Annotated in this window: 255 protein-coding genes, 7 tRNA genes and 3 pseudogenes (2 of these 265 running past the window's edge); 40 read left to right on the top strand and 225 right to left on the bottom strand. The window is 38.4% G+C overall.

Annotated elements, in window-relative coordinates; translation table 11 throughout:
- From P3G65_RS02615 to P3G65_RS02590, 6 genes are all read right to left on the bottom strand, one after another.
- Nucleotides 1-243: the beginning of a TIGR01440 family protein gene (locus tag P3G65_RS02615; RefSeq protein WP_019292646.1), read on the bottom strand. Its footprint begins 300 nt before the window's first position; 243 of the gene's 543 nt are visible here — the first part of the coding sequence; the start codon lies at nt 241-243; its stop codon lies beyond the left edge, outside the window.
- Entirely contained in the window at nt 224-706 is a 483-nt protein-coding gene (locus tag P3G65_RS02610; protein ID WP_019292647.1) for an ECF transporter S component, read from the bottom strand. Before P3G65_RS02610 ends, P3G65_RS02615 begins: the two co-directional genes overlap by 20 nt.
- Nucleotides 703-1,536: a pyridoxamine kinase gene (locus tag P3G65_RS02605; RefSeq protein WP_019292648.1), complete on the bottom strand. Its 834-nt coding sequence runs from the start codon at nt 1,534-1,536 to the stop codon at nt 703-705. The genes P3G65_RS02610 and P3G65_RS02605 overlap by 4 nt, the downstream gene beginning before the upstream one ends.
- The gene (truA, locus tag P3G65_RS02600) at nt 1,529-2,275 is read right to left on the bottom strand and encodes a tRNA pseudouridine(38-40) synthase TruA (protein ID WP_019292649.1); all 747 of its coding nucleotides are present in this window, start codon (nt 2,273-2,275) and stop codon (nt 1,529-1,531) included. Before truA ends, P3G65_RS02605 begins: the two co-directional genes overlap by 8 nt.
- A 213-nt stretch (nt 2,276-2,488) precedes the next feature.
- Nucleotides 2,489-2,704: a hypothetical protein gene (locus P3G65_RS02595; RefSeq protein ID WP_019292650.1), complete on the bottom strand. Its 216-nt coding sequence runs from the start codon at nt 2,702-2,704 to the stop codon at nt 2,489-2,491.
- Nucleotides 2,705-2,715: 11 nt separating this feature from the next.
- Nucleotides 2,716-2,922 (bottom strand): hypothetical protein, encoded by a 207-nt coding sequence (locus P3G65_RS02590; protein WP_019292651.1) that lies wholly within the window; start codon nt 2,920-2,922, stop codon nt 2,716-2,718.
- A gap of 280 nt (nt 2,923-3,202) precedes the next feature.
- Between P3G65_RS02590 and P3G65_RS02585 the strand changes: the two genes are divergently transcribed.
- Nucleotides 3,203-3,547, top strand: coding sequence for an XRE family transcriptional regulator (locus tag P3G65_RS02585; protein WP_019292652.1), 345 nt, complete (start codon nt 3,203-3,205; stop codon nt 3,545-3,547).
- A gap of 11 nt (nt 3,548-3,558) precedes the next feature.
- Nucleotides 3,559-4,149 (top strand): hypothetical protein, encoded by a 591-nt coding sequence (locus P3G65_RS02580; RefSeq protein WP_019294176.1) that lies wholly within the window; start codon nt 3,559-3,561, stop codon nt 4,147-4,149.
- 157 nt (nt 4,150-4,306) lie between these two features.
- On the opposite strand, the gene P3G65_RS02575 is transcribed toward P3G65_RS02580, so the two are convergent.
- The 21 genes from P3G65_RS02575 to ligA form a co-directional block, all read right to left on the bottom strand.
- A tRNA-Arg gene (locus P3G65_RS02575) sits at nt 4,307-4,380 on the bottom strand.
- Between the two features lie 63 nt (nt 4,381-4,443).
- Nucleotides 4,444-5,817 carry an LCP family protein gene (locus P3G65_RS02570; protein ID WP_019292883.1) on the bottom strand — a complete coding sequence of 458 codons (1,374 nt, stop codon included), beginning with the start codon at nt 5,815-5,817 and terminating at the stop codon, nt 4,444-4,446.
- A 96-nt stretch (nt 5,818-5,913) separates the two neighbouring features.
- Nucleotides 5,914-6,429 (bottom strand): GNAT family N-acetyltransferase, encoded by a 516-nt coding sequence (locus P3G65_RS02565; protein WP_019292884.1) that lies wholly within the window; start codon nt 6,427-6,429, stop codon nt 5,914-5,916.
- Nucleotides 6,426-6,881 carry a tRNA (adenosine(37)-N6)-threonylcarbamoyltransferase complex ATPase subunit type 1 TsaE gene (gene tsaE / locus P3G65_RS02560; RefSeq protein ID WP_019292885.1) on the bottom strand — a complete coding sequence of 152 codons (456 nt, stop codon included), beginning with the start codon at nt 6,879-6,881 and terminating at the stop codon, nt 6,426-6,428. Before tsaE ends, P3G65_RS02565 begins: the two co-directional genes overlap by 4 nt.
- Nucleotides 6,882-7,074: 193 nt before the next feature.
- Nucleotides 7,075-8,436 (bottom strand): phosphoglucosamine mutase, encoded by a 1,362-nt coding sequence (gene glmM / locus P3G65_RS02555; RefSeq protein ID WP_019292887.1) that lies wholly within the window; start codon nt 8,434-8,436, stop codon nt 7,075-7,077.
- 30 nt (nt 8,437-8,466) lie between these two features.
- Nucleotides 8,467-9,420: a YbbR-like domain-containing protein gene (locus tag P3G65_RS02550; RefSeq protein WP_284071319.1), complete on the bottom strand. Its 954-nt coding sequence runs from the start codon at nt 9,418-9,420 to the stop codon at nt 8,467-8,469.
- Nucleotides 9,420-10,247 (bottom strand): diadenylate cyclase CdaA, encoded by an 828-nt coding sequence (gene cdaA / locus P3G65_RS02545; RefSeq protein WP_019292889.1) that lies wholly within the window; start codon nt 10,245-10,247, stop codon nt 9,420-9,422. Before cdaA ends, P3G65_RS02550 begins: the two co-directional genes overlap by 1 nt.
- A gap of 114 nt (nt 10,248-10,361) precedes the next feature.
- On the bottom strand, nt 10,362-14,009 hold the full coding sequence (gene nifJ, locus P3G65_RS02540) for a pyruvate:ferredoxin (flavodoxin) oxidoreductase (RefSeq protein ID WP_100205818.1): 3,648 nt from the start codon (nt 14,007-14,009) through the stop codon (nt 10,362-10,364).
- A gap of 269 nt (nt 14,010-14,278) precedes the next feature.
- Nucleotides 14,279-14,956 carry a beta-phosphoglucomutase gene (gene pgmB / locus P3G65_RS02535; protein ID WP_019292892.1) on the bottom strand — a complete coding sequence of 226 codons (678 nt, stop codon included), beginning with the start codon at nt 14,954-14,956 and terminating at the stop codon, nt 14,279-14,281.
- Nucleotides 14,949-16,940, bottom strand: coding sequence for a glycoside hydrolase family 65 protein (locus P3G65_RS02530; RefSeq protein ID WP_019292893.1), 1,992 nt, complete (start codon nt 16,938-16,940; stop codon nt 14,949-14,951). Before P3G65_RS02530 ends, pgmB begins: the two co-directional genes overlap by 8 nt.
- A 19-nt stretch (nt 16,941-16,959) precedes the next feature.
- Nucleotides 16,960-17,805, bottom strand: a complete 846-nt coding sequence (locus P3G65_RS02525; RefSeq protein WP_019292894.1) for a carbohydrate ABC transporter permease — start codon at nt 17,803-17,805, stop codon at nt 16,960-16,962.
- Nucleotides 17,792-18,706 (bottom strand): carbohydrate ABC transporter permease, encoded by a 915-nt coding sequence (locus P3G65_RS02520; RefSeq protein WP_019292895.1) that lies wholly within the window; start codon nt 18,704-18,706, stop codon nt 17,792-17,794. The genes P3G65_RS02525 and P3G65_RS02520 overlap by 14 nt, the downstream gene beginning before the upstream one ends.
- Before the next feature lie 83 nt (nt 18,707-18,789).
- A complete protein-coding gene (locus P3G65_RS02515; RefSeq protein ID WP_019292896.1) occupies nt 18,790-20,049 on the bottom strand; it encodes an ABC transporter substrate-binding protein in 1,260 nt (419 codons plus the stop codon).
- Between the two features lie 39 nt (nt 20,050-20,088).
- On the bottom strand, nt 20,089-22,389 hold the full coding sequence (locus tag P3G65_RS02510) for a glycoside hydrolase family 65 protein (RefSeq protein WP_019292897.1): 2,301 nt from the start codon (nt 22,387-22,389) through the stop codon (nt 20,089-20,091).
- Nucleotides 22,390-22,438: 49 nt separating this feature from the next.
- Nucleotides 22,439-22,690, bottom strand: a complete 252-nt coding sequence (locus P3G65_RS02505; RefSeq protein ID WP_019292898.1) for a hypothetical protein — start codon at nt 22,688-22,690, stop codon at nt 22,439-22,441.
- A complete protein-coding gene (locus P3G65_RS02500) occupies nt 22,680-23,072 on the bottom strand; it encodes an RDD family protein (RefSeq protein WP_019292899.1) in 393 nt (130 codons plus the stop codon). Before P3G65_RS02500 ends, P3G65_RS02505 begins: the two co-directional genes overlap by 11 nt.
- A gap of 113 nt (nt 23,073-23,185) precedes the next feature.
- A complete protein-coding gene (locus P3G65_RS02495) occupies nt 23,186-24,169 on the bottom strand; it encodes a LacI family DNA-binding transcriptional regulator (protein WP_019292900.1) in 984 nt (327 codons plus the stop codon).
- A 137-nt stretch (nt 24,170-24,306) separates the two neighbouring features.
- On the bottom strand, nt 24,307-25,443 hold the full coding sequence (locus P3G65_RS02490; protein WP_019292901.1) for an ABC transporter ATP-binding protein: 1,137 nt from the start codon (nt 25,441-25,443) through the stop codon (nt 24,307-24,309).
- Between the two features lie 142 nt (nt 25,444-25,585).
- Nucleotides 25,586-27,340: a hypothetical protein gene (locus P3G65_RS02485; RefSeq protein ID WP_019292902.1), complete on the bottom strand. Its 1,755-nt coding sequence runs from the start codon at nt 27,338-27,340 to the stop codon at nt 25,586-25,588.
- Nucleotides 27,341-27,600: 260 nt separating this feature from the next.
- Nucleotides 27,601-28,605, bottom strand: a complete 1,005-nt coding sequence (locus tag P3G65_RS02480; RefSeq protein WP_019292903.1) for a diacylglycerol kinase — start codon at nt 28,603-28,605, stop codon at nt 27,601-27,603.
- Nucleotides 28,602-30,569: an NAD-dependent DNA ligase LigA gene (gene ligA, locus P3G65_RS02475; protein ID WP_019292904.1), complete on the bottom strand. Its 1,968-nt coding sequence runs from the start codon at nt 30,567-30,569 to the stop codon at nt 28,602-28,604. The genes P3G65_RS02480 and ligA overlap by 4 nt, the downstream gene beginning before the upstream one ends.
- Before the next feature lie 103 nt (nt 30,570-30,672).
- On the opposite strand from ligA, the gene P3G65_RS02470 reads away from it, so the two are divergent.
- Together P3G65_RS02470 and P3G65_RS02465 are read left to right on the top strand one after the other, a co-directional pair.
- Nucleotides 30,673-31,794 carry a PASTA domain-containing protein gene (locus P3G65_RS02470; RefSeq protein ID WP_019292905.1) on the top strand — a complete coding sequence of 374 codons (1,122 nt, stop codon included), beginning with the start codon at nt 30,673-30,675 and terminating at the stop codon, nt 31,792-31,794.
- The gene (locus P3G65_RS02465) at nt 31,794-33,935 is read left to right on the top strand and encodes a transglycosylase domain-containing protein (protein WP_019292906.1); all 2,142 of its coding nucleotides are present in this window, start codon (nt 31,794-31,796) and stop codon (nt 33,933-33,935) included. The genes P3G65_RS02470 and P3G65_RS02465 overlap by 1 nt, the downstream gene beginning before the upstream one ends.
- A 42-nt stretch (nt 33,936-33,977) precedes the next feature.
- Here P3G65_RS02465 and P3G65_RS02460 read toward each other — a convergent pair whose 3' ends face one another.
- The 19 genes and pseudogenes from P3G65_RS02460 to mvk form a co-directional block, all read right to left on the bottom strand.
- Nucleotides 33,978-35,723 carry an ABC transporter ATP-binding protein gene (locus tag P3G65_RS02460; RefSeq protein ID WP_019292907.1) on the bottom strand — a complete coding sequence of 582 codons (1,746 nt, stop codon included), beginning with the start codon at nt 35,721-35,723 and terminating at the stop codon, nt 33,978-33,980.
- Nucleotides 35,724-35,859: 136 nt separating this feature from the next.
- The gene (locus P3G65_RS02455; RefSeq protein ID WP_284071318.1) at nt 35,860-36,507 is read right to left on the bottom strand and encodes a peptidoglycan amidohydrolase family protein; all 648 of its coding nucleotides are present in this window, start codon (nt 36,505-36,507) and stop codon (nt 35,860-35,862) included.
- A gap of 87 nt (nt 36,508-36,594) precedes the next feature.
- Nucleotides 36,595-36,993 (bottom strand): phage tail tip lysozyme, encoded by a 399-nt coding sequence (locus P3G65_RS02450; protein WP_284071361.1) that lies wholly within the window; start codon nt 36,991-36,993, stop codon nt 36,595-36,597.
- 380 nt (nt 36,994-37,373) lie between these two features.
- A tRNA-Cys gene (locus P3G65_RS02445) sits at nt 37,374-37,444 on the bottom strand.
- 141 nt (nt 37,445-37,585) lie between these two features.
- Nucleotides 37,586-37,918 (bottom strand): PTS lactose/cellobiose transporter subunit IIA, encoded by a 333-nt coding sequence (locus tag P3G65_RS02440; protein WP_019291330.1) that lies wholly within the window; start codon nt 37,916-37,918, stop codon nt 37,586-37,588.
- A gap of 34 nt (nt 37,919-37,952) precedes the next feature.
- Nucleotides 37,953-38,273, bottom strand: coding sequence for a PTS sugar transporter subunit IIB (locus P3G65_RS02435; RefSeq protein WP_003133928.1), 321 nt, complete (start codon nt 38,271-38,273; stop codon nt 37,953-37,955).
- Nucleotides 38,274-38,364: 91 nt separating this feature from the next.
- Nucleotides 38,365-39,801, bottom strand: a complete 1,437-nt coding sequence (locus tag P3G65_RS02430; protein WP_019291331.1) for a glycoside hydrolase family 1 protein — start codon at nt 39,799-39,801, stop codon at nt 38,365-38,367.
- Complete coding sequence (locus P3G65_RS02425) at nt 39,801-41,303, bottom strand: 6-phospho-beta-glucosidase (RefSeq protein ID WP_019291332.1); 1,503 nt, start codon at nt 41,301-41,303, stop codon at nt 39,801-39,803. Before P3G65_RS02425 ends, P3G65_RS02430 begins: the two co-directional genes overlap by 1 nt.
- A gap of 200 nt (nt 41,304-41,503) precedes the next feature.
- A complete protein-coding gene (locus tag P3G65_RS02420) occupies nt 41,504-42,844 on the bottom strand; it encodes a PTS sugar transporter subunit IIC (protein WP_019291333.1) in 1,341 nt (446 codons plus the stop codon).
- Nucleotides 42,845-42,868: 24 nt separating this feature from the next.
- Complete coding sequence (locus P3G65_RS02415; RefSeq protein ID WP_019291334.1) at nt 42,869-43,195, bottom strand: PTS sugar transporter subunit IIB; 327 nt, start codon at nt 43,193-43,195, stop codon at nt 42,869-42,871.
- 213 nt (nt 43,196-43,408) lie between these two features.
- Nucleotides 43,409-44,148 (bottom strand): annotated as a pseudogene (locus P3G65_RS02410) (MurR/RpiR family transcriptional regulator).
- A 19-nt stretch (nt 44,149-44,167) separates the two neighbouring features.
- Complete coding sequence (locus P3G65_RS02405; RefSeq protein ID WP_019291336.1) at nt 44,168-44,752, bottom strand: YdcF family protein; 585 nt, start codon at nt 44,750-44,752, stop codon at nt 44,168-44,170.
- Nucleotides 44,752-46,092 carry a DEAD/DEAH box helicase gene (locus tag P3G65_RS02400; RefSeq protein ID WP_019291337.1) on the bottom strand — a complete coding sequence of 447 codons (1,341 nt, stop codon included), beginning with the start codon at nt 46,090-46,092 and terminating at the stop codon, nt 44,752-44,754. Before P3G65_RS02400 ends, P3G65_RS02405 begins: the two co-directional genes overlap by 1 nt.
- Before the next feature lie 118 nt (nt 46,093-46,210).
- The gene (locus tag P3G65_RS02395) at nt 46,211-46,819 is read right to left on the bottom strand and encodes a superoxide dismutase (protein WP_019291338.1); all 609 of its coding nucleotides are present in this window, start codon (nt 46,817-46,819) and stop codon (nt 46,211-46,213) included.
- 52 nt (nt 46,820-46,871) lie between these two features.
- Complete coding sequence (gene fni, locus P3G65_RS02390) at nt 46,872-47,927, bottom strand: type 2 isopentenyl-diphosphate Delta-isomerase (protein WP_019291339.1); 1,056 nt, start codon at nt 47,925-47,927, stop codon at nt 46,872-46,874.
- A complete protein-coding gene (locus P3G65_RS02385; protein WP_019291340.1) occupies nt 47,920-48,861 on the bottom strand; it encodes a mevalonate kinase in 942 nt (313 codons plus the stop codon). Before P3G65_RS02385 ends, fni begins: the two co-directional genes overlap by 8 nt.
- The gene (mvaD, locus tag P3G65_RS02380) at nt 48,848-49,795 is read right to left on the bottom strand and encodes a diphosphomevalonate decarboxylase (RefSeq protein WP_019291341.1); all 948 of its coding nucleotides are present in this window, start codon (nt 49,793-49,795) and stop codon (nt 48,848-48,850) included. The genes P3G65_RS02385 and mvaD overlap by 14 nt, the downstream gene beginning before the upstream one ends.
- A 182-nt stretch (nt 49,796-49,977) precedes the next feature.
- Complete coding sequence (locus tag P3G65_RS02375) at nt 49,978-50,391, bottom strand: universal stress protein (RefSeq protein ID WP_019291343.1); 414 nt, start codon at nt 50,389-50,391, stop codon at nt 49,978-49,980.
- A 152-nt stretch (nt 50,392-50,543) separates the two neighbouring features.
- A complete protein-coding gene (mvk, locus tag P3G65_RS02370; RefSeq protein ID WP_019291344.1) occupies nt 50,544-51,476 on the bottom strand; it encodes a mevalonate kinase in 933 nt (310 codons plus the stop codon).
- Nucleotides 51,477-51,640: 164 nt separating this feature from the next.
- Here mvk and P3G65_RS02365 point away from each other — a divergent pair, with 164 nt between their 5' ends.
- On the top strand, nt 51,641-51,820 hold the full coding sequence (locus P3G65_RS02365; RefSeq protein ID WP_029343527.1) for a hypothetical protein: 180 nt from the start codon (nt 51,641-51,643) through the stop codon (nt 51,818-51,820).
- A 29-nt stretch (nt 51,821-51,849) separates the two neighbouring features.
- On the opposite strand, the gene P3G65_RS02360 is transcribed toward P3G65_RS02365, so the two are convergent.
- The 6 genes from P3G65_RS02360 to tmk all read right to left on the bottom strand — a co-directional run bounded on the left by P3G65_RS02360 (nt 51,850) and on the right by tmk (nt 56,355).
- Complete coding sequence (locus P3G65_RS02360) at nt 51,850-52,692, bottom strand: transporter substrate-binding domain-containing protein (protein WP_019291346.1); 843 nt, start codon at nt 52,690-52,692, stop codon at nt 51,850-51,852.
- 129 nt (nt 52,693-52,821) lie between these two features.
- The gene (gene rsmI / locus P3G65_RS02355) at nt 52,822-53,688 is read right to left on the bottom strand and encodes a 16S rRNA (cytidine(1402)-2'-O)-methyltransferase (RefSeq protein WP_019291347.1); all 867 of its coding nucleotides are present in this window, start codon (nt 53,686-53,688) and stop codon (nt 52,822-52,824) included.
- Nucleotides 53,685-54,026 carry a DNA replication initiation control protein YabA gene (locus P3G65_RS02350; RefSeq protein WP_016171014.1) on the bottom strand — a complete coding sequence of 114 codons (342 nt, stop codon included), beginning with the start codon at nt 54,024-54,026 and terminating at the stop codon, nt 53,685-53,687. The genes rsmI and P3G65_RS02350 overlap by 4 nt, the downstream gene beginning before the upstream one ends.
- Nucleotides 54,027-54,050: 24 nt before the next feature.
- Nucleotides 54,051-54,824, bottom strand: coding sequence for a regulatory iron-sulfur-containing complex subunit RicT (gene ricT, locus P3G65_RS02345; RefSeq protein ID WP_019291348.1), 774 nt, complete (start codon nt 54,822-54,824; stop codon nt 54,051-54,053).
- Nucleotides 54,825-54,836: 12 nt separating this feature from the next.
- Nucleotides 54,837-55,700 (bottom strand): DNA polymerase III subunit delta', encoded by an 864-nt coding sequence (locus P3G65_RS02340; RefSeq protein WP_019291349.1) that lies wholly within the window; start codon nt 55,698-55,700, stop codon nt 54,837-54,839.
- A gap of 25 nt (nt 55,701-55,725) precedes the next feature.
- Nucleotides 55,726-56,355, bottom strand: a complete 630-nt coding sequence (gene tmk, locus P3G65_RS02335) for a dTMP kinase (RefSeq protein ID WP_019291350.1) — start codon at nt 56,353-56,355, stop codon at nt 55,726-55,728.
- 210 nt (nt 56,356-56,565) lie between these two features.
- Between tmk and yycF the strand changes: the two genes are divergently transcribed.
- Genes yycF through P3G65_RS02320 form a run of 3 tightly spaced genes read left to right on the top strand, consistent with a single transcriptional unit; the run spans nt 56,566 to nt 59,487 of the window.
- Nucleotides 56,566-57,267 (top strand): response regulator YycF, encoded by a 702-nt coding sequence (yycF, locus tag P3G65_RS02330; RefSeq protein WP_003133894.1) that lies wholly within the window; start codon nt 56,566-56,568, stop codon nt 57,265-57,267.
- On the top strand, nt 57,260-58,678 hold the full coding sequence (locus tag P3G65_RS02325) for an ATP-binding protein (protein ID WP_019291351.1): 1,419 nt from the start codon (nt 57,260-57,262) through the stop codon (nt 58,676-58,678). The genes yycF and P3G65_RS02325 overlap by 8 nt, the downstream gene beginning before the upstream one ends.
- On the top strand, nt 58,675-59,487 hold the full coding sequence (locus P3G65_RS02320) for an MBL fold metallo-hydrolase (protein ID WP_019291352.1): 813 nt from the start codon (nt 58,675-58,677) through the stop codon (nt 59,485-59,487). Before P3G65_RS02325 ends, P3G65_RS02320 begins: the two co-directional genes overlap by 4 nt.
- Nucleotides 59,488-60,093: 606 nt before the next feature.
- Here the strand turns inward: P3G65_RS02320 and P3G65_RS02315 are convergent.
- The 52 genes from P3G65_RS02315 to P3G65_RS02060 form a co-directional block, all read right to left on the bottom strand.
- Nucleotides 60,094-60,167 (bottom strand) — tRNA-Ile (locus P3G65_RS02315).
- A 505-nt stretch (nt 60,168-60,672) separates the two neighbouring features.
- Entirely contained in the window at nt 60,673-61,740 is a 1,068-nt protein-coding gene (locus tag P3G65_RS02310; RefSeq protein ID WP_284071316.1) for a LysM peptidoglycan-binding domain-containing protein, read from the bottom strand.
- Nucleotides 61,737-61,997 carry a phage holin gene (locus P3G65_RS02305; protein WP_019292913.1) on the bottom strand — a complete coding sequence of 87 codons (261 nt, stop codon included), beginning with the start codon at nt 61,995-61,997 and terminating at the stop codon, nt 61,737-61,739. Before P3G65_RS02305 ends, P3G65_RS02310 begins: the two co-directional genes overlap by 4 nt.
- Nucleotides 61,998-62,000: 3 nt before the next feature.
- Nucleotides 62,001-62,231 carry a hemolysin XhlA family protein gene (locus P3G65_RS02300; protein WP_061413900.1) on the bottom strand — a complete coding sequence of 77 codons (231 nt, stop codon included), beginning with the start codon at nt 62,229-62,231 and terminating at the stop codon, nt 62,001-62,003.
- A gap of 12 nt (nt 62,232-62,243) precedes the next feature.
- Nucleotides 62,244-62,645 (bottom strand): hypothetical protein, encoded by a 402-nt coding sequence (locus P3G65_RS02295; protein ID WP_284071315.1) that lies wholly within the window; start codon nt 62,643-62,645, stop codon nt 62,244-62,246.
- 17 nt (nt 62,646-62,662) lie between these two features.
- On the bottom strand, nt 62,663-63,409 hold the full coding sequence (locus tag P3G65_RS02290; protein WP_284071314.1) for a fibronectin type III domain-containing protein: 747 nt from the start codon (nt 63,407-63,409) through the stop codon (nt 62,663-62,665).
- A gap of 3 nt (nt 63,410-63,412) precedes the next feature.
- Nucleotides 63,413-64,357, bottom strand: a complete 945-nt coding sequence (locus P3G65_RS02285) for a BppU family phage baseplate upper protein (RefSeq protein WP_284071313.1) — start codon at nt 64,355-64,357, stop codon at nt 63,413-63,415.
- Between the two features lie 15 nt (nt 64,358-64,372).
- Nucleotides 64,373-67,108, bottom strand: coding sequence for a phage tail spike protein (locus P3G65_RS02280; RefSeq protein ID WP_306723671.1), 2,736 nt, complete (start codon nt 67,106-67,108; stop codon nt 64,373-64,375).
- A complete protein-coding gene (locus P3G65_RS02275) occupies nt 67,105-67,854 on the bottom strand; it encodes a phage tail protein (protein WP_284071311.1) in 750 nt (249 codons plus the stop codon). The genes P3G65_RS02280 and P3G65_RS02275 overlap by 4 nt, the downstream gene beginning before the upstream one ends.
- Nucleotides 67,855-70,089, bottom strand: coding sequence for a phage tail tape measure protein (locus P3G65_RS02270; protein WP_284071310.1), 2,235 nt, complete (start codon nt 70,087-70,089; stop codon nt 67,855-67,857).
- Nucleotides 70,090-70,304: 215 nt separating this feature from the next.
- Entirely contained in the window at nt 70,305-70,664 is a 360-nt protein-coding gene (locus P3G65_RS02265; RefSeq protein ID WP_279365002.1) for a hypothetical protein, read from the bottom strand.
- A 9-nt stretch (nt 70,665-70,673) separates the two neighbouring features.
- Complete coding sequence (locus tag P3G65_RS02260) at nt 70,674-71,291, bottom strand: major tail protein (RefSeq protein WP_284071309.1); 618 nt, start codon at nt 71,289-71,291, stop codon at nt 70,674-70,676.
- A gap of 12 nt (nt 71,292-71,303) precedes the next feature.
- Nucleotides 71,304-71,621 carry a hypothetical protein gene (locus P3G65_RS02255; RefSeq protein ID WP_284071308.1) on the bottom strand — a complete coding sequence of 106 codons (318 nt, stop codon included), beginning with the start codon at nt 71,619-71,621 and terminating at the stop codon, nt 71,304-71,306.
- A complete protein-coding gene (locus tag P3G65_RS02250; protein WP_284071307.1) occupies nt 71,618-71,998 on the bottom strand; it encodes a hypothetical protein in 381 nt (126 codons plus the stop codon). The genes P3G65_RS02255 and P3G65_RS02250 overlap by 4 nt, the downstream gene beginning before the upstream one ends.
- Nucleotides 71,979-72,293, bottom strand: a complete 315-nt coding sequence (locus tag P3G65_RS02245; protein ID WP_284071306.1) for a phage head closure protein — start codon at nt 72,291-72,293, stop codon at nt 71,979-71,981. The genes P3G65_RS02250 and P3G65_RS02245 overlap by 20 nt, the downstream gene beginning before the upstream one ends.
- Complete coding sequence (locus P3G65_RS02240; protein ID WP_284071305.1) at nt 72,283-72,564, bottom strand: hypothetical protein; 282 nt, start codon at nt 72,562-72,564, stop codon at nt 72,283-72,285. The genes P3G65_RS02245 and P3G65_RS02240 overlap by 11 nt, the downstream gene beginning before the upstream one ends.
- Nucleotides 72,515-73,414 (bottom strand): hypothetical protein, encoded by a 900-nt coding sequence (locus P3G65_RS02235; RefSeq protein ID WP_284071304.1) that lies wholly within the window; start codon nt 73,412-73,414, stop codon nt 72,515-72,517. The genes P3G65_RS02240 and P3G65_RS02235 overlap by 50 nt, the downstream gene beginning before the upstream one ends.
- Nucleotides 73,415-73,432: 18 nt before the next feature.
- A complete protein-coding gene (locus P3G65_RS02230; RefSeq protein ID WP_284071303.1) occupies nt 73,433-74,701 on the bottom strand; it encodes a phage major capsid protein in 1,269 nt (422 codons plus the stop codon).
- On the bottom strand, nt 74,673-75,269 hold the full coding sequence (locus tag P3G65_RS02225; protein WP_284071302.1) for an HK97 family phage prohead protease: 597 nt from the start codon (nt 75,267-75,269) through the stop codon (nt 74,673-74,675). Before P3G65_RS02225 ends, P3G65_RS02230 begins: the two co-directional genes overlap by 29 nt.
- The gene (locus P3G65_RS02220) at nt 75,269-76,408 is read right to left on the bottom strand and encodes a phage portal protein (protein WP_284071301.1); all 1,140 of its coding nucleotides are present in this window, start codon (nt 76,406-76,408) and stop codon (nt 75,269-75,271) included. Before P3G65_RS02220 ends, P3G65_RS02225 begins: the two co-directional genes overlap by 1 nt.
- A 74-nt stretch (nt 76,409-76,482) precedes the next feature.
- Nucleotides 76,483-78,255 carry a terminase large subunit gene (locus P3G65_RS02215; protein WP_284071300.1) on the bottom strand — a complete coding sequence of 591 codons (1,773 nt, stop codon included), beginning with the start codon at nt 78,253-78,255 and terminating at the stop codon, nt 76,483-76,485.
- Nucleotides 78,248-78,616: a P27 family phage terminase small subunit gene (locus P3G65_RS02210; protein WP_284071299.1), complete on the bottom strand. Its 369-nt coding sequence runs from the start codon at nt 78,614-78,616 to the stop codon at nt 78,248-78,250. The genes P3G65_RS02215 and P3G65_RS02210 overlap by 8 nt, the downstream gene beginning before the upstream one ends.
- A 98-nt stretch (nt 78,617-78,714) precedes the next feature.
- Nucleotides 78,715-79,023, bottom strand: a complete 309-nt coding sequence (locus tag P3G65_RS02205; RefSeq protein ID WP_284071360.1) for an HNH endonuclease — start codon at nt 79,021-79,023, stop codon at nt 78,715-78,717.
- A gap of 287 nt (nt 79,024-79,310) precedes the next feature.
- Nucleotides 79,311-79,383 (bottom strand) — tRNA-Phe (locus tag P3G65_RS02200).
- 293 nt (nt 79,384-79,676) lie between these two features.
- Nucleotides 79,677-80,099: a RinA family protein gene (locus tag P3G65_RS02195; protein ID WP_165707134.1), complete on the bottom strand. Its 423-nt coding sequence runs from the start codon at nt 80,097-80,099 to the stop codon at nt 79,677-79,679.
- Nucleotides 80,100-80,175: 76 nt separating this feature from the next.
- On the bottom strand, nt 80,176-80,469 hold the full coding sequence (locus tag P3G65_RS02190) for a DUF1359 domain-containing protein (protein ID WP_284071298.1): 294 nt from the start codon (nt 80,467-80,469) through the stop codon (nt 80,176-80,178).
- Between the two features lie 226 nt (nt 80,470-80,695).
- The gene (locus P3G65_RS02185) at nt 80,696-81,049 is read right to left on the bottom strand and encodes a hypothetical protein (RefSeq protein ID WP_284071297.1); all 354 of its coding nucleotides are present in this window, start codon (nt 81,047-81,049) and stop codon (nt 80,696-80,698) included.
- Nucleotides 81,046-81,276 (bottom strand): DUF1660 family phage protein, encoded by a 231-nt coding sequence (locus P3G65_RS02180; RefSeq protein ID WP_284071296.1) that lies wholly within the window; start codon nt 81,274-81,276, stop codon nt 81,046-81,048. The genes P3G65_RS02185 and P3G65_RS02180 overlap by 4 nt, the downstream gene beginning before the upstream one ends.
- Nucleotides 81,273-81,503: a hypothetical protein gene (locus P3G65_RS02175; protein WP_284071295.1), complete on the bottom strand. Its 231-nt coding sequence runs from the start codon at nt 81,501-81,503 to the stop codon at nt 81,273-81,275. The genes P3G65_RS02180 and P3G65_RS02175 overlap by 4 nt, the downstream gene beginning before the upstream one ends.
- 46 nt (nt 81,504-81,549) lie before the next feature.
- Nucleotides 81,550-81,744 (bottom strand): hypothetical protein, encoded by a 195-nt coding sequence (locus P3G65_RS02170; RefSeq protein WP_176490496.1) that lies wholly within the window; start codon nt 81,742-81,744, stop codon nt 81,550-81,552.
- A gap of 10 nt (nt 81,745-81,754) precedes the next feature.
- Complete coding sequence (locus P3G65_RS02165) at nt 81,755-82,078, bottom strand: DUF1140 family protein (protein ID WP_176490495.1); 324 nt, start codon at nt 82,076-82,078, stop codon at nt 81,755-81,757.
- Nucleotides 82,075-82,392, bottom strand: coding sequence for a hypothetical protein (locus tag P3G65_RS02160; protein ID WP_306723674.1), 318 nt, complete (start codon nt 82,390-82,392; stop codon nt 82,075-82,077). The genes P3G65_RS02165 and P3G65_RS02160 overlap by 4 nt, the downstream gene beginning before the upstream one ends.
- Nucleotides 82,382-82,651 (bottom strand): hypothetical protein, encoded by a 270-nt coding sequence (locus tag P3G65_RS02155; RefSeq protein WP_284071293.1) that lies wholly within the window; start codon nt 82,649-82,651, stop codon nt 82,382-82,384. The genes P3G65_RS02160 and P3G65_RS02155 overlap by 11 nt, the downstream gene beginning before the upstream one ends.
- 2 nt (nt 82,652-82,653) lie before the next feature.
- Nucleotides 82,654-83,073 carry a dUTP diphosphatase gene (locus tag P3G65_RS02150; protein WP_284071292.1) on the bottom strand — a complete coding sequence of 140 codons (420 nt, stop codon included), beginning with the start codon at nt 83,071-83,073 and terminating at the stop codon, nt 82,654-82,656.
- Nucleotides 83,070-83,270 carry a hypothetical protein gene (locus P3G65_RS02145; protein ID WP_019291460.1) on the bottom strand — a complete coding sequence of 67 codons (201 nt, stop codon included), beginning with the start codon at nt 83,268-83,270 and terminating at the stop codon, nt 83,070-83,072. Before P3G65_RS02145 ends, P3G65_RS02150 begins: the two co-directional genes overlap by 4 nt.
- Nucleotides 83,271-83,365: 95 nt before the next feature.
- Nucleotides 83,366-83,527: a hypothetical protein gene (locus P3G65_RS02140; RefSeq protein WP_284071291.1), complete on the bottom strand. Its 162-nt coding sequence runs from the start codon at nt 83,525-83,527 to the stop codon at nt 83,366-83,368.
- Nucleotides 83,524-83,697, bottom strand: a complete 174-nt coding sequence (locus P3G65_RS02135; RefSeq protein ID WP_284071290.1) for a hypothetical protein — start codon at nt 83,695-83,697, stop codon at nt 83,524-83,526. The genes P3G65_RS02140 and P3G65_RS02135 overlap by 4 nt, the downstream gene beginning before the upstream one ends.
- Nucleotides 83,697-83,903: a DUF1642 domain-containing protein gene (locus tag P3G65_RS02130; protein ID WP_284071289.1), complete on the bottom strand. Its 207-nt coding sequence runs from the start codon at nt 83,901-83,903 to the stop codon at nt 83,697-83,699. The genes P3G65_RS02135 and P3G65_RS02130 overlap by 1 nt, the downstream gene beginning before the upstream one ends.
- On the bottom strand, nt 83,900-84,484 hold the full coding sequence (locus P3G65_RS02125; protein ID WP_284071288.1) for a DUF1642 domain-containing protein: 585 nt from the start codon (nt 84,482-84,484) through the stop codon (nt 83,900-83,902). Before P3G65_RS02125 ends, P3G65_RS02130 begins: the two co-directional genes overlap by 4 nt.
- Nucleotides 84,485-84,494: 10 nt before the next feature.
- Nucleotides 84,495-84,734, bottom strand: coding sequence for a hypothetical protein (locus tag P3G65_RS02120; RefSeq protein ID WP_213481989.1), 240 nt, complete (start codon nt 84,732-84,734; stop codon nt 84,495-84,497).
- Nucleotides 84,735-84,807: 73 nt separating this feature from the next.
- The gene (locus P3G65_RS02115) at nt 84,808-84,945 is read right to left on the bottom strand and encodes a hypothetical protein (RefSeq protein WP_284071287.1); all 138 of its coding nucleotides are present in this window, start codon (nt 84,943-84,945) and stop codon (nt 84,808-84,810) included.
- Nucleotides 84,926-85,150: a hypothetical protein gene (locus P3G65_RS02110; RefSeq protein WP_284071286.1), complete on the bottom strand. Its 225-nt coding sequence runs from the start codon at nt 85,148-85,150 to the stop codon at nt 84,926-84,928. The genes P3G65_RS02115 and P3G65_RS02110 overlap by 20 nt, the downstream gene beginning before the upstream one ends.
- Nucleotides 85,151-85,158: 8 nt before the next feature.
- Nucleotides 85,159-85,299, bottom strand: coding sequence for a hypothetical protein (locus P3G65_RS02105; protein WP_284071285.1), 141 nt, complete (start codon nt 85,297-85,299; stop codon nt 85,159-85,161).
- Nucleotides 85,296-85,553, bottom strand: coding sequence for a hypothetical protein (locus P3G65_RS02100; protein ID WP_284071284.1), 258 nt, complete (start codon nt 85,551-85,553; stop codon nt 85,296-85,298). The genes P3G65_RS02105 and P3G65_RS02100 overlap by 4 nt, the downstream gene beginning before the upstream one ends.
- Before the next feature lie 94 nt (nt 85,554-85,647).
- On the bottom strand, nt 85,648-86,013 hold the full coding sequence (locus P3G65_RS02095; protein ID WP_284071283.1) for a hypothetical protein: 366 nt from the start codon (nt 86,011-86,013) through the stop codon (nt 85,648-85,650).
- Nucleotides 86,014-86,087: 74 nt separating this feature from the next.
- Nucleotides 86,088-86,387 (bottom strand): hypothetical protein, encoded by a 300-nt coding sequence (locus P3G65_RS02090; protein WP_284071282.1) that lies wholly within the window; start codon nt 86,385-86,387, stop codon nt 86,088-86,090.
- Nucleotides 86,388-86,431: 44 nt separating this feature from the next.
- Nucleotides 86,432-86,698 (bottom strand): hypothetical protein, encoded by a 267-nt coding sequence (locus P3G65_RS02085; protein ID WP_284071281.1) that lies wholly within the window; start codon nt 86,696-86,698, stop codon nt 86,432-86,434.
- A 4-nt stretch (nt 86,699-86,702) separates the two neighbouring features.
- Nucleotides 86,703-87,566 (bottom strand): DnaD domain-containing protein, encoded by an 864-nt coding sequence (locus tag P3G65_RS02080; protein ID WP_284071280.1) that lies wholly within the window; start codon nt 87,564-87,566, stop codon nt 86,703-86,705.
- A 234-nt stretch (nt 87,567-87,800) separates the two neighbouring features.
- On the bottom strand, nt 87,801-88,709 hold the full coding sequence (locus P3G65_RS02075; protein WP_225666837.1) for an AAA family ATPase: 909 nt from the start codon (nt 88,707-88,709) through the stop codon (nt 87,801-87,803).
- Nucleotides 88,703-89,509, bottom strand: coding sequence for a PD-(D/E)XK nuclease-like domain-containing protein (locus P3G65_RS02070; RefSeq protein WP_225666838.1), 807 nt, complete (start codon nt 89,507-89,509; stop codon nt 88,703-88,705). Before P3G65_RS02070 ends, P3G65_RS02075 begins: the two co-directional genes overlap by 7 nt.
- On the bottom strand, nt 89,502-89,735 hold the full coding sequence (locus P3G65_RS02065) for a hypothetical protein (RefSeq protein ID WP_225666839.1): 234 nt from the start codon (nt 89,733-89,735) through the stop codon (nt 89,502-89,504). Before P3G65_RS02065 ends, P3G65_RS02070 begins: the two co-directional genes overlap by 8 nt.
- Nucleotides 89,736-89,817: 82 nt before the next feature.
- On the bottom strand, nt 89,818-90,009 hold the full coding sequence (locus P3G65_RS02060; RefSeq protein WP_173817205.1) for a helix-turn-helix transcriptional regulator: 192 nt from the start codon (nt 90,007-90,009) through the stop codon (nt 89,818-89,820).
- A 163-nt stretch (nt 90,010-90,172) separates the two neighbouring features.
- Here P3G65_RS02060 and P3G65_RS02055 point away from each other — a divergent pair, with 163 nt between their 5' ends.
- The gene (locus tag P3G65_RS02055; protein WP_040086485.1) at nt 90,173-90,400 is read left to right on the top strand and encodes a DUF2188 domain-containing protein; all 228 of its coding nucleotides are present in this window, start codon (nt 90,173-90,175) and stop codon (nt 90,398-90,400) included.
- On the opposite strand, the gene P3G65_RS02050 is transcribed toward P3G65_RS02055, so the two are convergent.
- The 4 genes from P3G65_RS02050 to P3G65_RS02035 all read right to left on the bottom strand — a co-directional run bounded on the left by P3G65_RS02050 (nt 90,397) and on the right by P3G65_RS02035 (nt 92,025).
- Nucleotides 90,397-90,540, bottom strand: coding sequence for a hypothetical protein (locus P3G65_RS02050; RefSeq protein ID WP_019291322.1), 144 nt, complete (start codon nt 90,538-90,540; stop codon nt 90,397-90,399). The two genes, P3G65_RS02055 and P3G65_RS02050, sit on opposite strands and share 4 nt — an antisense overlap.
- A 204-nt stretch (nt 90,541-90,744) precedes the next feature.
- On the bottom strand, nt 90,745-91,473 hold the full coding sequence (locus tag P3G65_RS02045; RefSeq protein ID WP_284071279.1) for an ORF6C domain-containing protein: 729 nt from the start codon (nt 91,471-91,473) through the stop codon (nt 90,745-90,747).
- Nucleotides 91,470-91,784: a hypothetical protein gene (locus P3G65_RS02040; RefSeq protein WP_284071278.1), complete on the bottom strand. Its 315-nt coding sequence runs from the start codon at nt 91,782-91,784 to the stop codon at nt 91,470-91,472. Before P3G65_RS02040 ends, P3G65_RS02045 begins: the two co-directional genes overlap by 4 nt.
- Nucleotides 91,785-91,794: 10 nt before the next feature.
- Nucleotides 91,795-92,025: a hypothetical protein gene (locus P3G65_RS02035; RefSeq protein ID WP_284071277.1), complete on the bottom strand. Its 231-nt coding sequence runs from the start codon at nt 92,023-92,025 to the stop codon at nt 91,795-91,797.
- 296 nt (nt 92,026-92,321) lie between these two features.
- On the opposite strand from P3G65_RS02035, the gene P3G65_RS02030 reads away from it, so the two are divergent.
- From P3G65_RS02030 to P3G65_RS02015, 4 genes are all read left to right on the top strand, one after another.
- Nucleotides 92,322-92,705, top strand: a complete 384-nt coding sequence (locus tag P3G65_RS02030) for a helix-turn-helix domain-containing protein (protein ID WP_284071276.1) — start codon at nt 92,322-92,324, stop codon at nt 92,703-92,705.
- Nucleotides 92,706-92,714: 9 nt separating this feature from the next.
- On the top strand, nt 92,715-93,179 hold the full coding sequence (locus P3G65_RS02025; RefSeq protein WP_284071275.1) for a hypothetical protein: 465 nt from the start codon (nt 92,715-92,717) through the stop codon (nt 93,177-93,179).
- 59 nt (nt 93,180-93,238) lie between these two features.
- Complete coding sequence (locus tag P3G65_RS02020) at nt 93,239-93,817, top strand: YibE/F family protein (RefSeq protein ID WP_017370180.1); 579 nt, start codon at nt 93,239-93,241, stop codon at nt 93,815-93,817.
- Nucleotides 93,818-93,939: 122 nt separating this feature from the next.
- Nucleotides 93,940-95,085, top strand: a complete 1,146-nt coding sequence (locus P3G65_RS02015) for a tyrosine-type recombinase/integrase (protein WP_284071274.1) — start codon at nt 93,940-93,942, stop codon at nt 95,083-95,085.
- 87 nt (nt 95,086-95,172) lie between these two features.
- Here P3G65_RS02015 and groL read toward each other — a convergent pair whose 3' ends face one another.
- The 7 genes from groL to P3G65_RS01980 form a co-directional block, all read right to left on the bottom strand.
- The gene (groL, locus tag P3G65_RS02010; protein WP_003133890.1) at nt 95,173-96,798 is read right to left on the bottom strand and encodes a chaperonin GroEL; all 1,626 of its coding nucleotides are present in this window, start codon (nt 96,796-96,798) and stop codon (nt 95,173-95,175) included.
- Nucleotides 96,799-96,827: 29 nt separating this feature from the next.
- Complete coding sequence (gene groES / locus P3G65_RS02005; RefSeq protein WP_019291353.1) at nt 96,828-97,109, bottom strand: co-chaperone GroES; 282 nt, start codon at nt 97,107-97,109, stop codon at nt 96,828-96,830.
- Nucleotides 97,110-97,225: 116 nt separating this feature from the next.
- A complete protein-coding gene (locus P3G65_RS02000) occupies nt 97,226-97,756 on the bottom strand; it encodes a ClbS/DfsB family four-helix bundle protein (protein ID WP_019291354.1) in 531 nt (176 codons plus the stop codon).
- 56 nt (nt 97,757-97,812) lie between these two features.
- Nucleotides 97,813-98,202, bottom strand: a complete 390-nt coding sequence (locus tag P3G65_RS01995; RefSeq protein WP_019291355.1) for a single-stranded DNA-binding protein — start codon at nt 98,200-98,202, stop codon at nt 97,813-97,815.
- 69 nt (nt 98,203-98,271) lie between these two features.
- Nucleotides 98,272-98,895 carry a YtpR family tRNA-binding protein gene (ytpR, locus tag P3G65_RS01990; RefSeq protein ID WP_019291356.1) on the bottom strand — a complete coding sequence of 208 codons (624 nt, stop codon included), beginning with the start codon at nt 98,893-98,895 and terminating at the stop codon, nt 98,272-98,274.
- Nucleotide 98,896: 1 nt separating this feature from the next.
- The gene (locus P3G65_RS01985) at nt 98,897-99,217 is read right to left on the bottom strand and encodes a thioredoxin family protein (protein WP_019291357.1); all 321 of its coding nucleotides are present in this window, start codon (nt 99,215-99,217) and stop codon (nt 98,897-98,899) included.
- Nucleotides 99,214-99,501 carry a hypothetical protein gene (locus P3G65_RS01980; RefSeq protein ID WP_029343529.1) on the bottom strand — a complete coding sequence of 96 codons (288 nt, stop codon included), beginning with the start codon at nt 99,499-99,501 and terminating at the stop codon, nt 99,214-99,216. The genes P3G65_RS01985 and P3G65_RS01980 overlap by 4 nt, the downstream gene beginning before the upstream one ends.
- Nucleotides 99,502-99,701: 200 nt before the next feature.
- Between P3G65_RS01980 and pepA the strand changes: the two genes are divergently transcribed.
- Both pepA and P3G65_RS01970 read left to right on the top strand, forming a co-directional pair.
- Nucleotides 99,702-100,769 (top strand): glutamyl aminopeptidase, encoded by a 1,068-nt coding sequence (gene pepA / locus P3G65_RS01975; RefSeq protein WP_019291359.1) that lies wholly within the window; start codon nt 99,702-99,704, stop codon nt 100,767-100,769.
- A 110-nt stretch (nt 100,770-100,879) separates the two neighbouring features.
- Complete coding sequence (locus P3G65_RS01970) at nt 100,880-101,563, top strand: phosphatase PAP2 family protein (protein WP_019291360.1); 684 nt, start codon at nt 100,880-100,882, stop codon at nt 101,561-101,563.
- A gap of 16 nt (nt 101,564-101,579) precedes the next feature.
- On the opposite strand, the gene P3G65_RS01965 is transcribed toward P3G65_RS01970, so the two are convergent.
- From P3G65_RS01965 to P3G65_RS01810, 32 genes and pseudogenes are all read right to left on the bottom strand, one after another.
- Nucleotides 101,580-101,984, bottom strand: a complete 405-nt coding sequence (locus P3G65_RS01965; RefSeq protein ID WP_019291361.1) for a methylated-DNA--[protein]-cysteine S-methyltransferase — start codon at nt 101,982-101,984, stop codon at nt 101,580-101,582.
- Entirely contained in the window at nt 101,974-102,483 is a 510-nt protein-coding gene (locus P3G65_RS01960) for a methylated-DNA--[protein]-cysteine S-methyltransferase (RefSeq protein WP_019291362.1), read from the bottom strand. Before P3G65_RS01960 ends, P3G65_RS01965 begins: the two co-directional genes overlap by 11 nt.
- 78 nt (nt 102,484-102,561) lie before the next feature.
- A complete protein-coding gene (locus tag P3G65_RS01955; RefSeq protein WP_019291363.1) occupies nt 102,562-104,985 on the bottom strand; it encodes a transglycosylase domain-containing protein in 2,424 nt (807 codons plus the stop codon).
- 217 nt (nt 104,986-105,202) lie between these two features.
- Nucleotides 105,203-105,583 carry a type II toxin-antitoxin system HicB family antitoxin gene (locus tag P3G65_RS01950; protein ID WP_284071273.1) on the bottom strand — a complete coding sequence of 127 codons (381 nt, stop codon included), beginning with the start codon at nt 105,581-105,583 and terminating at the stop codon, nt 105,203-105,205.
- Between the two features lie 38 nt (nt 105,584-105,621).
- The gene (locus P3G65_RS01945; RefSeq protein ID WP_029343517.1) at nt 105,622-105,810 is read right to left on the bottom strand and encodes a type II toxin-antitoxin system HicA family toxin; all 189 of its coding nucleotides are present in this window, start codon (nt 105,808-105,810) and stop codon (nt 105,622-105,624) included.
- Nucleotides 105,811-106,010: 200 nt separating this feature from the next.
- A tRNA-Thr gene (locus tag P3G65_RS01940) sits at nt 106,011-106,083 on the bottom strand.
- Nucleotides 106,084-106,328: 245 nt separating this feature from the next.
- Complete coding sequence (locus P3G65_RS01935) at nt 106,329-107,459, bottom strand: XRE family transcriptional regulator (RefSeq protein WP_284071272.1); 1,131 nt, start codon at nt 107,457-107,459, stop codon at nt 106,329-106,331.
- Nucleotides 107,449-108,111, bottom strand: a complete 663-nt coding sequence (locus tag P3G65_RS01930; protein WP_284071271.1) for a hypothetical protein — start codon at nt 108,109-108,111, stop codon at nt 107,449-107,451. Before P3G65_RS01930 ends, P3G65_RS01935 begins: the two co-directional genes overlap by 11 nt.
- 551 nt (nt 108,112-108,662) lie before the next feature.
- Nucleotides 108,663-109,241 (bottom strand): annotated as a pseudogene (locus P3G65_RS01925) (N-acetylmuramoyl-L-alanine amidase); the annotation flags it as partial.
- Nucleotides 109,242-109,454 (bottom strand): phage holin, encoded by a 213-nt coding sequence (locus P3G65_RS01920; protein WP_165719023.1) that lies wholly within the window; start codon nt 109,452-109,454, stop codon nt 109,242-109,244. It lies immediately after the preceding pseudogene.
- 5 nt (nt 109,455-109,459) lie between these two features.
- The gene (locus P3G65_RS01915; protein WP_173817298.1) at nt 109,460-109,801 is read right to left on the bottom strand and encodes a hypothetical protein; all 342 of its coding nucleotides are present in this window, start codon (nt 109,799-109,801) and stop codon (nt 109,460-109,462) included.
- 16 nt (nt 109,802-109,817) lie between these two features.
- On the bottom strand, nt 109,818-110,240 hold the full coding sequence (locus P3G65_RS01910; protein WP_284071270.1) for a hypothetical protein: 423 nt from the start codon (nt 110,238-110,240) through the stop codon (nt 109,818-109,820).
- The gene (locus P3G65_RS01905; protein ID WP_019291619.1) at nt 110,240-110,356 is read right to left on the bottom strand and encodes a CD1375 family protein; all 117 of its coding nucleotides are present in this window, start codon (nt 110,354-110,356) and stop codon (nt 110,240-110,242) included. The genes P3G65_RS01910 and P3G65_RS01905 overlap by 1 nt, the downstream gene beginning before the upstream one ends.
- Before the next feature lie 2 nt (nt 110,357-110,358).
- Nucleotides 110,359-110,610, bottom strand: coding sequence for a hypothetical protein (locus P3G65_RS01900; RefSeq protein ID WP_107106027.1), 252 nt, complete (start codon nt 110,608-110,610; stop codon nt 110,359-110,361).
- 1 nt (nt 110,611) lies between these two features.
- A complete protein-coding gene (locus tag P3G65_RS01895) occupies nt 110,612-111,496 on the bottom strand; it encodes a hypothetical protein (RefSeq protein ID WP_270335442.1) in 885 nt (294 codons plus the stop codon).
- A gap of 12 nt (nt 111,497-111,508) precedes the next feature.
- The gene (locus P3G65_RS01890; RefSeq protein WP_284071269.1) at nt 111,509-112,957 is read right to left on the bottom strand and encodes a phage tail protein; all 1,449 of its coding nucleotides are present in this window, start codon (nt 112,955-112,957) and stop codon (nt 111,509-111,511) included.
- Entirely contained in the window at nt 112,957-113,580 is a 624-nt protein-coding gene (locus P3G65_RS01885; RefSeq protein ID WP_284071268.1) for a hypothetical protein, read from the bottom strand. Before P3G65_RS01885 ends, P3G65_RS01890 begins: the two co-directional genes overlap by 1 nt.
- A 92-nt stretch (nt 113,581-113,672) precedes the next feature.
- Nucleotides 113,673-117,743 carry a tape measure protein gene (locus tag P3G65_RS01880; protein ID WP_284071267.1) on the bottom strand — a complete coding sequence of 1,357 codons (4,071 nt, stop codon included), beginning with the start codon at nt 117,741-117,743 and terminating at the stop codon, nt 113,673-113,675.
- Nucleotides 117,743-118,168, bottom strand: a complete 426-nt coding sequence (locus tag P3G65_RS01875) for a hypothetical protein (RefSeq protein WP_157795104.1) — start codon at nt 118,166-118,168, stop codon at nt 117,743-117,745. The genes P3G65_RS01880 and P3G65_RS01875 overlap by 1 nt, the downstream gene beginning before the upstream one ends.
- A complete protein-coding gene (locus P3G65_RS01870; RefSeq protein ID WP_195917696.1) occupies nt 118,102-118,449 on the bottom strand; it encodes a tail assembly chaperone in 348 nt (115 codons plus the stop codon). Before P3G65_RS01870 ends, P3G65_RS01875 begins: the two co-directional genes overlap by 67 nt.
- A gap of 14 nt (nt 118,450-118,463) precedes the next feature.
- Nucleotides 118,464-118,700: a hypothetical protein gene (locus P3G65_RS01865; RefSeq protein ID WP_019335646.1), complete on the bottom strand. Its 237-nt coding sequence runs from the start codon at nt 118,698-118,700 to the stop codon at nt 118,464-118,466.
- 17 nt (nt 118,701-118,717) lie between these two features.
- Nucleotides 118,718-119,296 carry a phage major tail protein, TP901-1 family gene (locus P3G65_RS01860; RefSeq protein WP_195917695.1) on the bottom strand — a complete coding sequence of 193 codons (579 nt, stop codon included), beginning with the start codon at nt 119,294-119,296 and terminating at the stop codon, nt 118,718-118,720.
- Nucleotides 119,297-119,311: 15 nt separating this feature from the next.
- The gene (locus P3G65_RS01855) at nt 119,312-119,698 is read right to left on the bottom strand and encodes a hypothetical protein (protein ID WP_195917694.1); all 387 of its coding nucleotides are present in this window, start codon (nt 119,696-119,698) and stop codon (nt 119,312-119,314) included.
- Nucleotides 119,698-120,039 carry an HK97-gp10 family putative phage morphogenesis protein gene (locus P3G65_RS01850; protein ID WP_019335780.1) on the bottom strand — a complete coding sequence of 114 codons (342 nt, stop codon included), beginning with the start codon at nt 120,037-120,039 and terminating at the stop codon, nt 119,698-119,700. The genes P3G65_RS01855 and P3G65_RS01850 overlap by 1 nt, the downstream gene beginning before the upstream one ends.
- Complete coding sequence (locus P3G65_RS01845) at nt 120,032-120,337, bottom strand: hypothetical protein (RefSeq protein WP_198494614.1); 306 nt, start codon at nt 120,335-120,337, stop codon at nt 120,032-120,034. The genes P3G65_RS01850 and P3G65_RS01845 overlap by 8 nt, the downstream gene beginning before the upstream one ends.
- Nucleotides 120,338-120,652, bottom strand: coding sequence for a phage head-tail connector protein (locus P3G65_RS01840; RefSeq protein ID WP_284071266.1), 315 nt, complete (start codon nt 120,650-120,652; stop codon nt 120,338-120,340).
- A 20-nt stretch (nt 120,653-120,672) separates the two neighbouring features.
- Nucleotides 120,673-121,677 (bottom strand): major capsid protein, encoded by a 1,005-nt coding sequence (locus P3G65_RS01835; RefSeq protein ID WP_284071265.1) that lies wholly within the window; start codon nt 121,675-121,677, stop codon nt 120,673-120,675.
- Complete coding sequence (locus tag P3G65_RS01830; protein ID WP_195917692.1) at nt 121,677-122,069, bottom strand: hypothetical protein; 393 nt, start codon at nt 122,067-122,069, stop codon at nt 121,677-121,679. Before P3G65_RS01830 ends, P3G65_RS01835 begins: the two co-directional genes overlap by 1 nt.
- 2 nt (nt 122,070-122,071) lie before the next feature.
- On the bottom strand, nt 122,072-122,581 hold the full coding sequence (locus P3G65_RS01825; RefSeq protein WP_213439083.1) for a hypothetical protein: 510 nt from the start codon (nt 122,579-122,581) through the stop codon (nt 122,072-122,074).
- A gap of 83 nt (nt 122,582-122,664) precedes the next feature.
- A complete protein-coding gene (locus P3G65_RS01820) occupies nt 122,665-123,639 on the bottom strand; it encodes a minor capsid protein (RefSeq protein WP_213439080.1) in 975 nt (324 codons plus the stop codon).
- On the bottom strand, nt 123,626-125,083 hold the full coding sequence (locus P3G65_RS01815; protein ID WP_284071264.1) for a phage portal protein: 1,458 nt from the start codon (nt 125,081-125,083) through the stop codon (nt 123,626-123,628). Before P3G65_RS01815 ends, P3G65_RS01820 begins: the two co-directional genes overlap by 14 nt.
- A 14-nt stretch (nt 125,084-125,097) precedes the next feature.
- Nucleotides 125,098-126,345 carry a PBSX family phage terminase large subunit gene (locus tag P3G65_RS01810; protein WP_284071263.1) on the bottom strand — a complete coding sequence of 416 codons (1,248 nt, stop codon included), beginning with the start codon at nt 126,343-126,345 and terminating at the stop codon, nt 125,098-125,100.
- 45 nt (nt 126,346-126,390) lie between these two features.
- Between P3G65_RS01810 and P3G65_RS01805 the strand changes: the two genes are divergently transcribed.
- Nucleotides 126,391-126,612, top strand: a complete 222-nt coding sequence (locus P3G65_RS01805; protein WP_195917687.1) for a hypothetical protein — start codon at nt 126,391-126,393, stop codon at nt 126,610-126,612.
- Here P3G65_RS01805 and P3G65_RS01800 read toward each other — a convergent pair.
- From P3G65_RS01800 to P3G65_RS01735, 14 genes are all read right to left on the bottom strand, one after another.
- Nucleotides 126,590-126,814, bottom strand: a complete 225-nt coding sequence (locus P3G65_RS01800) for a hypothetical protein (protein WP_195917686.1) — start codon at nt 126,812-126,814, stop codon at nt 126,590-126,592. The genes P3G65_RS01805 and P3G65_RS01800 overlap by 23 nt on opposite strands.
- A gap of 12 nt (nt 126,815-126,826) precedes the next feature.
- The gene (locus tag P3G65_RS01795; protein WP_195917685.1) at nt 126,827-127,033 is read right to left on the bottom strand and encodes a hypothetical protein; all 207 of its coding nucleotides are present in this window, start codon (nt 127,031-127,033) and stop codon (nt 126,827-126,829) included.
- Nucleotides 127,034-127,067: 34 nt separating this feature from the next.
- A complete protein-coding gene (locus P3G65_RS01790; protein WP_195917701.1) occupies nt 127,068-127,511 on the bottom strand; it encodes a terminase small subunit in 444 nt (147 codons plus the stop codon).
- A 366-nt stretch (nt 127,512-127,877) separates the two neighbouring features.
- Nucleotides 127,878-127,948, bottom strand: a tRNA-Trp gene (locus P3G65_RS01785).
- A gap of 557 nt (nt 127,949-128,505) precedes the next feature.
- Nucleotides 128,506-128,592, bottom strand: a tRNA-Ser gene (locus P3G65_RS01780).
- Between the two features lie 176 nt (nt 128,593-128,768).
- Nucleotides 128,769-129,191 carry a RinA family protein gene (locus P3G65_RS01775; protein ID WP_284071262.1) on the bottom strand — a complete coding sequence of 141 codons (423 nt, stop codon included), beginning with the start codon at nt 129,189-129,191 and terminating at the stop codon, nt 128,769-128,771.
- Nucleotides 129,192-129,270: 79 nt separating this feature from the next.
- Nucleotides 129,271-130,056: a hypothetical protein gene (locus P3G65_RS01770; protein WP_284071261.1), complete on the bottom strand. Its 786-nt coding sequence runs from the start codon at nt 130,054-130,056 to the stop codon at nt 129,271-129,273.
- A gap of 32 nt (nt 130,057-130,088) precedes the next feature.
- The gene (locus tag P3G65_RS01765) at nt 130,089-130,601 is read right to left on the bottom strand and encodes a LemA family protein (protein ID WP_284071260.1); all 513 of its coding nucleotides are present in this window, start codon (nt 130,599-130,601) and stop codon (nt 130,089-130,091) included.
- A 32-nt stretch (nt 130,602-130,633) separates the two neighbouring features.
- Entirely contained in the window at nt 130,634-130,792 is a 159-nt protein-coding gene (locus tag P3G65_RS01760) for a hypothetical protein (protein ID WP_284071259.1), read from the bottom strand.
- Nucleotides 130,793-130,845: 53 nt separating this feature from the next.
- Nucleotides 130,846-131,181, bottom strand: a complete 336-nt coding sequence (locus tag P3G65_RS01755; protein ID WP_284071258.1) for a hypothetical protein — start codon at nt 131,179-131,181, stop codon at nt 130,846-130,848.
- A complete protein-coding gene (locus P3G65_RS01750) occupies nt 131,178-131,432 on the bottom strand; it encodes a hypothetical protein (protein ID WP_284071257.1) in 255 nt (84 codons plus the stop codon). Before P3G65_RS01750 ends, P3G65_RS01755 begins: the two co-directional genes overlap by 4 nt.
- A 133-nt stretch (nt 131,433-131,565) precedes the next feature.
- Nucleotides 131,566-131,901 carry a hypothetical protein gene (locus tag P3G65_RS01745; RefSeq protein WP_284071256.1) on the bottom strand — a complete coding sequence of 112 codons (336 nt, stop codon included), beginning with the start codon at nt 131,899-131,901 and terminating at the stop codon, nt 131,566-131,568.
- Nucleotides 131,891-132,184 (bottom strand): hypothetical protein, encoded by a 294-nt coding sequence (locus P3G65_RS01740; RefSeq protein ID WP_284071255.1) that lies wholly within the window; start codon nt 132,182-132,184, stop codon nt 131,891-131,893. Before P3G65_RS01740 ends, P3G65_RS01745 begins: the two co-directional genes overlap by 11 nt.
- Nucleotides 132,185-132,186: 2 nt before the next feature.
- On the bottom strand, nt 132,187-132,408 hold the full coding sequence (locus tag P3G65_RS01735) for a helix-turn-helix transcriptional regulator (RefSeq protein WP_284071254.1): 222 nt from the start codon (nt 132,406-132,408) through the stop codon (nt 132,187-132,189).
- Nucleotides 132,409-132,533: 125 nt separating this feature from the next.
- Between P3G65_RS01735 and P3G65_RS01730 the strand changes: the two genes are divergently transcribed.
- Nucleotides 132,534-132,884: a winged helix-turn-helix domain-containing protein gene (locus tag P3G65_RS01730; RefSeq protein ID WP_284071253.1), complete on the top strand. Its 351-nt coding sequence runs from the start codon at nt 132,534-132,536 to the stop codon at nt 132,882-132,884.
- 33 nt (nt 132,885-132,917) lie between these two features.
- Here P3G65_RS01730 and P3G65_RS01725 read toward each other — a convergent pair whose 3' ends face one another.
- The 14 genes from P3G65_RS01725 to P3G65_RS01660 all read right to left on the bottom strand — a co-directional run bounded on the left by P3G65_RS01725 (nt 132,918) and on the right by P3G65_RS01660 (nt 139,442).
- The gene (locus tag P3G65_RS01725; RefSeq protein ID WP_253019455.1) at nt 132,918-133,496 is read right to left on the bottom strand and encodes a DUF1642 domain-containing protein; all 579 of its coding nucleotides are present in this window, start codon (nt 133,494-133,496) and stop codon (nt 132,918-132,920) included.
- On the bottom strand, nt 133,483-133,716 hold the full coding sequence (locus P3G65_RS01720; protein WP_253019453.1) for a hypothetical protein: 234 nt from the start codon (nt 133,714-133,716) through the stop codon (nt 133,483-133,485). The genes P3G65_RS01725 and P3G65_RS01720 overlap by 14 nt, the downstream gene beginning before the upstream one ends.
- A 146-nt stretch (nt 133,717-133,862) precedes the next feature.
- Entirely contained in the window at nt 133,863-134,057 is a 195-nt protein-coding gene (locus P3G65_RS01715) for a hypothetical protein (RefSeq protein ID WP_253019451.1), read from the bottom strand.
- Nucleotides 134,058-134,210 carry a hypothetical protein gene (locus P3G65_RS01710; protein ID WP_253019450.1) on the bottom strand — a complete coding sequence of 51 codons (153 nt, stop codon included), beginning with the start codon at nt 134,208-134,210 and terminating at the stop codon, nt 134,058-134,060.
- Nucleotides 134,211-134,327: 117 nt separating this feature from the next.
- Entirely contained in the window at nt 134,328-134,567 is a 240-nt protein-coding gene (locus tag P3G65_RS01705) for a DUF1031 family protein (RefSeq protein ID WP_284071252.1), read from the bottom strand.
- Nucleotides 134,564-134,815 carry a hypothetical protein gene (locus tag P3G65_RS01700; protein ID WP_019335525.1) on the bottom strand — a complete coding sequence of 84 codons (252 nt, stop codon included), beginning with the start codon at nt 134,813-134,815 and terminating at the stop codon, nt 134,564-134,566. Before P3G65_RS01700 ends, P3G65_RS01705 begins: the two co-directional genes overlap by 4 nt.
- 16 nt (nt 134,816-134,831) lie before the next feature.
- Entirely contained in the window at nt 134,832-135,122 is a 291-nt protein-coding gene (locus tag P3G65_RS01695; RefSeq protein WP_253019448.1) for a hypothetical protein, read from the bottom strand.
- Nucleotides 135,115-136,041, bottom strand: a complete 927-nt coding sequence (locus tag P3G65_RS01690) for a Lin1244/Lin1753 domain-containing protein (protein WP_284071251.1) — start codon at nt 136,039-136,041, stop codon at nt 135,115-135,117. The genes P3G65_RS01695 and P3G65_RS01690 overlap by 8 nt, the downstream gene beginning before the upstream one ends.
- 1 nt (nt 136,042) lies before the next feature.
- Nucleotides 136,043-136,264, bottom strand: coding sequence for a helix-turn-helix domain-containing protein (locus P3G65_RS01685; RefSeq protein WP_284071250.1), 222 nt, complete (start codon nt 136,262-136,264; stop codon nt 136,043-136,045).
- 237 nt (nt 136,265-136,501) lie between these two features.
- Nucleotides 136,502-137,497 (bottom strand): DUF1351 domain-containing protein, encoded by a 996-nt coding sequence (locus P3G65_RS01680; protein ID WP_279368983.1) that lies wholly within the window; start codon nt 137,495-137,497, stop codon nt 136,502-136,504.
- A complete protein-coding gene (locus P3G65_RS01675) occupies nt 137,498-138,382 on the bottom strand; it encodes a recombinase RecT (protein WP_279368982.1) in 885 nt (294 codons plus the stop codon).
- Nucleotides 138,383-138,478: 96 nt separating this feature from the next.
- Complete coding sequence (locus tag P3G65_RS01670; protein WP_284071249.1) at nt 138,479-138,688, bottom strand: hypothetical protein; 210 nt, start codon at nt 138,686-138,688, stop codon at nt 138,479-138,481.
- 145 nt (nt 138,689-138,833) lie between these two features.
- Entirely contained in the window at nt 138,834-139,103 is a 270-nt protein-coding gene (locus tag P3G65_RS01665; RefSeq protein ID WP_284071248.1) for a hypothetical protein, read from the bottom strand.
- Nucleotides 139,104-139,208: 105 nt separating this feature from the next.
- Nucleotides 139,209-139,442, bottom strand: coding sequence for a helix-turn-helix transcriptional regulator (locus P3G65_RS01660; RefSeq protein WP_284071247.1), 234 nt, complete (start codon nt 139,440-139,442; stop codon nt 139,209-139,211).
- A 188-nt stretch (nt 139,443-139,630) separates the two neighbouring features.
- Between P3G65_RS01660 and P3G65_RS01655 the strand changes: the two genes are divergently transcribed.
- From P3G65_RS01655 to P3G65_RS01620, 8 genes are all read left to right on the top strand, one after another.
- Nucleotides 139,631-140,167, top strand: a complete 537-nt coding sequence (locus tag P3G65_RS01655; protein WP_284071246.1) for a helix-turn-helix transcriptional regulator — start codon at nt 139,631-139,633, stop codon at nt 140,165-140,167.
- Nucleotides 140,167-140,565: a hypothetical protein gene (locus P3G65_RS01650; protein ID WP_284071245.1), complete on the top strand. Its 399-nt coding sequence runs from the start codon at nt 140,167-140,169 to the stop codon at nt 140,563-140,565. Before P3G65_RS01655 ends, P3G65_RS01650 begins: the two co-directional genes overlap by 1 nt.
- Before the next feature lie 12 nt (nt 140,566-140,577).
- Nucleotides 140,578-140,901, top strand: a complete 324-nt coding sequence (locus tag P3G65_RS01645; protein ID WP_284071244.1) for a hypothetical protein — start codon at nt 140,578-140,580, stop codon at nt 140,899-140,901.
- Nucleotides 140,902-140,948: 47 nt separating this feature from the next.
- Nucleotides 140,949-141,752 (top strand): glycine zipper family protein, encoded by an 804-nt coding sequence (locus P3G65_RS01640; protein ID WP_284071243.1) that lies wholly within the window; start codon nt 140,949-140,951, stop codon nt 141,750-141,752.
- A gap of 177 nt (nt 141,753-141,929) precedes the next feature.
- Nucleotides 141,930-143,141, top strand: a complete 1,212-nt coding sequence (locus tag P3G65_RS01635; RefSeq protein WP_284071242.1) for a site-specific integrase — start codon at nt 141,930-141,932, stop codon at nt 143,139-143,141.
- 239 nt (nt 143,142-143,380) lie between these two features.
- Nucleotides 143,381-144,640 carry a tyrosine--tRNA ligase gene (tyrS, locus tag P3G65_RS01630; RefSeq protein ID WP_019291364.1) on the top strand — a complete coding sequence of 420 codons (1,260 nt, stop codon included), beginning with the start codon at nt 143,381-143,383 and terminating at the stop codon, nt 144,638-144,640.
- Nucleotides 144,641-144,764: 124 nt separating this feature from the next.
- Complete coding sequence (locus P3G65_RS01625; protein WP_019291365.1) at nt 144,765-145,232, top strand: hypothetical protein; 468 nt, start codon at nt 144,765-144,767, stop codon at nt 145,230-145,232.
- A gap of 78 nt (nt 145,233-145,310) precedes the next feature.
- On the top strand, nt 145,311-147,401 hold the full coding sequence (locus P3G65_RS01620) for a sodium:proton antiporter (protein ID WP_019291366.1): 2,091 nt from the start codon (nt 145,311-145,313) through the stop codon (nt 147,399-147,401).
- Between the two features lie 19 nt (nt 147,402-147,420).
- Here P3G65_RS01620 and P3G65_RS01615 read toward each other — a convergent pair whose 3' ends face one another.
- The 3 genes from P3G65_RS01615 to P3G65_RS01605 form a co-directional block, all read right to left on the bottom strand.
- Entirely contained in the window at nt 147,421-148,848 is a 1,428-nt protein-coding gene (locus tag P3G65_RS01615; RefSeq protein ID WP_019291367.1) for an MFS transporter, read from the bottom strand.
- A 65-nt stretch (nt 148,849-148,913) separates the two neighbouring features.
- Entirely contained in the window at nt 148,914-150,134 is a 1,221-nt protein-coding gene (thiI, locus tag P3G65_RS01610) for a tRNA uracil 4-sulfurtransferase ThiI (protein ID WP_284071241.1), read from the bottom strand.
- A gap of 89 nt (nt 150,135-150,223) precedes the next feature.
- The gene (locus P3G65_RS01605) at nt 150,224-151,213 is read right to left on the bottom strand and encodes a YeiH family protein (RefSeq protein WP_019335960.1); all 990 of its coding nucleotides are present in this window, start codon (nt 151,211-151,213) and stop codon (nt 150,224-150,226) included.
- Nucleotides 151,214-151,599: 386 nt separating this feature from the next.
- Between P3G65_RS01605 and P3G65_RS01600 the strand changes: the two genes are divergently transcribed.
- Both P3G65_RS01600 and P3G65_RS01595 read left to right on the top strand, forming a co-directional pair.
- A complete protein-coding gene (locus tag P3G65_RS01600) occupies nt 151,600-152,370 on the top strand; it encodes a hypothetical protein (RefSeq protein WP_035004412.1) in 771 nt (256 codons plus the stop codon).
- Nucleotides 152,371-152,694: 324 nt separating this feature from the next.
- Nucleotides 152,695-152,880: a hypothetical protein gene (locus P3G65_RS01595; RefSeq protein ID WP_244289919.1), complete on the top strand. Its 186-nt coding sequence runs from the start codon at nt 152,695-152,697 to the stop codon at nt 152,878-152,880.
- Nucleotides 152,881-152,894: 14 nt separating this feature from the next.
- Here P3G65_RS01595 and P3G65_RS01590 read toward each other — a convergent pair whose 3' ends face one another.
- Nucleotides 152,895-154,733: an APC family permease gene (locus tag P3G65_RS01590; protein ID WP_019291372.1), complete on the bottom strand. Its 1,839-nt coding sequence runs from the start codon at nt 154,731-154,733 to the stop codon at nt 152,895-152,897.
- Between the two features lie 415 nt (nt 154,734-155,148).
- On the opposite strand from P3G65_RS01590, the gene lysS reads away from it, so the two are divergent.
- Nucleotides 155,149-156,639 carry a lysine--tRNA ligase gene (gene lysS / locus P3G65_RS01585; protein ID WP_284071359.1) on the top strand — a complete coding sequence of 497 codons (1,491 nt, stop codon included), beginning with the start codon at nt 155,149-155,151 and terminating at the stop codon, nt 156,637-156,639.
- A gap of 95 nt (nt 156,640-156,734) precedes the next feature.
- Nucleotides 156,735-158,333, top strand: a complete 1,599-nt coding sequence (locus tag P3G65_RS01580) for an NAD(P)/FAD-dependent oxidoreductase (protein WP_019291374.1) — start codon at nt 156,735-156,737, stop codon at nt 158,331-158,333.
- A gap of 19 nt (nt 158,334-158,352) precedes the next feature.
- Here P3G65_RS01580 and P3G65_RS01575 read toward each other — a convergent pair whose 3' ends face one another.
- The 4 genes from P3G65_RS01575 to P3G65_RS01560 are packed head-to-tail and all read right to left on the bottom strand — an operon-like array spanning nt 158,353 to nt 162,204.
- On the bottom strand, nt 158,353-159,336 hold the full coding sequence (locus P3G65_RS01575) for an FAD:protein FMN transferase (RefSeq protein ID WP_284071239.1): 984 nt from the start codon (nt 159,334-159,336) through the stop codon (nt 158,353-158,355).
- Nucleotides 159,305-159,901 carry an NADPH-dependent FMN reductase gene (locus P3G65_RS01570; protein WP_019291376.1) on the bottom strand — a complete coding sequence of 199 codons (597 nt, stop codon included), beginning with the start codon at nt 159,899-159,901 and terminating at the stop codon, nt 159,305-159,307. Before P3G65_RS01570 ends, P3G65_RS01575 begins: the two co-directional genes overlap by 32 nt.
- Nucleotides 159,902-159,957: 56 nt before the next feature.
- The gene (locus P3G65_RS01565; RefSeq protein ID WP_019291377.1) at nt 159,958-160,761 is read right to left on the bottom strand and encodes a transporter substrate-binding domain-containing protein; all 804 of its coding nucleotides are present in this window, start codon (nt 160,759-160,761) and stop codon (nt 159,958-159,960) included.
- Nucleotides 160,762-160,773: 12 nt separating this feature from the next.
- Nucleotides 160,774-162,204: an amino acid permease gene (locus tag P3G65_RS01560; RefSeq protein WP_019291378.1), complete on the bottom strand. Its 1,431-nt coding sequence runs from the start codon at nt 162,202-162,204 to the stop codon at nt 160,774-160,776.
- Nucleotides 162,205-162,528: 324 nt separating this feature from the next.
- Here P3G65_RS01560 and P3G65_RS01555 point away from each other — a divergent pair, with 324 nt between their 5' ends.
- On the top strand, nt 162,529-163,287 hold the full coding sequence (locus P3G65_RS01555) for a peptidylprolyl isomerase (RefSeq protein ID WP_019335964.1): 759 nt from the start codon (nt 162,529-162,531) through the stop codon (nt 163,285-163,287).
- Nucleotides 163,288-163,459: 172 nt separating this feature from the next.
- Here the strand turns inward: P3G65_RS01555 and P3G65_RS01550 are convergent, their stop codons facing one another.
- The 4 genes from P3G65_RS01550 to P3G65_RS01535 form a co-directional block, all read right to left on the bottom strand.
- On the bottom strand, nt 163,460-163,564 hold the full coding sequence (locus P3G65_RS01550; RefSeq protein ID WP_219906225.1) for a putative holin-like toxin: 105 nt from the start codon (nt 163,562-163,564) through the stop codon (nt 163,460-163,462).
- 248 nt (nt 163,565-163,812) lie between these two features.
- Nucleotides 163,813-164,694, bottom strand: coding sequence for an RluA family pseudouridine synthase (locus P3G65_RS01545; RefSeq protein ID WP_019291381.1), 882 nt, complete (start codon nt 164,692-164,694; stop codon nt 163,813-163,815).
- 212 nt (nt 164,695-164,906) lie between these two features.
- Nucleotides 164,907-165,719: an NAD kinase gene (locus tag P3G65_RS01540; RefSeq protein WP_029343532.1), complete on the bottom strand. Its 813-nt coding sequence runs from the start codon at nt 165,717-165,719 to the stop codon at nt 164,907-164,909.
- The gene (locus tag P3G65_RS01535) at nt 165,706-166,386 is read right to left on the bottom strand and encodes a GTP pyrophosphokinase family protein (protein WP_019291383.1); all 681 of its coding nucleotides are present in this window, start codon (nt 166,384-166,386) and stop codon (nt 165,706-165,708) included. Before P3G65_RS01535 ends, P3G65_RS01540 begins: the two co-directional genes overlap by 14 nt.
- 317 nt (nt 166,387-166,703) lie before the next feature.
- Here P3G65_RS01535 and P3G65_RS01530 point away from each other — a divergent pair, with 317 nt between their 5' ends.
- The gene (locus tag P3G65_RS01530) at nt 166,704-167,300 is read left to right on the top strand and encodes a CYTH domain-containing protein (RefSeq protein ID WP_019291384.1); all 597 of its coding nucleotides are present in this window, start codon (nt 166,704-166,706) and stop codon (nt 167,298-167,300) included.
- A 129-nt stretch (nt 167,301-167,429) separates the two neighbouring features.
- Nucleotides 167,430-167,948: a hypothetical protein gene (locus tag P3G65_RS01525; RefSeq protein ID WP_019291385.1), complete on the top strand. Its 519-nt coding sequence runs from the start codon at nt 167,430-167,432 to the stop codon at nt 167,946-167,948.
- 57 nt (nt 167,949-168,005) lie between these two features.
- Here P3G65_RS01525 and P3G65_RS01520 read toward each other — a convergent pair whose 3' ends face one another.
- Together P3G65_RS01520 and P3G65_RS01515 are read right to left on the bottom strand one after the other, a co-directional pair.
- Nucleotides 168,006-168,362 (bottom strand): YlbG family protein, encoded by a 357-nt coding sequence (locus P3G65_RS01520; protein WP_019291386.1) that lies wholly within the window; start codon nt 168,360-168,362, stop codon nt 168,006-168,008.
- A complete protein-coding gene (locus tag P3G65_RS01515; protein ID WP_019291387.1) occupies nt 168,346-168,720 on the bottom strand; it encodes a YlbF family regulator in 375 nt (124 codons plus the stop codon). The genes P3G65_RS01520 and P3G65_RS01515 overlap by 17 nt, the downstream gene beginning before the upstream one ends.
- A 204-nt stretch (nt 168,721-168,924) precedes the next feature.
- Here P3G65_RS01515 and P3G65_RS01510 point away from each other — a divergent pair, with 204 nt between their 5' ends.
- Nucleotides 168,925-170,289, top strand: a complete 1,365-nt coding sequence (locus P3G65_RS01510; protein WP_019291388.1) for an amino acid permease — start codon at nt 168,925-168,927, stop codon at nt 170,287-170,289.
- 35 nt (nt 170,290-170,324) lie between these two features.
- On the opposite strand, the gene recA is transcribed toward P3G65_RS01510, so the two are convergent.
- From recA to P3G65_RS01495, 3 genes are all read right to left on the bottom strand, one after another.
- Nucleotides 170,325-171,476, bottom strand: coding sequence for a recombinase RecA (gene recA, locus P3G65_RS01505; protein ID WP_019291389.1), 1,152 nt, complete (start codon nt 171,474-171,476; stop codon nt 170,325-170,327).
- A 100-nt stretch (nt 171,477-171,576) separates the two neighbouring features.
- Nucleotides 171,577-172,401: a DNA-formamidopyrimidine glycosylase gene (gene mutM / locus P3G65_RS01500; RefSeq protein ID WP_019291390.1), complete on the bottom strand. Its 825-nt coding sequence runs from the start codon at nt 172,399-172,401 to the stop codon at nt 171,577-171,579.
- A 177-nt stretch (nt 172,402-172,578) separates the two neighbouring features.
- Nucleotides 172,579-173,319 (bottom strand): MurR/RpiR family transcriptional regulator, encoded by a 741-nt coding sequence (locus P3G65_RS01495; protein WP_019291391.1) that lies wholly within the window; start codon nt 173,317-173,319, stop codon nt 172,579-172,581.
- Between the two features lie 225 nt (nt 173,320-173,544).
- On the opposite strand from P3G65_RS01495, the gene P3G65_RS01490 reads away from it, so the two are divergent.
- From P3G65_RS01490 to P3G65_RS01480, 3 genes are all read left to right on the top strand, one after another.
- The gene (locus tag P3G65_RS01490) at nt 173,545-174,342 is read left to right on the top strand and encodes a tyrosine-protein phosphatase (protein WP_019291392.1); all 798 of its coding nucleotides are present in this window, start codon (nt 173,545-173,547) and stop codon (nt 174,340-174,342) included.
- A gap of 198 nt (nt 174,343-174,540) precedes the next feature.
- Nucleotides 174,541-175,845: an ISL3 family transposase gene (locus P3G65_RS01485; protein WP_089202021.1), complete on the top strand. Its 1,305-nt coding sequence runs from the start codon at nt 174,541-174,543 to the stop codon at nt 175,843-175,845.
- Between the two features lie 111 nt (nt 175,846-175,956).
- Complete coding sequence (locus tag P3G65_RS01480; RefSeq protein WP_284071358.1) at nt 175,957-177,177, top strand: PTS sugar transporter subunit IIC; 1,221 nt, start codon at nt 175,957-175,959, stop codon at nt 177,175-177,177.
- Nucleotides 177,178-177,208: 31 nt separating this feature from the next.
- On the opposite strand, the gene era is transcribed toward P3G65_RS01480, so the two are convergent.
- From era to recR, 19 genes and pseudogenes are all read right to left on the bottom strand, one after another.
- Entirely contained in the window at nt 177,209-178,120 is a 912-nt protein-coding gene (era, locus tag P3G65_RS01475) for a GTPase Era (protein ID WP_019291394.1), read from the bottom strand.
- Between the two features lie 215 nt (nt 178,121-178,335).
- Entirely contained in the window at nt 178,336-178,437 is a 102-nt protein-coding gene (locus P3G65_RS11865) for a putative holin-like toxin (protein WP_080569884.1), read from the bottom strand.
- Nucleotides 178,438-178,725: 288 nt separating this feature from the next.
- Nucleotides 178,726-181,788 (bottom strand): Cna B-type domain-containing protein, encoded by a 3,063-nt coding sequence (locus tag P3G65_RS01470; RefSeq protein WP_019291396.1) that lies wholly within the window; start codon nt 181,786-181,788, stop codon nt 178,726-178,728.
- A gap of 49 nt (nt 181,789-181,837) precedes the next feature.
- Nucleotides 181,838-182,929: a hypothetical protein gene (locus P3G65_RS01465; RefSeq protein WP_019335968.1), complete on the bottom strand. Its 1,092-nt coding sequence runs from the start codon at nt 182,927-182,929 to the stop codon at nt 181,838-181,840.
- 101 nt (nt 182,930-183,030) lie between these two features.
- Nucleotides 183,031-184,095 (bottom strand): hypothetical protein, encoded by a 1,065-nt coding sequence (locus tag P3G65_RS01460; protein WP_019291398.1) that lies wholly within the window; start codon nt 184,093-184,095, stop codon nt 183,031-183,033.
- 70 nt (nt 184,096-184,165) lie between these two features.
- A pseudogene (locus tag P3G65_RS01455) lies at nt 184,166-185,155 on the bottom strand (signal peptidase I); the annotation flags it as partial.
- A gap of 728 nt (nt 185,156-185,883) precedes the next feature.
- The gene (locus P3G65_RS01450) at nt 185,884-187,503 is read right to left on the bottom strand and encodes a DEAD/DEAH box helicase (protein ID WP_019291400.1); all 1,620 of its coding nucleotides are present in this window, start codon (nt 187,501-187,503) and stop codon (nt 185,884-185,886) included.
- A 221-nt stretch (nt 187,504-187,724) separates the two neighbouring features.
- Nucleotides 187,725-190,319: an LTA synthase family protein gene (locus P3G65_RS01445; protein WP_238076356.1), complete on the bottom strand. Its 2,595-nt coding sequence runs from the start codon at nt 190,317-190,319 to the stop codon at nt 187,725-187,727.
- A 166-nt stretch (nt 190,320-190,485) separates the two neighbouring features.
- The gene (locus tag P3G65_RS01440) at nt 190,486-192,057 is read right to left on the bottom strand and encodes a peptide chain release factor 3 (protein WP_003133826.1); all 1,572 of its coding nucleotides are present in this window, start codon (nt 192,055-192,057) and stop codon (nt 190,486-190,488) included.
- Between the two features lie 107 nt (nt 192,058-192,164).
- Entirely contained in the window at nt 192,165-192,608 is a 444-nt protein-coding gene (locus P3G65_RS01435) for a divergent PAP2 family protein (protein ID WP_003133825.1), read from the bottom strand.
- A 152-nt stretch (nt 192,609-192,760) separates the two neighbouring features.
- Nucleotides 192,761-193,696, bottom strand: coding sequence for an ABC transporter ATP-binding protein (locus P3G65_RS01430; RefSeq protein ID WP_003133824.1), 936 nt, complete (start codon nt 193,694-193,696; stop codon nt 192,761-192,763).
- Nucleotides 193,696-194,757: an ABC transporter ATP-binding protein gene (locus P3G65_RS01425; protein WP_003133822.1), complete on the bottom strand. Its 1,062-nt coding sequence runs from the start codon at nt 194,755-194,757 to the stop codon at nt 193,696-193,698. Before P3G65_RS01425 ends, P3G65_RS01430 begins: the two co-directional genes overlap by 1 nt.
- A 16-nt stretch (nt 194,758-194,773) precedes the next feature.
- Nucleotides 194,774-195,808 carry an ABC transporter permease gene (locus P3G65_RS01420; protein WP_003133820.1) on the bottom strand — a complete coding sequence of 345 codons (1,035 nt, stop codon included), beginning with the start codon at nt 195,806-195,808 and terminating at the stop codon, nt 194,774-194,776.
- A gap of 15 nt (nt 195,809-195,823) precedes the next feature.
- Nucleotides 195,824-196,741 (bottom strand): ABC transporter permease, encoded by a 918-nt coding sequence (locus P3G65_RS01415; protein ID WP_003133819.1) that lies wholly within the window; start codon nt 196,739-196,741, stop codon nt 195,824-195,826.
- 73 nt (nt 196,742-196,814) lie between these two features.
- Nucleotides 196,815-198,488 (bottom strand): peptide ABC transporter substrate-binding protein, encoded by a 1,674-nt coding sequence (locus P3G65_RS01410; RefSeq protein WP_019291402.1) that lies wholly within the window; start codon nt 198,486-198,488, stop codon nt 196,815-196,817.
- 313 nt (nt 198,489-198,801) lie between these two features.
- A complete protein-coding gene (murF, locus tag P3G65_RS01405) occupies nt 198,802-200,133 on the bottom strand; it encodes a UDP-N-acetylmuramoyl-tripeptide--D-alanyl-D-alanine ligase (protein WP_019291403.1) in 1,332 nt (443 codons plus the stop codon).
- Nucleotides 200,134-200,238: 105 nt separating this feature from the next.
- A complete protein-coding gene (locus P3G65_RS01400; protein ID WP_003133815.1) occupies nt 200,239-200,505 on the bottom strand; it encodes a metal-sensitive transcriptional regulator in 267 nt (88 codons plus the stop codon).
- 227 nt (nt 200,506-200,732) lie between these two features.
- Nucleotides 200,733-201,782: a D-alanine--D-alanine ligase gene (locus P3G65_RS01395; protein ID WP_019291404.1), complete on the bottom strand. Its 1,050-nt coding sequence runs from the start codon at nt 201,780-201,782 to the stop codon at nt 200,733-200,735.
- Between the two features lie 12 nt (nt 201,783-201,794).
- Complete coding sequence (gene recR / locus P3G65_RS01390) at nt 201,795-202,397, bottom strand: recombination mediator RecR (RefSeq protein ID WP_017368792.1); 603 nt, start codon at nt 202,395-202,397, stop codon at nt 201,795-201,797.
- Nucleotides 202,398-202,664: 267 nt separating this feature from the next.
- Between recR and P3G65_RS01385 the strand changes: the two genes are divergently transcribed.
- Nucleotides 202,665-203,582 carry an alpha/beta fold hydrolase gene (locus P3G65_RS01385; RefSeq protein ID WP_019291405.1) on the top strand — a complete coding sequence of 306 codons (918 nt, stop codon included), beginning with the start codon at nt 202,665-202,667 and terminating at the stop codon, nt 203,580-203,582.
- On the opposite strand, the gene P3G65_RS01380 is transcribed toward P3G65_RS01385, so the two are convergent.
- Nucleotides 203,545-204,396, bottom strand: a complete 852-nt coding sequence (locus P3G65_RS01380; protein ID WP_019291406.1) for a LysR family transcriptional regulator — start codon at nt 204,394-204,396, stop codon at nt 203,545-203,547. The two genes, P3G65_RS01385 and P3G65_RS01380, sit on opposite strands and share 38 nt — an antisense overlap.
- 158 nt (nt 204,397-204,554) lie before the next feature.
- On the opposite strand from P3G65_RS01380, the gene P3G65_RS01375 reads away from it, so the two are divergent.
- Nucleotides 204,555-205,487 (top strand): TDT family transporter, encoded by a 933-nt coding sequence (locus P3G65_RS01375; RefSeq protein WP_019291407.1) that lies wholly within the window; start codon nt 204,555-204,557, stop codon nt 205,485-205,487.
- Nucleotides 205,488-205,522: 35 nt separating this feature from the next.
- Here the strand turns inward: P3G65_RS01375 and P3G65_RS01370 are convergent, their stop codons facing one another.
- From P3G65_RS01370 to P3G65_RS01320, 11 genes are all read right to left on the bottom strand, one after another.
- Nucleotides 205,523-207,679, bottom strand: a complete 2,157-nt coding sequence (locus P3G65_RS01370; RefSeq protein WP_284071237.1) for a penicillin-binding transpeptidase domain-containing protein — start codon at nt 207,677-207,679, stop codon at nt 205,523-205,525.
- A 126-nt stretch (nt 207,680-207,805) separates the two neighbouring features.
- The gene (locus P3G65_RS01365; protein ID WP_003133801.1) at nt 207,806-208,507 is read right to left on the bottom strand and encodes a phosphoglycerate mutase; all 702 of its coding nucleotides are present in this window, start codon (nt 208,505-208,507) and stop codon (nt 207,806-207,808) included.
- A gap of 97 nt (nt 208,508-208,604) precedes the next feature.
- Complete coding sequence (locus P3G65_RS01360) at nt 208,605-209,510, bottom strand: LysR family transcriptional regulator (protein WP_003133799.1); 906 nt, start codon at nt 209,508-209,510, stop codon at nt 208,605-208,607.
- A gap of 171 nt (nt 209,511-209,681) precedes the next feature.
- Nucleotides 209,682-209,969 (bottom strand): helix-turn-helix transcriptional regulator, encoded by a 288-nt coding sequence (locus P3G65_RS01355; protein ID WP_003133798.1) that lies wholly within the window; start codon nt 209,967-209,969, stop codon nt 209,682-209,684.
- Between the two features lie 98 nt (nt 209,970-210,067).
- Nucleotides 210,068-211,489, bottom strand: coding sequence for a dipeptidase PepV (gene pepV, locus P3G65_RS01350; RefSeq protein WP_019291409.1), 1,422 nt, complete (start codon nt 211,487-211,489; stop codon nt 210,068-210,070).
- A 20-nt stretch (nt 211,490-211,509) separates the two neighbouring features.
- A complete protein-coding gene (locus tag P3G65_RS01345; RefSeq protein WP_019291410.1) occupies nt 211,510-212,205 on the bottom strand; it encodes a methionine ABC transporter permease in 696 nt (231 codons plus the stop codon).
- On the bottom strand, nt 212,206-213,282 hold the full coding sequence (locus P3G65_RS01340; protein WP_019291411.1) for a methionine ABC transporter ATP-binding protein: 1,077 nt from the start codon (nt 213,280-213,282) through the stop codon (nt 212,206-212,208).
- Between the two features lie 21 nt (nt 213,283-213,303).
- On the bottom strand, nt 213,304-214,155 hold the full coding sequence (locus tag P3G65_RS01335; protein ID WP_019291412.1) for a MetQ/NlpA family ABC transporter substrate-binding protein: 852 nt from the start codon (nt 214,153-214,155) through the stop codon (nt 213,304-213,306).
- A 541-nt stretch (nt 214,156-214,696) separates the two neighbouring features.
- Nucleotides 214,697-215,566 carry an aquaglyceroporin Gla gene (gene gla / locus P3G65_RS01330; RefSeq protein WP_003133793.1) on the bottom strand — a complete coding sequence of 290 codons (870 nt, stop codon included), beginning with the start codon at nt 215,564-215,566 and terminating at the stop codon, nt 214,697-214,699.
- A 248-nt stretch (nt 215,567-215,814) separates the two neighbouring features.
- On the bottom strand, nt 215,815-216,477 hold the full coding sequence (locus P3G65_RS01325) for a Crp/Fnr family transcriptional regulator (protein ID WP_019291413.1): 663 nt from the start codon (nt 216,475-216,477) through the stop codon (nt 215,815-215,817).
- Between the two features lie 344 nt (nt 216,478-216,821).
- Nucleotides 216,822-217,028, bottom strand: a complete 207-nt coding sequence (locus P3G65_RS01320; protein ID WP_019291414.1) for a hypothetical protein — start codon at nt 217,026-217,028, stop codon at nt 216,822-216,824.
- A 176-nt stretch (nt 217,029-217,204) separates the two neighbouring features.
- Between P3G65_RS01320 and P3G65_RS01315 the strand changes: the two genes are divergently transcribed.
- Nucleotides 217,205-219,502 carry a Xaa-Pro dipeptidyl-peptidase gene (locus P3G65_RS01315; protein WP_019291415.1) on the top strand — a complete coding sequence of 766 codons (2,298 nt, stop codon included), beginning with the start codon at nt 217,205-217,207 and terminating at the stop codon, nt 219,500-219,502.
- A 71-nt stretch (nt 219,503-219,573) separates the two neighbouring features.
- Here P3G65_RS01315 and P3G65_RS01310 read toward each other — a convergent pair whose 3' ends face one another.
- Entirely contained in the window at nt 219,574-225,942 is a 6,369-nt protein-coding gene (locus P3G65_RS01310) for a SpaA isopeptide-forming pilin-related protein (RefSeq protein WP_195917653.1), read from the bottom strand.
- A gap of 248 nt (nt 225,943-226,190) precedes the next feature.
- Here P3G65_RS01310 and P3G65_RS01305 point away from each other — a divergent pair, with 248 nt between their 5' ends.
- Nucleotides 226,191-227,144 carry a zinc-dependent alcohol dehydrogenase family protein gene (locus P3G65_RS01305; protein ID WP_029346059.1) on the top strand — a complete coding sequence of 318 codons (954 nt, stop codon included), beginning with the start codon at nt 226,191-226,193 and terminating at the stop codon, nt 227,142-227,144.
- 26 nt (nt 227,145-227,170) lie between these two features.
- Here P3G65_RS01305 and gltX read toward each other — a convergent pair whose 3' ends face one another.
- Nucleotides 227,171-228,061, bottom strand: the 3' portion of a protein-coding gene (gene gltX, locus P3G65_RS01300) for a glutamate--tRNA ligase (protein WP_019291418.1). The gene runs 549 nt beyond the window's last position; the window shows 891 of its 1,440 coding nt (coding positions 550-1,440); its start codon lies off the right edge, out of view; it ends in the stop codon at nt 227,171-227,173.

Below are 228,061 nucleotides of genomic sequence, written 5' to 3'. Positions count from 1 at the left end.
AGCACGGTTAAGGTGTTCACAAGCCTGGACAGCTAAATAAATATCCCGCGCCTTGAGTGCTTCATAAATCGTTCCGACAATTACTTCGCCAATCTCAGCTGAGGAGTTCTTACCAATTGTACCGCCATTGACTTCGGAACTAGATAGGCCCAAGACAAAAATCTGTCCAGCTTTTATCTCTGTTTTTGCAATAACATCTTCAATAATTGTTTTTGTTTCTTCTTTAATTTGTTTTAAGTCCATGAAGAGCACCTGATTTCTTAAGAATTTCTGTAAGAAGCAAAGCAACGACAAAACCGACACTGGTTTGCACGGCATTAATTGCCATGTCGGGTAATGCCACGGCTAAACTTCCAACAATAAACATATCTGCTATAAAATAACCGCCGACCATAACCACGGTAGCCAACCCGTAATTAAGTGCTTTATTTTTTGTTATAACACCTAAATAACCTTGGAGTCCATGAATGACTAAGGTAAAGAACATGTATGCCGCATATCCCGCAATAAAATCATTGAGAAATCCTGCTAGTGCACCAACAATTAGACCTTCACGTTTTCCAAGAAGCATGGCTGTCGTGAAAATACCCGCATCAAGCAAGGTAAAATAACCACCAGGAATAGGTATTTTTGTGAAATAGCCTAAGACAAATGTCAAGGCAGCTAACAAAGCCAACAGGGTTAATTTTTTAGTTGAGTACTTCATTGCTCCTGCTTTCTTTTACTTTTCAAAGTTTGCTCGAATTCTACTCCATAACGTTTGTCAGCAGACTTTGGTGTATTTTTTATTGATTTAACTACATAGTCAACAGCTTCTCGTGTTGCTGCGGCTAAAGTTTTACCATTAGTTAACTCTGCAGATAAAACAGAACCGAAGATATCTCCAGTGCCATGATATGCACCTGGCAATTTTTCTGCCAAAACATAGTCAATCTGTCCGGTACTTCTTGCAGCCGCGGCTCCAATATATTTTTCATCAAGCATAACACCCGTCAAAACAACATTTTTTGCCCCACGTGCTTGTAATTTTTCAATGAGCATTTCAATAAATGCTTCTGACTGCACACCTTCTTGGTAAGGTGTTCCTGTTAAAAGGCACGCTTCTGTGATATTAGGCAAAAGAACATCTGCATAAGGCAAAAGTTCACCCATTTTTTCTACAAAGTGCATATCGAAAACACTATATAGTTCCCCATGATCAGCCATGACTGGATCAATGATAGCCAGATTATTCGCATCTTTATATATGCCAATCAAGTCTTTGAGCACGTCAATTTGTTCCGCAGAAGCCATAAAGCCACTATAAATTCCATCCATATGGAGATTTAATTCTTGCCAGGCTTGAATAATGTTGCGCATTTCATCTGTAAGGTCAAGATAAGTAAAGTTGGTAAAACCACCTGTATGTGTTGATAAAAGCGCTGTGGGCAATAGTCGACACTCTATGCCATAAGCACTAATAATCGGAAGCGCCACTGTTGAGGAACAACGACCTACGCAAGAAATGTCATGTACAGCAACAATATTTTTAGTCAAAATAAATTACCTCCTTGAGATAGAGCCCTTCTGGGGCAGCAGTCGGACCTGCTAGGTCACGATTTTTACTTTCTAAAATCTTTTTAATTTGCGAGACAGGCATCCGCCCATTTCCTATTTTGATCACAGTTCCCATCATATTACGAACTTGTTTATAAAGAAACCCATTGCCCCGAAAAATAAATTTATAGTTTTCATCGTCTAGTTTTACAATCTCAGCTTGAGTTATCGTTCGTATCTTATCTTTAACTGTAGCACCAGCTGCTGTAAAGCCAGTAAAGTCATGTGTACCAACCAAATCTGCTAGAGCTTGTCGCATCAAATCTTCATCAAGTTGATAGCGAAAATGTGCACGATACAAACGGTGAAAAGGACTCCGAACTTTACTGTTTTCCAGAAAATACTCATAAATCTTTTCATGCTTGTTAAAGCGAACATGAAAATCCTCTTCAACTTGTATGACTTCACGAAAGGCAATATCTGATGGGGTTTGCGTGTCCAAAGCGAAACGTAAACGTTCCTCATCTCGCTGCCCTTGCAAGTCGAAATGAATACGTTGAGCATGCGCATGCACTCCCGAATCTGTACGTCCTGAGCCATGCAATATCACAGTCTGGTGAGAATTTAATTTTGTCAAAACTTTTTCAATCTCTTCTTGTACAGTCCGTTGATTATTTTGGGTTTGAAAACCTGCAAAATTTGTGCCATCATAAGCAATCGTTGCCATATATCTAGTCATGTTTATATTATAGCAAAATCAAGTATAGATTTGTCTAACCTAATTTAGAGTTTCCCTTATTCTGCAAACTTTCTACTCTATTTTGAAAACCCTTTAATGCGACCAACCTTGCATTATTTAGGTTAGAAGCTCTTTTACACAACAATGCTATATGTCAATATAGAAGCCAAAAATGCCCACATACGTTTTGGAGTCACCCAAAGGAATCTTTTGTTAAGAAAGCCAGATGTTCTCATCATTACCATCATCAAAACTATACCAATGCAAGGTATTGTCTGAAAAAGACTGGCCCCTACTTCTTGCTTTGCGTTCTTTACTAACTTTTGAATAGACATTTTCTAGATTAGTATCAAAACGCGCTGCAAGTTCACTGGCTGTTCCACAATCTAAAAATGCTTCTCCTCTATAAACCGCATATAACTTTTTCATAGTCTTTCTCCTTAATCATTTTGATGCAAGTTGGCAAGCATTTTTTCTCTTTGCATCTTACGCCGCATTCTACGTTTCTCCTTACTTTCATGCTTGCGTCGCTCTATTTCTAGCTTGAGCAGTTCCTCCTCAAAGACTAATTCTTCCTGCTTGCTTTTCCTTTGCGATATTTTAACTCTTTCTTTAGCCCTAGAAACTTTTGTCTGGATTATTGTCATATCTTTTTCCTTTCTGTACCTTTTTTCAACTCACACCTTTTATAGAACTTTTGTCTATCTCAATTTGACTTTTGTATACTAATAAGCTACAATTAATGTAGAATGAAAAACCTATTGATTGGTGTGTATATTCTTACTCACACATACCTTATAGGACTTCTTTATAAAAGTTGCAAATCTTCTTTACAAGAAACATTATAGCATATTGGTATAAAATGTCAAGCGAAAAATATACCAATATGCTACAAACAGATAAAGCTATTCTGAAAGGTTAATAAATTTGGATTTATACGAAAAAATAAAAGAGTTAGCGGCCCAAAAGCATGTATCCATCAGACAAATTGAAGAACATCTGGGCTATGGTAATGGAACAATACGCCGCTGGAGTAAACAAACACCTGGTGTTGATAAAGTAACAGCAGTCGCCAAATACTTTAATGTCAGTGTTGATTATCTCCTTGGTCACCAAGAAAAAAGCAATCATCAAGAACCTATCGACCTTGCTCCTTTAGTAGACGAGAGTAAGGTTGACTGGGACGAATGGGTGTCTTTTGATGGCAAACCACTTACTGATGAAGTCAAAACGGCATTAAAACTTATTTTAGGTAAGCGTCTTGAAGACTAAGTGGGGGCTCTATGAACGAACAGGAACTAATAGAGCGTATAATCCTTGAGATAGAAAAATATGGAATTGAAGTTATCGGGGACAACTATTTTCCATTGGATGCTGTCACACATAACAGAAAAAAGATTACTATTTTTAATCCGAAAACGGTCAAGGCCTTTAAGTTGTGCCATGAGTTAATGCACATTAAGAATAATGATCGCTATCGTCTTGGAGAATGTGATACAACCAGCCCTCAGGAGAAACGAACAAATAAAGAAGCTATCCTCTTCCTCTGGGATATCTTTGTGTCCGAAGGCGGAAATTTTGAACTCTTCCAAAAATTTATCGAAATTTCTGGTTGTCCATGTGACACTTCTTTTGCGCTACTCTGTAAAGTGAACGAGGAAGTGATACACGCATTAAACAAATCAGACAGCCGAACGAAAGATTTTAGCACGATGTCGCTCAAAGAATGTGTGATTGACTACATCTCACACTTTGATGTTGTTGAGCAAATCAATACTTATCAATTTCTTGAAGCCTATAATTTGCCTTATGAGGATTATGATGCTGCCGTCGAAATTTTTAAAAAGATTTTAAAGTTGGATTACGCGTGCTAACTTTGAACTAATGCGGAGTACGCCTTTCGATATATAGTATAAAATAAAGCACTTCCCATGAAGTGCTTTATTTTTTTAATTTAAAAAGCCATCTTTTAAGCTTTACTTTTAGAACAAAAAATGCCCCGCCACGAAGGCGGAGCGAGGTTTGGCACCATGATCCGAGGGGGATTCGAACCCTCGACCGTTCGCTTAGAAGGCGAATGCTCTATCCAGCTGAGCTATCGGACCAAAATAGACAAGTAGATTTTTACACTACTTGTCTAGTCTATCATATTTTTCTAATTGAAGCAATTATTGTCCTGTATAAGGATCAACATAAGTGGTTGTACCATCTGCACTCGCACCTCCCATTCCTGGGTCAGTTGTTCCATATGCTGCGTCATCGTCTACAGAAGCCCCATAAGGATCTGGGGTAGTTGCATCAGCCTGACTTTCTTCAGAAGATTTTGTTTTATCCGATGAAGTTGGCTTATCACTTGTCGCTGCGCTACCATCTGTCGCAACATAGGTAGCAGAATTGCTGCTGTCAAGATTTACAAAAGAACCATTGACATCAATACCATAAACAGTTGACTTGCCATTTTCTGTTACTGTTGCTGAAGGCATGAAATAGGCATCAGGTATATTACCAGTTAATGTTTCGTATGTAATTAAATTATTACTTAAACTATTGCCTGTCTCTTTTTTCAGAGAGTTTCGTAAAGCGTTTTGAACGGCTAAAGTCGTATTTGTAGATAACAGCTGATAAGAACCACCATCTCCTGGATTCATATAATCAATCCCTTGATATTGAATCGAAACTACTTTATTAAAACAATCTCTATAACCTAATAAAGAAGTTAAAGTTGAGCCATTGATTGGAATATTTGTTTTGATGTCTTCACTAATATCGTCCAAGAATTTTTGATATTGAGTGATATTGTTCAATGCCAAGAGCTTCGTCACAACTGCTGAAATAACTTCACGCTGGTGTGCTGCACGACCATAGTCTCCATTAGGTAAGTGATGGCGATCACGCGAATAAACCAGCGCTTGGTCTCCATTAATGTGTTGTTTACCTGGTGGAACTTTCGCAGTGTACTCCGGCTCTGTGTCAGAGATATAAAGAGTCTGCCCAGTTGTATTGTCAATATCAATACCGCCCACATCATTGACCAAGTTGACCAAGCCATCAAAGTTAATCATGAGGAAGTTATCAACATTAATACCAGCCTGTTCTCCGATTGTCTTCATGGCATATTGGACACCTGTTTCCAGCCCTCCTGCATTATACCCCATCGGATAAGCGGCATTCATCTTCTGTGTCGAAACAGTATTACCTTTATTATCCAAAATGTTTGACATGACATCTCGCTCAAGAGAAACCATCGTTGTTGTATTCGTTTTGGGATTAAGGGTCATAACGATCTGTGAGTCTGAGTTACCATCCCAGCTGGTTGATCCTCCGCGGTCAGCTCCTCCAGTATCGACACCCATGAGTAAAATTGTTAATGGCTCAGTCGCTTTGATAATTTTTCCCGCATCTGTGCTTCCAACTTCCGCATAGGTTTTCGAAAATGCTTTTGTTGTGCTATCTAAAACTGTCGAAACATAGACAGTGGCTGCTCCAGCCGTTAAGGCGATGATCCCAACGATCATCAACAGCGATTTTTTCCAAAGTTTCATAGTAAAATTATATCAAATTTCTACAAATAAACAACAGGAAATGAAAAAAGCAACCAGATAGGCTTCTTTTTTCCTATCTGATCACTCTTATTTCACTTAGAAAAATTTGACCATTTGATACACATCTATCAATTGTCCATGTTCATCGCGTGCGCCATATTTTTGGACTGTTTCAAGCTCAAAACCAAACTTTTCATATAAATGGATAGCTGCTTTGTTGCGTTTTTGAACAGTTAATTCAAGTCGCTTTATCACGTCCATCTCCTCAATCCATTCAAGGGCATCCTCAAATAAAAAAGAAGCAATACCATAACCTTGAAATTGTGAACTTACAGCAATAAAAATATCCCCAATATGGCGTATGCGATAGTGAAAATCTGCCGTAATATGTAGAACGCCAGCAATTTCTTGACCAATAAAGGCTAGAAAATAAGCGTTATTGTCCTTCGTAAGAATCTGTGTCAAGTAATCTTGCATCTGCGTGGGCGACATAAGAATCCCCGCCTCATCTAAAGTCAGAAAATGACTTTCTTTTCCTACCTGATTAAGAAAAGCAATAAGCTTTATGCTATCTTCAGGAGTTGCTTCACGAATCAGTAACTCTGTGCTCATAATTCTCCTAGTAGTGCCTCATAGCGTTGTCCATGTGGAAGAAGTTCTAAGACACGTTCAGCATCCGTTGCAAAGCCGTCTGCGTATTTATCAAATTTCACTTCTAAGTAGGATTCAGGTAGACTTTCTCCCAGTAGCTCGCCCCATTCAATAACAGATATGCCTTCACCAAAAAGATAATCGTCAAGGTCAAAGCTGTCAGGATCATCTCCTGCACGGTAAACATCCATATGATATAAAGGGAGCTTTCCTTCCTCGTATTCTCGTACAATGGTGTAAGTTGGGCTCTTAATCATCTGCGAAATTCCTAAGCCCACAGCTAAACCCTTCACAAAGGTTGTTTTACCTGCACCAAGCTCTCCTGTCAAAACAATAATATCTTGTGCCTGAAGAAGGCCACCTAAACGCTCTGCAAATGCGAGCATCTTTTCTTCATTAACTTTTAATTTCATAGCCTTATTATAGCACAACTCAACACGTGAAAATTAGTAATTAAATCCCGGAAAACGGAAGTGATTGTTTTTCGCTAAGTCTTGTGTGACTCTAGCAAAGTCTAAAGGAGTCTTGTCTTTGGCCATTGACTCCTTTCCTCTTTCATGCAGTATGTCTGGGAACAAAAAAAGATTCCTTACGAATCTTTTTCTTTTATAGTTTTACGCCAATTTCTTCTTTGACTACGTCAACTATTGTGTCAACAACTTCATTTACTTCTTCATCTGTTGGTGCTTCAGCCATAACACGGAGAAGTGGTTCTGTTCCACTTGGGCGGACAAGAATGCGGCCTTTGCCGTTCATTTTTTCTTCCATGGCCGTAATAACTTCACGTATAGCTGGAATATCCATTGCCCCTTCTTTAGCAGCGTTATTTGCTACACGAACATTTACAAGTTTTTGAGGATAAATTGTGACTTCAGCTGCTAGTTCTGATAATTTTTTACCTGTTTCACGCATGACTTTTACAAGTTGGATAGCTGAGAGTTGTCCATCACCGGTCGTATTGTAGTCCAAGAAGACCATATGACCTGACTGTTCACCGCCAAAATTGTAATTATTTTTACGCATTTCTTCCACAACATAGCGGTCACCTACAGCCGTTACTACGGAATTCATACCTGCTTCTTCCAATGCTAAATGAAAACCAAGATTAGACATTACAGTTGTAACTACGGTATCTTTTGCTAATTTCCCTTGCTCAAGGAGATACTTCCCAACGATGAACATAATTTTGTCACCATCAACGATATTGCCATTTTCATCTACTGCGATAAGACGATCCGCATCACCATCGAAAGCCAGACCAATGTCGCTTCCAGTTTCTACAACCGTATCTGCTGTTTTCTCTGGGTGTGTTGAACCAACACCGTCATTAATATTAAGTCCATTTGGATTTTCACCAATCACTGTGAGTTCGGCATTTAAATCAGCAAACACAGCACGCGCAGATGTATATGAAGCACCATTAGCTGTATCGAGTACAATTTTGTAACCTTCAAAATCGCCTTCAGCTGTTGTTTTCAAAAATGCTTGATATTTACGTACAGCTTCATTATAATCGTGTAAAATTCCCAAACCTTCAGCAGAAGGTCGTGGTAATTTATCTTCTTCAGCATCAATCAAAGCTTCGATTTCTAACTCTTTATCATCGTCAAGTTTAAAACCATCTGCTCCGAAGAACTTAATTCCGTTATCCAAGGCTGGATTATGGCTGGCAGAAATCATAACCCCTGCAGAGGCTTCTTCTTTACGGACCAAATAAGCCACTCCTGGTGTAGCAATAACACCCAAGTCATAAACCTCAATCCCTACTGATAACAGACCTGAAATAAGGCTTGTTGAAAGCATCTGACCCGAAATACGTGGATCACGTGCTACATACACTTTTGGTGTTCCGATTTCATGTTGGCTAAGAACATAGCCACCAAAGCGCCCAAGTTTAAAGGCCATTTCTGGCGTTAACTCTACATTTGCCTCTCCACGAACGCCATCTGTTCCAAAATATTTACCCATTTTATTCTTCTCTTTTCTTTTTTTACTTATTTATTTTTTTACTGGAGTCATTGTTACTTCTACTTGACTAGGTTTCACACTTGCTCCATTTGCCTGTATATCGACATTTACAGTCTCTTTTTCCGTAATATTAGATATGTTTACCGTCGCATCAACACTATTAATCTTATCTAGAGCACTTTGTTCTCCTGAAATGGTGACTGTCTTCTGAGAGAGAGACGTCTTCATGTCTGAAAGACTTTGGTCAAGTGTTCCCGTTTTCTTCACATTAACTGGGACTGTTTTTGACGGCTTTTCTACGCTCACTTTCATTTGCACTGTCGCCGGACTGATTTGTGCGGGAAGTAATTTTCCGTCAGCATCAACTGCATGCAAGGTAACCGTACCAGAGTAATCATCATTTAAGTATGCATCACTTGGTAAGGCCGCTTGGATGGCATGGATTTGTTTGATGCTTGTTTCCCCTGCTGTTACTTTGACTTTTTCTTGACTCAGCTTGATGTCATTAACTTTGAAACCATCTGGTAGCTGCGCTTGTTCAATCAAGGGTGTTACATTAAATTCAGCACTGGCTTTCTTTTCTAAGCGAACGGTCAAGGTTGTAGGTTCAATTTGTGCATTTATGCCATTAGGAAGTTGTTGGATACGTACGGGCATCGTCACTGTTCCTTCTTTTGCATTGGATAAATCCACCACAAGATAAAAGTTCCGAGAATCCGGGTTTTCTTCTGTATTAATCTGAACGCGATTGTAACTTGTCAGGTAGACATTAGCAGTATTATTATAACCACTGGAAAAATATTCATCTGAATTATACTTAATTTCAATTGGTACATTGGAAATAGTTGTCGTATAAACTTCTCCAGTTGTTGAGTTACCTTGATTTCTCAACGCAGCAGAGCTTGCATTAAAGAATAAAATTACTGCAAAGAAAATGGAAGCTAAGATTGTAAAAAGTTTTGAAGCGAAAAAATTATTTCTCATTATTTTTTGCCTCCTGTTTCTTCTGGTCCCAAAATAGCGATAAGTTTTTCATGGAACACTTCTTTTGAAATATCCGCGTACAACTCACCATTATAAGCGATAGATATTCCTCCTGTTTCTTCCGAAACAACAAGAACTAAAGCATCTGAAGATTCTGATAAACCTATAGCTGCACGATGTCGTGTCCCAAACTCTTTGGATATTCCCGTTTTCTCAGTTAAAGGAAGGTAGGCACTGGTTACAGCAATTTTATCATCTTGAATAATCACTGCCCCATCATGTAAAGGCGTATTCGGGATAAAGATATTGATGATTAATTCACTGGAGATATCTGCATCTAACCTTATCCCTGTGGAAGCATACTCACTCAGAGTTTGTGTTCGCTCAATAGCAATGAGTGCTCCAATTTTACGCTCAGACATATAGGCAAAAGATTTTTCATATGCCTCAATATAGCTATTGATAGACCGGTTGCGTCCACCGGATAACCGATTGGTCGTCCGACCTAATCCTTCCAAAGCTCTACGTATTTCTGGTTGAAAGATAATAACACCGGCAATCGCACCATAGGTAATTACTTGATTGAGTAGCCACTCTAAAGTGGTCAAACCGATCAAACCAGCAACTATTCTTATGAGAACAAAAATAATAACACCACGTACTAAGCTGACCAGCTTTGTGCCTTGTACAAAACGCATAGCTAAATAAAGAAAAAAGCTTACAATAGCGATATCGATGATTGAAATGAACACACGCCAAGGCGATTGGTTTAACTCCAATATTTTTTGCCAGAAGTCAAGATTAAAAATTTGACTAAAATCACTCACATACTGCCCTCCTCACTGACTTATTCTTTACTATTATACCAAAAATACATTTCTTTATGTTATCTCCCACATAAAGAAAAAGCGACTTACACTAAGTTGCCGCTTTTCTCTTTTTTATTTTGCTTGACGTGCAGCTTTTCGTGCAGCTCGTCTTGCCTCACGCTCAGGATCTACTGGGCGTTCTTTTCTTTCTCTTTTTTCACGAACTGGCTGCGCAGCTTTTTTATCCGAAGCTTTTGCTTCACGAGCAATAAATTTTTCGTAATCCCCTGACATTCGGGCATACCGTAAGAATTTTTTCTTCGCATCTGCCGCAGCTTTTGCATAAAGCAATTCTGCTTGCTCTGCATTGACCTTCATAAGATTGGCAAAGCGAGACTGTTTCACCAACAATTCTCTTACTTGTCCAAAATCTGGACGTTTAAAATCTAATGTCAGAGGATTTTTTCCAACTTCTTCAAGTGCTGGATTGTAGCGGTAAAGTTGCCAATATCCACTGTTTACTGCAGCTTTTGCTTCATCAAGCACCTTGCTCATTCCCTCATAGTTTCCATGTGTAATACATGGTGTATAGGCAATAATTAGAGAAGGGCCCTTATGTTTTTCCGCTTCATCAAAGGCTTTGATTGTTTGCATCATGTTTGCACCACTTGCGATTTGAGCGACATAAACATTGCCGTAAGTCATAGCCATAAAGCCAAGATCTTTCTTCGCAGCAACCTTTCCGCCAGAAGCAAACTGCGCAATCGCACTTGCCGGTGTACCTTTGGAAACCTGTCCACCTGTATTGGCATAAACTTCGTTATCCATAACGAGGATATTTACATCTGCACCGCTGGCAATAACGTGATCCAATCCACCAAATCCAATATCATAGGCCCAGCCATCGCCACCAAAAATCCACTGTGTAGGTTTTACAAATTGGTCTTTTTCATTATATATTTCTTGTAGCAGAGCTGAATTTTCTTTTTCCTCTTTAAGCACGGCTTTGAACTTTTCAGCACGTGCTCTTGTACCTTCAGAATCTTCCAGGTGCTCCAGCCAATCCTCAGCTAACTGTGCTAAGGTAGCCGACATTTCAGGTAGGGCTACCTTAACTTGTGCTGCAAGTTTTTGCCGTCTTGTTTGACTTGCAAACCACATGCCATAACCGTATTCAGCATTATCTTCAAAGAGCGAATTTGACCATGCTGGACCTTGCCCAACATTATTTGTGGCATAAGGGGCAGCCTGTGTCCCCCCATAAATAGAAGAACATCCTGTGGCATTGGAGATCATCATACGATCACCAAACATCTGTGTAAGCAGTTTGATATAAGGCGTTTCCCCACAGCCAGAACACGCACCAGAAAACTCAAAGAGTGGTTGGTTAAACTGTGTAGCAGCGACTGTACCAGAGCGTGCTGGATTTTCTTTTTGCTTAAGTGTCATCCCAAAAGCCCAGTTGATGGCTTGAGTTTTTTGACTTTCATAAGGTACCATTTTTAGGGCTTGCCCTTTTTTCGGACAAGCTTCCACGCAGAGTCCACAGCCTGTACAATCCTCTACGGAAACTTGAATCCGGTACTTCAGACCGTCTTTGCCACGGTAATCCATCACACTGAAGCCTTCTGGCGCCACATTCCATTCATCTTCATCTGCGAGGAAAGGACGAATGGCAGCATGTGGACAGACAAAAGAACATTCATTACATTGCGTACATGCAGCGCCGTTCCATTCTGGAACTTCCAAAGCAATGCCGCGTTTTTCAAAAGCAGATATTCCTAGCGGACTACTTCCTGCTGCTACATTGGTAGCCACATCCTGAACAGTTAATTGATCACCTTCAAAGGCATTGACCTTATCTAAAAAGTTGAAAACATAGCGTTTACGTGCTGTATCTGCCGGAGCGGCTTTGGTAACTTTTTCTTCTGTGTCAGCCCATGAGGTAGGTACTTTTACTTCATGTAAATGATGCAGGGCTGCTTCCATAGCTTGTAAATTTTGCTCTACAATCTTTGGCGATTTACGGGCATACTTCTGTGCATCCTCTTTAAGAATCGCATAGACCTTATCAAAGGGCATAATGTTGGTCAACTTAAAGAAAGCAACTTGCATGATGGTATTAATGCGTCGCCCCAAACCAGTGGTTTGTGCAATCTTAGCAGCATCGATTGTGTAGAAACGAATCGCATGTTCCGCAATATACTTTTTAAGCTGGGCAGGTAAATTTCGATCAAGTTGTTCATCTGTCCAGCTTGTATTAAGGAGGAAAATCCCTCCAGGGCGCAAGCCTTTTGTTAAATCATATTGGCGCACATAAGTTGTATTATGGCAGGCTACAAAGTCAGGATGCGAAATCATATACTCCGACTGAATAGGACTGTCACCAAAGCGCAAATGACTTACGGTCAGTCCACCTGATTTTTTCGAATCGTACTCAAAGGCACCTTGAACATATTTGTCCGTATGGTCACCGATGATTTTAATAGCAGCTTTATTCGCACCCACGGTCCCATCTGAACCAAAGCCCCAGAATTTTGCTTGATAAGTATCTGCTGAAGTGAGATCCAAGTTCCCTGCAAGCGGTAAGGAAAGATGAGTCTGATCATCATCTATACCGATAGTAAAGCTTTTCTTCACAGATTTATTTTTTAGCTGCTCGAAAACTGCCACGATGTGCTCTGGTCGCGTATCTTTACCACCTATACCGTAACGTCCACCAATAACATAAATATTTTGCTCAAACAGCAAATCTTTAATATCGAGTAAAAGAGGCTCAGCATTACTTCCTGCTTCTTTTGTCCGGTCAAGTACGGCAAGTGAAGTCACCGTTTTAGGTAATTTTTCAAGAAAATTTTCTGAGGGAAATGGACGGTAAAGATGGATATTCAAAAAGCCCACTTTGCGCCCTTGATGATTCAGGTAATCAACAGTTTGTTTAACTGTTCCGGCAACAGATCCCATACTTACAATAACTTCTTCGGCATCTGGTGCTCCATAGTAATCTACCAGATCATAATCCGTCCCACGCAAGTGATTTATTTCCCGCATGTATTTTTGAACGAGTTGAGGAAGTTCCTCATAATATGGATTGACCGTTTCACGCTGTTGGAAATAGATATCAGCATTCTGATTGGTTCCTGACACAGTTGGATGGTCTGGATTCATCGCACGTTGACGGAAAGCACTTAATTTCTCTTGATTAATCAATTTTGCTAGGTCTTCGTAATCCAGAACATCAATTTTTTGGATTTCATGTGAGGTGCGAAAACCATCAAAGAAGTTTAAAAAGGGCACCGATGCTTCAATTGTTGTCAGGTGGGATACAGCTGACAAGTCCATAACTTCTTGGACGCTAGATGCTGCTAACATGGCAAAACCTGTGGAACGCGCTGCCATAACATCCGAATGATCGCCTGAGATATTCAGTGCACCTGTTGCAATAGCACGTGCTGCCACGTGGATAAGCCCAGGAAGAAGTTCGCCTGCCATCTTATACATATTGGGCAACATCAGTAAAAGCCCCTGAGACGAGGTAAATGTTGTTGCTAGAGCTCCAGCTTTTATGGCACCATGCAAAGCTCCAGCAGCACCTGCTTCTGATTGCATCTCGCTCAGTTTAACAGGTTGTCCCCAAATATTTTTGCGGCCCGAAATCGACCAAGCATCTGTATAATCAGCCATTGGTGAACTTGGCGTAATGGGGTAAATCATTGCAATTTCAGAGAAAGCATACGCAACATGTGCGGCTGCCATATTCCCATCCATAGTTTTTTTCATGATAAAGTCCTTATGTAAAAGCATTTATTTGGTTTTTCATCAGAAAAAACGGTGTCATTTGTTTTTTCTGTGGAAATATTCCTGAAAATCCAAGAGCTCTTACGCTTAAATTTTTGACTACTTCTATTTTAGCACTTTTAATTATAGGCTCCATGAGTGATGAGTGTCAAACACTTTTGACAAAAAGAGTGTTCACTGTAAGTAAACCACAACTTTCCTAGCCTCATTTTCATAGGTAAAAGCCAACACATAATAATAAAAAGGTACTTTTAATAAGCACCTTTATTTTTCTCCCAAATTTCTGTCAAATAATTTAAAGTTAGGCAGTCCGTCTGAGGCACTAAAGTAATGTCGGAGCCCAAGTCTTCCGCACACCCTACTCCAACAGGTAAACTTCCCGCAGCTTTAATAGCTGTAATTCCTGCCTGTGCATCTTCAATTCCAATGGCTTCTTCTAGAGAAATACCAACTCCTGCTGCTGCCGCTTGGAAAATATCTGGTGCTGGTTTTGAGGCTGCAACCTTTTCTGGATTTGCTATAAAATCAAAATAAGGGGTTAATGCCATACGCTCCAAAAGTATCGGACCATTTTTAGAAGCTGAAGCCAAAGCAATTTTAATATCACAGTCCTTTAATTCTTGCAGCAACTCTAAAATCCCTGGATAAACGTCTGCTGGACTGACTTTTTGAATCATCTGTAAATAATTGTCATTTTTCCGTTTTGTTAGTGTGGCAAATTCTTCCATAGAAAAATCATTTTCTCGGTTTCCTAAAGATAATATTTTCCTCAAAGAATCCTCTCGTGAAACGCCTTTGAGTTGCTCATTAAATGTACGATCGACTCCCTCAATTCCTAGTTCCTCTGCTAAAATTCGCCACGCCTGATAATGGTATTCTGCGGTATCTGCAATCACCCCGTCAAGATCAAATAAAACTGCTTTAAACATGCTCAATTTCTCCAATTTCAAATATTTTAGTTTGTCCTTTGAACTTAATCTTAAATCTAAGCCCTTTTATCTCCTTTGGGAGATTATTTTTGACAGCAAAGCCATCAGCTGTAAGATGTAAACCTGCAAAGCCGTAGATTAATCCTAGCCAAGAGCCTCCCATATTGGCCGCGTGAATACCATGGCTGGCATTCCCTTGCAGGTCAGTCAGGTCCATTGTAGCCGCATCTTTAAAGAATTCATAAGCTAAATCATGACGTCCTAAATGACTCGCGACAACACCATAAACCGCACGTGACAAGCTACTGTCATGGGTGGTCATTGGTTCATAATAATCAAAGTCCCGCCCTATTTGTTCACGCTTTGTTTCACCGGCGAAAATCATATGCCCAAGTAAAGTATCCGCTTGCTTTAAAACCTGATGTTTATAAATTTTCATGGGATGATAATTAAGCAGTAAGGGATAATTTTCTGAAGGTGTATCTTCAAAATGCCAGACTTCTTTCGTCAAGAAAGATTCATCTTGCGGCGTAATACCAGCTTCATTGACAGGTACAAAATACATTTTCTGAGCCGCTTCAGCCCATAATTTACTCTTCTCATCTTTATCACCAAATTGTTGAGCAAGTTCGGCAGCGTATTTCAAGTTTTGTTGGGCCATTTTATTCGTATAGTAATTATTATTAACCAAAGCTGTATACTCATCTGGTCCAGTGACTTCGTGAATCTCAAAACCTCGTTTTGAAAAGAAACCGTAAGATAACCAAAAATTGGCCGTTTCATAAATAACTGATTTGGCTCTTTCCATAAAGGCATCATCACCCGTGACTTTATGATAAAGTCTAAAAGCATGTGCAATGTCTGCATTGATATGAACTTGTCCTGTGCCTGCTGGAAAGTAGGCTGAGGTTTCTTGGCCTGAAATTGTCCGCCAAGGATATAAAGCACCTTTAAAATCAAGCTCTGCTGCTCGCGCTTGTGCGGCAGGTAAAATATGTATACGATAGGTTAGGAGTTGCTTAGCCAGTTCTGGCTGCGTGTGAATAAAGAAAGGTAATAAGTACATTTCAGTATCCCAGAAATAATGTCCTTCGTATCCCTCACCTGTCAGACCTTTCGCTCCAAAGTTCGTCTTTCCATCTCGACCAGCAGAGTTGAACAGATGAAAAAGATTTACTCGAATACCTTTTTGCAGCACATCATCCCCGTTGATTTCGATATCGGAACTCTCCCAGAAGGCCTTAAAAATATCAATTTGTTGCTTTTTCAATGCTTCATAAGAATGTGTCTCAAAATGATTGGCCTTCGATATTTGGTAAAGCTGTGTCAGGCTAACATCCTGACCTTCTCTCAAATCAATTGTCCCTTCAAAAGCATCGAACTTAACATAAATTTTCAACTGACTATTTAAAGTTTGGTAGCAATTTCCTTCTTGGTGCATTTGTGTGCTGGCTTCACGCACCCGTGGGTCAAATGCTTTCTCAGCTTGCGGCTGAATTAATCGTGCCTTTTTCGTAATCTTAGCTTGACCAGAGAAATTCAGTGCTGATATTGTCCAGTATTGGGCATACACTTGCCGATCTGCATGACTTGCAAAGGATTCTAAACTCAGCATAATTTGTTTCCCTGAAACTGTTTCATAAACAAACGTTTCATGAAGTAAACCTGTTTGCATATCTAGACAGCGCTCTTGATTTTTTAAAACTTCCAGCGCTTCACCATCTATTTCGATATCGATTCGTCGTAAATCAAACAGTTTTATCATTGTCTCATGATGTTTCGCATAACCATAAGCATTTTCTCCATAAATAATTTCATGTTTTTCATAAAATCCATTTACAAATACACCCGGCGTAGCTTGTGCTGTGGCTATTGGCTCACTGGCACGTATCCCCATAAAACCATTAGCTTGGGCAAAGAGAGTTTCAATATTTCCTGAAGAATGGTTTCCTATGTCCTCAAGTCGTAATTCAAAATTTTTCATTATTTATTCATCCTCGTTTTTATTTCTCTCCATCCATACGTACACCTTGTAAGAAGTAACGGTTAAAGATGATGTAGAGAACGATGATAGGTAAGATCGTGAGGATTGAAGCTGCCATCACGCGGTTCCACATCTGTCCTCCTTGGTCAGCTGATTGCAACATTTGAAGACCTACAGTCAGCGTAAATTTACTCTGTGTTTTCAAATAAAGCATGGGCGAGAGGAAATTATTCCAAAAGCCCATGAAGACGAAAACACCCTGTGTTGCAATGGATGGTTTAGCCAAGGGCATCACAATACGAAAGAAGGTTCCTACCCGTGATAAGCCATCAATACGTGCGGCTTCCTCAACGTCCTTAGGGAAGTTTAAGAAAAATTGACGCATCATAAAAATATTTGAAATGTTGATTGCCATAGGTAAAATCAATGCAGCAAAGGAATCCATCATGCCCAAGTTTTGGATAATCAAATAGTTGGGGATGAGAAGAACCTGAGTGGGAACCATCATCATCGCTAAAATGCCATAATAAATGCGTTGACGTCCAGGAAACTGGAGACGAGCTAAGGCATAACCAGCCATTGTATTTAAGAAAATATTCACAGTTGTACCAATGACAGAAATAATAATAGAGTTCATCAACCACTGTGGGAAAAGAGAGCCTGAAACAGGATCAAAGAGATAGCGGTATTGTTCCAAGGTAAAGTTATCAGACCAGAGCGATAAATTTCCTGATGTAATTTCGGCTAAGGGTTTAAATGATGCTGCTACTGCCCACATGAAAGGATAGAAAGTGACAAAAGCATAGATGATCAGGATAGTATAAAGTAAGATTTTCAAGGCTTTTTGCTTTTTAGTTTTTCTCATGCCCATTTCCTCCATTCAATTTTTCAGCAATGCGTGAGACTACGAAGATGATTATCGCAAGCATAATCGCAATGACCGCTGCATACCCCATTTGATTTTGTTGACCAAAAGCATATTGGAAAATCAAGAGACTGACTGTCAAGGTTGAATTTTCAGGTCCTCCCGTTCCTCCAGAAAAGATATAGGCTTGGTCAAACATTTGGAATGTCCCAATAATACCTGTGAGCAAAACAAAGGTTGTAATCGGACGCAAATAAGGAATCGTGATATAACGCAATTTTTGAAAAGCATTCGCCCCATCGATTTCAGCTGCTTCATACATGGCATCTGGTAAATCAACCAACGAAGCAAGGTAGATGGTCATAAAGTAAGGCACAGTAGACCAAATATTCATCACCATAATTACTTTCAACGTCCAGTCTGTATCATTGATAAAGTTAATCGGTCCATCAATCAAATGGATACTTTCAAGAAAGCCATTGATTGGGCCATTAAGGTTAAAGACAAACATGAAAATCAATGTCAAAGCGGCACTTGAAGTCAAAGTGGGTAAGAAATAAATGAGTCGAAACATTTTCTTAGCTTTAATCCCCTTGGAAGCTAAAATGTAAGCAATGACTAAGGCGATAATCGTTTGCACAGGCACAACAACAAGAGCAAAGAAACCCGTGTTTTGCAAGGCACGAAGTAGCTGCTTGTCTTGAAATAAATTTTGATAATTTCTAAATCCATTCCACTCGTAAGTATGCATGATGAGATTAACATCATTGAAGGATAAATATACAGCGAAAAGAATCGCTAAAACAAAGAAGACTAAAATGATTAACAATGCAGGTGTGATGAATCCATAGCCTTGAATCATTTCTGAAATCTGGCTCTTGGTACGTTTTTGTTTTTCCATAGTTTTTCCTCCAGTCAGTAACTCTTATGAAAGTACCAGAACTCTGATACTCTCAAATTTTTTACTGACTGTCCAAATATTAATTAATTTCCAATTTTACTGTTGGCTTCTTTATCTGCTTTTTCCATTGCTGCTTTTAAATCATCTGCAGTTGCACCTTGTTTAAAAGCTGTTGGTATAAAGTTTCCAAAAGCATTCTGAACGGTTGTTAAGTTAGTACCGGACTGCCATGATGTCGCAAATTTAATCGAATCTTGATGAACTTGCAAGCGCGGATTTTCTTTCAAGAATGCTGATCCTTCAGCTACATCTGGACGAGTTGCTAAGGTACCCACACCATTTGTCCATGTTGTCATTCCTTCCTTACCGGTTACAAACTTAATCCATTTATCTGCTAAGTCTTTTGATTTAGTATTCTTATACTCGCCCCACCCGACAGTAAATTGCATGGTCATCGGCTTCCCTTGATATGTCAGGTTAGGGATGATATCAAAGTTCAAGTCTTTATATTCATCCAAATAAACCTTATAATTCCAGTTTCCGGTCAGAGTCATTGCAAATTTTCCTGTCGCAAAGCCTGCACCTTCATCGCCAGCACCAACCTGTTGTGGTGTTGCTGCTGCACCCGCATTAAACAAGTCAACAATCGTTTTAAGACCTGCTATCGAATCTGGATTAGCCAGATCAGACTTACCCTCCTCCGTAATTGGTGACGTTCCTCTTGCCATTTGGAACGGCCATGTACGTGCCAAATCAGCATTTTGGTTAATCAGATAAACCTTGCCTTTGCCATATGCTGCATCAATCTTAGCCTGAGCTTCAGGTGCCCATTTGACCAGTTCTTCATAGGATTTTGGAATGCTGGCTTGATCAATCCCTGCTTTTTCAAAAATGTCTTTATTAATATAAATTGCCAGTGTAGAAACATCTTTTGCTGCAGCATAAGGCTTTCCATCTGCTTCAAAAGCACTTGAAATCGTTGGATAGAAATCCTCTTGATTAATAACGTCTGACAGATCATTCAACACACCTTGCTCCTGTAAGTAGGGAAAGAACGCCGAGTCAATATAGAAAGCATCCGGTGCTGTACCGCCCGACAGATCTGTTGGTAACTGTGTGGTGATATCTGTATAAACTTTAGGGACAACATCCACATCATTTTCTTCTTCAAATTGTTTAATCATTTTATCAAGGGTTGCATTTTCGGTATCAGACCCTTTCCAATAACCAATAGTTAGCTTTTTACCATCTTCTGCAGAGGACGTTCCCTGACCACAAGCCGCCAATGTTAAAGCAGCCAAGGCTGCTGTGCCGAAAATTGTTACTTTTTTCCAATTTTTCATTTGAAAAACTCCTTTATTTTAGAGGCAGAAATGCCCAATTTATAGCGTAATTGTTAATGTGTCTTCAAGATTCATGATTTGATCTTTATGGATAAATTGTAGAGCAGGACCTTCTGCTTTTGTCAGAACCATTTTTCCTTTACCAATTTCAACAGAAATAGCTTGTCCTTGGTAGTCGAAACCATACGATAAATGAGACCAAGCTTGAGGTAGATTGGGTTCAATGCGGAGCTTACCTTCAATCATACGTACGCCACCATAACCAAATACCACCATTTGCCATATTCCTCCTAAAGATGCCGCATGAATGCCAGGATCAGAAGATTTCATGTATTCTCCCATATCAATATTCATAGCTTGCTTAAAAAAGTCATAGGATTGATTGAGCTTACCTAAGTCTGCAGATAAAATAGCGTGCGTCGAGAGCGACAGTGAGCTATCGTGTGTCGTTTTTGGCTCATAGTAATCAAAGTTTTTAAGTTTTAATTCCTTTTCAAACAATCCTTCAAACAACAGCATGAGTAACAATACGTCAGCTTGTTTCGTCACTTGGAAACCATTTACTTGGTGCAAATTATAGTCATGGAAGAGGCCATCAACGCCATCTGCTGATTTATACTTGGTCAAATCAAGTTCAGGCTTGCTTAAATAGCTATCATCTTGCGGAATAATGCCAGCATTTGTAGGTTGAGGCAAGAAAATTTTATCAACCTTCGCTTTAAGATCAGCCTGTAGCGCCTCTAAGTTAAATTTCTCATCTAATCTAGCGTACACTTCTGGTTTTTTAGCTTTCAAATGTTCAATCAAATCAATAACATAAGAAATGTTCCAGTGTGCCGTGTAGTTCGTATAAGCATTATTGTTAATTTCTTCTTTATATTCATCGGGTCCCATAACATTTGTAATGACATATTGAGCACTAGAGGTATCAAATTCTAATCTGGAAGCCCAGAATTTAGCAGTATCTACTAATATTTCATAAGCTTTTTCATTTGCGAAAGCTTGATTTCCTGTGACATCGAGATATTGTTTTACCCCAAAAGCTACATCCGAGGTGATATGTTGTTCAATAAAGCCAGACAAGATTTTCATTGCCTTTCCTGTTACGATATCCGCTGCTCCCCAGACCGGTGTCACCTCACCATCTGTAGGCCAAGCGGCTTCCCAAGGATACTGCGCACCTTCATAGCCATTGTCAATGGCCTTCTTGTGTGCACCAGCTAATCCTAAATAACGGTAAGTCAACAATTTCTCGGCAATTTCTGGATGCGTAAAAGTAAAATAAGGCAACATGAAAACTTCTGTATCCCAAAAGGTATGGCCTTTATAACCTTGGCCAGATAAGCCTTTAGCTCCGATATTCATTCTCTCATCGTGGGCAGGTACCATGCTATGTAAATGATATTTAGCAAAACGAATCGCCAGTTGGTCACGTGGATCTTCAGATTTTATCTTTATAGGATGCTTTTGCCAGATCTCCGCCCAAGCCTGAGTAGATTCAGCAAGCAGCTCTTCAAAACTTTGACTTTCCAAGTCCTGAAGTTCACTTACTGCCACATGGCGCATGTTTTGAATACTGGAATCGTTGATATCATTATCAATACTAGTATAAACAGAAGCACGCTTTTCTAAGGTGACCTGCTCATTTTCTGCAAGTTTAAAATCAAAGTTCATAGAGAAACTGCGCCGCCCAATTTCCGGACGGGATGTGGCTTGAACCTTTTTCAACTCATGGCAAGCTGAAATAACAAAATCCAGTTTACGGTGTGTGGTTTGTGGACACATTTGTAAAATCTTACCATCAATGAGGCCCTTTTCACCTTCCGTAAAATGCTGACTTCCCTCATTTGAGACTTGGCCATTGATACCTGTTTTAATGCCAATGGAAACAGGAGAACCAAGATTTTCGATATGAACTTGCGCAGCCATAATATGCCGCCGTTTTTTGGAGATAAAACGTTTAAAAGTCATTTTTAGGGACACATCGTCTTTAGACCACCTCACTTCTCGCGTGAGGAGTCCACTTTTTAAGTTAAGCGTTTTTTTGTAAGTTTCAATTTTTCCTGTCAAAAGAGAAAATGGCTGACCATTAATTTGAAAATCCATGCCCCAAACATCGGGGACATTTGGCAACTCAGTGACTTCATTTACATCAAAATAGTTGAAGGTTCCTGAAACAAATGTATCTCTGCTTTGACCGATATAAGATTCTTCTTCTGCCGCGCGTGAGCCGATATACCCGTTCCCTAAGCTCATCACACTTTCTGTTTTTCCAAGATAACGGACATCAAATCCTTCTTGACTAATTGTCCAATCTCCATAACTCATTCTTGCGCTCATTTATTTATTACTCCTTATCACTAAAACGTTTTAGTTTTAGTTAAAAAAATTATTTATCAAAATAGTGTTGGTTTCTGAAAATAAGTACGACTGCTCCTAAAAGGATGATACCTAAACTCAGGATAAGAGGAATATGCCATACAGGACTCGTTATTAAAAACGCAATCGTATAAACTATATAAGCTCTTAAATAGTACTTCGGATCATAATTTTCACGATAATACCATGCAATAGCATAGCTTACCAATACTGTCATGACCAAGGGTGAAAGTAAAGACCAAGTGGATAAGTTATCTACCATCTATAATTACCTTTCCTTTCCCGAGCCAGTCGTGCAAAAATTGACCTCTTAAACCATAGGTGACAAGACTCACACCAATAAAGAACCAACCAGCGAGTGGTATTAAATATAAAATCTTAATTCCCTCCCTTTGTGCGACATCTGCTAAATTTTTTGAAAAAGCTTCTACACGTAGCTTGGCAAAATATTTACCAATGGTTTTGCCCTCAAAACTCGCCACTGCTAGAGCATTGTAAGCAATGAAGAGAAAAGCTGCTATAAGTTGATTAAAACTCCCCAGCCTTGGAAATAAGCTACTGCTTATCAGTAAGACTGGTAAATAGACAACGATGAGGTCAATCATACTGGCTAAAAGACGTTGAATCATTAGTAAGAATTTCATTTCAATCTCCTAAAACGTTTTAGCTAGTTATAGTATAATGTAATCGTTATCATTTGTCAAGTGCTTCTGATATTTTTTTTACTTTTATTTTATATCACAAAAAAGTGCACTCACTAAAATCGTGCACTTTCTCTCACAATAATTTCATATGGAATCAGTCGTTTTCGTACGCGTCCTTCTTCTATCTGCTCAATCACATCCGAAACGGCATTTTTTGTAATTTCACTAATATTCTGTCTTACCGTACTTAAAGTTGGGGTAATGTATGAGGCCAAAGTGATGTCATCAAAACCCACAACAGCAATCTCATTTATCATCTGGCGTTGAATTAATGCTTTAATAATCCCAATTGCCATCAAATCACTGGCTGCATAAATAGCGTCAAATTGTGCCACATTAGGATATTCCCGAATTAAATCAAATGCTTTTTGTTCTTGATAATCAGCATAAAGAACATGTGGCTCACATTGCCCTAAGCCTTTTCGATATCCGGCTTCACGTGTTTGCGAAACGACTGCTTCTTTAGAGCCATTTACAAAAAGAATCTTCTTATAGCCCGCATGAATTAAGCGCTCTGTCACTTCAATCGAAGCCCCATAGTTGTCGACAGCTACCGATCCGATATTCAAATCATCCAGGGCCAGATCGATTCCTACGATTGGCAAGGATAAGCCCGACAATTCTTCATAATAAGGATCTGATGTCCGTAAGCCTTGGATGATGATTCCTGAAAGATCATATTCTCGAGCCAGCTGCAAGAGCGACTTTTTTTCCTGCTTTTTACGGTCTGTTGGAATAAACATAAATTCATAATCGGTTTGGTCAACACTATCAATGACTCCACCTAATATTTCGAGAGGCATCGCAACACCGCGTGTTACATTTATTTCATTCAAAACGAGGGCAATGATTTTCTTTTTTTTGGTGGATAAGTGTCGCGCTGCACTATTAGGAGTGTACTCTAGTTTCTCAGCCGCAGCAAAAACTTTTTTCTGAGTTTCTTCACTGATGTCCTCGTAGCCATTAAAGACACGAGAAACAGCACTAATGGACACACCTGCAGCTTTTGCCACATCTTTAATAGTTATTTTTTTCATCTTTCTCCTCGTACAAACTGTTTTCATCATAGCATTTTTCATACGTACTATCAAGAACTAAAACGTTTTTTTATTTGACAAGAAAAATGCCTATCTCTAGGCATTCTAAGCTTTTACTTCTTGTAAATAAATTTGATTTAACCTTCCTTAATACGTACTTCGGTATCTTTATCAAAGAAATGTGCTTTATTAAGATTAAGTGTGACAGTGATTTTTTCGCCAGGCTGACGGAAGTCTCTTGCTTCTACACGAGACACGAGTTCTGCATCTCCTGCCTTCAGATAGAGCATTGTTTCAGCACCCAAAAGTTCTGAGACAGTGACTTCAGCTTCAATTTGTGCTTCAGGATAAGCTTCCTCTGCAAGAATTGAGGCGGAGATATCTTCTGGACGTATCCCCATGATGACTTCTTTTGAAGAATAACCTTTTTCTTTAAGGAGCTTGTGTTGGCCTTCTGGAAGCGTTAAGCTGATGCCTTCACCGATGAGTTTGTTGCCTTCAATTTTGAGACTTAAGAAGTTCATCGCTGGGCTACCGATGAAGCCAGCAACGAATTTTGTCGCTGGTTCATTATAAAGTTCTTGAGGTGTGCCGATCTGCTCAATGCGTCCGACAGTACCTGATTTGTCCGCGTTCGGTGTTGAACTCATAATGACAATACGATCTGCGAGAGTCATCGCTTCAGTTTGGTCATGAGTGACATAAATGGTTGTAGCTCCAATGCGACGGTGAATTTTAGCGATTTCTGTACGCATAGAAACACGAAGCTTGGCATCCAAGTTTGACAAAGGCTCATCCATAAGGAAAACTTTAGCATCACGAACAATGGCACGTCCCATAGCTACACGTTGACGTTGTCCACCAGACATATCGGCAGGTTTACGATCAAGTAGATCAGTCAGTCCAAGAATCTTCGCTGCATTTTCTACACGTTGCTTGATATCATCTTTTTTATGCTTACGCAGTTTAAGTCCAAAAGCCATATTGTCAAAAACCGTCATATGAGGATATAGGGCATAGTTTTGGAAAACCATGGCTATATCACGATCTTTAGGTGCAACGTCATTCATCAGTTTACCATCAATAGTAAATTCGCCTTCTGTAATATCTTCTAGACCTGCAATCATACGCAAAGTTGTTGATTTCCCACAACCTGATGGTCCAACAAAGACGATAAATTCTTTATCTTTGACATCTAAATTAAAATCTTCCACCGAATATTGTGTAGCATTCGGATATTTTTTATAAACCTTGTCTAATTTAAGTGTTGTCATTGCTTCTCCTTCATCTTGTTGTATTTAAGCTATCTTCATTCTAATGCAAACGCTTCCTTTAAACAATATCTAAGATGCACAAAAAAACTGTACAAAATGCACAGCTTTATTTCTTTGTTATGAGGCTCAAACTATTAATCTTTCAGCGCATTTTTACAACCCCAGCTTGAACGATAAGAGCAGGGCGCACACCACCGGTAGTCCCCGATTCGGCACGCGGGCCAGGCAAAAGGGCTCCCAAAGGAATGCCATCCTCGGTGGTCTCCCTATGTATCCCCCAAGCCGTAGGCCCAAGCTCATGCCAAGGGTGCCATTGGGGTACATTTTCAGCACCTGTACGTGTAAACCACCACTCCCCATCACCAGCTACACGATTTTGCCAAGTTCGGAATGGTACATTTCCACCCCCTCCTGGACTCTGTGCTGAAAAGTATAGCACATCCGCCATAGATAAGGCAAAGGCTTGCGGTATTCCCTGTGGATTAACACGCGTCAAATCTTGGGCTACCGGACCCTCAAGATTACGCGGAGCCCAACCTTCAATCCCTCCCCATTCAATATAATTCGGAGCCACAGTCACTGGTACATCATCTCGTGCAGGTATGACTACTGGCTGAACACGTTCTTTAAAGTCAAGATTTAGCCCTGCATACCAACTCGCTAATACCGTAGGTTGCTCATTCCATGAAGGGCCTTTAATTGTGCGATTACGGATAATCATATGTTCATGGTCTCCTACTTCTCCAAGATAGAGGAATTGCTCCCCCGCTGTTGTGAAGCGATTACCTGGTCTTAATGAGGGTAAGAGGCTATCAAGTTCAGAGTCAGGAATGTTTGCATCAGGATCCAAAATTTCTCCTCCTCTGATAAGATGAAGGAAGTCTCCTAATACATCACTAAAACCAATGTATGCTGGTTCATCCTGAAAACGTGGTATATCAGGGCTTAGAGTATTCACCTGTTCCATAGGTGGCGGCATACCAATCAACTCACTCTTCACATGCACACCATAATAATAAGAACCTTGAAAGTTATGGACGACCTCTGTCATATGAGAGGCATCTAGGAGATAAGATGTAGCTTCCCCTGCTTGAAGGGCTCGTGCATAGTAGGCCCATCCGTTCGCTTCATCCATCACCCAGTAATTGCCAAGTAAATCATCACCATCAGAGTTTCCCTCTCGAAAAGCAGTATAACGTTCATTCCACTGATGGAGTGTTATCGGTGCCCGGTCTTGATACAGGTTTTGCGCTGTTTCACGCGTGATGGTTTGTCCCGGCCATTGGCCAGTGTTAGTATAAGTATCACCTTGACTCCAGAAATTAGCAGTACCGGCTCCGGGATGCGTCGCTCTTTGATAGAGTTCTCCATCCTCTCCTCGGTAGCTCAGGTCACGGGCGTGTCCTGCTGCCGCGGTGATAGGGCTATTATATGCTGTATTAAAAGTTGGTAAGTACCATGGTGGGCTGACGTCTCCACGGCTATAACCAAATGTTAGGTTAGATAGCTCATTAAAGGCAGCTGAAAGACTGTCATTTCTACGCTGTGAAACATCGGTTGCTTCTGGAATGTAGGTCGTCCAGCTGTCTAAATCTTCACGTTCTCCAGATATTATCGGTTGCCAAACATCACTTCCACGCTCTTGAAACTCCCCGAACTCAGAAAGTTGAAGCCTTACAAGGATAGGTTTTTGACCAAAGTTTTCGACAAAGACATCTTTATTTTCATCACCATCAAAATAGTCATGTACACGTCCGCCAACGTCAGCACGGTTTTCGAATTCTCGGTCATTGATGGCTTGTTGGTTGAATGCTGTAAAGGCGAATGTGCCTCCGATTAAACCAAAAATGAGCAAGAGTGCAATATTCCGCAGTTTACGTTTCTTTTCTTGGATCATTGGTTCACCCCCTTAAGATAAGGCAAGCTTACAATTGGGCAATAATAATGCTCTGCTCTGCTAAAGGATTATACAACATAGGTGCTCCTTCTTCAAGTTTTTTGTTAACTTCAAGTAATTTATTTTACATTTATTTAACTATATTGTAATATTTTTCTTATTCATTTCAAAGTAATATCCACATTATAAAAATGCCTCTATTGGCTGTTATCCAATAGAGGTATTTTTACGATTTTAGAACTTTAGAGATGTTCTAGCATTTATTTTACTTCTTCTTTGAGTTGTTCGGCTTCCTCAGCAAATTTCTGAGCAACGGCTTCGAGATCTTCTTCTTCCTCATCTCCCAGATAATGGTCATTATTGATTTCATCGAGGTTGACAAAAATTTCGATGTGACCATGGAGATTTCTGAAAGTTACTGGTGCATCGCCTCCATACTCGCCATCCACATTAATCATCATTTTTTTATCTGTGAGGGGCTCGACTTTGATTTGGCTTGATTTTAGGTATTCAATATTGACATCATCCACGTGACTACCTTTAATCACCATGGAAATCAAAGCCAGTAACTCGAATAAATTATCTGTCTTCACCAAGATAAGAGTAAACAGACCATCATCTAGTTTGGCATCTGGTGCGATTTTTTCAAATCCTCCAACAGAGTTGGTTAAGGCCGCAAAAAACATGGAAATCTCACCTTCAAACACGCCATCGTCATGCGTAACCTTGACTTTGCGTTTACGAATTTGGGGCAGTAAATCAACACCTTTGGCAAGATAAGCCAAGTAGCCAAAAGCTGTTTTCAAACGACTTGGTACACTATAAGTCAGCTCTGTTAAGCTTCCACCAGCAGCAATATTGATAAAATACTCGGCATCATTCACTTGACCCACATCAATATTCAAAGTCTGATTTTTCCCAATCATTTCAACAGCTGCTAAGGGCTTATTGCGTGGGATTTTAAGTGCACGCGCAAAATCATTAGTTGTCCCTGTGGGGATAATGGCTAACTTCGGCCTTTTATCAAATGGAGACATTCCACTTACTATTTCGTTGATAGTGCCATCACCGCCAGCTGCTACAATAAGATCAAACCCTGCTTCAGTGGCACGTGCAGCTTCTTTTTGAGCAGACTGTGGTTCTGGTGTTGTCTGAAAAGCAGAGGCTTCATAGCCGAAACTTTCTAACTTATCCAAAATATCCGCGACATTTTTTTTAATGATTTCTTGCCCACTACTTGGGTTGTAAATCAATCTTGCTTTCATAATTTCAGCAACTCCTCTTCTGACCAAACTTCAATGCCCAAATCCTGTGCTTTAGCCAGTTTTGACCCAGCATCTGCTCCAGCTATAACTAAATCTGTCTTTTTAGAAACTGAGCCTGAGACATTTGCACCTAAAGCTTCTAATTTTTCTTTTACCTCAGTTCGTGTCATAGCTGTTAATTTCCCTGTTAAAACAACGGTTTTCCCTGATAACACACTGTCTGTCTTGGGCTTAAGACCAAGATAGTCGAAGTTGACTCCCGCTTCTGCCAATTCTTGAAGCAAGACTTGCGCACCTTCTGTGGCAAAGTAGCTGGTTACAGCTTTGGCAATAACTGAACCTAAGCTTGGAATTTCAGCAATTTCTTCTAAGCTTGCTTGCGACAAGGCCCGAAGATTACCAAAACGCTCCATTAATAGTTTGGCAGCTTTCGATCCTACATGACGAATACCCAAGCCAAAAAGGAGCTTTTCTGCGGAGTTTTCTTTTGAGGCTTCAATGGCATTTAATAACTTGGTTGCTGATTTTTCTTGAATCTTATCCAGTGCCACTAATTCGTCAAGCTGCAACTTATAGATATCTGCCACATCTTTGATTAAGTTATTTTTGAAAAGTTGCGTAACTATCGATTGCCCCAAACCAGAAATATTCATTGCACCACGACTGGCAAAGTGAATAAGTTTTTCACGATTTTGTGCTGGACAAAGCGGATTGATACAGCGTAAGGCTACTTCATCTTCGAAATGCAAAAGTTCAGATGAACATTCCGGACAATATTGAGGGATTGCCATTTCTACAGAATCTGCTGGACGTTTCTCAAACAAAACACGTTGAACTGCTGGAATGATATCCCCTGCCTTATAGATCATGACTTTGTCTTTAAGACGGATATCCTTCTCCTTAATGTAGTCAACATTATGCAGTGTGGCGCGTGATACTGTCGTCTGCGCTAAGGTCACAGGAACCATATTTGCTGTTGGTGTAACGACCCCTGTACGCCCTACTGTCCAATCCACAGACAGAATTTCCGTTTCTGCCAGCTCAGCTGGAAATTTATAAGCGATGGCCCAACGTGGAGCCTTGACTGTAAAGCCTAACTCTTCTTGTTCAGCTAGATTATTAACTTTGATGACAACACCATCAATATCATAGTCTAAGTCATCCCGAAGAGAAGCCACGCGCTCAATGAAGGCCCAGACTTCATCAATATTTCGCGCAAAAACACGTTCTTTGTTGACGACAAGTCCAAGCTTTTCTAAGTACTCCAAAACTTCTTCTTGAGTGTCATTTGTCGCAGGACTCGCTTCTTGATAAAGGAAGGTTGCCAAGCCACGCTTGGTCACCTCTTTCGTATCTAACTGTCGTAAAGTTCCGGCTGCTGCATTACGCGGGTTGGCAAAGGAAGGTTTACCTTCAAGTTCGCGTTCCTTATTGAGTTTGACGAAATTTTTGCGTGGCAAATAAGCTTCACCTCGCACCACAATGTCAATAGGTTCTTTTAATACCAGTGGGACGTCTTTGATGCGTTTAACATTTTCTGTAATGTTTTCCCCTACACTGCCATCTCCACGTGTCGCAGCTACGACAAGTTTACCTGCTGTATATTTAAGAGAAAGTGAGAGACCATCAATTTTTAACTCACAAATGTATTCAGGCTTTGGAATGATTTTACGTACACGTTCATCAAAGTCTTCCAGCTCTTCACGTGAAAAAGCATCTGCTAGGCTGTAGAGATTGTATTCATGAGTATATTTTTCAAATCCTGATAGCACAACATCGCCTGTACGATGGGTCGGTGAATCAGCGCGTATCAAATGTGGGTTATCGTGTTCTAGAGTTTCTAACTCACGATAAAGGCGATCATACTCCGCATCTTCAACCGATGGCATATCCAAGGTATAGTATTCGTGAGCGTACTTATTTAATAACTCCGTTAAATCTTTGATCTTTGACTCGATATTCATACTAATAATTTTATCATATTTTTCGGTTTCCTCGGAGTAAGAAAGTTGTTATAATGGAGAAGTTCAATAGCTTATGTTAAGCTTAATTTTTATGAGGTTTTTAATGAAGAAAAAGATTTTTAATAAGATTGTGATTATACTGGCGGCCTTGCTCAGTATCATCATCATAACAGCTGGTATTCTTGGTCGACAGATACTTTTTCGTGATTATCCTGTTTTCCAGTCAATGTCCCAAAAAGAGATTGTCGAAGCAACGAATATCCTACCTGAGGATAACGACTATATCAAAAAATTAAAAAATAATGCGCTTGACGTCTATCTGAGTAATGCTTCCAGTGAACTCGCGGAAAAGTTAGAGGAGAACGAAAAACGCGTCAACAGTATTGTCAATGGCGAACTTCCCGAACAACAGTTTTCACAAAATCAGGACGAATTACAACAAGCGCTGGGCGCAAGCGATGAGCAAATGACGCAACTTGCTCAAACTTATGAGAATGCCCGCCTTAATCGTTCCATTGATCAGCTCCAAGCAGAAACAAAAACTTTAAAAGCTGAGCAGTTGTCTCAGTTTATTCAAGATGCAAACCAATTGGCACAACAGACTGAGAAGAGTATTCAATCTTATATTGAAGATAATAATGCTGTTTCTAAATCGACGATTTCTGTTTCGGTTCAAGCCCTCAATGATGCAAACTCTCTCCTTAGTAACTTTACACAGTTTGTAAACTATACCAATAATTACACAGCTATCACACAACTTCAATTTGATAAAATTTCTACAAATAATTCACTCATGGCAGACTTTCTCCCTGTATTTAACAAGGTAAATGCTTATCTCAGCCAGAAGGAAACCGTAGAAGCTCGTATCAAAGAGTTAACAGATTTCCAACAAAAAGTCGAAAAATCAGAACAGTTAAAAAGTTCAAGCATAGAAATGCCTAATCTCAAAGGTCAAACACTTGCGGCCATAAGAAAACAAGCAGGCATCGATTATAAAATTGAAGTGGAGCCAAACTATGAGGACAAAGATACAGCGATTGTAACTCAACAAAAACCTGAGCCCTCTCAGTATACTCGTATTCTAAAAGGTCAAACAATTACGGTTCAAACACAGAAAAAAGTTGAAGAAAAGAAAACTTCTTCTGTTTCTGCTAAAAAAGACAAAGAAAAAACAGAAGCCTCCAAAAAAGAGGACACTAAAGCTAAAAAGAAAGGAGATGAATAATGGCTAAAAAAATAATTCTCCGCACCCTTGCCGTTCTTTTTCTGCTCTTCTTGTTTGTAGGCGCTGTTGGTGCTGTTGGTGCCGTCTATCTTCTGGATAAAGAATCACACCAAGCACATACGATCGAGCTTAAGCCTTCCCCACAAGCCATCTCCCAATCCTTTACTATTACGGATATTAATGGAAAAGCACTTCAGGATTCCTCAAATATCTATAAGTACATTCCAGCACAGCTCTCAGGCAAAGATAAAAATATTCCTGAACTATACACAAAAGCTTTAGTCGCAGTTGAGGATAGTGACTTCTATTCCCGTAAAACTAAAGGTTATTCTATCAAAGGGGTAACTAATGCCGTCTTATCAGAAGTACTTACGAAATTACATCTCGCAAACGGTGCACGTGGTGGCTCAACCCTTGATCAACAATTAGCAAAAAATCTTGCGCATGGAGGTTTTACTGCCGATAAATCATTGTCCCGCAAAATCGTCGAATTGATTGATGCGCATAGCCTTGCTGAACGCTATTCTCGAGAAGAAATTCTCACCAGTTATCTCGACACCTTGCGTTTGACACCTGAAACCATTGGCCCTGGGGCTGCTTGGAACAATCTTTTCTCTACACCGATGATTACCTCAGAGAAAACACCACTCTATATTGCTCAAATTGCTTATTTAGCGGGGCTGGGTCAAGCACCTTCAACCTATGTTCAAGATTTTGAAGGCGCAGGGAAACAACGCGCCTTGACTGTTCTTTCGGTGATGAAGTCCAACAAAATTATCTCTGACCAAGAATACAAAGACAGCGCCGAAGCTGTGAAAAAAGAACTCGCACTTAAGCCAAGTTATACACAAGGCATCCCCCATGCTTATCAAGCCTATATTGCACAAGTACAAAAAGAGCTTGGCCAGATTGCTTTACCAAGAAACGCTAAGGTTGTTGTCAAAACATATGCTACGAAAGCACACTTGGATTATCTAGAGAGCGTTGCAAATCATACCGCACCTGATGTCTCAAATATTCCACGTAATAATCTGCCAGAAGGTACTTTAACTGCAATATCTGTGGTTGATACCCAAACAGGTCATATCTTAGCTTTAAATACAAATTCGGACAATCCACAATTGCCAATTTCCTCTGGCCGTTCTTCAGGTTCAACGATTAAACCATTACTCGATTATGCGCCCGCTCTTGAATATGGCTATATCAATGAAAACAGTACCTTGAATGGTAATGCTACAACTTACGCTGATGGCACACCGCTGATGAATTACGGTGGGAATAATTATGGCCCTGTTCCTGTCGGTTTTGCCCTTGGTAACTCTTTGAACTCTGCAGCCCTGCAAACCTTTAACATGACCAATAATGAGCAAAAAAACAGTATTATGCAGCCACTTGGTATTGCTTCTGTCAAATATGACCAAGAATCCATGTCTATTGACTATAATTTGTCTCCTTTACAGTCTGCATCTGCATATTCTGCGATTGGTAATGATGGCGTTCGCGTTACCCCTACTGCTGTGGCTTCTGTCACGGTAAATGGTCAAGAACTGCCACTTACTCAGCCTGAATCACAACGCGCCATGAGTTCTTCAACAGCTCGTTCGCTTGTTAATCTCATGCAAAATGTTACACAACCTAATGGTTCCGAGCCTTTAGCTGCTCAGCCGCAATGGCCGAATGCTTTCGCCACTAAGTCCGGGCTCTCTAATTTCCCCGATACTGCCACAGAACCGGCCCGTAGTCAAGGTGCTCCTGATGCTTGGATGGCTGCTACCTCTACAGGTGTTTCAACCGCTGTATGGGTCGGAAGCCCAGATATGAGTGGAAAATATTATGTGCCAGCTGCGCCTATTGAACAAGAAAACAATATGCGTGTCTATCTTTTGAACAACACCATCAGATATATGAATCAAGGCAGAAATGTGCCGCCATTTAGTTACTCAGGCACAGCGATGTCCCATGAACCTCTCTTACCAGAGCTGCCCCAGCTCACTGAGCCACCAACGACCCAAGCTATCCAGCAAGCTAAAGCCTTTGATGCTGTTGCTCCAAGTGTTACTCCCGGTTTAGAAGAATTTTATCAAATGCACCGTCAAGACAAGCTCTTAGATGCTGACTCCGTATATGGTGCTAAGAACTAAGTTCTTTATAATAAAAAAGCTGCTTGCAAGCAGCTTTTTTATTTATGATGCAACGGTCAGTTGTTCTTGAACATACTGTGCATAAAGTGGGTGTGATTTTACAAGATCACTGTGTTTACCTGCTCCTGTAATTGCTCCCTTTTCAATAAAGTAAATGTTATCTGCATCAACAATTGTGGATAAACGATGAGCAATGACTAATGTTGTTCTACCTTTCATCAGGCTATCCAAAGCTTTTTGAACCATTGCTTCTGACTCTGAATCTAGACTAGCTGTGGCTTCATCGAGCATGAGAATTTTCGGATTACGCAAGAAGGCACGTGCAATAGCTAAACGCTGACGTTGCCCACCTGATATCTTCACTCCACGTTCCCCTACTTGTGTATCCAATTTGTCGGGCATATTTTCGACAAAACCGCGTGCAAAGGCTAAGTCTAGCACTTCCCATAATTGTGCATCACTGTATGTACCGTCTAAACCATAAGTCAAGTTGTCACGAATTGTTCCTGCCATAATCGCTGAATCTTGTGAAACAAACCCAATTTGGCTACGCCAATCTTTGAGGGCTAAGTTTTCAATATCATGATTCCCCATTGTTAGTTTTCCTCCTGTTGGTTTGTAGAAGCGTTCCAAAATAGAGAAAATAGTTGATTTTCCGCCTCCAGAAGGACCTGCAAAGGCAACAATAGTATTTGGTTTCGCTTCGAAAGTAATATTTTTCAATATTTCTTCAGAGTCATCATATGAAAAACTAATATTTTCTGCACGTAAAACTTGGCCTTCAATATCTAGGTTTTCTCCAAGACTTAACTGCTCTTGTTCTTCTTCTAAAACTTCATTCAGACGGGCTGTGGCTCCTGAGGCTTTAGAACTTGCGGTAAAGAAAAGCGCTAGAGTAGGAACAGAACCAATCATGTTCATAAGATACATCAAGAAGCTCATCAAAGTGGCCATCGTCATTGCTCCTACGGCAACACGATGAATTCCATAAAGCAGCAATCCAAAGATTGTTGACATCATTAACAACATCATAATTGGTTGCATGGAACCATCAAAAATTGCTTCACGAAGCCCGATTTTATAAAGCTTATTGATGTTTTTTTCAGCTGAATGTGTCGCTTGTACCTCCGCATTGGAAGACTTGACCAAACGAATTTCGCTAAGCACTTCACTTGCTGTGCCAGAAAATCCTGCAAGAGCATCTTGACGCTGGATTCCAAATTTTCGGCCAAAAGTGGCCAAGGGCATAATAATCAATGTCGCAATAGGAACAGCTATCACCATTGCTACAGTCATCTGCCAATCCATACGAAACATCATAAAAATTGAACCCACAAGAAGCAAAAGGCTTGTTAAGGTTTGAGGTACAGTATTAGCTAAAAGATCTTTCACTTGGGTTGTATCATTGACCAAGCGGCTTCCAATTTCTCCTGTTTTGACTTCATCAAAGTACTTTACAGGCAGGTGAACCATCTTATTCCACACTGTTAAACGTAATCTTTTTACTACATTTTCTCCAAAAAATCCAAGCACTGAGGCACCAATTGCACCAAGTAAGGCCGAAAGGATGTAAACAAGAACTACATTTCCTAAAAGACCATAATTAATCCCTTGTGCAAATCCTGAAATAAGTGGCTGTATCATTTGAGGTACAATGAGCTGTAATACCGCTCCCACAATCCCTGACAACATCCCAATGGCAAAATAGGAGTATTTTGGTTTACTCTTGGCAATGAGTTTCAAAAAATCCTTACTTTTTATTTTATTGGCTTTTATTTCTTTTTCCATTTTTATCTCCTTCAATTACTTAGTTTTTATTTTCGTAAAACTAACAAAATTGATTATAAAACTTTTAATTAGTTTTGTCAACAATAAAACTAATTATTTTGGGATAAAAAACCAACCCATAAGGTTGGAATAATTTTTAATATTTAAATTCACCTACAGTACGGAATCCAATATTTTTAAATGAACTCATTTCGGCTTGATTGACATCTGTAGTTTTAAAGTTTTTTGCAAATTTCGCTGCTGATACACCATCTAAGCGTGTGAGTTGTTCACCATTGAACATCCAGATTGACCCATTCATTTTAGAATTTTTGTCGTTTACTTTATATAAAATCATTTCGTCTTCTTCTCCTTCATCTGTTTCTGATTCACCGGCTTTGCGCCATACTTCATAGTACTTAAAACTGTTGCTACTTAAATATGTACTATTAATTGGTAAATCTTGTATTGCTGTATTAGCTTGACCATTAGTATAATAGCAAGTCGAGGTAATAATTTTGCCACCTCCAGTAATTACACCTGTATGGCCTCCTGCGCCTCCTGATTCTGCCATTGAATTTCCAGCAGATAGTAGAATAATATCTTCATCCTGCATTTGATTCAGATTAGAACCTGACATATTTCCTGTTAGAATTCTCGTATAGCCACATTTTGAGAGATAACCACCTAAGGTTACGGTATTATAAACATAATCATAAGCAACTCCTGTCGCTTCTTTAAGGGCTATAACAATACTACCTGAACAGTCTGCTGTTCCATCTGTACCAATACGAGAGCCTGTCATGGAGTAGGTGATTTGATTACGATGTGTATTGAACCAATCAACTACTTTTCTACGATTACTTGAAGTTGAACCTTGGAAAAGGTTATATCAATAACGTGCCTGTGTACCTCGAGCAGGTTGATTTGGATTTAACGGCCGTTCATAATATCGAATAAAAATATCCGCCAATGTTTCAGGAGATGCCGTACTCTTAGTAAATTGTGCAAAAGTCATACTTGGGTGATAAAACTGTTGATTGTTTGCAACTTCCCACTCAATACGCTTGCATTGAGAGAAAACATCTTGATAAGCTAAACCTTTTGATTTTGCCCAGTCAATATATTTTGTCGCTGGTGTCCATTGAACAAGGCCATAACCACCATTCATATTACCAACTCTATCACTTTCCCAGCGATCGGCAATAATACCGCTCTCACTCTGCATATTACCTAGGAGAGCAGATACTGACTGTTTTGTCCATCCGCGTGACGTAAGATAGTCCCAGATTTGTTTTGCTGTTTCTTGTTGTCCCAGTTTATTTTCCTCCTTTTTTTATACAATTCTAATAAACCCGTCGACTTACCGATTGTTCTACCTAACATACAGCTGCATTTTTTAGGAATGACTTCAAGTTGGAATCGAACCAACCGTCTCTTATAGACTTGCCATTTTGAAGCCTGATTTAATTATATGACCGAATTTTCATTTATTCCAGATTGGAAAACCAACCTCTATAAAGCTAATTTTTCTGCTTGAAGATGGCGACCAAGTTTTGCTTTATTGCCGATCACATTTATAATTGTAAGCCCTAATTTTAAATTGTTTCAGGTAAAAACAAAAAAACTGCTGAATTCAGCAGTTTTTTATATTATACAATCTATTGCGAAAGGCGGCAGACGGATTTGAACCGACGATCAAGCTTTTGCAGAGCCATGCCTTACCACTTGGCTATGCCGCCACAACATTAATCATTATATCGAAATTTAAGGATAAAAGCAAGAACTTTTACAGCTTCTCAAATTTCACCCCTCAAGGGTTAAGAAAAAGCCCTAAGCAATTTCTCTTAGAACTTTTCTTTTTTCTCAAAGTGTTATCGATATTAATTTGCCGCTTTTTCTAAAGCTTGAATACGTTTTTCCTGGCTAATAATTTCTGTAGCCAAATCTTTGAAGGTAATTGAGTTCATCAGATGGTCTTGCGCATGTACCATATAGAGATCGATTTCTGTATGAATACCTTGTGCTTCTTTTGTCAGCATATCTGTTTGAACATCATGGGCTTGGAGCAACTCTTGGTTCGACTCCTGAAGTGATTTTTCTGCTGCTTCAAAATCTCCTTCTTTTGCTTGTTGGATTGCTTGAAAGGCTAAGCCTTTGGCATTTCCACCATGCATGATGATTCCCATCACAATTTCCATTCTTTCTTCGTTCATTACATCCCCTTTTATTTCGTCGTCTTGAGTTCTTTTACTTCATTAAAGCTTCTGCTGCTTCAAGGACTTTATCGCCACGCATCATACCGTAGTCTTGCATTTTGATCACATCCATTGGTACATCAGCAGCTTGTGCTTTCTTTTGTACCTCTGCTTTCATGAAGCCTACTTGAGGTCCTAAGAGAAGGACATCAGGTTTAGGGGTAGCAGCAAGCATGTTATCGATATCTGCTGTTGATTTTGCGAAAATTTCGTAGTCCAATCCTTTATCTGCTGCTGCTTTTTGCATTTTAGAAACTAAAAGTGATGTTGACATGCCTGCTGCGCAAGCTAAAGCGATTATTTTATCAGCCATAATTATTTTTCCTTCTTTTTCTTTTTATAGTCTTAAGTATACCGCTTTCATTGATTTTTTGCAAGTGTTTTCATAATGACAGAGTATGACTTTAGATACTGTCCCCATTCTCTTTAATGAGCGCTTGATACCAATAGTAAGAATCCTTGGGTATTCGCTTGAGACTACCTTCCATACTTTCGTCCTGATCCACATAGACAAAGCCATAGCGTTTCTGATAACCGTTCAACCAACTGAGTAAGTCAGTGTAAGACCATGTATGATAGCCAATCACTTGAACACCATCGGTTAAGGCTTCTTTTATAGCTTTAACATGACTTTCCAGATATCTAATGCGGTAATCATCATGAATTTGCCCTGCCTCAAGCTTGTCATACTCTCCTAAACCATTTTCTGTAATCATCACAGGTATGCGGTAGCGACTGGTAATTCGACGTAAGGCGATACGCAATCCCATTGGATCAATTTCCCAATCCCAGTTTGTACGTTCAACAGCAGGATTAGTTACACGTTTGTACAAGCCCGGAATGCCTTGGTCGCCTCCTGAGCCCTTAACTCCGGTAGTATTCATTTTACCAAGTGTGACTCCACCTTCGCGCGGATTCCAAGCATTGGCAGCAGTTTGATAATAATTAATCCCTAAAAAGTCTGGTCGGGCTGATTTTAAGAGTTCAAAATCACCCTCCTCGGTTTCAAACATCAGATCATTTTCTTTAAGATAATTCAAAGCCACAATAGGATATTCGCCATAGCAATAGACATCCATCCAAAAATGAGCAAACATTTCTTCTGCATTTTCAGCTGCCAAGATATTAAGGGGATTAGAATCGAGCGCGTAGTTTGGTGTATAAGCAAAGGAAGGACCGATTTGACCGGGCATATCCATTTCATGAAAAGCATTGATTACAGCTGCATTAGCCAAATTTGCATGGTGATTGACTTGATAAAACAGCTTCATATCTACCTTTCCAGGTGGGTGCGTTGCCAATATCCAACCATGTTGTGTAAAGATGTTTTGTTCATTCAAGGATACCCAATACTTCACTTTTCCTTTAAAAGCTGTAAATAGTGTTTGCGCATAATGCACAAAATCCTCAATAATCTGGCGATTTTCCCAACCTTGATATTCTTCTTCAAGAGCTTGCGGTAAATCCCAGTGATAGAGCGTAACTACCGGTTCGATATGATTAGCAATCAATTCATCAACCAAATCCATATAAAATTGTAAGCCTTGTTGATTAATTTCGCCCCGACCTTCAGGAAAAATACGTGTCCAAGCAATTGAAAAACGATAGGATTTTAACCCCATTTCAGCCATAAGTGCTACATCTTCTTTGTAGCGATGGTAGTGATCAACAGCAATGTCTCCTGTTGTCTCCTTAAAAGTTTTTCCTGGTATGCGGACAAAATTATCCCAAACTGATGGACCTTTTCCGTCTTCGTCATGCGCACCTTCAACCTGATAAGCTGCCGAGGCCGAGCCCCATAAAAAGTTATCGGGGAAAGCTTTTAGTTTTGTATGTTCCATTATAATTTTTCTCCATTTGAGGCTATGACTTGACTGTACCACTCAAAGGAATCTTTCTTCGAGCGTTCCAAGCTGCCATTTCCTTCATTGTCTTTATCTACATAGATAAAACCATAGCGTTTTTTCATCTCTCCAGTTCCTGCAGAAACAAGATCAATAAAGCCCCATGGTGTATAACCCATTAAGTCTACGCCATCGTACTCGACAGCATCTTTCATCGCTTCAATGTGTGCTTTTAGATATTCCACACGGTATGGATCATGAATACTGCCATCTTCTTCTACTTTATCCACAGCACCAAAACCATTTTCTACAATAAAGAGTGGTTTTTCATAACGCTCATTGAACCAATTCATGCTATAACGCAGACCTAATGGATCAATTTGCCAACCCCATTCTGATGCTTCGACATATTGATTTTTTACCAAATCTCGGTTTTCGATATAATCAAAGGTTGGCGCTCCCAGATTCTCTTGATTCTCCATTTTTTCAGCTGTACTTGGCATATAATTTAGCTTAAGACTTGGATCAATCTTTTCAGCCTGATCTTTAATAGCAAAACTCATATAATAACTAAAGCCGATATAATCTACTTCGCCTTTGGATAAATCTTCAATATCTTCCGGAGTAATGTCCAAATCAAAGGCTTTACGTTCAAAATATTTGAGCATATAGCTTGGATAGTGTCCACGCGCATGGACATCGGTAAACCATAAACGCCGTTGCATGGCAACCTGTGCTGCCATCATATCTTCGGGTTTACATGTTGCAGGATAAATAGGACACATCGCAATCATGCAACCAATTTGGAAATCAGGGTTAATCTTATGTCCTAGATCTACAACTTTAGCAGAAGCCACTAATTCATAGTGGGCTGCTTGGTACATAATCTTTTCACGGTTCTCGCCTTCCACGAACTTCAAACCAGAGTTAGTGAATGGTGCAAAATCCAGATCAAAATTTGCTTGATTATTTATCTCGTTAAATGTCATCCAGTATTTAACTTTATCTTTATAGCGGGTCATTACTACTTCAGCAAATCTTACAAAAAAGTCAATCAAGCGGCGATTACGCCAGCCACCATACTCGGTAACCAAGTGATAAGGCATTTCAAAGTGGGAAAGCGTGATGACTGGCTCAATACCGTTTTTCAAACATTCATCAAATAAATCATCGTAAAATTGAAGACCTTCTTCATTAGGCTCACTTTCATCTCCATTTGGAAAAATACGTGTCCAAGCAATGGATGTACGGAAACAGTTCACACCTAACTCTGCAAAAAGTCTGACATCATCTTTATAGCGATGGTAGAAGTCAATGGCTTCATGGTTTGGATAATTTTCACCGGGTAAGACACCATCTGTAATCCGGCGCTCAACACCATTTGCTCCAGCAGTCATAACGTCGGCCACAGAAACCCCTTTGCCTCCTGCATTCCAGCCGCCTTCAAGTTGATGAGCAGCAACTGCACCGCCCCATAGGAAATCTTTTCTTAAAGTCATTTTTCTTCTCTCTTTCCTCTAATTCTGTTGATTTAACTTTAAATCTTTTACAAGGTTTGAACTTGCGTATACTTCAGTTCTTAACATCCTCCCCTTTTTTAGACGCTCAGTTCCCCTCTATAAATGTAAACTCTCCCAGCTCTTGATGAGTTTACATTTATAGAAGAGAGATTAAGTCAATGCTTAATCTCATCTCACTATTATGCTTGTTCAGCTTGCTCTGCTTCATATGCTTCTTTTTCTTGTTGTACAAGAATCGCATCATATTTTTTAGCAAATGGCCAGTATATGGCACCTGTCACAAAAATCATCAAGGCTTGCCATGCTGCACCTTGCCAACCTCCGACAATCAAACCTGAAAGGATTGGCGGTGTTGTCCATGGGACGAAGATACCATTAAACGGTGGGATAATTCCCAGCGCAATAGCTGCATAAGTTCCAAATCCTGAAACGAGAGGGGCAATCAAGAATGGGAAAGCCAAGATTGGGTTTAAGACAATCGGCATACCAAAGAGTACAGGCTCATTGATATTGAAGAAGGCTGGTGCTAATGTTAATTTACCAATGGTTTTCATTTGAACAGAACGCGCACGGTAAATCATAAAGATAACGAAACCGAAAGTCATTCCTGAACCTGTAACCGTAATAAACTGATCCATAAAGGCTTGCGTAACAATATGTGCCCCATGATCAAGTGATAAGTTACCCTCTTGGAACAATTTGAGGTTATCGGCATTGTTAGCCAAGAGCAACGGTGTCATGATACCGCCAATAACTGTGGCACCATGTACCCCAAACCACCAGATAAATACAGGTAAGAATGCAATTAAGAAGACACCAAGTGGGCCGTCTGTAGCATGTTGCAAAGGTGTTTGAATTAAAGTATAAATCCATTCAATCGGTGTTTGATCCGTTGTCAATACAGATAGGGCATAGATAAGCATTGCTACAAAAGTAATAACGAAAGCTGGCACTAGAGCACCAAAGGAATCTGATACATTTGCAGGCACTTGTTCAGGAAGTTTGATACGGATATCTTTTTTCATGAACCATGAGTAAGACCAACCGACCAATAAACCAGCAAGCATGGCGAGAATCATTCCTTTACCGCCAAGCCAAGCTGCATCAATAACACCACTTACTTGATACTCTCCCACGACAGCAGAACCATCAGCAATTTTAGTCACCGTTGAAATAGTACTTGGTTGAAGCATAACCATGACAATAATAGAAGTCAAACCAGCAGAGGCGCCTTCATATCCTTCGCTCTTCACCCAAGAATAAGCAATACCAAAAGCTGCAAAGAGGGCCATAATACCAAATGAAGCAGCATAGGCTTGATTAAAAATAGGGGCCCAACCAATTTGTGCAATCCAGTCCGCAACATTTTGTTGAGGGAAGTTTGCTAAGATGAGGAAGATTGCTCCAATAATAATGAAAGGTATTGGATACAACATACCGTTTTTAATTGCTGTAACGGCTTTTGTGTTCAAAAATTTCATCATCGGAGGCATTAATTTCTCGTTGATAAATTTATTCATATTTTTACTCCAAAAATTTTATTTTTAATTCATTAGGGCATCTGCAGCTGCAACTACATTTTTGCCATTCATCATGCCATAGTCTTGCATCTTAATCACATCACAAGGAACTCCTGCGGCATTCGCTTTCTTAGTAACTTCTGCTTTCATATAAGAAACTTGAGGACCTAATAAGAGCACATCTGGTTTGTTCGAACCAGAGCCTGCTAACATATTATCGATCTCTGCTACTGACTTAGCAAAAATTTCATAATCTTTTCCAGCTTCTTTTGCTGCTTGTTGCATCTTCGTTACCAGCAATGATGTTGACATACCTGCTGCACATGCCAGTGCAATAACCTTTTCTGCCATTTTTTCTCCTTATTCTTTTGAGCTCAAGAATATTATAGCGTTTTCTGAAAAGGCTTTCAAACGATAATATGAAACACCTTTCCTGTATTGAAACAAAGAGAAAATGGCTTAAATTAAGGATTTATGGCTTAATTTTTTGCAATAAATACAAAAAAACTTGCAAAAATTGCAAGTTATTTAAAACATGTTTCGCATTTTGGAACAAATCGAACACTATTCCTCTAAAAAATGGAGCGTTTTATGAGCCAGAACTTCAAGAACTGCAACAACAGGAAGTTGTGTCGTTAAATTTCCTAGCGGATAAAGTTTAGACCATTCCGGCGTGAGATTGTAAAAGAGTTGCAAGTCAGCCAGCCGGCCAACTGTACTGTCTTCATTATTTGTCAATGAAATAATTTGTGCACCTTCTTGTTTGAATTCCAACTCCTTATTAATGATTTGAATCGTTTCTCCTGAGGCCGATAAAATCAATGCAATGACATTACCTGTGCCATTGATTTGGATAGCTTGGAAAGGATCATTAATAACAAAGGCACGTAAACCTACATTCACAAAGTATTTACATGCATAATCAGCTAAAGAACCTGAGTTCCCAATTCCCATAAAAACGGTATAATCTGCTTTAGCAATCATCTTGGCAGCTTCAGTCAGTCGCTTTTGATAACTTTCAGAATTCATACGGCGTAAAAACATATCAAATTCTAGCATATTGTCATAATGCTGCTCTTCCGCCGTTTTAGGTTTGCTTTGATTTTTTAGAAAAAATTTTAATTCTGCCCAACCATTAAAGCCCAACTTTGTACTCATTCTTACGATTGTTGTAGTAGAAACATGAAGCTGGCTAGCTAAGCTCCGAATCGTTGCTTTTTGAACCTTATCTGGAGATTTGATGATAAAATCAAGGACCAAGGTTTCGAGCTCATTAAGCTTGCTTATTTTTCAGGTTGAAACATAAAAACTCCTTTATCTAGCTTAAAATAGTGTATATTTGATCAAATAGTAACCCAGAGCTAAACACTCTCGAGCGTAATTGCTCATAGTCTGCAAAGCAGAGGTCTTACTTTCTGCTGCATAACCTTGCACGTTTTTGTAGCCTAATTTGGAAGCCAAATAAAGGCTACGATAAAGATGAAAGTCGCTCGTCACAAGTAGTGTTTTCCCTTGCACATACTTTTGAGAAAGCGCGAAATTCTCGACAGTATTTCGCGCTTTCTTTTCTTCAATGATTCGGCTAGAGTTTAAACCATGTGCTTTGAGATATGTGGCCATTCCCTCAGCTTCAGATACAGGAGAAGCGGAACTTTGATAACCTGTAACAATAACTCTAGCTTGAGGATTGCTCTTAGCAAGTGTTAAAGCAGTATCAAGACGGCTCTTCGTAGTAGATGCAGGCTGACCATCTGGCTCAATCTTACTGCCTAAAACTAGTATCGTCTTAAATTCTTGTGCTGTATCTCCTTGATAAGCGACATCACTCCGTATCAAAAAGAAACAGAAAAGGCCATAGGCCGTTCCCAAAGCAAAGATTAACCCTAAAACTCGAAAGAATTTTTTCATTAGAATTTTTGTTTGCGGGCTTCACGTTGCTTACGTGCATTTTTATTGTGCTCTGCACGACGTTTTTTCGTATTTTCTTCTTCAATCGCCCATTTCAAGGCACGTTTATAGCCTGGTTTGACTTTTTTCTTACTCTTAGCCAACTGACCACGCATTTTGTTAGACAACTCTCCAGTCTTGGCTGTACGTTTTTCACGGCGATCACGATCATAAGAATCAACAATCTCACCATTTTTCACAGCTTTAGGTTGGAATGTTACACCCATTTTTTCAATTTCACGAATGGCTGAATCATCAGAAGGACTGTAAAGTGTAATCGCCGTTCCCGACAAACCATTACGTCCTGAGCGTCCTACACGGTGTACAAAGAAGGAAAGATCACGAGGAAGTTCATCATTGATAACATGACTTACACCTTCGATATCAATCCCACGTGCTGCAATATCCGTTGCTACAACAAACTGATAATCTAAGTTCTTGATGCTTGCCATGATACGTTTCCGTTCACGTGGTGGGATATCACCATGAATTTTTGCTGCTTTGACACCATTGTTGACTAAGAAATGATGAATATCATCAACGCGTCCCTTTGTATTGGCAAAAATCATTGCCATATAAGGATTGGTTGCCTTCGAAAGTTGCAGTAAAATTTGGTTATGTGATGCGCCTTTAGTTGAGATCAGCCAGTTTTCAATCGTGTCTGAAATCACAGTCTTATTCGCAATTTTTTCCATCACAGGATTATTCAAATATTTTTTAAGGAAAGGCTGTAACTTTTGTGGAATAGTTGCAGAGAAGACCAGCATCTGTACTTTTTTACCAAAGCTGGCTGCAATTTTATCCACATCTGTCAAGAAGCCCATATCCAAAGTCATGTCCGCTTCATCTACAACAAAAATGGATGCCGTATGAATAATCAAAGCTCCCGATTTAAGTAAATCTTGGATACGCCCTGGTGTACCAATCACGATATGAGGTTGTGAAGACTCAAGTTTCTTAATTTGACGCGCTTTATCTGTTCCACCCACATAGTTGACCACGCGGATTGCATCATTAAATTTAACAAATTCTTGAGCTGCATGATAAATCTGTGTGGCAAGTTCACGAGATGGTGCAGTGATTACGGCTTGGACTTCATCAAGCTCTGTGTTCAATTGTTGGAAAATAGGGAGCAAGAAAGTATGTGTCTTTCCTGAACCTGTTTTTGATTCCCCTACCAAATCACGGCCTGATAATACGACAGGAATCAGTTTTTCCTGAACGGGGGTTGGCGAAACGAACTTGATTGCCTCAAGCGTTTCATTGATATAATTCTTAAAGTTAAATTCTGTAAATTTCATAGCTCCTATTATAGCATGAATAGTGCATTTATAAAACAGGGTTCGCCTTTTTAATTCCAATTCTTATTGAAAAAAGCAGAAAAGCAAAAAAAGCACCTCCAAGGTGCTCTTTTTTATGTTATTTAGCTTTAGCGTAAAGTTCGTTTACTTTATCCCAGTTAATCAAGCTAAAGAAAGCTTCGATGTAATCTGGACGAACATTGCGATATTTCAAATAATAAGCATGTTCCCAAACGTCAAGACCAAGTACTGGAATTTGTCCATCAGAAATTGGGTTATCTTGGTTGGCTGTAGAAACAACTTTAAGTTTACCGTAATCGAGAACTAACCAAGCCCAACCTGAACCAAAACGTCCTGTAGCAGCTGCTTTAAACTCAGCTTTGAAGTCGTCAAATGAACCAAAAGCTTCATCGATGGCTGCAGCGATGTCACCTGTTGGTGTACCACCTGCGTTTGGAGCAAGCCATTCCCAGAACATTGTGTGGTTCAAATGTCCGCCACCGTTGTTACGTACCGCAACGCGGATATCTTCTGGCAAACGGTCCAAATAAGCCACTAATTCTTCAACAGTTTTATCAAAGAATTCTGGGTGTTTTTCAATCGCTGCATTAAGATTATTTACATAGGTTTGGTGATGTTTATCATGGTGCAAATGCATTGTTTCTTCATCAAAGAAAGGTTCCAAAGCGTCATATGCATAAGGTAATTCTGGAAGTGTATAAGCCATAGTATTCTCCTTAAATTTTAATATACTATTATTATAAAGAAATAAGAACCGTTTACAAAATTATCTGCTTATCTTTTCGCTCTTCACGAAAATACTTCAAATCTCGGTCATAGATAAATTCAACCCCTGTTAAATCATCATACTCCCGTGCACCAACCAAAGTATAGAGCTTTGTTAAATCATCTTTCCAGTGGCTAAACATTTCATCCAAGGCTTGAGAACCTTGGGTATGTAGGATGGTTAAAACATGCCCAGCCGAGCTGGCTAAAGGCGCACCCAAAAGTTGAGCGTGCAAGATATCTGTAGCTGATGCAATACCTCCCGTAGCAATCAGAGGTTTAGTATTTTGCGCCAATTGAGCTTCAATGAGGCTCTCGGGTCCTGTCAAACCAAAATCATTTAAGTTTAAGGTGCTGTGCCCGCGTCCACTCTCAATCCATGCAAAATTTGTGCCACCTTTACCGCCAACATTAATGCCAGCGATGGCTGTTTGGCTAAGCTGTTTAAACATTTTTTGACTCATACCAAAGCCGACTTCTTTGACTACAACAGGAACATCTAAATTTTCAGCGATACGATTAATATTTTCAAGCCAGTAAAAAGAACGATCCCCTTCACTATCCTTCATGACTAACTCTTGTCCGGTATTAATATGAATTTCTAAAGCATCAGCAGAGAGCATTTCGACAGCCTTTTGTGCATTTTCTAAAGAGTGTCCTGCTCCCATATTTGCAAAAATGAAACCCTTTGGATTATGTTGACGCAATTGACGGAAACCTTCCGCCAATTCGGGATATTTCAAAGCAATCGACTGCGAGCCGACGGCCATTGCTATATGATGGTGGGCCGCAATCTCCGCTAACTCTAAATTAACCTTATCACCTTTTTTAGATCCCCCAGTCATCGCTTCTATGTAAAAAGGAAAATCAAACTTATGTTCCAAAAGAGTAACCGATAAGTCAACTTCTTGTGTAGAAATTTCTGGCAAGCCATTGGGAACAACCCGTAATGCAGCAGAAAACTCTGAGCGATTTCGGCCTTCGCGCCAGTACTTTAAGCCAAGTGATAAGTGTTCATCCTTCCGATGTCCGTGGATTTCTTTACTCATTTTGTTTTCCTATTCTTATTTTCTCAAGCTTCATTCCTTCTGCTTCAAGAGCGCTCCTTAACTCGACTATCTTGTCTTCACGCTCTGCAAAAAGAATAATATTTTCACCAAACCCCGCACCTGAAATCTTTCCAGCAAATTCGGGTTGGCTATTCACAATATTCAGAGCTAAAGCCAGTTGATCAGTCATATAGCCTTTTGCTTGGTGCTCAATAAGTAAAAGTTGATTTTCGAGGAGTTTCTCTTTAAAAAGAGCGAAATCCTGCATATCAATAGCTGTACTTATTTCAATAACAAGTTCATCACTTTTAACATAAAATGCCTCAGAAAGTTGATGTTTCAATTTTTCTACTGTCTTCGCAGATTGAGCAGTTTGGACAACATAAGGCTGCCAAGGAATCGTTAGCGGAAGGACTCGCTGATGATTTTCATAGAAAATACTGCCACCATACATAATTGCAGCAACATCGCCACGAGAACCGCTCCCTTGCACATCATAATGTGCTTGGGCCGCAATTTCAAAGCGTTTTTTCAAGGGAAGATTGAGCTGAAAAAAAAGATTGAGTGCATTCACAACGCCGACAACGACACAAGCTGATGAGCCATAACCCTTCTTGTTTTCGCCAAAACCCAGTCCACTCTTGATTTCCAAGTGAAATTCCCGGGTCAATTCAACTTCTTTACTCATATACTTGATAGCCGTCATGACAAAATTCCAAGGCCCGCTCTGCTCAGGTTTAATTTCCTTTACTGAGAAGGCATGAGCAGGCATTGCCACATTCGTTTCTAAAAGACTGTGGCCCTCTACTTCTGAAATAACCACTTGGAAATCACTCTCAAGACTCGTTACCAGAGCTAAACCTCCTAGACGAGTAACCGCATATTCTCCTGCAATAAAAAGTTTTGCAGGCACATCTATTTTATAAGTACTCAAGTCCGCCCCCCGCATGTGCAATATCAAAAATAATATTTGGAAAATTTTCCCGTAGTTTTGTTAGAAGTACTTTCTCTGTCGCTCTGTCTGTAATAATTTTAACGTTTGGCCCAGCATCGATGGTAACAAAAGCCAAGAGTCCTGCTTTATAACATTCTTGCGTAAAGGCAATAATCCGTTGAGTATCTTCAGTAAAGTAATCAAAAGGTTCCACACAGAGGCGATTCTGTTCATGCATACCCAAAGCATTATTTTCTGCGAGTAAACCAATCTTTTCAATATCTGCCTGACGAATCGCACTTTTCATTTCTTCAAGCTGACGTGCTGACTTTTCTACCCAAGCGCTGTAGGTCGGAGCAGTTTGAGCAAGTTGCATCCCCCGTGTTGAAGACATTTTCTTTTGGGCACTTGATATTTCAGCAACAATCATGGACAAGTGGATATCCTCATCATAAAAGCTCTCAGCATAAGAGGAAACGTCGTCTTCACCCTTGTTCCAAACAGCAAAATTACCAAAGACTGAACGCGAAGCTGAACCAGAGCCACGCCGTGCAATTCTTGACATTTCTGTCAAATCGGCTGGTAATTCGAGGAGTCCAAACATGGCACCTGTCAATGCGGCAAAGCTTGAGGCTGAGGAAGCCAGTCCGGCAGCAGTTGGCACATGATTTTCAGAAGTGACTAAAACACCTGGAAAAGAACCATGCTTTGCACGAAGCATTTCTAAAAATTGATGCACACGAGTAGCATCGGTGTTCACCCCATTTAAAATCAGTTGATCCTGGTCATTAAAAGTAACAGACGTCGTTGTATAAAATTGATCCAAAGTCATTGATAAGGAACTTGTCGTAGGAATATTCAGCGCCACATCCGCCTTCCCCCAATATTTAATCAAGGCAATATTCGTATGTGCTCTAACAGTAAATTCATTCATTTATATTTTTTCCTCTTGTCGATTAATCTCTCCTATTATAACAAAGGTGGCGTAATTTAGCCATTTGTCGTTTTTGAATTTTACTCCTCCATATCGTAAAGGTCTCACAAAAAACCACCTGAAAAGGTGGTTATTTTTATACATATTTCCTGAAAGAGGAAAAGAGAATCTCCATACATTACTTACTTCACAACGGTAACATTACAAGGTGCATGGTTTACAACATAGGCTGTTGTAGAACCCAAAGTCATACGCTCAAAGTAATTAGAACCTGTAGCCCCCATCACGATGAGATCACACTTCTGTTCCGTTGCAAATTCAACAATTTGCTTCTTAGGAATACCTACTACCACAAAGGTTTGAACTTTGACATTGTCTTTTACAATAGTTACTGCTTCTTGCAAGATCATCTCGGAAGCTTTTGTATAATTGTGCTTAAGAATCGGCAGGGCATGACCATATAATTTTCCGTCATCTTGGACCGTTAGGACCGAAAGTTCTATATCGTTTAAACGTGCGATTTCCATTGCCTCTCGGAGTGCTTTGTATGAGTTGTCTGAACCGTCAATGGGAACCAAAATATTTTTGTAATTCATCAAGATTTCTCCTTCCTTGCTTTGCCTATATTATAATGCTTTCTAATAATAAATAAAAGCAGCATGCATTAAAAATAAGCAGTCAAAGATGACTTCGTAAAACAAAAAACCTTAAGTGGCTTATACACTTAAGGTTTCCTTATACTTCATTTTTAAACAGAGTAAATCCAAGTATTCTTGGCGCCATTTTTCAAAAGCTTTTGACTAATGCGGATTGCATCTTTTTCATTAGCTGCTAGAGCGACCATTACCCCACCTAGACCTGAGCCTGTAAGCTTAGCTCCCAGAGCACCATTTCTCAGCGCTGTGTCTACTAAGGTATCTAAGCGCGGGTGTGAAACTCCAAGTGAAGAAAGATTTTCATGCGCTTGGTTCATCACTTGCCCCAAATCTTTTAATTTATTTGTCATGAGAAAATCTTTTGAAGCTTTTGAGAGTTGACCTAACTTTTCAATATGGCCTTGTGCTTTGGCCTTATTCTCTGATAATTTTTCCCTGACTATGCTAATCGCTTGACTAGTAAAGCCGTGTACACCTGAATCTCCAATAACCAGATAACCAGATAGATTGATATCAAAAGATTCGGCAGTTTGACCTTTAATAAACCAAAGCGGTAACTCCGAATTAACGGTTGCGACATCAATTCCTGATGAGCGGCCATGTGTAATATTCTCCGAGAAGTTAGCAAAAGATAAGAGCATTTCATCTGTTAGCTCTGCATCAAAAAAATCATAAAAGGCACGTGTGATTGCTGTTGCTAGAGCTGCTGATGCTCCCAATCCCCGTCCCAAAGGAATATTCGAATCAATTTCCAGAGAAAATGGAAGTTTGACGGAATGGAATTTTTCTAAAAGACGTAGGATGAGTTGGCGTACCCCCTCAAATTCGTCTCCTAACACATCCAATCTGCGCCGTGATTCATTATTTTCAATATATTGTCCGTATTTGATAGAAGAAATTGTAACGGTTGTCTTCAGAATAGTAACAGGTAACGCAATTGCAGGCTGCCCATAAACAACCGAATGCTCTCCAATCAAAATTAATTTGGAATGAGCGGTTCCTGTGCCCATTTTATTTGTAGTCATAACTATAAATTCTCCATTAAAGTACGCAAAGGTACTTGACAATTTTATAAAATTTGAGAGTGAAAATCAAGTAGCAATTCTTTTTTTGCCCATAATATCTAGATAAATAGGATAAATCTGTCCTTTCTCTTCTGGTATTGTGTCAAAAAAGTTATAATAAAAACATGGACAATTTACGCAAAGCAATTGAAAAAATGGATATTGTCACTGTCGATGCTGCAGTTAAATATAGTGGGTTAAGCAGAAAAGTGATACTTGATTTTATCCATGAAAATCCTCATCTAAGAATCTTTGATGAACAAGAGCAACATTGGGTTAATGAAAATGTTGATGGACATTGTTAAATACAAATAAAAAGTGCTTCTAGCACTTTTTATTTGTATTGCTCCATTCCGGGTACCTGATCTCCCCCAAAATATTTTTGAGAAAGTTCTTTCAAATATCCATCTTCAGCCATTTTTTTAATCTCTTGGTTAAGATCTTTTTGAAGTTGGGTTTGACTATTGTCAAGGATATAGTAAGTATAGGTCTTGAATTCAGGATATTTTTCAAGATCTGTAGGTACTGTATCAGATACACCTGTTACAGCATGTTCTTTAACAAGATTTTCCGCAGCAGATTTTGAAGCAAAGATAAAGTCCATTTGTCCATCAGAAAGAGCTTGTAAACGTTCTGCCAACCCGCGTTTTGAATAATCTACGGTAATTTTTTTATCAGGATGTGCACTATTCCACTGATCCATAATGTCACCATAGTTGGTCCCTGTTGGAATCTCGGTTTTCTTCCCTACAAGCCCTTCAATGGTTGTGATTTTATCTTTATCATTAGAGAAAATCGCATTAATGCCTTGCGTTGTGGGGAAACTAAAGAGATACTTTTCCTCACGCGCCTTTGTTTTACCATAAATATTCACACCGATATCTGCACGTCCTGCATCTAGAGCTGCAAGAATAGCACTGTCATCGTATGTTTTAAAGTCAAATTTATATTGAGGCAAATTTTCATCTGCTTTTTTGAGAATATCATATTCATAACCTGTCAGCTGCCCATCCTTCGTATACTCGTAAGGATTTGATGATCCAGAGATTGCCACATTGACTGTGGTCGTTTTTTCTTGACCGGCGGTTGTACTTTTATTCGAATTCGAGCACGCTGCTAGTAGAGTAACACCAGCTGCACTCAAAGCCAATAAGGTTATAACTTTATTTCTTTTCATTATATCTCCACTTCCTTTTTACTTACGTTTTGATTTTAACATAAACTAAACAATTTCCATTTATCTACGCTTATAAATAAGTGCTACATTGATAAAATAAAAAAACAACCTAAAGTTGCTCTTTCTATTTTATAAATCATGATACTGTGCATAAAGATCCTGTCGCACCAGCTCACGCTCTTTCGCCACTTGCTTGATGGCTACGTTAGGTTTTATTCCCGATGCAACCAGAAGTTGAACAGCTTCTAATGCTGTAGTCTCATCCTCTGAATTATCCTCAACTTCTCCATTGAAGCCAGCAACGATAATTAAACATTCTCCCTTAATCGGTTGCTCTTTTAAAGAAAGTAAAACTTCTGAAATTTTACCTCGACGATATTCTTCATAAATTTTGGTTAATTCGCGTATTAAGGTAACGTCTCGATCCCCATAGATCTGAGCCATATTTTCTAAAGTCTCTGCGACACGATAAGGAGACTCATAAAAAATCTGCGTTTCAGGATAGGTCATTTTAGTTTCCAAAAACTTCTTCTGTTCACCTTTTTTACGAGGTAAAAAGCCGTAAAAAATATGAGGCTGTGGGACTAATCCAGAAGCGATAAGACCTGTTATTCCAGCTGAAGCGCCTGGTAGGGCTACTACATCGATATTTCGCTTAATGGCTTCCACAACTAAATCATGACCTGGATCAGAAATTGAAGGCATACCTGCATCTGAGACTTGTGCTAGCGATTTTCCTGACATAAGAAAATCTAAAAGCTTCGGAATTTTATCAAAGGAGTTATGCTCATGAAAAGACTCTTGAGCCACCTTGATTTCAAAATGATTAAGTAATTTTTGAGTGTTGCGTGTATCTTCACTTGCTACCAAATCCACGGTTCTTAGGGTTTCCAAAGCACGTAGTGTCATATCCTGCATGTTGCCGATAGGTGTTGGCACTAAGTAAAGCTTACCTGCGCTTTTTTCACCTTTAAAGCTTCGTTGTATATTTATCATCTGTACAAAAGCTCCAAGCAGTCCAAGCAATTTTCACCATCTTGCAAACGCTCTGCATAATGTAAATGACACACATGAAAGCCTTCATTAAAAATTTGAATCAGATTTGGATTAGGTTCATCTTTTGACTTTGAGCTAGCTTTTTCTTCTTTTTTCTCAATATGCGCTAAACGTTCGCGTAATTTTTCATTTTCCATGCGAATCGTTGCATTTTCTTTTAAGGATTCATCCAGTGCATCACGCACCGTTGAAATTTGGCCCAGTGTATAAGCCAAACTTTCCTCCAACAGCCCCAGTTGCACATAAATCTCATTTTTATCGATCATCATTTCCCCCATAACTTACCTCTATGTCAATTCTTCTTAAAGATTTACCTCTGAAATATCAAACTCTTTTATTGTATGCTCTAAGCGAAGCTTAATTTTGTTATTCAAAATATTAAGACCAATAACTTTCCCCTCACCATCTACAGTCGTAATATGTTCACCAAAATCAGGAAAATTTTTACGTGCTTCCCTATAAAACTCATCTTCATAAGACAAACAGCACATTAAACGACCACAAAGACCATTCAATTTGCTTTGTTTTAAAGAGAGCGACTGATTTTTTGCCATCTTAATAGAGACATTCGGAAATTCGTAAATAAACTCCGAACAACAAAGCGGTCGTCCACAAGGACCAACACCGCCATACATTTTTGCAGCATCACGCGCTCCAATCTGACGAAGCTCAATTCGCGTACGAAAAGTCGCAGCTAATTCTTTAAGTAAAGCTCGAAAATCCACTCTATTTTCCGATGTAAAGGACACAAAAAGCTGACTTTGGTTTAAATTATAAGCTGCATTTGTAACCTTCATGTCAATCCCACAATCTGCAACAATTTGGCGAATCTTCGTGCAGGCTTGTTGCGAGAGCTGCTCTGTCGTATAAATCAACTCTTCATCTGCTTCTGTTGCTGCACGAACAATTTCTCCGGATGTATCAACATTTTTATCTTGTGGGAGTTGCTTCATTACCCGGCCATAAGTCTTGCCTTTTTCGTTTTGAATAATGACTTGCGTTCTTGGTGCAAATGTTTCATGACTACTTACAAAGGTATTTTGTTCTCCATGTGTAAACTCTACTTCGTAAATCATATTATCTTCTTCCTATTTCAGCACTATATATTCCAAACAAGCTCCAAAGCGCACATTACTTTTCCACATTTTTTCTGCTTGAAAGGTTTTTTGAACCCATTCGGACATCTTTTCTTGATTAAAAAGCTCCAAGAGCAGAGAAAAGACTAAAGTTTGTTTCTCCTTATCCTCAATATTTTCTGCGACATTTGTTAGATAAATAAAAGCTTCCCGTCGATCCGTCTTAACTAATTTCAGCAATTGTTGGAGTTTCTTCAATGTATCATTAAACCAAGTGGCTCCACTTAAATCCTGGGCTTCTTCTACCGAGTTACAAACCCGACTCAGTAATTCTGCCTGTGTTTTTAAGACACCATTTTGTTCCAACGTTTCTTGCATGTAGGCACTATTTTTGGGGAAACTAAAAACTTGTGTCCGTGATTTAATGGTGGGTAACATGAGATTATCATTTTCTGTGAGCAAAAAAACATGTGTTGCATTATCAGGTTCTTCAATGGACTTAAGTAAAGTATTTGCCGCATTGCTGTGCATTTTTTCAGCTTCAGTGATAATGACCACTTTCTGAGCGCCTTCAAATCCTGACTGACTAAAAACTTCCGACAAGTCCCGAATTTGTCCTGTTTTTATAGTTTGACCTTCCGGACGAATAATGTGTAAATCGCTAAATTCATCCCTAGCAACTAAACGACAGTGACGACAGTTCTCACAAGGTAAATTGTCCTGTAAATTTTCACAAAAAATAGCCTGACTCAGCCAAATAGCCATATCCAAACTACCAAAACCCCCACTAAAGAGATAAGCATGGCTCAGTTTATTCACACGTAAGATATGCTTAAAGCGTTCAAAAAGTGCTGGTTGAATATCTGCAATTTTCATGAAAACTCCTTAGTTTGAAATTTTATTACAAACAAAATTTCTTTTTGATGACTGTTAACGTGTCTGCAACAACTTTGTCAAGTTCTTGACTGGCATCAATCGTGACAAAGCGCTCAGGCTCATTCTTAACAATTTCTAAGTAACCTTGTCTGACTTTACGATGCATCTCAGCACGTTCGAGATCAAGTCTATTGACTTCATCTGCTCTATTTTTCATAATTCGTTCAAGTGCAACATCTGTATCAATATCGAAATATAATGTCAAATCCGGTTTAAGACCATCTGTTGCAAATTCATTAAGCCAGTTTACAGGTTCAACACCAAGTTCACGTCCGTAACCTTGATAAGCAACCGATGAATCAATAAAACGGTCAACAATTACCATTTTGCCTGCAGCCAGCGCTGGAAGCATTTTGGTTTGCATGTGTAGACGACGTGCCGCAGCAAACAGCATCAGCTCTGTCTTACTGTCAATTTCTGTATTTTCTGTACTTAAAATTATATTTCGAATCTCTTCTGCCACACGTACACCTCCAGGTTCACGTGTCTGAAGGACTTTATAAGACGATTTTTCTAGTTCGGGAAGAATATTTTGTAAAACGGTTGTTTTACCGGCCCCATCTGGCCCTTCCAAACTAATTAATATTCCATTCATATCTTATATTATAGCAAAAATAAAAAGAAAAAATATGGGAAAAATGTTCTTTTATAAATATTGTTTACTATATAAGTTTCTTATTTTACAAATGATTTCACTTTTGTAAAAATTCTATATTATGGAAGGCTTTACCTTGCTATACTACTGTAATAATTGTATAATGAGAAAAGCAATTAATATTATATACATCTAAGCGAAAGGATTATCATGAAAAAAATTCTTGTTGTTGACGACGAAAAACCAATTTCAGATATTGTAAAATTTAATCTCGTCAAAGAAGGGTATGAAGTAGTCACTGCTTTTGATGGTGAAGAAGCTCTTGAACTCTTTGAATCAGAAAAACCCGATCTTATCTATCTTGATTTGATGCTTCCAAAAATTGATGGCCTTGAAGTTACACGTCAAATCCGTAAAACTTCTGAAGTCCCTATTTTGATGGTTTCTGCTAAAGATACAGAGTTTGATAAAGTTATCGGCCTTGAACTTGGTGCAGATGATTACATCACAAAACCATTTTCAAACCGTGAACTACTTGCTCGTATTAAATCAAACCTACGCCGCATGACAAACGTTCCTGTTGAACAACCAAAAGATTCTAAAAAAGAATTGGTAATTGGTAACTTACGTATCAACCCAACACATTATGCCGCATATAAAAATGAAACACAGCTTGACTTGACACACCGCGAATTTGAATTACTCTATTATCTTGCACAACATCTCGGTGAAGTTATCACACGTGAAACTTTGCTTGAAACTGTTTGGGGCTACGATTACTTCGGTGATGTTCGTACTGTTGACGTAACTGTTCGTCGCCTTCGCGAAAAAGTTGAAGATACTCCAAGCCGTCCTCAATACGTATCTACACGTCGTGGCGTTGGATACTATATGAGCGAACCTCATGAATAAATTTTTTAATTCAATAGTACTTAAAGGAGTAGTGATTCATCTACTTCTTTTTGGCATTTTTGAGATAGTAAATAGTCCATACTTCCTCACACACACTACTGCACTCTTACAGTTTTTCATCTTTTATCTGGTCACCTTAAGTCTTCTTATTTGGTATCTCAGTCGCTTGGCGCAAACGGCAAATAAAATATCTCATCAAGTGGATAATTTTTTGCATGATAACTATGAAAATCGCCAAATTTCTAAAGAAAATAATGAGCTCTCAGTAGCTTACAATAAATTGTTATTACTTGGACATGAAATCGAAGATCGGCAAGAACATTTAGAGAATCAGCGCAACCAACTGGAGAGTATTTTAACCTACCTTGCCGATGGTGTCATCACTACAGATAGGCATGGTAAGATTAATCTTGCTAATCACGCAGCACTGACTCTTCTTGATCAGTCAAACGAGTTAATCATTGGTAAAGATTTGATTGATATTCTAAATATCTCCGACAAATATTCTTTTCATGATTTACTACAAAAAGAGCCCGAACTCACACTCAATGCCATCAATTGTGAAGGTGCAGCTGTTATCCTCCGTGTAAACTTCATGCTCTTCCGTAGCGAATTAGGGTACATTTCTGGGATTATTGCTGTTCTTCACGATACAACGGAACAAGAAAAAACAGAAAGAGATCGCCGACTTTTTGTGTCCAATGTCTCGCATGAGTTGCGCACCCCTTTGACTTCTGTCAAAGCTTACTTAGAAGCGCTCAATGATGGGGCCCTAGCTGATCCCGAGGTTGCTAGTCACTTCGTGGATGTTTCCCTTAACGAAACAGACCGAATGATTCGGATGATTGGGGAGCTTTTAGAACTCTCTCGTATGGACCAAGATAAAGTTAAACTTCATACTGAAATTATCAACTATGTCGATTTTATCAACTATATCCTGGATCGTTTTGATCAAATTATCGAAAAAAATTACAATAACTTTAAAATTATTCGTCAAATATCTCAACAAGAGATTTGGCTTGAAATCGATACCGATAAGCTTTCGCAGGTTATTGACAATATCATCAATAATGCCTTTAAGTATTCTCCAAAAGGCGGAACAATTACCGTAAGCGTCTGGTGTGAAAGCAACAAAGCATTTACTTCTATTGCCGACCAAGGTATGGGAATCCCAAAACCTGCTTTAGCCAAAGTTTTTGACCGTTTTTATCGTGTCGATAATGCTTCAAGAAATAGCCAAATCGGTGGTACAGGCTTAGGCTTATCTATTGCCTATGATATTATGAAACTCCACAAAGGTGATATAGTAGTCACTTCTGATGGTAAAACTGGTTCAACTTTCACCCTGTCTTTCCCTTACAGTGATGAAATTAATCAAGAAAATAACGACTGGGAGGATTTTGCTGAATGAGCACTGAATCAGCATTTAAATATTCAATTTTAGCATCAGGAAGTACTGGAAATTCTTTTTATTTGGAAACACCTGAAAAGAAAATTCTGGTAGATGCTGGATTATCTGGAAAAAAAATCGAGAGTTTATTAGGAGAGATTGACCGAGACATCAAAGATGTCGATACACTCCTGATTACTCATGAGCACAGCGACCATATCAAAGGAATTGGTGTTCTTGCCCGAAAACACGGCATTCAGCTTTACGCCAATGAATTAACCTGGCAAGAACTGGAAAGTAAAAACTCACTAGGAAAAATTGCGAGTGAGCAAAAACATATCTTTGAAATGGGCAAAACCAAAACTTTTGGCGATATCGATGTCGAAAGTTTTGGTGTGAGTCATGATGCTATCGCGCCCCAATTTTATCGTTTTATGAAAGATAATAAATCCTTCGTATTACTTACAGATACAGGTTATGTAAGTGACCGTATGCGGGGTACAATCGAAAATGCCGACGGCTATCTTATGGAAAGTAATCACGATATTGAGATCCTCCGCATGGGGGGCTACCCTTGGAAAACAAAACAACGTATTCTCAGCGACCAAGGCCATTTATCTAACGAAGATGGTGCCGAAGCTGCTTTTAATGTTTTAGGAAATAAAACAAAACGCATCTTCCTCGGTCACCTTAGCCTGAATAACAATATTCAAGAGCTTGCACATATGACCATGGACGGTTTTCTAGCGCAACATGATGTTGATACCAAACGTGACGTTCATATTATTGATACTAGCCATGAGCATGCAAGTAAACTCTATGATATTTAGACAGTATTTATAGCAATAAAAAAAGACACGAATTCGTGTCTTTTTATTGTTACATCATGCCACCCATTTAATACCACTGTTACACCAGTATACGTATTATGCAAAAAAAGCGACAATACTGCACTTTTACGTAATATATCAAAAATATAATTTACGTACAATTTCGTAACTTTACGCACTTTTTGCCCATTTTTTGCCCACCAAAAAAATCCCCACCGAAGCAGGGACTTACCTGTTAAGAACAGAGTTATATTATAGCATGTTTTATAATTTAACAAAAAACCGTTTTTGAACAATTAAACTCTGAATTTCATATCCTTTATTGACAAAATGGCTGTTTTGTTAATTAAGGGTTTCAAATCTACTCTAATTTACTCTAATCTGCTTTAAACCGCATAATATCAATTTTTGTTGACACTAACAAAATGGTTAAACTAGTCGAATTCAACCCCTTTGGATTTAATTTGGAAAATAAAAGAATGCCTTTATCACACCATTTGTTGAGATTAACAAGTGAATTTGTAGCAATTCGGAAAATAAAAAAACTACCGCTACAGGTAGTTCCGGCAATACACTTATTGCCCCCAGAGAGTCATTAGCTCTCAATGGTTCTTGCTGGACTCGAACCAGCGACCGAACGGTTATGAGCCGTTAGCTCTGACCAACTGAGCTAAAGAACCTTGACGACCGCATACTGGTACGCATGCTAAGCATAGGCGAAACGCGGTCTATATCATAAAAACAGCCAAGGCCTAAACCAAGGTTGATAAATCATTTAAGATTTTCCCCAAAGGGCTGCGCACAGACACCTTATCGACTAATATTATTATATCATATTTATATTTATGAAAAAAAGCTCCCACAATCTCGTAAGGGAACGATGTCAGACGTGTGTAATCTGGTAAAAGGTTTGTGTCCGACATTTTTATTATAACAAAAAATCCCCAACCAAGGTTGAGGACAGTGAGTAAATTTTATGAAAAAAATATAAATAATATTTTATCATTACTTCTGAATATACGCAAATAAAAAGCCACGCTGGCAAGGCGAAGCTAGTGTGTATAGAAATAAAAAGGTTTTAGATCATTTTATTTTGCCTTTTTAAATATATCATAAATCACTTATAAAGTGGGGTATTAACAAAAACAAAAAAAGCCGGTCAATGGACCGTGCAATTTTTTTATATTAATAATTAAGTGTTTGACCTGCATAAATCAAGTTAGGGTTTTGAATTCCGTTACTTGAAACAAGGTGCTGCACAGTTGTGCCTAAACGTTGTGCAATAACTGAGAGATTATCTCCGTATTGTACAGTATAAGTTCCGCCTGTTGCCGCATTTGAGCCACCTGAGTAGGTGATTGCTTGTCCTGCATAAATAAGGTTAGGATTACTCAAAGCATTCTGACGTGCCAATTCTTGCCAGCTTGTACCCCAACTATAAGCAATACTGCTCAACGTGTCGCCATATTGTACAATGTGAGTTTTATTGCTTGGACTTGGTGTTGGGGTAGGTTCTGGAGTTGGATTTGGTGTAGGTAGAGGATCTGGTACTTTTCCATCATATCCATTATCCGTGATACCTGTAAGGTCAATATTACCGTCTAATCCCCCTGCAACATAAGTTGAGGTAAATTGGAAAATACCAATATCATCCATACTTGGGAAAAAATTCCAGTTTGGTGTTGGAGTTACTTCATAGTTTGGATATTCCGCAATCCAAAGTGATCCAGGAAACTCTTTAATAATGCGTTTGTAGTCCACATTTGCAATTGTGTAAGGCTTGTAGCTGTAATACATTGGTGTGTATCCTGCTTCTTTCACACGTCGCATTCCGTAAAGAATAGCATCTGTGTTCGCTTGCTTACTTCCACTCGCCCCACTCTCGTAATCAAGAGCGACAATAGAGCCTTTAGGTGTAGCAATTTGTGGCAAGTATCGATCAAGAACCCCTTTTGAAAGTTCAATGGAGCCACCCACTTGATACCAAATATAAGTGTGCGCACGTTTCCCTTGTGCCAGAGTATTTTGAACTTGACTGTTATAAGTCAACTGGTCCACGTAATACCCGCCATAGGTTCCTCCAATTTGAGCGATTGAGAACTTGTCATTGGCATAACCAAAGTTTCCTTGATAGCCGTTATATTTTGACCAGTCGACACCTTGGTCGCCTACTGCCGCAAATGCTTGGCTTGTTGCTCCAAAACTTGTCAGAGATAGAACGACAATTGTAGCAGCTTTAATAATTTTTTTCATTTGTTGTCCTCCGATTTTTCCATTACTCGTTGACTGTCTTTAATTCCCGCAGTCGTGGGATCAACCACAACACCAATAATTGCCAACAAACCAAATGCCGCATTGATAATTGCTGCCAGTTGTTGGTTCAAAACTACAAAATCCCATTTATAACCAAATGGGGCTCCAATAGTTTGTGCGAGTAAAAGAAAAGCCGGCACAGCTGCCAGCCAAAACGTTTTACTTTTAATTCGTACTTCCCAATTAATTTTATTCACAGGTTATCCTCCGATTCCTTTTGTTAAAAAATAACTTACCACTCCAAGACCTAAGGCAATCATGTACCCCCACGCCCATTTGTTATTTGATTTAATTTCTTTAATTGCCTCTTCATTATGTAAAGCCATTGAGTAAGCTTTATCCGCTTTTTCTCTCAACAATTCATAATTGTCAAGTTTCGTTTCAATTCTGGCCAAGCGTTCAAGGACCTCTTGCCATGCTTTTTCTTCCAAATTTTTTCCTTTCTAATCTACTAGAAAACTAGTATCAAACCCTACTATCTGATAGCCATTCCCCATATCTCCTATAGGTGTCAGAGTGAGAGCCCCACTAGTGGAAAGACTCATACGCACCGTAGTATCAGAACCAATTATCCCTCCAAGCCATTCATGTTGTTGACTAATAGAAACTGGAATTTTTCCAAACTGAACGCCTGTTCCTGAAGTAGTAGTGACTGTAATTATACGTCCTCTCAAGTAAAGGCAACCATTTAAAATACGATATTGAGCTGGGAAGGTTCCTGACTTAAAACCATTCATCACTTCTATATCTTTCCATCCTGTGTCCCTTGTCAAAGTTTCAAAATTATCATTAATTGTCTCTGCACCATTTTGCATGCCCCGATAGATTTTCTTAAGTTTTGCCATTTTTTCTCCTATTTTTATTATTGGGTTAGTGTTGTTTTAAAAACAGCACTTTCTGACTTGTCGCTTTCAACATTGCCATTAATTTGATTAACCTGAACATTGTATGTTGTGCCCGCCTTTAGATTTTCCAAATCAAATGACAGAAGTTTACTTCCACCTACAGGCACACCATCTAAATAAACCCGATACTTCATTTCGTCCCAAACATACTTACTTGGGTCCGTACTAGAAACCAGGTTAGTATCAACGTAAGTTCCTACGTACTTTGGCCAGTCAGCAGTTATTACTTCGCTTTCTGAGGGCATGTATGGAGTGGCGGTTGAACCTGGTTCAATTTTTAAGCATGAATAAAATGCGTTCTGCTTCATATTATTCGTAAAAATAAATGCTCGGACGCTTGCAGTATTATCATTAATGCTTATAGAACACCAGCTTAGACCACTAGCATTATAACTAACATTATTCCCAAAAATTGATGCTAAAACATTCCCACTTTGGTCAAGAGTTTCTAAAAAAATTTTTGCTGACCCTTGGACTAAAGCACTTGCATGGTCAGCATTGTTAATCATCACAGATGCGCATAATGCTTCGCCAAGACTTTTGTCGTATTTAATATTAGCAACTTGCATATTCCAAACGGTGGCTTGAACTACCTTAGTACTTGTTCCTGTCAACAAATTCAAATTAGGATAAACCGTCGTGAAACCGTCCGTGCCGTCTGCACTGTTGGCATAGGCGGTATGTAAATAATTTTTATCTGCCATAAATCACCCGTTTTCCCATGATACTTTCGCACTATTTCCAGATATATCTGACACCACCAGATAAGCTGGTGCTTTGACTTTTTCAACATATCCATTTGTGACATTTGCCCCATCAATAGTGAAACTCAATACTTCTGCTCCGTGGATTAATAAGATGTTCTTTTCATGTATAAAAAATTCTCCATCCATTGCCCATGACTGAGGCATTTCAACGTTCACTTTCTTTCGCAGATAACTCAAGGATGTCGCAATATTATAAATTCGCTCTCCACCAAAAGAAGGACCTGTATCAAGTCCTCCTTCTTCGGTGCCGATTGAATTTTTATAATAGGTAACTTTTACATCGGGTTGATATTCTGAATCATGCTCAATAACAACATTAAAGCCACTTGGTACCTTACGATAAACAATCTTTTTGAGGTCCAAAACCTCAGAAAGTAATTTACCGCCTGGATCGATAGATTCCAAAATATCTTTTACCGAATCAAACCAATCCTCAAAATCTCCTTTTCCTGCATTGAGGTAGTCTTTCATGTCATTGAGAAGGTCTTCTGCAGTTTGCCAATAAGACCCCATCTCTCCAGGTGTTTTGGATACAGCATGAATGACAAAATAAGTAAAATCTTGAGTGGTCGCAATCTCTTCCTCACCTTTGTAAAAAGCAATATTTGCCCGTTGTCTGTGAAGGGATTGCATAGTATATTCATCAAAAGTATATTGCACAATTCCTTTCTTGTAATCAATAATTTTACAAGCACGTTCCACAACATGTTCTCCACCTAGAAATGCTTGAAAAGTTGCCGTACAGTCTGTGAGATCTAAAGGTAAACCATTTTGCACAATTTGTGCTTCCATCACTTCACTATTGACATTCCCTTGACGGACATTGATGATCCCTACATAGTTATCAGGCTCCGTTGTGGAAAGTGTGACATTCCATTTTTTCAATTGTTTCTCCTTTCCTTATGTGTTCTTTCTCCAAATACAGAACCAGTTATAAAGCCCCCATGAACTACTTGAACCACCATCAAACCACCTCACAGGAGAATTAAGAAAGTTCTGGTCAAGTGTAGGAACTCTTCCATTTTTCCCATCTTCATAGACAATTCCTGTATGGCCTGTAGAGATTCCGCTATCCGTTCCGACATAAAAAATATCCCCCGCTTTGCAATCTTCTGCTTTCTGAGGGATAATTTTAGTCCAACCTGGAGGCGGTGCGAATGTACCGATTGTCGCAGCCGAAATTCCATCACCGATATTAATTTCATAATTCCAGCGTGGATTTCCAGAAGTTGGAGAGCCATCTGGATTAGTAGATTGAGAATTCCACGGTGTCATACCGTATTTATTTGCGGTTAGTGTAGCCATCCATGCCGTTGTCAATCCTACGCACTGTCCATTTTGAACATAACGTTCTTTATAGGTGTTGTAGAATTTATCCAACTGCTCTTTCAAATTTCCGCTTGGAGTTGGTGGTTTCAAACCGTGAAGTTTGTTATACCATTTAATCGCAAGCTGAACACGTTCTGGATGAGTCGCTGCAGGACGTTCAAAGTTCGCTTCAAAAGCTGTTGTGGCTGTGGAAATATTAGTTAATCCTTTAAACTGAGCAACAGAATAAGGATAGCTGCTTGTTTTAATATATTGCCCATTAAACATACACCACTCTAAGAGCTGTGATTGTGTTTTAGCAATTTTGTAGTCTCCAGAAATTCCTGCGGCACGCATCAAGTTTTGGACATATTCACGTCCGTTCCATGTAGCAGGTGGAACCAGAGGATAGGCTGAGCCGTCCCACTGTACCAAACCATAAGCAGGACCGCCAACTTGGTCTGTATCTGGCATAACTCCAGATTCTTGCTCCATATTCCCAAGAATACCTGCGGCAGCTTGTTCAGTATAGCCTTTCGATTTCAAGAACTGCCAAACAATCCAAGCATTCTTTTCTTGATCTGTAACAATTTCTGGTGGAAATTCTCCTTCTCCACCTCCAGAACCACCACCTGCGACTACCTCTTCGCCATTAAGCAATAATCTCCCACTAACACTAACATCTCCAAAAAACTCTAGCTTTGGCTTGCTCCCAGTGCTATCGGCTGGAATTCGTAGGACATTTGAAAAGGTGCCATCTGAATTTTTTGATGAAATTGCAAATTTATAACCAGGGTTTTGGACTAAACCAATCCCATTAAGTTCTCCCGTTTCATTATTAAGTGATGGTGTGAAGGCGACCATTTCTTCTTCATTTCCATTACCTAAATTCCTAATGAATCTGACCTTACCGTTATACATTTCTACAATAAACTTATCATCTACTGAACGGATTTTAATACCTTCTAATGTTCCCCCTTTAATAAAGTCTGCAATAAAAACACCATCCAGAGTCCAAGCAGTTTTAAAAGGACCTTTCCATCCTGTGGAACTAAAGCCAATGCCGCTTTTGTTTATTCGCAAAACCTTTTTAGAATCTTCCAAGGTTTCTCCATCCACAAAGAATAAGTCTGTCGGTCTATTTTTGGGCCACCAGATAACATTACCGCCATCATTTCCACTGATTATTTTAGTCACATAATCAATAAAAGAACTATTGTAATTTTTTGTAGGAACCTTTTTCATCACTTCAGAAAATTGATTTTGTTGTTCCTCAAAAAATGTAAACTTGGGATCTCCGGCCTCAATAGACTCTACTTGTTCAAGAAGACCATCATAAACAACTTTATTGACTGTTAATTCTAGATTGATGTTATAACGCTCATGATAAACCGTAAATGTATCAAAAACTCCCAGTTGTCTAAAATTTTTAAACTTTGCATGATTTTCTAGTTTTCGGATATTTACCTCAGCGCTAACTTTAGGCTTATCTACACCAGGATTCATTGAGGTAAAATATTTTGAAGCTACTGTATTTAAGCTTTTTACATCTGATACCCCCTGTTCTTCAGTAAATTGGATGTGTCTTGCATAAACTTCACCATCATAGTTCCCTATAAACTTAGAATCAACTTTTGCACCATAAACACGTTCTGTTTCGCCTTCTTCATTCTGTAAATCTGCATAAGGGAAAATTCGAGTAATGAGTCCATTCCAGTTAAACTCAAGTTTTAAACCCTCTAAATTTTTTCGATATCGAATTGTTGTAACGTTATCTTTTCCGCGTCTCTTAAGTAAAGAAATACGATGGGGTTCATGTTTAATCTCCCCACCGTATCTTTGATTAAGAGAGCCATCAATACCTTTGACACACTCAAGAGGATTTGCAACTTCAAAACTGGTTGAAGAAACGGTAGTGATATCACTAAACATTTCAATATCGCTTTCCAAATCCATTCCATCGTGAAGTAAAGCCATAGCTTCGATTCCAGATTTACTGTCAATAACTACATTTTTTACGGTACGATTACCTAACTTCATTGTGCGAGATTTTGCAGTCACATATAAAAGTCCGGTAGCCATATCTTTATAATGCGTGTAAATATAAAAAACGTGATAGCTATCTAAATCATTTGGTTTACATTTGATTTGATAGTTCACGTCTTCTAAATATTCCGCATATTTTGTTGTAATTGGAAATGTAAGTTCTACAATATAAGAACCGTTTGCTTCTTCTGTTACTTTCAAAGATCGACAATCTGAAAGGGTACAAAGTCCACCATCATTTTCAAAATCCGTTGCCTTAGGCTCATATAAAACTGGTTTCATATTTTCGTTTGCCACCTCGGTTCTATTTCTATTTTAGTTATGTTCCCACTCCAAGATATTTGGTTTCCACCAACATCTAGATAAGGAAACTCTTGGTTGCCAATAAACTTATTATGGAGATTAATCGCTGAGCCATTAATTTCCTTATACACTTCCATAACGTCTTGATTTGAATCTATAATAATTTCATCTTCAACATCTTTAAACTTAGTTTCTCTATTATTAATAAATAAAGAGAATGAACCTTTTCCAAATATTTTTATTCTTGGTTCACTCCCATATCTCTCTGGATTAAAGATTTGCTGAGGATGCAATAGCTCTATCGGTCTTTCGCCACCTATTCGGTATTTAAATGGCGCCATACTAACATCAAAGCTAAAGGGTACACCTCTCAAACTTGAAGCCTCACCGGAAAATGTCGGACTGTTAATCACAACTACTTTATAAATATACTTTGGATCATAATAGGGAATAAAATCGACATACTTCCCTCGCGTATCTAATGCACTTGTAATCAAATCTTCAATCCATTGTACTTCTCCTAAACTTGGAGATACATAGAAACAATCAAGAGTTTGCTCCTCATTGGTATAATAGCCCTTATCAGAAAGAACAAATTTATTTACTCCACTTACTTCGTCTAGAGTAAACATACGCTGAGCTTTCTTTTTTTCTGGTCGCTTAGAAAGGAACATTTGGAATTCTTCACTCCAATGATCCCCAATTTTAAACCATCCATCTAGCATCTATCCAAGTCCTTTCTGTCTATTTAGTTCTCCTAGCTTATACATCATATATTCCGCCATTTGATCCATTGTTTCTTTAGGCATTGCACCGTATGTTGTTAAATGAAGGTGTATTTCATCTTTCGTAGATCCTAATTGATTTGCAACTGCTTTTTCAACATAGCTCATCAAGTCACTTAAGGGAGCCACTGCTTCCTTTCCAGCCTCACCACCTACCATTAAAGAATTACCATTTTGTCCAAAAACAGTTGGTTTAGTCAAAATACCACCTTTGGCAAACCAATCTACATCAATCTTAGGTAGCTGTCCTTTAAGTGGATTAAAAGACCCACTAATATTAAAGTGAGGCATCGGAATATGTGGTATTTCGATATTAGGAAATTTAAGTTTTAAAAACTTAAACAAGTCCTTAATTGCATTCACTTTATCATCAAATGACCCAAACATAAATGAAGTCACTGTCTTAACCATATTTTCTAAAATACGGAAGGCTGCATCTGCTGGACCACTAAATTGAGACCAAAAATCTTTCCACCAGTTTTTAAGATCATTCCATTTCTTACTAAACCAGTCAGTTATATTCCCCCAATTAGTAATTATTGTAATTATTCCTGCAATAGCGGCAGCAACCGCTGCAATAACTCCAATAACGACACCAAGAGTGGTTCCTAAAACTCCAACTATTGCAACTATTGCAGCAATGACTGGCATTAAGAGAGAGGCTACAGCTAAAACGCCTCCAAATGATTCTATGAATGTCTGAACGGGAGCCGGTAGTTCGCTAAATGCTGTCATTAGATTTGAAATAAAATCTAAAATCGGTAATAAAGCATTTAAGATATCGGTACCGATAGGAAGTAACGCTGTTTGAATTTCATTTAATGCTGACTGCCACTCTTGAGCTTGAGTTTTTTGGCTGGCTTCATCCAACTTTCCGTTAACATTATCAAACTCTGAACCAATATTAAAAAGCGAGGTACCCGCTTTAATTCCTAAATCTTCAAATTGTGAAGATAAAGCCGATAATGCCGCCTGTTGCTCACTAGGCGACATTTTATTCAAATCATTTTGAATAGATTGTGCTACATCCGCAACAGTTGCTTTGCCTGATTGCCATTGTCTAAATGTTTCTTGAGTTGCAGAGCTAAATGTTTCCATATTTGCTTCAAAAGAACCATCCCCCAATCGAATTTGAAGTTCTTTTACTGCATCGGCTACCTTATCGGTATTCATTGCCCCGTTTTTTAGTCCATTTTGCATAATGGAAAGCATATCTTGGGCACTAAAACCAGCTTGTTGGAATAATGGCGCATACTCATTTAGAGTATCCATAAAGTCTCCAGAGGAATTCAAACCATTTTTATATCCATCTGCTACCAAGTCAAAAGCTTGCTTAGAATTAAGTCCAAATGCTCTCATCAGTTGCTGGGTGCCACGTACATTCTCTTGAACATCTGTTCCTGTACGCTCACTAAGAGTCATAACTTGAGATGTCAGATTAGCAAGGCTTGTATTGTCTAAATCTCCAAAAGCTTGTTTCATTATTGCCGTAGCATCAGTAGCTTCATCAATAGAATCTGTAACTCCAGATTTAAAAACATCTTGAGCTACACCTTTTAAATTTTCAAGAGCTTGTCCGCTTAGATTGGTATTAGCATAAAGCTTTCCATAACTTTCATCAGTTTCTAGTGCAAAATCTTTTGCAGCTTCACCAATTTCTGTTATTTTGTCTCCAATTTCAGATAATTGATCTGCAGCCTCCAGAAGGACACCTGCTTTTACGCTGTTTCCAACTTCATCTACTGAAGTACCCAGTTCATCAAATTTACTTCCTAAACCTTTTGCTGAACCACCTGCACTTTCGTTACCAGATTCTATAGTTTTTAACGTTTGTTTATAGTGATCTAACCGCCCTTCTGTTGCTACGATTTCACGTTGAAAGGCTCGATATTGTTCTTCTCCAATATCTCCATTACTAAATTGACGTTCTACATCAGCTTGTGCACCTTTCAAACCTTCAAGTTTTTTAGATGTGATCTCCACTTGTTTAGAAAGAAGTTGTTGTTTCTGGGCTACCAACTCAACATTACTGGGATTAAGTTTTAAAAGACGCTCAACATCTCTAAGTTCTCCATTAACTGAATTTGATTGCTTTGCAATATCTTTTAGGCCATTTGTTACTCCTGTAGTATCTGCTCCAATGGCAACCGTTATCCCTTGAATTTTTTTAGCCATTAAACCTCCTTTCTAGAACGAATCAAAATCTGTTTGAGTGGCTTTACGTTTATTTTCTTTTTCTGGATTGTTAAAATCTACCCATTCTTGAATAAAATCTAAACAATCTCCAACATCCATAATTTCCATATCCTCACTGGATAAACCTACTTGTTTGCAAATTAAAAGGAACGACTCCACTGTGAATATCTCACTGCTCGCGTCTGTTCCTGTATCTACTTTTTTTTAGTTTGGATAGAATGAGAAATAAGATCTTGTAGCTCTCTTGAAAATGAATCAATAGGAAGAGTTTCTAATCCATCCAGCCATTCCAGTGGTTCTGGGATTGTTTTATCTGCTGTTTTAGCATATATCCATACAAAATTATAAAGTAATGTTAAATCAAGCATCGCTAAATTTTCCCAACTTACCTCTGACAAATCAAACTCATTTCCGGTACCTGTATCAAGAGATTTAGCAAGTTTCATCAAATCTGCAAAATAATCTGTATGAAACTGCATCTTATAACGTAAAGGAGTGGCCGCATTTGTTGCTAAGCGAATAGTTACACCACCTACTTCAATTGTTTTTTCCATGATTTCTCCTTAAGCTTGAGTTGTTGTAGTTGTTGTAGGTTGGGTGGTGGTTGTAGTCGATGATTTTTCGTACACCTTGTTAAACCACTCATCATATACAGTAGAGTCAGTATCTGGTCGAGTTTTTGTTTTAACCGCTTTATCTGAAGGACGTGGGCTTGCTGAGAAAGTAAGTTGAGTAGTATTAGGGTCTCCACTATCTTTAGTAGTTGATCCTACAGTTGGTCTACTTGCTGTACAGTTATACAGTACATGGCGTGTCGCATGTTTATCTCCCTCAAATTGGAACATAAGAGCAAATGGAGCTGTTTCTGCATTAGCATATTCTGTCTGCACCCCATTTTCTACTTTTTCACCTAAGATATCCGTTTCAAATTCTTCTGGTAATTTAGCTGTTGTTAAAGTACCATCATACCCTTGATTATTACTACTAACATAATAATCAATATTGTCAGCTTTAAATTTGATTAGATCGCCACTAGGCTCAAGAGAAAGTTCAACTGCTCCTGGCCATTTTCGTGGCGTGTCGTAAGTTGTTTCACCGCTTGTTAAATCTTGAATTGCTTTAGCATAATGAACATTTTCTAACCCAAATTCAATTTTGTTTTTTTGTGGTTGTTCTGGCATTTTATGCCCTCCTTATATATTAATTTCATATGCTCTTAAGAACATTTTTTCACTGTCAATATAACTTTCATAAACATCATAGACAATCTTATTTTCATCTAAAAGTTTTTCAAGTTTTTCTTCTTCTTTTAAATTTTTCAAATTAGAATATAGCTCGATAGTGACAGCTTTATTTTTAGAATACACATGATTATCAGCCTTAAACCCTATCTCTTCATCGACATAATAAAGAATATATGGCAATGAAGGAACTTGGCCTACTGCCCATTGTTTATATCCAACTTTCAAATTAGTATTATCAAGAATATTTTTCAATTCATCCAAAGTCATTGTTCTAGCCTCTTTTCTACACGACTTACAAAGTCTTGTGTAACTCGTTCTTCAACTGGAGCAATGTGAACCTGAGGTGCTACACGTCCTCCGTCTCTTTTTGCATGTCCCTTTTCTAGTACATGAGTGAGCCTATAAGTTGGCGCTTTTTGATAAATAATTTGATCGCCATTTTTCAACTTTTTTGACGTCCAATTTTTCGCATAATCTCCAGTTCTTTTTGGACTTGATGTTCTAAGTTGCTTAATGCCTGATTTTGTAACATCTTTTTTTATATCATCAATATCTTCAACAACATCTTTCGTCCAATTTCTTACCTCTTTTTCAATAGTTTTAGACAAATCATTAAGTGAAATTCTATTCGCTATTAGAATCACCCGCCTTTTTCCTACAGATTAACTCCAGCTCCTCATTACTCGCTCTATACGAACGAACAACCGTGAGCAGCTTATCTCTAAATATCAGCTGTTGCTCATTGTTATATTCGAATGGATGAATAATCAGAGTGTGAGATAGCTCGATACCTGATTGACCAGCTTGATAAAACTCAGAACGATTCATGGGCTTTTCGAAACCTAATACTACTGTTTTTTTAATCTTAGGATTTTGTTGACCTAACTCATCTTCTGTAAACCCATCAGATGAAACTAGAGTTATTTCTTCATCCCACATCTTTTGCTCCTCTATATTTAATAATCAAATTTCTTAGACGATACTCAAGATTACGTGGCATTGTCTCTCCACCCTGATTCTTATAACGAAAAGCTGCTAAATCAACAATAAACATAATCTGTTCATTGTTATCTTTTAAAAGTTGAATGCCTTTACTTTTCTCCAGCTCATCAATGATTGATTTAATAATGACTTTTAATAAGTCATCTCGGATTTTTGTTCTATATCCCAGTGTTGCCTTTAACAAACTCAAGATATTTTCTTCCTCCATAATTCGCCTCCTTTACGTACTGAACATATAAATCAGATACTTTACCTGAGTTTTGTTCTAACACACTTAGTGGTGGTGTATCTAAGTAAATACCTTTGAAAAATAATCCTGTATCCTCGGTAACTCCTGCATTATGAATAATTTTCTTGTTTTTTAAATGACTGTCAGTTGACCAGGCGAAATCTAATTTATCACTTACCTTTGGATCAATACCATAGTGATACATCGTCCACAGTTGGGCCCACATCTCTGCGGTCCATTTTTGAAGAGAGGTTTCTAAAGGTTGGACTGCTTTATACAAAACAATTGAATTCACATAAACATCATGCCAATAACCCGCTTTAGGGTTTTTGATTACCCATTGAGCACCTCCTGACTGTTTTTCAATACTCTCAATCCATTCTGTAGGAACTTTTATTGCATCTGTCATAGTATCAAAGACTTTTTCTGAATTAGTTACGCTTTGAATGTATCTATAACCTAAGTAACCTACTGTATCTGAACAGTACCAGCGGCTTTTTGTAGGACGAAGTTCAAAAGCTGAAAGATCTAACACAACCGTGTCTGAATCAAGGTAAACATAAGTTTCTTTTTCTCGTTCACTATCCTCTTCTAGATATTTCCACCACAAGAAAGGCTTAATACTTGGAATATATGACTTATCAAATCTATTATCAAAATATTCATGAGTTTCGTATTCACTAAATTCTTGGACAACCGAACTATCCTCTTGAGCAAAAAGAAGAACGATGTCTTTCTTCTTTACTCCAAGATTCACTAAACTTTTGATTGCTGTTCTCAACTCCCAAGCAAAGCGTTTTTTTGCTGGTTGAGCAAATAAAAATTTCATCGTTCTTTCCTTTCTTTATTACGCTTGAGTAGTCGTTGTTGTCGTTGGTTGTGTTGTAGTTGTCGTCGTTGATGAGGTAGTGGTTGTATCAGATTCAGCAGTAAAAGTTACATAGAAACCTGCGGCTGTATCTGTTGCTTTAACATCATAGCGAATCACACCAGCAAGGAGTTTACCGTAAATGTTATTATCAACCCATTGAACAGAAACTTGCTTGCGATCAAAGAATGCAGCAAAAGCTTTAGCATCTCCAATAAATCCAACAAGTTCTCCTTCTGCCTTACCAATCACATCATCATCCAGTACTACAACTTCTTTACCAAGTAATTGTTTACCACTTGCTGCAGTAATTGAATCTTGTAGAAGGTAACGGCCGTTTTTATCTTTAAGCTTGTCAAGCTCTGAATACATTGAAGCAGAAATGAAGAATTTTACATCATAGACTTTTTTGATACCTTTATTAATAAGGTCCTTCAAGCCGTCAACACCTGTGATTGCTTTTGCTGGTGCAGATTGAAGAATAAGTGCAATATCTGCATTTTTTGTATTCAATGACTGATCTTGTATTTCGTCTGCAATCAAACCAGTTACATCGTAATTGGCATCATCAATCACTTCTTGAGAAAGAGGAATATAACCACGACGTGTATCTACTGAGTAATCAATCTCAACCATTGTTGGATTAGCAAGTTCTGGATTTTCTTTTAGTTCTTCAACGGTTGCCATTTTTGAGCCAGATTTAGAGATAACTGGGAATTTACCAGATGCAGAATTAACAGGTACTGAACGTACATATTTAGATAAATCTACAACATCTTCTGGGGCAAGTTGTGGTTGCAAGAGTTCTTCTGGAATCAGCGCCCCACCTTCAACAGAAGTAAAACCATCGCGTTTTTCAGCGCCTTTAGATTTTACGAATGCATTAATTGCTGAGCGTTTTGTTTCAATTTCTTCTTCAGTAATTTTAAATTTTTTCATTGATCGTTTCTTTCCTTTTTTATTTGAACGTGATTCAGATTCATCTTCAATTTGAGCAAGTTCATCTTCAAGCTCTTGTTTTTGAGTTTCTAAGTCTGAAATCTGAGAATTAACATCCTCCAGTTCTTTTTCCAATTCATCTGCTGATTCACTCACTGTGGAAATTTCGTCATCAGTTTTTGCTTCTTCTAAAGCACGTTCTAAATCCTCTTCTTGCTTTTCAAGATCTGAACGTTTTGAAATAAGTTTTTCAATATCACTTGAGCGTTCTTTAATTTTTTTATTCAAAATAAGTTGTTTTAATGCCATTTAATTTCTCCTGTAATTTAGATTTCTTCACGAGTAAATCTCGTTGTTCCATTTCTTCAATTTGTTTGTTTCGTGCTTCTACCGCTGTATCAGCATATGCTGGGAAAGTTACAACCGAAACTTCAAAAAGTTCGATTGATTTGATAGTAAATTTGTAAGAGCCATCTTTCCTAGACTCCATTTCTTCATCTAGAATATTAAAACCAAATGAACACTGATCAACATCCCCACGTTGAACCCGAGAATATAAGTTCATTGCTTCAGTATCATTTTCATTGATTTTAATTTCACCATATACTCCTTTCTCATCTACCGATAGGCTTAAAGTACCTACTTTTGTACGCCCTAAAACTTTTGCAGTTTCATGGTCAATCAATGCTCGAATATCAGATAAATCTACATTCTCGAAACTCTCAGGCGCTATTTCCTCAAATACACCTTCATAAAGTTCAGTTTCAGAATTAAAAACAACAAAATAACCGCTGATAATTTTTTCAGCAGTTTCATCTTTTGTAGTTAAATCAAGACTTCTAAAATTTCGAACTTGAAATTGTTTTCGCTTTTTCATCACTCACCTCCTTTCTCATTATTGTTTTGAATAAGTTTATTTTGTTTATCCAAATCACCTTGATGTAGATAATTTTCTAAGACAAGCAAATCATCCATTTCTGAATCAGGAGGCATCCCAATCCAGTTTCTTAACTCATTACGTCGTAAAGAATTCACTTTTGCCATTTCTACACCAGCACCAACCATTTCAGTTAAGGAGTAGTTATAGAGACTTCTTGGATTAAATGAAAAATACATATCTTCATCAATAATTAACTTATTTAGAGTTTGTTGAATAATTTGTGCAATAGATAATATTTTCGTATTGATAAAATTATTGAATTCATCTTTGTTATAATTTCCTACTCCCAATAAGAAAGCAGGTACACCAAAGATACCTGCTACTGTTTTTTTATCCAAAGTTACTGCATCATTGATAGCTAAATCATTTAGAGTCAAAGGTTTTATTTGTTGTACATCAATCATTCCTTCTGGTATAATCCATGGTTTTCCTTTTTCCTTTCTCTTCAAATACATTTGTTCAAACCTTTCTCGACCTTCTTCATCCGAGAAATCATCACTATCTGAATCCACTGATACAATGATATTAGGCATGTATTCGCTGGCCATAAACCCTTTTTTTGTCGCACTAGCCTGCTTCAAATTACCAACAATATCTCTTAAGCTCACTTTATATCCTGTTCCTATAAAAGGTCGTTCAATAGACGGATTTAAAACGAAGTGCAACAATTCATTGGGATCATATTCTTTATTATCAAAAGTGATAGAGTATTTGAAATCATCATCACTAACGTTAAAAGTGAGCTTATAAGGCGAAATTGGGATAAGTTCGACAACTTCCCCACGGACAACTTTAGGCTTCACTACAGCGTTGCCCTCGCCTTCTAGCAACATTGAACGTACCAACCATTGAATGAATGTTTTTCTAGAAATATATTGATTAGGTTCGATATCAACAACTCGAGATAAAGCGTTCTTCACCCTCTTGTCTCCAGTTTCTCCATTTTGCATAAGCTGAATTGTCATATTCGATACTAAATCTGCAATACAATCCACTGCCATTCTAACTTCAGGATTATCAGACAACTTAGTATAGTTTTCTGATATTAAATCTTTAAAGAAGTCTGGTAAAGTCATAACAACCTGCGGAGACTTTTTAACTGGCTCGTCCACCACTTTGTTTGTAGGACTTCTTTTATTAAAAAATTTCATTATCTTCCTTTCATATTCCAAGCTTCTTTCTTGCTGCTCTTCTCTTTTTCTTCAAGCATACCCCGACTAGCAAAAACTGAAGCATCAAATAAGTCTATACGTTGATTAGGCATCACTTTTTCAAACTGTATTGCATCATCAGTTTTTTCAATCGCTTTAACATTACTTACACAATATTCATAAGCAAGATTATTTACATAGTAAAACTCATTATTTTTAACTTTAAATTCAATCCGTCTAAAACCTTCAGATTTCTTCCAAAAGAGTTGAGGGGCATCTACCATTTTGAATTTCTGTTTTTTCATCATCAAAAAGAATTCTCGTCCGAATTTCTTATCGAAGTGTACAGATTTAACTTTAAATCCTTTGTCACGCATTTCTATGAACCATTTGACTATATCATCATAAAGAACGGTATCAGTATTTGATAAAGTGGCCCATCCTTCTTCTTGCCATTCAAATAACGGAATGTTATCTTCTTGAGCTTTCTCTATTGCTTTAGATTTCGGAAAAAATGCATGAGTAATGACAATGTCAACTGACTTTCCTTTATGTTCATAATTTCCGTAAAGGGCAGCAGCTGTCAAATCATGCATTTTCGAAAGGTCAGCTCCACCATACCAAGTTATTGGTAATTTAACTAAGTCTTCCATGGTCCAATGGTGTTGTTTATTTGAAAATCTAAACTCATCCACATCAAAGTAAGCATCCATAGAGTTAGTGAAGATATTTAATGATTTGTTTAAAAACTCTGCCTTTAATTGTGGTTCTAGCATTGCTTGCCGTGCCTCAGTCACTAAATCTTCAAGAGTAACAGTTACATTAAGCGATGGAGTAACGGATGCTAAAACTTCTGGATCATCAATCGTTGTAATTTCTTTTGTAACTGGATTAATGATATTGCCTTTTTCATCTTGTTCAGCAGTACATAGAAAAATAAAGTATGAATCATAAGCTTTATCTTTAATCGTGCCGGATAAAACTTTTTTTAAAGTAATTACCCTCTGAGCAAGAAATCCATTAGCAATATCCCCAGCGGTTGAAATCCCCATAAGCAACTTATTTCGGTAAGCTTTCTGAGAGTTTTTCATCAAGATATATTTTTTTGCGCCAGCCTTTTTCCATGAGTGAATTTCATCAAGGATTAAGGCATTACCGTTCAAAGAGTCTAGTTTGTCGTCTTGATTGGCGATAGCAAAAATATCACAATAACCATCTCCAAAATCAACATGGACAGAATGCTCTTGGTTATTATCACGGATACGCATTTTTTTGACGTCACTACGTATTTTCTCAACATTGTAGGTGAGGAAACCAAAACTTTCTTGTGTTTGCTTTAAAGAATTCGCAACAATATAAGTCTTACTCCCACTTGCTCGGTCAACAATATTTTTTGCCCAAGTTAATGAAGCGGCAAATGCCGTTTTCCCTTGCTTACGAGGTAAAAAAATAAGCGCCTCATTGAAACGCCTAATATTTGTACCCTTTTCAAAAAAACCAAATAAATTGACACACACAAATTTTTGCCAAGGTTGCAAATACATCGGAGTGTCTTTATAAGATACCCCTTCTTTGTTTTCTCCTTGAACGTGTACGATTGTTCCTTCAATTAATCCAATCACGAAATCAAACTGATGATGTTTAAAATCCCACTTATCAGATTCAAGGTCATCTAAAAATCGTTGAGCGGCTTGTTTCTGTTCAATATTTGCAAGAGTTTTACCATCGATAATATTTTTTGACCATTGGACAGCAGTTTCAAAATTATCCACTTCCACCACCGCCACTCTGACTCATAAATCGAGCAAACGGTGAAGCTTTTTCTTCTTGTTTAGTTTCAGAATCTCTTTGGCTTTTCGGGTTCAGCATGAGTTGATTTGAATAAGATAAGATATCTTTTCTTAATTTTTCAATTTGGTCTAAAGCAGGATGTTTTTTAGTTGAGTTCGACGCACTTAGCGTTGAAATTGGAGAACCTTCTTCTTCCCAAACTTTCAGAGCTTCATAATATTGTCGGACCATTCCTGCATAAATTCGTACTATCCGATTAAAGGCATAGTTATAGGTTTTTAACTGTTTCATTTGTGCAATCGTATCTTTGTAAATTGTTTCTTCTGTTGGGATTTTTTTCAACTAAAAATATCACTCCTTTCTATCAAAAATTGCAAAAAAAATATTTTCAAATTGCCTCACACTTGGAAAAAGCTAAACTCACTCGGTTCTTTTGAAATTCAAAAATTTTTATTTGAAGTGGGGGGCTTAATTTTATCTTGCCAATATTTACCAAGTTCTGTAGGAATGTCACTGTCTCGATTATGCATCTTGTTGTGACATTTTTCGCATAAACTAATTAAATTCCATAAGCATAACCACCACTTAGGATAGTCTCTTAAGAACCAAACGTGATGGACCACTGTAGCTGTGGTTGTAATACCAAACCTCTTACAGTTTCTGCACTCGTATTTGTCTCGCCTTAATGCTTTATCTCTTTTACTGAACCACTTCTTGTTTCTGTATGGATTCAAGACTCCTCCCTTCATCAATATAAAAAGCCGCCATTTCTGACAGCCTTAACAGGATAGTGTTTATAAGTATTTTCTAGAGTCAGGCACTCCCTGTAAGTACCTGCTATACTGGTGAGAAGACTCGAACTCCCCTCGGCTAATCAAAGTCAGCCGTTCCATTTAACCAGTGACCATTCTGCATTGCCTTGCAAAGCTCATGCAGTTGTCTGTTTTCCACCTTTTTGTGCTTGCACCCTGCACGGGTTCGATTAGGAGCCGCGTTACAGACAACGTACCTAATCTCTTTGCGCCATTTAAGGCAATGGGAACTTCAGGAATTGAACCTGAGACACATAGATCTTCAATCTACTGCTCTACCAACTGAGCTAAGCTCCCAAACCGGCTTGCTATGATATTCTCATTACGTACAGGGTTATCCATTTAACTTCTCCCCACGTGCCCGCTTGTTCGCACGTTTATATCAGCACCAGTCAAGTTTTTATCGTCCTTCGACGTCTCGCTACATAAAGTAGCCACTAACTACAAACAATCTCGCACTTTTTGATTCATCGAGACTAACCATGATAGCGTTCTGCTCAATTGTTCATAATACAAGTATAGCACCGAAAATTGAGATTGAAGTTCCTTTTTTTGCCAATTTCTAGTCTTTTTTTGTCAATTTTGTCCCCTCAAATCAAGTGAATAACAAAGGGATGAATATCATTTCTAAATTTATAGTAAGCACCTTTTGCTTTTTTCTGCGCTATATCAAACCCTCTGTCATCTAATTCTTGCATCACTTGATACCAGTATCGACCATTGTAACCTTCACATTTTAATTTGATTACTTCCTTCTCTACCTCAATTAATGGTAGATACCAGATATTTATTTGCCTTATCAGCTCTTTTAATCTGATTAACTCTTCATCATTTTCCAATGCTTCTTTATTTAAGACATTACTTAAAGGCTCAGAACCGCCAGAATAAGCTGTGCGTATTCCTAAATTATCTACTTTTTGTCGGTAAAGATACCTACTCTCAATAGATTTTAACTTAGCATCTAGTCTGCCATTTACGTAATCTCCAATAATTCTATCTAACTTATCTGCCATTCATCAAATTCTCCTTTTGTGGTATAATTAAGTTAGAAATTCAGTTGCCGAAGCCCATTGCAGTGGGCTTTTTTGTTTAGTTAATATCAATTCCAAGTTCTTTTGCTAACTCATTAATAAGAGCTGTATTATCTTCAATATTTTGTTCCAACAAAGGGATGAGCGTTCCTACATTAATCTTAACGGAACATTTTAAAACTCCTCCCAAGTTTAATTCAAATTTTGTATCCCTAGGTATATGATTATTTTTAAAATCATCTAAAACAATATTTTGATTTCTAACATGATGAATCAATTTTTGAAGCCTATCAATTTTAGTTTGTGTTTTAGCGATTTGTTCTGAAAAATCAACAGCAATTTCTTGTGACATTTTTTCTCCTCCAGTTGAGTTTAGCGAGTTCCTAGCTCAGCTATTAATTATTACGAAGCAAGATATACTGCCAAAAGCTCATTACCTTGTCGTACCCAAAGAGATGATAGGTTGCTAGAGATAATCCAAATCCTACAACAACTACTATTAGGGCAATTAGTATCTTATAAACTTTTTTCATCTCCACCTCAATCCATGTGTTTATCAAGCCATTTTTCAGCTTCTGTCATTCTATTACTTTCTTTTCTAAAACTGTGTTATTTATTTTGTGTTCATCCTCGGTAATCAGCCAGTCTTTCAATTCTCTTGCTTCATCGATTGTTTCTTTGCCTAGACCTTCAAAAGCCATCCATTTATTACCATCCTTTTTTTCTACAAAATATTTTGTTTCACCCCCTAAAGTTTTACCTTTGACAATTCTATAAACTTCTTTATGCAAATTCTTGTAAATTTCATCAGTAGCATTGATATTTTGAATATCTTCAATTTTTTTAGCTACAAGTAGATCTAAAGCCAGCTTCATGAGTGCGCCACCTATTAAAGCTACAAGCGTAAAAAATACATAATCTAGTAAATTCATTGTTTTTCCTCCCCGAACACGTTCTTTGACTCGTCAAGGTCTGAGCGGTTGAAAGATAATTCTTTGCATGATATACCGAATGCTCTGAATGCTTCTTGAGTTTTTTTGAGTCCTTTTATTAATTCAATGTCTCTAATAAACCAAATTCTTTTATCACACCATTTGCAGCGTTTGTGTAGATCATAGTAAATCCACTTATGCCCGAACAGCTTACACAAAAGTTTCATTGGTTGTCCTCCTTATCAAAGGGTTTCAGATATCCTTTAAATTCTTCAATCTGACGCTCAATGTTTTTGAGAGCATTCTCAAGAGCTATTGAAACATCAACATTGTCTTTAAATGAATCTCTATTCTGCCAGATAAATTCCATGCGTGTTGCTGATTCATCAATTTGTTTTGCATAATCAGTAATATAATTAAATTTATACTGTGTATATCCTAATTCTTGTTTCATTCAATCCCTCCCCACCAGTCATTGACCAGCGATATTAGTTTGTCGGTCATTCAATATATCCTCCTAAGTAGCTTGGTTCTTCATTTTCATCAATATTCATAGGAGAGATGTCATAACAATCCAATTCCATTTCATTGGCTTGCTTATGAGCTTTTCCTTCGGTTGAGAATACTCCGAAAAGTACTATCGATGAACCCCAATTATCATCATATGTATCTGCGGTTAAAACATATACTTTCATTTTGTCCTCCTTAATTATATTGTCGGTATTTATCCATAACTCTTGGATACTTTTCTATAAATTTTAATTGTTCTTGGTGCAGACGTTCCGACCAGCGGAAAAGTCTATCCATTTCTGCTAAAGCACTCAATTTTTGGTAAATCTCTTTAATGTAAAACTCTGCATTCCCTACTGATTTCCAATACGCCGATGTTCTGACAGAGTTCCCATTTTCAGCAAGTTTATGTGCGTTAATATCCGCATTTTCTTTTTTTGTCATCAGGCTATCAATTTCTTTGAATATAATTTTCATCAACTTAATTTGGTAGTTCTGCACGATTTCCTCCGCTGTCATCCCTCCACCACTTTCACTAAGTCAACTCCGAGGGCTTTGCCTGCGAGGTAGGCAATAGCGATATTAACTTGGTTTTCATCTGGTAGTAATTTCTCTAACTGCATTCCAATTTCATCTTCTATTTCCTCTGCTCGCCATAACAAATTCCAAATACTACGACTATGTCTCTCTTTGACGAATCCATTAAAAATATCATCCAACTCATCCGCAATGCTTTTCGGAATCGTGAGAATTTTCCTCATATCACGATATCTGTTTGCATCTTGCTTTATCATTTCTTCGTCAATGATTTCAGAAATTCTTTTATTGTCCATCATCCCCTCCAATCGCTGCGAGTGTTTTTTCTAAATAAGGCAAAATCCAGTCTGTTTGAATGGTTCCTAAATGTCCATCATGTTTAATCGTTCCAATAGCATGCTCGATATGCTTTTTCGCAGTGTTAAGCTGTTCTTGGAGTTTTTCAACCGAAAGGCTGTATTTTTCGATAAACTGTTCTCGTAATATTAAATAATCATCCCAGTTGCTGTCATAAGCATTGAGCAGGTTTTCTATATCTTGGTTAAAATCACTCATTCTCACGCCTCCCCAGTGCTACCAAATCCACCCGTACGCTTTCCGTTTGCATTATCATCGTCTGTTGTAAGGTATTTGACAAATACCCCTTGCATAATTCGTTGACCTTTAGAAATGGTTACAGGCTCTTTTGAGATATTCATAAACAAGCCTTTGAATTCATTAGGATAATAATCTGAATCGATAATTCCTACTGAATTAATCAATGCAATGCCACGCTTAACTGGATTGCTTGAGCGGTCATATAATTTCAGTACTTCGTCATGTCCGAGTTGAACAGCTAGACCTGTACTTACCATTTTTATTTCATCAGGTTGAATCGTAACTGTTTCGCTTGCTGAAATATCATAACCTGCGCTGTGTTTTGTCGCTCGTTCTGGAATACTCGCATTTTTATTTAGTTTTACAAATTGTCTTTTCATTCTCCGTCCTCCACAGGCACAAGCATTACAAGCTTGTTAGCGATTAATGCACCATTCCCAATTTTTCTAATTTGTTCCATGGTGAATGAATACTCAGGTTTTTCAAATCCTGGATAAAATCTAAGGTCCTTCCAGAGATAATGAGAAACTGCTTCATTATCAATAAGACTGATTAAACAAACATAATACTTATTCATTCTTCCACCTCAATTAAGTTTAAATCGTTGATATTAATTCCACCCTCTGCAAGGCTTTGGGCCAAATCATCTAGCTCCAATTCATATCCCATCACTCACACCTCCACAGGCACAAGCTCAATTTTATATATGGTTGCTTGGCTCCCTGATTTTTCAGTAAGGTGTTTGAACTGTTTAGCTTCTTCTAGCGTGGAAAAAACGTCTATATCCTGACTAATTAAGCCATTATTTAATATCACTTTTACGTAATATTTCATTCGCTCACCCTTTCTAAAACACTTGGCATGAACCAGTTACCAGAATTAAGCTTTATTTCGGCACTTTCCTCTTTCTTGCAAGAGTTTAAAACTCTCCGCAATTCAAGATTTTCAGCTTTTGAAAGTTTTAAAATAATGTCTCCAGTAACAACTGCATTTTTCAATTCCATTACTTCTCCTCCACAGAAACAGCAAACTGCCAGTAACGCTCATCAATTGACTTGATTTCTTGTTCAGTGAAATATTGTTGCCAATATCCTTCGTTGTTTTCTTCCTGTTCTATAAAACATTCATGATAATTGGCTACTCCTCCAAAAAGTAAAAATCTGCCATCATCATTATTTAAAAATTCAACTTCATATTTTTTCTCGCTCATTCCGCCACCTCAATCTGCTCATAGCTTCCAGTTTCCATGCTGTCGATTTCTTGCTGAGTGAAAATTTTGGCGAGATGTTTATAAGGCACGAAATTACCACCAGCACCTAAATACAATTCTTCAACGTCTGAGTCATCACTATCAGGATCAAAAATCAATACCGATTTATGCTTCAGATAAAACCGCTTCTCCTTGACTGTGTAGCCGTTTTTCATGTGAACTAATGTTGTGATAGCTTTATTTTCGTCATAGCCGAACCAATTTTCAAACTCATCTGTAGATTCATCCGTTAGATCTCTACATGTCTCAAAAATCATATAATCTAAACTGCCTTTATTTTCCTCATGCCAATCAGCAACAAACTGCGGAACTTCTGGAATCTCTGGCTGCTGCTTTTTGAGCTGTGATTCTAATTCCCTAATTTTGTCCTCAGCTTTAAAAGCGTACTCTTTCCACTCTTTCAGCGTTTGTGCGCCTTTGGTAAACTTACTTGACAATTTTTCAAACGATACATCACGTTTAGAAAATGGGTCAATTCCTGCGTTGCTTGGTCTTTTTACTTCTTCTTCAAACTTCTTCATCCTGAGCCTCCTACACAATCACACGTTTCCACTGCGACATCCTGAACTGTCTATCATCCACTTCTGCAATTAATTCTCGAACACGAGAATAATTATCAACACCAGGACCAAGCACAATACTTGGTCCTGCACCTCCCCAATATTCTGGTCGATTATCAGCACCGATATGGCCACAACACGAGTTTTCAGTCCAAATATCGTTATCCCATAAATGTTGAATAACTGGAGCTATGCATGCATCAACAGACACACTTTTGTCAGTATGCGGGGCTTTTAATTCGATTGCTTTGTCTTTGCCGCAATCTGCGTTATACGAATAACAATTACACATCTTGTTTCTCCTCTATAATCTCAGCATTTATACACTGTTTAGCAATATGTTCTGCTTCTTCCTTGGTGCTCACTGTGTAATAGCTGTGCAATCCTGGCTTGTGCGGTACTTTAACGATGTATTTCTTCATCCTGATTCTCCCCTTCAGATAAAACATGAACTGTATCAATTAAGCAATTCATATAGCCTGTGTTAAATTCTTCATGTTCACAATTATTCCAGTCCACAAATCCACTTGTAAGCTTATGGATTATCTCTAGCTTTAGACTTGCAGAAACTTCTGCTCTCATGTCTTCATTGTTAAGTGCCACAGCTGTAACTTTAATTCCCATCATTTATCCTCCTACAAATATTTTGAAATTACAGCCAGCACTTGTAAAACAAACACTGCTACCCATAACCAAACCGTCCATTGTTTCTCGGTTGCATCTTTTAATATTAGATTTAGTGTTAACACGAAAATCAAAATTTTATCTAGTGTCATTTATTTTCCTCATTTTCTAAAATTAATCCCCCAGTCAGCTCTTCATATCCATCTAAAATTTGAAAAGTTCCGTCCTTGATTTTCTTAGTAGTGACTTTAAGCCGATCAACGTCATACACTTTCTGAACGTATAATTCAAATACTGGGTATTTATGTTGCAGTTGCTTAAAGGATACTGGCTTTATTTTAATAATAGGAAAAATATTTTTTCCTTTATATTCAAATTTCATTTTTAGCCTTTCATATATGCCCATATTTCGCCCTGTGCTGTGTTTTTAGTTATAAACATATAATCTATCCAAAATAATATAACAAGGCGAATTTGGTCCGATTTTTTGGCATGTGTCCCTATAATTCCTCAACATCAACTTCTAATCGGTAACCATTGTGACCAGATAGGCCGCCAAACTGATATTTTGTGAACTTCACAACTTCGTGATTATCATCTGTCCAAAGTCTAGATTCAGTAAAACCATCCATGAGAGCTTTCAAAGTTGGCTGTAAGTTATCTGGATCACTTCTGCGCTTAGTTGGTGTATATACTGTAAGGGTCACACCACAAATATTATCTGGAGTAAATATTGGCTGAACTAATCTCCATTTATGGTCATAAATTCCAACTGCTGATTTTACAACCGCATTTTGTGCTCTCAACTTCAATTGTTCAACTATTTTTGCTTTCTGATGAAAATGCATGCGATCATTTGAATTCAAAATTAGTTTATCTTGTTTGGAAACAACTTTAGATTTGCTGCTTGCTCGATATAAGTTAAAGATAAATTTCATGATTATACTTCCTCAAAATCTCCATCAATTGTATTTGGGTCTGGTAACTCTTCTTTTTCTTCTGTTACATCCTTTCGCTCTGACTGCTCAAACAAATCCATCTGATCATTTGCTTGTGCATCAAATTCGGAAGCTTGAATCAAGATATTGTCAAAAAGTTCATCTGTAAGGTTTGCGATTTTGTATGTCATACCTTTTTTGGCATAATCAAAATTCATTTCATTTAGCCACCCTTGGAAAGGTTGCACTGCTCCAAGTTCAGATAATGTAAATTCGCCTGTGATTTTTTTATTTGCTTTCATTTTGTTTCCTTTTCTTTTTTAATTTTTAAGTGGCGCTGCTGGAATCAAATCAAAATTATTTTTTCAAATTGATCATCAACTCGCACCTTTTTTCCGTTTATTATTTCCATGTGCCATGGGAACAAACGATTTGTTACTTCATCACGAGTTAACTTTGTCAAATCACTGATAAATTTAATTGGATCCATTGGCAAATTATTCTTTCTTGACCAATTTTTCCAACGGTCGTAATGATCAACAGTAACTCCAGAACACACTCGACTAGCTCGCTCCAGATAGTAATCTCTGAGTACTTCTGAAAAACTAACCATTTCTTCATCCATTAGCTAATCCTTTCTCTCGTACAAGATGATACATTTCATTTTGACTCATGCCTGTTGTATCAATACCTGCTTTAATAAGTTTGGCTTCATCCGACCATTCAGGGATTTTTTTCGTATTTTTAGGAAGTTGCTTAGAAACCTGTGTTTTGAATTTAGAATTCTTTCGTTTAGATTCATGATTTTCAAGGTCAGCTAAGTTTTTAATTCCTTTATTTTCCCAGTTTTTTAATATGCCATTAACATAGCGAATCGTACGTTCATTATTTTCTACTGCTATTGCTGCTGCTTTGATTACCATTTCTTCAGAGTGGTCTTCAAGCCAATCATCAAATCGCTGCAATGTATATCCATTCAGCGAACCTAAACCAAAGTTTTCTTCCCAGAATGAAATAAGCTCAGATTTTGATGATGATTTTATTTGTTTATCAGTAATTGGTTTATTAGTGTTTGGTGTATTAGTCTTTAGTAGGGGGTCATTTTCCACATTCTGGCTTTCCCACCTTGTGGGTTTTCCAGATGTGGCTTTTCCACCTTGTGGGTTCTGCCATTCTGGATTTTTAAAATCTGATGCTTCTTTGAACCATTCTTTTACCCTTTTGCTCTCTGGATCAATTAGCCTTGATGTTCGAGCATATCCATTTACTTCAAGTTCTTTCCAAGATTTCTTTACTATCCCTTCCCCATCCTTATGGTGATTAGCTATTTCTTCAAAATATATTTTCCAATCATCTGGCAAACTGAGAATATACGCGAGCAAACCTTTTGCTTTTAGTGATAAATTATCATCACGTAGAAACTCATTATTCAAGATTGTAAAATTATCTCCCGCACGTTTTCGTTTTATACTTTGTTTCATTTTATATCTCCAAAAACAATAGGTTAACGCTGGGTCTACGTGAGCACATAGCGTTAGGTACTTACATGTCCTTCCTGCACAAAGCCTATTGTGTGATGCTGATCCATTTAATATTCAGATAAAACTATGACTTTCTAACGTGTTTCAATGACAAAATACGATTTTCTGTTATTACCGTCTATTACTGAACAAATGAATCTACGATGCTTTTAACGTGGTTCCGAGCACATATTTTTATCCTTTTTCTAACGGGAAAAGTTCTTCAACAGCTCCATCTTGGATATCTGTATGTTGTTTTGCTGACTCCTGTATTTTAAGCCAATCAACTATAGACAAAACCGCTTCTGCTCGATCCATATTCTCCCAGTACTCAATATCCTTATCAGTCGCTCCTTTGGAAGTTGCAGCATTTATTGCTCGCTCATACTGATCTTGAATTTTTTTGTTAGTATCTTCTTCATTTTTATTTGAAACTTGAGAATGAGGAAGTTCCACTGGTTTATTAATGATTTGCTGTAAAGTTGGACGCATTTCGTCATACCTTAAGTTAGAGATATCAAATCGTCGTCTATTATCCTTATCAAAGTAAGCTCTAATCTCAACATCTTGGTCTTTTAAAACAAGATTCTTAAGCGCTTTGCGTAAGGCTGGCTTATAACCTGTAATTTCTCCGCTCTTTTGATCAATCTCTTCAACATCTCGGCTTAACAAGACAATTGTTTTGTCTCTGAATTTGCTCATGAGCAAGCTTTGCATATCTTTATAAAGTGCGTTAATCTTTCCCCATGCACGCATAGCTTGTCTAGAGCCTATTTCTTTCCTCAGAAGTGTCTGGGCTCGTTCGTCAAAATCTTCAATTAAATCAATAACCAACACATCCCAATTCGCAGAGTCCTGTTCAGCAATATTTAAAGCTTGGATAAAGTTTGTAATGATTTGCTCTGCATTCGTCGGAAATTCAAAATCAATGGCCCGATACCCTTGTCGATTAGCATTGCCATCTGTACTAATGAATAAGGCCCGTTCTGGAACGCTCGCAAATTTTGCAGCAAGCGTGGTTTTACCTGAACCTCCTCCCCCAGAAATGAGTATTCTATTTAATTTAGGACTTCTTGTACCTGCTGGTTTTATCTGCATTACCATGTTTCAATCTCCAATTCTTCATATTTTTTATTCTGAACACAACATGCACAGTTGTGACAATAATATCCATCCATAGCCTCATGATCTATGCTATGGGCAATATTATCCAATTCAGCAAGTACCGTCTGGACTAGCACCTTATCTTCTACTTCAGAAAGTTTTCCAAAATTCATTGTCACTGATTTTATATTTACTGGAAGCTTCTTTGTAAAACCGACAATACGTCCTGTTATTGTATAGCCAGCCAAAGCGTATTCTTCGTAGTTCTCAGAAATCAGCCAAGCGTAAAGTGCAAGTTGCTCTCTGTAATGAGAGTACCAATCCAGATACGCTCTTAAATTCTTGTCAAATTTATCTTCAAAATCAGCAGCGGTTTTCCAATCTATAATTTCAATCACTTTATTTTCATGATCAAATTTCACGACGTCCAAACGACCACTGATGACAAAATCTTGATATGCTGCTCTTAAATAAAGCTCTTGCTTACATTCCTCTAAATTAAGCTCCTGATAGACACTTGATTTTTTTACTTGATCTACTACTAAAACGATATCCCGGTATACTTTTTTAATAGATTCGTTCTTTTTGCCAATATTACCTAGCATGTGCATCATATTTTCAGTAATAAACTTATTTGCACTATCTTGCCCTTCTAACATGGCGTGAGCATATGAGCCAACTAATAATGCTTCTGTTGGTTCTTCTACAAAACGTTTAGCTTTACGCTCTCTTAGTTGAAAAGGACACTCTTGAAAAGTTCGTATATCAGAGAAACTAAAACGAGGTAATTCATTATTCATCCAAAAGTCCCTCTTTTCTATATTTTTTAGCAGTATAGGCTGCACGTTTTAGCATTTCATTAGCAGTCCAATCTTGATACTGAACAATTTTTTCAAGTATTTTTCTTTCTTCATCGTCAAAATCACGTGTCGCTAGATCATATTTGGTATCTGTAACTTTTATCATTACTTCTTCACGTTCTCTGCGAAGTGTAGCGATGAAATTACAGTATTGTAATTTATCCATTTTTAATTCCTCCAATTTTTGTTATAATTAGAGTAGAATCTCGCAAAGTTTCTACTCAGCTCACTCTGCAAAGTGAGCTTTTTTATTTTTCTCTGAACACATTGATATCAACGTCCAGAGCATCCGCTATTTTGCATACCGTTTCAAATGAAGGATTTTCAGTCTGTTTCAACTTCATTTGTGAAAAATACTGTTTTGATATTCCTGTCATTTTTGACAAACGATAAGTAGAGATATTTTTCTCTTGCATTATTTTTTCTATTTTATTCCACATACCACTATATGTTGTATTGACCTTTCTTGATTTATGGGTTTCCAGCACTATATGTAGTAATATCCATTTGACTAAACATAGTGATTTTTGTTACAATATATTTATGAATGACAAGCCGTGGTTGGTAAGTTTATTCATAAATATAAAATAGGAAGGAGATTATATGTCCGGAAAAAATCAACATGTTGTTTCTGATGGAAATGGTGGCTGGAATGTCAAAGGAGCTGGAAATACACGTGCTACAGCAAACTTTGGTACCCAAGCTGAAGCTATCAATAAAGCAACTCAAATTGCTAAAAATCAAAACTCAGAAATGTTTATTCATGGCCGTAATGGACAAATTCGTGAACGTAATAGCTATGGTAACGATCCATTCCCACCGAAAGGCTAATTTTTAGTTTTTGGCGTAATTCTAATCCTATAACCTTGTCCTGTTTCAACTGTATCCGCAGTTAGCACGGCAATAGTTACAGGATTTTTTTCATCTGTTTCTATTACTATTTTTTCGAATTCCTCATAGTTGATACTCATAAATTCCTCCTCTCCTTCTAGTTGCCACTAGAAGCTTTTTATTTTGTCATGTAGCGAAGGTAATCGCTTAGTTTATAAAACGTCTTAGGAAACGTAAATTCTGGTCTATATACTGTCCAAGTTTTATTTACATTGTTTATGCAGACTTCTTTCCCATCAGTTGTATAAAAAGTGTCATATTCTGGCATTTTTATTCTCCATTTCTTAAGCTGGTTCAAATTCAAAACTTGTTTGTGAGTTTAACGAACGAATTTCCAATGTTGTATTAAATGCTGGTTGCCACATTTCAAGATATTCTAACGCTTCGTCATAGCGACTAAGTGGAATATCACTATATTTCACAACATCAAATCGATTATTCAAATCTTTGTAGAACTCACGGAAAACTTTACTACCGATTTTCTTATGTGCATTTGAAGCTTTACCACCAGTAAACATATAAACTTTACTTGCTACTTTCTTCTGCAACACCTTCGCTTTATTTGAAGGAAGTCCAAAACGGTTGGTTAAATCAAGAACTGAATTTTCGATTTGTTCGACTTTTTTATTCAAGTTCACGTTTCCTTGAGCGAGTAATGCAATTTGTTGTTCAGGAGTTTGCGGTAAAAGCTGTTGTTTGTATTCTTTTTCAACTTGGATAAAATAATCACGAATTTCACGGCTCTTTTTAGTTTGGCTTTGCATTGCTAAATGTTTTGCATTGTCTGCAGTTACCGCATAATCTTGGAGTTGCTGAACCTTATCTGGAAATTTTGGATTATAGGGTGCAGTTGTAACTACACCCTCAAAATCTTCATGTTCCACAAGTAATTTTGAATTTTGAGTCCACCACTCAGCAAATCTTGTTTTTACTCCAAGAACTTTATATAATTCTCGTGCGCTTACTACTTGATCATTGTTTTCGTTTTGTGTGATGTTAATTAATTGATTCATTCTCTTACCTCGGCATTTTCTTTAAATTCAAATTTTGGTGGACGTGCAATTCCTCTAGTTTGCTTTTTCCATACTAACCAGGCATCAAATGCTTTTAAATTTGTGGCACGTCCTCTCAAGAATCTATTAAATTCTCCATGAGTGAAGTCCTCAAATTCTCTAAGCTTATCCTGTGTGGCTCTGTATGCTCTTGACCAGTCTTTCTTTGTTACAAACGGATTGTAATAGCGTGTGATAGATTCATCATCAGCATAAGGGCTCTCTATTTCATATAGTGAGTTTACTTTGACTAAATTGATAGATTTATCCATTAGCCACCTCCTACTTGATGTCCCAATATTCAATCAAGAATGCAATAAACCATTTAATTGATTGAGTATATTTTCTTTTTCCGTTCAATACTGCGCTAATATCTGTTGCTGCAAACTTATAAGGGGGATTTTTAATATTTTCATAAGCCCAAATCACATCCTTGTTACTTTTGCCTTGCGTCTCCATGAATTCAACAATCTTCAGTCGTTGTGAATCATAGCTTTGTTCTACTTCTGACATCTTTATCCTTTCTGCCTAATGGCGTTTTATTTTCTAAGGTTAGATGAAAAGTTAGATTATTTGTAGTTAGCACTTGACAGCTAACTACATTTCGTATAGAATATAAGCATAGAGAAAAGCCTTAATTAAAACATTTTAAACTGCCGGGAAGCGTGTTTGTAGTGTTTGTTGTTAAGTTATTTTTCTAACGTTTTTTCTAACTTTTTATCTTACAAGAATCATTATATACGTTTTTGTAGTTCTTGTCAAGAGTTAGACTACGTTTTTGTAAAAAAATATTCTAGGAGACCTATATAATGCCTGATATGACTACCTTTGATAGGATAAAAGAACTCGCAGAAAAAAGAGGAAAGTCTCTTCCTGCAGTGTCTGCTGATTTGAAATTTAGCGACAATCTTTTCTATCGCTGGAAAACATCAAACCCTAAAGCGAGTGACTTAGCAAAAGTTGCCGATTATTTCCACGTTTCAGTTGACTATCTATTAGGTCGTGAAGACATCCCTGGGGATGAGTTGGATGAAATAATGAATGCTTATGGCTTCTCTGATAGCTTAAAACAATCTATAAAAAGCACTGAAAACTACTCCGGCAAGCCATTAACTGAAGAAAACTATAAAGCAATGGCTGACTTAGTTAATATGTATCTTCAATCAGTAAAAGCGGAAAATCAAGATAAATAAGGAGCTTCTATGGGAGATAATGGATTAGATATTGATGAATATCTTATAGAAAATAACATCCCTATTATTTGGGCACCAGTTGATTATTTCGAGCGAGGTAGTTACATACCAAAATGTAATGAATTCCCTAACGGCGCAATCATTGTTAGATTAGGCATGAATTCTCACGAAACTAGATATACAAAAATTCATGAGACAACACATATTTCAGAAGGTGCACAGATACTAGAATTAAATTTCTCATCCAAGCACTCTAAGAATGAATTTATAGCTAATAGCGCAATAATTCGTGAAGAGGTTCCAAGATTTGTAGAAGAAAATGAAAACTGCTTAGAATATGCGACAGCTTCTAGATTATGTGAACGCTTATCACTCGACTATGATACCTATTATGATATTGCTAAAGAAGAAATAGAAGATTATGTCGGTGAGAATTATGGTGTCTATCCTCGTTTTAGATTCTGGGGTTGGTAGTCTTTTTGAAATAAACTACGTGCGCTAACCACGTTAAAAGGGTAAGGAGAAATTTTTTAATGGAAAATAAGGAAAAAAAGGCATTGCCTATTATTGCACTTATTATTGGAATTCTAGCTCTTGTACTTTCATGGGTACCAATTGTTAATAACTTTGCTGCAGTTCTAGCCGTAGTTGCTATTATTTTGGGAGTGATAGCAATTATAGTTAACCGAAAAAACAAAAAAACTTTGAGTATTGTTGGGGTAGTTATTTCAGTTCTAGCTATTGTTATCGTTTTAGCAACTCAAGCTATGTATTCTAGTGCAATTGATGGTGCTAGCAAAGCTGTAAGCACTTCTATGTCAAGCTCTCAAAAAGAAGCTGAAGATAAGTTCAAATGGAGTAAATCTGATTATGATGCCCTTGTTACTGGAGATACAATGACAGGTGCTGGCGGATCAAATTATGATACTTTAGAAGCAAAATACGGTAAACCTTCTAATTCAACAGAATCTACTTCTGGAGACTATACAATTAGAAGCGTTTCATGGGATAACATGGGAGCAAAAGATTACAAATCTGTAAGTTTAACGTTTACGAAACAGGCTGATGGATCTTGGTTACTCTCAAATAAAATGCAATCAGGTTTGGAATAAACAAAAAAGCCGCCCAAGTTTGGCGACGAGGGGCGACTTTATATGAAATAAGTATAGAAACGACACGGTTTTCGTGAAGTTTTCTTATACTCTATTTTACTAGAAAAAGGAGTAGAAATCAAATGTGGGTAGAAGCTAGGAAAGACGGAAAGTTTAATCTGCGTGAGAGATATAAAGATCCATACACAGGAAAAACACGCACAAGTTCAATAGTAATTGAAAAAAATACTCCTCAGGTAATCAAGAAGTCCCAGAAAGTACTATTGAACAAAATCAATAATAAATTAGTAACTGATCCTAATCAAAAAAATATAAACTTTGGTGAGCTTTACACAGAATGGTTTCGTTACTATAAAGTTCAAAATAAAAGAAGCAGCTGGATTAAAGTTCCATTCTATTTAGATAAACATGTATTTCCTATTATCACAAAGGATATACTTATAAAAAATATCACTTCTGAACTTATCATGAAAGTAATAGACAATATGTATACTTTTGGAGACTATTCTCTAAATTATACAAAACAAACAAGAACAACAATTTCTGCAATGTTTAATTTTGCAGTTGATAAAGGATATATAGAACAAAACCCTGTATCTAAAACCAAAGTAATACCTAAAAGAGAAACTGAACGAAAAAATAAAAAGAAATTAAGTGAAAAATATTTAGAAAAAGATGAGGTGGAATTATTACTTGCTGCTCTATACTCTAAAAATTCCAACAAACTTCATGGAATGATTTCAGAGTTTCTAGTTTTGACAGGTCTAAGATATGGTGAATTACAAGCACTTCAGTGGAAGAACTTTGATGGAAAATCAATTAGTGTAGAAGGAACACTGGATTATACTTTAACAACAATGGATAAAGCCATAAAAACTTCAACAAAAAATGAAAGTTCTGAAAGAATTATAGTCTTACCCCATAAAGCAATTGAGATTCTTTTAGAGTTACAAAAAATAAATTCACTAAAGTTTACAACCGAACCAGAAGATTATATATTCTTATCACGATTTGGAAATCCTCTTTCTATCCATGCTTTTAATCCTGTCATAAAAAGAGCGGGGAATAAAATTGGTTTAGAAAAAAATATCACTAGCCACATATTTAGACATACACACGTATCTATTCTAGCAGAATCAAATATACCACTAAAGGCAATAATGGAACGTGTGGGACACGCTGATGCAAATACAACATTATCAATCTATAACCACGTTACTAAGAAATCAAAAGAGCAGATAACAGCTGCTCTTGATAATTTATTTTAAATTATTGCCCACCTTTTGCCCATTTTATATATTTTATACCTAAAAATAGAAAAAGAACCCTTTAATATCAAGGATTCTTTTGCAATTCTACATCATGCCACCCATCATTGATGGATCCATAGCTGGAGCTGCTGGTGCAGCTGGTTCTGGTTTATCAGCAACGACTGCTTCAGTCGTCAAGATAAGTCCTGCTACTGAGGCCGCATTTTGGAGGGCTGAACGTGTTACTTTAGCCGGATCCACAATACCTGTCTCAATCATTTCAACCCATTCACCAGTTGCGGCATTGAAACCAATACCTTTTTCTGCTGATTTAAGTTTATCAATAATGATTGAACCTTCGTAACCTGCATTAGCCGCGATTTGACGTACTGGTTCTTCTAATGCGCGACGTACAATTGTGATACCTGTTTGCACGTCCCCTTCTTCTTCAAGACTGTCGAGGGCAGAGATAACTGTAACAAGGGCAGTACCTCCACCAGCAACGATACCTTCTTCAACGGCTGCGCGTGTTGCATTAAGTGCGTCTTCAATCAAAAGTTTTTGCGCTTTAAGTTCAGTTTCTGTAGCGGCGCCGACTTTAATCACAGCGACTCCACCAGAAAGTTTAGCTAAACGTTCTTGAAGTTTTTCACGATCAAATTCTGAAGTAGTTTGTTCAACTTGAGCTTTAATTGTTGCTACACGAGTAGCAATAGCATCTGCTGAACCGGCACCTTCAACGATTGTCGTATGTTCTTTATCAACAGTTACTTTATTGGCTTGACCAAGTGCATCTAAGCTTGCATCTTTAAGTTCTAAACCAAGCTCTTCCGTAATTACTGTACCGCCTGTGAGGATTGCTAAGTCTTCAAGTTGGGCCTTGCGGCGGTCGCCAAAGCCTGGAGCCTTAACCGCTACAACATTGAAAGTACCACGGATTTTGTTCAACACGAGGGTTGGTAATGCTTCACCATCAACATCATCTGCCACAATAAGTAAAGGACGATTTGTTTTCAAGATTTGTTCAAGTAATGGTAAAATTTCTTGAATATTTGAAATCTTCTTATCTGTGATCAAGATATATGGGTTATCAAGGTTGGCCACCATTTTTTCATTGTCTGTCACCATATATTGTGACAAGTAACCACGGTCAAACTGCATACCTTCTACAACTTCAAGTTCAGTTTGCATACCTTTTGATTCTTCAATAGTAATAACACCATCGTTACCAACTTTTTCCATGGCATTTGAGATATACTCTCCAACCTTTTCTGAACGAGAAGAAACAGAGGCAACTTGTGCAATAGCTTCTTTACCAGATACTGGAATAGATAATTCCTTGAGTGCTTTTACTGCTGTTTCAGTTGCTAACTCAATACCACGACGAATGCCCACTGGATTAGCTCCAGCAGTTACGTTCTTCAAACCTTCACGAACAATCGCTTGTGTTAAAACAGTCGCTGTTGTAGTACCATCACCCGCAACATCATTTGTTTTTGAGGCCACTTCACTGACTAATTTTGCCCCCATATTTTCAAAGTGATCTTCTAATTCAATTTCTTTTGCGATGGTTACACCATCATTCGTGATAAGTGGACTACCATATGATTTTTCCAGAACAACATTGCGACCTTTAGGACCAAGTGTTGTTTTTACTGTATCTGCTAAAATATCAATACCACGAACCATTGCTGAACGAGCATCTGATGAAAATTTAATATCTTTTGCCATTTTTTTATTATCTCCTGTCTTTATTTTCCTTAAACAATCGCAAGAATTTCAGATTCTTTGATAATCAAGAAATCTTCGCCTTCAAATTTTACATTTGTACCGGCAAACTTTTCAAAGAGAACTGCATCACCAACTTGCACTGTTGGTGTAATAACTGTACCATGAGGAGTTGTTTTACCTGGGCCTACTGCCACAACTTCTGCAACTTGTGGTTTCTCTTGTGCTGCTGAGGCCAAGACGATCCCACCTAAAGATTTTTCTTCTTCCTCTTTTATACGCAATACAACGCGATCCGCTAAGGGTTTCAACATGTTATTCCTCCATTTATGTTATTTTAGCACTCTTTAAGTTGGAGTGCTAATTTATATATCTTATTTTACCGCGAAGGTCAAAATTAGTCAAGAAAAAAACTTCTTTTTTTATTTTTTTAAATCGTTTTCTTATGAAGCCTGAGTTTCTTCAAGGCCCACTCGTAATGTGAAGCCAATGATGACTGAAAATACTGCGCTAAGGATGTTGTCGCAGTCCAAGGATAATATTGCTTCGTATAAAGCTCTTCATCTGAAAAATGTTGCAATAACTGGATAGTTCTTAGGTGGCTTGTAGCAAGTTTTTCCTTTATTTCTTCATAAGGAGTAGCTTGATGCTTTTCCCAGATTTCTTGATTCATTGTCGCATAGTTTTTCCAAGTATAGGGTGTGGGTAAAAAGCTTTGAAAGTTTCCTGAAATATTACTTTTTACAAAATTTTGTAAAAGTACTTGCCACTCATAAAGATGGGCATACACATCACGGATATTCTTATCTCGCCCCCAATGTGTCTCTTTTCCCTTCTCTTGGCCAAAGGCAAAAGTTGCCGTTTGTGCTTCTAAAGGTAGTGTGTCAACCAAATGACACAGCTTTTTCCAGTTTTCTTCTGAAAAGGAAATCAACTCTTTTTTCGTTTTTGCCTTTACCATTTTTCCCTCCTCACTTTCCTGTTCTCATCCTATCAAAAGAAAACGCTTTTTTCAATTTAAAACGGTAATTCATCTTCTTTTAAATTAAGAGCACTATTTTCTATAGAATCTTGTCGCATGGCAACTGTCGCGCGACTTTCCAAAAGGTCAAAAGTTTTTACCAACACTTCTGTTACATAGCGCTTTTGTTCCTGCTTGTCCACATAATTCCTGGTTCGTATCTCCCCTTCCACAGCAAGTAGGGCGCCTTTTTTAGCATAGGATGTACAGTGTTCCGCCTGTTTCTCCCAAAAGACCAAAGCGACAAAGTCTGTATCTTTTTCACCTGAAGCATTTTTATAGCGTCGTTTGACAGCGAGATTTATCCTCAATAGGCTTTTCCCATTAGATGTTTTAGTGAGTTCTGGATCTGCAACGAGTCGGCCAACAAGTAACGTTTTATTCATTTTGACACCTCCTTACTTTTTGTACGAAAAAAGACCTCAGCTTTCACTAAGGTCTTTATTATTTTATATTTAGGCTTGCCACATGCTTGTTGCATCAAAAGCTGATCCAGCTTCTAAATCTGTATTCAATTCGATAATACCACGAACTTGTGGTGCATTTGGTAAGTCAAGCTCTCGTGCCGAGCACAGCATACCATAAGAAGGTACGCCACGCAAAGCGCCTGGCCAGATTAAAGAACCAGAAGGCATCATTGCACCAGGTAAAGCCGCTACTGTTTTCATACCAACAACGGCATTAGGAGCACCACAAACGATTTGAACTGGTGCATCTAGACCAACTTCTACTTGGCACACATGTAAATGATCGCTGTCTGCATGATCCTCCATCGTTAAAATCTCAGCGACTACAAATTTAGGTTGGCCATCATATGTAAGTTGCTCGTCAAAGCCAGCTGCCTTAAGTTTTACATTAAGTTCCGTTACTTGATGCTCAGATAAATCATTCTGTCCTTGAGCCAAATCTGGCCAGTCTTTTTTTATATCGAAAATGTTCCAGCCCACTGTTTGTCCTGTATCTTCACGGAAGATACGCGCAACATCCGCCTTACGTTCGTAAGTTACTTCTGCTCCCTCATTGTTTGCCACAATCAGCATGAGGACATCACCAACATTTTTATTATACGTTGCAATCATTTTATTTATCTACACCCTTCAAAAATTCACTAACTTCTTCTTTAGTTTTACGTAGCTTATTCACTAAGCGTCCTGTTTCTTTACCATTTTCAAGTGTCACAAAGCTAGGAATACCCATGATTCCCCATTCAATAGCCAAGTCCATGAATTCGTCACGGTCAACTTCTACAAAGTTAAAGTCTGAAAATTCAGCTTCTAATTCTGGCATTTTTGGTTTGATAAAAGTACAGTCTGGGCACCATCCTGCAGTGAAAAACAAGACATGTTTACCTTCTGATTTTACAATTTCAGCTAGTTCCTCATAATTTTTTGGAATAATCATAAATACTCCTCTCCTAATTCTGTAATTTCTAAGGTTTCTCCATCAATTTCAAAATTGATGTTTTGGTTTGCTCCAACAATCACGCCACCTTTATAAATAGCTCCGCGATCTGCCTCCTCAAAGATCCATACTGTTTGAATATCTTGGTCAGCAAAAGCTTCACGTACTGCTTGAATAACCTCTGCCCGCAAATTTTCTTCAACGTGCTTATAACTCTGATAGAGCACTCGCGCACCTGCTACACCAGCCAGCAGCCCTAAACCAACTTTCAAATATTTTTTCATATAAAAAATTTTAACATAAATTTGAGTATATTAGTACTTATAATTACTGTTTCCCCTCAGATCAGTTCCGCTTTTCTATAAATCCCCTAAAACTTATCCGTCTTTAAAAATTATAGTTATTAAATAGCATTAGGACAATACTATTATATACGGCTTTTAAATGCTACAATAAGGGAGTATAAAAAATCAAAGGAGACGAGATGACTCTATTTAACAAAATTAAAGAAATAACTGAAATTCAAGCAACAAGTGGTTACGAAGCACCAATGCGTGACTATCTTCGTGCCCGTATGGTGGACCTCGGCTACACACCTGAAACTGATGGTCTGGGCGGAATCTTTGTCACTAAAGAAAGTAAAACAGAAAATGCGCCTCGTGTTATGGTTGCAGCTCACATGGATGAAGTCGGCTTCATGGTGTCGTCAATTAAGGCAGATGGTACTTTACGTGTAGTCACTCTGGGTGGTTGGAATCCTTTAGTTGTTAGTGCACAACGCTTTACGCTATTCACACGTGATGGTAAAAAAATACCTGTTGTGACTGGTGGCCTACCACCACATCTTTTACGTGGAGCAGCGGGCGCACCTGCTATGCCACAAGTGGAAGATATCATCTTTGACGGTGGTTTTATGAGCAAAGAAGAAGTTTTAGAATTTGGGATTCGTCAAGGTGACGTCATCGTTCCTGAATCTGAAACAATTTTAACTGCTAATGGTAAAAATGTCATCAGTAAAGCTTGGGATAATCGCTACGGGTGTCTTATGGTCTTAGAACTTCTGGACTACCTTAAAGACAAAGAATTGCCAGTAACCTTGATTATCGGTGCAAATGTTCAGGAAGAAGTTGGCCTTCGCGGTGCCCATGTTTCAACAACTAAATTTAAACCTGAAGTTTTCTTTGCTGTTGACTGCTCTCCTGCAACGGATACTTTTGGAAACGACAATGGTCGTCTTGGCGAAGGCTCGCTTCTTCGTTATTACGACCCAGGTCATATCATGCTGCCTGGTATGAAGGACTTCCTCCTCAATACAGCAGAAGTTAATGGTATCAAAACACAAGCTTATATCTCAAAAGGTGGAACTGATGCTGGTGCAGCACACTTGCAAAACGAAGGCGTACCTTCAACAACTATTGGTGTGTGTGCCCGTTATATCCATAGTCACCAAACCATCTTCAACATGGATGATTTCACAGAAGCGCAAAACTTTATCCGGGCTATCGTTACGAGTCTAAACCAAGAAAAAGTAGCAGCTATTAAAAACTACTAATAAAAAAGTTAAAAAAAGGGGTCCTGAGCCTCTTTTTTTAGTCATTCAGTTTTATTTCAGAAAGAAAAAGTAAAATCATAAAGCACCAAATATGAATTTTAGGGAAATTTATGAATAAAAAACTATACTATACTACTGGTTTACTTACTCTGGTAAGTTTTATCACACTGACTGCCATTGTAAAACTTTCTTATACACACGCACCTATTCCAAGCATTGATTCGCATTTACAGACAGTTGCTTGGCATCTTCAAAACAATGAATTTTTGGTTCAAATTTCAAGTGTAATTGCTAAATTTCTAGGCGACACAATGGGCGCTATAATTGGTCTTGTTATTGCTGCTATTATTTTTATCAAAGATAAGGTTTCAGCAATATGGTTAGCTCTTGTAGCCGGAATTGCTGTGGGGGGAAATACCTTGATTAAATTAGTTATCGGCCGTGATCGCCCTGACATTCATCGTGTTGCCGCCTTTACAGATGAGCCAGGAAAAAGTTTTGCCAGTGGACATACAACTTTTGCTGTAGTACTCTTTGGCTGTCTCTTTTTTATCCTCTTACACTATCTCTCTTCTGTATGGAGCAAAACATTAGTTGGTTTTGTCGCTGTGGGGTTAATTTTTTTAACAATGTTTTCACGTGTACTTCTTGGGGTACATTATCCTTCGGATACTTTAGGCGGCTTACTTTGGGGGCTTTCAGTCATCTGCCTCACTTATCCAACTTATCTTCATTATAAAAACTCAGAAAAACCTCAACCTTATATACCTAAAAGCGTGAGAAAAGCTGATTAAAGCTAAAAAGCTTTGACTATATGTCAAGCTTTTTTTCATAGTTGAGTATCTTTTGCTTAATATCTACTGCTGCTTCTTGACCCATAAAACCGCCCAAGCTGCCATCTTTACGCGTGACACGATGACATGGTAAAATGACAGGCAAAGGATTACGTGCTAATGCCTGCCCCACAGCTTGTTGTGCTTTAGGACTTCCGACACGCGCAGCCATTTCCTGATAACTTATAGTCGTTCCCGCTGGAATTTTGGGAAGTTCTAACCAAACAGCTCGTTGAAATGCTGTTCCTGTGGTCAATATAAAGTTCTGGTTCTTATTAAGTGCTTCGTAAGTCGTCTTTTCATGTTGGTCATCGAAAAAAACCTGGGTAATCTCCCCCTTAGCATTGCGCTCTACAGAGAGTGAAATATTCTCATTCAACATAGGTATTATTCTCCTCAAAATCCAACAGCCATTCTTTACGCCATAGTCCTCCAGCATAACCTGCCAGCTGCCCGGAGCTTTTTTTCAATCGATGACATGGAATCACGATTGCAAAGGGGTTGGCTGCATTTGCTGCCCCTACTGCAATACTGGCTTGCGGATGCGCGAGTCCTTGTGCGATTTCTTTATAGGTTCTTGTTTGCCCAAACGGAATATCTTCAACTTTTTTCCAGACTTTTTGCTGAAACTCTGTACCTTGCACAGCTAAAGGGAATTTAAAACTTTTTCTTTTTCTTGCAAAATACTCTTGCAACTCTTCTTCAAGTTGACATGAAATCGGAGTTGGATGTTCCAATATAATAGCATTCAATCTTGCAATCTTCGCCTGTAAATTCTTATGCTCTGTAAAGCCTAAGCGATGAAGAAACTGCGCATCACTGATACTTATCATTTGACCAATAGGTGTGTCAATATAGTTTTTATAGAGGCGCTTCTTCATGTCCTTATTATAACATAGTTCTCTCACCCAGAAACTACCTCAGAGCAAAAAAAGAGAGCGAATACCCTCTCTTTTTTACTATTTTCTAGTTCCTAAAATTCTGTTCCACGCGTCATTATAATTCGCCTCTGTACCACCAATTCCAAACTTGAATTGTGTCACAGGTGCTCCGTTTTTAGCCCAATAACTTGTGGTTGTTTCACCGGAGACTTTAACATTTTTAAGATTCCCTCCGGTTACAGTGCCTGGTTTTTGACCGGTCGACTTAAGAACAGTGCTCTGAATTACATCTGGATCTTTACTTGGTTCTGGGAACTTTTCACCAGGACCAAACACATTTGGATCCGCTGCTGCAATTGCATTGACCAAGTTTGCCATATATGTACCATTATTGACCGCAGCTGTCTTGCTGCCCATCGGCGTATTATTATCATGACCAATCCAACCTCCAAGGGATACTTTGGGCGTTGAAAGCATGAGCCAACCGTCTACATAATCATTGGAAGTACCTGTCTTGCCTGTCCAATCCACGCTACTTGCAAGCGTTGGATTAATGGCTTGTAAATCTTGTAAAAAGTTTGTTGTACGACGACTGACATCATAGGTCAAAACATTACGTAAAAGATCCTCAGTAATTGTTGATGTTGCTTGTGAAAAGACTCTCTCTGCTTGACTCTTATGTTCGTAGATATCTTTACCGGAGTCGTCTTTTATGCTTTGGACAACATAGTGTGGCTCATAAACCCCGCCATTAGCTAAGGCTTGGTAGCCATTGGTATGTTGCACCACAGTTGGCTCAATACCACCACCGAGTGGAAGAGATTCCACACTGTAGTCTGGCACATAATAGCCCATCTTCTTCATGTAAGTTTCCACGCTATTGCCAGAATCAAGAATGGCTTGATAGGTCCAATGCGCAGGGATATTCCATGACACGCCTAAAGCTTCATTAAGACTTACCATTCCGGTTCCTGTTTCGCCAACGTGCAAGATTGGAGTACCGTCAGAGAAACTTGTTGGATAGTTACTCAGCATACTTGCTGACCCAATCAATCCCAAATCAATTGCTGGTGCATAAGCTAAGATTGGTTTAATCGAAGAACCTGGACTACGCTTCGTATCAAAGGCATGATTGTTTTGATTGGTTGCATAGTCTAAACCACCAATAAAGCCAAGTACTGCTCCTGTTTTATTATCCATGAGTACATTTCCGGCTTGAACTTCACCTGTACCGTCCTGTAAAATACCGCCGTACTGCGCTACAGCATTTTGCATGGCATCATACACACCACGATTAATTGTTGTTGTGATAGTATAACCACCAGTTTGTAAGGCTTGCGCGGCTAATTCACGATATTTTTGCTTGGTGCTATCATTTCCTTGTTCTGTTGCCGAAACCTTGTCCCTCTTAATCAGATAATCATAGACGTGATTAAGGGCTTCACTGTACACAACATTATAAAGATAACCATGTGCTACAGAATCTTGTGGTTGTGAAGGCAGAAATGCTTGCGAGATATCCACAGCACTATATTTTTCGTAATCTTTTTGAGTCAAATATCCTGCACGATACATGTTAAACAGGACATTTTGTTGACGAGCTAAGCCATAAGAGAGTAGCTCTTTTGATTTGAGCGAACCATCCACATTATAAGGAGAGTAAACAATTGGACTTTGTGGTAATCCAGCAATAAAAGCTGCTTCTGGCACGGTTAAATCTTTAGCAGACTTACCAAAAATCCCTTGGGCAGCGGCTTGGACACCCGCAATATTTTTCCCTTGATTATTTCGCCCAAATGGTGAGACATTGAGATAATCCGTTAAAATTTCATCTTTACTTAAATATTGATTAAGCTGCAGTGCATAAACAATCTCGCTGGCCTTGCGTTGGAAAGTGACACTGTCTCCAAGAGACTGCTGTTTTACCAACTGTTGCGTAATCGTTGAACCACCAGAGCTTGTACCGCCACCTACGGCACCCAGAACGCCTCGAATTACTGCTTTGGGCACAACACCACTGTTCGTCTTAAAGGTTTCATCTTCTGTCGCAATCAGAGCTTTTTTCACATTTTCTGAAATTTGGTTGCTTGCTACATTAATCCTTACCAAATCACTGGAAATATCAGAAATATTTTCACCATTACTGTATTTCATGACTGAAACACCGTGAATATTATTAACCTGCTCGAGAAGTTGCTCCTTGCTTGGAACTTTGGTATTTTCAACAAGGCGAGCAAAATATCCCACACCTGCCGCAGCGCCAAATACACCAACTAAAAGAAAAAGCACACCAAAAATGACAACTACTCCACGCACGACTGAAAAAATAGTCTGAAGTGTTGTTTTCCCTTCTTCTACATCTGCTTGAACTTTTTTAGGTTTTTGAGGCTTTTTCGGAGAATTTTTACGACTTTCCTGCGTTTTGCTGGCACGCTTTTTCTCCATTTTAGCCTGCAAACGTGCCTGTGCACGTTCCTTCGACTGTTCTTGATCTTTTTTCATAATACATATTCTACCATATAGAGCAGATAAAAGATATTAGAAAAAGGATACCTATAAAACAGAAGATTTTATAGAAATATTATCCTTATAAACAAAGATAGATTTAGGTGTACTGACAGTCAAAATGACAGTCAAAAAAACTTTGTCAGGCGGATGACTTCGATTTATCGAGGTCTTTTTTAATATAAAATAAGTCAACCAATGTTGACCTATTTACTTATCCGAAGTTTACTTTTTCTTCCAATGCTTCCGTTAAAACTTGGCTCGCATTTATACCTTGTTCTTTTGCTAAGATTGCAAGGTACTCAGGGATGCTAACATTTTTGCGGACTACTTTTGAATGATACTTACGCATATAAGCAACCATATCAATGGCGATCAATGCAATTGTTGCATCTGGTTCTGCTTTTTTAACTTCTTCAATTGAGCTTGCTTTAGGCATTTCTGTATAATCTTCTAAAGCAAAGCCTAGCACTTCTTCAGCCATTTCATAAGCTTCATCAAGATCTTTTCCTTGAGTCATTGCTTCTGGAACATCTGGGAAGTGTACTGAGATATAATCTCCATCTGTTTTAAATACTGCTGGATATAGTAACATTTTTTCTCCTTTCTGAGATAAAGCAAAAGCCCTACTGGTCATTTCAGACCAGCTTGCTTTTTAATACTTGCCTCTAAACCATTTCCTAAGTCTTTATTATGCATTGGCACAATTGTTATTTTCTTAGTATCTGGATTAAACATTTTCTTGTGACTTCCACGTTGACCTTTTTCAATAAAGCCATTCTTTTTGAGAAATTTAACCATTTCTCTAGGTGTCATTGGCAATACTTCATCTCCTTTCTTAACTATATTTATATTATACACAAAAAGTGTGTATAAATCAAGCGGTAAGTGTAGAAAAAGCAAAAAATCCCCAATAAATGGGAATTTACCTATAAAGAACAGACTTTAATTATAACATAAAAAACCGCCTGACGAATCAAGCGGTTCTAGGTAGCCTCCTCAAAGTACTACCGCAATTTGAATGCTCTCTGCAAGGTTCGAACTTGTGACCCCTTCGTTACGAGTGAAGTGCTCTACCAACTGAGCTAAGAGAGCTGAAGCTCCCCCAACCTAAAAAGGGAGCTTTGTCAGACTCGTTAAATTTATAGACAATTAACTATTTTTGGACTAGGTTCTAAGACTGACACTGTTTATTATAGCAAAAAAACATCCACAACGGGAGTAGCGGATGTTTAAAATGATTATGAAGATAATCAACTAACCTGATTTAATACTAACATTTTTTAGATTTAGCTCAAAACAATATGAAAAAACCACGTTGGCAAGACGTAGCTTTTTTGCTATTTTACTAAACGAAGAACCGGTTCATTTGGCGTCTCCAGTTCGCCGGGAACTACTATATTCCCAATCATAGTTTTTATTTCATCAATTGGTAAATTAAAGCTTTGGTTCAATTCATTTTTAGTAACAATATTATTATCTATGATTACCTTATATACTTTTTCAAGTAAAGAGGGTCTTTCAATCGCCATTATATCATCTAATGGCTCCTTTGTTCTCCACTTTCTAATAGATATTTGTTTACTTAAATAAAGATAGCGATCATCATTTAATAATCCTAAATAATGTGTTTTATATACCATTGCTTGAATAGACACTTTCCAATGTTTCTTCAAATCAACAAAATATTCTAGAGAGGTAGAAAGAATAGAATCAACAAATGCTTCATCTGGTAATAAAAAATGAGAGGCAAAGAGATTAGCTTGTTTCTCAATTATATTCTTTAATTCAACGTTAGAATAGTCATATATACTTTCTATAGAATTATGTAATATAATATGTCCTATTTCATGTGCGACATTAAACCGTCGTCTAACACTAGCTTCTTGGTTATTTGTCAACATGATGAAGGGTCTATCAACTATCCAACGCGAAAGAGCATCGAGTGTATTATCAGATACTGTAGATTCTGAAACAATAATACCATTTGCTTCTGCTAAACTTATGAGATTATTAACTGGAGAAGAATAATCTAGCCCCCAAACTTTTCGTAATTCACTTGCTTTAGACTTTATTTCTTCATCAGTTATCTCAAAAATATCCTTATCTACCAGTTCAGGTAAATTAACTTTAGGAAAGTTAACGTATCTTGAAAGAGAATTAAAAATGCCAACGAGGTATTTTAAATGTTCTTTCTGCATATCTCTAGTTTTCTTCGTGGTCGAACTTTGCTTTCTAAAAAAAGTAGCTCCGCCAGCTATATTATCATTTGTGGCTGAAAAAAAAGATCTAGGGAACTTTAATACAAACATAATTTTCAATAAAGTTTCTGCACTCGGATTCTTTTTATTAGATTCATAATAAGAAACCATTTGTCTAGATACTCCAATCTTCTCAGCAAGTTCTTTCATACTCATACCTCTAGCCAGTCTAGCTGAAGTTAACTGTTTATGATTGAATTTATCTTCCATTTCCTTTTTCTATCCCTTTTCTGACTATTTCTTCTGCTTCATCTGTAAGGGTAAGATTTAATTCATTAATAATTTCCTCATTGCTTTTCATTAAGTAATTGGCATTTTTAATATCCATAGTGTCTAACCATCTTAATTCTCCTGCAACAGGTAATCCTAGGGTCACATGACTTAAATCATAATTAAATCCCCCATAAGTAAGCAAAAGATTAGCTTCATCTGTGGAGTTTTTGGCATCTTTTAAGATCTTATCGGGATCTTCAAATAAAGTAAAATCCTTATTTTTTCGGCTTTCAATCTGTCTATATATGGCTTTTCTTGGAAAATAAATGCCACCAGATGTTTTACAAATATTCACCGTAGCTCCATTGACTATGTAAGTAAAATGAATATATGAATTTTTTTTACTAGTAACATGATTTTCTTCTACATCGTAAGTCACAGATGACAAATCCAGTGTTTTTCTCACGTAAACATTTGCTAATGCATTACGAATAGGTCCCCAAGAATTTCTTGCTTCCCTCATTCCATAGAGTTCATGGTTTCTTACGTTCTGATCAAAGTATCTTTGCATTTCTTGAATGCCTACATTTAATACTCCTGGCAAGTTTTTGTCACATTTATCCGTTAAGTGATTTTCTAAAATCCCCAATATTTTATCCTCCTAAGGTTACCTCAACACTACCACGCAACCATTTTACCATTTTTTGATAAAAACGTCAACCGGACATTATCAAAAAAAAACGCCCAGTCAATCGACCGGACATTAGGAGTGGTTTTATGAAAAATTTTTAGGATAGGCTTATTATAGATCCGTGACCTTAAATGAAACAAAAAAGCCTCAGCACAATTGCTAGGGTAAAATTTATTAATCTTAACCTAGACATAATAACATGAAACAAACATTATTACAAATATAAAAACACCTAGCGTGAAGGGGCTAGGTGTCATTAATGAAGAATTTATTCTTCTCAACTATTATATCACTATTGTTCTAATAAAACAAAAAACGCCTCAGCCGAAGCCAGAGCGCAATCTTAAAATTTTTTATCCTAATTTATGACCAAACATTGCTCTCATCTCTGAATCTTTCATTTTTACAACAGGACATACTTTCGCCCAAGCATCACGATTGGCTTTCGATGATAGCCACATATATTTTCCTTCGGAAGTTACTAAATATGAATTTTTTTCTGCATCTACTACGTACATTTTATTTTCTCCTTTTTTATTTATTCCATTATTATTTGATGATGAATTTCCTTTACAATTTACAATATCCTTCGCAAATTGTTGCTGCGTGATCCCCCACTTCGATAAATAAGGAATCGGGTCCACATGGTCTGAACCGTTGTTAGGTTGGTTATGTGTACAATAATTGTGTGTTTTGATACCTGCTAAATCTCCAGTATCGAGTGTAGTTGGAATACCTGCTTGCTTAGCCAAATCAAAGAGTAGCTCACAATAAATTTTATAATCTCTCATGAACTCTTCTTTTGAACCGTGACTTTCAATTAGCTCCACTGCTGCATAAGTTTCATAGTTGTATCCACCTCCTACATCCCATGCTCCACGATTTACTGGGGCAACTTGGATAACTTGACCATTTCCCACCACATGGGTATAAAATCCCGTGTTGAGGTCTTTACGACTCATATAATCCGCTTCATTTTGTGCAGTGCTTCCAGAGTTACCTGTAGAATGAGCATGTATTTGCCGATATGGTGCATAACCGACCTGAGGTGTATCAGTTCGGATTTGTTGTTTGATGTTGTAAGACATTTAATCCTCCTTTTGTTGTTTATTATAATTTAGAACACTTACACCTGTGACTGCTCCAAAAAAGACTGCTACAGCATTTATCGTGAGCACTGCTAAATCTGTGCTCTCCCATCCATAAGCTTTACCCAGAGCCCCAACAAGTACGCTTAGAGCTGGTAATACTGTTAGTACTACCCATTTGATAATGTTATACGTTTTATTATTTAAATTCATTTTGATTATACTCCCAATAATTTTAAAGATGCTGCAATTATAGTTCCTGCAACACCCCCAATAGCAAATACTGCCTTCCAAAAATTTTGCTTATCTATAATTTTCATTTGAAATTGGCGCTCATCTGATGTGTCATTCCGCTTAATAACTGCTTGAAGAATTTCTGCATTTTGTTCTGACTGTCGTGTATTCTGCTCACGTAAAAAACGATTTGATTCATCAACCCTAGTCAAACCTTCATTCATTGTCTTTTGCATTTGAATAGTAAAATCATTCAAACGAGACAACTCTTTATCATGCTGTTTAAGTTTGTCTTCGTGCTGTTTAACCTGCTTTTCTAACTCCAATTTTTATTTTTCCTCTCTAATCAATAAGACAATTTGTATCAAACCCCGTAATTTGAAAATTATTCCCCATATTTGCATCTGGTGTTAAACTTAGCGCACCCGATTTAGACAGACTAATGCTGACCTGATTCGTCGCTGAGATAACACGTCCAAGCCATTCATGTTGTTGAGCAATATTAATAGGTATTTTGCCAAACTGAACACTTGTCCCAGCTGTAGTCGTTACTGTATTTATACGTCCTCTTAAATAAAGATTTTTGTTAAAAATACGATACTGTAAAGGAAATGTTCCTGATTTAAACCCATTCATTGTCTCAATATCTTGCCAACCTGAATCACTTAATAAACCGTCTAGGGTTTTAGATACTTCTTGAAAATTTGAATCAATAGCTTCTGCACCATTAGCCATTCCTCGATATATTTTTTCTAGCTTTTCCATTAGTTGAACCACCCTTCTTCTTTCAATTCTGCAACAACTTCCGCATACCACAGACTTGGCACATCTTCTAGTTTATATGCGCCTTTTTTTATATACATAACGTACAATCCCACCATGATTATTTCCCCTTTTCTAATTGACTTACTTTTGCTGCCAACTCAAAAATAGCTAGGTTTGCTTGTTCAAATTCTTCTGGAGAAACAATATCTACCGTTTCCCACTTATTCTCAACCCAGTCAAAACCTGTTATAAGCTTTCCTGCTTCTTCTGGTGGCTTAATATCGGTAAAAGGTCGAGCAATAATTTCATTGTCTGGAGCTTGCCATTCTGTGAAATTTTTACCTGTTACTTTATATACTGTCTTTGACATATTAATTCCCCTCTATTTTTTCTTCTAATTGAACAAGTCTTTGCAACAAGTTATCTTGCGTAGGTGTTGCTTTATTTTTGGTAATAACAACTTGGCTTTCGTCTGTGTTTTCTCCAATAGGTTCGCCCCCATCAACGTGGACCATTAAACTTCTTACACCATCAAAGAGAAGGTATTCTCCACTTTCCGGACGATAATTGAATTTAAAATTTTCATAATCTAAAGCAACTTGAATAACAAGTTCATTGTTGGCCCATGAAACGATTCTATTTTCTACTATTTTTGGTATTGTTCCACCAAACATTCCATCCGGTTCCTCTCCCAATGGGGCATTTCCTAAACCGTATTCCCATGTGTCAATATATACTGAAGGTAAGGCATTCATTTTACGACTAATCATAATCTGCACCCCTTGAGGAACAAAAGCAATAAGTAGCTTTTCAATGTTTTCAATACGATCATCAAGTACCGTGAAGTCCCCAAAATATTCACTACTTCTGGCATTAATTACTTCACTATCCTGTGTAGCATTAGCAATCACATTTTTAAAGTCATTTTCAAGATTTGTTTGTCGCTCTTCTACATCCTCTTGACGTTTTCTATATTGTTCTATCCATTTTTTTAAATTTAAGACCCAATATCCACACCAGCGCATAAATAAGTAAATTATTTTTCGAACTGCTTTTGAACTTGCTTTAGTCCACATACCTTCGGATAGCTCAAGAATATATTCATCTTTAGGTCCTTTGTCAATATATTCTGGTTCTTCAAGATTAAAATCCTCAAAGTCTGTCAGGTAGTCTTCATCGTTCGGCTCAGAGGGTTTTATTTCAGGTTCTGTTTTTAGCGGCACATAATCTTTTGACAATTCATCATATTTAGACATGTAACTCCCTTCTTATTTTTTATCTTCTAAAGCTTTTATTCTTTTTTCTTGATCATCAATTATTTTTTGCTGGTCAGATAATTTTGCACTTTGTTCAGAAATCAATTTAGCTTGCTCTTCTTGCAACCTTGCAATTTCTTCTTGCTTTTCCTTATTGATTTGTTCCTGTCTTGCAATTTCTTCCTCAAGTTCTCGTAACATTTTTTCTTGTTCTGGAACTCTATTGGCAATTTCTCTTAGAGCTTCTGCCTCGGCTTTGAGTTCATCAAGACTTTTTCTTGAATTATCAATGTTTTGTTTTGCATTATCTAATTCATCAGAAAAACCTCTGAACTGCAATTGAAATGCGGATAGAGTTTGTTTACTGGATCCCAGAACTAAATCAATCTTATGCGGTTGATTTATATCTATTGTTTTTTCAACAATTTGCTGATAAGTGACATCTGAGATAAATTTATTATCAATCGGATAATAATTTCCCAACTCAAAAGGTTGGTATCGGTCATCTAATAAATCAAGATTGACTGTTGTTACACCCCAAGTTACTAAAGCGACCCTTTGGTCTCGGAGATATTGTTCCCCTTTAGTTTTTAAATAGCTAGGTTGCTTAGTATCTGACCAATTTACAGATTTTTCAATTATCCCGAATTCTTCAATGAGTTTTTCATCATCAATATAATCTTTACCCCCATTTACAGAACTTATTGTATATCGTTCCCTTGCAAGAATTGATGTATCATTTTCTGGTTTCTCAATTTCCGCACCAGTAGGAACAATGCGAGTAATAAGTTCATCAGAATTCATTGACTTAGCAACTTCAATCATGTTTCTAGCAACTTTAATCGGTTGATTGACTTTCACACCATATTCAGCAATATAATCAAGTATCATTTCTCCATTCTGATTTCTCAGAATAAGGTTGCCGCCCAGTCTATCTATTAGCTTGTCTTTTATGGTGTCAAATGTATCTTCATAACCAATACCTCGGTAAACATTACCTGTATTGTTACTTACTGTAACTTCCCCAAGTTTAAATCGTTTATGAGGTTGAACAGTTTGGTTGTGTCTATTGATAATTGTCTCCAAATAAGCTCGTAGATTACTTACTGAAACATCTTTAAAGCGCTGTGAACTATCATGAAGATAATCAAGAAATCCAACACATTGAACAGCTTGAGTGAAATTACCTGAGCTATCCATTTTCAAGTTTTCAATTTTACGAACTCGACCTTCAAACTCTTTTCTCCCTGTTCTTGTATTAATAACCTTAATCAAGCTTATAAGCGGCTTTAATTTTGCATAACTAGGATTAGACAGTGTTGAAGTAAAAGTAAAAGTTGGAATACTTCCTAATTCTTGTTTTATGACTCCTGTCGCAAGTTTAGAAGCAGCCTCTGAAATATCGTGAATTACACGCCCTTTCGTGTCTTTATAATCCTCGTACCAAATAACTCTATACATTACATCATTACCTCACCAAGAAGTCTAAAATTGAATACTCCATTACCAATGAGTTGTAAATCGTTAACCCCCTTTAATAACTGAAAATCAAAAAATTCATTTCTTCCTTTCACAAGTGGAAACGTTTGATCCAGATATTTAATTGCTCCAGAACCATCTTCTCCTTCAAAATTTATTATGGGACTAATGGATTTATCAAATCCATTCCATAAGTGGATATTTTTAAAGTATTCCACTTTAAAAGAGAGTTGCTGCTCATATTTATCTGGATACCACATTTCATTCCACAAATCTTGTTTTGCATCGCTATCAACAATAAAAAATGGACGGGCAATAAAACTAACAGAGACTGCAATCTCATTTTTATCGTGGATGTCATCAACATTCACGCTCTCACATTTTGCATACCAATAGCCGTCCTTATCATGGGTATCATAAAGCTTAGAAAAGTCTGACATCATCAGTTCACGTTTGATCGTGTTTTCTATTGTCTTTCTATTAGCATAGGATGGAACAACTGCCATGAATCTATATTCTATCTTCCGCATTTCAAAAAAACGCTCACCAAATATAGAAGAAAAATCACTCTCCCCATTTGTATAAGGAATAGAAACTGTGACCAACTTTTCCTTGGGGGTTGGGGCTGAACGTTCTGTAAGATACAGGCCGTGAGATTTACTGTCAAAATCTGCAAATTGTATTTTTTCTTTAATTTCTAAAATGACAAACGCCCCCTATCTTGATAATTATCAAATCCTAGCTTATCTATAGTATCTGGATGTCCACCTACAATAGCTGCTCCATCAAGAACTAATTTTTCTCTTGTAGCTTGGATTAAATCATCCAATTTTTTATTAAGTACCGACCGGTCACTTTTAATTTCTCCAGAAAATCCTAGATCAACATCAAAGCCCTGTACAGCTACATCACTAGTTTTTTGAATTAAGTCACGCATTGCATTGACTGCATTTCTTGTCTTATCTTCAATACCACTAGCCACACCTAAAGCAAGGAATGACCCAACCTCACGTTTTAACAGGCGTGAGGGAGACTTAATTTCAGCCTTTTTCTTCGCTTCGGCATTCACTCTCGATACCAATGACTGCATTGCTGCTACTGCAGAACCTGCACTTGCATTGATACCATCTGCAACGCCTAAAGCCATATTGCTACCAATAGAATTAAATCCACCTACAGAACTAGCTCCATTTTTTGCGGAGTTAGCTAAAGAAGTTCCGGCATTTTGAGCACTTCCTCTTCGATATTCAATACCATGAACAAAATTCATACCAGCATCTTGCCCAGTATTTCGGAAATCGTTGGTTTTGGTTTTAGCTCCTTGACTTGCATTTTCAGCAAGTGAAGAACCCGCATTTTTTGCGCCACCTTTTCCATTTTCGACACCTTTATTATGAGCATCTGCAGCATTTTTACCATCTTGCGCTGTCTTTTGAGCTGTCTTGCTCGTCTCGCTAGTTACACCATCTTTAAGATAGGAACCTGCAGCTTTGGTATCTCCTTGCTTCAAAGCATTAATGAAATTTTGACGCCCTTTTTCACCATCACTAAACATGCCTGGTGGCAATGTTCCTAATCCTTTTTTGACATCCGCAGTAATACTTGCGCCAACAGCTTTAACATCTCCTGACTTCAATGCTGTTACGAGATTAGTCGCACCTTCTACCCCTTTTTCTTGGAGCATAGCTGCCATAATCGTCATTTGTTCTGCAACACTTGCACCGTTACTTCTGTAACTTTCAAGAATACCTAAAAGATTTTGGTCAGTCAGATTTTTCTCGTTCGCCAAAGCGGCTGCCAACTGTTCTGCAGTTGTTTGATTTTGTGCAGCTTGAAGTGCAAGCCAATTTTGCCCAAATGTTGTCTGAGCCTCAGTTAGTGATTGATTTTTATTTTGCAAGTTAATAATCTCTTGTTGGAAACTTGCTTTTTCCATCTCATCATTAGACTGAGCTTGAGCCTGCTTAAGGTTCTGAATTTCTTGATTATTCGTATTGATCAACTCAATTTGTTGTGAGTTAGAATCTCGAAGGTTCGTTAAGGCTGTGTTCGTTTCCTCTTTACTAATAGAATCCCCTAATTCGATACGCTCACGGAGCTTATCAATATAAGTTTGATTAGTTGTTCCTAATTCTTCGACTACAGCATTACGTGAATTTACCAAAGCTACTCTTTGCGATTCGGTAAGCTGATTACCAGACTTATCCGTATTACTCTTAAGCATTTGACTGTATTCATTATTTACTGCTAGTAAATCTGAGCGACTCTTTTGGAAGTCTGCCATCAAGGTAGCATTAGCTTTTTGCATAATACCTTGGCGCTCATTTTCACTTTTACCTTCGGCATTTGCGATTGCTTGACTGTATTTTTCAACAGCAGTTTGACGTTGTTTACCACCTTCTTCAATAAGTTTAAGACTCTTCTCATTGAATTTCTGCATCACTTCATTATCGCCAAATGCTTCTTGCATTTTTTGAGCACTGTCTTGTGTCGCCTGATTAAGCTTAGAAAATGTTCCACTTAATTGGTCAGCACTTGCCTTTGTACTATCCATAGCTTGAGAAAGTCGCTTTTGTGAGTCAGAAGTGTTATCTGTTTCTTTACCTAGTTCACTTGTAGCTGAAATAGTTCCTCGGATAGCTGAGTTATCCCAGACATCTTTGTAATTATTTTTAGCTTTATCAAAGCTTTCTCCGGCTTCATTAAAAGCATCTTCAGCACCTTTGGTATCCCCAGTAATTGTTTTCCAAATACCTTTTATACCGCTCCCAACCATCTTAGTTACATCCCAAACCGATTTAAAGTTTGCAATTAATAACTGGATAGCATCTACCACTGCTGCAATTGCAACAACGACTGTTCCAATAAGTATTGCACCAATTGTTTTAAAAGCATCTCCTGCACCAGATAGAATAGGTTTTAAACTAGATAAAGAATTCTTAATAGAATCAATCGCGGGCTTCATGCCTGCAAAAGCTTGTTTCGTGAAGCCTTGAATATTCCCAAAGTTAGTTGTCCAAGCTGTAGCCATTGCTGCGACTGCTGCAACAACAATTGCAAATATGCCAGCTGTGGATAAAAGAACACCACTTATCGATTTCATAGAACCAAGTCCACTAACTGCCATTGTTTTAAATCCAGATGAGGCTTTAACACCTAGGCCATGCACGACTGTTCCAGTTCCTCCTGCTGCAGTACTTGTAGCAATAAGACTGGCACTCAGTGTTTTAAGTGATGTCACTGGATGAACAATTGACGATCCAAGTGTTTTAAATCCATTAGAAAGTTTGCTTAATGACGGAAATGCACTATTAGCTCCCGAACTTATTCCTTTAAAGAAATTCAAATATTTACTATTGATTTCCCCTAATCCTTTAGGTTCAAAAGCTTTACTGAATGCATCAGAAAATAGCATTGCTCTAATCATTAAACTCTCTGTTCCGGACTGCATTGCCGACATCATTGGAGTAATGAACTTAGCTGTAAATTTTCCACCAATCGAATTACTACCAATGAAGATTTTTTCAATTCCTTTTGCAGCCGTTTCTCCAAACTGAACGAATGGAAGAGCCAAACTACTAATAAACTGTAAACCTTTATAAGCGGCTACAAGTTTGGCTACCTGTGGAATGAGAATCGCAATTTGTTTGCTATGATCTTGTATCCATGCTGAAGCATCCTTTATTTTATCTGCAACTAACTTTACGATATCCCCAAAGTTTTGAACTGATTGCGCACTTCCAAATCCCCCATACATATCGCCAAGAGCACTCAAAACACTTTTCGTAGCATTGACTACACTTGTGCCTACTCCAGCGAACTCAGTTTGGAAAATTTGAACATAGGGAACTATAATATCTCCTAACTGTTGGACCTTATTCCCCATACTTGTAAGATTGCTTTCGAAAATATTTCCGAGTGATGCAATATGCTCCTTGATACTTGAACCAGTAATCTTAGTTGATAATGTGTCCATGCTATTTACAACTGAAAGTACACCACGTGTTGTGGCAGCTTTCATATTGTCAAATGAACCCTTCCAGGTCGCACCAGCTTCCTTAGCAGCATTGGAAATCTTAGGAAAACTTTCTGTGCCTTCATTAAAGACCTTATCAAGTACATCAAAGAAATCTTCTGCACTGATTTTACCGTCACTCAAGGCATTCATGACATCTTCAGTAGACTGACCGGTTGCTTCTGCATACATACGATAAACTGGAATACCTGCTTGAACAGCACTGTTTAAATCACCCATATTCGCACGGCCTTTTGCAGCCATTTGTTGCATCTGGAGTGTTACTTGTTGAAGCTGTTCATTGGTACCATTCCCATAGAAGGAAACTGCATTCATGAAATTCTTCGTATTTCGAGTGGCCTTATCCATAGACTGGCCAGCCGTAGAGAACCCTTGAGCAGTTTTAGCCGCAGAATCTAAACCGTATGCTGTTCCTTTTGTAGCTACCGTAAGATCATCAAGCATTTTCTTTGCTTTCGAACTACTACCAGTCATAACTGTCATATTTCGAGTAAAGTTCTGCATTGTATCAGAACGTGATAATGCTGATTGAAATTGTCCTGTTACCATAGAAGCGGCAGCACTCGCCACCTTATAGACTCCTAAAGCACCTACTATATTTTTTATAGAACCTGTTGCTGAACGGTTAGAACCACTGAATTTAGAAAGAATATTTGTAGCTTTGGAAAATGTTGAGCTAAAGTTTGCATCCCGTGCTCTTAACACTGCTTCAATTGATTTTTGTGTTGCCATTATGCCTCCTCTCCAAATATTTCTTCAAAGAGTTGTTCATTACGTTTTAACTCTTCTATTTTTGTCCTATCTTCTTCTGGTATCTTCCCGAAAACAGCCAACTTGGCTTTTTTATAATCAAATATAGATTCCGGTGTATCGAATTTATAAAAAGTCTGTCCATTACGCTCTTCCGTAACATTAACTACCCTTTTCATGAATGCAGACTGGACTTGATTATCCTTGCACTTCAAATCTATTAACTCAATAGTTTTCAGACGAATATCTATCTCTTCCATAGACATGCGGTCAATTTCTGACAAAGAAAAGCCCGGAAAATACTGCAATAGTACTGCCCGAGCTTCATCGTTGTTTACTTTTAAGCTAGTTCGTTCTCTTTGGCCAGTTTCTCTACTTCTTTCATGACCTTCTTCGTAGCGTTGCAAGCTTTCGCTGTAGACTTTAAAAAACCCACAAGTTTTGTCAGCCCTTTATCATCTAATTCGCTTTCCAAACATGCATCAATATCTGTTGGTGTAACTTCTGGATATGTATTTAAACATGCTTTCACAAGTTTTGCGATACTCAAAAGATTCATATCATAGATTGCTGTCGCAAGCAAATAAGCCAATTCCTCATTAAGATCCCTATCAGAGATACGATCAATTTCTTCAAGAAATTTCATACCAAAAAATAGATTGTATTCTTTACCGTTAATTTTAATCATGATTTACCCTTTCTTTATTTAGCTGGTGCTTCAGTAACAGTAACTTCTGCGGTTGTATCATCTGTAAATGTCACAGTACCTGCTGTTACTTTTCCATCAGTAGTGGTTAAAGCCAAAGATTTAACACCTAAACCTGCTGCCCCATCTTTACCAGGATCTCCTTTTTCTGGAGTAGCACTGGCACGTTCTTCTAAATCATTGAGTAATGCTGAAGAAATCACTTCTCCAGGTGTCCATGTATGTTTTGCCATTTTTTCTGTTACCTTTCTTATTTAACTTTACTAGAATCAGTTTTAGCTGAATCCGCCTTAGCGACTTCTTCACTTCCTTTTGGAACGTATTCTGGAATACTGTCTTTTTCTTCTCCGTCCTTCAAAGAAATGTATTTGGTAATTTTAGCAACAGTTCCTGCATCAATATCTTCTTCTCCACGTTCAAATTTACCATTTGCTGTGAAGGTAGTTTTTACTGATACATTGGAATCTACACCCGCTGTTTTTTCCCAGCCACTAAGATAGCCAGAAGCCTGTTTTGAATCAAACATACCGTTTGCATTCTTTTCGGATAAATCAAGTTCCCAAACATCAACTTCCTTGTTGTTTTCTTCTGCATAGTGCAGCATTTTAACAAGCTCACTCTTAGATTCCAAAAACTCCATTTCTACTGTGTATGTCGAAGGAGACGGAGCTACAATATTACCGTCTTTTGTGGCAACCGTATCACTTTTTTGTTCTTCTTTTAGCGAGTGAGTAATTTGTAAAGCAAGGCGACGACCTTCCACTTTACCTCGTTCTTCTACTAAACCAACATAGAGGACCTGTTTCAGTCCTTGGATTGCTTTTTCCATTTTTGTTTTTTCTCCTTAATTTGAATTGCAGCTAAAAGTAATTGCTGCATGCCATAATTGGTCCTTGGTGCTGTCGTCCATTAAAAGGACATCTTCATCAAGCGTATTAATCCAATTAAAATTTTCTGTTTTTTGCAAGTTAAACACCGTTGCTTCAATAAGTTTAACCAACCTTTGAATATACGGTAATTCATCAGCCAAAGCATAAACATGAATAACCTGTTTTAAAGATACAATAGGTCTTTCCTTGGTATAAGTACCTGTTGCCAACTGCTCCCCAACAACAATGAACGGATATTTTACTGCCTCTTGAGGTAAGTAAAAATAAGTATCCACGTCCAGGAGAGGTAAGACATGTAAAAGAGCATTAGTCAGTTCTGCTTGAGGATTGAGTATTTCCATTATTTAAAAAGCCTTTCTAAATCTGAGATGAAGTTTGAAGATGCAGACTCAAACGCCAGTTGTAAATAAAATTTTCCGGGTATAAAGCGTGTGCCATATTCTTGATACGCTGCATACTCAGTGTTATAAGAAACAGAGATACTCATACCACCGTCTCTACTACTTAATTTTGCAGATCGTTTCAAGGTATAAGTGTCTACCGGAACTCTGGATTGAGATATTTTAAACATATCCGCACCGTTTCTTTTCACAACTTCTTTTACATCACTCAAATCTTCCCTCTTAGCAACTGCCTCTTGGAGGTCCTCAAGACCTGAGAGAGAGATTTCATAATCAGCCATGACCACTACCTTTTTGCTTGACTATATAAAAAGTACTTGTCTTATCATAGTTCACTCTCTTTTCAACGTTATATTTTGAGCCATTGACTATGATATACGTAACGGGTTTCTCGTATCTTGTTATAGTCCTCAAAACTTTTGTTTCATCTTTCAAGTTACCAATAACAAGTTGTGATTTTTCGGCTCCCAATTCAGATAAATTGCTAAAAATCTTTGTTTCTTCTGGTTCTGTTTGTTCAGCTCCAATTTTTCCACTATTTTCAGCAAAAACTAAAGTTACTAAAGTGTCATACCGCATCTAGTACCCCCACACATTGCCTGCACGGGCTTTTTCTTTGTACTTGGATATAATATCCAAATATGCCTTAAAGTCGTTGTCAGCATAGGAAATACTCTCACCATCTTGGCTATAACTCGTCATTCCTTCGTTCTTTCTTCGGTTGTATCGAATAATAGAAACTTCTGTGATGACAAAATTTAGCTCAGGTGGTATTTCAGGTCTATCAATCAACACAGAAAGTTGTGAAGTGACTAAACTTTCTATTGTTTCCAACAATTCATCTTGAGTATTGTCTGATATTCCTAATAGCGTTTTGATTTGTTTTATAGCCACTTGCACCTCTCCTTATGTTTTTAAGCTAATTTGATACTTGCTTGGATAACATTGTCTGCTTCAACAAATGAAGGCATAGAAGTTGCGCTTGCTTTTGTCCAAGTTGCAATAGGATCTAATCCAGATTCATAAATCATTGTGTAGATGTTCCCTGCTTGTGAGTCAAGTGTTCCACCTGTAACAAGTCGCGCTTCTTCTGGGGTCATACCAAATACAGTTGAACCAAGTGAACCACTAGGGATGAAAGCAATATCTCCATCTGCAACAAAACGATGTTTTTCATATTTACCGTTTGCCAATTGTTTACGATAAGCTTTGTTATACACTTGAATTGTTGGCAATCCAGCTGCGGTCAAATAATCATTCAAGCCAGTCAATGTCGCCATTGTGTTTGATTTTTCAAATTTCTTTTGAACTGAAGCATTTTGGAGAATTTTCTGAGCTGTCAAGCCATTCATAATCATTTCATCTGGTTCAACATCAGCTTCAAGTACCCAGTTCATGATGTCAGCAATCGGATCAGAAGCTTCAGTTGACCAGTCAGCTTTTTTCTGGTTTTCCTTTTTCATTTGGTAATCAACAACACTCTTAATGCCGTTTTCATCAATTGTGATTTTACCTTTTGTCAATACTTCCATACGCATTGCTTCAATACGTGCTTTGACAGAATTAATCATGTGCTCAGTATCATTGAAAATATTTCGGATAGCGAGTTCTTGCTGTTGTTGGAAACCTGGTGCTTTGAGTGTAAGAAGATTTTCTTCTGACAAGCGGATTTTACGTTTGATATAAGCAAGTTCCATGTCTGTCATACGACCTTCACGGCTCGCAATTTGCGCTTCAGCATCAAAAGCTGAAACTGATGCAACAACTGGTGTGCGATTACCTGTACGGATATCACGGAAAGTAAAGCTTGGTACTTTAACTGAAGGGAAAAGTTTGTCACCAAGATACTCTGTTGTTGTCAACTCATTTGAGAATGTGATGAGTTCCTGTGGTGTAATGATGTCATTAATTGTTGCCATTATTTTGTTCCTCCTGCTGTATCTTTGTCTGTTTTAGCTGCATCTGCTTTCGCAGTTGTATCTGTTGTTGCTGGTTGGTTATTTTCAAGATAGAATTTAATACCCGTCAATGCTGCTTTAGCTTCTGGTGTAGGTTGTTCTGGAAGACGATCCCCAAGAACATATCCTTCAACGATAACCCCAATAGGTTGTTCTCCATTTGACACATCAGCATCACTAATTGTGATCCCAATAGCTGATGCATCATTTTTAGGATAGAACGATCCGGCTGGAATAATTCCATCTTCATTTTTGTTAGGATGCGTTGCATCAACTTGATGTGTGAAACTGATGAAGTGTTGAGATTGTAAAAAATTAATTACTTCAAAACTTTTTTTGCTACGTGTAAACATATTTATGCTCCTTTTCGTTTGTTTGCTTCAGCGGCCATACGTTGGCCAAGGCTCGGTCCTGTTTTTTTAGAACTTGCAGTTGTTTTCTTGCTTTTCGTATCTGAAAGCAATGTTTGAATTGATGTTGCTGTAGTTTCATCAAGAACCTTTTTCAGAAGAGGGACAAGTTTATCTGCAGTTTCTTTTGGCAAAGTCGCAATAAATTCTGAAGCTTCTTTTACGGATTCTTCAGACAGCGCCAAGTTTTCTAGCATTGGTTTAGTTTCCTCAACACTGTAAGTTTCTGCAGCAACCTCTTCTGTTTGTTCGTCAGAGTTATCATCGGTCTGAGTATCTGTTTCGGTATCGTTTTCCGATTCAGCCACTTGCTCCCCTGACTTCTCTTCTAGTTTTTCAACATCATCTTGGATGTTATCAACAGCTTCTTGCTCCTCTTCTGTCTCTGCAATATCTTGGAATGAATTCAAAGTATCTTTCAGAGCTTGAAGTAAGCTTTTTTTGTTTTTTGGCATATTTGCCCCTCCTTTTGTATTTCAGTGTTCTTTAAAGCCTGCACTGATAAAAAGGCATTAAAAAAGCCACAAGATGTGACTTATTAATTACGTTGAATATTACGCTCTATGTTCGCTTGCCTTCTTTTCCAGTAGTCTTTCCCAAGAATGTCCTTTAGATGAGTCTCACTCTCATGTGGAAGAGAAGAACATCTACAAAAAGGATGCATAGGCGCTCTATTCTCTCCAACATTAGCTTTGGCAATAGGAAAAACTTTACCAGACAACGGAGCACATTTATCACAAGCACTAGGTTCTGTTACAAATTCATATTCTGTGAAACCTGTTTGACTGAAGCTATCCAATTGAATTCCAAGCTGGATATTTGCCCCTTCCGTGATCAATAAACGTAAAGCGTTGCTTTTTGATACTTCTAAAGGATGCATTAATCGCATCAATTCTGTTGCAAACTTACTAGGATTAACGCCACGTAAAAGCAATTCATTGAGGGCTTTTTTTAACAATCCCCTTGTATCTTCAATATTCAGCCATAAACGAGTGGACCAGTTCGCATTATTGAATGAACCATTGACAAGCTCTTCTATTAATTTTTTATCTATGTTTATAGAACTGCTTAATATTCCAGCTTGTCTTTGATATTCTATGATTCCCTCATCTGTTAAAAACTCTTTGAATTTTGGCTCCAACCGGCTATGCAGTTGATCAAGCTCTAATGAGAGTTTAGCTTTTAACAATTCCAAACGATTAACACGCATTTTCAAGTTATAAAGCTTTAACTCTGCATTTGCCCTTTGTGAGAAGTCTTTGTTTTTCACATACTCTTCTGCTTTCTTGTTAAATGCTTTTACATCCATCTTGTCCGCAGCTTTCATGAAATCAGCCATGCTTATCTTTTCAGATTCCAAGTAACGATTGAGTTCTTTTTCAATCTCTAAATTAATATTTTGGATAGTTTTCTGATATTCAGATTTTACATACTGAGAGAATTCCTTCTCGCGCTTTTTTATATTAATGATATTTTCACGCTCACGTTGAGCCCAATAATCATTCTTCTTCATGAGCTACATCTCCTGGATTATCAAAATAAGCATCAATTGCAGCACCCTCATTTGAGTGTTGCTCTTCTTCAACTCGTTCAATCTCAGCTTGTGGATCATCAATAAAGGAAACAAGACTATATTTTGTCTGTGTTGAAACTGGTGTGCCGCTATTTATCAGCATGTTCATTTCATCAACAACAGAATACGGAATATTAGGCTTGAATACTATTTCAAGAGCACTCAAATCTTTCATACTTTCATCAAAATCTAATTCATAGGTTTTAACATAGTTTTCTAGTGCAGTACGTGTAGAATGAGCATTAACAAATAATTGATAACGTTCTTTTGCGGACTTCTTGAAATTACTCATTGTTGAAGCTGTAGCTTGTTGAAAACCAAAGAGCTTATACTTCATGGACTCACCACTCGCATTGCCGGAAAAATTCTCATCCGTCAAGTCCGGAACATTTGAAAGTGAGAAGATATCTTTTCTCAGTCGAGTTTTATATGTTTCGATGGCTTGTACATCTAATGTTCGATAAATATACTTTGCATCCACCTCAGTTGGCTTACCGTCAGCATCTAATCCACTTTGAGCAAAAATAACTTTGTTAGCATACATCTTTTTATACTCATCAGTATCTTTAAGCTTACGGATATCTCCCTTAATAACCAACACAGCATTCACCAAATCATTTAAATGGTTAGCTGTGTTAGCTTCAGCTAAATCATAGGCATCAATCAGACTGAGTAAATCTTCATAGTCACCGGAGCGTGAACGATTATTTTGATATTCAATAAGAGGAACACCACCAAAGAAGTGCTTTGTCGAACTTATTTCATTTAGTTCCGCACCGGATAATGAATACTCAATAATTTCGTCATGAGTGTAAAGTGTAACTCGTGTTTCTTCTGACTCCTTACCTTGACTTGGATAAGTAATATATCTCACACCAGCAATTGGTTCTTTTTCTACTGCATAATCATAGATAACAAAACATTCAAAGACATTAAGGAGTGTCACTCGATCATCTTGTACAAGCTCATATGCTCTGCCATACTTAGAAATATCAAGCATTAGTTCGCTGTTATGTCGAGCCATATCACTATTCTTATCAAACTCAGTAAGTAGGCCCAATATATTATCATCAATATGTTTTAGCCTTATCGGGTTGCTTGTTGTATATCCAACCTTGAACTGAGTGATAACTTTACCAAAATTATGAAAAACTTTTATATTCTCTTCTTCATACTTGTTTGTTCTATTGTGTTTAGACATAGCTGTATTTTGAGCCTCATAATAATCATCTAAAACCGATAGTCGTTTCCGCTGCTTTTCTTTATGATCGTTTATGAAAGATACCAAGTCATTTAAATTTTCTAACAAGTCATCAAGGCTTCTATACCTATATTGATAGTTGGCACTTTTATCATATTTTTTATTTATAAATGGATTTTCCAATATCCTCACCCTCTCTAATATATACTCAGTTTATGTATCTTCTCGGCGCCTTCATCCGATGTAACTTTAGTTCCAGAATTGACAATGCTGTCAGTGTACAGTGCGTAGCGCATGGCATCCATAACATCATCATTATCTTTGACAGGTTCACCTGTTTTTTCATTCCAGACATAGTTATAGATTTCTTTTTTAAATACTTTGACATCCTCAGAAATATATAGTTTTGATTGATAAAAAAGCTTCGAGATATGTTCAATCCCTGCTAGAACTTTCTTATTGGCTAATATAGCTTGGATACCTTTATCTCTCATTTTTGCGACATGTTCTGGACGAGCTGAATCACAAAAAAACGGCATGTCTCCATACTCGTCTATTAACTTCAAAGCAATATCGCACCACGCATCAATATAAAGCCCTGTGTGCGCATGTTCTTCTAAAAGGTAGTATTCATCGTTTTTAACTCCAAACACAAGGACAACGCCATTGTGTCCCTCTGAAAAACCAAAGTCGACACCGCCAACATAACGTTCGAAATGAATACTTTTCATCTCTGAGAAAGGCATATAATGCTTTTCTCTATCGAACAGACCGTATATAGAACCTTTACCAGATACCCACAAGCCTTTGATTGCACGGTCATATAACATTCCTTGTGGGGTTGATAGTTTCACATTACGTTTATAATCTGGGTCAAGCAACTCATTATCGTCTAATGCAAAGTGATGATTAATAATACGCGGATTATCCTTATTATCAATATAATCTTTTTTCAACCAATGTTCTGGGTGATCTGGATTGGTATCACAAATAATATGAGCACCACTACCTGAGCACCGTGCAATAATCTCATCAAACACTTCTCGATGGCATAAACTTGCCTCATTTATATAAGCTCCGTATGCTGTCATACCACGAATACGACCAATGCCGCTGACATTACCAGTAGAAGTTTGAACAACAGTTACCCCTAACAATTTAAAATTATTGTACCTGTCATATTTGATATCTATTCCCATATTTATTAACTCTAAGATAACGTTTTGCCTTATATTACTAAGTGTAAATCCAGCGAGAATATATTGTGGATTATCTACACCATCTTTATCAGCCATGCGCTTTGCTCGTGCTAATTCTTTCAAAAACAACAGGTTATCTAGAACAGTTTTTCCGCTACGTTTCGCCCCATGATTGATTAAGATATGCCAATCATCATTATTATTTAACTCCCTGAGTATTCTATCTTGCTTTTTAGTAAGTTTCATTGTAACTACCTCATCTGTTATAATTTATTTTGAAAGGAGGAACTTATGGAAGAAAACCAATTAGAAATTGAACAATCACTTGCTATTTTGACAGACATGTACAATAAAGCTAAGAAAAATAAAGAACCATCATTCGAAGTAAATGCAATGATATTTGATGGGTTGGATACTCGTGAACACATTCAATATTTTCTATCTAAAGTTGGACATGATGTAAACGTGCATTATGGATTCGACATTACTTTTACTTTTCGTTCTCCTCAATGAGAACACGAGCAATTCTTCCTGACATGAGGAATTGCTTTTTTTCATGTATTGTAATCTGCAAAACAGAAACTTCTGGAGATCTGCTTATATATGAAATATGTTCTATGCTTTGCAAAGGTGCCCCATCAATGCATAATGTGCCTCCGCTTCCTTTTCCTACCAGTGTAAAATCATGTTTTGCTAAATCAATATCTATTTTCATTATTAGACTCTCCTATATTGAACACTTATCAACAAAAAGTTGACTTGGATCAGTCATACATTCTTCCAACTCGTCAATTTTGTGGCGTTTTTTTATTTCAACTGAGATTACGTTATCATCGATATTTTTGACAGTTTCTTTAATCAACTGCTCGACAGTTAAACCAACATATTTTGCACCTTGATTCTCTTCATCGATAACTAGTGTTTTTGTTTTCATGATTTTCTCCTTATTATTTGTAATTGTGGTAAATCTATTTCAATTTCTCCAAACTATCTGCAAGTCGCTTCAACTCATCATCTTGATTGGTTGCGGCTTCTTTTTTGTCAAAAGCACCATTCACTTTAAGAATATGCTCGATAGACTTCTGTCGCTCTTCTATTTTGGGCGAGTATTGTTTTTTCTCTTCAACCAAAACTTCATCTGTTTTTGGATCTAACTCACGATAAATAAAAGTTTGAGGTTCTCCATTTGCGATTGACTTAGAAAGTAACAGAGCTTCTTCAACGGTCATCAGTCGACTCTTTTCAAGCTCTTTAAGTCTTTTTTGAATATATTCTGAAATGACAAGTTTTGACAAGTTTTCAGTAGCAATTCTATTGGCTGTTTTCTTGCTGTAACCTGCTCGGATAGCTGACTGAGTGGCATTCCCAGTTTCAATATAATAGTCTGCAAATTTCTTCTGTTTTATTGTCATTTTAGCCACTCAATCGCTCACCTCTCTTTCTACTTTCATCAACATAAAAAGCCGCCATTTCTGACAGCTTTAACAGGATAGTGTTTATAAGTATTTTCTAGAGTCAGGCACTCCCTGTAAGTACCTGCTATAGCAAGTTAGGGAATCGAACCCTAAGCGCCTACGTTTCCGTACCATGCTTGCTACGCTGTAACCTTATGACGTTCTAGAATGTCGGTAGATTAATCAGCTAGGTCTATGACGAGATAGACAACAAAAGCGCCCAATATCGTAAACAATGCCACTGAAGTCGTGACTGCCTTACTATGGACTCGACATAATATATCGTCGTAAACACTTAACATGAATGTGCGATATCTATGCCTACAGGTTATGTCGGAATCGAACCAACGCTAACAGTTTTGGAGACTGTTGTACTACCACTATACGAATAACCTTTAATTGTGCGGTTTTTCTCCAACCACAACAACACTCTCATTATTAAGCGACTAACCCAATAGGCTCTACTTAAAGTAGCAACTCCTTAAGCTCCTATTGCTTTTAATGTTAGGGCTGGGAACGAAACCCACCAACTTTCACACGATACAGATTTGTTATGATATGCTTTCATATAATTATCTGTTTGTTTGCCTTGTGCTACTCATACTAAGCGCTTTTCTTATACCAGAATTTCTTCTGTTCACGGCAAATCGGATTGTTTGATTTAGTCCAGAGTTTGACAAGGCTATCACGCTTGTCCTTATCTGGTAAAGTCATCATCCTGTCGGCATGTGCTTACTTCTATCCAACGAAAAGACTTATGCTCTATGATTATGTTATTGTGGCACACCTCCATCTTCACACTAGCTTTTACTAGTCCTGCAACGTTTCACAACTCACAGGTAACATCTCAAAGAGGCTATCACCTCAACTCTTGTTAGCTACTTTAGGACTTTCGGTCGCCCTTAGAAGGCTCTCGGACAAGTATCACCTTGCTTCAACCGAGATGCACAAAAGGAGAGTAAGAGATTCGAACTCTTGGTAGCTATTAAGCTACAATCAGTTAGCAACCGATCACAATAAACCACTCTGTCAACTCTCCAGAAGCTGGTTTTACCGTCCAGCAACGTTTAACAATTTCAGCACTTTTTGTTCACCGAGACTTACAATTTTGTGTTCTGCTGAATTGTTCATAATACAAGTATAGCACCGAAAATAGAGGTTAACGCTCCGTTTTCGTGCCTTTTTCAAGTCTTTTTTATCCCAAAATGACCCTACCTAAATACAATATCCAATAAATGGATCAATGTCTTTTCTGAATCTATAATAAATAGACTTAGCTTTTTTCATTGGAATATCAATTCCTTGATTTTCCAGTTCCATCATTACTCGATACCATGGAAAACCACCATATCCGCAGTGCTTTAACTTAATTATCTCTTTTTCAGTGTCAATTAAAGGCTCATACCATATTTGAAACTGATATTTAAGTTCCTTCAATGCTTTTAATTCTTCGTCATTTTCTAAAGCCTCTTTATTTAATGTACTGCTTTCTGGCTCAGATCCACCAGAATATGCTGTTCGAATTCCTAGATTATCTACTTTTTGTCGGTAGAGATATCTACTTTCAATAGATTTTATCCTGGCATCCAATCGACCATTGACATAATCTCCAATAATTCTATCTAACTTATCAGCCAAAACTTTCCCCCCTTATGTGATATAATTTAGATAGAACAAAACATTTACCTAAGCCCGCTGGAACGGGCTTTTTTGCTGACTAATATGATTCAACATAGACCGCAATACCAACTGCACCTAATGCAACAACAGTCATTATTACAATTGTGATAATCGTCCAAATAATTGGATGAGATGTATTTGATTCCAATTCATCTTGTAAGAATACTTTTATAGGTTGGTTCTTATGTAGTCTAACCTGTTTATCTCTATTTTGATTAGGAAACTGGATAGGTTTTAATCCCTTGTCTGTCAAGTCCGCATAGAATGTTGTACCAAACTTAGCTGGTACACCATACCATATTGTCCGCTTATCACTTTGAGTATACTGTTTATTGCCAGTTTCCTTAGAACCTTTGATTATATCTTTAACTGGAATATCTTCTTCATACTTCTCTAACATAAACAAATTAGAAGAGTAGCTATGGCCAAAGAACGAGAGAGTTTTAGCTTCTTTATGTTCTTTTCCGACATTCTCCCACTCCCATACAGTTCGTGTTTTAACTTCAGTAGTCACATTCCCTTTACTGTCGGTATGAGTCTCAGTATAAGTTTCTGTGTGTGGTAGATACTCCTGATACTTTGCTGTGATTGATGCATATTTCTTGCCAGTGTTTACTTGAGGTAGTGATACAGAATCAACTGCGGACAGATCAGCTTGAACAATAGAACGACCACCACCAGTATCAAGTAAATAATCAAAGTCTTCTTTATTATCGATACGATTTGCACTTTGATAAAAGTGTCTATTGTCTGCTTTATTAGCAAAGTCTTTGTTGTACCATTTTAAAGATACTATTCCAATGATGGCCCATAATATGAGCACTATTCCAATGATTAATTTTCTCATCTGCACCTCTAGAATAAATCTCTAGCATCTTTATTATCAACATGGAAATCAAGATATTTATAATCTTTTTTTTCATATCCTGTCATATTCAGTACGATCTTAGGAAAGAATGACCGAACATATCTGTTATAGCTTTTCACGCTTGAATTATAAGATTCACGATAGTTGGCCAAACGATTTTCTGTCATACTAAATTCTTTATTGATTTGAGAATAATTAGACTGTGCTTTTAAATCTGGATACTTTTCTACAACAACATTCAAAGACTTCATAGCTTCATGAGTATTTCCTTTGTCTGCTTGTTTACGTGCTTCAGTTACTGCTTTAAGTGTTTCAGACTCATGGTTGTTATAAGACTTAACAGAATCTGCTAAGTTATTAAATAAATCAACTCGCCGCTGTTCTTCTTTACTGATATCTGATTTAGAGCTACTAACAGCCTCCTCAAGGACAACTGTTCTATTATTAACGTTTGATACGATTAAAGTACTTGTCAGTGCAAGGATTAGTAATAATCCCATGAATACACCAATTGATATTGCTACTATTTTTTTCATTCCACTACCTCATTTGCTTTATGTAATTCTCTGATAACCTTAATAACAGGATATAAAGCATCCGCGAGCTTGCGTGCTGCCTCACTAGCTCGGACACATCGTTCAGCAAGACTTTTATATCCATATTTCCTAATGAAGTTATTCTTCCACTTCATTAACTTAATACTCCGCTTCTTAGTAGCAAGCCTTTGCTTTTTCCAGCTTGATTTCATTCTTCGTCCTCTTCGTCTTGGAATAATTTATCTTCAAGTTCTTCTTCATAATGTTCTTCCAATCTTAAAAGAAGATTTTCAAATTCATTATTTTTCCTGTATAGCCTAAGAGTAAATTCACGTATTACTTGCTTTTTATAATCTTCAAGATAATTTTTCCTAAAGATATCAATTCCAATTAACTTCAGATTCTCTTTTAGATTTTCTAAAATATCTGGATCAATGTCCGTTTCATTCGTGTAGATATTTTCATTTATCATTTTTTCAAGGAATTCAGAAAGTTCATCTCCTGACATTACACTGTTTGCAAGGACAATTCTCTCTTCTTTCATTCAACTACCTCAACTTTTTTACCGCCTACTTCATAAAAAACAATGAAGATATCTGAATTAGCTTTCAAATGTAAATCATCATCATAAGCTTTTTCATAGTAATCATGTTTTGCTTGGTAATTCATAAAACTATTTGTAATCTTTTCTCTACCTCGCATCCCTGGCATTTCAATGTAAACTTCTAACAACCCTCGATTATCTTCTTGAATTGCTTCTTTGATGTCGTTTAATAATTGTTCTTTTACTGTCATTTTATTCTCCTTTAACTATGGTAAATATATAATATAATCGGAAGTGGCTTTATAAACTGTACTCCCTTGTAATCATTGCCTTTATAAGGCTTTTTTTATTTTGGTTAAAACGGGATATTTTTTTAGTTAATCGTCAACTTTTTTGAAAAAAACTTTCAAAATCTAACCATTTATTATCCATTAAATGTCCAATTTTAGAAATCTTAGTCCCAAGTCCGTTATCTTCAACTCGAATATACTGACCTTTAAGTTGTTCCCACGTTTCAACACCAACAACATCTAAAATTTCAGGGATAAGCTCTGCACCTTTTTTTGCTATTACTCTTTTCCCGTCTATAGGTTCATCAAGTGCGTATCCACCTATACTAACACCAAAGCCACCGCCTTTTAATGTTAAGTAAACAGTGAAAATTCCATGATCTTCATATCCCAAATGTGTACTTACTATTTCAAAATTTTTAATTTTCATCTTCCCCTCCGATTTCTGCTAGTGTTTCTCTTTTCACAACATCAAGAAATTCAACCTGATTTACTCGAACTTCTTGCAATTGACCATCTATTTCTACGACTGCAACTGGATAAGCAACTGTTCCTGCTTTATATCCTCCTATCATAGGAGAGTCTCCATGAGTATAGGAGTATTGATAAATGCCATGAAATGTTCCTTCATACTGCTTTTTCTTCTTCAGTTCCCCTAATGTAACCATACATGGTCTAGCATCAAAATTGATATTCATATTTGCTATTGCCATCTTCACTCCTCCACCAATTCTTCAACCGAGCAGCCGAGGGCTTGGGCAATGAAACCCAATTGGCGAAGAGATAAGTTTATCAAACCAAGCTCATGCCCTTCAATCTCTTCTGCAATATCTCCTTCGAGATTTTCGAATTCATTTAAAGAGCATATCTTGCTAGCTAAGTCAATTCTAGTCAGTCCCTTCTTCTCACGCATGATTTGCAGCTTTGTTTTTTTCATTTCGCCTCTTTCTTAAATCTAACGGTTGGTTTTTTATATTTTTTTAATGCCGACTTTGTATATACCTCACTATTCAATTTATCCTAATAAGTTGATATAATCATTGATATAAAAGGAGAAACCATATGGAAATCGAAAAAAATGATTATAAAATCTTAGATTACCTGGAAAATAACCCTAATAGTAGTCTTAAGCAACTTAATATGTCACTTAAAGACGTTAAGTCTCTAAAACTTCGAATTAAATCATTACATGAATTAAGATTAATTGATGCCAAGTACCGAGAAACACTGATGTTTAATCAGAAAATAACTATTAAGGATAGCTTTGTAGTCTCTAAGCTAGGTGCAATAAAACTCCAAGACTACAGAACTAAAAGAAATTCAAATATTATAAAGACTATTTGTTTTTCTTTAATATTTCCCATAGTAGTTGCTGTCATAACTTCATTAATAACAACTTCACTGACAAATTGATTTTTTAAGACTAGATAGTTTTCTAGGCTTTTTTCATTCTTCCACCTCAATCTGCTCATAGCTTCCAGTTTCCATGCTGTCGATTTCTTGCTGGGTGAATTCATTGCTTTCATCAAGATGTCTATCGTTAAATGAAACTCCTATAAGTGGTGGTTCTGGCGTTTCAAGGTCTTTCCAAAGATAAAGCTTAGTATTTTTATCTTTCAGATAAAATAGCTTTTCCTTGACTGTATAGCCTTTAATCACTGCCTCATAAAACATATTTCTATTCATTCCAAACCAATCAAGCATTTTTGATAATTCAGGATCATCACATTTAGTGCCATTGTCACCATAATGCTCTGACCACGCACACATTTCATGTATCGGATCAGCAGTTTCTTTAATATATTTACCCACAAACTCTGGAATCTCTGGTTGCTGCTTTTCGAGCTGGGATTCTAACTCTCTGATTCTATCCTCGGCTTTAAAAGCATATTCTTTCCATTCTTTTAGCGTTTGTGCGCCTTTGGTAAACTTACTTGACAATTTTTCAAACGAGACATCACGTTTAGAAAACGGGTCAATTCCTGTGTTGTTTGGTCTTTTTACTTCTTCTTCAAACTTCTTCATCCTGTGCCTCCCCAGAATTTAATAGCTCTTCATGGCTTTCTCGTGCTTCATAACCATAGTCAACACCAGCCATATAAGCTTGTTTCATTTGCTCTGCCGTATATAATTTAGTACCTACAGGAAGTGTAGAAATACCTTGAATAACTTCACTTTCAATCAAACCGTGGTCATTGCCCTCTTGGACAATTACACCTACTGGCTCAATATCTTTTAATTTCATCACTTCACCTCCAGACACGCCTTACAAAAAGTAACGTGTCCTTTTTCTTTTGCTTCTTTAAACGGTACTTTGATACCGCAGCTTTGACAAGTCGTATAGTACACAGGCCCCGGATGGACTTGGCCACAATATTTACATGACATACTTTAGTCCTCCACGATTACTGTTATATACCCAGCACGTACTGGATTTAATGACAAGACCTTTTTAAATTGAAAAGTTGTATCTAATACTTTAGTATTGAAACCTTGATTCCATTTAATAATTGTTTTATTTTGTTTATCCTTGAACACTACCTCGACATCTGGTGCGATAGTTTCAAGTAAATTAATTACGCTCATTTATTTCTCCAAATCCTTCACTCGTTTTAAGGCTTCATCACGCTGCCTTTTTACTTTTTCAAGCTGTATGCCAACACAAGCAGCTCCCATGATAAAACCACCAATAGCAATGAGTAATAGTTCAATTGCTAATTCATAATTATGTTGATTCATTACTTTCCTTTCAATTACTCGTATTTTGAATTTTAAGAGCCTTTATATTGCTTTCGATAAAACTATTCATGAAATGGTTTAAACAGCTAATGTAACCGTAACTTTCACAAATTAGGGCTATTCTAGAACGATAACTACTTCTTTTAAGTTATGATCCAGAAAATCATAAAGTTGAAGCCAAGTCATTTGCTGACCCTTATTGAAAACCGTCCGAATATCTTTGTAATATTGGACTAGCTCTAGCTTATACTTCTTACGAGCATCAATATAAACAATCTTATGGCCGTATCCGTCATACTTAGCTTTCTTGGCCATATTGTAGAGCTTCATCAGTGGTGTTGGTCTGAATGATGTCATTCTTCTGACTCCGCTTTAGAGTCAAGCACTTCTGCGACTCCATGTACAAATCCTGAAACAAAGGCAATTTCTGCAATTTTATCTGCAGGCATACCCGCTTTAAGGGGTTCTTCAATACTTTTTGCAAGGCAGTCGATATGTTCTTTAAGCACTTCTTCACCTTTTGAAGCGATCGCATCACTGATAAGTCCTGAGAAGATTGTTTCGAGTACATCCATTGCATTTACTTTAAATTGTTTTGTAGCCATTTTATTTTTTCCTTTTCTAATTTTTGAGTGGTGGTGCTGGAATTAACTCAAACTGATCATTAACTCGCACCTTTTTTCCATTTTTGATTTCCATATGCCATGCAAACAAACGATTTGTTACCTCATCACGAGACAACTTCGTCAAATCACAAATAAATTTAACTGGATCTGTCCGCAAATTGTTCTTTTCCCGCAATTGTTTCCAACGTTCATAATGCTCAACAGTTACTCCAGAACACACTCGCCCCGCACGATCTAGGTAGTAATCCCTGAGTACTTCTGAAAAATTAACCATTTCTTCATCCATCGTTCAGTCCCTTCTCTCGTGCAAGGTAGTACATCTCGTTTTGGCTCATACCCGTTGTATCAATTCCCGCTCGGATTAGCTTCGCTTCGTCTGTCCAATCTGGAGCTTTCTTTCCTGCGCTGGGTTGCGATTTTATATTTACTGGCTTGGATTTTTTGCGTTCAAAAGCAACGCTCTCAGCCATTGCATCATTGAGTGTTTTGATTCCCTTTTTATCCCAAAAGCTAAGTATATTCATTGCTGTACTAAAAGGCTTATTTTGCCTAACAGCTCTTTTCATAGCTTCAAGTGTGAGTTCAAAACCGTAATCTGAAAGAGAGTATTTCAAGTCGTCGTAGATAAGGCCACTCAACATTCCAAAATTTTCTTCATAAAATTTTCGAAGCTTCTCAAAATTAGAGTACCCACTACTACTATTTTCTTTACTCTTATTTACTTTACTTTTCTTTACTTTACTTTGTTGATTATCATATGAATTTACTGAGTTAATGTGTTCATTATCTGAGTTATTGGAAAGTTTCTTCTCCGTAAACTCGTCATTAACTAAGTAAATGTCGGAAATAACTATTTCTTTCCTTTTTTTTGCAGCTTCTCGATATCTATTTTGGATACCTTTAGAAGTGAGAATTTTATATTTTTCAAATTTATCTTTATCGAAAAATCCAACTTGCACAGCCTTATTTACTATTTCTTCAACTAGACCCTCTTTCGCCCCAACTTCGTCAGCAACTAAGAACATCGTATCTTCATCCCACCCAAAGTAATAACCAGTATCCCGGTAAATATTACCCAGCAGGCAAAGTAGTACTTCAACAGTAGCAGGCCCACAAGCTCGCTTTATTTTTCTAACTTTGATATCTTTTAAAAAATTTACATCAAGGGGGAAATAGTCAAGTCCTTGTTTAAGTGGTCTTGCCATTTTATCCTCCAAATAGGCTATATCGTATTATTCTTACAGTATCTCCATACCTATTCTTTACTTTTATTGGCTCTTTTAAAAATATGTAACCTTCACGTTCAAGCTCTACAATCCTTGCGGATAACTCAAATGCTCCGATTTCATTGGCAGCTTGTAGACGTGTGATTGAGCCATGTTCCTTTATAAACTGTAGTATTCTATCTGACTGACTTATTTTTGCCATATCAATACCTCTTTTAATAAATAGGTTAGCAGTGGGATATTCACCGTTACACATACTGCCCGACTTACAGGTCTTTCCTACACCAAGCCTATTTATGATGCTGATCCATTTAATATTCAGATAAAACTATGACTTTCTAACGTGTTTCAATGACAAAATACGATTTTCAGTTATTTCCGTCTTATCTCTGAACAAATGAATCCACGCTGCTTTTAACGTGATTCCGAGCACGTATTTTTATTTAATTTCCTTGAAATCAATGGCTTTAAATTCTCCAAAACCATTTGCCACCATACATCGTTTCCATCGGTCTTTATCTTCTAAGCTTTCAAACTCAATTTCAATTGTGGCCCGATAGCGTTTTTCTGAATCTTTTGGTGTTCTTACTACTTCAACATCCTGTACTGGAACATTTTCTGAAATGTTTCCGCATGCTGTGCTTACAAAAGTATGGCCATTGAAATCTTTTTCCAACTGTTGACTAGCAAGCTCCTGACGTTCTTGCTCCTCATTTTTACGCTTAGCTTCGGCTTCTTGTTCTGATTTCAATTGTTGAGCTTCTTCCGCTTCTTTACGAGCTTTCTCTTTTGCAATATCTTCATTCATTATTTCGAGGATCTCAGATACTTCTTTTCCATCGTCATACATACGAATATAAGGAGTGTCACTGATTCCGCTAATGAATGCAAAGTTTGAAATGTTTTTCTTGTTCTTTTTAATTTCCTCTTGTTTTAAGCGCTCCTGCTCTACTGCATAAGACATACTATCTTGAAGAGTTTTCTTTGGTTTGTAATCATTGAAATTGGAAGCTTTTGCCCAATCCTCTACCATCACTTCAAAAATTCTTGAGTCAAGTTCTAAATCTTTTGTTAATTCATGTAACTCGGCACGTACTATTTCCTTACGTTCCTCTTTCTGTTTGAATTCAACTTCCTTAACACCCTCATCAATTTGGCCAATTGCTTTATCAAGAACTGCAACAGCTTTTTTAAACCACGTTTCAAACTCAGTTAGTGGTTTATTATATTCCTTTTTGATTCGGATTTTTTCATCATTTAATGATTTATAAAGTTTACGTAATTCTGCTCTCGTGCTCTTATCATCTTTGAGAGTTTCTGCAGTAACTACACGATTTGAATTTGCTTCAGCAATACTATTAATCTGTTCTTCAAATTTTTCACGATCAAGAACTTCAATTTTTGCAGGTTCAAATGCTACACTAATTTCACTCATTTAAAAATCCTCCGTAGTCACTTCTTTGTCTGTCACTTCTCCTTCAAGAGCATTACTTAGTTTATTCTTTTTCTGTTCTGCTAGTTCTGCCATTTTTTGTTTAGCATACTCATCTTTATCGAAGTCCTCTATTTCCTGTTGATTAGGAATTTCCAAACCTGTAATATCATCTACCGGCTTAGCATATTTCATATCTTGTTCATCCGCTGAAACGGCTTCTTGCATTTCAAGAGACATTGGAGCAAATTTCAAAATATTTTTTAATACGGTTTTTTCTGCCATTGCATCAAATTCTGTGGACCATGGACTGCTGGTCTTCCCATTTTTCAAATCATAATCGTATGCCTTGCTGTACTTTCTTGCGAATTCTTGAATTTTATTTTTTCTAGAAAATGTTTTTAACTCACCCCCATTAGTGAGTTGGATATATGCGAAATACCCAACAACTTCGCCACTTTCTTCAGCAGTTTCATCAATAAAGAACTCCCCAGTAATTTTGTTATATCCTTTAAATTCTGATTCATAAATCGTGCCTGTATTGACACTTTTAATTTGTCCACTGCGCAGTGCCAATTGGACAAGCCCCTTATATCCAATTTGTAACTGTGCTTCAGTAACGCTTCGCCAAACATTTCCATCTTTAAAATTTCTCTTGTATGGAACAAGATATGTAAAACCAAGGTTGGGATCAACGGGTAAGTTTAATGTTGCTGCTTTCATAACTGACGTATAAACTGATTCTGGTGTTGCATCTTTAAGCTGATTATTATTAGCTACAGCACTTAAGGCACTGGAAACAAATGATTGTGCATTTCTTCCTAACGTTTCTGTAAGGCTTTTTACAACCGCGTCTTCCTTCATAAACTTTTTAATTTCGTTTGCCATTTTTAATTCCTCCAATTTTTGTTATAATTGGGGTATAATCTTGTGCAAGATTTTAACCCCGTCCTTGGTTGCAGCCAAGGACTTTTTTTATTTTCTTTACCATCCGGATCTCGCTTCCTGAACAATTGATGTAAAACCATGAAAGCGAGAACTTAATCGACCTTCTTCAGCAATAACTTCTTGTGAAGATAATTCAATTTTGAGATTACGATTTTCATTACGTAACTTCCGATTTTCCATCATCAGCGCTTGGATTTCCATACGTTGCTTTTTTATCCATACTGATTGATTATTAATATATGACATTTAAATAGCCTTTCTTTGGTATCTAAAAACTCCGTTGTAGCAAAGCTTTAGTACATTCTGTTTATTTGGTAGCTCCCAAAGTATCTCACCGGTTTCTCTTTCAATAATTAAATACATCGTTCAAATCCCCCCAGATTCCCTTGATTTATTTCATTCCAAGAAACTTGGTAACATCTTGTTTTCTATAATAGACTTTACGAGATGCGGCATAAGGTGGTGTATATCTCGCTAATCCATTACTTTCCCATGTGTCAAGCGTATCAGTACTAATTTCTAACTCCCTAAGCAGTTTTGATTGAGGAACAATATCATCAAACGCCTTCAATTCTTCATGAGCAATTTCATATTTACTAATTCGCTGATCAACGAGATCTAATAGTCTATTCTCGAATTCTGTGCTGAATACTCCTTCCATTTTTTTCCTTTCTTTTTGTTTGTGATATAATATAAGTAATTAAAATTTTCTTACCCGCTCACTGTTACTCAGTGGGCTTTTTTGATCATTCATTTGAGCTATTTTCTAACTCGCTCTATCATTTATACCATTTAATGGTATGTTTGGATAAAAATTAATGAGCATATAGTTTGTATCATATAGCTCACATAATTTATCTATACTTGGGGGTTTTGGAAAAGTAACCCCTCGTTCCCAATTTGATAAAGCTTCCTTTGAAACTCCAATTGACTTAGCCACCTCTTCCTGAGTCAAGTCACTCAATAGACGATATTTTTTTAAAGTAAGTTTCTCCATCATATGGACTCCTTTCTTTTTTATATCAAATAGGATATTTAGGTTATTCGTAACTTTTCCTACTTGACTATGAATACATTATATACCATTTAATGGTATATGTCAACGAATAACTTGTAGAAAAATAAAAAAAATGGTATTTTTATACTTTTTTACTTTACATTTCTACCATTTAAAAGTAATATAATACTATGAACAAAAAAATAAATGGAAGAATCGGTAATCTTGGTAACAAGGAAACAATGGCTGAAAACCTCAAAAGATTATTAAATAGTCGTGGATTAAATCCACATCAGTTTTCAGAAATAATGGGATTCAAATATACAACTGTCATGAATTGGATAAAAGCTAATTCATATCCTCGTATTGATAAAATCGAATTAATGGCTTGTTATTTCGGGATTGATAAATCTGATTTGGTTGAAGAATATACTGAATCAACTTCTACTTTATCTGAAATCAATAAAATTAGCTCTGAACTTGATGAAGAACGCCAAGAAGTTGTTCTAACTACTGCAAAAGAACAACGTGATGAGCAAGAAGCTGAAAGAAAAGCTAAAGAACCTATCCCATTACATATGGATGATGAAGCTATTTACGGACATATTGATCGTGCTGCAGCTTGGCAAGGTGAGGAACTTACTGATGAAGATCGTGATGCTATTATGATTGCATTAAAAAAACACCTAGAGGAAAAAGCAAAGGAAGAATCTGAAAAAGGTGAGTAATGAAATCTGTTCAAGAAATACTTCAAGAAACTGGTTGTACAATAATATGGAATCATAGTAATGCTAAAGGACTATACATGAAAGAATTGAATTGTATTTATCTTAGTCTTGACTATGAGGAATTAGAAACTAAATCATTTCTTTATCATGAATGTGGCCATCTACTTTCTGAAGACACAAAAGCTCAATTAAAATCTGTAGAGCTAAAACAAGAAAAAAAAGCTAATGTTTTTATGATTGGTGCTTGTATTGATCAAGTCGCTCCAGATTATGAAGATTGTCCTTACTTATTAACTGCTTGCGAAATAATTGCTCGTTTCAATTTACCAGAAAAACTATTTGATGATATTACTGTAGCAATAAAAAAATATTTAGTAAAACATAATTGGGTAACGTAACGGAGGAATATAATGGAATTTGAAGATTTCAAAAAATATGTAGAAGAAAATTGCAATGTAAAAAGCAATTTCTTTGAAAAGATGACTACTTATATGTGGAATGTGGTTGAATCCAAAGATAACAATATTTATCTAACTGAGTCACAAATAGAATCTGAAGTTAGGAAAAATTGGGATGCCTCTCTTAAGAACATGCATGACAAAGTTAGTAAGGAAGTGAAGACAAAGAAAACTGATTCTTACCCAGTAAAAATAGAAAAGTGGCTTGCTCAAATGAGCGAACTTGAAGTCTTAGATAACTTTGCTGATAGCATTGATAACCTTGAATTTTATTAAATAAGTATACGTGCACTAACCACGATAAAAGGGGAAGGAGTATATGAATGACAGATTATAATAATACAGAAACCAAACATTTATCAGAAACAGCTCTTAGAGTTTTACGTTTTCAAAAAAACAAAAACTTCTGGGAAGGAGTATTAGTTGTTGAAGGAATATTTATTCTCATTGCTCTCTGGGGTTTGATTAAAAATATTATGACTGGTAAAATCAATGGTCCTTACTTAGGAACTATTATTCTTTGGTTGTTTATATTTTGTGCATTATATTTAACCTACTATATGTATAAAAAAAATAAAAATTTATACAATTTAGAAGTTACACCTAAGATTGAAAGCGACATACTCAATTATCAAATAGAAACCGGAAAAAACAAGAAAAAAACATACAAAAATAGTGAAGTCAAAACCAATATAACAGACAATGTTGATTTAATCAGTTCACAAAATAAAGCTTTGAATAGTCTTACTGTTGGAATATTCCCATCTATAAAGATTATAAAAATGACTGACGGAACATACACTATTGGAGATGATAGTAGTTTATCTTTTCAAAAATATATTTGGGATGGGAAACGTACTAAAACTACTTCTAAAACAATCACGAAAGGACGAAAAGGAAAAACAATTGCCGGTGCTGCAATAGGAGCTACAATTAATCCTGCAGGAGCGGTAGTTGGAGGATTGGTTGGTGCCAATGGAAGGAGAAAATCTACCACAAGAGAAACAGAATATGAGAAGTCCTCAAAAGTGACATTTATATTTAAAGCAAAAACTGGAGATACTAAATCGTACTCTTGTAACATCAAAAGTGATAAGATACACGACATTGAGGTGTTCTTCTCTTAAGATTAGTAGTAAAAAAAAGCCGCCCAAGTTTGGTTACTGTGGGGCGACTTTAGATCAAGTAAAGAAAGAACACACTTACGTGAATTTTTCTTTTATAAATTATATCAAAATATTTTATTAATTTCATCCTATAGAATCCCCCCAGATTCCCGCCTGACAACGGTACAAGGAGAAATAATGAATAAAAAAATACAAAAAGGCAAAGAATTAAAAAAAGTTAAAAAGACGGATGGTTCAACTGTATTAGTAGGTCAAGTTTATCTTGGTATTGACAGCATAACCAAAAAACGCAGAAATACAACAGTTAGAGCTTCTACTGTCAAGCAGTGGAAATTAAAGGCCCAACAAGCTAAAAAAGAATTTCAAGACAACGGATATACAACTTTTAAAGAGTCTCATTCACTAGAAACATTTGAAGAGCTAGTTGAAGATTGGTTAAAAGTTTACTCCCCATCAATCAAGGCAAATACACTTTTATCTACTAAAAGTTATATTAAGCACTATCTAATACCTGCATTTAGTAAATATAAAATAGTGGATATCAGTCCACGTATTATAGGTGGTGCAGCCAAGCGTTGGGCAATAAATGCAGATACATCATCAATTAAAAATGGTAGACGTGAAATAGGAAAAGGCAAAGACTATGTTAATGCTTTGAATATTCTGCGTAAACTATTTGATCATGCATTTGATTTAAATATTATTGAAACAAATCCAGCAATTGGAATAAAGATCCCTCGCCCTAAAAAACGTGAAGTGGCAAAGAGGCTTAAATATTTCAATAATGAAGAACTCAAAATATGGATTTCATATCTTGAATCTTTGGAATTAAATAAAAAAAATCTACTTGAGATTAATTTATATATGCTTCTTCTTGATACAGGAATTCGGATAGGCGAAGCCTTGGCATTAAATTGGACAGATATTGATTTTACAAATAAGATAATAACAATCAATAAAACTGTTGTTCATGGTAAACTGCAGAACAACACTAAATCATCAAAAAGTCGTGATATTTTTATTACGGAAAAAACTGTTCAACGTTTAAAAAATTGGAAACAAATTCAATATTCAGCAACTAATACAATTTCAATCAATGATAAACGATTGTTATTTCCTAATCATAATGCTACATATGTAGGTCATGGAGTATTTTACTATCGATTAAGAAATCATTTTGCAAAAGCTGGGCTTCCGAATATCGGCCTTCACGGATTCCGCCACACTCATGCAACTTTATTGCTTAACAACGGAGCAGATTATAAAGAAATACAAGATAGGTTGGGGCATTCATCTATCAGTATAACTATGGATACATATAGTCATCTGTCACAAAATAAAGCTATGGAAACTGCAGAACTTTTCAGTAAAACTGTCGAAAATTTATAAATGACAGTCAAAATGACAGTTTTTTGTAATAGGCACAAAATAAAAAAGCTGTTACCCCTTTAAATACATGGCATAACAGCTTTTAAATTAATTCATAGTATATAATACATATTATACCAAACTTAGGCTCTTTTTTCGCCCCTATTTTTCCTTTTTTTTTGATATAATGAGAACGTTAATCTAATTACTGAGAGAAACTATAACAAAACTGTCAGTATTAACTAAATTTAGGAGGTAACATGAATATTTTTGACGAACTAAAAGAACGTGGTCTGATTTTCCAAACCACTGATGAAAAAGCTCTTCGCGAAGCTTTAACTGAGGGCATGGTAAGTTATTATGTTGGTTACGATCCTACTGCTGATAGTTTACACCTTGGTAATCTGGTCTTAATTCTTACAATGAAGCGTCTACAAATGGCTGGGCACAAACCTTATCCATTGGTTGGGGGCGCTACTGGACTTGTTGGCGATCCATCTTTTAAAGATGCCGAACGTGGCTTACAAACGAAAGATACTGTTGTAGCTTGGGCTGATAAAATTCGTGCTCAGTTGGAACGTTTCCTTGACTTTGAAAATGGCGAAAATAAAGCTCAGATGGAAAACAACTACAATTGGTTCGAAAATTTATCTTTTATTGATTTCCTTCGTGATGTCGGTAAATATTACACGATTAACTACATGATGAGTAAAGATTCAGTGAAGAGTCGTATCGAATCAGGTATCTCTTACACCGAGTTTGCTTACCAAATTATGCAAGGTTACGATTTCTACGAGCTCAACCAACGTCATGGTATTACATTACAACTCGGTGGTTCTGACCAATGGGGCAATATGACTGCCGGCACAGAACTGCTCCGTCGTAAGGCTGGAAAAACTGGACATGTCATCACTATTCCATTGATTACAGACTCAACAGGTAAAAAATTTGGTAAATCTGAAGGAAATGCCATTTGGCTCGATGCAGATAAAACGTCTCCGTTTGAAATGTATCAATTTTGGCTGAATGTTAACGATGATGATGCTGTAAAAATGCTCAAAATTTTCACTTTCTTATCTCTTGAAGAAATTGCTGAAATCGGTGAGAAATTTGAGGCTGCACGTCACGAACGCTTAGCACAAAAAGTACTTGCACGCGAAGTTGTAACTCTTGTTCATGGACAAGCCGCTTACGAGCAAGCTGTAAAAATCACGGAAACTTTATTTGGTGGCGGTGATTTGAAAGATCTTGATGCCAAGTCAATCCTTTCTGGCTTAAAAGATGTACCAACATATCAAGTGAAAGCAGACGATAATCTCAATATTATTGAACTCTTGATTTCTGCCGGAATCGAAAATTCAAAACGTCAAGCACGTGAAGATGTAACAAACGGTGCGATTTACATCAATGGTGAACGTATCCAAGATTTGGATTACACCTTCTCTGATGGAGATAAAATCGACAATCAACTTACTGTTGTTCGCCGTGGTAAAAAGAAAAATTTCATCTTGACTTATTAAGTTAAAGTCTAATATTTAAGTAGCAACAGGGAATTCTCTGTTGCTTTTTTAATCCAAACGCATTATTTTTCTAATTGAATCATGATATAATAGAGTTTAAGAACAAGATTATAAGGATAATAGCATGCCTGATAAAGATTTTGAACAAATGCTGAGAGATTTACGTGAACAGTATTTAGAAAAAGAAGAAATTACAGAAGAAACCTCTGATTCTGAAAAAAGTGAGATTTATACTCCAGTTTCACAAGAGGAAAAAAGACACAAAATACTTGAATCACTTCATCTTCTCGAAGAGAAGAAACTTTTCTTGTCTCAAAAACTTAAGGATTTCCATCAGCAAGATGCTAGTTATGAACAAATATCAAAGCTGAAACATCAAATTGAGGCTATCAAGTATAAACAATCTCTTCTTCAGCAAAGGCTTGAATATATCGACAGCGGTGAATCAGACTTCACTAAAAAAGAGAAGCTTAAACGTCAATTAACAGAGCTTGAGATCAAACGCTGTCGCGCTCTCTTAAGTAAAAAGAGCTGTGCCAAAATCGATCAGAAGATTAATCAAAAAAAGGACCTTTTCAAAAAGATAAAGTAACCTTTTAGCCTTATAACCAATATGCTGTACTTTTAATGCAGCTTCTTGCTCTAAAATAGACAAAAGAAAGGAAAATTTGTGCTCCATACTATTTTTTATGTCATCATTTTTCTTCTTGCTCTAGTTATTTCAAATATCATCAATAAAGTTTTCCCAAAGTTGGCTCTCCCGCTGATTCAAGTCGTGATTGGGCTATGTTTGGGCTTTTTAGGTGCGTCAAAACTTTTGCAGGTTGACCCAGAATTCTTCTTGGGCTTCATCATTGCTCCTTTGCTTTTCCGTGAGAGTGAAGAGGCAGATGTCAAACATATCTTTAAACATACTCGAACGATATTAATGCTTATCTTTCCCTTAGTTTTCATTACAACTATTGGTTTAGGCTACTTAACGCATTTCTTTTATTTATCTGTACCTTTGGCTGCTTGTTTTGCCTTAGGGGCTTCATTAGCACCAACAGATGCAATCGCTGTTGCTGCCTTATCTGAACGCTTTAGTTTCCCCAAGCGGGTCATGAGTATCCTTACGGGTGAAGGCCTGCTGAATGATGCTTCTGGTATCATTTCCTTCCAGATTGCGGTTCTTGCGCTGGTCACTGGCGAATTTTCCCTAACTCATGCTTCTGCTGACCTTGTAGTCTCTGCAATCGGGGGCGCACTGGTCGGTTTCATTCTAGTTTGGATGAAGTCCTTTATTCTCAGAATTCTTGAGGATGTCGATGCCCGAGATGTTACAGGTTACCTTATTTTGGAGCTTATGCTTCCTTTATCTGCATTTTTAATTGCTGATATGCTTGAAGTTTCTGGAATCATCGCTGTCGTTGTCGCTGGAGTCATGCAAGCCAACGGCCTTAAAAGGACCACGCTTTTTGATGCCCAAGTCACAAAAGTGAAAAATACTATCTGGAATTTGCTGACCTTTGTTTTAAATTCAACAGTCTTCCTTTTCCTCGGGATAGAGTTACATCAGCTTGTTTTTCCGCTCATTGCTGATCCACTTTACTCTACGACTTCTCTTTTATTCATGGTTTTACTTTTAACCATTGGTCTTTTTGCCCTTCGCTTTTCCTTGTTGGCTGTTTATTATCGTTATGTATCTCTGCGTCGCAATCAAAGCTTTTCTGCTTACTGGAACGATATCTTGTTACTGACTTTTGCTGGCTCCAAAGGTACCGTCAGCATTGCCACTGTCCTTTTGTTGCCACGGACAGTAGATATCCCGCATAGCTTAATCATCTTTCTCTGTGCGGCAGTTACCGCGCTCAGTTTTTTAACTGGACTATTTGTTTTACCTTTAATCGCTGCCAAAAAAGTTGTCAAAGTTGACAACATGGTAAAAATTTCTATCTTAGCCGATGTCGTTCGAGAATTGGAAAATGATCTAAAACAAGTTACAAAAGAAAAAGCGCGCCTTGGTTATAATATTGCTATCGACAGCTATCAAGACCGCATTCAAAAACTCATCATCGAGCAAGAAAGTTCAAATACTTCGATTGACTTTAATGAATTGCAATTGCTTATCGTCCGTCTTGAAGCTGAGGGACTGGAAAATGCCTTGAGACAAAATGAGATTTCCATGTACACCTATCGGACTTATCAGCGATACCTTCATTCGATGGAACAATCCGTTGCGCATAATTTGGTTTCAAGTATCCAGTTCGCTTCGGCCATTTCCATCCGTGTGCTTCATTTTTTCTTCTCAAGAATTATCCGTCTAGATTTCAGTTTCCGTAAAACACGACCAGATAATGCTACAGCACATCGTGAAATTACCGAGCTTTACTTTTCTAATACGGAGTTAGTCCTTCAAGCTTTGGACAATCTGGAATCAGTTTACGATGAGCGTTTAATCCATTACCTACAAGCAGAACGTTTACGCTCTGCAGAGTTTGTTGCCCGCGGTGGCTATATTACTGGTATTTTACATCGTGCGCAGCCTAATAATCTGAAAGAGATGATGCGTGCTTACTATCTTGAACGCAAAACCATCTTTGAGTATGAATCCCGTGGTGAGTTAACGATCGGCGAGGCAAAAGTCTTACGTCAAAATGTAAATACTTTAGAGGATTATTCCCTTGCAAGTAATCATCATACCTTACTCTACGACTTTATTGAAAAGAGACGTAAAAAAGTTCAAAAGACAACAAACAATGAACTTTCAACAAATAAATGAAAATAAAAAACACCGAGCTTTATCCTTCGCTCAGGTGTTCTTTTATTTTTTTACGCCCTAAAAGACGAACGCCCGCCAAGATCCAAGAAATACTTGTCAGGACAAGTGAGCATACGAAAGCCATATGCATTCCCTGTAAAAAGGTATCTGGATGTTCTGGCAAATAAGTCCTTACCGTATAACCAAGTTGACTGGACATGGAAAGGAACAAAATAATGGTTGCTACAGAAGTTCCTAAAACAAAAGCCATGTTCCGAATCAAAGAATTCACAGAGCCTGCTATTCCTAAATACTTACGTTCTACTGTCTCCATGATTAAAGCATTATTAGGACTTTGGAAAGCCCCCATTGAGGCACCTTGGAGTAAGAGAATCGCAATCACCCACCATTGTGGCGAATCTGCTCGAATCAAAAGATAACCAATCTGAGAAAGAACAATCCCTGAAATCCCCACAAAGGTAATTACTTCCTTATCTATTTTATCTGCGAGTGCACCTGCTATTGGGCTCACAATAAGCATGGCAGCTGGATAGGCCATCATGATAAAGCCAGCCGCACCAGGCGCATAATCACGATAATCTTGCAGATAGAAAGGAAGCAAGATGCTAGCAAACATCGCAACAGTGAAGTTTAAAAGTGACATCAGCAGACTCAAAGAAAAGAGTCTGTTTTTAAAAATCCCCAAGTCAAGTAAAGGTTTTTCCTTTCGGCGCTCCGTAAAAATAAAGCTAACAAAAAGTATAAAGCCAAGAGCCACGCCGAGAAGTAAGAGCGGATTATTCCATCCTAAAGTTTGGCCAAAATTCAAAGCTATGAATAAAAGAACGATCACAGCAGTCATTTGTAAACCACCTGACAAGTCAACTTCTTTTATAGAGCCTTGCCCTTCATCTTCTGGTAAAGCCCGACTTCCAAAAATCCAGGCCAATATCCCTATCGGAACATTAATCCAAAAGATATAATTCCAAGAGGCAACTTGTAAAATTAAGCCGCCCAAAGCTGGTCCTGCGATCGAGCCGACAGATACAAACATGGAAGTGATAGACATCGCACGCGCTCGACTTTCAACAGGAAAAACCTGCGCCACAATCCCAAAACTTGTTGCCATAAACATGGAAGCTCCGATAGCTTGTACGACACGTGCAAAGAGTAGGAATGGTAAGCCTAAGCCGATGTTTAGCCCAGCCAATAACGAACCGACAATAAAAATCGTCCAGCCCCATCTTGTTACGGTTGTTTTCCCAATCAAATCCGCAAGTCGTCCAAAAATAAGGATGATTGCACTGATAACGATCAAATAAATTGTGACCACCCACGTAATCTGTGAAGTTGACACATTTAGCTCACGCGCCATTGTTGGTAAGGCAATATTTACAATCGAGCCGTCTAAAGTTGACATGAGTGTAAATAAACCAATGGTGAGCAGCACTTTTGTTCTATTTTTCATTTATTTCCTTTCTATTTACCTACAAAGAGACTAAAAACTGCATCTAATGATACAGTTTTCAAAAATCAAAGTAAATCGTCAAATTCATTGGTTTCTGCTTTGTCCCAGTTTTCGCCCGTGATGCGGCTAATCATAATACCTTCAACGGCACGATCAACCATACCTTCAACGTCCAAACGTTTTTCATAGGCTAAAACATTTTCTAGTTTAGGATTTGTTTTTGGTGATGGAGGGGCAAATACAGTACAGCAATCTTCAAATGGTAGAATTGAAAGATTAAAGGTATCAATCCTTTCGGCGATATCGATAATTTCGATCTTATCCATTGTGACTACGGGGCGAATAACAGGAGTGTTTGTGACTTCATTAATCACAGACATTGAACCTAATGTTTGCGAAGCGACTTGCCCTAAACTTTCACCGTTAATAATCACTTTACCCCCACGATCTTCACGAATGCGGTCAACTACACGCATCATAAAACGGCGAGTTAAAGTCATCAAATAAGATTGTGGCGCTTTGGCTTTGATTTCTTCTTGAATCTCAGTAAACGGAACTTCAATAAAAGTGATTGTTCCGCCAAACGCTGTTAATTTTGCTGTTAAATCTTTTGCTTTTTTCAAAGCACCAGGGCTTGTATAAGGTGGTGAAGCAAAGTGAACTGCCTCAATTTCTACACCTCGTTTAAGAGCCAAGTAACCTGCAACTGGAGAATCAATCCCACCTGAAAGCATCAAGTGACCGCGGCCTGCTGTTCCTACAGGCATTCCTCCTGCACCTTTAAGTGTTTCGAAACTAAGATAAGCACCTTCAAGACGAATTTCAACACGGAGAGTGATATCTGGCTTTTTCATTTGTACTTTGGCATAGTCAAAATTGTCAAAGACAACATCACCTAAAGTCATGTTTAACTCTGTGGAATCTTGTTCAAAGCTATGGTCCGCCCGACGTGTTGCAATTTTAAAAGTCATTCCTTCATGGTAAATTTCTTTCATCAAGTCAACAACTGCTACTTTTAGACCTTCGATGGATTTTTCAACTTTGATGGATGCTGAAAAATTTTGAATCCCAAAAACTTTAGTTAAACGTTGAGAAACCTCTTCGTAGTCTGCACCATTTAACTGGATATGCGCGCGATCTCGTTGCGCTGTAATCTTCAAGTCTGTCAAATCAGCGAGAACTTCTTTGATGTTGTTGGCCAAACGATTGATAAAAAAGCCACGATTTTTTCCTTTTGTTGAAAGTTCACCATAGCGAACCATAATTTCATCGTATACGATAGTCATTTTATTTTCCTTTGTTACTTAATATAAGGTTATCTTTTTATTCCTGAGAGAATTTCAGTACAGGTTATTATACCACATTAGCTATTTTTCTAGGTTAATAATAGACGAATCAAAACCAATGCAATCCCCACTTGGAAAACAAGTACAGCTAAGCCATAGATTGCTAACTTTCTTCCCGCGCGGACAAATTCTACTAGATTAAGACGTAAACCGATAGCGGCTAAAGCGATAATTTCGCACCAACTACTGATAAAACGTGCCGTTTCAGTAATTACTTTTGGAAATTGAAAGACTGTATCCAGACTACACAGAATAATAAATCCTAATACATACCAAGGAAGAAAGGATTGGCGCTTGATCTTGAGCTGACCTTCCTGCCCTGTCGGTGCTTTCTCTATGCGACGTGTTTGGAAAGAAAAATAAAGGACAACAAAAACAAGCATGATGATACGCATGATTTTAAACAAGGTAGCCATTGTTGTTGTTTCAGCATTCACCATTGTTGCTGAAGCGACAACCTGTCCCACAGACTGAATGGTTCCCCCAATCAAAGCACCACGTAGGAAATCATTTGCTCCAAAGAACCATGTACCTAAAATGGGTAATAGAAGCATTAACACAGTCCCCATCAGGTTAACCATAGTTATCGCTGTTCGCTTGTCTTTGTCTTCTGCTCCAATGACTGGCTCAACTGCCGCAATGGCGGAAGAACCACAAACGGCGTTTCCTGACGCCATTAGCGCATTAACTTTCGAGGAAAATCCAAGTTTCTTTCCAATAAACATGACAAAAACAATTGTAAGCACCATTTGTAGAAGAATAAAACTTATACCACTCCAGCCTAGCTTTTGTATCGTTTGAAAGGTAACTGTCGCTCCTAAAAACATTACTGAAAATTCAAGAAGTTTCTTTTCTGACCAAGCCGTACCTGCAAAGAGGACTGGTTGTTTAAAGTAAACATTCCCCAAAATAATTCCCAATAAAATAGCAATCGTGGCTGCACCCATCCCTTTAAAAACATAGAGATTTAAAAAGTAACTGACTACGGCAACTACAAAACTGAGCCCTAAACCTGGCATGATCTTCTTATTTAGCATGACAACTATTATAACAAAAAACAAAAATTAATTTGTGTATTCATTTGCATCTAAAAGAGAGCTGGGCATATTTGGCACACTTATAATCTATTTTTAAAATAGCCATCTATGTAGTCTATACAAGGAAAAATTAGCTTTCTACATTTTTCTAATTATGGTTTCAACCTTAACAAAAGTACACATAGTGTAGCATAAATTTTGACTTAAACGTCTTATGGCTTTTATAATTAAGAGAGTTATAAATATACAAGAAAGGAGTTATATAGTTTCCCTTCACACTTTTAAATATTGGCTTGCATAGAAAGTAGCCAATATTATCAGTAAACAAATAGAGAAAAGAGGCTTTGCTAATGAAAAACATTAAATTTATGATTATAATTTTATTCTTTTCAGTCTTGCTTGGCTGTGGCGTGAGGACTAAAGCAGAGAATACTATCGCCCCAGATATAAAGTTAGATAAAGATGGTGATGTTCATCTTTTTATTCCAAAGGATGCAGATAAAGTATTCACTAATGAAAGTGATAAAGTTAAATATGAAGTTAAAAAAGGGGCTACTCTAAGCGCAGAGACAAATCAAGCAGAGACTTTTACTGTACCTGTTGTTGTTGAATCTGAAATTACTAATGATGATGAGGAGGTCACAGAAGGAACCACTACTTATACCTCAGAGTTAAATAAAGCTGAACAAGATACAAGCCAGTCAATAGACAACTTCTCCTTTACCTCTACTTTACCAAATATTTTTGGCAAAAAAGTCTCTGCCGCTAGTCAAAATAGAGTGATGTGGGATCGAACTGCGGCTGTAAGATTTCATGTGACAATAACTTGGGTAGTTTCAGGGGGGAATGTTCGACTTACACGAGTTACAGGCGGTTATACAAATTATGATAATAGAACCTTAGTCACTCGTTCTAGCGTCATGACTGCAAATAATGGGCCGAGAGGAGCAGCTACAGGTGGATTCATACAACAGATAAATACGACTAATCTTGGTTCAAGCCGTTCTTGGGCTGTCAATCGAAACTATTCTTATGTGAAAATTTTGTCTAGCTCCACTCAAATCCGAGCAACTTATAGTGCAACTTTACGGCGTGGAAACTCAACATGGAGCTTTTCTACAATCAACAGCGCCTATTAATCCAAAAAGTGAGAATAAACCATGAATAATATTAAAATAAAGCCTGTACACCTCATCTTCTTGTTCCTCGCTTGGTTTGCTTCCATGTTTTTACCAAGCACACTCAACAGAGTAAAGTTTTCTGAAACTTTAAGCTTGGAACAAGTATATGAAAATTTCTTTTACCTGCTCTTTCATCAAGAAATGGCTGTAGGTCTTGCCCTCCTTCTACTTCTATCCCTCGCTTTCTTTCTCTCCTTTAAAAAAGAAAGAGGGACACATTTCATAGTTCTAGCTTGTCTCATCTTATATGCTTGTTACTTCATTATATACTTCCCCCTAGTTATGGCCATTGACAATCATGTTCAGCCCCATCAACTTCGAGGATTTAGTGAATTTTTCTGGCTTTTCTATGATTATGGTTATATAGCATCAGTCTGCCTTGGTCTTCTCTTCTTGCTCTGTTTCTTTAAGTATTCTCTTGACTCCAAAGAAAAAAGTGCTCCGACTAGCCAAAAGTTACTAGGGTGAACACTTTATATTATTTATTTTTTCAAATGATAGTTGTAGCTTGAAAGGATGATATCTTCATGAGCGTTCAGGTAATAACGGAGGCGTAAACCGGTCTGATTGTGGAAGATATTTTGCCATGGTTTCGACGGAATGAAAGTCGGAATCAAAACAGTAGTTGTATAGTTGTGCGCTTTTGCTTGTTTTGCAGCGAGATTAATAAAGCGAACAGCTGGCGTGATGATACTACGATAGCTGGTATGTACAACGGTCAACTTAATATCTGGGAAGGTTTCATTGAAATCACGTTCGATTTCGGCTTCTTTTTCCGTATCTTCTTTTGTAGACACGTGAAGTGCAATAAGATAGTCTCCTACAGACCGGGCATAGTTAATCGCCCCAACATCGACATTTGTTACATTTCCGACCAAGACGATAACTGTATTACCATCAAACTTATGCTCTGCAGTTTCTTTGCGCAAGCGCAATTGTTCCGCCACATTCATATAATGACTGTGGATACGGATAAAGCAGAAAATCAAAATAGGTAAAACAATAAAGAATGGCCAAATTTCAGCTGTGCGGAAAATGAGCAAAATCATCACCACGACAAAAGAAATGATTGCCCCAATAATATTAGGGATAGAACGTAAGAGGAACTTACTGCCCAGCTTCTTGCGCCAATGGACAACCATACCGATTTGAGCCAACGTAAATGGTGTAAAGACACCAATAGCATAGAGGGGGATAAGGCGATCTGTTTGTCCATCAAAGATAAACAAGAGAATGACCGCACCAATAGCCAAACTGATAATCCCATTCGAATAACTCAAACGTGTCCCACGAGCAGTAAACAAGTGAGGCATGTATTTCTTCTTCGCCATATTAAAAGCAAGCATTGGAAAGGCGGAATAACCTGTATTAGCTGCTACTGCCAAAATGAGAGCTGTAGCAATTTGGAAGATAAAGAAGAATGCGTGCCCAAAGACACTGTCTCCAAAAATCTGTTGCGCCATTTGGGCGATAATGGTCACATCACCGCGTGGTGTTAACCCAAGCCAATAAGCAAAGAAGATAACACCACTGAAGAACACTGCTAAAATAATCCCCATCATTACCAAAGTCTTAGCTGCATTTTTTTCTTTCGGCTGTTTAAAGAATGGTACAGCATTCGAAATGGCTTCTACCCCTGTCAGAGATGATGAACCTGTTGAAAAGGCTTTGAGCAAGAGGATAAGTGAAACTCCTCCTACGGTTGTACCGATATGAGCTGGCGCTTGGTAGGGTAAACTTCCAGATACAATACGGAATACCCCGACACCTAAGAGGGCAACTGTCGTCACAATAAATGTATAGACAGGAATCATGAGGAAGGCTGCTGATTCTCGCAAACCTCGGAGATTCATCAGCATAAGCAGTAAAGCAAGAGCAACTGCGATTTCTAAATTGTACTGATGAAGTTCAGGTAAAGCTGAAGTTATAGCATCAGCTCCTGAAGCTGTAGATACAGCAACCGTCAACATATAGTCGACCAAAAGCGATCCACCGGATATTAATCCTGGAATTGTACCGAGATTTTCTGTTGAAACCAGATAAGCTCCGCCTCCTGATGGATAGGCATGAATAACCTGTGTATAACTTCCAATCAGCGCAAACAGTAAAACCAAAATAATTAAGGCAATAGGTATCGAATACCATGAAGCGCCCGCACCTACTGCAACCAATACCAAAAGAATTTGTTCAGGTCCATAAGCAATTGATGACAAGGCATCTGACGATAACATGGCTAAGGCCTGTAATTTAGTCAGCAGGTGTGAATCTCCTACTGTTGACTTTAAAGATTTACCAATTAAAAGCTCTTTGACTTTTTTCAAAACGTAACTCCTGTATCATAAAATCTTTAAGTTGGATTTATCCGGCTTAATTCAGTCTAGGCTTGACTTTCCTAGCATAAAGAGGCCTCTCCAAGATAACTCAACTATTGTAGCATTTTTTTATTAATTTTAGTAGTATTTTTATGTTTGGTTTCAGTAACAAATGCAACAGAAAGACAAAGTGCTTGAAAGTCTTTTAAAATAAGCTTTCCTGAGCTCCATATTTCGCCAATATTTCTCTTTTTTTGTGTTAAATGTAATATTTCACGAGAGTAAATGATGTCATTTCATTTTTCTAAAAATAAAGTTCAACTTTTCTTTCATAAGATTTTTCAAAAACATGATTATAAGCTGTCAAAAGCCGTAAAATTATGCTAAAATATGGTTGATATAAACTTTTTTATAGGAGAAAAACATTTTGGCTGAAATTATCGAAGAACTTAATGACCAAATGAAAGTCCGTCGTGAAAAAATGGAAACACTGCGTGAATCAGGCATTGATCCATTCGGACATAAATTTACTCGTACACACAACTCTGCAGAATTACATGCGGAATACGATGAAAATACTAAAGAAGAATTACACGAAAAAGACTTGCATGCAACAATCGCGGGACGTCTGATGACAAAACGTGGTAAAGGTAAAGTTGGTTTTGCGCACATCCAAGACCGCGAAGGACAAATTCAGATTTACGTGCGTAAAGACGAAGTTGGCGAAGAAAACTATCAAATTTTCAAACAGGCTGACCTAGGTGATTTCCTTGGTGTTGAAGGACAAATCATGAAGACAGATATGGGCGAGCTTTCTATTAAAGCAAGCAAGTTGACTTTCTTGTCTAAAGCACTTCGTCCATTGCCAGAAAAATTCCACGGCCTGACAGATACTGAAACACGTTACCGTAAACGTTACTTGGATTTGATTTCAAACAAAGAAAGCTTCAATCGTTTCGTGACACGTTCTAAAATTATTAGCGAGATCCGTCGTTATATGGATGGCCGCGGATATCTCGAAGTTGAAACTCCTGTTTTGAACAACGAAGCCGGTGGTGCAGCAGCACGTCCATTCTATACACACCATAACTCATTAGACATCGACATGGCCCTTCGTATTGCAACAGAATTGCACTTGAAACGCTTAATCGTCGGTGGTATGGAAAAAGTTTATGAACTTGGCCGTGTCTTCCGTAACGAAGGAATGGATATGACGCACAATCCTGAGTTTACAACTATGGAATCTTATGAAGCTTATGCTGATTTTGACGATATCATGGATTTGACTGAAGGAATTTTCCAACACGTGGCACACTCTGTCCTTGGCAAAGATGTTGTTGAATACGATGGTAAAGAAATCAATGTGGGCGGTAAGTTCGCTCGCATCCACATGGTTGATGCGATTAAAGAGCAAACAGGCGTGGATTTCTGGAAAGAAATGGATTTTGAAGAAGCTGCTTCTTTGGCGAAAGAACATGATATTTATGTGGAAAACCACTTCACAAGCGTTGGCCACATCATCAATGAATTCTTTGAGAAATACGTAGAAGATACATTGATCCAACCAACATTTGTTTTTGGACATCCAAAAGAAATCTCTCCTCTTGCGAAGATGAATGCTGAAGATCCACGTTTTACTGACCGTTTCGAACTCTTCATCAATGGTAAAGAATATGCCAATGCCTTCTCAGAGTTAAATGATCCAATCGATCAGCTCAAACGTTTCGAAGCCCAAGCTAAAGCGAAAGAACTCGGTGATGATGAAGCCACTGGTGTAGATTACGATTATGTTGAAGCATTGGAACACGGTATGCCACCAACTGGTGGTCTGGGTATCGGTATCGACCGCTTAGTCATGCTCTTCACTGGTACAACTTCCATCCGTGACGTCTTGCTCTTCCCAACAATGAAATAAAAGCAAAAATCCAGTTCTCAGGGCTGGGTTTTTACAATCAAGAAGTGTGCGATATCTTTTATCTGCAACACTTTATCTAGATAAGAGAACAAACTATGTTAAGAATATCTCAAATAAAAACTTCAATTGATGAGCCTGTGGAAAAAGTTAAAAGTTTACTTTTGAAAAAATTAAAAATTCAAGAGTCCGACTTGATTGACTATCGTATTTATAAGGAATCAATTGATGCGCGCCATCGGGGAGAAATCAACTTTATCTACACAGTTGATGCCCAAGTCAAAAATGAAGCCAAGCTCCTCAAGAAAAAAATAAAAAATGTTTCACCCTCACCAGACTTGAAATATAAAGAACCACAAATCGGAACAGAAACCATGAAACATCGTCCTTTAGTCATCGGTTTTGGACCTGCTGGCATGTTTTCTGCTTTGCTCTTAGCACAAATGGGTTATCGTCCTATCGTTTTAGAACGTGGCCAAAAAGTTGAAGAACGTGTGAAATCCATTGATGATTTCTGGAAGAAAGGAAAACTCAATCCTGCTTCAAACGTCCAGTTTGGTGAAGGCGGTGCAGGTACTTTCTCAGATGGAAAACTTACTTCCCGTGTACGCGACTTGCGCGGACGCAAAGTTTTAGAAGAATTTGTAAAAGCCGGTGCACCTGAAGATATCCTCTACAAAGCACATCCGCACGTAGGAACAGATTTACTTCGCGATATTGTCAAGAATATTCGTGAGCAGATTATTGCTTTGGGCGGAGAAGTTCTTTTTGACAGTCAAGTCGCTTCATTTATCATCGACAAAAATAAACTTCAAGGTATTGTTCTCAAAAATGGTCAAGAAATCCTCTCCAATCATGCCGTTTTAGCCATCGGACACAGCGCACGCGATACCTTTGCTGAGCTGTACGACAAGGGAATTAACATGACCGCCAAGCCTTTTGCTGTTGGAGTGCGCATCGAACATCCTCAGAGCTTGATTAATCAAGCACAGTATAAAGAATTTGCTGAGCATCCTCGTTTAGGAGCAGCAGAATATCGTTTGACACACAAGGCCAGTTCTGGACGAGGTGTTTATACGTTCTGTATGTGCCCTGGAGGACTTGTCGTGCCTGCTGCATCGGAAGAAGGTCGCTTGGTAACCAACGGCATGAGTGAGCACGCCCGTTCTGAAGAAAATGCCAATAGTGGTTTACTGGTCCAAGTCTTCCCGGAAGATTTTGGCCAAGATCATCCTCTTGCTGGGGTTGAATTCCAACGAAAACTTGAAGAAAAAGCATTTGTCCTCGGTGGTAAAACTTATCAAGCCCCTGCGCAATTAGTTGGAGATTTTCTTGCAGATCGTCCATCTACTGATATTGGTGAAGTTAAACCTTCTTATGCTTTGGGTGTCACTCCAACAGACTTAAGCCAGCTCTTCCCTGAATATATTACTTCTTCTATGAAGGAGGCTCTTCTTGGATTCGACAAAAAAATTCAAGGTTTTGCCATGAACGATGCGATTATGACCGGTGTTGAATCACGTTCTTCTTCTCCTGTTCGAATCAATCGTGATGAAGAAAGTTTCCAATCTATTTCTACACAAGGTATTTATCCATCTGGTGAAGGAGCAGGATTTGCTGGCGGGATTGTATCCGCCGCCATTGATGGGCTTAAATGCGCAGAGCAAATGATTGCCTCCTTTGCACGACCTGAATAAAGAAAAAACTGAGCAATGCTCAGTTTATAATCTTAAAATGTTTATCCATCAAACGTACATCCTTGGGCTTAAGTCCAAGGATTTTTATTTCCTTATCTTTGGTAATAAGCACTGCAGCTTGAATCACGTTTTGTCTTTTCGCAAAGACTTTTTCAGGTTCTTTCGAAAAGAACAGCCTCTTCGCCTCAATCTCCCCATCTAATGACTTTTCAGAAAATATTGTCACGCTGGCTAAGTTGTTCACATGAGGATAACCTGTTTCAGGATTGAGAATGTGATGATAACTCTTTCCGTCGCGCTCTAAATAACGCTGATCAATTCCAGAAGTCACGACAGATGTGGATGCGGTAAGCACTTGAAGTAACAAAGATGACCCATGCGTAAGTGGATTACGAATTCCGACACGCCAATAACCTTTTAGGGGCAAGCCCAGAAACCGAATATTCCCTCCAAGGTTAACAATGCCTGTGGAAAAACCTGTTTCTTTCCAAAATTCTACAATTTTATCGGCAATATAACCTTTGGCGATGCCTCCTAAGTCTAAGGACATTCCTTTTCGAGGGAGAAAAATGGTCTTTTGCTGGTCATCCAGAACGATATCATCAGGACTCACCATAGCAAGCATTTTTTGAATTTCTTGCTCAGAAGGAACACGGGCATCAGCAAAACCAATATGCCAAAGCCTAACCAAGGGTCCGATACTTGCATTAAAACCAAAATGCTCCTGACTGACCTGTACAGCTTTTTTCGTTAAAGCATAGACTTCTTCCGACAAGGCAACTGCTTTTACACCCGCAGCTTGGTTGACTGCTATTAACTCCGAGAACGCCCTGTTGACTGTAAATAAATCTTCATAATGAGCAATTTTTCTATAGCCTTGCTCAATTTTTTCTGTAGTTTTTGACTTCTCCACATCAAGTAAACTCAGCTCAATAAATGTGCCTAAACCTCGATATTTTTTAGACAAAAAATCACTCATACTCTGAAGCTCCAGTATCGGCATCCGTTTCTATCAATGTTCGTAGAGGTTGCAAATGCGCACTGTAACGACAAAAGTTTCTGAAGCAATGTTCCAACCAAGAAATTGTTTGTCTATCTATTAGATTGCCTGAAATATCAAAAGCATCAGCAGCATGACTCAATAAAAATTGATTAGCCGGTAAGACGAAGGCTTCCAATCCTGGTGATTGGAGGATTTGTCTAAGATTTTCCTGTGCAAAAACGGAACCCTGCTTTCCTAGAGAAGCGCCTACAATCATAACTGGCGTATTGATAATGGGTTGCAAAGCTCCCCAAGAGAGCCATTCTAGCAAAGACTTCAAGGCTGCAGTGATGGCATGATCGTACTCCGGAGTAGAGATAATCAAACCATCTGCGGCTTCAATGGCTTCAGCGATTTCGCGAACTCTCTCAGGCAAGTCCATACTGTCTTCCGAAAACAAGGGTAAGCCTGCAATCTCAATAACTTCAATCTCAGCTTCATTAATAAAATGTTTCTTCATATACCAAAGCAACTTTCTATTGTAAGAAAAGCTGGCATTGGTTCCTACTATTGCAATAAATTTCATCTTTATTCCTCTTCACTATAAATAAAAAGAGCTTTCGCTCTTTTTATTTTAACACCTTAAGATAGAAACCACTGCTTAGAGAGCTTGCTAAATTCACTAGAATGCTGAAGGACTTGCAAGCCTTGGTTGACTTTATCCATTAATTCAGTATCATTCTTTCGTGCTGCTACAGCATATTCAACTTGTGGGTAAGGAGTATCCAGCATATTGTATAAGCCTTCAAGCTGATGATTACGAAGATAAGTTTTAGTATAGTCCCTATCTAAAAGAGCAGCTTGAATTTTTCCTGCTTGCAAGGCAGCGATTGCATCGCTCGGTTGGTTATAGAGAAACATCAGATTTTCTTTGACAATATTTTTTAAAATCTGCGGATAATCGCTAAACAAATCATAAGCTGCTGAAGCTTTTTGCCCGCCTACTGCTTGATTATGCATATCGCCAATATTATAAATTTCTGCTTCTTTAGGAACAAGCAACACTAAATTTCCCGTGTGATAAGGTTCACTAAATAAAATGGTTTTTTCCCTTGTCTTATTTGCTGTATAAGGCCCCCAAATCAGATCAACCTCTCCTTCTTTCAAGGCTTTTTCTTTGGCTGACCAGTCCAATGCTTTCCAGTCAATCTTTATATTATAAGAAGCAAAGATTGCCTCTGCTAGAGCTATATTGAAACCTTCAGGTTTTCCACTCTCTTGCTTTGAAGTTAGGGGCGCAAAGTCTGCCTCATAACCGATAGTAATCGTCTTGCTTTCTTCAATCTTTTGCCATGTATTTTTCTTCGTGTTTACTCCGCAAGCCGTCAAAGTCATAAAAATAAATAATAGAAGGAAGGGAAGCAGGTAGAATTTGATTTTCTTCATGCTTTCATTTTATCATTTCTCTCGGCTCAAATCTACCGCTTTGAGTGGCACTAATTTTGTATTGTACTTCCATTTATAGCCAAAGTATAGAGCCAAGAAAAGTGGTATTGCGGCATACATGGCTAAGCCTTCGCCCCAGTGACTGCTGAAAAGCATAGCTGGGTCTAAATTAACAACAATCATGGCCGTCATGATCAGGGACAAGATTGGTCCAAAGGGGAACCATTTTGCTTGGTAAGGCAAATTGCTCAAATCACCGCCTTGAGCCAAAAAGGCTCGACGAAAACGAATGTGACTAATCGATATCCCAAGCCATGCAATAAATCCAGTCAAACTTGACAGGTCCACAAGCAAAAGATAAATTTGTGTGCCGAAAATTCCTGTTAAAAATGCGACCACACACACCGCTGTCGTTGCCAATAAAGCATTGATAGGAATACCGTTTTTGGCTATTTTGGAGAACTGGCGTGGTGCGCCTTCTTTTTTACCTAAAGAGTAGAGGATACGTGTTGAAGCATACATGACAGAGTTTGCTGACGAGATAACCGAGGTCAAAATCACGGCATTCATTAAGCTCGCTGCTACTGCCAAACCAATATTCTTAAAAACGATAGTAAAAGGACTCATAACCGCTGTCGAATCAGGGTTAAGCAAGCGAGGATCTTGGTAATTGATAATAGCTGCAATAACAATAATCGTAAAGATGTAGAAAAGAAGAATGCGCCAAAAAATAGAATTCATCGCTTTAGGAATACTTTTCTCAGGATTTTCTGATTCACCTGCTGTAACTCCTAGAAGTTCTGTGCCTTGAAAAGAAAAGCCAGCGATAAGTAAAACACCAACAAATCCTGTCACTCCACCAGTAAAGCCGTGGTTACCTGCTGTGAGATTACCAACAACATCAATATTATTTCCAAAAATTCCAATAATAGTTAACACCCCAACAACCAAAAAGACAATAATTGTAATCAGCTTGATAATGGAGAGCCAATATTCTGTTTCCCCAAACGCGCGTACCGCCATGATATTAATTGCAAAAATAAGGACTGTAGCCACACCAGAGAATATCCAAGAAGGAACCTGAGGGAACCAAAATTGAGTGATTAATCCTGCTGTTGTCAAATCAACTGCAATCGTAATCGCACCGTTTATCCAATAGTTCCAGCCCAAAGCAAAGCCAAAGGCTGGATCCACAAAACGTGCCCCATAATCTGTAAAGGAGCCCGATGTGGGTAAATAAGTGGCCATCTCTCCTAAAGAGGTCATTACAAAATAAACCATAATCCCGACAAAGATATAAGCCAATACCGATCCGAAAGGACCAGCCTGACTAATCGTCGCTCCTGAGGTTAGGAACAAGCCTGTTCCTATCGTGCCACCAAGCGCAATCATGGTGATGTGTCTTTGTTTTAAATTGCGCTTTACTTGATTTTCATTTTTCATATTTTTTCTTTCTCTAATACTTCTTCGTTCATTTACAGCATAATTTTGCCCAAAAGAAAAGACCGTATAGCCTAGCCATCCGGTCTTTCTGAGAATCACCGGCATAGATGTCTTTCGAGCGTACTCTAAAGTTGCATCTATACCAAAGTATGACACAACTCTTATCTATGCGCATGATGATGTTGAGATTGTAGGTCAAACTTAAACATATGTGATTCTCCTTCCTGATATTTTTTATTTAGTATAGTCCTTTATTTTAAAATTTGCAAGTATAAACTTTTTGTCGTCGTTTAGTCTTCGAAACTTTTATGTTAAAATATAGGAATGGAAAACAAAAAAAATACGAATATTATCTTTGGAGGATTATTAGTCCTCATCGTTGTTATCGTTGGTGGTCTTCTTTACTTTGCGAACAGTTCTGACAGCAAGACAGATGCAAAAAATGATTTGCAAAGTGTTGAACTCCCTCAGTTGTCGAATGAAGTGGGCAAGGATGAAGCTGAAGTTCAAATTCAAACAACAGCTGGAAACATCAATATTAAGCTCTTCCCTAAACTGGCACCAATGGCTGTCGAAAACTTCTTGACTTTGGCCAAGCAAGGTTACTATAAAAACAATGAATTCTTCCGTGTGATTAATGATTTCATGATTCAAACGGGTGATCCAAGTAATAAAGGAACCGGAAGCAAATCCGTAGTAAATAACAACAAACCATTTGCGACTGAGATTTCTAATCAGCTTTATCATATTCGCGGTGCAGTTTCTTTAGCAAACAGTGGTCCTGGCGAGACAAGCAGTTCGCAATTCTTTATTGTCCAAAATCCACAAGCAGCTGAGCAAGGTTTAAGTACAAGCAAATATCCTCAAAAGATTATCGATGCTTATAAAAAAGGTGGCTCGCCTTTCCTTGATGGACAATATACGGTCTTTGGACAAGTGATTTCAGGCATGGATGTTGTTGATAAAATTGCTGCAGGCAAAGTGGAAGCTAACCCAAATAATCCACAAGAAGAATCATCTCCTGTAAATCCAGAAAAAATTACCGGCGTTAAAATTATCAAAGGTTGGGACTTTAAAAAATAAAAAAATCTTCTGTGTAGGCAGAAGATTTTTTAGCGCTAGTCCCAACTTCATCTGCCTTGCTATCCTCTGATGTTGATGATATAATGAAAATAAGTAAAAAGGCTTGCGCAAACAAGCCCTTTGTAGCCGTATGAAGAACGGTAGCCAAATATTATTGTTTAAGTAACTGTCATTACTCGGCTAAAGTTGGACAGTTATTTTTTTTGTTGTTATTATTCAATGTCAACACCAGCATTGCAAAAGCAAGCATGAGTGACAAAGCTTCATAAACCGACAAAAAATGTCGCCTTTCTGTATTTTGAGGTTATAGCCTACAAAACGTCATAAGCATCACCTCCCAGTTAGGCTACCGTCCTTTAACTTCTACTCCGTTATTATAACATGTCCAAACTCAAAATGAATCTAAAAGAAAAAGCTGTGTCCCTACAAGATTCAGCTTTATTTTATTGTTTTTTTAGGAAAAATGGCTCTATAGCGTACTTTTGAGCTTGAAATTGTTGTGCGGCCAATAATGGCACATAGCTTTTACTCACGCATCAATTTTTGCATGTCTTCAGGCATTTCTAATTCAATATCAATCAATTCGTCTGTAAAGGGATGGACAAATTGTAAATGATGACAGTGGAGCGCTTGGCGATCAATAAGGTCATGATTACCTCCATAAAGTTCGTCGCCAACAAGAATATGCCCTAGATGTGAAAAATGAACACGAATTTGGTGTGTACGTCCGGTATGTAAAACGACATCTAACTGCATCAAGCCATTTTTCTCTGCAACAACTTCATAACTTGTTCTGGCTTCCTTCCCTTCAGGATGCACACGCCGCTCAATGATTGAAGTCTCCACTCGACCGATAGGTAAATTAATTTCACCTGTTTTGGGTAAGTTCTCGTCTGCATGGATAATGGCATAATAGCGTTTGGTCACACTGTCCTTATATTTAGGATGCACGATGAGAGAGTGAGCCAAGCTATGTTTAGCAAAGATCATCAAGCCACTCGTATCACGGTCCAAGCGTGTAATGATATGTACCGTTTGGTCCTCATATTTCTTTCGTACGATATAACCCTTTACAATATTAGACATAGCTCCTGTCGGATGTAAACGTCCAGTAATCGAAGTCCGTCCCGCAGGTTTATTCACAATCAAATAATGATCGTCTTCAAAGACAACTTCTGGGTCAATATCTTCAGGAATCAATAAATCGGTACCTTGCTCGATAGGTGTAATTATCGTAACAACATCATCAACTTGTAAAGGAAAGAGAACATTACGCTCCATGCCATTCACTAAAATTTCACCACCGTCAAATTTGATATGTGAAAGGAAGCGTTTGGAAACGCCATGACGTTTAAGTAAGGCCTTTACCGTACTTCCATCAATTGTATTTGTAAATGAAAATTCCACTGTTTAACTTCTCCTTTTAAGCCTGCTCTTGACATTGAGTACCTTACTGCTGAAATGTTCTCCAACTCTATGGCTGAATTTTCTCCATCTAAAAACTCCAACATATGTCGGAGTTTGCCTAGAACAGAACTTTATTATAACATATTTGCTTGCTCTGTAAATATAATTAGGTCAAGAAACACTCTACACATAAATGAAAAGTGTGAGCAGCGCTATTCGACTTCACCGATAAACGCATTTTTCACGCGTTCCCAAAAGCTTGTATGGGCACAATTTGCAAAAGCGATAGTTTTACCATCCATGCTATACTCTATAGCTTCAATTTTTTCGTAGTTGAAAGTCAGCTGGTCAACAGTAACACTGTAATCTTCAACATCTTCCGGACAGATAATGATACTGTCTTTCTTTGCAACCACCATCGGCGCACCTAATGTCCGGTACACAATATTATTCAGACTGGCTATCTCAGCCATTTGCATAGCTTCGACACGCGGGTGTAAAACAGCACCGCCGATAGATTTATTATAAGCTGTTGAACCTGTTGGTGTGGATACAGATAAGCCATCGCCTCGAAATTTTTCAAAGAGAAAATCCGAAATCCTGATATCCGCAACTAAAGTCTTAGACGTTCGGCGAATCGTTGATTCGTTCAGTGCGTAGTGCAGCATTTCTGAACCATCTTGAAATTTCACACGTATCCGTAAAAGGGGATAATGAACAGCATGCTCAGCAGTTTCAGACTCTAGGGCAAGCGCCACCTTATCAAGATCTGTATTCATAAAGTCGGTATAAAAGCCCAGATGTCCCGTATGAACACCGACAAAGCGAATTTTATCCAGCTTGTCCTCATAGAGGTGCATAGCTTTGAGGAGCGTGCCATCTCCCCCGACTGAAATAACAATTTCTGGGTTTTCCTTTTCAAACCTGAAATTTTTGGACTGCAAAAGCGCTGTTAATTCTAACAGCGTCTTTTGTGATTTTTCACTTGAATTCCCTACCAACCAGATCTTTTTACCAGAGCTCATTGTCTTCTCCGTTTTCTTTCTTGTAGTCCAGTCTTGCTTGCGGGTCATCGAAAAGCAATTGGGCTTCTTGAATATCTTCGCGAATCGCACCCATTTCTTTATCCAACTGCGCAGCCATATGCGCCGCAGCAGTCAAGCGTTCTCGAACTTCCTCGGGGATCACACCACCATATTTGTAACTTAAGGAATGTTCGATCGTTGCCCAAAAATTCATCGCCAAGGTCCGAATTTGAATTTCGGCAAGCACAACTTGGGCACCCTCAATCATATCAATCGGATACTCAATAACCACGTGATATGAACGATAACCACTTGCTTTTTGGTTATGAATATAATCCCGCTCTTCGATAATTTTTAAGTCTTTACGTTTTCGTAAAAGCTCTAACACATCCCAGACGTCATCAACAAACTGCACCATGACACGAACACCAGCAATATCTTCCATTTCTCGGATTGTTTCTTGGGTGTAGCCTCGCATGGCTGCCTTCTTCCGAATCGAATCACGTCGCTTCACGCGCCCCGTGACAAACTCAATCGGTGAGTAAAGTTTTTTCTTTAAAAATTGCTTACGCACACCACGAAGTTTGATTTTCAGTTCCCCAACCGTTTGGACATAAGGATCAAGAAATTCTTCCCAGTTAAATTCAGTTGTTGTACTTTCAGTCATATGTTTATCCAAATTGACGCTCGGTCAATTCTCCTTTGTATTTTATTACAGGTCTTTCTCAATTATACCATATATCGCCCCCATTCACTAGACAGCTTGACTAATTTACGTCTACAAAAAAGAAGCAAAATGCTGTTTTAATAGCACTGTAGACCGTAAGAAAGGAGCTCCCTCTTCTTTTCTGGCTTTACTTAGATACAGGCTTTTGATATACTTTTAGATAATAGATCAATCATCATTTTAATAAGAAGGGAGGATGCCTCTCTTGGAGATCTTGTAAAGAGTAATCTAAACAGAGCATCTTTTTATACATAAAAATGTCAACAAATTTAGAAATTGAGCATAAGACGATGCTCTCTATGCCGGAGTATGACCGATTGAAAACACTTTTTTCACACGTCACTCCTGTCCGACAGACAAATCACTATCTTGATTCTCAAGATTTTGCACTGCGTAAGAAAAAGTTAGCTCTGCGTATCCGTACCTTTGATCGTTCAGCAGAAATGACACTCAAGGTCCCTCAACAAGTGGGCAATATCGAACATAATATCGACCTTACACTTGAAGAAGCACAATATCTACTCGCACAAAAAAGTATCACTTGCGGTAAAACTGACCTGAGTGAAATTTGCGACATCTTAGTTGAGCGTGGAGTAGATTTGGAGAGTATTACTCTGATTGGGAGTTTAACTACGATCCGCTACGAACAACATCTCCCTATTGGGCTTGCTGCTCTGGATAAGAATGACTATCTGGGTCATACTGATTATGAGTTGGAGCTAGAAGTGACTGATAGTGAACAAGGTAAAAAAGATTTCCTTGCTTTCTTGAAGAAAAACCATATTGAATTTCGTTTTTCAAAATCAAAAGTTGTACGCTTCTTGGACTGTTTACGCCACCTGAAAAAACAATAAAAGTGCTGTTTCAGCACTTTTTTGCATATAATTTGGTCTCCTATATAAAATTTGGTACACTATACAACGTGGATACACAACTGATAAACAATAATATTAAAGATTTTAACAAGGAAAACAATAACTCTCATGTATGATATTCATCATTTTTTCACGCCTATTCTCAATCAATTTTCCGAATTTGATGCGCACAGCTGGTACCTCTATCCAATAGCTACACTTGCTGCAGCTAAAGAATTACGTGACAACAGTGAACTTCCCAAAAATATTGAAAATCTCAACGCGAGCTTTGACCGCCTCCAAAAAATTTCTTCCGATTTCTTGACGATAAATCTACACGGACGAAAGTATGGGCGAAAATTCATCTTAGCTTTACAGGAGAGACTGGACAACCTCAGCATACTAGATTATAACAATCAAATGCGCCATGAGATTCTCTGCGAAATAAAGCTCACAACCGCTGACTTTATTACTCATCGTCAGTTCGCTAAAAAACAAATGATTAAGAATGCTCAGGAATTTTATAAAAATGAGTTTACCCAAGTACCCTCTACTTTAATTTATACCGATACTGAATGTTTACACATCGAAAATTGCTCACAAGCCCTTATTCAAAATTATCTTCGTCACATTGAAAAAACTGCCTAAGGGCAGTTTTTTTGTAGACACAGCCTTAAAGGCTCTGTCTATAATGTCTTGTCTCCATTACAATTTACCTAAAGCAGCTTCCAGTTGTCCTTTGATCACTTCATTTGTCTCCGCAAAAGCTTCAGAGAAATTCTGGTTGAGATCTTTCAGATGACTTGGACGTACTCGTTTCACAAATTTAAGTGCTTTAAGTTTCTTGATTGTCTCGGAAACATCTTCTTCATTCACATAAAGCAAGCTATAATGCGCTTTGCGGCTTGTATAGCCAAGATCCCCATAGTGACTAAGTTGTCTGTTCCCTTTGTAAGAGTTGCAATAGACAAAAAGCGCAATTCTCCCTTGCATTTCAAGCGGACGAACTGTCTTATCTTCCGATTTCTTTGTCAATATTTCTTTATCAATGATGGCGTCCATGACGGCTTCCTCCTTTCAAAGGTAAATTTTCATCTACAAAAATGTGTTCTGAAATTGCTGAACTGATGTCTTTTGTTAGCTCGGATAACAGCTCCTGCAAATCATTTTCAGCTACGCGAAGCTGATAAACCTTCTCATTGAGCAGGATTTCTTTTCGGAGCTGAGCCAGTTCTGGCCTAAAAGCGATATACTCCTGATTGTCCGTAAGAAGTCGGAGCTTAGATTGTAAGTCTTCATCTTCTTCAAAAGCCTTTTTTAAAGCACGATAAGTAGCGACTTCGGGTAATTCCAAAAAATCTTTAACCACTTCATCGATTAAATCATCAATTTCAAACAACTGTTCATTTATGATTAACATAACCTTATTATACCAGAAAACCAACTTTACCGCTTTTTCTCAACCCTCTTCCGTAAACTTTCTCTGTTTTTTCATTTACCATAAATGACATTTTTTATAAGTCTGTTCTAAACATGTAGCACATCATCTTGCCAAATTAATTCAAAAAAGATATAATTAACTGATAATGTCTATAATTGTACATAAAATTACAGAAAGGTTTTTATGAATAATGAAAACAATCAGACCCAGAGAGGTCTGAAAAATCGTCACATCCAGCTTATTGCAATAGCAGGAACTATCGGAACAGGTCTTTTCTTAGGAGCAGGTCAATCTATCAGTATGACCGGGCCTTCCATTCTTTTGATTTATATCATTATTGGTGCCTTGATGTTCATCTTGCTCCGTGCAATCGGTGAAATGCTTTATATGGATCCTGAGCAACACTCTTTCCTTAACTTCGTCAGTCACTATCTAGGCAACAAGGCCGGATATTTTATTCAATGGTCTTATTGGCTTGTTGTTATCTTTATGGCTATGGCTGAGTTAACCGCTGTCGGGGTCTACATCCAGTTCTGGTTACCAAGTGTTCCTGTCTGGCTTACCGAAACCGTTATCCTCTTGGCCTTAACTGCTTTAAACACACTCAATGCTAAATTCTTTGGTGAAACAGAGTTTTGGTTTGGGATGATAAAGATCGTTGCTATCGTTGGTTTGATTGTTACTGCCATCATCATGGCCTTCAGTGGCTTCCAAGCAGATGGTACAACAGTTAGTCTTAGCAATGTGACGAAGGACTTCTCCTTCTTCCCTAATGGCATTACAAACTTCATCGGAAGCTTCCAAATGGTAATGTTTGCCTTTGTTGCGATGGAATTTATCGGAATGACCGCTGCTGAAACCTTGGATCCACGTCCAACACTTAAAAAAGCGATTAATCAAATTCCGATTCGTATTTTAATCTTCTATATCGGAGCACTCACTGCGATTATGTCTATCTATCATTGGACAGATATTCCTGCAGATCAATCTCCATTCGTTATGGTCTTTGACCTTATTGGTTTCAAGTGGGCAGCAGCAGTGATTAACTTTGTCGTCTTGACTTCTGCAGCTTCAGCGCTTAATTCAGCACTCTTCTCAACTACACGTAATCTTTTCTCTCTTTCAAAATTACACGGAGACAAAGCATTACAGCCCTTCACAAAACTTTCGAAAAATGGTATCCCAACAAATGCCCTTTTCTTCACAGCAGCACTAATCTTCTTAGCCCCATTTATCTCACTTATTCCTGGTGTGTCTAACGGCTTTGTCTTTATCACAAGTGTTGCGACTAATCTCTTCTTGATCGTTTATATCATGACCTTGATTGCTTATACAAAATATAGAAAATCAAGTGAGTATCTCGAAGACGGCTTTAAGGTTCCAATGCCGAACGTATTAGTTCCAGTGACTATCGTCGCATTTGGCTTAATCTTTATTTCCCTCTTCTTCTTCAAAGATACACGTATACCAGCGATTGGTTCAGCAATCTGGATCGTCGTCTTCGGGATTATTTCTTATCTCCGTAAAGAAAAAACAGTTGACTTATAAATAAAAAAAACTTCTGAATACAGAAGTTTTTTTATTTATTCTAATTCAAGCTCGATTTCTTCTACTCCAGCTGCTTCAACCTTTACTTTTTCATCTGCTTTTGCTGGTTTAGCATCTTCTTTTTCATTTTCTTCATCACTTTCAATCAAACCGTGATTTTGACGTACTTTACGGTCGATTTCATTGAAAATTTCAGGATTATCTTTAAGGAAGGCTTTCGCTTTCTCCGCACCTTGACCGATCTTTTCGTCATTATAGGAGAACCAAGCACCTGCTTTCTTCACAATGCCTTCTTCAACGGCAATTGTTAAGAGTTCACCTGTTTTAGAAATACCTTCACCAAACATGATATCTACTAAAGCAACTTTAAATGGTGGCGCAACTTTGTTTTTAACAACTTTAATCTTCGTCAACTTACCAATGGCTGTTTTGTTGTCACCAGAGCCTTCTTCGATTTTTGTGCTACCACGAACGTCTAAACGTACAGAAGCATAGAATTTCAAAGCACGACCACCAGGCGTTGTTTCTGGGCTACCAAACATAACACCGACTTTTTCACGCAATTGGTTGATAAAAATCGCCGTTGTTTTTGTTTTGTTGATGCCTGCAGCAAGCTTACGCATGGCTTGACTCATCATACGTGCTTGCAAACCAACTGTCGAATCTCCGATTTCACCGTCAATTTCGGCACGTGGTGTCAAAGCAGCAACAGAGTCGACAACAACAAGGTCCACTGCACCAGATTCAATCAATTTCTCAGCAATTTGCAAGCCTTGCTCACCATAGTCAGGTTGTGACAAAAGAAGTTGGTCAATGTCGACACCAATCGCTGCAGCATAGACGGGATCCAAAGCGTGCTCCGCATCGATAAAGGCAGCAATACCACCTTCAGCTTGCACTTGAGCAACCGCATGTAGCGCAACCGTAGTCTTACCAGAACTTTCTGGACCGTAGATTTCGATGATACGACCTTTAGGATAACCACCGGCACCAAGTGCAATATCCAAAGCCAAACTTCCTGAGCTTGTGACTTGAACTTTTTGACTTGCTGCTTCACCCAAACGCATCAAAGAACCTTTACCAAAATCCTTTTCGATGAGATCAAGCGCATCTTTTAAGGCTTTTTCACGTTCTGCACCATATTTTTTTGTGATATCTTCTAATTTTTTCTTTTTCTTTGTAGCCATTATTTTCTCCGTTAATCTCTTGCTCTTTATATTATAGCATTTTTAATTTTGTTTGAAACTGATTGCACCGCATATTTTAGTACGTAAAAAATTGAAGTTTTCACTCTACTTTTTGACAATATGGGCAAAAATGTGATCCACGACCTGCGACCTTTATCTTTTCAATCACTGCTTGCTGGCAATGTGAACAAAGCTGTCCTTGCTTGCCATAAACCATAAGTAACTCCTGCATACTTCCTTCTTTACCCATCGCATTTTTATACGTCCGAATGCTGGATCCCCCACGTTCAACTGCCGTTTGGAGGACTTCAATCGTATAATCGTGAATGCGGTGAATTTGAACATCGCTCAAGGCTGAAGCAAGCATTTCAGGATGCACTTGTGAGCGCCAAAGTACCTCATCAACATAGATGTTTCCTAGCCCAGCAACTAAAGTCTGGTCTAAAAGATAAGGTTTTATCTTCTTTTTCGATTTCTTTAGTTTTTCAGCAAAAATCTTCTCATCAAAGGTTTCAAAGCTTGGCTCGGGGCCAATCTTTTTCGAAAGGAAATAACGTTCAACATCCTGACTTTTCAATAATTCCCAAGTGCCAAACTTGCGGACATCAGCATAAACAAGTGTCGCATCTGAAAACTTGACAAAGAGATGATCGTGCTTTTGCTTGACAAACTCCAGCGGTTCCACCCGGTATTTCCCCTCCATACGTAAATGGGAAATCAAGGTCCACTGCCCAAAATCAAAAAGCAAGTACTTGCCACGGCGCTGGATATCTTTGATGACTTGACCTTCAAGTTCTTTTTTTAACTCCTCAAATCCTGTTAAAACCATTCGTGGATATGAACTTTCAATCTCCAATATTTTTTTATTTCTCACCAGCTTTTCCAAGCCTTGGCGTACATTTTCGACTTCTGGTAACTCTGGCATCTGTTTGCAGCATCCTATCCTAATTATTGGGTCTAATAAATGGAGAGTACAGCACACTCATGCAAAAGCCGGAGCTCTTCCCACCCATCAAATATTGAACCTATCAATATTATAGTCTATTTCCTTATTAAAATCAATAGATTATATTGGTTTTTTCGATATAACATAAATTTTTTCTTATAAAGATTTTTCAATAAGATAATTAATAAAAAGACTGCTTAATCCCAGACGAAAACGGGAAATCTCTGAGAGATGACAGAGAAAGTCCATAGCCAGAAGCAATTTCACCTCTTTTTCTAACCATTCATTGGACTGCTCAGTAATTAAAATTGTTGGAATTTCTCGTTTTTTAAAATTATGCAAGGCATTGCGAATAGCTGATGACTTGGCATTTGCTGAGAAGAAAATTACCAAGGATTGGCTGGAAAGTCGCTCAAAAACAGTAATTATAAGTTCAGAAGCATAAGAAATACGAATTCGCGAGGAGGGGTAGCCTTTTTTTAATAATAAATAAGAAAAGAGTTCCATCAAAATATACTGGCTCTCCGAAGAAGCGCATAAATAAATAGTTGAAGAAGCATTTATCAAACTTTTAAAGTCTATCAGTAAATTTTTTGTGAGCATTGTTTCCAAACTTACCATAGTCTGGGAAAAGTCACAATCAATCTCCTCCCTTTCCTCATGAGGCAAAGACCAATCAAGCGAATACTTAAAATCAGATACTCCCTTAAACCCTAATTTTTGAATAAAGCGTAAAAGAGAAGACTTGGATGTATAGATGCGTTCTGCCATCTGAGTTAGACTAAGCTTAGGAATATCCGCCCGATGTTCAAGCAAAGCCTGATAAGTCTGCTTTTCGTTGTCAGACAAATCGTTCAAATAGGGTCCAATAATTTCTTCTAACCTTGCCAATATCATTTTCCTCCAATCAAGCTTATTTCTGAATTTCCCCATTTTAACTGTTTCGACATTTACTATAGTCTAACAAAAAATTCGTTTTACTGCTTACGGAACTCCTCCTCCAAAAAAAATCTAAGACAAATCCCAAAAGTTTGGGAAAACTTGTCAACCTTAAGAAATGCTCTATATTATGTGTTCAAATTTTTTTATACTGTAAGTATAAAGAGAAAGGGGCAAGAAGGAATGGATAATCTTCACTTGGAGCAGCTTTATAACTTCCGAGACTTTGGAGGCTATGACACAAGAGATGGGAGGAAACTTAAAAAAGGACTTTTGTACCGTTCAGATGAATTCAGTCATTTGACAGAAAAAGATAAACAAAAGCTGGAACAACTACATATAAAAACGGTCATCGACTATCGGAGCTCCGAAGAACGTCAAGGCAACGAAAATAAAGACTTTGGACAAAAACAAACTTTTTATCTTACTCCTGTCGCTGATATCGCAGCCTTAGCTTCGGCAGAATTTGGGGAAATTGATATGGAGGACCAAAGTACATTAACCCCTGACTTGATTAAGTTTTTAATGATTGAGCAAAACCGTACTTTTGTAACTGATCCCTGCTGTAAGGCAGTTTATAAAAGCATGATAGAGATTTATACAAGCCCTGAGAATGGAATAATCGTTCAACATTGCCGCGGGGGAAAAGACCGTACAGGATATGGTGTCGCTCTTTTGCAAGGTCTACTTGGTGTCGAGAAAAAGGACATTCTCAGAGACTACCTCTTAACGAATCTCTATAAAAAAGACAAAAACCAGCAAAGTCTAAAAAAAATTAGAGAAGAAACAGGCAATCTTTCTCTGGTGAAAGCGATGAGTTATTTCAAAAAGGCAGACACAAGATTTCTTGGCACAGCTCTAAACTACATCGAAGAGCAGTATCAAAGCATTGAAAATTACGTAAAAAAAGAACTTTCAATCACAGAAAGTCAAATTCAGTATCTTAAAGAAAGATATTTAGAAAGTCGTGAGGAATTTTAAAAATGGGTAGCGTTATGAAGAAAATGAATCAAAAAAAATTTAAAAAAATCAAACATGTTCGGCTCTATAATTTAAAGGACTGATGAATCAAATTTTGATTCATCAGTCCTTTTTTAGTTTATTTAAATATAAAACATGTCGTCTATCTAGTAAAATTTAAGTACGACCAAAAATCTAAGATAGAAAGGACGACATGTCTTGAATAATCATATCAAAAAAATGCTACGAATTACAGATGAACATTTAGATTTAACAAATACGGAGGAATATAAAATTAAAGGGAAGAACACTTTAGTTATCTTTGGAGTCTATTCTCCCATGCCTTCGGCTTGTAGGAACTGTGGTTCAACTATTGTTGATAATGAAGGGAAAAGTGTAGTTGTTAGAAATGGAAAAAAGGAAGTAACTATTCAGTTAGATTCTTATCAAAATATGCCCACTATTTTAAAACTGAAGAAACAACGATTCCATTGTAAAAGCTGTTCGCACAATTGGACGGCACAGTGTTCTATTGTTGAAAAAAACTGTCATATCAGTAAATTTATTACTTTGAAAATTTTAGAATTATTAACTGAGAAAATCTCTATGACATTTATAGCTAAACAATGCCACGTTTCATTAACTACAGTTTTAAGAGTTCTTAAGTCAGTTGAATCACAACTCCCGCAACAACTTAAACCACGGAGTTTTCCAGAAGTTTTAATGGTAGATGAGTTTAGATCTCACGCTAGTTATGAAGATAAAATGAGCTTCATATGTGCTGATGGAGAAACAGGTGAATTAGTAGATATTTTACCTAGTAGGAAATTAGATAAAATAATCCCTTACTTCAATCGCTCTCCGTTGGAGGAAAGGGAAAAAGTTAAATTTTTAGTAACAGATATGAATGCTGCTTACTTTCAATTAACTAAAAATGTCTTTCCTACTGCTAAATTAATCATTGATAGGTTCCATATTGTGAAGCATTTGAACACCGCTTTTAATGATTTTAGAGTCCGAGAAATGAAGAGATTAATTACCAATAAGAAAAAGTCAAAAGCAAATAAATTAAAATCAAACTGGAAATTACTTCTAAAAAATCAAACAAATATTTCCATTTCAGAGTTCAAAACTTGGAGAAGTTTTCCTTCTCCAAAGTACCATCTTTTAACGGAATCTATGGTGATTGATCGACTACTCTCATTTTCTTCTGAACTAAAAGAAGCTTATGACATTTTCCATTTATTAATGTATCACTTTAGAAACAAAGATGACCGTTCCTTTTTCGAACTATTGAAAAATCTACCTGATAGCTTGGATACACAATTTAGAGATAAAATAGAAAATCTGATTTCCTATGAAGAAGGTATTAGAAACGCTCTTAAATATAATTTTTCCAATGGAAAAATTGAAGCTAAGAACACTCATATAAAAACACTTAAAAGAGTTTCCTATGGATTCAACTCATTTACAAATATGCGTATAAGAATTTTCTTGATAAACGGCCTTATTAAAATTAAATAACTAAAAAAGATGATAAATCTGAGAGTAATCTCAAGTTTATCATCTTATATATCCGACTCATCAGTCCGATTTGACAAAGAGCCACATGTTCTTGCATCAACCGCAGGAAAAATGTCCACTAATTTATACATGCGGACGATTTCTGAAGCAATGATGGGGATGATGCCCATTATGATGATTAGTTCTCTTGCTTCACTGCTCAATGCGATTGATTTTTGGGGAATCAAACCCTTTTTCCAGAATATCGGTTTGACAAAGTTTTTTGAGCAGATTAATGCTATGACTATTAGTATTGTCGCTGTTTACGTGGCTATATTGATTTCTTATAAACTAGCAACAAATCTCAAACACGAGCCGCTCAATGCGACATTGGTTGGCTTAATGTCCTTCTTTATCCTAAGCAACTTGTCTGTCGAGGACAAGACACAATTTTTAAATCTTGTAGACCTTGGCTCTGCCGGAATATTCGTTGCCATGATTGGTGGACTAGTCGGAACACGACTCTACATTTTCTTCATTGATAAAAAATTAACCATCAAGATGCCCGAATCCGTACCTTTAGTGGTTCAAAAAACTTTTGAATCTATTGTTCCTGGCGTTCTGGTGGCTGCTATAGTGGGCGGAATCTTCCTCCTCGTTTCGCTTACCTCACAAGGTAATATGATTAATTTAATCAATACACTGCTGCAAAAACCGCTTCTTTCTCTCGGCTCAAATATATTTGCAGTCATGTTTATCGTTGCCTTTATCGAATTAATCTGGTTCTTTGGTATTCATGGCGTACTGGCTGTGTATCCTGTCCTGATGATGGTTTACCAGCAACCTCAGATGGCAAACCTTGAAGCTTACAGCGCCGGACAAGCACTTCCTTTTTTATTCACTACTGGTTTTATTTTAAACAACCGCGGTGCTCGAAGCTTTGCTGTTGCCCTACTCGCCATTTTCAAGTGTAAGTCGGAACAGCTCAAATCAGTAGGTAAGCTTGCGCTTATCCCCTCCATGTTTGGAATATCTGAACCAGTAAAATTCGGACTGCCCCAAATCATGAATGTCCGTATGCTCATTCCACTCATGCTAACACCTGCTGTCTCTGTATTTTCCGCATGGCTATTAACAATCATCGGCTTTCTTCCTTATCAAAACGGTGTCAATCTTCCCTCAGGTTTTCCTATTATTTTTGGAGGTTTCTTAACAAATGGCTGGCAAGGGATTGTAGCACAGCTGATACAGTTAATCCTTTGCATACTCATCGATATTCCTTTTATGAAATCACAAGATCTTTCTTATCTGGAAGACGAGAAAACTATATTCCAAGGGGAAAATAAATCCTAAAAATAAAAAAGCAGCTCAAACGAGCCAACTTTTACATATAATCTTCTTTCTTGTAACCAAAGTCAGATAAATCCATCTTACGGTCGCGCCAGTCATTTTTAATCTTGACCCATGTTTCAAGATAAACTTTATCACCCAGCATTAGTTCAATATCACGGCGGGCCAATTTCCCAATCTTACGAATCATATCGCCGCCTTTACCGAGGATTATTCCTTTTTGGCTCTTACGTTCAACAATGATAGTTGCCATGATATGAATTTTACCTGTTTCTTCGTCACGTTTCATCGAATCTGTTGTTACTGCAATGCTATGCGGCACTTCTTCACGTGTCAAAAGCAAGATTTTTTCACGAATCATTTCACTAACTAAAAAGCGTTCTGGATGGTCTGTCACCATATCTTCTGGGAAGTATTGTGGGCCTTCTTCGAGCTTGTTGCTCAATGTTCCGAGTAAACGTTCTGTGTTATTGCCTTGTAGCGCCGAAATTGGCACAACTTCCGCAAAATCCATCTGTGAAGTATAGTCTGAAACAGTTTCAAAAAGTGCATCTGGGTGAACTTTATCAATCTTGTTAACAACCAAAATAACAGGGACATCTGCAGTTTTCAGGCGTTCAATAATCATGTTTTCACCAGTCGAGCGCGGCTCGTCAGCAGCAACCATGAAAAGGACCATGTCACACTCACGAAGCGTAGAATAGGCAGATTGCACCATAAAATCGCCCAAGGCATTATGCGGTTTATGGATACCCGGTGTATCGATAAAGATAATTTGTTCCTTATCTGTCGTATAAATCCCTTGAATTTTATTCCGTGTCGTTTGTGGCTTGTCGCTCATAATCGCTATCTTTTGGCCCATCACATGATTTAAAAATGTTGATTTTCCAACATTGGGACGGCCTAAAATGGCTACAAATCCTGATTTAAAAGTATTATTTGTCATAATGCTATTCTACCATATTTTAGCCTTATATTCTCCCTCTTCTATATTTTCTTGAGGGAAAAGAGAAAGTTTTCAGTGCCTTGATATTAAGTATAGCTCATGCTATAATAAAAATAAGAAAAGGAGCTTGCTACTAACAAGCTCCAATGAGACCGCTTAAGACGGTTGGCATTAGTTAGTCAAAAAATAGACCGAACTGTCCAAAAGTTAGCGGTCTATTTTTTTGTATTCTTTATTATCTCGATAATGAGATGGAGCAGCATCAGGATGAAGCCCGCAAAGGCGAGCATCAAGCTTAAGCTGTTGGAAATACTCAAAAAATCTAGCCTTTCTAGTTTGATAGGGAATTGCCCTGTATCATCGGCATCACCCCTCTTTCTATACTAAGCCAACCGCTTAAAACTCTCTCAGCTTCATTATAGCATAGACGTTGCGCCTTAAAAAGAGCGCTTCTCCTTCTCACTTGTGCTTCTATTCCCCTCGGGAAGCCCTGCAAAACCTGTCTCCACGGAATTTTACCGCTCTAAAAACTTGGCAGTCAGTAAGCCATATTTGGCACACCATTAAAAAACGGATCAAGTCCTCACTTGCTCCATTTTTTATTTTTAGCTGTTGCTCCTCTTATAGAGTTGGTAAGCAACCCGTAGGAAGATAAGTCCTAGAAGTACCGCACCAACTGCCAGAGTATCGCCAACATCTGGCAAGCGCTCCGTGGTTCGTGGTTTGTCTGCTGGAGGCGCTTGGCTTGGCGGTTGCTTCATTCCCACATAAGTGTTGCGAATGGTAAAACCCTTCCGTGCATCGCCGCTTATCTTTGTCTCATAGCCATTGACAGCCAGCTCTTTAACCTGATAGACAATCTCCTTGCCGTCTGCATCAAAGCGTGGCACATCTTGGAAAATCGCCTGCCAGTCGTTCGCTTGACTGAGCTGTTTCCGGCTGACTTCCTCCTGACCTGCAAAGAGCTGAACAATGATGGACTGCGGTTGCAAGTTAGGAGGAAGTTCCTTATGTTCCCAAACTTTTTTCACAGGAATATCCAAACTTTCGCCCAGCAAGGCGCGCTTGTCAAAATGGTTGGTAAAGACCGGCCGTAAGCTCTCAACCCCTTGTCCGTTTTTGCTCAGCCATTGCTTACCTAAGCTCAGCTTGCCATCTAGAGCTTGCTCCACTTGTACATGCCAGGTATACTCTGCATTGTCATAGGTCCAGCCTAAAGTATTTCCACGTTTTTCATGTACCGTAAACTCAAAAGTTCCCGCTCGGTCCAAAGAAACCTGAGGAAAAGAAACGCGCCCGCTATTGGTGATATGCACCGTCTGCCCACCCGGATTCATGATAAAGCTGAAGCGTTCGTCCTGTGGTGCAGGATCGCCTATCAGGCGTTTTTCAATCTCTAACTGCGCCTTAACTGGCGGTATCCATGTGTTATGCAGATCGATAGACCCCGCCTTAGTTTTGGTTTGCCAGCCAGAGATTGGCACTTCGCGAATACGATAGTCTATCTCCTCGCCCGCATCGTCAAACTTGGACAAATTTTCGAAGCGGTAAGTCCAGTCCGGACCGGTCACATCGGTCTGACGGACGACCATATCATCTTGCAGGAGCTGTACTGTGATTTGCTCAGGCACTTGCACACTGTCAGGTTTTTCCCAAGTCTTTTGTCCTGAAAGGGAAATGTTTGAGCGGAGATAGCGGTTAGTCTGGCGGACATAGATATTACGATTGCGATGTTCATCCTCCACGCTTCCTGTGCCATACTCAATGCTCTGCTGGCTGAAGCCCGCATCAAAGCTGTCATGCTCGACCACTCGCCAACGGTCGCCCAGCTCCAGCTCGATAGGTACAGAACTCTCACCACTGCGCAGGCGAATCTCCCGGTCTTTCACATCATTGATATAGAGGTCAAACACAAACTCATGGCCTGCGTCATAACCCACACCTTCGACAAGCTTTTGCAAAATCAACTTGGCGCGCTCGGACGGGATACGGTAGTTGGGAAAACGCACGACATGCAAGTCGTTATTATCAGCAGGAACTTCATCAGAGTCGTCAGAGTCATCCGCATCATCATTAGTTTCCATCTCTACTGTCTTTTCCGTCTTATGCGCCTTATTGGCTTGCTCTTCCTTGGGCACATTGACCGTGTGCCCCTTGATTTCTTGTAGGGCTTCGATATAAGAGTCGGTGGAAATTTCTCGCAACCTGTAGGTCAAGCCCGGTGGTAAATCCTGAAAGAGGGCTTTCTGACCGTGGCGCAAGCGAATGATATCGCCTGAGACGAAGTCGATTAAGTCCCCTTCTTTATCGCCTTCCACAATCCTATACTGGAAAGTCCGCCCTTCATGAGGTTCAAGTATCACCTCAAACTCAAAGTATTCTTTGAGGTCGGCAGAATCATCCGAGTAGAGGAACTTGGTAAAGGCAAGTGCTGTAAAGCTTGGCAACTGACCCTCGGGCTGATAGATATTGCGGAAGAGATGGCGGTTCCCCGCTGTATCTGCTACTATCTCCCCACGGATATACTCCGTCTCAGAGACAAAGTCCGTCCTAACTGACTCAATAACCTTATAGGATATGCCGATGGGCAAGTCATGGATAATGAGAATCTCGCCATGACGGAGCTTTATCGTGTCGCCATGCGCAAGCTTGCCTTCACGAATGTCGTCGTCATTCTCCGGATCATCGTCGATTTGGTAGCGGTTTGTGGTATAGCGAAAGCTAGCATCTTCTGGCACATCAGGAAGTTGGATGGTAAATTCAAACTCCAGTAGCTTTTGTTCTTCGGTCACCTCAGAGCCGTCAAAGTTTATCACTTCTTTCTTAATATCAAGCGTGCGTGTCTTACCAAAGTTGGTAAAAGCTACGACAGACGGTGCTTCATGGTTGATATTACCCGAGGTATTATGGGCTTGCCCATGCTGGAAGCCAACTTCCTCCACCTCATAATGTAGGCCGACAGGCAGAGCGCTAAAGACCGCACGCTGTCCGTGGCGGAGCTTCAATGTCTCTCCTGAAGCCAGCTGATGTTCCTCGCCCTCGCCATTGATCTGGTAGCTGTACGTGCCCCCATCAGAGAAGGTCACGCGAAATTCAAACTTTTGCGCGCCTTGCAGCTCGGAAAGCTCGCGCCCGTCGTCGTTTTTCAGTGTCTTTTCGATGATGAGGTCGCCTGAGAGCCGGCGGTTGTAGGCGGTCACGACCGTAGAGCCGTTGGGCGTGCTGGGCTCAACTGTGAAGTCGTAGCGCTTTAGCTCCTGTCCTTGCTGATCCTTATCGGGCGCAAAGCCATAAGGCAGACGGACTTCACGGAAGAAATACCGCCCTGGTGGCAAGGCAACACTTATCCGCCCGTCTGCATCGGTGGTCCTAACCGTACCCACCTGCTCATAAACTTCGGGGTCTTGCTGAGTGATTTCATAGAGGGCAAAGTCGGCGCCGGGGACAGGGATGTTGGTTGTGTTTCCTGCTGTATCTCGCTCCAGCTTGAGTAGCTGGACGGTACGCTTGGCGGTCTGTACCTGTCCATCATTGATGGCGCTTTGTCTGCCGCTGCTCCAAGCCCAGGTTCCTGTTATCCCTGTGGCAAGTAATAACAAACAAAGTAGCGAAAAGAGGACAGGGCGTTTAGCTACCAGTCCGCGAAAAATCTGCTGGAATTTACTCAAAACCTGTCCTCCTTTCTTTAGTGATGTTGTGGGTTAAAATAATTTTAGTCTAATCATGGTGATGCATATAAATCTCTTCTAAGATAGTTCCCATATTACTTACAGAAATATTATTCTGAGTGTCTTCTTCAGCGAAGTCTGTTATCCCATCTGGTGTAGCGGCTGCGAAACCTCCGATAACATGGAGTTTATAAGTCCAGTCCATATCGATGTCTCCAAGACCAGGTTGTCGCACTTTATTGTCTACCAAAAAGCTTGTCGCCTGACCGCCGGCAGCGCTCCCCGGCGTCGCTCCGTCTAAGAAGTCTGCCCAGTAAGCCCAGCCTGTAGCTCGGTCAAACACCCAGAAGTTCCCAACTCTGTCTTCCGCCTCAAGCCCAACCCATTGGTCAAAAGGAATTGGGGCGCGGTCTTGCTCCAAGACTTGTGCTGCTGTATGCTCTTCTTCCGAGTGATTGTGAGGGGCACCTATCATTGCTGGAAGGGCAAATGCTGTGTCTCCTCCAGACCAATAGCCGTCTGTTCCGTCACCGGGATGTGTGATGCCAGGAACAGTTAAAGATAAATCCTGTGCACGTCCGGAAGCCGCAGTTTCATCGCTATTTGGATTGAAGTTAAAGGTTGGCATGTACCACGGACGATTGTCACCACGTGGTGTTGACTGTCCCAGCTGCAAGTGGAAATAATTATCCATAAAATGCAACGGGTTATCTTGCATAGTACGGTGACCAAGCGCCGCAAAGTGCTCTGTATCCCCCTGGGTTAAAGAGGAGTCATAAGCAGGGATGAAGACTGGCCATGTGTCTGGGTCTTCCGGGTCAATGTCTGTGGTTGATTCGGCATTGATTACATTACCATTCTCATCGACAGGGAGACCATTACGCATAAAGAGCTCTGTAAGTTTGACACGTACGAAGACAGGCTCCGTACCAAAGTTCTCGACGAAAACGTCCTTGTTGGATGCCGCTTCATCATCTTGGAAGTAGTCATGGACACGCGCCCCATATTCTGGACGGTTGGTGTCTTCCGTGATATTGAGGACACGCTGTCCGAAGTTGGTAAAGGCGAAAGTTCCACCGATCAGGGCAAGCGCCGCAGCAAGGCCACCAATCTTGAGGAGTTTTTTGGTTCTATCTTTCATAAAATCATAATTCCTTTTCTTTTTTTATTTTTTGAGTGTTGAAACTTTATAGAGACGGTATTTTTCGGTGTGATAGTATCCTCCTTTAGTTGTCTTTTTCTTTAGTTGATGATTTTGTCGAGGAGCGTTTGCGCTGAGGGCGAAACTCCTGTCCAGTCGCCCACATCCTCGGATGTTGCCAAGTCGGACTCGGCATAAAGCCCGTAGTAGGTGTCTTTGTTGTCAAAGTCCACCTCTAGAGCATCCAGTAGAAGACTGGTCGCTGTGCGCTGGGGCAACCATGTCGCCCAGTAAAGCCAACCGTTATCATCATGCACCCAGAAGTTGCCAGTCGGCTTACCTGTGCTCTGCCATTCCTGCAGGGTCATGTAGCCGCCAAAGTCGGACTGGACCGTTGCCTGTGCCACGTGGGTCACATCAGGTATCACCACCTCTACTTCTGCTGCCTTGTCCCAAGTGCGTAAGTCAGACGTATGCTTTTGTCCCTCGCTCCACTGATCGTGCGTGCCGGGCATCGGTATCCCTAAGTCAGTGTTGAATCCTCCTGTCTGCCCTTCACGCCCGTCTCCTGTGGTATTGGACTCGGCACTGTGATTGTTTTGGTTAAAGGTCGGCATGAAGATTTTCGGACGACTATTGTCATCGCCCAGATAGAGCGTGACAAAGTCCGCCATCGTAGAGTTGCTCGCGCGCTCAGGTTTAACAACCGCCCAAGAGCTGTGATCAGTAAGCTGGGCTTGCTCTAAACCTGCACCTTCCAGTGGCCTCGCTTGATTGCCTGTCAGCTCGCCCGCGCCCTGTCCACGCTCCATGTACTCGCTCAGAAGCACTCGAGCCAAGATTTTTCTTGAGGAGAAGTTCTCCACATAGATATCTTTGTTTACTCTACCTGACCCATTGGTCAGATGACCAAAACCCTCAAAGTCATCATGCAAGCGTGCACCGGGCGGTGCTTGATGAAAAGTTATACCCAGCACACGTTGTCCGAAGTTGGTAAAGACAAAGGTGCCACTCACGCTAAGACTTAATGTTGTCAGAAGAAGGACGAAAATGATATGCCTTTTCTTGTAATGCCACAGAAAGCGCAAGCTTTTTGGGCAGGCTTTGACAGCTAGAGTGCACTTTTGCAAAGCCCATTTCTCAAAAAACTTCGTGCGCTGTTTCATATGTCCGCACCTCGCTTTCTGTCACATCGCGCGTTTGCCGTCCCCCTTTTTTCTTTTTCAACTTCCGCTATTTCAATGCCAAAAGGATATAGTTGATAATCTCATGGAGCAACAAGGTAGCAATTAACATGACGATAACTGAAACAATCAGATTGTTTCGGATAAAGTGAATGGCGCGCCCCAGCGGATAGCTGGAAAAGATAACCTGCCCGATGATGTTGCTGGCATGGACCATATCGGCATCTTCACGCTGGTTGTCCGTCCCCTTAGTCGTGAAACCTCGCTCACGGGTCCGCAGATGATTTTCCTCGATGCCTGTGATACGGTGGGTCACCACTCGATCGGACTCGGTGATAAAGGTAATATCATCACCGATATCCAGTGTATTAGCATCCACCTGTCGAGTCAGGAGGAAGGTATTTCGTGGATAAACGCTGCGCATAGAGTTAGACAATACAGTCATGGGCGAAAAACCACCTATATTGATGGGCTTACTGGCTTCATCCTGCAAGATTAAGCGTGATTCGACAAAGACCAAAAGCACGATGATGATAAGGTAGAAAAAAGCATTGCTCACAAGGCTAGCGCCTTTTGATTTGGGCTTTGCTGGGTGGTTACTGCCATAATCCTCAAAAGCCAGCTGTGGACTGTGCCGATGATAAAACTCCGAGCGCGCCGCCGGCGATACCGTCATCTGACTGACGACCAGTGTCGGATAACGCCTTGCCTCTTGAGGAAAGGCGGTATAACAATGGTAAGGCTTTTGGGGATCAGTATGTAGCACATCCTTTCCCACAGCTACAGCTGTAGGTGGTTGCTCCTTAACTATGTCGTTGCTGTCGGGCACAACTGCTGGACTTTTGTTGCGCAAGATTTCTGATGGGGCTGATTCTGATGGGGCATCCTTCAGCCGTGCTTCGCTGGCTGAGAGGATGAGTTCCACTTCATCGAGAAGGTCTTGGATGTCCGGTGAAAATTCAAGAGCATCCAAGGTAAACTTGCCGCCACCACTCAGATCCCAACTTTTCAGCGTATCGAGCGGGTAGGGTGTCTTGTCCATTCCTTTCCTCCTTTCTATCCAAAGTATGATTTCTCTCTTTATATAAATTTTGAGTTACATATGTATATATATAACATTTCTAATATTTATATAGTTACATTTTAGTTACATAACAATTATATAAAATTAATATTGAAAATAAAAAAGATATGTGAGGGTTATGAAAAAAAAAAAAATGAGAGCCTTTGTTGGCTCTCATAAATTTGCGTTTTTGTTTTTGGATACTTCCCTATGAGTTGGGAATATTCTCTCTGCCACAGTTGTAGCTACTCTTATTGACTTTATTTACGCGTTTTGATATACTAAAATAAAAGCTGAGAGCTATTGCCGTAGCTCCCAGCGTAAGTCTTGGAACTCTTGTCTTTAACGTCTCCTGCGAGACGTTTTTTTAATTCTATCAGCTATTGATGAGTCAATTTTGAAACGACCCCAAGCCCTAAGAACTATCGATATCGCAAGAGCAACATAGATAACAAGCATCCCATGCTTTCCTTTCCCTCATAGTGTTAACCTCCCATGTCTTGGATTGTGTGAAGGGCACGCTATTTGTTCCAGTTAAACAGACTTACAAGACAAGCGAGGGATCAATCTCACTTGGCTATGACATTATTATAACATTGTCATGACATATCCTCAAATACTGCTTTACTTTTCCTTTTTTCATATTCGTTCTAAAAAAAAAACGCTCAAGACAGCTATTCAAATGCCGTTTTGAGCGTTTTTTCTATTTATTTATCGCCGCGATTACGCATTACGAAGCCAGCTTGTTTTTCGCTACCTTGTGTTTTTGGTTTACGGTCTTTTTTGTAGTAGTCCCGTTTTTTATCGTCACGATCACGCCAGTTGCGTTTCTTGTCGTCGCGGTCACGGTCGCCGCCTTTGCCACGGTAACCGCCCTTGCCATCACGATCGCCACCACGGCCACCGCGGTTGTTGTTACGATCACGTCCATAACGGCCGCCACCTTTGTTGCCGCCTTTACCTTTGCCCTTGAAGCCTTTGCCTTCACCATTAAATGGCAATGGGCGTTCTGCTGTGATTTGGACTTCTGGCATTGTGTCAGGGTCTTTCACACGGCTTTGGATAAGCATAGCAACCAATTCTTTGACATCGTATTCTGCCATGAGTTGTTCTGCATCAGCATCAAATTTTGTCAACTTGCCTTTAAGGCTACCGTCTTGGAGGTCACGTTTGATTTCATCCATGGCAACAGAAAGACTGGCTTGATAAGCATCTTCTTTTGTTGGTGGACGCATGCCCTTCATTTCTTTCTTGGTCAATTTTTCAATGGCACGGAGATAACCCATTTCATTGTAACTAACAAAGGTTACAGAACGACCTGACTTACCGGCACGACCTGTACGACCGATACGGTGAACATAGCTTTCTTGGTCTTGGGTAATGTCGTAGTTGTAAACGTGGGTTACACCTGAGATGTCAAGTCCACGGGCTGCAACGTCAGTAGCAACCAAGATATCCAAGTGGCCACCTTTGAAATCGCGTAAAACGCGTAAACGTTTGTTTTGGTCCAAGTCACCGTGAATACCTTCAGCACGATAACCACGTAATTTCAAACCACGTGTGATTTCATCCACACGACGTTTTGTACGTCCAAAGACAATAGCGAGTTCTGGACGTTCCACATCAAGCAAGCGTGTCAAAACATCGAATTTTTCAAATTCTTTTGTTTTGATAAAGTATTGATCAATACGGTCAGCTGTCATTTCTTTAGCTGCAACTTTGATATGCTCTGGGTTTTTCATGAATTTGACACCGATTTTTTTGATGTCATTTGGCATAGTTGCTGAGAAGAGTAAAGTTTGACGTTCTGCTGGTGTTTTACCAATGATGAATTCAATATCATCAAGGAAACCCATATTAAGCATTTCATCTGCTTCATCAAGAATCAATGTTTCAAGGTGTGAAAGGTCAAGTGCTTTACGTTTAAGCAAGTCAACCATACGTCCCGGTGTGCCGACAACGATATGGGCACCTGAACGCAAAGCTTTGATTTGTTTTTCGATGCTTGAACCACCAAAAACAGTGCGGACTTTAAGCCCTTTAGATTTACCAAAACGGAAAAGTTCTTCTTGTCCTTGAACTGCAAGTTCACGTGTTGGGGCGATTACAAGAGCTTGAATCGCTTTATTTTCTGGATTAATTTTTTCGATTGTTGGAAGGCCAAAAGCGGCTGTTTTACCAGTACCTGTTTGAGCTTGTCCAAGAACGTCACGTCCTGAGAGCGCGAGTTGAATCGTTTGCTCTTGGATTGGCGTTGGTTGCTCATAACCGATAGCTGTAAGCGTCTCGACAATGCCTTCTGAAAGGCCGAGTTCGTTGAATTTCAATTGTTTCACCTATAATTTTCTAAATTTGCCACTGGCAAATATGACGACCAAGCTCGAAAGCTCAGTTACAGGCGAAAAAATCTTTGTCTTAACTCGCCTGAATATATAACTTGACTATTATATCATACTTTTAAAGATGTAAATGCTTACCTTTTTTATTTTTTTTAAAATTTTTTTTAGCATCAAAAGAACCAATAAAAAAGCACTCCTTGAAGCACTTTTTATTTTTCCAATTTGAAGAAAGGAGAATCTTCTTTCAAATAATGTTTACCAGAGGTTAAGTCATATTGTACCAACTTCAAATCTTCCATACGTTTGCTTTGCTCTTCTGTCAAGGTTACTGTTGAAGATAGAGGCGAGTTATAGGCTGCCGGAACTTCCCACATCACATCTGACAAGAGAGCATAGTAAGGTGAAACTTTGGAGCCTGTTGCTTCAAATAAAGCTGGCGTAAAGGTTGCTGAACTTAAGTCCACTTGTTTATTGGTAGTGTTTCCTTTGTTAGTCCAGATAAAGTAATCTGTCTTATAAGCATTTAGTGGATCCTCTTTGAAGCCAGCATAGTCAGAAGGAAAGACATTTGACAAGTGGTCGCCATAGAAAACCAGAGTAATTTTTTTATCAATCTTCTCAAGTTCTGTCAAGAATTCTTTGGTTGCATTATCTGTATCAGAAATCTTACGAACATAATTCTCCAGAAGTTTATTTTGCGCTTCGGAATAACCTTCGCCTGAAGCTGTGATAGTAGAGGAGCCAGAATAGCTCGTATATGGCATATGGTTTTGCATGGTCAAAACACTAAAGAATTGTGATTTAGAGGGATCAATTTTCTCTAAAACATCTCTATAAGTTTGAGCATCTGAAACCTTGCCATCGAGTGTTTCTTGGTTAGTTAATAAATCAGCTTTGTCTGTGCCCGAGAGCGCATAGAAATGATCGAAACCAAGTTTACTATAGATTGAATTACGATTATAATTGGTTGCATTTTCTGGATGAAGCGCAATCTTATTTGGGAAGTAATTCGAAATAGAAGGAATAAACGGCATACTTGGAAAAACATCAGAATTAATCGTAGAAATATTACTTGAAAAATTAACTTTCGGAAGTCCACTTAAAGTTTGTGCTTCCATATTGGCAGTTCCACCAGCAAATCCATTTGAATACATCAAACCACCGGTTGCATTTGCCTTAATTTCATCAATATTTTTCAACGGATTTTCTGATAAAGTTGCGCCTTGGACACGGTTGGGATTTGATAAGGATTCACTTAAAAGATAAATAACCGTTTGATCCGTGATGTGCGAGGAGCGATTTTTGTTGATTTTCTCCGCTTCATCGCTATACTTTTCAACAATCTCTTGTATTTTGGCTTGACTGTAACCTTCTGGCTCATCCATCGCTTTACCAAATATTTGCTTCACCCAAACATAGGAAAGGGACTTGGCACGCGCAATATTTGGTGAGCCTTTCCATAAAATATCTCCATTTGAAACTTTAATATATTGTGTTAATACCGGCACATTTATCTGTTTATCTGGCGAAGTAAAATTTCGGAAGTTTTGAACCAAAGGGAAAGCAAGAACGATAAGAATAACCGCTGTCAATCCTCTTTCTTTCCAAGACATTATCTTACCCTTGAAAAATTTTCGGCTTAATAAAATGACAAGAGCTGCAAGAACTAAAAGTATTGCCGCAGCTACAGCTACCAATTTTAAATCAACGAAAGAGAGCAAAGACTTAAGATTCATTAACCATGAAAGTTCTGAAACATAGACAGGTTCTTGTCGTTCAGAAAATTTTATTGCATTTCCGACAGTGAAACTTCCAAAGATAAGGATAATAACTGCTGTAGCAATCATGTAACGATTAAGTAGTAAATAGATAGCCATAAAAATCAAAGTTAAAACTAAGATTTGGAAGAGGCTCATCCCTGCAACAACGTAACCATAGAACATAGGTCCTGATTCAACTTTCATTGATGCTTGGATAAAATAGTTGAATACCATAGCCAAAAGTAAACTGCTTGTCAAAGCCAATGAAAAGTTCACTTTGTTGGCTTTAAACGCTTGAATCCCTTTAACAATAAAATAGCTTAGAATACAAATACCAATAAAGGCAAAAAGAAAATTTCCGAAAAGACGTAAAAAGTCATCACGTCCTACGATATTATTTGCGACATAAACCAAGCGTAGATTCCCTGCAGAATTTACTGGTCCGAAGCCTGTGTTCCAAACTAAGCGTCGTGTCATATTATCAAGAAAAGCCACACTCGTCAGTAAAGCCATATAAAAATGCTCGACTTTAATATCTGCCGCAATATTGGAGACTTTTTGTAATTTCTTACTGTCAGGTATATGTGTGACCAGTCCGATAGCTAAAAGAATCACAAAAGCTAATGGAAAGTACCGCTCGACAAGAAGATTCAAATTTAAGGAAATATAATCTATGCTAAAAGCTGCATTATTTATATTCTCAACCAGAATCATCGAAAGATGAAAAAGATAATACGCAATTAAAATACAAGGAACGGCAAGAATCTTTTTCCAGTCCAATAGCTTGTTTTTTCTCCTCGAACGTCTCGTGACTTGCATCATCCAGATATCTTTATTCTTTACAAAAACAAGCGCCAGATAAGCAAGACCGAAAAATCCAACAATACGATAGGCTAAAAGTAAAAAAGTAACTGGGGTTGAGTAAGTTACCTCCTCAGGTAAAACATTAGCAAAGTTTACACTGGATAAGCCTATAAATAAGAAAATTATCGAAATTATTTGCAATATTCTGTTCTTTTTTATTATATTACTATACTTTTGCATAAGTTTCATTATAGCATATTAAACAACTTAAAAACCACTGATATACAAGCCTTTTTCTTATAAAAAGACTAACACTGAACTTTCTCCTCTGATATAATTTTGGGAAATACTCATCTTTAAAATAAAAAAAGTCCATTAGGGACTTTTCAAGTAATTTGTCAGAATATTAAACAGAAAATTGCTCCATCAACTCCACATCAGGGTATTTATCTTTAAACCATCGCATGGCAAAGTCATTTTCAAAAAGGAAGAGTGGATGATCGAAGCGATCTCGTGCTAAGATATTACGGCTTGACGACATTTTTTCATCTAAATCTTCGGGTTTAATCCAGCGGACTGTTTTGCTGCCCATTGGTGTCATGATAATTTCTGAATTGTACTCATTCTCCATCCGGTGTTTGAAAACTTCAAATTGCAGTTGACCAACCGCACCAAGCATGATTTCCCCTGTCGTATAGGTTTTGTAGAGCTGTATCGCCCCTTCTTGCACCAACTGCTCAATCCCTTTTTGGAATGATTTTTGCTTCATGACATTTTTAGCAGTCACGCGCATAAAGAGTTCTGGTGTAAAAGTTGGTAGTGGTTCAAAAGGTGTTTTAAGTTTACCTGTGGTCAGCGTGTCACCAACCTGGTAAGTTCCTGTATCGTAAACCCCAATGATGTCACCTGCTACCGCATTTTCGACATTTTCACGAGATTCTGCCATAAACTGAGTCACATTTGAAAGTTTGACTTGTTTCCCTGTCCGAAGGAGTTTTACGCCCATTCCTCGCTCAAATTCACCCGACACAATCCGCACAAAGGCAATACGGTCGCGGTGACGAATATCCATGTTGGCTTGAATCTTAAAGACAAAACCAGAGAATTCTTCACGTAATGGATCGATAATTTCATCCTCAACAGTCTTATGTCCATTTGGCTCTGGCGCATAAGTTAAGAAAGTATCCAAGAAGGTTTCGACCCCAAAGTCTGTCAAGGCCGAACCAAAGAAGACAGGTGTCAACTGACCAGCAAGCACTTCTTTTTCGTCAAATTCATTCCCGGCATCAAGTAAGAGCTCGGCATCTTCCATAGCTTGCGCATAGAAAGGATTACTTGTCAGTGGATGGCTGGCATCAATTTCACCATTTTCCCCAAACTCAATGAAGCGCTCGCCATTTTCAGGTTGATAAACTTCGATACGTTTGTTATAAAAGTCATAGAGCCCTTGGAAGTTTTTCCCCATACCGATTGGCCAGTTCATAGGCACAGAAGCGATACCCAAAATATCTTCTAATTCGCTCAGTAAGTCTAGCGGTTCACGACCATCACGGTCCAATTTATTAATAAAGGTAAATACAGGAATGCCACGGCGTTTTACAACTTGGAAAAGTTTTTTGGTTTGGGCCTCGATACCTTTGGCGCTATCAATAACCATGACCGCAGCATCAACGGCCATCAAAGTACGGTAGGTATCCTCAGAGAAGTCCTCGTGCCCTGGTGTATCCAAGATATTCACGCGCTTGCCAGCATAATCAAACTGCATAACTGATGAAGTCACGGAAATTCCACGTTCTTTTTCAATGTCCATCCAGTCCGATTTTGCAAAATTTCCTGTTTTACGTGCTTTGACCGTTCCGGCCTCACGGATTGCTCCACCAAACTTAAGGAGTTGTTCTGTTATTGTTGTTTTACCAGCATCCGGGTGACTGATGATGGCAAAGGTACGGCGTTTTTTTATTTCTTCTGCTCTATTCATTTTTTAACCTATTCTTATCAAAATATATGCCTTATTATTATAGCAAAAAAACAGGGAAACTGTTCTTTATCAATTGCTATACGGCTTTTAGGAGGTTTGTTATCTCTTTAATTCATTAAAAGGGCCACAATAATTCCTAAAATTGCTCCACCCAAGACTTGAAAAGGTGTATGACCTAGAAGTTCTTTCAAGGCTTTTTCTGCATTTATCTTAGGGTTTTCGATTGTTTTGATAATGATATTTAAAATATAAGCATGTGTCCCTGCTTGACGCCTTATTCCTTGCGCATCATACATCACGACGAATGCAAAAACAGTAGCAACAGCAAATACAGCGGAGTCAAAACCTTGCGAAAGACCTGTCGCTGTTGTCATAGAAACCACTAAAGCACTGTGCGAGCTCGGCATACCGCCTGTCGCAAAAAGCAATCGCCAATCCAGTTTACGGTAGCGAAAGATATCGACAATAATTTTGATGATTTGTGCAGCAAACCATCCCACGATGGCCGTGATTAAAATTTGGTTACTTATAATTTCAGTAAAAAAGTTCATCATCCTTCCTCTTTCCTCTTTCATTTATAAAAATACTGTGAATTACCTTAACTTCATTTTATACCATTTAAGGTAAATTCAATAATAAAATAGTCCCCAGATGCTTTTCTGGGGTTGATAAAAAAACTACACCTTTCAAGGTGCAGTTATTTTTATACCATTGCAATTTTTCTGTATTCTTCGGCTTCTTCTTCTGTCGAAAGAACAAAGTGTCCTGGCGTAATCTCACGCAATTCACGAAGCTGACCATCCAACTCTGTTGTTGGATCATAAGCTTGTGGGACACGGCTACGCTCTGAGATAGGATCCGGCGCAGGAATGGCACTCAACAAAGATTGCGTATAAGGGTGTAAAGCATTATTGTAAACCTGATCAGATGTTCCGATTTCCAGAATTTTACCCCAGTGCATCACTCCGATTCGGTCAGAGATGTATTTTACCATAGATAAATCATGGGCGATGAACAGATAAGTCAAGCCTTCTTTTTCCTGAATATCACGCATCAAGTTAACAACCTGTGCCTGAATAGAGACATCCAAAGCTGAGATTGGCTCATCAGCCACGATAAATTTAGGATTTACCGCTAAGGCACGGGCGATACCGATACGTTGACGTTGACCACCTGAAAACTCATGAGGATAACGTGTCATGTGGTCTTGGTTAAGACCAACGAGTTTAAGAAGTTCTTTGACCTTTTCTGTACGGTCTTCGTTATTCTTAGCCAACCCATTGACATCAATACCTTCAGCAATAATGTCTTTGACCCGCATTCTGCCATTCAATGAGGCTTGGGGGTCTTGGAAAATCATTTGTACTTTTTCACGGAATTTTTTCAACTCAGCACCTTTAATCTTGCTGACATCATTGCCATTAAAGTGGATTTCTCCTTTATTGATGTCGTAAAGCTTCATGATTGCACGGCCGATTGTTGTTTTACCTGAACCAGATTCACCTACAAGGCCAAAGGTTTCTCCCTCATAGATATGAAAGGAAACGTCATTAATGGCTTTATTAACATTCTTTTTTCCTTTGTTGAAAACCAGGTCAACACCTTTGAATTCGACAAGTTTTTTTCTTTCTTCAGTCATTATTCAGCATTTCCCTTCATTTTCATTTTTTCCCAACGGGTCCAGCGTTGTTGGATATTTTCAGATGGCAGAACTTTTGGTGAGCGTTCATCTAAGAGCCATGATTTTACTTGATGTGTTGGTGACACTTCAAAATAAGGTGGTTCTTCTTCAAAGTCGATTTCGAGAGCGTGTTGGTTACGCAAGGCAAAAGCATCGCCTTTAGGGGGATTGAGTAAGTCTGGAGGTGTCCCTGGAATGGAAACCAAACGTTCAACATCAGTATCCACCGTTGGCATAGAATCGAGAAGTCCCCATGTATAAGGATGTTGTGGATTATAGAAGATTTCTTCTACTGTTCCATACTCCACAATCTCGCCTGCATACATCACGGCCACACGATCAGCAAAACCAGCCACTACACCCAAATCATGGGTGATAAAGATAATTGATGATTCGATACGCTGTTGAAGCTCTGACATCATTTGCATGATTTGCGCTTGAATAGTAACGTCCAAAGCTGTCGTTGGTTCATCTGCGATAAGAATTTCTGGATCAGCTGCAAGCGCGATGGCAATAACTGCACGTTGGCGCATCCCTCCCGACCATTGGTGTGGATAGTCATTAATGTGCTGCTCACTTTGGGGAATCCCTACAGCCTTCATCAATTCCAAAGCTTTTACTAAAGCTTCTTTCTTCTTCATTCCTCTGTGCTTGATCAATGGCTCAGCAATTTGGTTACCAATACGCATGGTTGGATCAAGCGAAGTCATCGGATCTTGGAAAATCATCGAGATTTCATTACCGCGAATCTTTTGCCAATCTTCTTCTTTGATGTCTAAGAGATTACGCCCTTTAAAGAGAATCTCTCCTTGAGGGATTTCGGCATTTGCTGCATTGAGGCCCATAAGCGTTTTCGTAGTGACAGATTTACCAGAACCTGATTCACCAACGATAGCTAAGGTTTCCCCTTTTTTCAAATCAAACGAAACATCACGGATGGCTTTGACCTTCCCAGCATATGTTTTGAAATGAACATGCAGATTTTTTACTTCAAGTACTTTTTCTTCTTTTTCAGTCATTTTACTTCCTCATTTCTTAGTCTTGGCCTGATTTTGGATCGAAAGCGTCACGTAAGCCGTAACCAAAGAGGAAGAAGGCGAGTGACAGGAGAGACAAGACTACTGCAGGTACTGCAACTTGGAATGGATAGAATTGCAAGCTTTGAATACCATCTGAAATCAATGAACCTAGCGATGCTGTTGGTGGTTTAACCCCCAAGTTAATCGCCGAAAGAACCGCTTCAAAGAAAATTACCGATGGAATATCAAACATAATTTGTACGATAATAACACCTAACATGTTTGGAATAAGGTGTTTAACCATGATTTTGAACGGGCTGGCACCTAAGGTCTTCGCAGCAAGAACAAACTCACGTTCCTTAAGAGACAGGGTCATATTCCTTACCTGCCGGGCGATACCTGTCCAGATAAAGAGACCAATAGCAAGGACGATTGAAACAATACCTTGCCCAAGTAGGAGACCAAACATGGTTACAATAACCAAACTTGGAATAGAGCTGATAATCTCAATGATACGTTGCATGACCGTGTCCACTTTTCCGCCAATCCAACCGGAGATTAAACCATAAGTAATCCCGATCAGTACGTCAAAGACGATAGAGGCAAAAGCGATAATCAAGGAAATACGCAAACCAACGATTGTACGTTTAGCAATCGAACGTCCTAAAGAGTCTGTACCAAAGATAAAAGATTCACCTTCTGGGACATTTTGTACTTGGTACAGGTCTTCTGCGATTGTGCTTCCTGGTGCTGCAAAATTACCGTTCCAACCAGGAATATTTACATTTCCTAGCTTAGGGGGTAAGTTTTTATAGGTTTGAACCGCATTCGGATCAAAGTTATTGGCTGCTGATTGTGGGACAAAAAATGTTGAAACCACAGAGAACAACAGAGTGAAGATAACGACAACCATCGCTACCATTGCTACTTTATTTTTCTTAAAACGTCGCCATGCATCTTGCCAAAAAGTGAGGGCAGGTTTTGCGATCATTTCACTCGCTTCAAAATCACGGTTTGTTACAAGTTTAAATTTGCTGTTAATATTTTCCATTTTCTCCCCTCCTTTCTAGTCCAAACGTACACGTGGATCAACAAATGCTGTAATAATATCGGTGATCAAAATCATCGCCATCAACATTACGGCATAGACAACTGTAGTACCCATGATGACAGGGAAGTCCTTTGAAGGAATCGACTGTACAAACTGTTGACCGATACCAGGAATCGAGAAAATTGACTCGATAAGGACAGAACCTGTCAAGAGCCCGGCACTCATTGGGCCAATAAGTGTCAGCATTGGAATCAATGAGTTACGGATCGCATGTTTCCATAAGACTTCACGATCAGATAAACCTTTGGCACGTGCCAGGAGGATATAGTCTGATGAAAGCGACTCAATCATCTGTGCACGGACAAAACTCATGACCTGTGACATTGGAGCAAAGGAGAGCGCAAGCGACGGTAAGATAGTCTGCGCAAACGTTCCCCAGCCTGATACTGGAAGAAGTTCCCAAGTGTAACCAAAGTAAAGGAGGAGTAAAGTACCTACGATGAAGGAAGGTACTGAGAAGAAGACTGTAGAAATGATACTCAAAAGTCCATCGACCCATGTATTTTTAAAGCGGGCAGCAACAACACCAAAGAATGTTCCGACAACGACACCGATAATCAAGGCTTGGAAACCAAGTTGTGCTGAAACCGGAAGACGTTGTGCGATCATTGTGCTTACAGGTTGGTTGGCAAAGGTAAATGATGTACCGAAGTTACCCGTGAAAGCATTTTGGAGATAAATGAAGTACTGCACAATAAGAGGTTTATCTAAACCATATGCAACATTTAGTTGTTGAATTTGCTCTGGGGTTAATTTGGGGTTATTAAAGGGTGTTCCTGGCATTACCTGCATCAGGAAGAAAGTCGCTGTAATAACCACAAATAATGTTAAGAGCATCAATAAGATACGTTTTACAAGATATTTAGCTAACATATAAAAATTCCTTAATAAAAACACGAAAAGTAGGCCTCATAAGCCCTACTTATTCGTTTGATGTTAGTGCCTACTATTTTTCGATGTAAACACCTTTGAGATCGTAAGACAAACCTGTTGAGTTGAATTGCAAACCTTTAAGGTGTTGGTTACGGAGCGCTGGTGTTGCACGGTAATACAATGGGTTGATGCTTGATTCATTAAAGAGTGCTGCTTCAGCATCTTTATATGCTGCATCACGTGCTTTGTCATCCAAGACTACTGGCAATGTTGATGCTTTTGTCCAAGCTGCTTGATATGCAGGATTTACAAATTTACCATCGTTATAACCTGAGCCATCTGCAAAGAGTTGCAAGAATGTTGATGGTTCAGCGTAGTCACCACCCCAGAGTGAAAGAACGATATCAAAGTTTTGGTTTTGTGAATCTTTCAAACGTTGTTGGAAAGGTACGATTTTTTGAGTAAGTGTCAAGCCTGGCAATGTTTTAGAAAGTGAAGCTTGCAAGAAGTCAGCGACTGATTTTGATACAGGTGCATCAGCATCGGTTGTGTACTGAATGTTCAGTGATGTAACACCAATTTCTTTCAGACCTTTTTCCCAAAGTTCTTTAGCTTTTGCAGCATCGAAGTTGTAATCTTGTTTTGCAAATTCAGCAAAGTCTTTACCATCTGCTGTGACAGACATACCTGCTGGTGTGAATGTTTGTGCTACTGTACCCGCTGGAATGAATTGATCAACGATACTCTTACGGTCAGTCGCAAGATTCAAAGCATCACGGATATTTTTATTTTGCAATGCTTTAGCGACTTCTGGGCTTGTTGTACCACCGCCTGATTGGTTATATTGAAGGTAAGCTGTAGTTGCTTCTTTCAAGACAACAAGATCTTTACCATCATTGTAACCTTTATTAGCATTGTATAAGTCCATCGTACCTAAGCTGGCTTGGTCCAATTTTCCTTGTTTGAAGAGTTGAACCGCTGTATTCGGGTTAGATTGAACAGTGTAATCAATTTCGTCTGATTTTACATTGTCTTTGTCATAGTAATCTGGGTTTTTCACAAGAGAATAACTGTTGTTTGTCCCTGTCCAACCAGCATCTTTTTTGAAGATGAATGGTCCAGAGTAAACGACTTTATCAGATGAAGTTCCATATTGTTTACCAAATTCTTCAACAGCTGATTTGTTTACAGGGTAGTAAACGCTGTTTGCCAAGAGGAATTTAAAGTATGGTGTTGGTTGTGTCAAAGTAATCACCAACTCGTGGTCGCCATTAGCTTTTACACCCAACTGATTGAGGTCTTTAATCTTACCTGTGTTAATTTCATTGGCGTTCTTGATGTTACCAAGCAAGTAAGCGTATTGTGAACCTGTTGCAGGGTTTACAGCACGTTGCCATGAATAAAGGAAGTCTTTTGCTGTCAATTCATCGCCGTTTGACCATTTCAAGTCATCACGCAAAGTGATGGTATATGTTAAGCCATCATCAGAGACTTTAATATCTGATGCCATCGCGTTTTGCGCCACACCTTTGTCATCTACACGTGTCAATCCTTCTTGGGTATTCCCGATGAAGAGGTTTGAGTAAGTGTCTGTAGCCAAGCCCGAATCCAATGTAGCAATATTTGTCGGAACGGAAAGTTGTGGGTTAGCTGTCTTAGAGCCACCTCCGCCATTTCCACATGCTGCCAAGAGCCCGACCGAAGCCAGGGCAAGTGTTCCTAATGATACTTTTTTCCAATTATCCATGTAACATCCTCTTTCTGTTTGACTTATCCGACAATTTGCATTTGTTTATTATTGTCTGAAAATTTATTATGTTCTCTATTATACTTAATTCAATCTGAATTGTAAAGACTTTTCTACATATTTTTTCTAAATTTTTGCCATTTAATTTTTTTATACGTCATTTCCGAACATTATCTGACAATTTCACAATATAATTTTGCTCTTAGCACAATACTTCTTTAGAAAAAGAAAAAAGCGAGGCTAATTCTCCTCGCGTATTATCATTCTATTCTGCTAATGCAGAAAGAATGATAATAAAAAAGCACTTGCGTGCTTAGTTTTGTAACTCTTCAACGATTGTTCCTAATTTCATGCTGTTAGATCCTTTGAGTAAAAGTTGATCTTGAGGTTGAAGCGTGTTTTGGAGTGTCTCCGTCAATTGGTTAAGGTCGGTAAAGTACGATACTTTATCTTCTGGTAATTCTGCTAGCAAATATTTCATCAAGTCACCATAGAGATAAACGTGATCCATTTTCGAGAAATCAATTGCTGCGGCAATTCCTGCGTGAAGTTCTGGAGCTTGATCACCTAGTTCGAGCATATCAGCAAGAACAGTGAGTTTCCGTCCACTTTCATTTTTAGGTATGGCTTGGAAGGTTTCCAAGATAAGCTTCATGGCCGTTGGGTTAGCATTGTAAACATCACTAAGAATATCTGCGCCATTACTTGCCTTCTTCCACTCTGTACGGTTACGTGTCAAGGCAACATGAGACAGGGCGTGCTTGATTTTGGTCTCATCAATGTCAAGCAGCTTACCCACATAAGCCGCAAGCATTGCGTTAGTTGCATTAAATTTACCCGGCACCGGAATTGTAATTTCTTCGTCTAAGAAGTTTGTTGTGAAACTGAGTTGATCCTTGTGTTCGATAAGCTGTGTAACAAAAATATCCTCATCTGGTCCAAAACGGGTAATTTTTGTGTCTGCTGGTAAATACTTATTAATAATCTTATCTGCAGGCACAATAAGTTCACCATCTGGGCGCAAGCCCGCTTTAATTCCAAGCTTTCCTTCAGCAATTTTATCGCGTGTACCGAAAAATTCCAAATGTGATTCACCAATAAGCGTAACAAGAGCAATTTTAGGCTTAGCTATTTTAGATAGAAGGTCAATATCCCCCAGACGATCCATGCCCATCTCCAATACGATTTTTTCAGTATCGTCAGGCATATGAAGAATGGTATAAGGCATTCCAATTTCGTTATTATAATTGCCTTGTGTCTTATAGGTTTTATATTTTTCCGAAAGTACAGCCTGAATCATATCTTTGGTTGTGGTTTTCCCGTTTGATCCCGTCACAGCGATAACTTCTACTGCTATTTTTTCTAGATAATACTGGGCTAATTTTTGGAAAGCTTCTAGACAATCCTCAACACGTAAATGGGGCTCGGCTACTTCTTGTTCAGCGAATGTCGCAAGAGCACCTTGTGCAAAGGCTGTCTCAATAAATGCGTGACCATCTCTTGCACCTTTAAGTGGCAAGAAAAGATCACCTTCTTGGATTTTGCGGCTGTCAAACTCAATATTATGAATTTCTGTATCTGCCAGTTCTGACCAATTATTTGTTGCGCCGACAATGCGGGCTATTTCGTGTAGTGTTAGTTTCATGATGAGTTTATTATATCAAAAGTCCTTTCATAACGCACCGATTCGCCATGAAAATACAGCGTACGGTTGTCAACGGTAGCCTTATAACCTTCTATTCAAAAACAATTACTTTTTAATAATCATTTTTATGGCTTGACTTATTTTCTTCTCACGTTCTTTTTCATCGTCACCTTCTAATAGTAGAAGGCAGTTTTGTAAATTTTCAGCTACAATCAGACCGATCAAACTGTCTAAACTTGAACGTACTGCTTTAAGTTGTGTCACTACAGCATCACAATCTTTTTCTTCTTCTAGCATGCGCAACACGCCTTGCAGTTGACCATCAGCTCTTTTCAATCTATTTTTGGTCTTGCTGTCGTAAATTGTTCCCATGTGTATCTCCTCTTTCCTCTCATTATATAGGGCGCCTCATAATTTGTCAAAAAGAGTGTGCTCAGCCCATACACTTCTTGCGTATTATCATTCTAATCTGCTAAAGCAGAAAGAATAGCTAAGGGTTCACCACTCGCTTCGCTCCTTGCGTATTATCATTCTATTCTGCTAAAGCTGAAAGAATGATAATAAAAACTTCAGATTCGTGGCCTGAAGTTGTTCTATTTTTATAAGAGATGACTTTCACGAATTTCGAAGGCTTCTTGAGCCAGAGAAACAAGTTCTTCAATCAACTCACTGTATGAAAGTCCCATATTTTCCCAGAGCAATGGGTACATTGACCATTGTGTGAATCCTGGAATGGCATTAATTTCATTGAGATAGATATCTCCTTGTTCATCATAGAAAAAGTCACAACGTGAGAGTCCCCCACCATTCATTGCTTGATAAGCTTTCTCTGCATAGTTACGCATTTTCTGTGCGACTTCTGCTGGAATATCTGCAGGAATGGCCATTTCGATTTTATTATCGATGTATTTTGAACGGTAGTCATAAAAATCAACGTCTTTAACGACTTCGCCAGGCAGTGTCGAACGCACTTTGCCCCCATTTCCTAAAACAGCACATTCGATTTCTCGTGCATTAACCCCTTGTTCAATCACCACACGATTATCATATTTATAAGCTTCTGCAAGACCTTCTTCTAGCTCTTCTAAGCTGCTGACTTTAGAAATGCCAACGCTTGAACCCATATTGGCCGGTTTGACAAAAACAGGGAAAGTCAATTTCTCTTGAACTTCTGCATGAATTTTTTCTTGATTTTCATCAGCATATGCCGCAACATAAGGAACTTGCGGTACACCTACAGCACTAAATACATGCTTAGCTAAAAGTTTATCCATTGTACTGCTGGCCGATAAAATATTGGGACCAACATAAGCTAGACGCATAATTTCTAAGAAGCCTTGAATTGAGCCATCTTCGCCCATTGGCCCATGTAAAACAGGGAAAACCACTGCACCTTTTTCATAAATATCCGATGGTGCAACTTTTTGTTCTGACTTGACCGTCTCATTGGTCATTAATTTTTCATTTTCTGCGGGTGTTTCAGTGAATTCTTGTGTTTTAATAAAATCACCAGCTTGACTGATAAAGTAAGTCTTCACTCTAAACTTGTCATAGTTTACTGCACGCATTACGCTTTCAGCTGAAAGAACGGAAACTTCTCGTTCTGCACTTCGACCACCATATAATAAAATCAATGTTTCTTTTGACATAATTTTCTCCACTTAAATTTCCATACGATTTTCAACTGCTTTGGATAGGGTAACTTCATCCGCATACTCAATATCTGAGCCAACTGCAAGGCCACGCGCTAAGCGGGTCACTTTGATTCCAGCGGGTTTAATCATCCGTGAAAGATACATCGCCGTTGCTTCACCATCAGATGTTGCATTTGTCGCGAGAATAACTTCTTCTACTTCACTGTCTCCCATGAGACGAGTTAAGAGACTTTTCACGTTAATCTCATCCGGTCCGATACCATTCATTGGACTAATCGTTCCGTGCAAAACATGATACAGTCCTCTGTATTCGCGGATTTTCTCCATTGCTAAGACATCTTTACTTTCCTCTACAACCAATATGGTTGTGCGATCACGCAGAGGGTCTTCACAGATAGCACAGGGATCACTCTCTGTCAGATTACCGCAAACCGAGCAAAAACGTAAATCACGTTTTGCCGAAATAAGGTTTCGGGCAAATTCATTAACATCTTGATCATCCATACCAATCGTGTGAAAGGCTAGACGTGTTGCTGTTTTTTGCCCGATACCGGGCAGTTTGCTAAAGCTTTCTATAAGTTTAGCGATTGGTTCAGGATAATAGACCATGTGTTCCTTTCTTCTTTCTGTGTGATAAAGTCATAACTATTATACCACACCTTTCGCTCAGAGAATTATCCTCATATTCTGTGGAACTATTCTACCCTGTGAATGTGAGATATTGTGTATTATACCATAACTTAAATTTCTGTACATTTAAGCCTAATGTGCTTTCAAAGAGCAACAATGACTCTCAAAGCAGCAGCAGCTTAGCCTTTTTTTTGTTATAATAAATTTCAATCCTGATAATGATTTACTGAAAGAGGACTTTCCGATATGGTTGAACAATACACCCTACAATCTAGCGATGAGCAAACTGAACTACATCTGCTTTACTGGCCGCTGGAACATCCAAAGGCGGTAATCCAACTCATTCATGGTATGGCAGAAAACATTGAACGCTACCACGCTTTTGCCCTCTACCTCAATAGTTTGGGATTCGCAGTGGTCGGTCATGACCATTTAGGACATGGGCATTCTGTACAGCAGAAAGAGCCACTTTACGGTTACTTTGGTACCGCTGGTCCCCAGAATGTCCTCTCTGATATTTATAAAGTCAAAACTTGGACAAAGAAAAAGCTCCCCACACTGCCTTATTTCATGATGGGACACAGTATGGGTTCTTTTGCTTTGCGTAACGTTCTGCAAGATTATCCTGTTGATATTCAGGGGGTGATATTTATGGGAACGGGGACAAGTCCTCTCCATTTGAATTTCTTCCTGCCCTTCATTAAGAAAATAAGTCAAAAAAAACCAAAAGTTGTCGCTCCTTTGATAGATAAGCTTGCTTTTGGTAGCTATAGCAAAAAATTCCCTGAAAAAGGGAATTTTAACTGGCTTTCAAAAAATCAAAGTAATGTCTCTTCCTATGAAAATGATCCTCTACTTGGCTTTACGTTTACACGTAATGGTTTTGCGACACTTTTCTCACTAGTCCATAGGGCCAATCAAAAAAACTGGATGTATAATATGCCCGCGGACTTGCCAATTCTAATTATCAGCGGTGCGGCTGATCCGGTCGGCGACTGGGGTAAAGGACCGCAAAAAGTTTATAAGAAACTCCAAAAAGCAGGATTTAAACACCTCAAACTCCAGCTTTTTCCTGAATTACGTCATGAGATTCTCTTTGAGACAGAATATGAAGAGGTCTACCACACTATTGGCGATTGGTTAATGCGACATCTCCCACAATAGATTCTCTAGATTCTCTGATATGCTGCACAATTTCTAGCATAAGAGGGTCTTTTTCTTCTGCATAAGTAATGCTGGTAAAGCTCCGCTGATATTTGTTGCCTAAACTTTGATAAGGCATTCCTTCTGAAATAAAGCGTTTTGAAATTAAAGACACACCTAAGCCAGCTTGAATATGGGCAATAATCATGTCATTATTGTTCATTCTTACCAAGTAACGTGGTTTAAAGCTTTCTTCTTGGAGATATTTCTTGATGTAATGCCCTACACCTGAACCAATTTCTCTTGTAAAAAAAGTTTCGCTCTCTAAGTTACCGGCAAGAACTAATTCATCTTTAAACAGTGGAAAGGCTTCTACCTGCTCACTTGCCAAAGGTTTTTCGATAATGCCAAAATGCAAATCATGATTTTCAACCTTATTAAAAACTTTTTCTGAATCATACATAGATATTTTTAAATCAATCTGATCCAAGTAAGGAACAAGTTTAGGGTATAGCAAAGGCATAATTCCGATGGCTGCACTCTGTGATATCCCAATTTTAAAAGGTTTCTTGGCAAGTGTCGTCTGATTGAGTTCAGATTGTAAGTTTTCCCAGTCTTGAACATACTGGACTGCTTTCTTATACAGCAATTTTGCTGCTTCTGTAGGAATGACTTCGCGGTTCTTTCCGCGAATGAAAAGCGAATTGCCCACTTCTTCTTCTAATTTCTTTATCCTGACCGTCACTGTGGGTTGGGAAATAAACAAGTACTGCCCTGCTTTGGTAAAACTCCGCGTTTCATATATGGCGATGAAGGTTTCAAACAGTGAAAACATTATATCTCCTTTATTTTTTTATTACTTTTTTCTATTACTATAATTACAATAATTCATTTTACAAATTAAATCAAGTGTTTTATACTTAAAGCAGTGCTTGAACTGTTAGTTTCACTAAAGTTCATACTCAATAATCATGTAAATACTAGGAGTTCTCGATGAAACAAATGTTTTTAAATTTTTTGAAAAAAATCCCTATCCCTATTTGCGGTCTAATTTTAGGTATGGTCTCCTTGGGAAATCTACTTTATTCCAAAGGATTCACCTTTCTAGGAAATACTTTTGACCTTGTTGGTCTCTTTTTTATGTTTCTGATCATGTTGAAACTTATTTTTACGATGCGCCATCTGCTGGAAGCTCTTAAAGATCCTATCGTTGGCTCAGTTTCCCCAACTTTCACTATGGCTTGGATGGTCATTTGTGTCTTTCTCAATAGGATTTTCCCCCACTCAAGTCTGGTTTACTTCATTTGGCTGCTTGCTATCTTCCTACATTTTCTCTTGATGGCTTATTTTGTTGCTCTTCACATCTTGCCGCAAAAAGTCGGAATGGTCCATGTCTATCCGAGCTGGTTTATTACCTTTGTAGGCTTGGGTGTTATCCCCAATACAGCAACAGTATTTAATCTAGAAATCGGCCGTATCGTACTTTGGCCTGCGCTCCTCTTCTACTTTATATTGCTCCCGATTATTACACATCGTATCTTTATTTTCAAAAAAATGCATGAGTCGACGCTTCCACTCATCACCATCCTTACAGCTCCAGGTTCTCTCTGTTTAGCAGCCTACCTTACTGTGACAGAAAGCAAGTCAAATCTTTTTGTTTTCGGTTTATTCCTGCTTTCACAGTTGATTTATCTTGCAACTGTGGTCCTCGTTATTCCTTTGCTCCGTCTACCTTTTTACCCAAGCTACGCTGCCTTTACCTTCCCTTTGGTTATTTCTGCTACTGCAGTTCATCTTATGGCTCAAAGTTATCCGGCCTTCACAGCCTTACTTACTCCTCTCTCTGTGATAGAACTTGTAATTGCCTTCTTCGCAGTTACTTACGTTTTGATTCGTTATAGCTACTTTTTAGTCAAAAAAGCTTAAATTAAAACCAACTCTCATTGAGCTGGTTTTTTATTTTATTTAAAATGATACATAGAGTTATAGAGGTTAGTAATCTCACGTGTAATATTTTGACCAATCTTCGAGGTCACACCACCTTCTTTAACCGTAGTTTGCAGAACCATAACACCGATAGAAATTTGTGGGTTTTCGGTTGGTGCATAAGCGACAACATTGTTTACTGTTACGGGTACACTTGTGCCATCTGGGGCCACATATGTTACTTCGGCAGTACCTGTTTTAGCAGAAATAGAAACTTCAGCACCTTGTGAAGGGCGCATGTAGTAACCTGTAGCACCGATTTGCCCATTTACAAAGTCATTCCCGTGAACGACTTGATACATACCATTATGTAGGACATCCATGTTTTCTGGGGTGATATTTACTTTGTCCATGATTTTCGGCGTGATATTTTTAACAAGTTTACCCATTCCTCCTTCAGAGTTGGTTTCATAGATACCGTCCACAATATGCGGTGCTAAACGCTCACCATTATTTGCCAAGGTCATACCGTATGTTGCAAGTTGAAGTGGTGTATAGGTATCAAACTGACCGAAAGATTCCATGAGCAAGTCAGAAACTGTTATCTCATTTGCATCTCTAATGAAGCCTGGTATTTCTCCAGGAATATCAAATCCTGTTGTTGTTCCCATTCCATAGGAAGCAAAGGCTTCACGTAGCTTTTTGAAGGCAGCTACACGGTCTGTACCATCAACAGCCATGTTAGGAACGTAAGGTTGGCCTAGCAACTTGAGTGCTATTTGAACCATATATGTATTAGAAGAATATTCTAGGGCTTGGACAGCATTAATTGGAAGGATGCCATTGGTAAACCATGATTCGATCAAACTTGACCCTGCTATCTGGATAGGCATATCATTGAGAATTTGATTACCGGCAATAACATTGGCATTCCAGCCAGCTGTCAGCGTTGCTGGCTTAACTACCGAACCAGGAACAAAAGCATCTTGGAAGGTGCCGTTAGTGTTACTTTGCATTGCCCCTGTTGTTTCGTCGCGTTTAAGTCCCGACAAGGCTAAAACCGCGCCCGTCTTAGAGTCCAACACAACAGCATATGCGCCCTGCGAATAAGTCCCAAAACCATCCGCGATCATATTGTTCATTTCGGTTTCCAAAATCTTATCAACAGCATCTTGGAATTTCAAATCGATCGTAAGTTTGAGATTATCTCCCTTGCTCCCTTTTTGTTTCACTTCCGTTCCAGTGACATTGCCTTGCTTATCGGTCAATACGTTACTAATCGTATGTGTCCCTTGCAAGTACTTTTCATAGCCCTTTTCTAAAAAGGCAGTCCCGACACGGTCATTGCGTTGGAAACCTTCTTTAAGGTACTCGTCCAGCATATCTTCTGGGATACCTTGTTTCTGAGTCGTTACCGTACCTAATATAGGCTTAAGCGCTGTATCCGCATATTTGCGGTTCCAGCTGGTTCCTACAGAAATCCCCTGCAGTTCGCCCTCATGTTCTCCAATATAAGCCTGCTGTTCTGCTGTAAGATTACTTGTTGTAATAATCGTTGTATTAAAGATAGTTGTTGAATTCATTTCTTTAAAGAGCTTGACTGCAAACATTTGCTGCTCATTAAAGTTAATATCCGCCTCGGTTACCTTACTGAGTTGGACATTATAAATTTCAGAACCTGAAAGCGAATTCCCCTTCTCATCTGTTTTTTCTTCCTTGGTCAGACTTTTAGCAATTTTCTCCAAGTTGTTGGCATCAGCCAAAAAATAATCCTTTTTATCTCGCTCGGTAATTTGTTTAAAATCATTATCTAAAGTTAAGATGCCAGCAAGATGGTCCGCAATTTTACGCATATCATCTGCTGTCGTATTTTGCCCGCGCGTATACTCGATCGCTTCAACAGGTTCTGTTGTCGCTAAAGGAACACCTTTCGCGTCATAAATATTCCCACGAGGTGCGCCTTGAACGATTTGTAGCGAGCCTGCGCCCCCTGCTTGTTTACTTTCATAAAAGCTCTGATTCATGATTTGCATGTGGTACAGCTTACCAATCAAAACTAAAAAGAGAACCGTGATGACAAAAAAGAGAAGCTTAACGCGCCCAGATGCCAACATGGTTGGGTTTTTTAATAACTTACGTGTTTTATCTTTTTTTCCGTTTAATTCGTTTCGTGTTTTTCTTTTCTCAGACATGGAACCCTATCCTAATTTTAACTCGTCATATTTATACCTAAACATTTTACCACAATAAGCTGTATTTTACCTTACATTTTTTAAAGAAAAGAAAAAACCTGCTTGATGCAGGTCTTATCGTATTATTTATGCTTGTTTTGGTGCAAGGTAGTATTCCTTAACAAGGTTCAAATTATCATCAAATTCGAACACGAGTGGTGGGAAGTTAGGGATTTCAACATCCATGATTTCATCATCTGAAAGCTGTTTGATATGTTTTACCAATGCGCGGATTGAGTTACCGTGTGCACCAACGAATACGTTTTTACCGTCTTTCAATGCTGGAGCGATTTGATCTTCCCAGAATGGCAATGAACGTTCAAGTGTAACTTTGAGGTTTTCAGCATCAGGGATAAGGCTATCTTCAAGGTTAGCATAACGACGGTCAGCATGTGCTGAGTACTCATCATCACGTGGCATTGCTGGTGGCAATACATCATATGAACGACGCCAGATGTGAACTTGCTCATCACCGTGTTTTGCAGCAGCGTCAGCTTTGTTCAAGCCAGTCAAACCGCCGTAGTGACGTTCGTTCAAGCGCCAAGTTTTTACAACTGGTACCCAAAGTTGGTCAGAGTATTCAAGTGCATAGTTTGTAGTTTTGATCGCACGTTTCAATACAGAAGTGTACGCGATATCAAATTCGATACCTGCAGCTTTGATGAGTTTACCTGCATCAATTGCTTGTTGTGTTCCGTTTTCTGAAAGGTCCACGTCAGCCCAACCTGTGAAAAGGTTAGCCAAGTTCCATTCTGATTCACCGTGACGTGCAAAAACTAATTTTACCATTATGTGAGTTCTCCTATGTTAAATGTTTTACAAAATTTGTATACTGCTCTATTTTACACTAATTTTCATATTTTTTCTAGCCTAGACTCTAGGCTGGCTAAAACTTATAATTTTCAAAATAAACTTCTAAACTGCGCTTGTAAGACTTGGCTGCATCTGTTAAAAGTTGACCTTTTTGTTTAACCAAAATCAAGCTGTTTACATTATCTCCATCCATTGGAATAACCGTGACATTGTGTACACTTTCCTTATCAATAAATCCTAAACCTGTCGCATAAGCATCTGTACGCTCCAAGATACCATTTAAGGTTGCACGGTCGGTCACATTATAAATAAAAGTATTTTCAAAAGTTTCCACAAGGTCTTCCGAGTAGTAAAGAAATTGTTCATTTTCTTGAGTGAAGCGAACACGGTCTAAAGCTTTCAAATCACTGGTTTTGATGCTTTTCTTACGTGTCAAAGGATGATTTTTACGTAAATAAATATGTGTTTGTGAAATAAAAAGCTCTTCATAATCTAGCTCCAGCTTATCCAGCATACGGAGAATACCAGAACGATTATGCTTATTCAAGTACACAACACCAAGCTCGCTATGCCCTTGAGCCACTTCTTGTAAAATATTATAAGTCGTTGATTCAAAGACACGAAAATTCTTGATTTCAGGATTTTTCTTTGAAAATTCAACACCTACAGGAGCAAGAAAATCATAGTGCTGGCTTGCAACTGAAAAATGTCGTTCGGCTTCTTTCGGCTTTGCATATTTCGACTCAAAAGCTTCAAAGTCTCGTAAAATCGCTTGCGCTTGCTCATAGAAACGTTCACCTTCAATCGTCAAGCTGGCTCCTGTGTTTGTCCGTTCAAAAATTTGGAAATTAAGCTCTTGCTCCAAATCCTTCACCGCAATTGACATAGATGGCTGACTCACAAAGAGCTGCTCACTCGCCTCACGAAAGGTTCCACTGTTAGCGATAGCCACAACATAACGAAGCTGTTTGATGTTCATTTTTGCACTCCTTGATATTTCTTTAGCATTAATTAATAAATACTATTTCCGGGAACTCTTTTCACTCTCCCTTTTCGGTTTCCCACTAAGGGTGAAACCCGCCGCAACATTAAAAAAAGCCTATAGTTCAATTATACACTATTGACTAGGCTTTTTATTTTATTTTATGACTTAGTTTGCTCTTTTTTCGACATCTGCACGTTTCCAAAGGACACATTGATATTTTTCACACCAGAAGACATCTTCTTCTTTTTTCTTCACATGACTAAGCTGAAAAGTAAAGAGGTCGTCGACTTTAGTTCCCAGAATCTCTGCTAATTTAAAAGCTAGCAGAAGTTCGGGATCGTATTTATCATTTTCGATAGCATTGACGGTTTGTCGACTCACGTGAGCGATGCGCGCCAAATCTTCTTGAGAAAGTTTTTGAGCTTGTCTAAATTCACGAATTCTGTTTTCCATGCTTCCTCCTGATGATTTTGTTAAATCTGTGTTACTTTTACTATTTAATCATCTTTTGAGGCATTTTGCAATATTTTTTTCCCAAAAGTCACTGATTCCTAAGCGTTTTTCTCGTCTTTTACACAAACCAAACGATAAATGGCATCTGTGTAGATTTCAATAGCTTTATAAAGTTCTTCAAGCTTTATATGCTCATCTGTTTGGTGCATAGTAAATGCAGAATCAGGGAAAAGAGCCCCATAAGCTACACCTCGTTTCATTAATCGCCCATATGTTCCACCACCTACTGTTTGTGGTGGACTGTCATCACCCGTGTGTTCGCGATAAGTACTCAAAAGCACTTGCACTAACGGATCTTCTGGTGAAAGATAGTGCGGTTGGTAGTTAATAAGCGCACTAATGCTTACTTTCTGGATAAAAGCAGTCAAATGCTTACTAAGTCGTTCTTGGATATCTTGCTCTGTCAAACCTTTCGGGTGACGGATATTGAGTGCAATCTTATTTTCCTGTCCATCCTCTGCAAAGTGAAAGACAGAAGGATTGACCGACAGTTTACCCATGTCCTCATCTTCATAAGCAATTCCAATATTCTTTCCTTCAAAATCTTGGTGAAGCTTCTGACCAGCCACTTCTAGAAACTTTTGTGCATCTGCTCCAAAATCATATGCAGCAAGGAACTTGGCTAAATATGTTGCAGCATTTTCTCCAATTTCTGGTGTGGAACTGTGTGCTGATTTCCCTTTAATTTGTAAGGAAGTTTTTGCTCCTGTTTTCGCAAATCTTCCTTCCAACCTGTTCTTCTCCAGGTATTTTTCAAAATCGACTTTCAAGTCGAGAGGACTCGTAATCAAAGTCTTAGCCTCTTCTGGCACACAATTTTCTTGTATGCCACTCCTAAAATCATGGAGAATAAAGTCACCGTCATTTTTATGTCCAAAGTGCAGATACTCGGTAAGATTACTTTTTTCACCATTAACTACCGGAAAGCGTGCATCTGGTGAGAAGCCAAAATCTGGCAATTGTACTTTGGGAAGGTAATAAGCCATATCCTTCCATCCACTCTCTTCATCAGTTCCAATAATAAAGTTTACTTTTTTATAGAAAGGTACACCAGCCTCTTTCAAAATTTTCAAAGCATAATAGGTGGCCAGTGCAGGTCCTTTATTATCTAGAACACCGCGAGCATACAATCGTCCTTCTCTAAGTGTTGGTTCGTAAGGAGGATTTGTCCAGCCTTGACCTGCTGGAACAACATCAGCATGAACAAAAATCCCCAATGTTTCTTCTCCTTGACCATAATGTACTTCTCCAACATAATTCTCAAAATTTGCTGTTTTGAAACCATCTTTGTGGGCAATCTTTAGAAACTCCAGCATAGCAAGACTCGGTCCTGGACCAAAAGGAAATTCTCCGTTAGCCTCTTCATCATTTCGCTCAGAGTTTATTTTTAGTAACGCAATTAAGTCTTGCAAAAAGACCTCTTTACGTTTTTCTACTTCACTTTTAAAATCAATCGTCATGCACTGTCCCCCAGTTTACATCATTTATGGGTCACGCTCTTTGCCCATGTATCACCAATAACCTGAACCAAAAGAACCAAAATCAGGATAAGTAAGGTTGCCAAGAAGGTCACATCATTAGAAAAGCGATTGTAGCCATATGCGATGGCTGTGTTTCCTAATCCTCCTGCTCCAATCGCACCCGCCATAGCTGTTAAACCAATCAAGGAAATAATCGTAACGGTAGATACCCGAATCAAACTACCAAGTTCTTCACGAAGATAAACTGTAAAGACGATATCCCAGAAATTAGCGCCTACAGTCTGTGCTGCTTCGACCGTCCCTTTATTTACACTTTCTAAAGCAACTTGAACTTGACGTGCATAAAAAGGAAAGACACCAAGTGTCAAAGGGACCAAAGCTGCTGTTGTTCCAATCTGTGTACCCACAATTTTTTGAGTGACAGGAGCAATAATAGCAAGTAAAACGATAAAGGGTACTGCACGGAAAATTGATGTAAACTTATCCAAAAAAGAGTAAAGTGCACGATGAGGCGTAATCCCTCCTTCGTTAGTCACAACAAGAGCGACACCAAATACCAGTCCAAGAAGCCCACCAAAAAGCCCTGACCAAAAAACCATAAAGAGTGTTTCTATGATTGAAGTCACCCAACCTGTATCTCCGTGTAAACCTAAGGCTACAACATTTGGAAAAAGTTCTGTAAACCATGCTGTCATTTATTTCACCTGCGCTTTCAATACTGTAAACTCAATATTTTGGCCTGCCAAATATTCTTTAGCAGCCAAACGATTTTCTTCTGTTCCTTTTAGAGACACGACTAAAGAACCAAAACGTGTATTTTGTAGAACCTCAACATTCCCATAGAAGATATTCGTTGAAACATCAAATTTGCGGGTAATTTCCGACATAGCTGGTTCTCCTGATTGATTGCCATAATAAGACAAATAGATCAGTTCTTCATCGTCTGCCAAGTCACTGAATGTATCATTTTCAGTCAATGAATGAATAAAACGAGAGACATTCGATGTGGTATCGATGAATTGTTGTGTCAGTTGCTCTTGAGGATGGGCAAAGATTTCTAAAAGGTTATTTTGCTCAATCACTTCACCATTCTGCATAACTGCAACTTTATTGGCGATTTCTTTCACGACATGCATTTCATGAGTAATTAAAACGATAGTGAGACCCAAACGTTTTTGGAGATCCTTCAACAAGTCCAAAATTTGATTAGTTGTTTTTGGATCCAAAGCAGATGTTCCTTCATCAGAAATCAAAATTTCGGGATCATTCGCCAAGGCACGCGCAATAGCTACACGTTGCTTTTGTCCACCTGATAATTGGGCTGGGTACTTTTCTTCAAACTCTGACAAACTAACAAGATTAAGCAAGTCACGAATTTTTTCTTCCTTCTGTTTATCAGATAAAGGGCTATGTAAAAGCGCAAATTCGATATTTTCAAAAACCGTTTTTTCATTAAGGAGGTTGAAATGTTGGAAAATCATTCCGATTTTTTGACGTTCTTTACGGAGCTCTGCCGTCTTAATTTTAGCTTGATCCTTACCATCAGCTCCCGCTTTAAAAAGAACCTTGCCATTGACTTTCACCTCACCAGCACTTGGTTTTTGCAGAAGATTAATCGTACGGACAATCGTTGACTTGCCAGCACCTGAGTAGCCGATAATTCCAAAAATATCGCCTTTTTCGATATGGATTGTTGTATCTTTGACTGCATCCACCTTATTTTTCTTGGTCTCATAGGAAACTCTGATATTATTTAGTTCAATAATTGCCATCTTCTTCTCCACTATTTATGATTATTTCAATTTCAAATTCCAAGCAGGAATTGTTCCTTTTTCAGGGTACAATTTTGCAAATAATTCTTCTGTTTCTTTGGTTTGATAGGCTTTAACGACATCTTTGTAAAGTTGATTGTCTTTATCGTCTTTTCGTGCCACAATAATGTTAATCCATTGTTTTGAATTTTCATTTAAAGGTTCCGTTGCAATAACTTCCTTGTTTGTCAAACCTGCAGGAACTGAAAAGTCATTATTTACAACTGCTGCATCAACTGAAGACAGGGCTGAAGCTGTTTGCGACCCGTCCAATTCTTTGATCGTCAAATCTTTTGGATTTTCAGTAATATCTTTAACTGTGGCCAAAGCTCCAGCCTTTGTATCTAACTTAATCAAGCCAGCACTTTCTAAAACGTAAAGGGCTCGACTTTCGTTAGAGGTATCATTAGGTACCGCAATTGTTCCTTTATTAGGAATCTCCTTCACATCTGTATGTTTCTTCGAGTAAAGACGAATTGGTGAAACTAAGATATCGCCAATGGGTTGTAAATCAGCATTATTGGCATCATTCCATTCTTTAAGGAAAGCGTAATGTTGGAATGCATTAATGTCCACATCACCATTTACCAAGGCTGTATTGGGTTGGTTATAGTCCGTGAAGCGGACAAATTTGAGATTGATACCGTATTCATCTTTTGCCGTCTTCGCTACCGAATCCCAAATCTCAGTACTCTCTTTTGAACCTGACATAATACCGACCTTAACGGTTTTATCTTCAGCAACATCCTTCTTGAAGAATGAGAAGTAGCCGATAAGTACGACAACGACGAGCGCTACCACAGCAATAATTTTGTTTCTTGTTTTCTTTTTCATAATAAGTCTCCCCTTTATTAACAATAATAATAACAGTATAGTCAAAAACAAAAAAATAATCCGCCTCTATAAATAGAAACGAATTATCGTGGTACCATTCTAATTTCACGTAAAATACCAAAAAAGGATGTCTTACGTCTTGCTAATTATCTTTGGTGACAAGCAAGACTGCCCCAAAAATAATGTGTTCAATAACGAGAACCACTCCGTTAACAGTTTATTTAGAAAGTAAACTCACTGTTACGCGATTTCTAGGCCATTTTCAAAGTTTCCATTAGTCTTGCTCTCACTAGCTGCAAGCTCCCTGTGCTAACTTTCGCTTTTACTCTCCTAGTCGCTTTCTTTGCTTTTTGACTATGAATTTATTCTATCAAATTTATTTTCGGTTAGCTTTACAAATTTTTAATGTCCACTTTTAAAATAATAAAACCCTCATCCAAAGATGAGGGTTAATCGGTCATAATCCGCTATTAACATTTGTGGCTAAAGCCCTAACTGTTTGACGGAAAGTCCTATTGGAATTTTCCTAGGCGTATTAAGATTATAGATACATGATTTTGAACAAAGCGACAGCGGCAAGTGCTGCAAGGATAGGTGCTGTAACAGGTACCCATGAATACCACCATTTACTGTCCCCTTTGTTTTCACCTAAAATAGATTTTGGTAAAAGTGAGTGCAAGATACGTGGGCCAAGGTCACGTGCTGGGTTCAAACCAGGACCTGTAGGTCCTCCAAGTGAAGCAACCAATACGAGCACGAGGAAACCAAGGACAACGTGGCTGATTGCTGCTGATGAAGCTGCACCTGATACTGATGCTGCGATTTGTCCAGTAACATCTGCACTTGTTACATCTGCACCTTGTTGCGATGCGTAGTTTGTCATCCAGTTGATTGATTCAACACCACGATAAAGTTTTGTTAAGCCCATCGCTCCAAAGAAGAGGACGAATGATCCAACAAACTCGTTCAAGAAACCATTAACCAAGGCACCTGTATGTGTAGTGATTGTGCCATCATCAACGTTATCGATTGTTGAGAAAGTTCCTAAAATAGCATTTGGATTTTCTGTTTTGAGATAGTAAGGGCGATAAACCATTACGACGATCAACTGACCAAACATCGCTCCAAGAAGTTGAGCAAGAATATAGAATGGCACTTGTGCCCAAGGGAAAAATCCTGATGCTGCAAGTCCAAGTGTAAAGGCTGGGTTGATTTGAGCTGTGACATTACCTAAAGCTACGGCTGGTAACATTACACCAAGTCCGTAACCCCAAGCGATAATCAACCAAGATTGACCAAAGGCTTTTGTACCTTTAAGTTCAACGTTCGCTACGGCACCATTACCCAAGATAAGCAAAAGGGCAGTACCAATAAATTCAGTGAGATATTTCACTGTCCATGAATAGTCCATGAATTCCTCCAAGTAATAAAAATTAATGACAAAATAAAAACGAGATTAACTAATGTTAAACTCTTTTGTTATACATAGACATTATAGCACGTTTTTTTTATTTTGGCTAAAAAGATGTGAATTCTTGAACAGAAAATTTGTTTGACGAGAGAAAAGGGGAGAAACGGCTTCATGTAAGCGATTGCTCTTGTATTTGAAATTAAAAATAACAATATTTTATAAAGAAAAAAAGACTGAATCCAGTCTTTTTAGCTAATATAATCCTCAAAATATTCTGAGTTGTAAACCATAATCCTGTTATCAATAATATCAATAATTTCTTCCGTTTTAAGATCTCGGATAATACGATTTACGCTATTTCGTGTTGATATGCCACAAAAACCGGCAATGTCTTCATTTGTTACTGGAAAATCAATCAGAATACCGTTTCTTTTCTTTATCCCAAATTCGTTGATTAAGCTATTGATACAGGCGCAAACTGCACCTTTTTTTCCATTGATTGTCATCTTTTGCAAGAGTTCTAAGTTCATGGCTAATCTTCTTTGATAAAAATCATCAACGATGCGGAACAAGGTCAGATCACTCATTACCCATTTCCAAAATTCTTGACGTTGCACGCGATAAAAACTTGCTTTCTCTGACTCGACCCGTACATTGAAAAGAGCTGAGATACCATTTTCTTGCTTTTCTTCGAGCAAGGAAACAAAATCCGGTTCTGTTACATAAGCAATATTAAACTCACGTCCATCCCTCATAATATTGCTGATTTTAGCTACACCTTCTTTAAGTATATACACATAATCTGACTCAATTCCCTGATACATCACGTAGCTATGCCGTCTTTGAGTCACAACATTTACTTCTTTTTCTTCCAGTAATCGCAGTAAATATTCTATAAATTCTTTTGTCATCTTCCTTTTTTATTCATCTACTCCTTTAATACAACAGTTATTATACCACCATTTAAACTTGTTTATTAAAATAATGGCTTCAATTTTATATTAAAGTTTTTCTACTCTCCTTACTTATTTTAAAAAAATGTACATACTTTGTCGCTAACATTTGTTACTCTCTGTCTTAGGCAGAATTTTTTCTAGCTCGCTTCGCTCCCTGCGTATTATCATTCTAATTTGCTAAAGCAAAAAGAATTTAAGGTTGTTCACAACTCGCTTCGCTCCCTACGTATTATCATTCTAATTTGCTAAAGCAAAAAGAATGATAATAAAAAACATGCCTCTAGCATGCCTTTAACATTTTATTCGTCCTCTTGGGTAATTGTACGGACATGGAAGGCAAATTTGCCATTGTCTGTAACCATAAAACCATTATTATCCACAACATGCTGAATGGCTTGATCCATGCTGTCGAACTCTTTTATAATACTGTGCGAATTTGCTTCCCCCATAAAGTTTGGTGTTGCTTTTTCCTCATATGAAGAAATCCCACTGAATTTGAATTTCATAATTATTCTCCTCTCTGTTTTGTTCTTCTTTACTCCTTCATTATAGCACTCTTTTTATCTACTGCTCAAGTAAAGCCTTTTTCTTTTTTGCTTCTTCACGTAAGATATGTGCCAAAGCAGCAAAGGCTCTTTTCTGATATAATGGCTATAATAGTGTATCGAAAGGAAGATATTGCATGAAATTTAATCACTTTTCCATCGTTGAAAAAACCTTTGATGAACAGCTTATTGAGCTGGATCATCTCGGCTTTACTTGGTCTGTTTTTTGGGAAGAAAAGAAAATCCTTAAAAACTTTTTAATGGTTGCACCTGTCGACAGTGAAAGCATTCAAGCGACACCGACAGCCTCTTTCCAAGAATTCCTAACTTCAGATGAAGCACTCACATGGAATATCTTTTGGACGGTGAGTTTGCAATTGTTGGGATTTGTACCTAATTTTGAGTTTCAAGTGGACCAAGCAGAAGCTTTTGCAAAATCTGTAAATCTACCGATGATCGATGAGGAAGCACTCCACAGTGAAAACCTCATCAGCGCACTTTACCTCCTTCTTTGTAGTCGTCGCAAAAACGGGATGACATTGGTTGAACATTGGGTATCTGAAGGTTTGCTTCCTTTAAGCAATACTTACCATTTTTTCAATGACAAATCGCTCGCTACTTTTGATACTGCAAATCTGATACGGGAAACAGTCTGGGTCGAATCTAAAGTCGATACTTATCGTACTGGAAAAAATGATTTGATTAAAGTACAGATTATTCGTCCCGGATTCGAGGGGCAATTGCCAGCAGTCATGACCGCAAGTCCTTACCATCTGGGGATAAATGAAATCGCCAATGACAAACAATTGCACGACATGAATGTATCTTTAGAAGAAAAAGCGCCTGGAAAAATCAAGGTTACAACACAACTTCCTACTCTTCCAGACTACGAAAAAGAACCTGCCCTAGAAGCTACTCCTAAAACACCCACTCAAAAGTTCACGCACGGTTGGACTTATTCACTGAACGATTATTTCTTAGCGCGTGGTTTTGCTTCACTTTATGTTGCCGGTGTCGGAACTTTAGATTCAGATGGTTTCCAAACTTCAGGTGATTACCAACAAATTTATAGTATGACTGCTGCAATTGACTGGCTCAATGGTCGGGCGCGTGCTTTTACTTCTCGCAAGAGAACACAAGAAGTGACTGCAGATTGGGCCAACGGCAAAGTCGCGATGACTGGTAAATCCTACTTGGGTACAATGGCTTATGGTGCAGCAACTACCGGCATTGATGGTCTAGAAGTGATTTTAGCCGAAGCCGGTATTACCTCTTGGTACTCTTATTACCGTGAAAATGGCTTGGTCCGCTCACCAGGCGGCTATCCCGGTGAAGATTTAGATGTTTTAGCAGCATTGACTTATTCGCGTAATCTTCAAGGTGCTGACTTCCTTGCGCATAATACGCAATATGAAGCTCACCTTTCTCAAATGCTTGAGTCTCTTGAGCGATCCACCGGCGATTATAACCAATATTGGCACGATAGAAACTATTTGCCACAGGCAAAAAATACCAAGGCAGATGTTCTGATTGTGCATGGTTTACAAGACTGGAATGTTACACCAGATCAAGCCTATCATTTTTGGCAAGCTCTGCCGAAAGAAACGGTTAAACACGCCTTCTTACACCGCGGTGCTCATATTTATATGAACAATTGGCAATCCATCGACTTTAGCGAAACCATCAACAGTTATTTCACCGCTAAGCTCTTAGATCGCAAGTTGACTTTGAACTTACCTCCTCTTGTTTTACAAGAAAATGGCAAAGCCCAAAGTTGGACAGGGGTAGCCGACTGGGGCAGTGCAGAAACGGTTAAATTGCCACTTGGCAAAACAGCAGCTTCTATCCTAAAATTTGACAATCATTACGATGAAGAGATTTTTAAGGCTTACAGCAAAGATTTCCATACTTTCAAAAAAGATTTGTATGAAGGCAAAGCTCAAACAGCTGTGGTTGACTTAGAAGTAGCAGAAGACATGATGGTGAACGGTCAAGTCGAGCTGAACCTCAAAATCAAAGTCAATGACAGTAAAGCCCTTCTCTCTGCGCAACTTCTTGACTTTGGTAACAAGAAACGCCTCTCAGAAAACGCACAAACTCTGGACTTGAAAGCTCTGGACCGTGGCCGTAATTTTATGCTGGAAAATCTGATGGAGATTCCTCTGGTGGATAGCCCTTATCAACTTATGACTAAAGGCTTCCTCAATCTGCAAAACCGTGAGGATTTGCTTACAATCAGTCCTGTCGAGGAAAACGAGTGGCTGACCGTAAACCTTAAACTTCAGCCGACGCTTCATCAGCTGGAAAAAGGTGACAAGCTCCGTCTCTTGCTTTACAGTACAGACTTCGAACATACCGTACGAGATAATCGTGAGATGACTTATGAAGTAGACCTTGGTTCGTCTAAGATTATTCTCCCTGTAAGTAACAAATAAAAGAAAAATACTCAAGTTTAAAGAGCTTGAGTATTTTTTATTTTAAGAAATCCCTTACTTCAAAGACTTTCTTAAATTTTGATTTTTTTCTTCTTGTATAATACAAAACCTGCACCAAGAAGGAAGATTAGACCAGAAGTCAAGAGCCATAGCCCTAAGTTATCTCCGACAATCGGAAGACGTGGTTTTGGTTTATTAACCAACTTACCGGCATCAAAGACACCCGAGCCATCTTCTTCTGCAATAGTGACATATTGCGGTGTCTTATCTAACTTGTAGCCGGATGGCGCTTGGATTTCGACAAAGCGGTATTTACCTGGACCTGGTACAGTAACTGTTACCAATCCGTCCGCGTTTGACTTCACATTTTGTGCTACAATTTCTCCATCTTCGGTTTCTACCTTAAAGACAGCACCTTGAAGTGGATTATCTTGTTCATTAACTTTCAGAAGTTGGATAGCATAGTGATGTGTTGGGGGTGTTGGAGTTTCTGGATCGACTGGTTTATTTTCCATCGTTCCAGCATCAAAGAGTGCTTGCTCTTCACCTCCCATTGTTACCTCTTGTGGCACTTGACGTGGCTCACTATCTAAGATAAAGCCGTCTGGTGCTTCTGTTTCGATAAAGCGGTAGAAACCTGCTTTGTCTACATCAGTACTCACAAGACCATCTGCTTTAGATTCCAAATCTTCTCTGTAAGTTTCCCATGGACCATTCTCGTTTTCACTGTATTCAACCTTGAAGACGGCACCTGCTAGATTTTGACCGGCTTCATCTGTCTTACGAAGTTGGATACGAGCATTACGTATATTGACCATATTTTCAGCCTCAAAGAGGGCTTCGCCTGTATCTCCTATCGTAACTTTTTCTTTCACTTGACGTGGAGTGCTATCAAGGATAAAGCCGTTTGGTGCTTGTGTTTCGATAAAACGGTAGTAGCCTTCTTTTTCGACAACCGTCGTAACAAGACCGTCTGTTCCAGAAGATAAACCTTCCTCGTAAGTTTCCCAAGGTCCATTTTCGTTTTCACTAAATTCAACCTTGAAGATAGCGCCTGCTAGGTTTTGACCGGCTTCATCTGTCTTGCGCAGTTGGATACGTGAAATAGGTGCTTCTTTCTCATGGTTAATCATCGTTCCAGCATCAAAGCTTGTTTCCCCTGTCTCGCCAACATTAACATAAACTTGGCGTGGGCTACCATCGGTGACAAAGCCGGATGGCGCTTGCGTTTCAACAAAACGATAGTAGCCGTCTTTTTCAACATCAAGTTTGACAAGACCATTATTACCAGAAGTTAAGGCTTCCGCAATGGTTTCCCAAGGTTCATTGCCGTCTGCACTGAACTCAACCTTGAAGACAGCGTCAGCGAGGTTTTGACCCTCTGCATCAATCTTACGCAATTGAATACTTGCGATTGGTCGGTTTGCCATATCGCCAGCAGAGAAGAGGACTTGTCCCCCTACACCTGCGGTTACATGGACTTGACGTGGTTCGCTGTCTAAGACAAAGCCAGCTGGCGCTACTGTCTCAATAAAGCGGTAATAACCATCTTTTTCGATATCTTCAAGCTTGACAAGACCATCGTCGCCAGAAGTTAAGTTTTCTGCAACAGTTTCCCAAGGGCCATTTTTGTTTTCACTGAATTCAACCTTGAAGACAGCTCCTGCTAGATTTTGACCTTCCACATCTGTCTTACGTAGCTGGATACTTGCGTACGGACGGTTAACCACACCATCAACATTAAAGATGGTATCTCCAGTTTCTCCTGCATTAACATGAACTTCACGTGGTGTACTATCTAAGACAAAACCATCTGGTGCTTGCGTTTCAATGAAGCGATAATAACCATCGTTTTCGACATTAAGGCCGAGATAACCACCTGCTCCAGTTGTCATACCTTCTGCATAAGTTGACCAGTTATCCGTTTCAGCCGCTCTATATTCAACCTTGAAGACAGCACCTGCTAAGCCTTCACCCTCCACATCTGTCTTATGAAGTTGGATACGTGCGGTGAGTGTGTTGACCATATTAGGGAAGTAAATGGTGTCTGTGTTCCCATCTACCACTTCTCGCTCCTCGCTATAAGGATCATCTGGGAGTTGGTAGCCTCCAGGAGCTTGCGTTTCATGGAAACGATAGCGTCCTGGTTCAGTGACCACATAACGTACTAAACCATCACTATTTGACTGAAGACCTTTGACAAGGATTCTCCAATCACCTGCACCTCCATTTAATGAGGTATCGAAGACTTCCAGATCAAACTCTGCACCAGCGACATGATTGCCATATTGGTCAACCTTGGTCATTTGGAGCGGATAAACGGGAGGAAGCGGTGGTTCGATAGGTTCCGCAGTGAACACGTATCTGTTGACGATATTAATGGTAACATCGCTATTTCCGATAAGTCCCGGGACATCGAAATGCCAGATTGGGTCAGGCATTCCAACTTCTGCTGCACCGTTGATAAAGGCTACAGCTTCAAGTCTCCAATTTTCAATCTCATAGTTATGTTCTTGAATGGTGTAACGGCCCGGTGGTAGTTGGTCCGCAAGGATGATTTTTTCATCATTGAGAATCTGCGCTTTCGTTAAGCGACCAATTTCATCCCCATTGTCGTTAGTCACAGTAAGATAGAAGTCATCTGGAATGCGATCAAGCGGGATATTTTCAAACGTTTTACTCAAATCCAATGAACCTAGTTTTTGGTAAAAGTTATCAAATCTAAAGCTCACATCTTCTGCTGCTCCAATCGTCACCGTTACAGGTTCCAATCCTTGACCACTGCCAAAGTTATCTTGGTTTCCTGCTCCAAGCTGACGATAAGCCCAAGTGCTGTTGGAGAGGATATAGCCTGCATCTTTGGCATTATCCGCGTTAAGCTCACTGATTCTGTACTGCCCTTCATGGATACCGATGAAGGATCTTCCTGCTATAGCATCTGCTCGGCTCACTCTTGTTTCATAATACCCCGTTGTTGTATTAAGAGTCCATACATCTCCGTTGCCCGGTTGTGGGTTTCCATCTCCAAGATACTCGATAAGAATTTCAAAGTCTTCTGGATAAGTGTCCGCTGGCAAGCCGTGGAAGAATTTCATAATACGTAAGGAAGGTGTATTAAGTTGGGGTTGCACATAAACATTGACAAAGCTTGCTGTGGCTACACCACCCGGTATTACGGTTACGGTTTGGTCAAACTCTCCCGGCATATGTGTATAACCTGGGTCAGCCTGCTCAACATCTCCGCCCGCTTCTTTGATGGTGTAAACGCCTGCTGGCAGATATTCTGGTAAGTCAAAGTGCCATTTGCCATTTTCTAGTGTAAACTTATCTGGGTCAAAAGTCACTGTTTCCTCAAAATTATTTGGACCTGTGATTGTAAAGGTCAATGGTCGGAGTGTAACGCCAGCTGGTATAGCTCCATCAGAGTTGACACGGTTACCATTTTCATCAAGGAAAATAAATTCTTTTTCTAGTCTGATTTGTCCATAGTAATCAAGAGCAAATGTACCGTTATTTCCCAAGAGATTGGTAACAATACGCCCATCTTGTCCTGCTGGAGCTGTTGGATCTGCTTCGACCAGTTGTCGGCTGACATGAGCTTTGGTATTTGTCGGATTGGCAGTTTTTCCTACAATTCTTGCACCATCAAAGTTATAAAAGGGATTTTCAGTAGACGGCTCAAAAGTTGCAAAAGAGCTGTTTGCGTCATTATCCCAGTAGTTAGAGAAGAAGTTTGTTGGGAGGGCTTCTCCTGCAAGTAAAGCTTCTTCTACGCGTGCTTCATCTAAACCAACATTGAATCTTGCCTGTATAGGTGAAGTGTTCCCTGTAATACTAACTGTTCCATCTTCGTTCTGCTGAACTGTACGTTCAGGAATGAGATGCGCAGGAATGCTCCAATGCACAAACTGATCCTTGGCTTGGAGTTCTCTATAACCTGACTTATGCTCTGCTGAACCATAGTCTGAGGTAAAAGTATGATCTATGAGTGCCGTATGAACAGTAAATAGGAGACCGCTCACATTATTTACTGCAGAGTCGACTTGGTTTTCAATTTCGCCCCAGACAGGGTAAACCTGTGCCTTCGTCGCTGCTCCGTCAGCAGTAAGACCGATATAGCGCCCTTGGTCATTTGTAAAATAAGTAATGACATTATCTGGGCGATTATCAAGTATCGCTCCTGCTGTTGCAGCATCAATAAAGTTGCCGTCAGGAAGACGGATTTGCTGTGTTAATGTTTTAATAAAATCTTCACGATGTGCATCAACCTCTGAAATATTATAGGTAAATGTTCCACCATTTCGTGCTGGGAACTCGATATTAGTCAGACCGTCAAAGCTCATGTATTTTCCCAAGACATCAGAGAAATCCAGTGTACCTGCACCCAAGTTTGTGCCGTTCCCATTTCCGCCTAAGATTTCGCTGTTCCCTGTATCTTGAATACTGTTGGTAATCGAGATAAAGGCATCGCGCAAGGTTTGTAAGTCATCCGCTTTGAAAAACTCATCTGCATAAGCAATGTCCGTTGTTGAAAGTTCTACAGAAGCGTTATTTCTGATATTAACTGTACTCTTAGTGTTATTCCATTGATATGTCCCAAAGGCTTGTCTAAATTGCGCTTGGAAGTTTCCTGTTGCACCATTCGTAGCAAAGTTATTAAAGAGTGTTGTTAAGGTTGGTGTAGCAGCTGTTGGTCCTGCTGATGTCCCAGTCAAGCCCATCTGATGACGAACATTTGGTCCGACCTTGTCTGTATTCTCCGGCGTAGGATTCAATGTTGCACTGATTAAGTTTTGACCGGCTTCTGTGTCTTGTTTTCCTAAAGAGATACTAAAGAAGCCGATATCTGCTGCAGGTTGAGTTGGTGCATCGCCTGCAACATTTCCATTTGGAAAATAGTGATTAAGGACTGTTTTGCCACGATAGGCGGCTGTCAAGGCTGTCATTACAGCTAGACCTTGCTCACCATAACTACCATCTCCATAGAAATCACCGTCGCTCGCTACGAGTTGATTACCATTTGGACCAACAGTTACTGGAGTTAAAGCATCAAAGTCAAAGTCAGGACGACCCATGGTTGGTTCACCATCGGTCATTAGGATAAGATTAGGACGACGTGTTACTCTTACTGGATTTTCTTCTTCCCCAGCATCATTTGTCACAGGAACCTCAACTTGTTGGTCAGTTACGTTTTCCAGAATACGACTGGCTTCACGAATTCCCCACTGGGTTGGCGTTGAACCTTGTGAAACAAAGTTATTAACTTTAACTTGTCCACCTGAACCAGTTACAGCAGTTGCCACAACATTGACTTGGGAGTTCCCTGTCATGGTAAAGAAAGCACCATTACTGTTAGGGTTATATCTGCCGAGAGCAAAAACATTTTCGACACGGGCAAAACCACCTGTACGGCCACCATAAGCTACTACAGCTACACGATTGAGCGGGTTAGCATCTTGCAAGATACCAATAGCTTCATTAAGCGCATCAACCAGAAGAGCGATACGTGAACGTCCTGCGCCAGGATCGACACGAGTCATACTTCCAGAAACGTCAATGGTAAAGACAGTATCCGCAGGAATTTGATAACCGGCACGTATAGGTGCACTTTGTGCCAAAGCAGAGAGTGTTACTTCAAACTGATCATCGTCCAAGCTGCCGAGGTCGTGACGAACTGTTTTGTCTGTCCAGATACGTCCATCATGAGCGCCAGGAACATCCGAGAATCCCATGTCTGCTAAGCTATCTGTATCAGGGTCTGAAACCTTACTGTCTTTAGCGATGTCCCAAGGAAGACCTGCTGCATTAGGCAGAAGCTCTGTCATGGCAAAAGGTAAGCCACGCTCCTTATCTGCGATATTGCCAACTTGCTTCTTAGAAGTTGAACTTTCTTGTTCAGGCTTTGTTTCCTTTTCAGGTTTGGTTTCGGCTTCCTTATCAGATGTTTTCTCATCATCTGTTGGTTTTTCTTTATCTGTTTCTTCAAGCTTAATCGGAAGAGTGAGCACTTGATCCCCTAGAGTGACTTCAATCTCTTTTCCATTGACTAAAGAATCTTTCACAACGTAAAGTTTCAAAGAGAAATTTCCCTCGCTCTGCTCCGTTAAGTTTAAAAGCACTTTATTATCTTCCAACTTATAGCTGCCTTCTGTAAGGCCGGAGATATTTTCTTCTGTTGTGACGTTCTCAAAGTCTGCGCCTTTCAAAACGATGGTTTCAGGTTGATTATCTTCCGCAGTACCCTTTTCAACCTTTCCTTCTACAATAACAGTTTGAAGATTCTTTTCATCTTCCCACTGCGCCTTGTTCAAAGTCGTGCGACCGTTTTTTTCTTCCTTGTCTATGGTTTCTGCGATAGCTAATGCTGGTAGCAAGGCTTGAACCACAAGAGAGACGATCATAAGTAAGCGTACGACTTTGTAGAGTCTTTTACTCTTCATCCAACTTTACTCCTTCTTAATATTTTCTCAACGCCTATAGGATAATTTGTACACATTTTTAACCTAAAAGACACATTATACACACTAAGTTTAACATAAGTTTACTTTTTGTCAAAGTTTTTTCTTTGATTACTAAAAAGAAGCAAATAAACTTTATTGTAATCTTTCTGTAACTTTACACTAAGATATATTTTTGAAGGAAAATTATAGCTGTGTCTTAAAATTTATAAGTTTGCTATAATAAAGCCATGTACTCATCATTCAGTTACGAGAGCTATGGCTTGCCTCATCAAGTCTTAAGGCTTAAAGAGAAGTGTCAACCAAGTTTACAGCCCCAAGAACTTCTTGTAAAAATGCTTTATGCTCCGGTCAATCCTTCAGATTTAATCCCAATGACCGGTGCATATGCGCACAGGATAAGCCTTCCTGCTACTGCAGGCTATGAAGGGGTTGGTCTTGTCGCAGATGTTGGCTGCGCACTTTCGCGCAAACTTATCGGTCAACGTGTTTTACCCTTGGAAGGGGAAGGGACTTGGCAAACTTTTGTCAAATGCCCTATATCTCATGCATTTTTTGTTCCTGATACTCTTGATTTGATTTCCGCTAGTCAGCTTTACATCAACCCTTTGACAGCTTGGCTTCTATGTACAGAAGTTCTTGCATTAAAACCTAGTCAAAAACTTGCTGTAAATGCTGCTGGTTCTTCTATTGGTCAAATCTTTGCCCAACTTTCACAAATACTGGGTTTTGACTTTATCGCTATTACACGCGACAGTAAAAAGCACCAGCTCCTAAAGGAGCGCGGTGCTCAGGAATTACGTACAGACTTGGTTAATCTCGAAGTAGATGCTGCCATTGATTGTGTCGGTGGACAGGATGGGACAGATTTGGCTGCTTGTGTCCGATCGGGTGGAAAGTTTCAAGCTCTTGGGCTCCTTTCGGGCGAACAGGTCAACTGGGGAAAAATAACCGAACTACCTATTGACATCGGTATCTTTCATCTGCGGCATTGGAATGCTAAACTCAGTCCCGAAGAGTGGCAAAAAATCATGCAGACTCTGGCTAACTTGGTTGCTGATAGACGTTTACTCCTCAACCAAGCCGTGGAAATCACCCCTTATGACCAGCTCATCTCGTCTTTAAAATATCCGCAAAAAAACAAACGGTTAATTTCATTCATACAAAAAACGCACGAGCTATAACTCGTGCGTTTATTACTTGCGGCTTTTTATAAAAACTGTGCCATATGTTCAAGGACTTTTTCTTTGCCTAAAAGAGCGATTGTTTCAGGTAATTCTGGGCCGTGCATGCTACCAGAAGCAGCGATACGAATTGGCATCCAAAGATTTTTTCCTTTAACTCCTGTTTCTTTTTGCGTTTCTTTGAAAAGCGGGAAGATGTTTTCAGCAGTAAAATCTTCTAAGTTTTCAAGTTTCGCGCGGAAAGTGCCTACCGCAACTGGTGAAGTTTCCAATTCCATCATTTGACGGGCTTCGTCTGTGAGTTCTGGGAATTCACCAAAGAAGAGGTCTGTTAACTCCAGAATTTCTTCAGCATATTTCATTTGTGGTTTGTAGAGCTTAACCAGTTCTTCAGCACGCGCATCAAAGCGTCCAGCTTCTTCAAGGAAAGGTTTTGTCAATTCAAAAACAGGTTCAAACTCTGCATGCTTGATGTACTCGTTGTCCATCCATTCCAGTTTCTTTTGGTCAAAGGCTGCCGGAGATTTACTCAAACGTTTTTCATCAAAAAGTTTCACAAGTTCTTCCGGGCTGAATTTTTCTTGTTCCCCGCCTGGGTTCCAACCTAAGAGTGCGATAAAGTTGAAAATAGCATCTGCCATGAAACCTTTTTTACGGTAATCTTCGATAAATTGAAGCGTATTGGTATCACGTTTAGACAACTTTTTCCCTGTTTCAGAGTTAATGATTAAAGTCATGTGGCCAAAGACAGGAGCTTCCCAGCCCAAAGCTTCATAAACCATTAACTGTTTTGGTGTATTCGCAATGTGGTCATCACCACGAATAACGTGTGAAATTTGCATGTCATGGTCGTCCACTACTACAGCAAAGTTGTAAGTTGGGTAACCATCGCGTTTTTGAATAACCCAATCACCGCC

Origin of the sequence: Lactococcus sp. bn62, from assembly GCF_029492705.2 — a bacterium.
GTDB lineage: Bacteria > Bacillota > Bacilli > Lactobacillales > Streptococcaceae > Lactococcus > Lactococcus petauri.
The sequence above is the reverse complement of the archived record's forward strand: the minus strand, read 5'-3'. Positions and strand labels throughout refer to the sequence as shown.

What these genes read in the sequence shown, in the direction of transcription:
- P3G65_RS02125 (WP_284071288.1), bottom strand. Translation starts at nt 84,484, where the DNA reads ATGAAGAAGTTTGAAGAAGAAGTAAAAAGACCAAGCAACGCAGGAATT.
- P3G65_RS01740 (WP_284071255.1), bottom strand. Translation starts at nt 132,184, where the DNA reads ATGGCAATAGCAAATATGAATATCAATTTTGATGCTAGACCATGTATG.
- P3G65_RS01910 (WP_284071270.1), bottom strand. Translation starts at nt 110,240, where the DNA reads ATGGAAAAGCTAGAAAAAATATATCGAGGAATGGCTAATGGTGCAGAA.
- pepA (WP_019291359.1), top strand. Translation starts at nt 99,702, where the DNA reads ATGACTCTATTTAACAAAATTAAAGAAATAACTGAAATTCAAGCAACA.
- P3G65_RS02340 (WP_019291349.1), bottom strand. Translation starts at nt 55,700, where the DNA reads ATGAAAATTGCAGATATTCAACCAGCACTTTTTGAACGCTTTAAGCAT.
- P3G65_RS02080 (WP_284071280.1), bottom strand. Translation starts at nt 87,566, where the DNA reads ATGAAACAAAGTATAAAACGAAAACGTGCGGGAGATAATTTTACAATC.
- P3G65_RS01435 (WP_003133825.1), bottom strand. Translation starts at nt 192,608, where the DNA reads ATGAACTTTTTTACTGAAATTATAAGTAACCAAATTTTAATCACGGCC.
- P3G65_RS01345 (WP_019291410.1), bottom strand. Translation starts at nt 212,205, where the DNA reads ATGACAGCATGGTTTACAGAACTTTTTCCAAATGTTGTAGCCTTAGGT.
- P3G65_RS02105 (WP_284071285.1), bottom strand. Translation starts at nt 85,299, where the DNA reads ATGACACTAGATAAAATTTTGATTTTCGTGTTAACACTAAATCTAATA.
- P3G65_RS02000 (WP_019291354.1), bottom strand. Translation starts at nt 97,756, where the DNA reads ATGGTAAAGGCAAAAACGAAAAAAGAGTTGATTTCCTTTTCAGAAGAA.
- tyrS (WP_019291364.1), top strand. Translation starts at nt 143,381, where the DNA reads ATGAATATTTTTGACGAACTAAAAGAACGTGGTCTGATTTTCCAAACC.
- P3G65_RS01320 (WP_019291414.1), bottom strand. Translation starts at nt 217,028, where the DNA reads ATGAAATTCAAATTCAGTGGGATTTCTTCATATGAGGAAAAAGCAACA.
- P3G65_RS01685 (WP_284071250.1), bottom strand. Translation starts at nt 136,264, where the DNA reads ATGGCAAAAATAAGTCAGTCAGATAGAATACTACAGTTTATAAAGGAA.
- P3G65_RS01805 (WP_195917687.1), top strand. Translation starts at nt 126,391, where the DNA reads ATGGAAGAAAACCAATTAGAAATTGAACAATCACTTGCTATTTTGACA.
- P3G65_RS02610 (WP_019292647.1), bottom strand. Translation starts at nt 706, where the DNA reads ATGAAGTACTCAACTAAAAAATTAACCCTGTTGGCTTTGTTAGCTGCC.
- P3G65_RS01315 (WP_019291415.1), top strand. Translation starts at nt 217,205, where the DNA reads ATGAAATTTAATCACTTTTCCATCGTTGAAAAAACCTTTGATGAACAG.
- P3G65_RS01560 (WP_019291378.1), bottom strand. Translation starts at nt 162,204, where the DNA reads ATGAAAAATGAAAATCAAGTAAAGCGCAATTTAAAACAAAGACACATC.
- P3G65_RS01600 (WP_035004412.1), top strand. Translation starts at nt 151,600, where the DNA reads ATGATTATAATTTTATTCTTTTCAGTCTTGCTTGGCTGTGGCGTGAGG.
- P3G65_RS02260 (WP_284071309.1), bottom strand. Translation starts at nt 71,291, where the DNA reads ATGCCAGAACAACCACAAAAAAACAAAATTGAATTTGGGTTAGAAAAT.
- P3G65_RS02145 (WP_019291460.1), bottom strand. Translation starts at nt 83,270, where the DNA reads ATGAATAAGTATTATGTTTGTTTAATCAGTCTTATTGATAATGAAGCA.
- P3G65_RS02465 (WP_019292906.1), top strand. Translation starts at nt 31,794, where the DNA reads ATGGCTAAAAAAATAATTCTCCGCACCCTTGCCGTTCTTTTTCTGCTC.
- ligA (WP_019292904.1), bottom strand. Translation starts at nt 30,569, where the DNA reads ATGAATATCGAGTCAAAGATCAAAGATTTAACGGAGTTATTAAATAAG.
- P3G65_RS01860 (WP_195917695.1), bottom strand. Translation starts at nt 119,296, where the DNA reads ATGGAAAAAGCAATCCAAGGACTGAAACAGGTCCTCTATGTTGGTTTA.
- P3G65_RS01635 (WP_284071242.1), top strand. Translation starts at nt 141,930, where the DNA reads ATGAATAAAAAAATACAAAAAGGCAAAGAATTAAAAAAAGTTAAAAAG.
- P3G65_RS01340 (WP_019291411.1), bottom strand. Translation starts at nt 213,282, where the DNA reads ATGGCAATTATTGAACTAAATAATATCAGAGTTTCCTATGAGACCAAG.
- P3G65_RS02030 (WP_284071276.1), top strand. Translation starts at nt 92,322, where the DNA reads ATGCCTGATATGACTACCTTTGATAGGATAAAAGAACTCGCAGAAAAA.
- P3G65_RS01900 (WP_107106027.1), bottom strand. Translation starts at nt 110,610, where the DNA reads ATGTCAAAGACAGTATATAAAGTAACAGGTAAAAATTTCACAGAATGG.
- P3G65_RS02440 (WP_019291330.1), bottom strand. Translation starts at nt 37,918, where the DNA reads ATGAACGAAGAAAGAATGGAAATTGTGATGGGAATCATCATGCATGGT.
- P3G65_RS01520 (WP_019291386.1), bottom strand. Translation starts at nt 168,362, where the DNA reads ATGGACGCCATCATTGATAAAGAAATATTGACAAAGAAATCGGAAGAT.
- P3G65_RS01540 (WP_029343532.1), bottom strand. Translation starts at nt 165,719, where the DNA reads ATGAGCTCTGGTAAAAAGATCTGGTTGGTAGGGAATTCAAGTGAAAAA.
- P3G65_RS02310 (WP_284071316.1), bottom strand. Translation starts at nt 61,740, where the DNA reads ATGAAAAAAATTATTAAAGCTGCTACAATTGTCGTTCTATCTCTGACA.
- P3G65_RS01355 (WP_003133798.1), bottom strand. Translation starts at nt 209,969, where the DNA reads ATGGAAAACAGAATTCGTGAATTTAGACAAGCTCAAAAACTTTCTCAA.
- mvaD (WP_019291341.1), bottom strand. Translation starts at nt 49,795, where the DNA reads ATGAATGAATTTACTGTTAGAGCACATACGAATATTGCCTTGATTAAA.
- truA (WP_019292649.1), bottom strand. Translation starts at nt 2,275, where the DNA reads ATGACTAGATATATGGCAACGATTGCTTATGATGGCACAAATTTTGCA.
- P3G65_RS02430 (WP_019291331.1), bottom strand. Translation starts at nt 39,801, where the DNA reads ATGGAACATACAAAACTAAAAGCTTTCCCCGATAACTTTTTATGGGGC.
- P3G65_RS01765 (WP_284071260.1), bottom strand. Translation starts at nt 130,601, where the DNA reads ATGGGATTATTACTAATCCTTGCACTGACAAGTACTTTAATCGTATCA.
- P3G65_RS01825 (WP_213439083.1), bottom strand. Translation starts at nt 122,581, where the DNA reads ATGCCAAAAAACAAAAAAAGCTTACTTCAAGCTCTGAAAGATACTTTG.
- P3G65_RS01400 (WP_003133815.1), bottom strand. Translation starts at nt 200,505, where the DNA reads ATGGGAACAATTTACGACAGCAAGACCAAAAATAGATTGAAAAGAGCT.
- P3G65_RS02405 (WP_019291336.1), bottom strand. Translation starts at nt 44,752, where the DNA reads ATGAAAAAATTCTTTCGAGTTTTAGGGTTAATCTTTGCTTTGGGAACG.
- fni (WP_019291339.1), bottom strand. Translation starts at nt 47,927, where the DNA reads ATGAGTAAAGAAATCCACGGACATCGGAAGGATGAACACTTATCACTT.
- P3G65_RS02455 (WP_284071318.1), bottom strand. Translation starts at nt 36,507, where the DNA reads ATGACAGGCTCTCGTATTGGTACAGATGGAACAGCAGACTGTTCAGGT.
- P3G65_RS01920 (WP_165719023.1), bottom strand. Translation starts at nt 109,454, where the DNA reads ATGAATTTAAATAATAAAACGTATAACATTATCAAATGGGTAGTACTA.
- P3G65_RS01705 (WP_284071252.1), bottom strand. Translation starts at nt 134,567, where the DNA reads ATGACATCATTCAGACCAACACCACTGATGAAGCTCTACAATATGGCC.
- P3G65_RS02115 (WP_284071287.1), bottom strand. Translation starts at nt 84,945, where the DNA reads ATGAAGAAATACATCGTTAAAGTACCGCACAAGCCAGGATTGCACAGC.
- P3G65_RS02270 (WP_284071310.1), bottom strand. Translation starts at nt 70,089, where the DNA reads ATGGCTAAAAAAATTCAAGGGATAACGGTTGCCATTGGAGCAGATACT.
- P3G65_RS01465 (WP_019335968.1), bottom strand. Translation starts at nt 182,929, where the DNA reads ATGAAAGATAGAACCAAAAAACTCCTCAAGATTGGTGGCCTTGCTGCG.
- P3G65_RS01895 (WP_270335442.1), bottom strand. Translation starts at nt 111,496, where the DNA reads ATGTCTAAATATGATGAATTGTCAAAAGATTATGTGCCGCTAAAAACA.
- P3G65_RS01735 (WP_284071254.1), bottom strand. Translation starts at nt 132,408, where the DNA reads ATGAAAAAAACAAAGCTGCAAATCATGCGTGAGAAGAAGGGACTGACT.
- P3G65_RS01575 (WP_284071239.1), bottom strand. Translation starts at nt 159,336, where the DNA reads ATGCCGATACTGGAGCTTCAGAGTATGAGTGATTTTTTGTCTAAAAAA.
- P3G65_RS02520 (WP_019292895.1), bottom strand. Translation starts at nt 18,706, where the DNA reads ATGGAAAAACAAAAACGTACCAAGAGCCAGATTTCAGAAATGATTCAA.
- P3G65_RS02510 (WP_019292897.1), bottom strand. Translation starts at nt 22,389, where the DNA reads ATGAGCGCAAGAATGAGTTATGGAGATTGGACAATTAGTCAAGAAGGA.
- P3G65_RS02065 (WP_225666839.1), bottom strand. Translation starts at nt 89,735, where the DNA reads ATGGATAAATTACAATACTGTAATTTCATCGCTACACTTCGCAGAGAA.
- P3G65_RS01580 (WP_019291374.1), top strand. Translation starts at nt 156,735, where the DNA reads ATGTTAAGAATATCTCAAATAAAAACTTCAATTGATGAGCCTGTGGAA.
- P3G65_RS01830 (WP_195917692.1), bottom strand. Translation starts at nt 122,069, where the DNA reads ATGTTTACACGTAGCAAAAAAAGTTTTGAAGTAATTAATTTTTTACAA.
- P3G65_RS02205 (WP_284071360.1), bottom strand. Translation starts at nt 79,023, where the DNA reads ATGAAGGGAGGAGTCTTGAATCCATACAGAAACAAGAAGTGGTTCAGT.
- murF (WP_019291403.1), bottom strand. Translation starts at nt 200,133, where the DNA reads ATGAAACTAACACTACACGAAATAGCCCGCATTGTCGGCGCAACAAAT.
- P3G65_RS02480 (WP_019292903.1), bottom strand. Translation starts at nt 28,605, where the DNA reads ATGAAAGCAAGATTGATTTACAACCCAAGTAGTGGGCAAGAAATCATT.
- P3G65_RS01515 (WP_019291387.1), bottom strand. Translation starts at nt 168,720, where the DNA reads ATGTTAATCATAAATGAACAGTTGTTTGAAATTGATGATTTAATCGAT.
- P3G65_RS02025 (WP_284071275.1), top strand. Translation starts at nt 92,715, where the DNA reads ATGGGAGATAATGGATTAGATATTGATGAATATCTTATAGAAAATAAC.
- P3G65_RS01795 (WP_195917685.1), bottom strand. Translation starts at nt 127,033, where the DNA reads ATGAAAACAAAAACACTAGTTATCGATGAAGAGAATCAAGGTGCAAAA.
- P3G65_RS02135 (WP_284071290.1), bottom strand. Translation starts at nt 83,697, where the DNA reads ATGGAATTGAAAAATGCAGTTGTTACTGGAGACATTATTTTAAAACTT.
- P3G65_RS01335 (WP_019291412.1), bottom strand. Translation starts at nt 214,155, where the DNA reads ATGAAAAAGAAAACAAGAAACAAAATTATTGCTGTGGTAGCGCTCGTC.
- P3G65_RS02015 (WP_284071274.1), top strand. Translation starts at nt 93,940, where the DNA reads ATGTGGGTAGAAGCTAGGAAAGACGGAAAGTTTAATCTGCGTGAGAGA.
- P3G65_RS02500 (WP_019292899.1), bottom strand. Translation starts at nt 23,072, where the DNA reads ATGAAATTCTTACTAATGATTCAACGTCTTTTAGCCAGTATGATTGAC.
- P3G65_RS02490 (WP_019292901.1), bottom strand. Translation starts at nt 25,443, where the DNA reads ATGACAACACTTAAATTAGACAAGGTTTATAAAAAATATCCGAATGCT.
- P3G65_RS01365 (WP_003133801.1), bottom strand. Translation starts at nt 208,507, where the DNA reads ATGGTAAAATTAGTTTTTGCACGTCACGGTGAATCAGAATGGAACTTG.
- P3G65_RS01440 (WP_003133826.1), bottom strand. Translation starts at nt 192,057, where the DNA reads ATGAATAGAGCAGAAGAAATAAAAAAACGCCGTACCTTTGCCATCATC.
- P3G65_RS02140 (WP_284071291.1), bottom strand. Translation starts at nt 83,527, where the DNA reads ATGAAATATTACGTAAAAGTGATATTAAATAATGGCTTAATTAGTCAG.
- P3G65_RS02275 (WP_284071311.1), bottom strand. Translation starts at nt 67,854, where the DNA reads ATGCTAGATGGATGGTTTAAAATTGGGGATCATTGGAGTGAAGAATTC.
- P3G65_RS02220 (WP_284071301.1), bottom strand. Translation starts at nt 76,408, where the DNA reads ATGACTTTACCAGACTTCTTTAAAGATTTAATATCAGAAAACTATACT.
- P3G65_RS02280 (WP_306723671.1), bottom strand. Translation starts at nt 67,108, where the DNA reads ATGAAACCAGTTTTATATGAGCCTAAGGCAACGGATTTTGAAAATGAT.
- P3G65_RS01425 (WP_003133822.1), bottom strand. Translation starts at nt 194,757, where the DNA reads ATGACTGAAAAAGAAGAAAAAGTACTTGAAGTAAAAAATCTGCATGTT.
- groL (WP_003133890.1), bottom strand. Translation starts at nt 96,798, where the DNA reads ATGGCAAAAGATATTAAATTTTCATCAGATGCTCGTTCAGCAATGGTT.
- P3G65_RS01965 (WP_019291361.1), bottom strand. Translation starts at nt 101,984, where the DNA reads ATGTTGAATGAGAATATTTCACTCTCTGTAGAGCGCAATGCTAAGGGG.
- era (WP_019291394.1), bottom strand. Translation starts at nt 178,120, where the DNA reads ATGACAAATAATACTTTTAAATCAGGATTTGTAGCCATTTTAGGCCGT.
- ytpR (WP_019291356.1), bottom strand. Translation starts at nt 98,895, where the DNA reads ATGATTGCAACGTATAATAAAAATGTTGGTGATGTCCTCATGCTGATT.
- P3G65_RS02295 (WP_284071315.1), bottom strand. Translation starts at nt 62,645, where the DNA reads ATGGCAAAACTTAAGAAAATCTATCGGGGCATGCAAAATGGTGCAGAG.
- rsmI (WP_019291347.1), bottom strand. Translation starts at nt 53,688, where the DNA reads ATGATAAATATACAACGAAGCTTTAAAGGTGAAAAAAGCGCAGGTAAG.
- P3G65_RS01625 (WP_019291365.1), top strand. Translation starts at nt 144,765, where the DNA reads ATGCCTGATAAAGATTTTGAACAAATGCTGAGAGATTTACGTGAACAG.
- tmk (WP_019291350.1), bottom strand. Translation starts at nt 56,355, where the DNA reads ATGAATGGAATATTAATTAGTTTGGAAGGGCCAGATGGGGCCGGTAAA.
- P3G65_RS01890 (WP_284071269.1), bottom strand. Translation starts at nt 112,957, where the DNA reads ATGTATAGAGTTATTTGGTACGAGGATTATAAAGACACGAAAGGGCGT.
- P3G65_RS02240 (WP_284071305.1), bottom strand. Translation starts at nt 72,564, where the DNA reads ATGGAGGAAGAAAATATCTTGAGTTTGTTAAAGGCAACACTGGGATAT.
- P3G65_RS02070 (WP_225666838.1), bottom strand. Translation starts at nt 89,509, where the DNA reads ATGAATAATGAATTACCTCGTTTTAGTTTCTCTGATATACGAACTTTT.
- P3G65_RS01855 (WP_195917694.1), bottom strand. Translation starts at nt 119,698, where the DNA reads ATGGAAATACTCAATCCTCAAGCAGAACTGACTAATGCTCTTTTACAT.
- P3G65_RS01690 (WP_284071251.1), bottom strand. Translation starts at nt 136,041, where the DNA reads ATGGCAAGACCACTTAAACAAGGACTTGACTATTTCCCCCTTGATGTA.
- P3G65_RS02255 (WP_284071308.1), bottom strand. Translation starts at nt 71,621, where the DNA reads ATGACTTTGGATGAATTGAAAAATATTCTTGATAATACTAATTTGAAA.
- P3G65_RS01820 (WP_213439080.1), bottom strand. Translation starts at nt 123,639, where the DNA reads ATGAAGAAGAATGATTATTGGGCTCAACGTGAGCGTGAAAATATCATT.
- P3G65_RS02150 (WP_284071292.1), bottom strand. Translation starts at nt 83,073, where the DNA reads ATGAAAAGACAATTTGTAAAACTAAATAAAAATGCGAGTATTCCAGAA.
- P3G65_RS01420 (WP_003133820.1), bottom strand. Translation starts at nt 195,808, where the DNA reads ATGGAAAATATTAACAGCAAATTTAAACTTGTAACAAACCGTGATTTT.
- P3G65_RS02235 (WP_284071304.1), bottom strand. Translation starts at nt 73,414, where the DNA reads ATGAAATTTTTATTTGCTCAACCAGCAAAAAAACGCTTTGCTTGGGAG.
- P3G65_RS01395 (WP_019291404.1), bottom strand. Translation starts at nt 201,782, where the DNA reads ATGTCAAAAGAAACATTGATTTTATTATATGGTGGTCGAAGTGCAGAA.
- P3G65_RS02320 (WP_019291352.1), top strand. Translation starts at nt 58,675, where the DNA reads ATGAGCACTGAATCAGCATTTAAATATTCAATTTTAGCATCAGGAAGT.
- P3G65_RS01445 (WP_238076356.1), bottom strand. Translation starts at nt 190,319, where the DNA reads ATGCAAAAGTATAGTAATATAATAAAAAAGAACAGAATATTGCAAATA.
- P3G65_RS02360 (WP_019291346.1), bottom strand. Translation starts at nt 52,692, where the DNA reads ATGAAAAGAAATAAAGTTATAACCTTATTGGCTTTGAGTGCAGCTGGT.
- ricT (WP_019291348.1), bottom strand. Translation starts at nt 54,824, where the DNA reads ATGATTTACGAAGTAGAGTTTACACATGGAGAACAAAATACCTTTGTA.
- P3G65_RS02075 (WP_225666837.1), bottom strand. Translation starts at nt 88,709, where the DNA reads ATGGTAATGCAGATAAAACCAGCAGGTACAAGAAGTCCTAAATTAAAT.
- P3G65_RS02290 (WP_284071314.1), bottom strand. Translation starts at nt 63,409, where the DNA reads ATGGCAGATAAAAATTATTTACATACCGCCTATGCCAACAGTGCAGAC.
- P3G65_RS02225 (WP_284071302.1), bottom strand. Translation starts at nt 75,269, where the DNA reads ATGAAAAAGCGAAAACAATTTCAAGTTCGAAATTTTAGAAGTCTTGAT.
- P3G65_RS01950 (WP_284071273.1), bottom strand. Translation starts at nt 105,583, where the DNA reads ATGTTACTATATCCAGCAGTATTTAAAACAGATGGAGATTATATCTCA.
- P3G65_RS01790 (WP_195917701.1), bottom strand. Translation starts at nt 127,511, where the DNA reads ATGACAATAAAACAGAAGAAATTTGCAGACTATTATATTGAAACTGGG.
- P3G65_RS02130 (WP_284071289.1), bottom strand. Translation starts at nt 83,903, where the DNA reads ATGAGCGAGAAAAAATATGAAGTTGAATTTTTAAATAATGATGATGGC.
- P3G65_RS01510 (WP_019291388.1), top strand. Translation starts at nt 168,925, where the DNA reads ATGAATAATGAAAACAATCAGACCCAGAGAGGTCTGAAAAATCGTCAC.
- P3G65_RS02175 (WP_284071295.1), bottom strand. Translation starts at nt 81,503, where the DNA reads ATGAAACAAGAATTAGGATATACACAGTATAAATTTAATTATATTACT.
- P3G65_RS02595 (WP_019292650.1), bottom strand. Translation starts at nt 2,704, where the DNA reads ATGAAAAAGTTATATGCGGTTTATAGAGGAGAAGCATTTTTAGATTGT.
- P3G65_RS02470 (WP_019292905.1), top strand. Translation starts at nt 30,673, where the DNA reads ATGAAGAAAAAGATTTTTAATAAGATTGTGATTATACTGGCGGCCTTG.
- P3G65_RS01480 (WP_284071358.1), top strand. Translation starts at nt 175,957, where the DNA reads ATGTCCACTAATTTATACATGCGGACGATTTCTGAAGCAATGATGGGG.
- P3G65_RS02485 (WP_019292902.1), bottom strand. Translation starts at nt 27,340, where the DNA reads ATGATCCAAGAAAAGAAACGTAAACTGCGGAATATTGCACTCTTGCTC.
- P3G65_RS01650 (WP_284071245.1), top strand. Translation starts at nt 140,167, where the DNA reads ATGAAATCTGTTCAAGAAATACTTCAAGAAACTGGTTGTACAATAATA.
- P3G65_RS01810 (WP_284071263.1), bottom strand. Translation starts at nt 126,345, where the DNA reads ATGAAACTTACTAAAAAGCAAGATAGAATACTCAGGGAGTTAAATAAT.
- P3G65_RS02350 (WP_016171014.1), bottom strand. Translation starts at nt 54,026, where the DNA reads ATGGGGGAAATGATGATCGATAAAAATGAGATTTATGTGCAACTGGGG.
- P3G65_RS01680 (WP_279368983.1), bottom strand. Translation starts at nt 137,497, where the DNA reads ATGAGTGAAATTAGTGTAGCATTTGAACCTGCAAAAATTGAAGTTCTT.
- P3G65_RS02035 (WP_284071277.1), bottom strand. Translation starts at nt 92,025, where the DNA reads ATGTCAGAAGTAGAACAAAGCTATGATTCACAACGACTGAAGATTGTT.
- P3G65_RS01730 (WP_284071253.1), top strand. Translation starts at nt 132,534, where the DNA reads ATGGAAATCGAAAAAAATGATTATAAAATCTTAGATTACCTGGAAAAT.
- P3G65_RS02505 (WP_019292898.1), bottom strand. Translation starts at nt 22,690, where the DNA reads ATGGTAGATAACTTATCCACTTGGTCTTTACTTTCACCCTTGGTCATG.
- P3G65_RS02110 (WP_284071286.1), bottom strand. Translation starts at nt 85,150, where the DNA reads ATGATGGGAATTAAAGTTACAGCTGTGGCACTTAACAATGAAGACATG.
- P3G65_RS01360 (WP_003133799.1), bottom strand. Translation starts at nt 209,510, where the DNA reads ATGAACATCAAACAGCTTCGTTATGTTGTGGCTATCGCTAACAGTGGA.
- P3G65_RS01555 (WP_019335964.1), top strand. Translation starts at nt 162,529, where the DNA reads ATGGAAAACAAAAAAAATACGAATATTATCTTTGGAGGATTATTAGTC.
- pepV (WP_019291409.1), bottom strand. Translation starts at nt 211,489, where the DNA reads ATGACGATTGATTTTAAAAGTGAAGTAGAAAAACGTAAAGAGGTCTTT.
- P3G65_RS02565 (WP_019292884.1), bottom strand. Translation starts at nt 6,429, where the DNA reads ATGAGCACAGAGTTACTGATTCGTGAAGCAACTCCTGAAGATAGCATA.
- pgmB (WP_019292892.1), bottom strand. Translation starts at nt 14,956, where the DNA reads ATGTTTAAAGCAGTTTTATTTGATCTTGACGGGGTGATTGCAGATACC.
- P3G65_RS01985 (WP_019291357.1), bottom strand. Translation starts at nt 99,217, where the DNA reads ATGATTATTCCAAAAAATTATGAGGAACTAGCTGAAATTGTAAAATCA.
- P3G65_RS01410 (WP_019291402.1), bottom strand. Translation starts at nt 198,488, where the DNA reads ATGGATAATTGGAAAAAAGTATCATTAGGAACACTTGCCCTGGCTTCG.
- P3G65_RS01745 (WP_284071256.1), bottom strand. Translation starts at nt 131,901, where the DNA reads ATGAAAATTAAAAATTTTGAAATAGTAAGTACACATTTGGGATATGAA.
- P3G65_RS01380 (WP_019291406.1), bottom strand. Translation starts at nt 204,396, where the DNA reads ATGTTTTCACTGTTTGAAACCTTCATCGCCATATATGAAACGCGGAGT.
- P3G65_RS02580 (WP_019294176.1), top strand. Translation starts at nt 3,559, where the DNA reads ATGAACGAACAGGAACTAATAGAGCGTATAATCCTTGAGATAGAAAAA.
- gla (WP_003133793.1), bottom strand. Translation starts at nt 215,566, where the DNA reads ATGGACTATTCATGGACAGTGAAATATCTCACTGAATTTATTGGTACT.
- P3G65_RS02415 (WP_019291334.1), bottom strand. Translation starts at nt 43,195, where the DNA reads ATGGCAGAAAAGGTTATTGCACTGGCATGTGCAGCAGGTATGTCAACA.
- P3G65_RS01535 (WP_019291383.1), bottom strand. Translation starts at nt 166,386, where the DNA reads ATGACTGAAAGTACAACAACTGAATTTAACTGGGAAGAATTTCTTGAT.
- yycF (WP_003133894.1), top strand. Translation starts at nt 56,566, where the DNA reads ATGAAAAAAATTCTTGTTGTTGACGACGAAAAACCAATTTCAGATATT.
- P3G65_RS01980 (WP_029343529.1), bottom strand. Translation starts at nt 99,501, where the DNA reads ATGAAAAAATATTTGAAAGTTGGTTTAGGGCTGCTGGCTGGTGTAGCA.
- P3G65_RS01415 (WP_003133819.1), bottom strand. Translation starts at nt 196,741, where the DNA reads ATGTTAGCTAAATATCTTGTAAAACGTATCTTATTGATGCTCTTAACA.
- P3G65_RS01660 (WP_284071247.1), bottom strand. Translation starts at nt 139,442, where the DNA reads ATGATGGAGAAACTTACTTTAAAAAAATATCGTCTATTGAGTGACTTG.
- P3G65_RS02550 (WP_284071319.1), bottom strand. Translation starts at nt 9,420, where the DNA reads ATGAGAAATAATTTTTTCGCTTCAAAACTTTTTACAATCTTAGCTTCC.
- P3G65_RS02525 (WP_019292894.1), bottom strand. Translation starts at nt 17,805, where the DNA reads ATGAGAAAAACTAAAAAGCAAAAAGCCTTGAAAATCTTACTTTATACT.
- P3G65_RS01865 (WP_019335646.1), bottom strand. Translation starts at nt 118,700, where the DNA reads ATGGCAAAACATACATGGACACCTGGAGAAGTGATTTCTTCAGCATTA.
- P3G65_RS02365 (WP_029343527.1), top strand. Translation starts at nt 51,641, where the DNA reads ATGGACAATTTACGCAAAGCAATTGAAAAAATGGATATTGTCACTGTC.
- P3G65_RS01570 (WP_019291376.1), bottom strand. Translation starts at nt 159,901, where the DNA reads ATGAAATTTATTGCAATAGTAGGAACCAATGCCAGCTTTTCTTACAAT.
- P3G65_RS01525 (WP_019291385.1), top strand. Translation starts at nt 167,430, where the DNA reads ATGTATGATATTCATCATTTTTTCACGCCTATTCTCAATCAATTTTCC.
- P3G65_RS01710 (WP_253019450.1), bottom strand. Translation starts at nt 134,210, where the DNA reads ATGAATCAACATAATTATGAATTAGCAATTGAACTATTACTCATTGCT.
- P3G65_RS02435 (WP_003133928.1), bottom strand. Translation starts at nt 38,273, where the DNA reads ATGGCTGATAAAATAATCGCTTTAGCTTGCGCAGCAGGCATGTCAACA.
- mutM (WP_019291390.1), bottom strand. Translation starts at nt 172,401, where the DNA reads ATGCCAGAGTTACCAGAAGTCGAAAATGTACGCCAAGGCTTGGAAAAG.
- P3G65_RS01955 (WP_019291363.1), bottom strand. Translation starts at nt 104,985, where the DNA reads ATGAAAAAAGATCAAGAACAGTCGAAGGAACGTGCACAGGCACGTTTG.
- P3G65_RS01655 (WP_284071246.1), top strand. Translation starts at nt 139,631, where the DNA reads ATGAACAAAAAAATAAATGGAAGAATCGGTAATCTTGGTAACAAGGAA.
- P3G65_RS01750 (WP_284071257.1), bottom strand. Translation starts at nt 131,432, where the DNA reads ATGACAGTAAAAGAACAATTATTAAACGACATCAAAGAAGCAATTCAA.
- P3G65_RS02515 (WP_019292896.1), bottom strand. Translation starts at nt 20,049, where the DNA reads ATGAAAAATTGGAAAAAAGTAACAATTTTCGGCACAGCAGCCTTGGCT.
- P3G65_RS01325 (WP_019291413.1), bottom strand. Translation starts at nt 216,477, where the DNA reads ATGACAAAAGAATTTATAGAATATTTACTGCGATTACTGGAAGAAAAA.
- P3G65_RS01665 (WP_284071248.1), bottom strand. Translation starts at nt 139,103, where the DNA reads ATGGAAGGAGTATTCAGCACAGAATTCGAGAATAGACTATTAGATCTC.
- P3G65_RS02050 (WP_019291322.1), bottom strand. Translation starts at nt 90,540, where the DNA reads ATGAGTATCAACTATGAGGAATTCGAAAAAATAGTAATAGAAACAGAT.
- P3G65_RS01845 (WP_198494614.1), bottom strand. Translation starts at nt 120,337, where the DNA reads ATGCGGTATGACACTTTAGTAACTTTAGTTTTTGCTGAAAATAGTGGA.
- P3G65_RS02190 (WP_284071298.1), bottom strand. Translation starts at nt 80,469, where the DNA reads ATGTCACAAGAAATTGCTGTTGATTTTTCAGAACAAATCGCTAAAACA.
- P3G65_RS01370 (WP_284071237.1), bottom strand. Translation starts at nt 207,679, where the DNA reads ATGTCTGAGAAAAGAAAAACACGAAACGAATTAAACGGAAAAAAAGAT.
- P3G65_RS02195 (WP_165707134.1), bottom strand. Translation starts at nt 80,099, where the DNA reads ATGGCAGATAAGTTAGATAGAATTATTGGAGATTACGTAAATGGCAGA.
- P3G65_RS01675 (WP_279368982.1), bottom strand. Translation starts at nt 138,382, where the DNA reads ATGGCAAACGAAATTAAAAAGTTTATGAAGGAAGACGCGGTTGTAAAA.
- P3G65_RS02165 (WP_176490495.1), bottom strand. Translation starts at nt 82,078, where the DNA reads ATGACAGCGGAGGAAATCGTGCAGAACTACCAAATTAAGTTGATGAAA.
- P3G65_RS01700 (WP_019335525.1), bottom strand. Translation starts at nt 134,815, where the DNA reads ATGGCTACAAAACAATTTAAAGTAAATGCAATGGATGTACTCGAAACA.
- P3G65_RS02160 (WP_306723674.1), bottom strand. Translation starts at nt 82,392, where the DNA reads ATGGACAATAAAAGAATTTCTGAAATCATTGACGAAGAAATGATAAAG.
- P3G65_RS01310 (WP_195917653.1), bottom strand. Translation starts at nt 225,942, where the DNA reads ATGAAGAGTAAAAGACTCTACAAAGTCGTACGCTTACTTATGATCGTC.
- nifJ (WP_100205818.1), bottom strand. Translation starts at nt 14,009, where the DNA reads ATGAAAAAAACTATGGATGGGAATATGGCAGCCGCACATGTTGCGTAT.
- P3G65_RS02090 (WP_284071282.1), bottom strand. Translation starts at nt 86,387, where the DNA reads ATGAAAGCAAATAAAAAAATCACAGGCGAATTTACATTATCTGAACTT.
- P3G65_RS02590 (WP_019292651.1), bottom strand. Translation starts at nt 2,922, where the DNA reads ATGACAATAATCCAGACAAAAGTTTCTAGGGCTAAAGAAAGAGTTAAA.
- P3G65_RS01645 (WP_284071244.1), top strand. Translation starts at nt 140,578, where the DNA reads ATGGAATTTGAAGATTTCAAAAAATATGTAGAAGAAAATTGCAATGTA.
- P3G65_RS01835 (WP_284071265.1), bottom strand. Translation starts at nt 121,677, where the DNA reads ATGGCAACAATTAATGACATCATTACACCACAGGAACTCATCACATTC.
- recA (WP_019291389.1), bottom strand. Translation starts at nt 171,476, where the DNA reads ATGGCTACAAAGAAAAAGAAAAAATTAGAAGATATCACAAAAAAATAT.
- P3G65_RS01530 (WP_019291384.1), top strand. Translation starts at nt 166,704, where the DNA reads ATGTCAACAAATTTAGAAATTGAGCATAAGACGATGCTCTCTATGCCG.
- P3G65_RS01595 (WP_244289919.1), top strand. Translation starts at nt 152,695, where the DNA reads ATGGCCATTGACAATCATGTTCAGCCCCATCAACTTCGAGGATTTAGT.
- P3G65_RS01880 (WP_284071267.1), bottom strand. Translation starts at nt 117,743, where the DNA reads ATGGCAACACAAAAATCAATTGAAGCAGTGTTAAGAGCACGGGATGCA.
- P3G65_RS02040 (WP_284071278.1), bottom strand. Translation starts at nt 91,784, where the DNA reads ATGGATAAATCTATCAATTTAGTCAAAGTAAACTCACTATATGAAATA.
- P3G65_RS02400 (WP_019291337.1), bottom strand. Translation starts at nt 46,092, where the DNA reads ATGAAATTTACAGAATTTAACTTTAAGAATTATATCAATGAAACGCTT.
- P3G65_RS02180 (WP_284071296.1), bottom strand. Translation starts at nt 81,276, where the DNA reads ATGAAACTTTTGTGTAAGCTGTTCGGGCATAAGTGGATTTACTATGAT.
- P3G65_RS01935 (WP_284071272.1), bottom strand. Translation starts at nt 107,459, where the DNA reads ATGGAAGATAAATTCAATCATAAACAGTTAACTTCAGCTAGACTGGCT.
- P3G65_RS01715 (WP_253019451.1), bottom strand. Translation starts at nt 134,057, where the DNA reads ATGAGCGTAATTAATTTACTTGAAACTATCGCACCAGATGTCGAGGTA.
- P3G65_RS01695 (WP_253019448.1), bottom strand. Translation starts at nt 135,122, where the DNA reads ATGGATGAAGAAATGGTTAATTTTTCAGAAGTACTCAGGGATTACTAC.
- P3G65_RS01565 (WP_019291377.1), bottom strand. Translation starts at nt 160,761, where the DNA reads ATGAAGAAAATCAAATTCTACCTGCTTCCCTTCCTTCTATTATTTATT.
- P3G65_RS01640 (WP_284071243.1), top strand. Translation starts at nt 140,949, where the DNA reads ATGACAGATTATAATAATACAGAAACCAAACATTTATCAGAAACAGCT.
- P3G65_RS02085 (WP_284071281.1), bottom strand. Translation starts at nt 86,698, where the DNA reads ATGGTTAGTTTTTCAGAAGTACTCAGAGATTACTATCTGGAGCGAGCT.
- P3G65_RS02530 (WP_019292893.1), bottom strand. Translation starts at nt 16,940, where the DNA reads ATGAAAAATTTTGAATTACGACTTGAGGACATAGGAAACCATTCTTCA.
- P3G65_RS01760 (WP_284071259.1), bottom strand. Translation starts at nt 130,792, where the DNA reads ATGAAGTGGAAGAATAACTTCATTAGGAAATATGGATATAAAAGTCTT.
- P3G65_RS01605 (WP_019335960.1), bottom strand. Translation starts at nt 151,213, where the DNA reads ATGCCAGGTTTAGGGCTCAGTTTTGTAGTTGCCGTAGTCAGTTACTTT.
- recR (WP_017368792.1), bottom strand. Translation starts at nt 202,397, where the DNA reads ATGGTCTATTATCCTGAACCAATCGCTAAACTTATAGAAAGCTTTAGC.
- P3G65_RS01960 (WP_019291362.1), bottom strand. Translation starts at nt 102,483, where the DNA reads ATGAAGAAGCGCCTCTATAAAAACTATATTGACACACCTATTGGTCAA.
- P3G65_RS01430 (WP_003133824.1), bottom strand. Translation starts at nt 193,696, where the DNA reads ATGACTGAAGAAAGAAAAAAACTTGTCGAATTCAAAGGTGTTGACCTG.
- P3G65_RS02375 (WP_019291343.1), bottom strand. Translation starts at nt 50,391, where the DNA reads ATGAATTACAAAAATATTTTGGTTCCCATTGACGGTTCAGACAACTCA.
- P3G65_RS01725 (WP_253019455.1), bottom strand. Translation starts at nt 133,496, where the DNA reads ATGAAGAAGTTTGAAGAAGAAGTAAAAAGACCAAACAACACAGGAATT.
- P3G65_RS01720 (WP_253019453.1), bottom strand. Translation starts at nt 133,716, where the DNA reads ATGAAATTAAAAGATATTGAGCCAGTAGGTGTAATTGTCCAAGAGGGC.
- mvk (WP_019291344.1), bottom strand. Translation starts at nt 51,476, where the DNA reads ATGACTACAAATAAAATGGGCACAGGAACCGCTCATTCCAAATTAATT.
- P3G65_RS02170 (WP_176490496.1), bottom strand. Translation starts at nt 81,744, where the DNA reads ATGAAAGTATATGTTTTAACCGCAGATACATATGATGATAATTGGGGT.
- P3G65_RS02265 (WP_279365002.1), bottom strand. Translation starts at nt 70,664, where the DNA reads ATGGAAAAAACAATTGAAGTAGGTGGTGTAACTATTCGCTTAGCAACA.
- P3G65_RS01800 (WP_195917686.1), bottom strand. Translation starts at nt 126,814, where the DNA reads ATGAAAATAGATATTGATTTAGCAAAACATGATTTTACACTGGTAGGA.
- P3G65_RS02420 (WP_019291333.1), bottom strand. Translation starts at nt 42,844, where the DNA reads ATGAATAAATTTATCAACGAGAAATTAATGCCTCCGATGATGAAATTT.
- P3G65_RS01755 (WP_284071258.1), bottom strand. Translation starts at nt 131,181, where the DNA reads ATGAAAGAAGAGAGAATTGTCCTTGCAAACAGTGTAATGTCAGGAGAT.
- P3G65_RS01495 (WP_019291391.1), bottom strand. Translation starts at nt 173,319, where the DNA reads ATGATATTGGCAAGGTTAGAAGAAATTATTGGACCCTATTTGAACGAT.
- P3G65_RS02230 (WP_284071303.1), bottom strand. Translation starts at nt 74,701, where the DNA reads ATGGCATTAAAACAACTTATTTTGAATAAAAAAATTAAAGAACGCTCA.
- P3G65_RS02020 (WP_017370180.1), top strand. Translation starts at nt 93,239, where the DNA reads ATGGAAAATAAGGAAAAAAAGGCATTGCCTATTATTGCACTTATTATT.
- P3G65_RS02185 (WP_284071297.1), bottom strand. Translation starts at nt 81,049, where the DNA reads ATGAATTTACTAGATTATGTATTTTTTACGCTTGTAGCTTTAATAGGT.
- P3G65_RS02060 (WP_173817205.1), bottom strand. Translation starts at nt 90,009, where the DNA reads ATGTGGAATAAAATAGAAAAAATAATGCAAGAGAAAAATATCTCTACT.
- P3G65_RS02100 (WP_284071284.1), bottom strand. Translation starts at nt 85,553, where the DNA reads ATGGGCATATATGAAAGGCTAAAAATGAAATTTGAATATAAAGGAAAA.
- P3G65_RS01490 (WP_019291392.1), top strand. Translation starts at nt 173,545, where the DNA reads ATGGATAATCTTCACTTGGAGCAGCTTTATAACTTCCGAGACTTTGGA.
- P3G65_RS01375 (WP_019291407.1), top strand. Translation starts at nt 204,555, where the DNA reads ATGAAACAAATGTTTTTAAATTTTTTGAAAAAAATCCCTATCCCTATT.
- P3G65_RS02325 (WP_019291351.1), top strand. Translation starts at nt 57,260, where the DNA reads ATGAATAAATTTTTTAATTCAATAGTACTTAAAGGAGTAGTGATTCAT.
- P3G65_RS02425 (WP_019291332.1), bottom strand. Translation starts at nt 41,303, where the DNA reads ATGACTTTAAGAAAAGATTTCCTATGGGGCGGTGCAGTTGCTGCTCAT.
- glmM (WP_019292887.1), bottom strand. Translation starts at nt 8,436, where the DNA reads ATGGGTAAATATTTTGGAACAGATGGCGTTCGTGGAGAGGCAAATGTA.
- P3G65_RS01670 (WP_284071249.1), bottom strand. Translation starts at nt 138,688, where the DNA reads ATGTCATATATTAATAATCAATCAGTATGGATAAAAAAGCAACGTATG.
- groES (WP_019291353.1), bottom strand. Translation starts at nt 97,109, where the DNA reads ATGTTGAAACCCTTAGCGGATCGCGTTGTATTGCGTATAAAAGAGGAA.
- thiI (WP_284071241.1), bottom strand. Translation starts at nt 150,134, where the DNA reads ATGACTATCGTATACGATGAAATTATGGTTCGCTATGGTGAACTTTCA.
- P3G65_RS01870 (WP_195917696.1), bottom strand. Translation starts at nt 118,449, where the DNA reads ATGATTAAAATTAACGGTAAAGAATACAATCTATTTTTTGGTATGAAA.
- P3G65_RS01385 (WP_019291405.1), top strand. Translation starts at nt 202,665, where the DNA reads ATGGTTGAACAATACACCCTACAATCTAGCGATGAGCAAACTGAACTA.
- P3G65_RS01970 (WP_019291360.1), top strand. Translation starts at nt 100,880, where the DNA reads ATGAATAAAAAACTATACTATACTACTGGTTTACTTACTCTGGTAAGT.
- P3G65_RS02395 (WP_019291338.1), bottom strand. Translation starts at nt 46,819, where the DNA reads ATGGCTTATACACTTCCAGAATTACCTTATGCATATGACGCTTTGGAA.
- P3G65_RS02055 (WP_040086485.1), top strand. Translation starts at nt 90,173, where the DNA reads ATGTCCGGAAAAAATCAACATGTTGTTTCTGATGGAAATGGTGGCTGG.
- P3G65_RS02155 (WP_284071293.1), bottom strand. Translation starts at nt 82,651, where the DNA reads ATGAGTGATTTTAACCAAGATATAGAAAACCTGCTCAATGCTTATGAC.
- P3G65_RS01615 (WP_019291367.1), bottom strand. Translation starts at nt 148,848, where the DNA reads ATGAAAAATAGAACAAAAGTGCTGCTCACCATTGGTTTATTTACACTC.
- P3G65_RS02460 (WP_019292907.1), bottom strand. Translation starts at nt 35,723, where the DNA reads ATGGAAAAAGAAATAAAAGCCAATAAAATAAAAAGTAAGGATTTTTTG.
- P3G65_RS02570 (WP_019292883.1), bottom strand. Translation starts at nt 5,817, where the DNA reads ATGAAACTTTGGAAAAAATCGCTGTTGATGATCGTTGGGATCATCGCC.
- P3G65_RS01305 (WP_029346059.1), top strand. Translation starts at nt 226,191, where the DNA reads ATGTACTCATCATTCAGTTACGAGAGCTATGGCTTGCCTCATCAAGTC.
- P3G65_RS01460 (WP_019291398.1), bottom strand. Translation starts at nt 184,095, where the DNA reads ATGAAACAGCGCACGAAGTTTTTTGAGAAATGGGCTTTGCAAAAGTGC.
- P3G65_RS01995 (WP_019291355.1), bottom strand. Translation starts at nt 98,202, where the DNA reads ATGAATAAAACGTTACTTGTTGGCCGACTCGTTGCAGATCCAGAACTC.
- P3G65_RS01850 (WP_019335780.1), bottom strand. Translation starts at nt 120,039, where the DNA reads ATGGCTGATTATGAAATCTCTCTCTCAGGTCTTGAGGACCTCCAAGAG.
- P3G65_RS02245 (WP_284071306.1), bottom strand. Translation starts at nt 72,293, where the DNA reads ATGTGGGATGAAGAAATAACTCTAGTTTCATCTGATGGGTTTACAGAA.
- P3G65_RS02495 (WP_019292900.1), bottom strand. Translation starts at nt 24,169, where the DNA reads ATGAAAAAAATAACTATTAAAGATGTGGCAAAAGCTGCAGGTGTGTCC.
- P3G65_RS01905 (WP_019291619.1), bottom strand. Translation starts at nt 110,356, where the DNA reads ATGGTGGGATTGTACGTTATGTATATAAAAAAAGGCGCATATAAACTA.
- P3G65_RS02045 (WP_284071279.1), bottom strand. Translation starts at nt 91,473, where the DNA reads ATGAATCAATTAATTAACATCACACAAAACGAAAACAATGATCAAGTA.
- tsaE (WP_019292885.1), bottom strand. Translation starts at nt 6,881, where the DNA reads ATGAAATTAAAAGTTAATGAAGAAAAGATGCTCGCATTTGCAGAGCGT.